This is a genomic window from Bacillus pumilus (assembly GCF_009937765.1).
In the GTDB taxonomy this organism is placed as follows: domain Bacteria; phylum Bacillota; class Bacilli; order Bacillales; family Bacillaceae; genus Bacillus; species Bacillus pumilus_O.
Window position 1 is genome coordinate 402,858 of record NZ_CP047089.1, and the last position, 230,686, is coordinate 633,543.

At 40.6% G+C, this 230,686-nt stretch carries 239 protein-coding genes and 6 pseudogenes (2 of these 245 only partly in view); 85 read left to right on the forward strand and 160 right to left on the reverse strand.

Features of this window, described 5'->3' with window-relative positions; genetic code table 11:
- The 3 genes in view from GPS65_RS01980 to GPS65_RS01990 are tightly spaced (at most 1 nt apart) and all read left to right on the forward strand, a layout consistent with a single transcriptional unit that may run on beyond the window.
- On the forward strand, window positions 1-1,220 hold the 3' portion of the coding sequence (locus tag GPS65_RS01980) for an ABC transporter ATP-binding protein (RefSeq protein ID WP_041816005.1). Its footprint begins 580 nt before the window's first position; 1,220 of the gene's 1,800 nt are visible here — the last part of the coding sequence; its start codon lies beyond the left edge, outside the window; it ends in the stop codon at window positions 1,218-1,220.
- A 1-nt stretch (window position 1,221) separates the two neighbouring features.
- Window positions 1,222-1,779, forward strand: coding sequence for a MauE/DoxX family redox-associated membrane protein (locus GPS65_RS01985; RefSeq protein ID WP_012011528.1), 558 nt, complete (start codon window positions 1,222-1,224; stop codon window positions 1,777-1,779).
- Window positions 1,776-2,306, forward strand: a complete 531-nt coding sequence (locus GPS65_RS01990) for a TlpA family protein disulfide reductase (protein WP_012011527.1) — start codon at window positions 1,776-1,778, stop codon at window positions 2,304-2,306. The genes GPS65_RS01985 and GPS65_RS01990 overlap by 4 nt, the downstream gene beginning before the upstream one ends.
- 234 nt (window positions 2,307-2,540) lie before the next feature.
- Here GPS65_RS01990 and GPS65_RS01995 read toward each other — a convergent pair whose 3' ends face one another.
- Entirely contained in the window at window positions 2,541-3,050 is a 510-nt protein-coding gene (locus tag GPS65_RS01995; protein ID WP_041816002.1) for a GNAT family N-acetyltransferase, read from the reverse strand.
- 115 nt (window positions 3,051-3,165) lie between these two features.
- On the opposite strand from GPS65_RS01995, the gene GPS65_RS02000 reads away from it, so the two are divergent.
- Window positions 3,166-4,050 carry a stage II sporulation protein SpoIIQ gene (locus tag GPS65_RS02000; protein WP_119125487.1) on the forward strand — a complete coding sequence of 295 codons (885 nt, stop codon included), beginning with the start codon at window positions 3,166-3,168 and terminating at the stop codon, window positions 4,048-4,050.
- 79 nt (window positions 4,051-4,129) lie between these two features.
- Here GPS65_RS02000 and GPS65_RS02005 read toward each other — a convergent pair whose 3' ends face one another.
- The 5 genes from GPS65_RS02005 to GPS65_RS02025 form a co-directional block, all read right to left on the reverse strand.
- On the reverse strand, window positions 4,130-4,477 hold the full coding sequence (locus tag GPS65_RS02005; RefSeq protein WP_003214763.1) for a P-II family nitrogen regulator: 348 nt from the start codon (window positions 4,475-4,477) through the stop codon (window positions 4,130-4,132).
- A gap of 18 nt (window positions 4,478-4,495) precedes the next feature.
- Entirely contained in the window at window positions 4,496-5,704 is a 1,209-nt protein-coding gene (locus GPS65_RS02010; RefSeq protein ID WP_012011524.1) for an ammonium transporter, read from the reverse strand.
- Window positions 5,705-5,897: 193 nt separating this feature from the next.
- Complete coding sequence (locus GPS65_RS02015) at window positions 5,898-6,638, reverse strand: amino acid ABC transporter ATP-binding protein (RefSeq protein ID WP_041815999.1); 741 nt, start codon at window positions 6,636-6,638, stop codon at window positions 5,898-5,900.
- A gap of 10 nt (window positions 6,639-6,648) precedes the next feature.
- Complete coding sequence (locus GPS65_RS02020) at window positions 6,649-7,326, reverse strand: amino acid ABC transporter permease (RefSeq protein WP_012011521.1); 678 nt, start codon at window positions 7,324-7,326, stop codon at window positions 6,649-6,651.
- Window positions 7,327-7,366: 40 nt separating this feature from the next.
- On the reverse strand, window positions 7,367-8,254 hold the full coding sequence (locus GPS65_RS02025; RefSeq protein ID WP_012011520.1) for a transporter substrate-binding domain-containing protein: 888 nt from the start codon (window positions 8,252-8,254) through the stop codon (window positions 7,367-7,369).
- Between the two features lie 178 nt (window positions 8,255-8,432).
- Here GPS65_RS02025 and GPS65_RS02030 point away from each other — a divergent pair, with 178 nt between their 5' ends.
- Window positions 8,433-9,821, forward strand: coding sequence for an MFS transporter (locus tag GPS65_RS02030; protein ID WP_012011519.1), 1,389 nt, complete (start codon window positions 8,433-8,435; stop codon window positions 9,819-9,821).
- A gap of 37 nt (window positions 9,822-9,858) precedes the next feature.
- Here the strand turns inward: GPS65_RS02030 and GPS65_RS02035 are convergent, their stop codons facing one another.
- The 3 genes from GPS65_RS02035 to GPS65_RS02045 form a co-directional block, all read right to left on the reverse strand.
- The gene (locus GPS65_RS02035; RefSeq protein ID WP_041816376.1) at window positions 9,859-10,458 is read right to left on the reverse strand and encodes an undecaprenyl-diphosphatase; all 600 of its coding nucleotides are present in this window, start codon (window positions 10,456-10,458) and stop codon (window positions 9,859-9,861) included.
- A 104-nt stretch (window positions 10,459-10,562) separates the two neighbouring features.
- Entirely contained in the window at window positions 10,563-11,750 is a 1,188-nt protein-coding gene (locus GPS65_RS02040; RefSeq protein ID WP_144499982.1) for an MFS transporter, read from the reverse strand.
- A 13-nt stretch (window positions 11,751-11,763) separates the two neighbouring features.
- The gene (locus tag GPS65_RS02045) at window positions 11,764-12,177 is read right to left on the reverse strand and encodes a MarR family winged helix-turn-helix transcriptional regulator (protein ID WP_119125485.1); all 414 of its coding nucleotides are present in this window, start codon (window positions 12,175-12,177) and stop codon (window positions 11,764-11,766) included.
- A 338-nt stretch (window positions 12,178-12,515) separates the two neighbouring features.
- Between GPS65_RS02045 and spoIIID the strand changes: the two genes are divergently transcribed.
- The 4 genes from spoIIID to GPS65_RS02065 all read left to right on the forward strand — a co-directional run bounded on the left by spoIIID (window position 12,516) and on the right by GPS65_RS02065 (window position 15,793).
- A complete protein-coding gene (gene spoIIID, locus GPS65_RS02050) occupies window positions 12,516-12,794 on the forward strand; it encodes a sporulation transcriptional regulator SpoIIID (protein WP_008343327.1) in 279 nt (92 codons plus the stop codon).
- A gap of 184 nt (window positions 12,795-12,978) precedes the next feature.
- Window positions 12,979-13,980, forward strand: a complete 1,002-nt coding sequence (mbl, locus tag GPS65_RS02055; RefSeq protein WP_012011515.1) for a cell shape-determining protein Mbl — start codon at window positions 12,979-12,981, stop codon at window positions 13,978-13,980.
- Between the two features lie 124 nt (window positions 13,981-14,104).
- On the forward strand, window positions 14,105-14,944 hold the full coding sequence (locus GPS65_RS02060) for a flagellar hook-basal body protein (protein WP_012011514.1): 840 nt from the start codon (window positions 14,105-14,107) through the stop codon (window positions 14,942-14,944).
- 30 nt (window positions 14,945-14,974) lie between these two features.
- A complete protein-coding gene (locus tag GPS65_RS02065; protein ID WP_003215031.1) occupies window positions 14,975-15,793 on the forward strand; it encodes a flagellar hook-basal body protein in 819 nt (272 codons plus the stop codon).
- A 14-nt stretch (window positions 15,794-15,807) separates the two neighbouring features.
- Here GPS65_RS02065 and GPS65_RS02070 read toward each other — a convergent pair whose 3' ends face one another.
- Complete coding sequence (locus GPS65_RS02070; RefSeq protein WP_012011513.1) at window positions 15,808-16,863, reverse strand: tetratricopeptide repeat protein; 1,056 nt, start codon at window positions 16,861-16,863, stop codon at window positions 15,808-15,810.
- A gap of 218 nt (window positions 16,864-17,081) precedes the next feature.
- On the opposite strand from GPS65_RS02070, the gene fabZ reads away from it, so the two are divergent.
- Together fabZ and mscL are read left to right on the forward strand one after the other, a co-directional pair.
- Complete coding sequence (fabZ, locus tag GPS65_RS02075; protein WP_012011512.1) at window positions 17,082-17,516, forward strand: 3-hydroxyacyl-ACP dehydratase FabZ; 435 nt, start codon at window positions 17,082-17,084, stop codon at window positions 17,514-17,516.
- 126 nt (window positions 17,517-17,642) lie between these two features.
- On the forward strand, window positions 17,643-18,038 hold the full coding sequence (gene mscL, locus GPS65_RS02080; protein ID WP_003215139.1) for a large conductance mechanosensitive channel protein MscL: 396 nt from the start codon (window positions 17,643-17,645) through the stop codon (window positions 18,036-18,038).
- Window positions 18,039-18,226: 188 nt separating this feature from the next.
- Here the strand turns inward: mscL and GPS65_RS02085 are convergent, their stop codons facing one another.
- Window positions 18,227-18,637 (reverse strand): YwpF-like family protein, encoded by a 411-nt coding sequence (locus GPS65_RS02085; RefSeq protein ID WP_161985305.1) that lies wholly within the window; start codon window positions 18,635-18,637, stop codon window positions 18,227-18,229.
- Between the two features lie 117 nt (window positions 18,638-18,754).
- Here GPS65_RS02085 and GPS65_RS02090 point away from each other — a divergent pair, with 117 nt between their 5' ends.
- The 3 genes from GPS65_RS02090 to ytvA all read left to right on the forward strand — a co-directional run bounded on the left by GPS65_RS02090 (window position 18,755) and on the right by ytvA (window position 21,285).
- Window positions 18,755-19,111, forward strand: a complete 357-nt coding sequence (locus tag GPS65_RS02090; RefSeq protein ID WP_041815992.1) for a hypothetical protein — start codon at window positions 18,755-18,757, stop codon at window positions 19,109-19,111.
- Between the two features lie 371 nt (window positions 19,112-19,482).
- On the forward strand, window positions 19,483-20,343 hold the full coding sequence (locus tag GPS65_RS02095) for a Cof-type HAD-IIB family hydrolase (protein WP_222122464.1): 861 nt from the start codon (window positions 19,483-19,485) through the stop codon (window positions 20,341-20,343).
- A 153-nt stretch (window positions 20,344-20,496) separates the two neighbouring features.
- Window positions 20,497-21,285: a YtvA family blue-light photoreceptor gene (gene ytvA, locus GPS65_RS02100; RefSeq protein ID WP_003214597.1), complete on the forward strand. Its 789-nt coding sequence runs from the start codon at window positions 20,497-20,499 to the stop codon at window positions 21,283-21,285.
- A 70-nt stretch (window positions 21,286-21,355) separates the two neighbouring features.
- Here the strand turns inward: ytvA and GPS65_RS02105 are convergent, their stop codons facing one another.
- Window positions 21,356-24,133, reverse strand: coding sequence for a DEAD/DEAH box helicase (locus GPS65_RS02105; protein ID WP_144473416.1), 2,778 nt, complete (start codon window positions 24,131-24,133; stop codon window positions 21,356-21,358).
- On the reverse strand, window positions 24,120-25,727 hold the full coding sequence (locus GPS65_RS02110) for an SWIM zinc finger family protein (protein WP_012011507.1): 1,608 nt from the start codon (window positions 25,725-25,727) through the stop codon (window positions 24,120-24,122). Before GPS65_RS02110 ends, GPS65_RS02105 begins: the two co-directional genes overlap by 14 nt.
- Window positions 25,728-25,913: 186 nt before the next feature.
- On the opposite strand from GPS65_RS02110, the gene GPS65_RS19240 reads away from it, so the two are divergent.
- On the forward strand, window positions 25,914-26,057 hold the full coding sequence (locus GPS65_RS19240; protein ID WP_003214884.1) for a YwzD family small protein: 144 nt from the start codon (window positions 25,914-25,916) through the stop codon (window positions 26,055-26,057).
- Between the two features lie 116 nt (window positions 26,058-26,173).
- Window positions 26,174-27,493, forward strand: coding sequence for a UDP-glucose dehydrogenase family protein (locus GPS65_RS02115; protein WP_012011506.1), 1,320 nt, complete (start codon window positions 26,174-26,176; stop codon window positions 27,491-27,493).
- A gap of 35 nt (window positions 27,494-27,528) precedes the next feature.
- Here the strand turns inward: GPS65_RS02115 and GPS65_RS02120 are convergent, their stop codons facing one another.
- From GPS65_RS02120 to alsS, 5 genes are all read right to left on the reverse strand, one after another.
- Window positions 27,529-28,062 carry a chromate efflux transporter ChrA gene (locus GPS65_RS02120; protein WP_041816374.1) on the reverse strand — a complete coding sequence of 178 codons (534 nt, stop codon included), beginning with the start codon at window positions 28,060-28,062 and terminating at the stop codon, window positions 27,529-27,531.
- Window positions 28,062-28,643 (reverse strand): chromate efflux transporter ChrB, encoded by a 582-nt coding sequence (locus tag GPS65_RS02125; protein WP_003214813.1) that lies wholly within the window; start codon window positions 28,641-28,643, stop codon window positions 28,062-28,064. Before GPS65_RS02125 ends, GPS65_RS02120 begins: the two co-directional genes overlap by 1 nt.
- Before the next feature lie 16 nt (window positions 28,644-28,659).
- Entirely contained in the window at window positions 28,660-29,136 is a 477-nt protein-coding gene (locus tag GPS65_RS02130; protein WP_041815982.1) for a chromate efflux transcriptional regulator ChrS, read from the reverse strand.
- Between the two features lie 153 nt (window positions 29,137-29,289).
- Window positions 29,290-30,060: an acetolactate decarboxylase gene (gene budA, locus GPS65_RS02135; RefSeq protein WP_012011502.1), complete on the reverse strand. Its 771-nt coding sequence runs from the start codon at window positions 30,058-30,060 to the stop codon at window positions 29,290-29,292.
- Window positions 30,061-30,095: 35 nt separating this feature from the next.
- Window positions 30,096-31,796: an acetolactate synthase AlsS gene (gene alsS / locus GPS65_RS02140; RefSeq protein ID WP_161985306.1), complete on the reverse strand. Its 1,701-nt coding sequence runs from the start codon at window positions 31,794-31,796 to the stop codon at window positions 30,096-30,098.
- Between the two features lie 150 nt (window positions 31,797-31,946).
- Here alsS and alsR point away from each other — a divergent pair, with 150 nt between their 5' ends.
- Window positions 31,947-32,843 (forward strand): acetoin biosynthesis transcriptional regulator AlsR, encoded by an 897-nt coding sequence (gene alsR / locus GPS65_RS02145; protein WP_012011500.1) that lies wholly within the window; start codon window positions 31,947-31,949, stop codon window positions 32,841-32,843.
- 65 nt (window positions 32,844-32,908) lie between these two features.
- Window positions 32,909-33,511, forward strand: coding sequence for a flavin reductase family protein (locus tag GPS65_RS02150; RefSeq protein ID WP_012011499.1), 603 nt, complete (start codon window positions 32,909-32,911; stop codon window positions 33,509-33,511).
- Between the two features lie 37 nt (window positions 33,512-33,548).
- Here GPS65_RS02150 and rbsB read toward each other — a convergent pair whose 3' ends face one another.
- The 9 genes from rbsB to GPS65_RS02195 form a co-directional block, all read right to left on the reverse strand.
- Window positions 33,549-34,466: a ribose ABC transporter substrate-binding protein RbsB gene (gene rbsB, locus GPS65_RS02155; RefSeq protein ID WP_012011498.1), complete on the reverse strand. Its 918-nt coding sequence runs from the start codon at window positions 34,464-34,466 to the stop codon at window positions 33,549-33,551.
- A 13-nt stretch (window positions 34,467-34,479) separates the two neighbouring features.
- Window positions 34,480-35,433 carry a ribose ABC transporter permease RbsC gene (rbsC, locus tag GPS65_RS02160; RefSeq protein WP_012011497.1) on the reverse strand — a complete coding sequence of 318 codons (954 nt, stop codon included), beginning with the start codon at window positions 35,431-35,433 and terminating at the stop codon, window positions 34,480-34,482.
- A 1-nt stretch (window position 35,434) separates the two neighbouring features.
- Window positions 35,435-36,916: a sugar ABC transporter ATP-binding protein gene (locus GPS65_RS02165; protein ID WP_144473414.1), complete on the reverse strand. Its 1,482-nt coding sequence runs from the start codon at window positions 36,914-36,916 to the stop codon at window positions 35,435-35,437.
- Window positions 36,917-36,931: 15 nt separating this feature from the next.
- Window positions 36,932-37,324 (reverse strand): D-ribose pyranase, encoded by a 393-nt coding sequence (rbsD, locus tag GPS65_RS02170; RefSeq protein WP_012011495.1) that lies wholly within the window; start codon window positions 37,322-37,324, stop codon window positions 36,932-36,934.
- Window positions 37,321-38,199 (reverse strand): ribokinase, encoded by an 879-nt coding sequence (gene rbsK / locus GPS65_RS02175; RefSeq protein ID WP_012011494.1) that lies wholly within the window; start codon window positions 38,197-38,199, stop codon window positions 37,321-37,323. The genes rbsD and rbsK overlap by 4 nt, the downstream gene beginning before the upstream one ends.
- Window positions 38,196-39,182 carry a LacI family DNA-binding transcriptional regulator gene (locus GPS65_RS02180; protein ID WP_012011493.1) on the reverse strand — a complete coding sequence of 329 codons (987 nt, stop codon included), beginning with the start codon at window positions 39,180-39,182 and terminating at the stop codon, window positions 38,196-38,198. The genes rbsK and GPS65_RS02180 overlap by 4 nt, the downstream gene beginning before the upstream one ends.
- A gap of 117 nt (window positions 39,183-39,299) precedes the next feature.
- Window positions 39,300-40,442: a Ger(x)C family spore germination protein gene (locus GPS65_RS02185; protein ID WP_144455397.1), complete on the reverse strand. Its 1,143-nt coding sequence runs from the start codon at window positions 40,440-40,442 to the stop codon at window positions 39,300-39,302.
- Window positions 40,432-41,529, reverse strand: a complete 1,098-nt coding sequence (locus GPS65_RS02190) for a GerAB/ArcD/ProY family transporter (RefSeq protein WP_144455399.1) — start codon at window positions 41,527-41,529, stop codon at window positions 40,432-40,434. Before GPS65_RS02190 ends, GPS65_RS02185 begins: the two co-directional genes overlap by 11 nt.
- Window positions 41,519-43,000 (reverse strand): spore germination protein, encoded by a 1,482-nt coding sequence (locus GPS65_RS02195; RefSeq protein ID WP_144455401.1) that lies wholly within the window; start codon window positions 42,998-43,000, stop codon window positions 41,519-41,521. Before GPS65_RS02195 ends, GPS65_RS02190 begins: the two co-directional genes overlap by 11 nt.
- A 746-nt stretch (window positions 43,001-43,746) precedes the next feature.
- Between GPS65_RS02195 and pgsB the strand changes: the two genes are divergently transcribed.
- The 5 genes from pgsB (at window position 43,747) to GPS65_RS02215 (ending at window position 48,076) form a co-directional block, all read left to right on the forward strand.
- Window positions 43,747-44,928 (forward strand): poly-gamma-glutamate synthase PgsB, encoded by a 1,182-nt coding sequence (gene pgsB, locus GPS65_RS02200; protein ID WP_144455403.1) that lies wholly within the window; start codon window positions 43,747-43,749, stop codon window positions 44,926-44,928.
- A gap of 15 nt (window positions 44,929-44,943) precedes the next feature.
- On the forward strand, window positions 44,944-45,393 hold the full coding sequence (pgsC, locus tag GPS65_RS02205; protein WP_012011488.1) for a poly-gamma-glutamate biosynthesis protein PgsC: 450 nt from the start codon (window positions 44,944-44,946) through the stop codon (window positions 45,391-45,393).
- 18 nt (window positions 45,394-45,411) lie between these two features.
- A complete protein-coding gene (locus GPS65_RS02210; protein WP_088002335.1) occupies window positions 45,412-46,578 on the forward strand; it encodes a CapA family protein in 1,167 nt (388 codons plus the stop codon).
- Window positions 46,575-46,745 carry an extrachromosomal elements maintenance protein EdmS gene (gene edmS / locus GPS65_RS19245; protein ID WP_003213661.1) on the forward strand — a complete coding sequence of 57 codons (171 nt, stop codon included), beginning with the start codon at window positions 46,575-46,577 and terminating at the stop codon, window positions 46,743-46,745. Before GPS65_RS02210 ends, edmS begins: the two co-directional genes overlap by 4 nt.
- 107 nt (window positions 46,746-46,852) lie before the next feature.
- Window positions 46,853-48,076: a C40 family peptidase gene (locus tag GPS65_RS02215; RefSeq protein WP_144455405.1), complete on the forward strand. Its 1,224-nt coding sequence runs from the start codon at window positions 46,853-46,855 to the stop codon at window positions 48,074-48,076.
- A gap of 56 nt (window positions 48,077-48,132) precedes the next feature.
- On the opposite strand, the gene GPS65_RS02220 is transcribed toward GPS65_RS02215, so the two are convergent.
- Together GPS65_RS02220 and GPS65_RS02225 are read right to left on the reverse strand one after the other, a co-directional pair.
- Window positions 48,133-49,014, reverse strand: coding sequence for a Cof-type HAD-IIB family hydrolase (locus tag GPS65_RS02220; RefSeq protein WP_186299615.1), 882 nt, complete (start codon window positions 49,012-49,014; stop codon window positions 48,133-48,135).
- 189 nt (window positions 49,015-49,203) lie between these two features.
- Window positions 49,204-50,169 carry an LCP family protein gene (locus GPS65_RS02225; RefSeq protein ID WP_012011484.1) on the reverse strand — a complete coding sequence of 322 codons (966 nt, stop codon included), beginning with the start codon at window positions 50,167-50,169 and terminating at the stop codon, window positions 49,204-49,206.
- 270 nt (window positions 50,170-50,439) lie between these two features.
- Between GPS65_RS02225 and GPS65_RS02230 the strand changes: the two genes are divergently transcribed.
- Both GPS65_RS02230 and GPS65_RS02235 read left to right on the forward strand, forming a co-directional pair.
- Window positions 50,440-51,804 (forward strand): sugar porter family MFS transporter, encoded by a 1,365-nt coding sequence (locus GPS65_RS02230; RefSeq protein WP_144458966.1) that lies wholly within the window; start codon window positions 50,440-50,442, stop codon window positions 51,802-51,804.
- 137 nt (window positions 51,805-51,941) lie between these two features.
- A complete protein-coding gene (locus GPS65_RS02235; protein WP_144455411.1) occupies window positions 51,942-53,339 on the forward strand; it encodes a bifunctional glycosyltransferase family 2 protein/class I SAM-dependent methyltransferase in 1,398 nt (465 codons plus the stop codon).
- 12 nt (window positions 53,340-53,351) lie between these two features.
- Here GPS65_RS02235 and GPS65_RS02240 read toward each other — a convergent pair whose 3' ends face one another.
- The 5 genes from GPS65_RS02240 to kduI all read right to left on the reverse strand — a co-directional run bounded on the left by GPS65_RS02240 (window position 53,352) and on the right by kduI (window position 58,775).
- The gene (locus GPS65_RS02240; RefSeq protein WP_144455413.1) at window positions 53,352-54,497 is read right to left on the reverse strand and encodes a Ger(x)C family spore germination protein; all 1,146 of its coding nucleotides are present in this window, start codon (window positions 54,495-54,497) and stop codon (window positions 53,352-53,354) included.
- Window positions 54,494-55,594 carry a GerAB/ArcD/ProY family transporter gene (locus GPS65_RS02245; RefSeq protein ID WP_012011480.1) on the reverse strand — a complete coding sequence of 367 codons (1,101 nt, stop codon included), beginning with the start codon at window positions 55,592-55,594 and terminating at the stop codon, window positions 54,494-54,496. Before GPS65_RS02245 ends, GPS65_RS02240 begins: the two co-directional genes overlap by 4 nt.
- Before the next feature lie 3 nt (window positions 55,595-55,597).
- Window positions 55,598-57,064 (reverse strand): spore germination protein, encoded by a 1,467-nt coding sequence (locus GPS65_RS02250; protein ID WP_012011479.1) that lies wholly within the window; start codon window positions 57,062-57,064, stop codon window positions 55,598-55,600.
- 105 nt (window positions 57,065-57,169) lie between these two features.
- Entirely contained in the window at window positions 57,170-57,943 is a 774-nt protein-coding gene (kduD, locus tag GPS65_RS02255) for a 2-dehydro-3-deoxy-D-gluconate 5-dehydrogenase KduD (RefSeq protein ID WP_012011478.1), read from the reverse strand.
- Between the two features lie 4 nt (window positions 57,944-57,947).
- Window positions 57,948-58,775 carry a 5-dehydro-4-deoxy-D-glucuronate isomerase gene (gene kduI, locus GPS65_RS02260; RefSeq protein ID WP_012011477.1) on the reverse strand — a complete coding sequence of 276 codons (828 nt, stop codon included), beginning with the start codon at window positions 58,773-58,775 and terminating at the stop codon, window positions 57,948-57,950.
- Window positions 58,776-59,037: 262 nt separating this feature from the next.
- Between kduI and GPS65_RS02265 the strand changes: the two genes are divergently transcribed.
- The 11 genes from GPS65_RS02265 (at window position 59,038) to manA (ending at window position 70,530) form a co-directional block, all read left to right on the forward strand.
- Window positions 59,038-60,048: a LacI family DNA-binding transcriptional regulator gene (locus GPS65_RS02265; RefSeq protein WP_012011476.1), complete on the forward strand. Its 1,011-nt coding sequence runs from the start codon at window positions 59,038-59,040 to the stop codon at window positions 60,046-60,048.
- Between the two features lie 86 nt (window positions 60,049-60,134).
- Complete coding sequence (locus tag GPS65_RS02270; protein ID WP_012011475.1) at window positions 60,135-61,151, forward strand: sugar kinase; 1,017 nt, start codon at window positions 60,135-60,137, stop codon at window positions 61,149-61,151.
- Window positions 61,123-61,722 carry a bifunctional 4-hydroxy-2-oxoglutarate aldolase/2-dehydro-3-deoxy-phosphogluconate aldolase gene (locus GPS65_RS02275; RefSeq protein WP_012011474.1) on the forward strand — a complete coding sequence of 200 codons (600 nt, stop codon included), beginning with the start codon at window positions 61,123-61,125 and terminating at the stop codon, window positions 61,720-61,722. Before GPS65_RS02270 ends, GPS65_RS02275 begins: the two co-directional genes overlap by 29 nt.
- Before the next feature lie 121 nt (window positions 61,723-61,843).
- Window positions 61,844-62,299 carry a GNAT family N-acetyltransferase gene (locus GPS65_RS02280; protein WP_041815968.1) on the forward strand — a complete coding sequence of 152 codons (456 nt, stop codon included), beginning with the start codon at window positions 61,844-61,846 and terminating at the stop codon, window positions 62,297-62,299.
- Window positions 62,300-62,366: 67 nt separating this feature from the next.
- The gene (locus GPS65_RS02285) at window positions 62,367-63,368 is read left to right on the forward strand and encodes a sugar-binding protein (RefSeq protein WP_041815965.1); all 1,002 of its coding nucleotides are present in this window, start codon (window positions 62,367-62,369) and stop codon (window positions 63,366-63,368) included.
- Window positions 63,365-64,807, forward strand: a complete 1,443-nt coding sequence (locus GPS65_RS02290) for a sensor histidine kinase (protein WP_041815962.1) — start codon at window positions 63,365-63,367, stop codon at window positions 64,805-64,807. The genes GPS65_RS02285 and GPS65_RS02290 overlap by 4 nt, the downstream gene beginning before the upstream one ends.
- Window positions 64,801-66,219 (forward strand): response regulator, encoded by a 1,419-nt coding sequence (locus tag GPS65_RS02295; RefSeq protein ID WP_161985307.1) that lies wholly within the window; start codon window positions 64,801-64,803, stop codon window positions 66,217-66,219. Before GPS65_RS02290 ends, GPS65_RS02295 begins: the two co-directional genes overlap by 7 nt.
- 102 nt (window positions 66,220-66,321) lie before the next feature.
- Window positions 66,322-67,587, forward strand: a complete 1,266-nt coding sequence (locus tag GPS65_RS02300) for an ABC transporter substrate-binding protein (protein WP_012011469.1) — start codon at window positions 66,322-66,324, stop codon at window positions 67,585-67,587.
- 55 nt (window positions 67,588-67,642) lie between these two features.
- Window positions 67,643-68,614, forward strand: coding sequence for a carbohydrate ABC transporter permease (locus tag GPS65_RS02305; protein ID WP_161985308.1), 972 nt, complete (start codon window positions 67,643-67,645; stop codon window positions 68,612-68,614).
- Window positions 68,611-69,432 (forward strand): carbohydrate ABC transporter permease, encoded by an 822-nt coding sequence (locus tag GPS65_RS02310; protein WP_012011467.1) that lies wholly within the window; start codon window positions 68,611-68,613, stop codon window positions 69,430-69,432. Before GPS65_RS02305 ends, GPS65_RS02310 begins: the two co-directional genes overlap by 4 nt.
- A gap of 147 nt (window positions 69,433-69,579) precedes the next feature.
- Entirely contained in the window at window positions 69,580-70,530 is a 951-nt protein-coding gene (gene manA, locus GPS65_RS02315; protein WP_119125468.1) for a mannose-6-phosphate isomerase, class I, read from the forward strand.
- A 65-nt stretch (window positions 70,531-70,595) separates the two neighbouring features.
- Here manA and GPS65_RS02320 read toward each other — a convergent pair whose 3' ends face one another.
- Complete coding sequence (locus GPS65_RS02320; RefSeq protein WP_119125467.1) at window positions 70,596-74,210, reverse strand: CDP-glycerol glycerophosphotransferase family protein; 3,615 nt, start codon at window positions 74,208-74,210, stop codon at window positions 70,596-70,598.
- Window positions 74,211-74,530: 320 nt separating this feature from the next.
- Between GPS65_RS02320 and GPS65_RS02325 the strand changes: the two genes are divergently transcribed.
- Window positions 74,531-77,161, forward strand: a complete 2,631-nt coding sequence (locus GPS65_RS02325; RefSeq protein ID WP_088002352.1) for a glucosaminidase domain-containing protein — start codon at window positions 74,531-74,533, stop codon at window positions 77,159-77,161.
- 17 nt (window positions 77,162-77,178) lie between these two features.
- Here the strand turns inward: GPS65_RS02325 and GPS65_RS02330 are convergent, their stop codons facing one another.
- Both GPS65_RS02330 and GPS65_RS02335 read right to left on the reverse strand, forming a co-directional pair.
- Window positions 77,179-78,366 (reverse strand): CDP-glycerol glycerophosphotransferase family protein, encoded by a 1,188-nt coding sequence (locus GPS65_RS02330; protein ID WP_161985309.1) that lies wholly within the window; start codon window positions 78,364-78,366, stop codon window positions 77,179-77,181.
- Window positions 78,367-78,377: 11 nt separating this feature from the next.
- Window positions 78,378-79,148, reverse strand: coding sequence for a WecB/TagA/CpsF family glycosyltransferase (locus GPS65_RS02335; RefSeq protein WP_012011462.1), 771 nt, complete (start codon window positions 79,146-79,148; stop codon window positions 78,378-78,380).
- Between the two features lie 369 nt (window positions 79,149-79,517).
- On the opposite strand from GPS65_RS02335, the gene tagD reads away from it, so the two are divergent.
- The 12 genes from tagD to tagH all read left to right on the forward strand — a co-directional run bounded on the left by tagD (window position 79,518) and on the right by tagH (window position 98,420).
- Entirely contained in the window at window positions 79,518-79,907 is a 390-nt protein-coding gene (tagD, locus tag GPS65_RS02340) for a glycerol-3-phosphate cytidylyltransferase (protein ID WP_008343212.1), read from the forward strand.
- Between the two features lie 92 nt (window positions 79,908-79,999).
- The gene (locus tag GPS65_RS02345; RefSeq protein WP_012011461.1) at window positions 80,000-82,030 is read left to right on the forward strand and encodes a glycosyltransferase; all 2,031 of its coding nucleotides are present in this window, start codon (window positions 80,000-80,002) and stop codon (window positions 82,028-82,030) included.
- Between the two features lie 87 nt (window positions 82,031-82,117).
- Window positions 82,118-84,373 carry a CDP-glycerol glycerophosphotransferase family protein gene (locus GPS65_RS02350; protein WP_119125465.1) on the forward strand — a complete coding sequence of 752 codons (2,256 nt, stop codon included), beginning with the start codon at window positions 82,118-82,120 and terminating at the stop codon, window positions 84,371-84,373.
- A gap of 300 nt (window positions 84,374-84,673) precedes the next feature.
- Window positions 84,674-85,879: a glycosyltransferase family 4 protein gene (locus GPS65_RS02355; RefSeq protein ID WP_144468300.1), complete on the forward strand. Its 1,206-nt coding sequence runs from the start codon at window positions 84,674-84,676 to the stop codon at window positions 85,877-85,879.
- 2 nt (window positions 85,880-85,881) lie between these two features.
- Window positions 85,882-87,177 (forward strand): glycosyltransferase, encoded by a 1,296-nt coding sequence (locus GPS65_RS02360; protein ID WP_119125463.1) that lies wholly within the window; start codon window positions 85,882-85,884, stop codon window positions 87,175-87,177.
- On the forward strand, window positions 87,174-87,473 hold the full coding sequence (locus GPS65_RS02365) for a hypothetical protein (protein WP_119125462.1): 300 nt from the start codon (window positions 87,174-87,176) through the stop codon (window positions 87,471-87,473). Before GPS65_RS02360 ends, GPS65_RS02365 begins: the two co-directional genes overlap by 4 nt.
- A gap of 6 nt (window positions 87,474-87,479) precedes the next feature.
- Entirely contained in the window at window positions 87,480-89,642 is a 2,163-nt protein-coding gene (locus tag GPS65_RS02370; RefSeq protein ID WP_119125461.1) for a CgeB family protein, read from the forward strand.
- Between the two features lie 9 nt (window positions 89,643-89,651).
- On the forward strand, window positions 89,652-91,784 hold the full coding sequence (locus GPS65_RS02375; protein WP_119125460.1) for a glycosyltransferase: 2,133 nt from the start codon (window positions 89,652-89,654) through the stop codon (window positions 91,782-91,784).
- A gap of 12 nt (window positions 91,785-91,796) precedes the next feature.
- Entirely contained in the window at window positions 91,797-94,469 is a 2,673-nt protein-coding gene (locus GPS65_RS02380) for a heparinase II/III domain-containing protein (RefSeq protein ID WP_119125459.1), read from the forward strand.
- Window positions 94,466-95,743, forward strand: coding sequence for a nucleotide sugar dehydrogenase (locus GPS65_RS02385; protein ID WP_119125458.1), 1,278 nt, complete (start codon window positions 94,466-94,468; stop codon window positions 95,741-95,743). The genes GPS65_RS02380 and GPS65_RS02385 overlap by 4 nt, the downstream gene beginning before the upstream one ends.
- A gap of 216 nt (window positions 95,744-95,959) precedes the next feature.
- Window positions 95,960-96,799: an ABC transporter permease gene (locus GPS65_RS02390; RefSeq protein ID WP_119125457.1), complete on the forward strand. Its 840-nt coding sequence runs from the start codon at window positions 95,960-95,962 to the stop codon at window positions 96,797-96,799.
- A 19-nt stretch (window positions 96,800-96,818) separates the two neighbouring features.
- Window positions 96,819-98,420: a teichoic acids export ABC transporter ATP-binding subunit TagH gene (tagH, locus tag GPS65_RS02395; protein ID WP_119125456.1), complete on the forward strand. Its 1,602-nt coding sequence runs from the start codon at window positions 96,819-96,821 to the stop codon at window positions 98,418-98,420.
- 305 nt (window positions 98,421-98,725) lie between these two features.
- Here the strand turns inward: tagH and GPS65_RS02400 are convergent, their stop codons facing one another.
- The 3 genes from GPS65_RS02400 to GPS65_RS02410 all read right to left on the reverse strand — a co-directional run bounded on the left by GPS65_RS02400 (window position 98,726) and on the right by GPS65_RS02410 (window position 101,286).
- Window positions 98,726-99,559: an undecaprenyl-diphosphate phosphatase gene (locus GPS65_RS02400; RefSeq protein ID WP_041816314.1), complete on the reverse strand. Its 834-nt coding sequence runs from the start codon at window positions 99,557-99,559 to the stop codon at window positions 98,726-98,728.
- 126 nt (window positions 99,560-99,685) lie between these two features.
- Window positions 99,686-100,828 (reverse strand): AI-2E family transporter, encoded by a 1,143-nt coding sequence (locus GPS65_RS02405; RefSeq protein ID WP_012011061.1) that lies wholly within the window; start codon window positions 100,826-100,828, stop codon window positions 99,686-99,688.
- A gap of 65 nt (window positions 100,829-100,893) precedes the next feature.
- Window positions 100,894-101,286, reverse strand: coding sequence for a DoxX family protein (locus GPS65_RS02410; protein WP_012011062.1), 393 nt, complete (start codon window positions 101,284-101,286; stop codon window positions 100,894-100,896).
- Between the two features lie 201 nt (window positions 101,287-101,487).
- On the opposite strand from GPS65_RS02410, the gene GPS65_RS02415 reads away from it, so the two are divergent.
- The gene (locus GPS65_RS02415) at window positions 101,488-102,471 is read left to right on the forward strand and encodes a Gfo/Idh/MocA family protein (RefSeq protein ID WP_012011063.1); all 984 of its coding nucleotides are present in this window, start codon (window positions 101,488-101,490) and stop codon (window positions 102,469-102,471) included.
- A gap of 83 nt (window positions 102,472-102,554) precedes the next feature.
- Here GPS65_RS02415 and GPS65_RS02420 read toward each other — a convergent pair whose 3' ends face one another.
- The 8 genes and pseudogenes from GPS65_RS02420 to GPS65_RS19790 form a co-directional block, all read right to left on the reverse strand.
- Window positions 102,555-103,079 (reverse strand): type 1 glutamine amidotransferase domain-containing protein, encoded by a 525-nt coding sequence (locus tag GPS65_RS02420; RefSeq protein ID WP_012011064.1) that lies wholly within the window; start codon window positions 103,077-103,079, stop codon window positions 102,555-102,557.
- A gap of 90 nt (window positions 103,080-103,169) precedes the next feature.
- Window positions 103,170-105,158: a methyl-accepting chemotaxis protein gene (tlpB, locus tag GPS65_RS19970; protein ID WP_012011065.1), complete on the reverse strand. Its 1,989-nt coding sequence runs from the start codon at window positions 105,156-105,158 to the stop codon at window positions 103,170-103,172.
- 165 nt (window positions 105,159-105,323) lie between these two features.
- A complete protein-coding gene (locus GPS65_RS19765) occupies window positions 105,324-106,271 on the reverse strand; it encodes a methyl-accepting chemotaxis protein (protein ID WP_372585418.1) in 948 nt (315 codons plus the stop codon).
- Window positions 106,263-107,300 (reverse strand): annotated as a pseudogene (locus tag GPS65_RS19770) (HAMP domain-containing protein); the annotation flags it as partial. The gene GPS65_RS19765 and the pseudogene GPS65_RS19770, both read right to left, overlap by 9 nt.
- Window positions 107,301-107,477: 177 nt before the next feature.
- The gene (locus GPS65_RS19775) at window positions 107,478-108,428 is read right to left on the reverse strand and encodes a methyl-accepting chemotaxis protein (RefSeq protein WP_372585417.1); all 951 of its coding nucleotides are present in this window, start codon (window positions 108,426-108,428) and stop codon (window positions 107,478-107,480) included.
- Window positions 108,423-109,469, reverse strand: a pseudogene (locus GPS65_RS19780) (cache domain-containing protein); the annotation flags it as partial. The gene GPS65_RS19775 and the pseudogene GPS65_RS19780, both read right to left, overlap by 6 nt.
- Window positions 109,470-109,594: 125 nt before the next feature.
- Entirely contained in the window at window positions 109,595-110,545 is a 951-nt protein-coding gene (locus GPS65_RS19785) for a methyl-accepting chemotaxis protein (RefSeq protein ID WP_390801478.1), read from the reverse strand.
- A pseudogene (locus GPS65_RS19790) lies at window positions 110,537-111,586 on the reverse strand (cache domain-containing protein); the annotation flags it as partial. The gene GPS65_RS19785 and the pseudogene GPS65_RS19790, both read right to left, overlap by 9 nt.
- A 156-nt stretch (window positions 111,587-111,742) precedes the next feature.
- Between GPS65_RS19790 and GPS65_RS02445 the strand changes: the two are divergent.
- The gene (locus GPS65_RS02445) at window positions 111,743-112,483 is read left to right on the forward strand and encodes a protein-glutamine gamma-glutamyltransferase (protein WP_012011070.1); all 741 of its coding nucleotides are present in this window, start codon (window positions 111,743-111,745) and stop codon (window positions 112,481-112,483) included.
- Window positions 112,484-112,504: 21 nt separating this feature from the next.
- Here the strand turns inward: GPS65_RS02445 and GPS65_RS02450 are convergent, their stop codons facing one another.
- From GPS65_RS02450 to GPS65_RS02475, 8 genes and pseudogenes are all read right to left on the reverse strand, one after another.
- A complete protein-coding gene (locus GPS65_RS02450) occupies window positions 112,505-112,753 on the reverse strand; it encodes a hypothetical protein (RefSeq protein ID WP_012011071.1) in 249 nt (82 codons plus the stop codon).
- Between the two features lie 24 nt (window positions 112,754-112,777).
- The gene (locus tag GPS65_RS19795; RefSeq protein WP_420797193.1) at window positions 112,778-112,903 is read right to left on the reverse strand and encodes a nitronate monooxygenase; all 126 of its coding nucleotides are present in this window, start codon (window positions 112,901-112,903) and stop codon (window positions 112,778-112,780) included.
- A gap of 89 nt (window positions 112,904-112,992) precedes the next feature.
- Window positions 112,993-113,247: pseudogene (locus GPS65_RS19800) on the reverse strand (nitronate monooxygenase); the annotation flags it as partial.
- The gene (locus GPS65_RS19805) at window positions 113,142-113,561 is read right to left on the reverse strand and encodes a nitronate monooxygenase (protein ID WP_420797194.1); all 420 of its coding nucleotides are present in this window, start codon (window positions 113,559-113,561) and stop codon (window positions 113,142-113,144) included. The gene GPS65_RS19805 and the pseudogene GPS65_RS19800, both read right to left, overlap by 106 nt.
- A 16-nt stretch (window positions 113,562-113,577) precedes the next feature.
- Window positions 113,578-113,979, reverse strand: a complete 402-nt coding sequence (locus tag GPS65_RS02460) for a secondary thiamine-phosphate synthase enzyme YjbQ (protein ID WP_012011073.1) — start codon at window positions 113,977-113,979, stop codon at window positions 113,578-113,580.
- 133 nt (window positions 113,980-114,112) lie between these two features.
- Complete coding sequence (locus tag GPS65_RS02465; protein ID WP_012011074.1) at window positions 114,113-115,405, reverse strand: hemolysin family protein; 1,293 nt, start codon at window positions 115,403-115,405, stop codon at window positions 114,113-114,115.
- A gap of 48 nt (window positions 115,406-115,453) precedes the next feature.
- Window positions 115,454-116,128: a zinc metallopeptidase gene (locus tag GPS65_RS02470; protein ID WP_041816317.1), complete on the reverse strand. Its 675-nt coding sequence runs from the start codon at window positions 116,126-116,128 to the stop codon at window positions 115,454-115,456.
- A gap of 81 nt (window positions 116,129-116,209) precedes the next feature.
- A complete protein-coding gene (locus GPS65_RS02475; RefSeq protein ID WP_012011076.1) occupies window positions 116,210-116,434 on the reverse strand; it encodes a YuzI family membrane protein in 225 nt (74 codons plus the stop codon).
- A gap of 117 nt (window positions 116,435-116,551) precedes the next feature.
- Here GPS65_RS02475 and GPS65_RS02480 point away from each other — a divergent pair.
- Window positions 116,552-117,313: pseudogene (locus tag GPS65_RS02480) on the forward strand (ion channel); the annotation flags it as partial.
- Window positions 117,314-117,910: 597 nt separating this feature from the next.
- Here the strand turns inward: GPS65_RS02480 and GPS65_RS19600 are convergent.
- The 17 genes and pseudogenes from GPS65_RS19600 to GPS65_RS02560 form a co-directional block, all read right to left on the reverse strand.
- Window positions 117,911-119,419: a collagen-like protein gene (locus GPS65_RS19600; protein WP_274379579.1), complete on the reverse strand. Its 1,509-nt coding sequence runs from the start codon at window positions 119,417-119,419 to the stop codon at window positions 117,911-117,913.
- A 577-nt stretch (window positions 119,420-119,996) separates the two neighbouring features.
- Window positions 119,997-120,812, reverse strand: coding sequence for a peptidoglycan recognition protein family protein (locus GPS65_RS02490; RefSeq protein WP_144459853.1), 816 nt, complete (start codon window positions 120,810-120,812; stop codon window positions 119,997-119,999).
- 61 nt (window positions 120,813-120,873) lie between these two features.
- On the reverse strand, window positions 120,874-121,137 hold the full coding sequence (locus GPS65_RS02495) for a phage holin (protein ID WP_144459854.1): 264 nt from the start codon (window positions 121,135-121,137) through the stop codon (window positions 120,874-120,876).
- 15 nt (window positions 121,138-121,152) lie between these two features.
- A complete protein-coding gene (locus GPS65_RS02500; RefSeq protein WP_034620157.1) occupies window positions 121,153-121,365 on the reverse strand; it encodes a BhlA/UviB family holin-like peptide in 213 nt (70 codons plus the stop codon).
- A gap of 61 nt (window positions 121,366-121,426) precedes the next feature.
- Entirely contained in the window at window positions 121,427-121,570 is a 144-nt protein-coding gene (locus tag GPS65_RS02505; protein WP_186304919.1) for an XkdX family protein, read from the reverse strand.
- The gene (locus GPS65_RS02510) at window positions 121,567-121,941 is read right to left on the reverse strand and encodes a hypothetical protein (RefSeq protein WP_144459855.1); all 375 of its coding nucleotides are present in this window, start codon (window positions 121,939-121,941) and stop codon (window positions 121,567-121,569) included. Before GPS65_RS02510 ends, GPS65_RS02505 begins: the two co-directional genes overlap by 4 nt.
- A 4-nt stretch (window positions 121,942-121,945) precedes the next feature.
- Window positions 121,946-123,073, reverse strand: a complete 1,128-nt coding sequence (locus tag GPS65_RS02515) for a hypothetical protein (protein WP_144459856.1) — start codon at window positions 123,071-123,073, stop codon at window positions 121,946-121,948.
- Window positions 123,074-123,090: 17 nt separating this feature from the next.
- Entirely contained in the window at window positions 123,091-123,474 is a 384-nt protein-coding gene (locus tag GPS65_RS02520; protein WP_061409299.1) for a phage tail-collar fiber domain-containing protein, read from the reverse strand.
- Between the two features lie 495 nt (window positions 123,475-123,969).
- Window positions 123,970-124,410 (reverse strand): annotated as a pseudogene (locus tag GPS65_RS19705) (YmfQ family protein); the annotation flags it as partial.
- Window positions 124,397-125,443: a baseplate J/gp47 family protein gene (locus GPS65_RS02530; protein ID WP_144474253.1), complete on the reverse strand. Its 1,047-nt coding sequence runs from the start codon at window positions 125,441-125,443 to the stop codon at window positions 124,397-124,399. The pseudogene GPS65_RS19705 and the gene GPS65_RS02530, both read right to left, overlap by 14 nt.
- Complete coding sequence (locus GPS65_RS02535; RefSeq protein ID WP_144456262.1) at window positions 125,436-125,861, reverse strand: DUF2634 domain-containing protein; 426 nt, start codon at window positions 125,859-125,861, stop codon at window positions 125,436-125,438. Before GPS65_RS02535 ends, GPS65_RS02530 begins: the two co-directional genes overlap by 8 nt.
- The gene (locus tag GPS65_RS02540; protein WP_144456264.1) at window positions 125,861-126,142 is read right to left on the reverse strand and encodes a DUF2577 family protein; all 282 of its coding nucleotides are present in this window, start codon (window positions 126,140-126,142) and stop codon (window positions 125,861-125,863) included. Before GPS65_RS02540 ends, GPS65_RS02535 begins: the two co-directional genes overlap by 1 nt.
- Window positions 126,139-127,254, reverse strand: a complete 1,116-nt coding sequence (locus GPS65_RS02545) for an XkdQ/YqbQ family protein (RefSeq protein WP_144456266.1) — start codon at window positions 127,252-127,254, stop codon at window positions 126,139-126,141. The genes GPS65_RS02540 and GPS65_RS02545 overlap by 4 nt, the downstream gene beginning before the upstream one ends.
- A gap of 11 nt (window positions 127,255-127,265) precedes the next feature.
- On the reverse strand, window positions 127,266-127,928 hold the full coding sequence (locus GPS65_RS02550) for a LysM peptidoglycan-binding domain-containing protein (RefSeq protein ID WP_144456268.1): 663 nt from the start codon (window positions 127,926-127,928) through the stop codon (window positions 127,266-127,268).
- The gene (locus GPS65_RS02555; protein ID WP_144456270.1) at window positions 127,921-132,885 is read right to left on the reverse strand and encodes a transglycosylase SLT domain-containing protein; all 4,965 of its coding nucleotides are present in this window, start codon (window positions 132,883-132,885) and stop codon (window positions 127,921-127,923) included. Before GPS65_RS02555 ends, GPS65_RS02550 begins: the two co-directional genes overlap by 8 nt.
- Window positions 132,886-132,888: 3 nt before the next feature.
- Entirely contained in the window at window positions 132,889-133,041 is a 153-nt protein-coding gene (locus GPS65_RS19810) for a hypothetical protein (RefSeq protein ID WP_391509245.1), read from the reverse strand.
- Between the two features lie 23 nt (window positions 133,042-133,064).
- Window positions 133,065-133,514 (reverse strand): phage tail assembly chaperone, encoded by a 450-nt coding sequence (locus tag GPS65_RS02560; protein ID WP_144456272.1) that lies wholly within the window; start codon window positions 133,512-133,514, stop codon window positions 133,065-133,067.
- Window positions 133,515-133,699: 185 nt separating this feature from the next.
- Here GPS65_RS02560 and GPS65_RS19815 point away from each other — a divergent pair, with 185 nt between their 5' ends.
- Window positions 133,700-133,780: a putative holin-like toxin gene (locus GPS65_RS19815; RefSeq protein WP_391509976.1), complete on the forward strand. Its 81-nt coding sequence runs from the start codon at window positions 133,700-133,702 to the stop codon at window positions 133,778-133,780.
- A gap of 219 nt (window positions 133,781-133,999) precedes the next feature.
- Here the strand turns inward: GPS65_RS19815 and GPS65_RS02570 are convergent, their stop codons facing one another.
- From GPS65_RS02570 to GPS65_RS02815, 51 genes are all read right to left on the reverse strand, one after another.
- Window positions 134,000-134,443: a phage tail tube protein gene (locus GPS65_RS02570; RefSeq protein WP_044139480.1), complete on the reverse strand. Its 444-nt coding sequence runs from the start codon at window positions 134,441-134,443 to the stop codon at window positions 134,000-134,002.
- 1 nt (window position 134,444) lies between these two features.
- Entirely contained in the window at window positions 134,445-135,791 is a 1,347-nt protein-coding gene (locus GPS65_RS02575; protein ID WP_144456276.1) for a phage tail sheath family protein, read from the reverse strand.
- Between the two features lie 2 nt (window positions 135,792-135,793).
- Window positions 135,794-135,991, reverse strand: a complete 198-nt coding sequence (locus GPS65_RS02580; RefSeq protein WP_144456424.1) for a YqzN/YkzM domain-containing protein — start codon at window positions 135,989-135,991, stop codon at window positions 135,794-135,796.
- A 13-nt stretch (window positions 135,992-136,004) separates the two neighbouring features.
- Entirely contained in the window at window positions 136,005-136,460 is a 456-nt protein-coding gene (locus tag GPS65_RS02585; RefSeq protein WP_144456278.1) for a phage tail terminator family protein, read from the reverse strand.
- A gap of 4 nt (window positions 136,461-136,464) precedes the next feature.
- Window positions 136,465-136,971, reverse strand: a complete 507-nt coding sequence (locus tag GPS65_RS02590) for an HK97 gp10 family phage protein (RefSeq protein ID WP_144456280.1) — start codon at window positions 136,969-136,971, stop codon at window positions 136,465-136,467.
- A complete protein-coding gene (locus GPS65_RS02595; protein WP_144456282.1) occupies window positions 136,968-137,324 on the reverse strand; it encodes a DUF3599 family protein in 357 nt (118 codons plus the stop codon). Before GPS65_RS02595 ends, GPS65_RS02590 begins: the two co-directional genes overlap by 4 nt.
- On the reverse strand, window positions 137,321-137,713 hold the full coding sequence (gene yqbG / locus GPS65_RS02600) for a protein YqbG (protein ID WP_144456284.1): 393 nt from the start codon (window positions 137,711-137,713) through the stop codon (window positions 137,321-137,323). The genes GPS65_RS02595 and yqbG overlap by 4 nt, the downstream gene beginning before the upstream one ends.
- A 5-nt stretch (window positions 137,714-137,718) precedes the next feature.
- Complete coding sequence (locus GPS65_RS02605; protein WP_144456286.1) at window positions 137,719-138,069, reverse strand: YqbF domain-containing protein; 351 nt, start codon at window positions 138,067-138,069, stop codon at window positions 137,719-137,721.
- Window positions 138,070-138,074: 5 nt separating this feature from the next.
- Entirely contained in the window at window positions 138,075-139,004 is a 930-nt protein-coding gene (locus GPS65_RS02610; RefSeq protein ID WP_144469010.1) for a phage major capsid protein, read from the reverse strand.
- 22 nt (window positions 139,005-139,026) lie between these two features.
- Window positions 139,027-140,178, reverse strand: coding sequence for an XkdF-like putative serine protease domain-containing protein (locus GPS65_RS02615; protein WP_144469011.1), 1,152 nt, complete (start codon window positions 140,176-140,178; stop codon window positions 139,027-139,029).
- Window position 140,179: 1 nt separating this feature from the next.
- Window positions 140,180-141,097, reverse strand: coding sequence for a phage minor head protein (locus tag GPS65_RS02620; RefSeq protein ID WP_144469012.1), 918 nt, complete (start codon window positions 141,095-141,097; stop codon window positions 140,180-140,182).
- Complete coding sequence (locus GPS65_RS02625; RefSeq protein ID WP_144469013.1) at window positions 141,094-142,623, reverse strand: phage portal protein; 1,530 nt, start codon at window positions 142,621-142,623, stop codon at window positions 141,094-141,096. The genes GPS65_RS02620 and GPS65_RS02625 overlap by 4 nt, the downstream gene beginning before the upstream one ends.
- Window positions 142,620-143,924, reverse strand: a complete 1,305-nt coding sequence (locus GPS65_RS02630; protein WP_161985486.1) for a PBSX family phage terminase large subunit — start codon at window positions 143,922-143,924, stop codon at window positions 142,620-142,622. Before GPS65_RS02630 ends, GPS65_RS02625 begins: the two co-directional genes overlap by 4 nt.
- 8 nt (window positions 143,925-143,932) lie before the next feature.
- Entirely contained in the window at window positions 143,933-144,817 is an 885-nt protein-coding gene (gene terS, locus GPS65_RS02635) for a phage terminase small subunit (protein WP_144470966.1), read from the reverse strand.
- A 46-nt stretch (window positions 144,818-144,863) separates the two neighbouring features.
- Window positions 144,864-145,112 (reverse strand): hypothetical protein, encoded by a 249-nt coding sequence (locus GPS65_RS02640; RefSeq protein WP_161985312.1) that lies wholly within the window; start codon window positions 145,110-145,112, stop codon window positions 144,864-144,866.
- A gap of 137 nt (window positions 145,113-145,249) precedes the next feature.
- Window positions 145,250-146,278: a DNA cytosine methyltransferase gene (locus GPS65_RS02645; protein ID WP_161985313.1), complete on the reverse strand. Its 1,029-nt coding sequence runs from the start codon at window positions 146,276-146,278 to the stop codon at window positions 145,250-145,252.
- Window positions 146,279-146,286: 8 nt separating this feature from the next.
- Window positions 146,287-146,805 (reverse strand): ParB N-terminal domain-containing protein, encoded by a 519-nt coding sequence (locus GPS65_RS02650; protein ID WP_144470961.1) that lies wholly within the window; start codon window positions 146,803-146,805, stop codon window positions 146,287-146,289.
- Between the two features lie 56 nt (window positions 146,806-146,861).
- Window positions 146,862-147,206, reverse strand: a complete 345-nt coding sequence (locus GPS65_RS02655) for a structural protein (RefSeq protein ID WP_144456300.1) — start codon at window positions 147,204-147,206, stop codon at window positions 146,862-146,864.
- A gap of 136 nt (window positions 147,207-147,342) precedes the next feature.
- Window positions 147,343-147,633 carry a spore coat protein gene (locus GPS65_RS02660; protein ID WP_144470959.1) on the reverse strand — a complete coding sequence of 97 codons (291 nt, stop codon included), beginning with the start codon at window positions 147,631-147,633 and terminating at the stop codon, window positions 147,343-147,345.
- 108 nt (window positions 147,634-147,741) lie between these two features.
- Window positions 147,742-147,921 carry a hypothetical protein gene (locus GPS65_RS02665; RefSeq protein WP_151022617.1) on the reverse strand — a complete coding sequence of 60 codons (180 nt, stop codon included), beginning with the start codon at window positions 147,919-147,921 and terminating at the stop codon, window positions 147,742-147,744.
- Between the two features lie 492 nt (window positions 147,922-148,413).
- Window positions 148,414-148,902 (reverse strand): SMI1/KNR4 family protein, encoded by a 489-nt coding sequence (locus GPS65_RS02670; protein ID WP_161985314.1) that lies wholly within the window; start codon window positions 148,900-148,902, stop codon window positions 148,414-148,416.
- An 11-nt stretch (window positions 148,903-148,913) separates the two neighbouring features.
- On the reverse strand, window positions 148,914-149,882 hold the full coding sequence (locus GPS65_RS02675; protein WP_161985315.1) for an HNH endonuclease signature motif containing protein: 969 nt from the start codon (window positions 149,880-149,882) through the stop codon (window positions 148,914-148,916).
- A 101-nt stretch (window positions 149,883-149,983) separates the two neighbouring features.
- On the reverse strand, window positions 149,984-150,367 hold the full coding sequence (locus GPS65_RS02680; protein WP_161985316.1) for an ArpU family phage packaging/lysis transcriptional regulator: 384 nt from the start codon (window positions 150,365-150,367) through the stop codon (window positions 149,984-149,986).
- Window positions 150,368-150,442: 75 nt separating this feature from the next.
- Window positions 150,443-150,805, reverse strand: coding sequence for a hypothetical protein (locus GPS65_RS02685; protein ID WP_161985317.1), 363 nt, complete (start codon window positions 150,803-150,805; stop codon window positions 150,443-150,445).
- Window positions 150,806-150,832: 27 nt separating this feature from the next.
- Window positions 150,833-151,177: a YopX family protein gene (locus GPS65_RS02690; RefSeq protein ID WP_161985318.1), complete on the reverse strand. Its 345-nt coding sequence runs from the start codon at window positions 151,175-151,177 to the stop codon at window positions 150,833-150,835.
- Between the two features lie 28 nt (window positions 151,178-151,205).
- Window positions 151,206-152,192, reverse strand: coding sequence for a DNA-methyltransferase (locus GPS65_RS02695; protein ID WP_161985319.1), 987 nt, complete (start codon window positions 152,190-152,192; stop codon window positions 151,206-151,208).
- Window positions 152,193-152,212: 20 nt separating this feature from the next.
- Window positions 152,213-153,472: a DNA cytosine methyltransferase gene (locus tag GPS65_RS02700; protein WP_161985487.1), complete on the reverse strand. Its 1,260-nt coding sequence runs from the start codon at window positions 153,470-153,472 to the stop codon at window positions 152,213-152,215.
- Between the two features lie 82 nt (window positions 153,473-153,554).
- A complete protein-coding gene (locus GPS65_RS02705) occupies window positions 153,555-153,863 on the reverse strand; it encodes a hypothetical protein (protein WP_144469022.1) in 309 nt (102 codons plus the stop codon).
- A gap of 233 nt (window positions 153,864-154,096) precedes the next feature.
- Complete coding sequence (locus GPS65_RS02710) at window positions 154,097-154,294, reverse strand: DUF6877 family protein (protein ID WP_144527231.1); 198 nt, start codon at window positions 154,292-154,294, stop codon at window positions 154,097-154,099.
- A gap of 208 nt (window positions 154,295-154,502) precedes the next feature.
- Complete coding sequence (locus tag GPS65_RS02715; protein ID WP_161985320.1) at window positions 154,503-154,727, reverse strand: hypothetical protein; 225 nt, start codon at window positions 154,725-154,727, stop codon at window positions 154,503-154,505.
- Window positions 154,728-154,759: 32 nt separating this feature from the next.
- On the reverse strand, window positions 154,760-154,966 hold the full coding sequence (locus GPS65_RS02720) for an XtrA/YqaO family protein (protein ID WP_161985321.1): 207 nt from the start codon (window positions 154,964-154,966) through the stop codon (window positions 154,760-154,762).
- A 73-nt stretch (window positions 154,967-155,039) separates the two neighbouring features.
- Entirely contained in the window at window positions 155,040-155,321 is a 282-nt protein-coding gene (locus GPS65_RS02725) for a hypothetical protein (protein ID WP_161985322.1), read from the reverse strand.
- Between the two features lie 285 nt (window positions 155,322-155,606).
- Complete coding sequence (locus GPS65_RS02730) at window positions 155,607-156,314, reverse strand: hypothetical protein (protein WP_161985323.1); 708 nt, start codon at window positions 156,312-156,314, stop codon at window positions 155,607-155,609.
- A 31-nt stretch (window positions 156,315-156,345) separates the two neighbouring features.
- Window positions 156,346-156,726, reverse strand: coding sequence for a replication terminator protein (locus GPS65_RS02735; RefSeq protein WP_161985324.1), 381 nt, complete (start codon window positions 156,724-156,726; stop codon window positions 156,346-156,348).
- Window positions 156,705-157,163 carry a RusA family crossover junction endodeoxyribonuclease gene (locus GPS65_RS02740; protein ID WP_161985325.1) on the reverse strand — a complete coding sequence of 153 codons (459 nt, stop codon included), beginning with the start codon at window positions 157,161-157,163 and terminating at the stop codon, window positions 156,705-156,707. The genes GPS65_RS02735 and GPS65_RS02740 overlap by 22 nt, the downstream gene beginning before the upstream one ends.
- Window positions 157,160-157,753 (reverse strand): hypothetical protein, encoded by a 594-nt coding sequence (locus GPS65_RS02745; protein WP_161985326.1) that lies wholly within the window; start codon window positions 157,751-157,753, stop codon window positions 157,160-157,162. The genes GPS65_RS02740 and GPS65_RS02745 overlap by 4 nt, the downstream gene beginning before the upstream one ends.
- Window positions 157,750-157,950, reverse strand: a complete 201-nt coding sequence (locus tag GPS65_RS02750) for a hypothetical protein (protein ID WP_144481892.1) — start codon at window positions 157,948-157,950, stop codon at window positions 157,750-157,752. Before GPS65_RS02750 ends, GPS65_RS02745 begins: the two co-directional genes overlap by 4 nt.
- Window positions 157,951-157,964: 14 nt before the next feature.
- Window positions 157,965-159,257 (reverse strand): replicative DNA helicase, encoded by a 1,293-nt coding sequence (dnaB, locus tag GPS65_RS02755; RefSeq protein ID WP_161985327.1) that lies wholly within the window; start codon window positions 159,255-159,257, stop codon window positions 157,965-157,967.
- On the reverse strand, window positions 159,229-159,516 hold the full coding sequence (locus GPS65_RS02760; protein WP_161985328.1) for a replicative helicase loader/inhibitor: 288 nt from the start codon (window positions 159,514-159,516) through the stop codon (window positions 159,229-159,231). The genes dnaB and GPS65_RS02760 overlap by 29 nt, the downstream gene beginning before the upstream one ends.
- On the reverse strand, window positions 159,513-160,358 hold the full coding sequence (locus GPS65_RS02765) for a hypothetical protein (RefSeq protein ID WP_161985329.1): 846 nt from the start codon (window positions 160,356-160,358) through the stop codon (window positions 159,513-159,515). Before GPS65_RS02765 ends, GPS65_RS02760 begins: the two co-directional genes overlap by 4 nt.
- Before the next feature lie 201 nt (window positions 160,359-160,559).
- On the reverse strand, window positions 160,560-161,264 hold the full coding sequence (locus GPS65_RS02770) for an MBL fold metallo-hydrolase (RefSeq protein WP_161985330.1): 705 nt from the start codon (window positions 161,262-161,264) through the stop codon (window positions 160,560-160,562).
- Window positions 161,261-162,184, reverse strand: coding sequence for a recombinase RecT (locus GPS65_RS02775; protein WP_161985331.1), 924 nt, complete (start codon window positions 162,182-162,184; stop codon window positions 161,261-161,263). The genes GPS65_RS02770 and GPS65_RS02775 overlap by 4 nt, the downstream gene beginning before the upstream one ends.
- Entirely contained in the window at window positions 162,181-164,151 is a 1,971-nt protein-coding gene (locus GPS65_RS02780) for an ATP-binding protein (protein ID WP_161985332.1), read from the reverse strand. Before GPS65_RS02780 ends, GPS65_RS02775 begins: the two co-directional genes overlap by 4 nt.
- 102 nt (window positions 164,152-164,253) lie before the next feature.
- A complete protein-coding gene (locus GPS65_RS02785) occupies window positions 164,254-164,472 on the reverse strand; it encodes a YqaI family protein (protein ID WP_144500326.1) in 219 nt (72 codons plus the stop codon).
- Window positions 164,469-164,666, reverse strand: coding sequence for a hypothetical protein (locus GPS65_RS02790; protein WP_161985333.1), 198 nt, complete (start codon window positions 164,664-164,666; stop codon window positions 164,469-164,471). Before GPS65_RS02790 ends, GPS65_RS02785 begins: the two co-directional genes overlap by 4 nt.
- Before the next feature lie 178 nt (window positions 164,667-164,844).
- Window positions 164,845-164,967: a hypothetical protein gene (locus tag GPS65_RS19605; protein ID WP_274379580.1), complete on the reverse strand. Its 123-nt coding sequence runs from the start codon at window positions 164,965-164,967 to the stop codon at window positions 164,845-164,847.
- A 54-nt stretch (window positions 164,968-165,021) separates the two neighbouring features.
- Window positions 165,022-165,297, reverse strand: coding sequence for a hypothetical protein (locus GPS65_RS02795; protein ID WP_161985334.1), 276 nt, complete (start codon window positions 165,295-165,297; stop codon window positions 165,022-165,024).
- A gap of 1 nt (window position 165,298) precedes the next feature.
- Entirely contained in the window at window positions 165,299-165,556 is a 258-nt protein-coding gene (locus GPS65_RS02800; RefSeq protein WP_224558650.1) for a helix-turn-helix domain-containing protein, read from the reverse strand.
- A 33-nt stretch (window positions 165,557-165,589) separates the two neighbouring features.
- The gene (locus GPS65_RS02805) at window positions 165,590-166,156 is read right to left on the reverse strand and encodes a hypothetical protein (protein ID WP_161985335.1); all 567 of its coding nucleotides are present in this window, start codon (window positions 166,154-166,156) and stop codon (window positions 165,590-165,592) included.
- Window positions 166,157-166,274: 118 nt separating this feature from the next.
- A complete protein-coding gene (locus tag GPS65_RS02810) occupies window positions 166,275-166,478 on the reverse strand; it encodes a helix-turn-helix domain-containing protein (RefSeq protein ID WP_144456343.1) in 204 nt (67 codons plus the stop codon).
- Window positions 166,479-166,520: 42 nt separating this feature from the next.
- A complete protein-coding gene (locus GPS65_RS02815; RefSeq protein WP_144456345.1) occupies window positions 166,521-166,718 on the reverse strand; it encodes a helix-turn-helix transcriptional regulator in 198 nt (65 codons plus the stop codon).
- A 133-nt stretch (window positions 166,719-166,851) separates the two neighbouring features.
- On the opposite strand from GPS65_RS02815, the gene GPS65_RS02820 reads away from it, so the two are divergent.
- From GPS65_RS02820 to GPS65_RS02845, 6 genes are all read left to right on the forward strand, one after another.
- Window positions 166,852-167,214, forward strand: coding sequence for a helix-turn-helix domain-containing protein (locus GPS65_RS02820; RefSeq protein ID WP_144456347.1), 363 nt, complete (start codon window positions 166,852-166,854; stop codon window positions 167,212-167,214).
- Between the two features lie 29 nt (window positions 167,215-167,243).
- Window positions 167,244-167,873 carry a hypothetical protein gene (locus GPS65_RS02825; protein WP_161985336.1) on the forward strand — a complete coding sequence of 210 codons (630 nt, stop codon included), beginning with the start codon at window positions 167,244-167,246 and terminating at the stop codon, window positions 167,871-167,873.
- 98 nt (window positions 167,874-167,971) lie between these two features.
- Window positions 167,972-168,475, forward strand: a complete 504-nt coding sequence (locus GPS65_RS02830; protein WP_144456351.1) for an ImmA/IrrE family metallo-endopeptidase — start codon at window positions 167,972-167,974, stop codon at window positions 168,473-168,475.
- Window positions 168,476-168,532: 57 nt separating this feature from the next.
- Window positions 168,533-168,835 carry a helix-turn-helix domain-containing protein gene (locus tag GPS65_RS02835; RefSeq protein ID WP_238389131.1) on the forward strand — a complete coding sequence of 101 codons (303 nt, stop codon included), beginning with the start codon at window positions 168,533-168,535 and terminating at the stop codon, window positions 168,833-168,835.
- An 81-nt stretch (window positions 168,836-168,916) separates the two neighbouring features.
- The gene (locus GPS65_RS02840; protein WP_144456353.1) at window positions 168,917-170,110 is read left to right on the forward strand and encodes a tyrosine-type recombinase/integrase; all 1,194 of its coding nucleotides are present in this window, start codon (window positions 168,917-168,919) and stop codon (window positions 170,108-170,110) included.
- Between the two features lie 170 nt (window positions 170,111-170,280).
- A complete protein-coding gene (locus GPS65_RS02845) occupies window positions 170,281-170,472 on the forward strand; it encodes a hypothetical protein (RefSeq protein WP_238389132.1) in 192 nt (63 codons plus the stop codon).
- Here the strand turns inward: GPS65_RS02845 and GPS65_RS02850 are convergent.
- From GPS65_RS02850 to GPS65_RS02870, 5 genes are all read right to left on the reverse strand, one after another.
- Complete coding sequence (locus GPS65_RS02850; protein ID WP_012011078.1) at window positions 170,469-170,870, reverse strand: YugN-like family protein; 402 nt, start codon at window positions 170,868-170,870, stop codon at window positions 170,469-170,471. The genes GPS65_RS02845 and GPS65_RS02850 overlap by 4 nt on opposite strands.
- A 32-nt stretch (window positions 170,871-170,902) precedes the next feature.
- Window positions 170,903-171,121 carry a spore germination protein gene (locus tag GPS65_RS02855; RefSeq protein ID WP_012011079.1) on the reverse strand — a complete coding sequence of 73 codons (219 nt, stop codon included), beginning with the start codon at window positions 171,119-171,121 and terminating at the stop codon, window positions 170,903-170,905.
- Window positions 171,122-171,233: 112 nt separating this feature from the next.
- Window positions 171,234-172,589, reverse strand: a complete 1,356-nt coding sequence (locus tag GPS65_RS02860; protein ID WP_012011080.1) for a glucose-6-phosphate isomerase — start codon at window positions 172,587-172,589, stop codon at window positions 171,234-171,236.
- 127 nt (window positions 172,590-172,716) lie between these two features.
- Entirely contained in the window at window positions 172,717-173,889 is a 1,173-nt protein-coding gene (locus GPS65_RS02865) for an iron-containing alcohol dehydrogenase (RefSeq protein ID WP_119125299.1), read from the reverse strand.
- A gap of 121 nt (window positions 173,890-174,010) precedes the next feature.
- Window positions 174,011-175,174: an iron-containing alcohol dehydrogenase gene (locus GPS65_RS02870; RefSeq protein ID WP_012011082.1), complete on the reverse strand. Its 1,164-nt coding sequence runs from the start codon at window positions 175,172-175,174 to the stop codon at window positions 174,011-174,013.
- A 144-nt stretch (window positions 175,175-175,318) separates the two neighbouring features.
- Between GPS65_RS02870 and GPS65_RS02875 the strand changes: the two genes are divergently transcribed.
- Entirely contained in the window at window positions 175,319-175,555 is a 237-nt protein-coding gene (locus tag GPS65_RS02875) for a DUF378 domain-containing protein (RefSeq protein ID WP_003212952.1), read from the forward strand.
- 68 nt (window positions 175,556-175,623) lie between these two features.
- On the opposite strand, the gene yugI is transcribed toward GPS65_RS02875, so the two are convergent.
- From yugI to GPS65_RS02890, 3 genes are all read right to left on the reverse strand, one after another.
- On the reverse strand, window positions 175,624-176,016 hold the full coding sequence (gene yugI / locus GPS65_RS02880; protein WP_007500519.1) for a S1 domain-containing post-transcriptional regulator GSP13: 393 nt from the start codon (window positions 176,014-176,016) through the stop codon (window positions 175,624-175,626).
- A 198-nt stretch (window positions 176,017-176,214) separates the two neighbouring features.
- Window positions 176,215-177,408 carry an aminotransferase gene (locus GPS65_RS02885; protein ID WP_012011083.1) on the reverse strand — a complete coding sequence of 398 codons (1,194 nt, stop codon included), beginning with the start codon at window positions 177,406-177,408 and terminating at the stop codon, window positions 176,215-176,217.
- Entirely contained in the window at window positions 177,409-177,909 is a 501-nt protein-coding gene (locus GPS65_RS02890; RefSeq protein ID WP_003213765.1) for an Lrp/AsnC family transcriptional regulator, read from the reverse strand.
- 176 nt (window positions 177,910-178,085) lie between these two features.
- Here GPS65_RS02890 and GPS65_RS02895 point away from each other — a divergent pair, with 176 nt between their 5' ends.
- Window positions 178,086-178,910, forward strand: a complete 825-nt coding sequence (locus GPS65_RS02895; RefSeq protein ID WP_088000888.1) for an alpha/beta fold hydrolase — start codon at window positions 178,086-178,088, stop codon at window positions 178,908-178,910.
- Here GPS65_RS02895 and GPS65_RS02900 read toward each other — a convergent pair.
- Entirely contained in the window at window positions 178,907-179,167 is a 261-nt protein-coding gene (locus GPS65_RS02900) for a YugE family protein (protein ID WP_012011085.1), read from the reverse strand. The two genes, GPS65_RS02895 and GPS65_RS02900, sit on opposite strands and share 4 nt — an antisense overlap.
- A gap of 83 nt (window positions 179,168-179,250) precedes the next feature.
- Here GPS65_RS02900 and GPS65_RS02905 point away from each other — a divergent pair, with 83 nt between their 5' ends.
- Together GPS65_RS02905 and GPS65_RS02910 are read left to right on the forward strand one after the other, a co-directional pair.
- Window positions 179,251-180,426, forward strand: coding sequence for a MalY/PatB family protein (locus tag GPS65_RS02905; protein WP_012011086.1), 1,176 nt, complete (start codon window positions 179,251-179,253; stop codon window positions 180,424-180,426).
- 133 nt (window positions 180,427-180,559) lie between these two features.
- Complete coding sequence (locus tag GPS65_RS02910) at window positions 180,560-181,852, forward strand: ATP-binding protein (RefSeq protein WP_012011087.1); 1,293 nt, start codon at window positions 180,560-180,562, stop codon at window positions 181,850-181,852.
- Here GPS65_RS02910 and GPS65_RS02915 read toward each other — a convergent pair whose 3' ends face one another.
- Window positions 181,853-182,032 (reverse strand): hypothetical protein, encoded by a 180-nt coding sequence (locus GPS65_RS02915; protein WP_003213469.1) that lies wholly within the window; start codon window positions 182,030-182,032, stop codon window positions 181,853-181,855.
- Window positions 182,033-182,123: 91 nt separating this feature from the next.
- Here GPS65_RS02915 and kapB point away from each other — a divergent pair, with 91 nt between their 5' ends.
- Complete coding sequence (gene kapB / locus GPS65_RS02920) at window positions 182,124-182,516, forward strand: kinase-associated lipoprotein KapB (protein WP_012011088.1); 393 nt, start codon at window positions 182,124-182,126, stop codon at window positions 182,514-182,516.
- Here kapB and kapD read toward each other — a convergent pair.
- Window positions 182,513-183,130, reverse strand: coding sequence for a 3'-5' exonuclease KapD (gene kapD / locus GPS65_RS02925; RefSeq protein WP_041816319.1), 618 nt, complete (start codon window positions 183,128-183,130; stop codon window positions 182,513-182,515). The two genes, kapB and kapD, sit on opposite strands and share 4 nt — an antisense overlap.
- A gap of 218 nt (window positions 183,131-183,348) precedes the next feature.
- Between kapD and GPS65_RS02930 the strand changes: the two genes are divergently transcribed.
- The 3 genes from GPS65_RS02930 to GPS65_RS02940 all read left to right on the forward strand — a co-directional run bounded on the left by GPS65_RS02930 (window position 183,349) and on the right by GPS65_RS02940 (window position 186,966).
- Complete coding sequence (locus GPS65_RS02930; protein ID WP_222434072.1) at window positions 183,349-184,527, forward strand: MFS transporter; 1,179 nt, start codon at window positions 183,349-183,351, stop codon at window positions 184,525-184,527.
- A gap of 108 nt (window positions 184,528-184,635) precedes the next feature.
- The gene (locus GPS65_RS02935; RefSeq protein WP_012011091.1) at window positions 184,636-186,537 is read left to right on the forward strand and encodes a transglycosylase domain-containing protein; all 1,902 of its coding nucleotides are present in this window, start codon (window positions 184,636-184,638) and stop codon (window positions 186,535-186,537) included.
- An 18-nt stretch (window positions 186,538-186,555) separates the two neighbouring features.
- A complete protein-coding gene (locus GPS65_RS02940) occupies window positions 186,556-186,966 on the forward strand; it encodes a thiol-disulfide oxidoreductase DCC family protein (protein ID WP_119125300.1) in 411 nt (136 codons plus the stop codon).
- Between the two features lie 42 nt (window positions 186,967-187,008).
- Here the strand turns inward: GPS65_RS02940 and GPS65_RS02945 are convergent, their stop codons facing one another.
- Entirely contained in the window at window positions 187,009-187,566 is a 558-nt protein-coding gene (locus GPS65_RS02945) for a YufK family protein (RefSeq protein ID WP_119125301.1), read from the reverse strand.
- 185 nt (window positions 187,567-187,751) lie between these two features.
- On the opposite strand from GPS65_RS02945, the gene malK reads away from it, so the two are divergent.
- The 7 genes from malK (at window position 187,752) to GPS65_RS02980 (ending at window position 196,737) form a co-directional block, all read left to right on the forward strand.
- On the forward strand, window positions 187,752-189,353 hold the full coding sequence (malK, locus tag GPS65_RS02950) for a malate sensor histidine kinase MalK (RefSeq protein ID WP_088000875.1): 1,602 nt from the start codon (window positions 187,752-187,754) through the stop codon (window positions 189,351-189,353).
- On the forward strand, window positions 189,346-190,053 hold the full coding sequence (locus tag GPS65_RS02955) for a response regulator (RefSeq protein ID WP_012011095.1): 708 nt from the start codon (window positions 189,346-189,348) through the stop codon (window positions 190,051-190,053). Before malK ends, GPS65_RS02955 begins: the two co-directional genes overlap by 8 nt.
- A gap of 394 nt (window positions 190,054-190,447) precedes the next feature.
- Window positions 190,448-191,530: a BMP family lipoprotein gene (locus GPS65_RS02960; RefSeq protein WP_012011097.1), complete on the forward strand. Its 1,083-nt coding sequence runs from the start codon at window positions 190,448-190,450 to the stop codon at window positions 191,528-191,530.
- A gap of 159 nt (window positions 191,531-191,689) precedes the next feature.
- Window positions 191,690-193,225, forward strand: a complete 1,536-nt coding sequence (locus tag GPS65_RS02965) for an ABC transporter ATP-binding protein (RefSeq protein WP_012011098.1) — start codon at window positions 191,690-191,692, stop codon at window positions 193,223-193,225.
- A complete protein-coding gene (locus GPS65_RS02970; protein WP_003212654.1) occupies window positions 193,218-194,264 on the forward strand; it encodes an ABC transporter permease in 1,047 nt (348 codons plus the stop codon). The genes GPS65_RS02965 and GPS65_RS02970 overlap by 8 nt, the downstream gene beginning before the upstream one ends.
- Window positions 194,265-195,224 carry an ABC transporter permease gene (locus tag GPS65_RS02975; protein WP_003213713.1) on the forward strand — a complete coding sequence of 320 codons (960 nt, stop codon included), beginning with the start codon at window positions 194,265-194,267 and terminating at the stop codon, window positions 195,222-195,224. It abuts the gene before it with no gap.
- Between the two features lie 175 nt (window positions 195,225-195,399).
- Window positions 195,400-196,737 carry a sodium/malate symporter MaeN gene (locus tag GPS65_RS02980; RefSeq protein WP_161985337.1) on the forward strand — a complete coding sequence of 446 codons (1,338 nt, stop codon included), beginning with the start codon at window positions 195,400-195,402 and terminating at the stop codon, window positions 196,735-196,737.
- 71 nt (window positions 196,738-196,808) lie between these two features.
- Here the strand turns inward: GPS65_RS02980 and GPS65_RS02985 are convergent, their stop codons facing one another.
- Window positions 196,809-197,018 (reverse strand): hypothetical protein, encoded by a 210-nt coding sequence (locus tag GPS65_RS02985; RefSeq protein WP_012011099.1) that lies wholly within the window; start codon window positions 197,016-197,018, stop codon window positions 196,809-196,811.
- Between the two features lie 219 nt (window positions 197,019-197,237).
- On the opposite strand from GPS65_RS02985, the gene GPS65_RS02990 reads away from it, so the two are divergent.
- From GPS65_RS02990 to mnhG, 7 genes are read left to right on the forward strand one after another with little or no spacing between them, the layout of a single operon-like run.
- Entirely contained in the window at window positions 197,238-199,643 is a 2,406-nt protein-coding gene (locus tag GPS65_RS02990; protein ID WP_119125303.1) for a Na+/H+ antiporter subunit A, read from the forward strand.
- Window positions 199,640-200,071 (forward strand): Na(+)/H(+) antiporter subunit B, encoded by a 432-nt coding sequence (locus tag GPS65_RS02995; RefSeq protein ID WP_012011101.1) that lies wholly within the window; start codon window positions 199,640-199,642, stop codon window positions 200,069-200,071. Before GPS65_RS02990 ends, GPS65_RS02995 begins: the two co-directional genes overlap by 4 nt.
- Window positions 200,071-200,412: a Na(+)/H(+) antiporter subunit C gene (locus tag GPS65_RS03000; protein ID WP_012011102.1), complete on the forward strand. Its 342-nt coding sequence runs from the start codon at window positions 200,071-200,073 to the stop codon at window positions 200,410-200,412. The genes GPS65_RS02995 and GPS65_RS03000 overlap by 1 nt, the downstream gene beginning before the upstream one ends.
- A complete protein-coding gene (locus GPS65_RS03005; RefSeq protein WP_041815889.1) occupies window positions 200,405-201,883 on the forward strand; it encodes a Na+/H+ antiporter subunit D in 1,479 nt (492 codons plus the stop codon). Before GPS65_RS03000 ends, GPS65_RS03005 begins: the two co-directional genes overlap by 8 nt.
- Before the next feature lie 6 nt (window positions 201,884-201,889).
- Window positions 201,890-202,369 (forward strand): Na+/H+ antiporter subunit E, encoded by a 480-nt coding sequence (locus tag GPS65_RS03010; protein WP_012011104.1) that lies wholly within the window; start codon window positions 201,890-201,892, stop codon window positions 202,367-202,369.
- The gene (locus GPS65_RS03015; protein ID WP_012011105.1) at window positions 202,369-202,650 is read left to right on the forward strand and encodes a Na(+)/H(+) antiporter subunit F1; all 282 of its coding nucleotides are present in this window, start codon (window positions 202,369-202,371) and stop codon (window positions 202,648-202,650) included. The genes GPS65_RS03010 and GPS65_RS03015 overlap by 1 nt, the downstream gene beginning before the upstream one ends.
- On the forward strand, window positions 202,634-203,008 hold the full coding sequence (gene mnhG / locus GPS65_RS03020; protein WP_003213369.1) for a monovalent cation/H(+) antiporter subunit G: 375 nt from the start codon (window positions 202,634-202,636) through the stop codon (window positions 203,006-203,008). Before GPS65_RS03015 ends, mnhG begins: the two co-directional genes overlap by 17 nt.
- Window positions 203,009-203,094: 86 nt before the next feature.
- Here the strand turns inward: mnhG and GPS65_RS03025 are convergent, their stop codons facing one another.
- The 6 genes from GPS65_RS03025 to degQ all read right to left on the reverse strand — a co-directional run bounded on the left by GPS65_RS03025 (window position 203,095) and on the right by degQ (window position 207,913).
- On the reverse strand, window positions 203,095-203,484 hold the full coding sequence (locus GPS65_RS03025; protein WP_003213775.1) for a hotdog fold thioesterase: 390 nt from the start codon (window positions 203,482-203,484) through the stop codon (window positions 203,095-203,097).
- A gap of 23 nt (window positions 203,485-203,507) precedes the next feature.
- The gene (gene comA / locus GPS65_RS03030; RefSeq protein ID WP_161985338.1) at window positions 203,508-204,149 is read right to left on the reverse strand and encodes a two-component system response regulator ComA; all 642 of its coding nucleotides are present in this window, start codon (window positions 204,147-204,149) and stop codon (window positions 203,508-203,510) included.
- 80 nt (window positions 204,150-204,229) lie between these two features.
- Window positions 204,230-206,536, reverse strand: a complete 2,307-nt coding sequence (locus GPS65_RS03035; protein WP_012011106.1) for a sensor histidine kinase — start codon at window positions 206,534-206,536, stop codon at window positions 204,230-204,232.
- A gap of 13 nt (window positions 206,537-206,549) precedes the next feature.
- Window positions 206,550-206,720: a competence pheromone ComX gene (gene comX / locus GPS65_RS03040; protein WP_012011107.1), complete on the reverse strand. Its 171-nt coding sequence runs from the start codon at window positions 206,718-206,720 to the stop codon at window positions 206,550-206,552.
- Window positions 206,698-207,621 (reverse strand): polyprenyl synthetase family protein, encoded by a 924-nt coding sequence (locus GPS65_RS03045; RefSeq protein WP_012011108.1) that lies wholly within the window; start codon window positions 207,619-207,621, stop codon window positions 206,698-206,700. Before GPS65_RS03045 ends, comX begins: the two co-directional genes overlap by 23 nt.
- 151 nt (window positions 207,622-207,772) lie before the next feature.
- Window positions 207,773-207,913 carry a degradation enzyme regulation protein DegQ gene (gene degQ, locus GPS65_RS03050; RefSeq protein ID WP_003213123.1) on the reverse strand — a complete coding sequence of 47 codons (141 nt, stop codon included), beginning with the start codon at window positions 207,911-207,913 and terminating at the stop codon, window positions 207,773-207,775.
- Between the two features lie 505 nt (window positions 207,914-208,418).
- Between degQ and GPS65_RS03055 the strand changes: the two genes are divergently transcribed.
- Window positions 208,419-208,772 (forward strand): YuzC family spore coat inner layer protein, encoded by a 354-nt coding sequence (locus tag GPS65_RS03055; RefSeq protein ID WP_012011109.1) that lies wholly within the window; start codon window positions 208,419-208,421, stop codon window positions 208,770-208,772.
- Window positions 208,773-208,803: 31 nt separating this feature from the next.
- Here GPS65_RS03055 and GPS65_RS03060 read toward each other — a convergent pair whose 3' ends face one another.
- The 9 genes from GPS65_RS03060 to GPS65_RS03100 form a co-directional block, all read right to left on the reverse strand.
- Window positions 208,804-210,030 carry an EAL and HDOD domain-containing protein gene (locus tag GPS65_RS03060; RefSeq protein ID WP_012011110.1) on the reverse strand — a complete coding sequence of 409 codons (1,227 nt, stop codon included), beginning with the start codon at window positions 210,028-210,030 and terminating at the stop codon, window positions 208,804-208,806.
- 139 nt (window positions 210,031-210,169) lie between these two features.
- Window positions 210,170-211,639, reverse strand: a complete 1,470-nt coding sequence (locus GPS65_RS03065; protein WP_119125304.1) for a nicotinate phosphoribosyltransferase — start codon at window positions 211,637-211,639, stop codon at window positions 210,170-210,172.
- Between the two features lie 17 nt (window positions 211,640-211,656).
- Window positions 211,657-212,208 carry a cysteine hydrolase family protein gene (locus GPS65_RS03070; protein WP_012011112.1) on the reverse strand — a complete coding sequence of 184 codons (552 nt, stop codon included), beginning with the start codon at window positions 212,206-212,208 and terminating at the stop codon, window positions 211,657-211,659.
- Between the two features lie 60 nt (window positions 212,209-212,268).
- Complete coding sequence (locus tag GPS65_RS03075; protein ID WP_012011113.1) at window positions 212,269-212,676, reverse strand: YueI family protein; 408 nt, start codon at window positions 212,674-212,676, stop codon at window positions 212,269-212,271.
- 26 nt (window positions 212,677-212,702) lie between these two features.
- On the reverse strand, window positions 212,703-212,951 hold the full coding sequence (locus tag GPS65_RS03080; RefSeq protein ID WP_041815892.1) for a YueH family protein: 249 nt from the start codon (window positions 212,949-212,951) through the stop codon (window positions 212,703-212,705).
- A 96-nt stretch (window positions 212,952-213,047) separates the two neighbouring features.
- Entirely contained in the window at window positions 213,048-213,269 is a 222-nt protein-coding gene (locus GPS65_RS03085) for a spore germination protein (RefSeq protein WP_012011115.1), read from the reverse strand.
- Between the two features lie 99 nt (window positions 213,270-213,368).
- Complete coding sequence (locus GPS65_RS03090; RefSeq protein ID WP_003213446.1) at window positions 213,369-213,590, reverse strand: spore germination protein; 222 nt, start codon at window positions 213,588-213,590, stop codon at window positions 213,369-213,371.
- A 66-nt stretch (window positions 213,591-213,656) separates the two neighbouring features.
- Complete coding sequence (locus tag GPS65_RS03095; protein ID WP_012011116.1) at window positions 213,657-214,760, reverse strand: AI-2E family transporter; 1,104 nt, start codon at window positions 214,758-214,760, stop codon at window positions 213,657-213,659.
- A 185-nt stretch (window positions 214,761-214,945) separates the two neighbouring features.
- A complete protein-coding gene (locus tag GPS65_RS03100) occupies window positions 214,946-215,182 on the reverse strand; it encodes a YuzF family protein (protein ID WP_003213721.1) in 237 nt (78 codons plus the stop codon).
- 181 nt (window positions 215,183-215,363) lie between these two features.
- On the opposite strand from GPS65_RS03100, the gene GPS65_RS03105 reads away from it, so the two are divergent.
- Window positions 215,364-216,848: an esterase/lipase family protein gene (locus tag GPS65_RS03105; protein ID WP_119125305.1), complete on the forward strand. Its 1,485-nt coding sequence runs from the start codon at window positions 215,364-215,366 to the stop codon at window positions 216,846-216,848.
- Here GPS65_RS03105 and GPS65_RS03110 read toward each other — a convergent pair.
- The 8 genes from GPS65_RS03110 to GPS65_RS03145 all read right to left on the reverse strand — a co-directional run bounded on the left by GPS65_RS03110 (window position 216,845) and on the right by GPS65_RS03145 (window position 228,218).
- On the reverse strand, window positions 216,845-217,378 hold the full coding sequence (locus GPS65_RS03110) for an HD domain-containing protein (protein WP_003212819.1): 534 nt from the start codon (window positions 217,376-217,378) through the stop codon (window positions 216,845-216,847). The genes GPS65_RS03105 and GPS65_RS03110 overlap by 4 nt on opposite strands.
- A 145-nt stretch (window positions 217,379-217,523) precedes the next feature.
- Complete coding sequence (locus GPS65_RS03115; protein WP_162900874.1) at window positions 217,524-218,267, reverse strand: (S)-benzoin forming benzil reductase; 744 nt, start codon at window positions 218,265-218,267, stop codon at window positions 217,524-217,526.
- A gap of 98 nt (window positions 218,268-218,365) precedes the next feature.
- The gene (gene essA / locus GPS65_RS03120) at window positions 218,366-218,851 is read right to left on the reverse strand and encodes a type VII secretion protein EssA (RefSeq protein ID WP_088000849.1); all 486 of its coding nucleotides are present in this window, start codon (window positions 218,849-218,851) and stop codon (window positions 218,366-218,368) included.
- Window positions 218,841-221,738 carry a type VII secretion protein EsaA gene (esaA, locus tag GPS65_RS03125; RefSeq protein ID WP_119125307.1) on the reverse strand — a complete coding sequence of 966 codons (2,898 nt, stop codon included), beginning with the start codon at window positions 221,736-221,738 and terminating at the stop codon, window positions 218,841-218,843. Before esaA ends, essA begins: the two co-directional genes overlap by 11 nt.
- On the reverse strand, window positions 221,735-226,210 hold the full coding sequence (gene essC, locus GPS65_RS03130; protein WP_119125308.1) for a type VII secretion protein EssC: 4,476 nt from the start codon (window positions 226,208-226,210) through the stop codon (window positions 221,735-221,737). The genes esaA and essC overlap by 4 nt, the downstream gene beginning before the upstream one ends.
- A gap of 51 nt (window positions 226,211-226,261) precedes the next feature.
- A complete protein-coding gene (gene essB / locus GPS65_RS03135; protein WP_119125309.1) occupies window positions 226,262-227,575 on the reverse strand; it encodes a type VII secretion protein EssB in 1,314 nt (437 codons plus the stop codon).
- Window positions 227,576-227,589: 14 nt separating this feature from the next.
- Complete coding sequence (gene yukD, locus GPS65_RS03140) at window positions 227,590-227,829, reverse strand: ESX secretion system protein YukD (RefSeq protein ID WP_003213579.1); 240 nt, start codon at window positions 227,827-227,829, stop codon at window positions 227,590-227,592.
- A 95-nt stretch (window positions 227,830-227,924) separates the two neighbouring features.
- A complete protein-coding gene (locus GPS65_RS03145) occupies window positions 227,925-228,218 on the reverse strand; it encodes a WXG100 family type VII secretion target (RefSeq protein ID WP_003213769.1) in 294 nt (97 codons plus the stop codon).
- Window positions 228,219-228,622: 404 nt separating this feature from the next.
- Between GPS65_RS03145 and GPS65_RS03150 the strand changes: the two genes are divergently transcribed.
- Window positions 228,623-229,852, forward strand: coding sequence for a sporulation transcriptional activator AdeR (locus GPS65_RS03150; RefSeq protein ID WP_012011124.1), 1,230 nt, complete (start codon window positions 228,623-228,625; stop codon window positions 229,850-229,852).
- A gap of 110 nt (window positions 229,853-229,962) precedes the next feature.
- Window positions 229,963-230,686, forward strand: the 5' portion of a protein-coding gene (gene ald / locus GPS65_RS03155; RefSeq protein WP_119125310.1) for an alanine dehydrogenase. Its footprint extends 413 nt past the window's final position; the window shows 724 of its 1,137 coding nt (coding positions 1-724); the start codon lies at window positions 229,963-229,965; its stop codon lies off the right edge, out of view.

The following is a 230,686-nucleotide window of genomic DNA, read 5'->3' on the forward strand; positions in this document are numbered from 1 at the left end:
TAACGGCCAATGATCGAAGAGAAATGTATGTATCCGACCTTGTTGCACAGCGAGATTCATTGAAGGAAATCCGTTTATATGGAATTGGAGATTACCTTCTTCAAAAGTGGAAAGGTCATTATGTAAAAAGTGCAGATGAAAAATATAAATTACTAAAACGTCAGGTTCGCTGGGAGATGGCAGGCGGATTGCTTATGACATTTGCCTATGTGTGTTGTGGTCTTTTTATTGTCTTTCTTATCTTTCAAAAGAAATTAGCTGCGGGTACGTTTGTCGCTGTACTCCAAGCTGTGCAAAATATTCAAAGCGGTTTTCAAGATTTAACGAGGGAATGTTCTAGTTTATATGAAACGAGTCTCTATATTGATGAAATGAGATCTTTTCAAAAGAGAGAAGAAGAAATTGATGAGCAGACAGAGGAAGGGGCATCGCTTCGGAGGATTGAATGTATTCAGTCCATTACGCTTGAAAATCTCTCTTTTACCTATCCGAATATGAAAACGCCTGCTATTGAACATATACATTTTCATATCGATAAAGGTGAACGCATTGCATTGGTCGGGGATAACGGATCAGGTAAGACGACCTTGATTAAATGTTTGACCGGTTTATATGATCCAGACAAGCCGAATATGCAAAAGGTCAATGGTGAATCGATTTCGACCATTTATAAAAAATCATATCATGCGAGAATGGCTGTCCTTTTTCAAGATTTTATGAAATACGAATTCACTGTGAAAGAAAACATTGGGTTTGGCCGTATTGACGAAATAGATAAGGGAGAGCGCATAAGCACAGCTGCCCGGCAAGCAGGCATAGAGAAAAGAATTCATCAAATGGAAGAAAGATACGATGCGCAGCTTGGCCGTTTTTTTGAAGAAGGTCATGAACTGTCTGGCGGACAATGGCAAAAGCTTGCGATGGCGAGGACCTTTTTTAGAGAAAGTGATTTTATTATTTTAGATGAACCGACCTCTGCTCTCGATCCACTATCAGAGATTTCACTCATTCGAAAGCTTTTTGATCATACGCAGGATCAAGGGGTCTTATTTATCACACACCGTATGGGGGCGGCCCGCTTAGCAGACCGGATCATCGTGATGAAAGATGGTGCTTTCGTTGAAGAGGGGAACCATGAAGAGCTAATGGTGCTAGATGGAGAGTACAAAAGGCTTTACGAGGCACAATCCCAACTATTTCAACAAAAGGAGATGGCGTAAGGTGAGTGCCTTTTATTTTATAGGTGTCTATTTATTAGGAATCGTCTTTGCAGGTGCATGGATTGATAAAGTGAGAAAACAAACGGCGCATATTCAGCAGATGAATGCATATCGATTGCTGCCACCTACGCTCACGGCGCCCGTGTTTTATTTGTTTTTGACTGTTGAATTAGCTTGTACGAGCTTATTGTTCGTGTGGAACATGTCTCTTGTACCTGCGATTGGTCTAACCGCGCTTTTATGTATTTATACTGGAGCGGTCACCTTCAATTTATTGAGAGGACATCGTAACATTTCATGCGGCTGTGGAGGTTTGCTTGAAAATGATCATCTTCACTGGGGAATTGTGATTCGTAATGTGTTGATGCTGGCTCTTGTGATTGGGTTGTTTTATGTACATCCCCATGTAGAAACAATTCCGTGGACTTTTCATATTATTTGTTTTCTCATTGCAGTGGCTGTCTGTTTGATTATAGCGGTGGGGAAAACAATCATGATGTTCAAAAGAAAATGGGTGAATCAATTTGAATCGTTTATAGAAGGAGACCAAGTGAAATGACTGATATTCTACTAATTATTGTGTTACTCATTGTCATTGCTCAGCTGGCAGTTGTGTTTTTGCTTGCTCGCTTTATCGGGAAATTTATGAGTAAAATTAAATCCTTTGATGGGATTGAGTTAAAGGAAGCGGATATTGGTGATGCTGCGCCGTTATTTCGTAGCTATACACATTCAGGGAATAAGGTCATTTTAAAGGAGTATTTACAGAACGGAAGAGCCGTGATGCTGTTATTTGTAAATACCACTTGTATGACATGCAAAAGCATTTTGTCTGATATGCATCAGCACATCTCTAACGATGATACTCAATTCATTTTCATCAATGGCGATGAACAAGGAGATGATGGATTGCTCCTTCAATTGCTGCCAGATCATGCTGTGTATGTGCGCTCTTCGCAAATCATGGAGCTGTATGGGGTAACGGTTGTTCCGCAAGCGATTTTGATAGATGAACATGGTATCATCCTGCAAAGAAAAGCTGTTCAAAATGTGAAACAGTTTGAACAGCTGTTACACGCATCATAAAAAAGCGTCTCTTTGTTGGAGAGACGCTCCAGCGTGTAGACAAACCCTCGCATTCGTTGTCAGTCCTGCGTGCTGGTGCTCACGAATGTCAAATTCGCTCCGCGCCAGTACTCGTCCTTCCTAGAATTCAAAGGTTTTCTATCACGCTGAAAAGGAGACAAAGGGCTAAAATCAAGATCATTTTAGCCCTTTGTCAACAATCTGAAGCGTCTTTTTGTTGGAGAGACGCTCGTTTTATAATTCTTTTCCTAGAATGTCTAAATCGTATCTGCTGCCGTCCATCTCTGCGATGCGTGGCAGGTGACCCCATGTCTCAAAGCCGTGCTTTTTAAATAATCGAATGCTGGCTTCGTTGTGCCCGAAAATAAAGGCGAGTAACGTTCGAATGCCTAGTGAAGGTGCCAACTCAATGGCCTCTTGTAAAAAAAGTGACCCTAATCCTTTTCCTCGGTAGTCTTGGTTTAAGTAAATACTCATTTCAACGGTTCCGTTGTAGGCAGGTCTTCCATAAAAGGTTTCAAAGCTGAGCCAGCCATAAATATGACCATCCTCATCCGTTTTCACATAGAGAGGTCTTTTCTCTGAATGATTCAAAAACCATTGCCGGCGGTCTTCAACTGAAACTGGTTCTGTATCGGCGGTTACTTCTCTTGAAGCAATGGTCGAATTGTAAATATCAACGATTGCTTTGAGGTCATCTTCTGTTGCTATACGGTTGAAAGTTTTCACAATAAAGTCCTCCATCTTTTTTCATTCATCATACATATTATTGATGCGATTGCGCAAAATAAAAAGAAAAATGATTTCGTGTGTATATATTTTTTGAAAAGTGTTCAGAATGTTGCTGAGGTGATGAAAAATGAGAGAGGAAGAAAAGAAACGTACTTCCAAAATCACAAAAGTTCAGCAATTTTTCCGTAAGCGCTGGGTATTCCCTGCAATTTACTTGGTCAGCGCAGCGGTCGTGTTAACAGCCGTTCTTTGGTATCAAGCTGTATCAAAAGATGTGAAAGACCAACTATCTGATGGAAATCAAACAGGGCAAGAACAGCGTGATGATGCCGTTGAAGTTGGAAAGCCAATTGAAAATGTTGCCATGCCAGTCCAGAATTCTGATAATGTTTCTGTCGTGAAAAAGTTCTATGAAGCAGATGCTGATCAAAAAGAAAAAGAAGCAGCACTTGTAAACTATAATAACACCTATACCTTGAGCAAAGGTATTGATCTTGCAGACAAAGATGGCAAAGTGTTTGATGTCACAGCTGCTCTTAGTGGAACAGTGGTTCAAGCGAAAAAAGATCCAGTTCTCGGTCATGTCGTTGAAATTGAACATGAAGATGGATTATCGACTGTTTACCAATCGTTGTCACAAGTGAGTGTTAAAGAAGGCGATGAAGTGAAGCAGAATGATGTCATCGGTGCTTCTGGTAAAAATCTTTATGGTGCTGAAAGCGGCAACCATGTGCATTTTGAAATTCGTATGGAAGGTTTAGCGCTTAATCCACTTAGCTTTATTGACAAGCCTGTTTCAACTATTGAAAAGGCCGCACAAGAAGTGACGGAAGAAGCAAAAGAACCTGCTCAGCCCAAAGCTGATGAAAAAACGAAGGAACCTGCTGCTGAAGATAAGGCCAAAGAGCCTGCTGGAGAAAAGTCTGATGAGAAGGGGAAATCCTCTGATCAAGAAAAGTCTTCTGATTCCTCTAAAGACAGTAGTCAATCTGAAGAAACAAAACAATCTTAAGTCTTGAAACCTCTGTATATGAATCATGCAGAGGTTTTTTTCTGTCTTAAAAAATCCCCCGCACTCGGCGGAGGATGGTTTAAAGGGCGGCAGGACCTTCTTCACCTGTCCGAATGTTGATTGTATTTTCTATCTCATATATAAAAATTTTCCCATCCCCTGGTTCGCCTGTACGAAGTACCTTTTGAGCTGTTTCAACGACCTGTTCGACAGGTACTTCGCTGAGGACGATTTCAATCTTTAAACGTTCGTACACATTGCTTTCCTTTTTGACGCCGCGATATAACTCTGTATGTCCCTTTTGTAAACCGCAGCCGTGTACATTCGAAAAGGTAATGGAAGTGACACCAATCTTTCCAAGCTCCACCTTTAATGTTTCGAAATTGGCTGGACGTGTGACAATCTCCACTTTATACATTTTGCTCATAGAGACACCCCTTTTTCTTTAATCTTGATAAGCTTTTTCCCCATGCATGGTTAAATCAAGACCCACTGATTCTTCTTCTTCGGTTGCGCGAATCTTAAAGAAGAGATTCACCACTTTGATGATCACGTATGTCACAACAGCTACAAAAGCATAGGTGGCCACAATAGCGACGACTTGCTTCCAAAGTAAGCTAGGATCTCCATAAAATAAGCCATTGGCTCCGCCGTCATTGACAGAGGTTGTTGCGAAAAGCCCTGTTGCAATACCTCCCCAAGTCCCGCCAATTCCGTGAAGTCCGAATGCATCTAGTGCATCGTCATAGCCAAATTTGGCTTTGAGCGAGAAAACTCCCCAGAAACATACGATGCCGCCGATAATTCCGATAATAATAGAAGCAAAAGGTGTGACAAAACCTGCGGCAGGTGTAATTGCCACAAGACCTGCGATGCCTCCAGATATTGCGCCGAGCATGGTCGGTTTTTTGTTGATCATCCACTCGACTAACAGCCAGCCGATGATTCCCGCAGCCGCAGCAGTATTGGTGTTAATAAAGGCATACATGGCGACACTGTCTAAGGTAAGGGCACTTCCAACGTTAAAGCCAAACCATCCGAACCAAATGACAGCTCCGCCAAGAAGAGTATAAATCAAATTGTGAGGGGAAGAGCTTGCTGCTTCTTTACGCTTCCCGAGCACAATCGCTACAACTAGACCTGCCACACCTGATGAAATGTGAACCACGTTTCCTCCAGCAAAGTCGAGCGCACCCATTTCGCCAATCCAACCGCCTCCCCATACCCAGTGTGCGACTGGCGCGTATACAAATGTGACCCAAAGGAGTGTAAACACGACGACCGCTGAGTAGCGAATTCGTTCAGCAAAGGCACCTGAAATGATGGCTGTTGTTAAGACGGCAAAGGTCATTTGGAACATCATAAACAATGAATGTGGGATCGTCTCACTGTAGGAACCAGGTTCAAAGCCAACGCCTTTTAGTCCAACCCAGTCTAAGCCTCCGATCCATGCATTGCCTGGTGCGAAAGCTAAGGAATAGCCAAACAAGATCCATACGATAGAAACGATCGCTAGTGAAGTTAAGCTGTGCATGGTTGTACTTAAGACGTTTTTACTTCTCACGAGTCCTCCGTAGAATAAGGCTAAACCCGGTGTCATTAACCACACGAGTAGTGCGCAGAAGAACATAAATACTGTATCACCCATTTGCATGCTGCATTCCCCCTGAATCATTCAGAATTAATTGATTTCTTAATTCTTCATTATAGAGAGAAAAGTCATATATAACATATTCATGTAAGTTAATCTTACATGGTTTTTGGTTATATTCAATATAAATGGATGAAAAGTTCGTGAAAAATGAGAAAAAACATACATTGAGCATGAAAAATAAAGGGCGTTTGACCTATAAAATGGAGCTGAGAAACAGCTTGGTTCGTTCCTCTCGAGGAGAATCGAACAATTCTGATGGGGTGCCTTCTTCAACAATACGACCTTCGTGCATATAGACGACACGATCGGCAACTTCTTTCGCAAAGCCCATTTCATGTGTGACGATCACCATCGTCATGCCTTCTTTTGCGAGACTTTTCATTGTTTGCAGTACCTCGCCTACAAGCTCTGGGTCGAGGGCAGACGTAGGTTCGTCAAATAACATGACATCTGGTTTCATGGCGAGTGCTCTTGCAATAGCCACACGCTGCTTTTGACCGCCTGATAGTTTAGAAGGGTATACATTGGCTTTATCCGCAAGTCCGACCTTTTCTAACAGGACATTGGCTTCTGATACAGCTTGATTCTTTTTTGTTTTTTTCACCATAACAGGCGCCTCGATGATGTTTTCAAGCACAGTTTTATGCGGAAAGAGGTTGAAATGTTGAAACACCATGCCTATTTTTTGCCGCATCTCGTTTAATTGATCGCGTTTTGGGTGAACTGGGCTGCCATCAATGATGATTTCCCCATCATTTTTGATTTCTAAAAAGTTCATACAGCGGAGCAAGGTGCTTTTTCCAGAGCCACTGGCACCAATTAAGACGACCACATCATTTTCGTAAACAGTGAGATCAATATCCTTTAAAACATGCAGTTCTCCGAAGTGTTTATTGAGTTTTTCAACACGAATGAGTTCCTTTGATTCTGTCATGTTTCTCCTCCTAATGGTCACTGACTGATAGTTTTTTCTCAAAGGTTTGGACAGCAAATGTTAACAGCAGGACAAGGACTAAGTAATAGACGGCTACAACAAGTAAATAGGTCATATTGTCAAAGCTGTTTGAGCCTTGGGTCGTGGCGACGTTAAATAGTTCATTGACGCTAATAAAGGCGGCGAGTGATGAATCTTTTAAGCCAATAATGAACTGGTTGCCAAGAGGGGGGAGGGCGCGCCGCATCGCTTGCGGGAGAATGATGCGTCTCATTGTTAGAAAACGTCCCATGCCAAGAGAGCGTCCAGCCTCTTTTTGCCCCTGATCGATTGATTGGATGGCGCCTCTAAATATTTCTGCTATATACGCTCCATTATGAAAGGCGAGCGCAATGGAAGCGGCCCAGAAGTCGGGGATATTTAATTCTGTCAGTCCAAAATATAGGATGAAGATTTGGACAATCAGTGGTGTGCCGCGTACAAGGAAGATATAGGCGTTGGCGATATAACCGAAGACAGCCACGCGTGATATTTTCAATAAAGCAAAGAAGAGCCCGATGAACATGCCAATGAAGATGCTGATCACAGTGAGTTGTAGGGTGAGCAGCATTCCTTCTAAAAAAATACTTCTTGAATCAATCAGCGTCTGAAAAAAATGTGATAGGGTAGGCAAAACAATCATCTCCATTTGAAGAAAGTGCGCCTAAAAAAGGCGCACAATCGTGGTTTTAATTTTGTTTGACCGTGATATCTTCATCAAAGTATTTCTCGCTAATTTGTTTGAATGTTCCGTCCTTTTTTAATGCGTCAATTGCATCGTTGATCTCTTTTATAAGCTGTTCATTTTCTTTAGATACAGCGATTGCCTGCTCACTTTGTCCGAGTCTTTCTTGCGCTTCAATCTTTAATTTTTTCTTCATGGCTTCTGCACCTGTGGCGAAATCCGTCACGACTGCATCGTGTTTTCCGTTGGCTAGTGCTTCTAAAGCGACGACATCACTGTCGTAATATTTTGGTTCCTGCCCGCTATGTTTCTTTGCGATATCAGCATAGGACGAGCCTTTAGATACAGCGATTTCTTTGCCTTTTAAATCATCAGCCTGCTCAATGTCTGCTCCTGGTCTTGTGAAAATTTGCGGACCAGAGTAGTAGTAGGGCTTAGAAAGAAGGACGTGTTTTTTTCGTTCCTCATTGATGGTATGACTTGCAACTGCCGCATCGAATTTTCCAGATTTCACACCTTCGACGATGCCTGCGAATTTATATTTCTTCTGTATAGGCTCGAGGCCTAGTTTGTCACTAATCGCATTGCCTACATCGATATCAAAGCCTGACATCTGATTTCCATCCATGTAACTGAACGGGTGAAATTCACCTGATGCTGCAAATATAAACTTCCCATCCTCCAAAATTGGCGACCCTTTCGCTGTAGAATTACGTTTATCTCCGTTCCCATTTGTTTCATTTGAACCACACGAAGACAGAAGTAATACTGCAACCGATAAAAGGGCTGGGACCCAAAACCGTCTTTTCTTAATAATAAGCTTCTCCTCCTTTTTAGCCGTTCTCCATATAAGGAGAAAGTAGGCTTTTGAATATGTGTAGCATCTTACCATTTGTTCCTCATATTCTCAATTTTATATGTGTTTTTCCAACACTCGCCCTTTTTAAAATGTATGTCTTGCTTTTCCAAGAGAGAACTTGAATTCATCAGGGTAAAAAAGGGAAATGAATCTCATAATAACGGAAGGATTGGCAAAAAACATGCTAGATCACAAAGAGGGGGGTAGGTGTATGAAGAAGTGGAGAGACAACCGAAAAGTCTTTTTAACTGCAATTGCCTTTGGGACAATGTTAAATCCGTTGAATTCCTCAATGATTTCTTTGGCCTTGCATCAAATTCAGCATGAATTCGGTTTGTCATTTACGACTGTATCTTGGCTGATTTCGTCTTTTTATTTAGCTAGTGCGGTGACGCAGCCGGTGAGCGGCCGGATTGGGGATCATGTGATGAGCCGGAGAACATTATTTTTATTCGGACTAGGTCTTGTGGCGGTCTCAGCTATCTGTGCGCCGTTTGCCCCGACGTTTGCGGTGCTGATTGTGATCCGGCTGTTGCAGGCAATTGGGAGCAGTGCCATTTATCCTTCTGGTGTCGGACTTATTCGGGATCATATCCAAGAAAAGCAGGCATCGGCGTTAGCTGTATTGTCCATTTTTGCTTCGGCGATGACGGCGCTTGGCCCGACACTTGGCGGCTTTTTGATGACGATCGGCGGCTGGCCAGCGATCTTTTTAGTGAATCTGCCTTTTATTTTGATTAGCTTCTTTCTTGGACTATCTTTGTTTCCGAAGGAACAAAAAAAGAGAAAGCTACGTATAGGTGAAACGGTACGAAAGCTCGATTTGCCAGGGATGCTTCTTTTTACCGTTTGTATTGTCCTTTTGCTTTCGTTTTTATTATCACTAGGTCATGGCATTCAATATGTACAGGGGGTTCTTTGTCTCTTGAGTGCAGGCGCTTTTATTTGGTGGGAGTATCAGGTGGATGAACCGTTTATTCAAATTCGGATGTTCAGACAGGAGCAGCGGCTGTCACTTGTGTATGTGCAATTTATCATTTTAAATATCTTTTTCTATTGTCTTTTCTTTGGTTTGCCGAGCTATTTCCAGGATGAATTAGGCTGGCGTGTGGAAATGACAGGTCTTTTTATGCTTTGCATGTCTGGGGTGAGCATCATTATCTCTCCGCTGACGGGAAAGTGGGTGGACCGAGGGGATGAACGTCATCCGGTATTAGCCAGTGCGGTATTGATGCTGGCTGGAGCCTCTGCGATGACCTTCTTTTTTATTCCGGCACCATTATGGGGAAAAGGGCTAGTTCTAGCTTTGCTTGGACTTAGTTATGGGATTGGAAATGTTGCGCTGCAAGCAGCGATGCTCAAGGCAAGTCCTCAGCATATGATTGGCACGTCCTCTGGGCTTTTTCAAACATGCCGCTACCTTGGTTCTATTCTTTCGTCTGCTGTTCTCGGTATGCTGTTTGGAGACGAAATTGCTGGTCCGCATTTTGAGCAGTTAGGCTGGACGCTGATCATTATTTCCCTTACCGGCATCGGTGTCAGTCTTTATTTTTCGAACAAGGTCAAAGAAGGACGGTCAATAAAAAAAGCGGTGCGATAAGTGGAAGAAGAATCTTCATCACGTTATCGCAAACCGCTTAAGAGTTAGACAGGTCAGAGCCCTGATCCTTTTGCTTCCTTCTGAATATTTTTCCTTCAATTGTCTCATAGAAAGTGACGATGCGATCAATTGGAGAGTCAAAGAACTTCCATAATTTATTCATGATAAACACGACCACAATCGATACAATCAAGCTGCCTAAAACATCTAATGGATAATGGTGACCGACCCAGATGCGGGAGAATCCTGTGAGTAATCCAAAGACGAGCAAGATGTTACCAAGCTTTTTATTACGAGATCGAATGGCAAGTGAAAGAGCCAGTGCACCTGTTGTATGGTCACTTGGGAAGGAAGCGTCTGCTGAGTGCGGAATGAGTGTGTCAACTTTATGCGCCACAAACGGCCGCTCCTCATAATGAAACAGTGTAATGGCAAAATTGACGATAAGTGCCGCGATGCCTGTTACACCAGAAAAGAAGACATGCTTCTTAAATTTGTGATTACCTAAAAACCAGCAAATCAATAAAACAAGGGCATACACAAGAAGGGCCTTTTTCGTAATGAAAATCATGGCCTGATCTAAAAACTCAGAATGATGAGCCATCCCGTGTATCAATTTAAACAGTTCGTAATTCAAAACATCACCTATACCTTCGCTTAATGCCAACTATTTTTCAAATAATCGTCTATTTGAAACATCCTATATTTTAGCATGTTTCCGTTGAAGTTTAAAATAGAATCCTATTCTGATAGGGAGACCTTCTGTGCTTTTGCTTCTTGGGGCTTTCGTTCGCTCCAATAAAAAACAATCATACTGAGCAAGACAACAATACCTGCAATGAGATATACATTTGAAAAATCGGTGAAGCTGACAAGAAGACCAAATACAAATGAGCCAGCAGCAATCCCCGTATCATATAAAGTGAAGAAAGTAGCCGTCGCATAGCCTGTACGGTGAGCTGGCGAATGCTGAATGGCAAGTGTTTGTAAACATGGTACTAGTGATCCATAGCCAAGTCCAATGACACCACCTGATAAAAGAAGCATTGTAGCTGAATGTGTAGCTGTCAGCATCCATAAACCAATCGCAAAAAGAGCAATCGAAGGATAGATCACAATGTGAGGTCCTACTCGGTCAAAAAGTCTGCCTGTAAATGGACGTGATCCAAGCATTGCTGCCGCAAACACAATAAAGAAATAACTGCTTGCCCCCATCAAGTCAAGGGAATTGGCATAGACTGAAATAAATGAAATGATCGGCGAATAACAGAAGGAAATAATGATACCGACTGCTGCTGTTTTTAATGCACCTTTTTCAAACAAGTGAGAAAAAGTAAATCGGAAGACGACACTACCCCCATCTTCAAGCTCTGGCTGTCTGATTAGCATCGTAAAAGCGGCACCAATGGTAACGATAATGGAGAAAAGAAGGAATAAGGAATGGAATCCTACTTTTCCTACTTGATTCAATGCAATAAATGGACCGATAACCACAGCAAGGTTCATGGACATGACAAAGTAGCCGAGTCCTTCCCCGCGTTTATGTTTTGGAATCATATCTGCTGCTATGGCACTGGTTACTGTCGTCAAAATGCTAAAAAAGATGCCCTGCACGAAACGCAGCATGAGAAGTGTTTGGAATTGATCAATTGGGATGTATAAATAAGTGAGTAAGGCAAATGCCGTTGATGAGAAAATCGCCATCCGTTTTTTACCGAATTTCTCAATAATCGCTCCAGAAAACGGTCTTGTCACAATGGCGGACAATAAGAAGACCGTCACAAGAAGACCACCCTGTGATTCTGTTCCATTGAGTTCATCCATTGTGTAAATAGGCAGCAAGGTCAAAAGGGCATAAAAAGAGGTGAACGTAAATAAATTCACCAGAACAATCATGATAAAGTCTCTCGTCCAAATGCGTTCGTTCATGATGTATCACTTCCTATTCAGTTGATAATTTGTGTAAAAGTGTATGGAGGAGTTGTTTTTCTTCGTGGGTGAAATCTGCAAGACATTCTTCTTCAAATTGTTCCATCGTACGTTTGATTTCTTCAAATCGGGCCTTAGCATCATCTGTCATCACGATCAGGTTTTCACGTTTGTCTTTTCCTTGTACCCGTTGCACCCAGCCATTTGCTTCTAGACGGGTTACGGTTCGGGTAATGGTTGGAGCTTCGACGTTCAAGTATGTCCAAATGTCTTTTTGGGTTTTCGGGCCGAATGTATCCAAACAAAAAAGTACAGTCCATTGGGACATGTACAAATCATAAGCAGCAAGCGCTTCGTTCGCCTTTTTAGACAGCAATCTGGCGCTTTGGTGTATTTGATGTAAACACTCTCTATTTAACGTATCCATATGCTCACCTTTATTAAATATTTAGCTAGGTAAATAAAATCACCTTTTCTATTTTACGTGCTCGACCCATTCTTGTAAAGTGAAAATTTTCGCCACTCGAAATGATTGCATTTTCTGATAAATCCCTTGTCCCTTCTTCATTTTTAGCATATTCCCTATGCAATGCTAATACACTGTTACAAACCTGACAAAGAGAGTGTTTGAGGTGAGGGATCGTGTTTGGCATTTGCTACCTAATGGATGAGAAATTAAGACGAACAAGCGCCGCTGAAAATGGATAATATTGATACGGATCTCATTTCACACTTCTCACATCCATTTTAGGGAGGTCGAGTGGTGTGCACGATTACATCAAAGAGCGAACAATCAAGATAGGTAAGTATATCGTGGAGACAAAGAAAACCGTTCGTGTAATTGCGAAAGAATTTGGAGTCTCTAAAAGTACTGTACACAAGGATCTAACAGAAAGACTGCCAGAAATTAATCCAGATCTGGCTAATGAAGTGAAGGAGATACTGGATTATCATAAATCAATCCGCCACTTGCGAGGAGGAGAAGCCACTAAATTAAAGTATAAAAAAGAAGAAATTTTAGAAGGCGAGCCTGTGAAACAGTAAGCTTAGTTCTTTGTTCATAAACATGATATATATATCTTCCTCATATCGGTAGTTTCTAACCACAAATTTTGTAAAGACTTTTGTAAAGAAATATCTTTTTTTCTGCAAATTATGATAGAATATATAATTAGGGCAGAATGTGGTATTTGCTATGGAAACAGATTTTCAAGGAGGATATATATAGATGTTTGCTAGGGATATTGGAATTGATCTTGGTACTGCCAATGTACTGATTCATGTCAAAGGAAAAGGAATTGTGTTAAATGAACCATCTGTGGTAGCTCTTGACAAAAACAGCGGGAAAGTTTTGGCTGTTGGAGAAGAGGCGAGACGTATGGTTGGACGTACGCCTGGGAATATTGTTGCGATTCGTCCATTAAAAGATGGCGTAATTGCTGATTTTGAAGTAACTGAAGCGATGCTCAAGCATTTTATTAACTCATTAAATGTGAAAGGGCTATTCTCTAAACCGCGTATGCTCATCTGCTGCCCGACAAACATTACATCTGTTGAGCAGAAGGCGATCAAAGAAGCTGCTGAAAAAAGCGGCGGAAAGCATGTATTTCTTGAAGAAGAGCCAAAAGTAGCAGCTATTGGTGCTGGTATGGATATTTTTCAGCCAAGTGGAAACATGGTCGTAGATATTGGAGGCGGAACGACAGATATCGCTGTCATCTCAATGGGTGACATTGTAACCGCCTCTTCTATTAAAATGGCTGGAGACAAATTTGATCTGGAAATTCTCAATTACATTAAAAAAGAGTACAAGCTGTTGATCGGTGAACGCACGGCTGAGGATATTAAGATCCAAGTTGCAACGGTATTCCCAGACGCACGTCACGAAGAGATTTCAATTCGTGGACGAGACATGGTGACAGGATTACCAAGAACGATTACCGTCACAAGCAAAGAAGTAGAAGAAGCATTGCGTGAATCTGTATCTGCGATTGTTCAGGCTGCGAAGCAAGTTCTTGAGAGAACACCGCCTGAATTATCAGCTGATATTATTGATCGCGGCGTCATCATTACAGGTGGCGGAGCTCTTCTAAACGGGCTTGATCAATTGCTTGCAGAAGAGCTGAAAGTACCTGTTTTCGTGGCTGAGAATCCGATGGATTGTGTAGCTGTTGGTACTGGCGTCATGCTTGATAATATGGACAAGCTGCCAAAGCGTAAACTCAGCTAATGATGTCCCTCATTCTTTTTCGAAAGAATGGGGGATTTTTATTAAAGAACCCTGCAAATATGCCGATATATTTCATAGAAGATTGTGTTTAGGTCATGTGAAAGAATTTTAATGAGGTGAGCACGTGTTAAAAGGACTATACACCGCAACATCTGCCATGATCGCTCAAGAGCGGCGGACAGAAATGCTTTCAAATAATATTGCAAATGCGAATACACCAGGATATAAAGCGGATGAGGGGACGATGAGGGCATTTCCAGAAATGCTGTTAAGCCGAATGGAATCAGGACGTTTCCAAACTTCCTCAGGCAAAGGTTTTAGTGTTCCGCAGCAAACGCCAATTGGCGGCATTAATACGGGGACATATATGCAGGAACTGATCCCTCAATTTACACAAGGAACGTTAAAAACAACAGATCAAACAACGGATGTCGCACTAGTCGAAAATAATGTGCCGATCAACCCAGAGACTAATCAGAAATCAGCGCTCTTTTATGCGGTCAATACACCAGAAGGCGTTCGTTATACGAAAAGCAGCTCGATTACATTGAACGCACAAAATCAGTTGACTATCAATGGGCGTGCTCTTCTTTCTGTGACAGGTGAGCCAATCACGGTTCAGAGTGAGAATTTCAAAGTGAACGCAGATGGAACTGTGAGTGAAAATGGACAAAACCTCGGGCAAATTGATGTACGTGTTGCGATGGATACAAGGAACTTGGCGAGAGAAGGAAATGATTTATACCGTACAGCTGATAACCAGCCCCTGCCAAGTGCAGTTAATAACGGTCAAATGTCCTATACGTTAAGTCAAGGTGTATCGGAGCTGTCGAACGTGGATGTGACGAAATCATATACAGAAATGACAACCGCCTATCGAGCATTTGAAACAAACCAAAAAGTGGTTCAGGCGTATGATAAAAGCTTGGAAAAAGCAGTGAATGAAATCGGCAGAGTGTACTAATCAAGAAATGACAAAGAAAGGAGGATTCTTATGCTTAGAACGATGATCAATGCAGCTGTGTCAATGAACGAAGTACAAAAGCAGCTTGATATTATCAGTAATAATATCGCGAACAGTGAAACAACAGGGTACCGTGCGAAAAATACCCGTTTCTCAGAGCTGATCAGACAACAGTTCAACCAAGTGGATGAAAAAAATGCGCAGGTGGCAAACAGTCGTCTGACACCTGATGGGTTAAGGCTTGGGACGGGTACGATGGTCAATGCGTCCATTAACTCATTGCAAGGCTCGATTAAAGAAACAGGCCGTGATCTTGATGTTGCTTTTGGAGCGCCATCTCAGTATATGCAGGTCAATGTCGGCGGTAATATTCGTTATACAAGAGACGGTTCTCTTTACTTACAGCCAGGCAATAATCGTAATCAAGTGCAGCTTGTCACTAGCGAAGGGCATCCGATCCTTGATGAAAATGGAAATGAAATCGTCTTAAATGCGAATTTCCGTGATATTTCAATTGATAAAAATGGTCGTCTGACAGCCATTTCAAGAGATAATCAACCGAATCAGCAAGTGAATCTAGGCGTTGTACAAGTCAATAATTCTTCAGCACTTGTCTCTGAAGGAGATAATTTATTCTCAGTTGACGGTACTTATCAAGGCGCATTAACGGCACTAAATGGAGCAAACCGCCAAGCGATTCAGCTTCAGCAAGGTGCACTTGAAACGTCGAATGTGGATATGTCTAAAGAATTAACAGATCTCATGACAACACAGCGCTCCTATCAGATGAACTCAAGAACGATTACGATGGGTGATCAGATGCTTGGATTAGTGAATACAATTCGATAACGAACAGGCTGACATCAGCCTCTCATGATAAAAAAGGCGGCTCGCTCAAAGTCGCCCTTTTTTTTGTAAAAATCTGAGACATCGGCAAGCAAATCCTCAAGATCAATCCACGCTTCTTTTCGTTCAAGGCATGTAACAAGCCTTGCGATCTGCTCATCTGCCTTTGACGTTTGGCTGTAGAGAAGAAATAAGATTTGAAACTTGATTCTTAATATATCAAATTGAGAAGCAACGGCCTCTTTTAATCCTTTTTGAATATACTTCATTCCTTCATCGGTTAAATTTTCTTTATAACAGGAACGCACAGTTTCATAGAGGCACGATACATAGGAGTGTACGGACTTCCGGTATGCTGGGAGACGAAGTGCTTTTTTAAAGTATTCCAGCGCTTTCGTGTGTCGATTTTGTCTCGACTGAATAAAACCAGCATCATAATAAACGATACCGAGCAGTTCTTGATCATCAATCATTTTCACGTAGTCGATGATCTCGATAAAAAGAGCTTCGGCTTCTTCATATTTTTTTTGATCGCTATAATTAAGGCCGAGCACAATTTTACAACGATAGAGGCTATGGTCATCCCCATGCTTTGCAAAGATATCCATCGCTTTTTGAATATGACGAATCGATAGCAGCGAATAGCGATTGTTATAATAAACACCACTTGTACGGAAATGGAACTCTGCTTCCTCCAGCTCATCGTTAAGGAATGACAGTCGTTCTTCTGCCTTTTCGAGATAGTAGATTGCATCATTTTGATCGCTGTTTAAAGCTTCGTAAAGTCCGAGAAAGAAGTAAAAGTAATAGGCTAGTTCTTCGTTCATATCCTCTTTGTGCTGCATCAATTCATGTTTCATTTTTTCTAAGTCTTCTGTTTGATTCATCCACAGCTGATGGCGAAAAAGCATCAGCTGATAATGTAAACAGAGTTCCTGTTTTTTTGATATTTTACGTTGATGTTTTAATAGAGTTGTTTTGATTTCTTCAGCCTTCGAAAAATGTCGATGCTTTAGCATTGTATACCACGAATGGAGAAGTTTTTTAATGGATTTATCACTTATAAAATTCATTTTTACCCTCTTATTCAATCAATGATGTAATATATATTACCATATTTGTGAAAAAACAATGAGTGTAGAGTGGATTATATTTGATGACAATAGGTAATAGTAGATTCTATTTTTTACCATATGTGCGGAAGAGACGTTGAAAAATACGAGCATTCATAATATACTTCTATAGGAATCAAATGAAGATCATCGATATAGAAAAAAGGAGAGATCAAGATATGCTTGATGCTCAGCAAATTCAAGACATTATTCCACACCGTTATCCATTCTTATTGGTCGACCGTATTTTAGAGGTTGAGGGAGAGAAGAGAGCGGTTGGGATTAAAAATGTCACAGTGAACGAAGAATTTTTTAATGGTCATTTCCCAGGATACCCAGTCATGCCGGGTGTGCTTATTGTAGAAGCACTTGCGCAGGTGTTTGGGGTCATTATGTTAGGAAAAGAAGAAAACAAAGGGAAAATTGGTTTATTTGCAGGAATTGACGGCTGCCGTTTCAAAAGACAAGTGAAGCCTGGCGATCAGCTTCGTTTAGAGGTAGAAGTGACGCGTCTTAGAGGTCCAGTCGCAAAAGGAAAAGCAGTAGCCACAGTAGATGGCGAAGTGGCATGCGAAGCAGAACTCACATTTTCTATCGGTCCTAAAGTATCATGATTTGCCTGGCGGTTCATCAAGGATGAATCGCTTTTTATATGGAAACAACTAGTCTGAACGGATCAGGACTTGCAATTTTGACAAAAAAACGTCATATTAGACAAAAAAAGATGAAGGTGATAAAAGATGCTGAAAGAATTTAGAGAATTTGCAGTCAAGGGAAATGTCATTGACTTGGCTGTAGGTGTCATCATTGGGGGAGCATTTGGCAAAATTGTCACTTCTCTTGTGAATGATTTGATCATGCCGCTCGTTGGTATTATTATTGGCGGACATGATTTTAGCGGTCTATCTATTAAGATCGGATCTGCTCAAATTTTATATGGAAGCTTCATACAAACAGTGATTGATTTCTTGATTATTTCTTTTTCCATTTTTATCTTTATTCGTTATTTGAATAAATTAAAACGGAAAAAGGTAGAGGAAGAAGAGGTTGTAGAAACGCCGGATCAAACGGAAGTTTTACTAACAGAAATTAGAGATCTTTTGAAACATCAAAGCCAATCGAAAGATGTTCAATAGAAAAAGAGCGCTAATCCCGCTCTCAGCGTGTAGGCAAACTCTCGCATTCGTTGTCAGGTCTGTGCTCCGGTGCTCGCCCTTCCTAGACTGCAAAGGTTTCTATCACGCTGAAAGGAAGACAAAGGGCTAAAATAAGATTCATTTTAGCCCTTCGTCAACTATCTAAGAGCGGCTAATCCCGCTCTTTTTTATGTGTTTTGTTTAAATGCATCTAGTAGTTTTTCTCCGGAAAGCCCCTCTTTGACGAGGTCTTTAAGTACTTCTTCGGTTTCTGTTCTGTAGCGATTTGTAATCATCTTACCATCGAGCAGCACAGAAATGTTTTCTTCTAAAGCAACAATGTTTTTGACTTGGACAGATAGATGAACAGGGCGGTTGTTTTTTTTCGTGATCGTTACTAGAATCTTCACTTCAGTGTGCTGCTGAAAGAGCACCTCAAACACCTGTCTATGTTTCTTTGGGATGAGTGCCTCGATCATCCAGTGATTTTCTCCATCTTCTTTATTAATGATTAAACCGTCACGAAGGGGAATGCTGGACATTTTATCTTGCTTTGGATCAAGTTCGATTTTTAAATCAATCAGCCTAAAGGTTTTCATATTTTTCACCTCACAAGCGTTCATTATTCGTAAGTATTATTATAGCATACAACATCTGTATAAATGAAACCGCTGCCTGCTTAGAACGAGCTGTATTTGAGTGAAAGGAGATGTTTTATGGAGTCTTATCAATTGCGAAACATACATATTGGCGATGAGTCGGCAAAGAGTACAATGCGCATTTATTCGTGGGGAGACATTCTGACATTTTGTGATGTGTACATGGAAGAAGGCGAGTCACTCACGTTTCAATACGTCACCGAAGATCAAATGGACTATTTTGAATTTCAATTGTCGATTCATGACGGGCAGCTTTGTTTTTATTGGTTTGCATGGGATGGATCTGATTATATTCACATGCCTTCAAGTAATTGGATACATTCAGATGTTTTTTATCAATTTATGAAAAATAAGTTTTTCATTAAACAAAACAAGATGATGTTTTATACTCAAGCGGTAAAAAGCAGAAATTAAAGAGGAAATAGACAATTTGAAGGGGCATTTTTTCATTTTCATGTTTTGTCACATACAATCTTTCTCGGTAGACTAAGGGCAGTTAAAAGGAAAGGAGGTACGGTCTGAAACAAAAGGTAACGTCTAGCATCTGATAGCCCCCCTCTAGCTAAAGCTGATAGACGCTGCCTTGTGCATAAGAACACTGCGTAATAGAACCATCGCTTCTTTGTATAGGTCATGTGTCCCCTTAAATCCCCTTGTGTGTATCCGGTCATGTAGCGTGGCCGGGTACCCTTTTATTCCATAAAAAACCGATCACCTCTTGATGATGGATTTTATCAGCGGTATGATAGCCAAAATGGAGACAAAAGGAGAGAAAGATGACAAACATTCAATTGATCGCAACGGATTTAGACGGAACGTTATTGAATAGTGAACACAAAGTGAGCCGGGAAAATGAGCAGGCATTAAAGGAAGCAGCGGCGAATGGAATGGAAGTTGTCGTTTCTACAGGAAGAGCGTATTTTGATGTGAGGTCTATTTTTGATGAGCTTGGGATGAATACATGGGTGATTAGTGCCAATGGAGCTGTGATTCATGATCCGACTGGGCAAGTATATCATTCAGCTGCTTTACAAGAAGAAAAGGCCAAACGCATATTATCATGGCTTGAAGAACGTGGTTATTACTATGAAGTTTTTACAAACGAGGCCATTTTCACACCGAATCGTGGTAGAGAGCTTCTGGCGATTGAAATGGACCGCTTAAAAAGTGCAAATCCAGAAACGGACCTGAGTGTTTTAAAACAAGCGGCAGAAGTTCAATACAGTCAGTCAGGTTTTTCTTATATTGATACATATAAAGAGTTGTTTCGTGAGGATCGGAAGCTTTCATTCTACAACATCTTAGGTTTCTCTTTCTTTGAAGACAGATTGAAGGCAGGGTGGGATCAGTTTGGTGATGATGCAAGTGTCACAATGGTCAGTTCAGCCGATCATAACTTTGAAATTGGTGCAAAGGACGCTTCTAAAGGCCAAGCATTAACAAGGTTGGCAGAACGTCTTGGTATTCCTTTAAGCCAGACAGCGGCTGTAGGAGATAGTTTAAATGACGAATCGATGCTTCGAGCAGCTGGTGTTGGGGTTGCGATGGGCAATGCGAGACAGGATATAAAAGAAATCGCTGATCATGTCACGTTAACAAATGATGAACATGGTGTGGCGCATATGATTCGACACCTTTTGAAATAGATGCATCAGATGTCGTTGTATAAATCACATAGGATAAAGCGCATTCTACAAAAGAGGAATTCAGAACTACTTCTATTTACACATGATGTGGAACATCATATAATTTAATTATGAACATAACCCGCTTGTAAGGAAATTAAGGAGAGTAAACGAATGGCGCTGGAATCTTATAAGTCCGAAAATCTGCATTTAATCAAGGAAGCCTTAGACTATACTCAGGTTGGCCTGACGGTGACGGACCCGTCTTTACCTGATAATCCTTTAATATATGTGAACAAGGGCTTTTTAGATATGACAGGCTATCAAGAACCCGAAGTATTGGGGAAGAATTGTCGTTTCCTTCAAGGAAATGAAACAGAGCAAATTGCTCTCCAACAAATTAGAACAGCTATTGAGAACAAAGAGGCTGTCACTGTTCAGCTGAAAAATTATAAAAAATCTGGACAGATGTTTTGGAATGAGTTAAGTGTAGCTCCTCTTTGGATTGACGAAAATGAAGGGAAACGTCTTTATTTCGTAGGTCTGCAAAAGGATGTCACGAAAGAGAAGGAACAGCAGGAGCTTCTTGAGCAATCAATTGATGAAGTGCTGAACATTTCTGTTCCAATTGTTCCTGTGAAAGATGGCATTTCTGTGTTACCGATCATTGGTACGTTAACAGCGCCAAGATTTGATAAGATTATCTCTACAGTCTCCACCTATATCTCTCAATCTAAGGACGATTATTTTATTGTCGATCTGTCAGGTTTATTAGAAGTCGATTCATTTGTAGCAGATGCGATTTTTAAGCTGAACGATTTGATTTTAATGACAGGTACGGAACTCATCGTGACAGGGATTAAACCGAATCTAGCGATGAAAATGGGAGAAATGAGAGAAGATTTCCGTGAATTGAATACGTATATGAACGTGAAATCTGCATTGAAAAAACTGCACATTTAACCTATGTTCATATGAAATGAAAAAAGAGGACTTTTCATCATGTTTGAGAAAAGTCCTCTTTTTGCTTGGATTAAGATGATTGAGCGGCGGCACTTAATGTGAATAAATCCTCTAGTTCGTTTGTTGATAGCTCTGTAATCCAGCTTTCACTTTGGATAATTTGATCATTTAACGTTTGTTTTGTTTCGAGCATCTGATCGATTTTTTCCTCGATCGTGCCTGTTGTGATCATCTTATGAACGTGAACGAATCGTTTTTGTCCGATCCGATAAGCTCGGTCGGTCGCTTGGTTTTCCACAGCGGGATTCCACCATCTGTCGTAGTGAATGACATGGTTTGCGGCGGTTAGGTTAAGTCCAGTTCCTCCTGCTTTTAAAGAGAGAATTAAGATGTTAAATTCTTTCTTCTGGAAGCGGTCCACCATTTTATCTCGCTCCTGTTTGGACAGACTGCCATTTAAAAATTGAACGGGTTCGCCAAACATCTTTTCCGCCAGCTGCTTGATCATGTTCCCCATTCCAATATACTGCGTAAAGATGAGGCAGCTTTCGCCTTGCTCATGTATTGCTTTTAACAGCTCTGCGAGTTTATCCATTTTTAATGAACGTTTCAGCAGTTTCACATCGGTTCCACTCTCTTTTAAATAGAGTGCTGGGTGATCACAAATCTGTTTGAGTCTGCCTAGCATACTTAAAATAATGGCTTTCCGCTGCATTCCTGTTAACGAAGCCATGTGTTCGAATGTATCTTTCACGAGCTGTTCATATAAAGAAGCCTGCTCGGCGGAGAGCGGAATGAATTCTTTTTCTTCGAGTTTCTCAGGCAAGTTCAGGGCGACCTCTTCATCTTGCTTTGTTCGTCTTAATAGGAAAGGTTTAATCAGCTGCTGCAGCTGTTCAATTCTTTTTTCTTCACGGTCTTTTTCGATCGGCAGAACGAATTTCTTATGAAAGCTTGTCAAGCTGCCAAGATACCCTTTGTTGACGAAGTCAAAAATGGACCAAAGCTCTGTTAAACGGTTTTCCATAGGTGTCCCGCTAAGGGCAATGTGATGCTGTCCTTTGAGCTGTCTGATCGCTCTCGATTGTTTCGTATGGGCATTCTTAATGTTTTGAGCTTCGTCTAAACAAATCGTATCCCACTTTGCTGATGTTAATTCATCACGATCAGAATGTGAGAGTCCATAAGACGTCAGGACAATATCTGTTGACTCGTATGCCTTTGTAAAGTGTTCCCCTTGAGGACGCGATGGCCCGTAATGCAAGGCAACATTCAAATGTGGTGCGAAGGTTTCAAGCTCTCGTTGCCAGTTTCCTAAAACAGAGGTCGGCGCAATGATGAGAGATGGAGCGGCATTTGACTCCTGCTCCTTCAAATATGTGAAATATGCAATCATTTGAATTGTTTTCCCAAGCCCCATATCGTCTGCTAAACAAGCTCCAAATCCATGAGACCTTAAGAATAACAGCCAGTTGACACCATGCTGCTGATACGGCCTGAGTGTGCCTTTAAAGGAATCACTCATTTCGTAGGAAGGCAGCTCATGCGTATCATTTAACTGATGGACAAGTCCTCTTAATTGAGACGAAAGTTCAAATTGAATATGTGCAAATGCTGAGCTGTCTAGCAGCTCTGGAATCGATTCAGAAGATGCTTCTTGATCTGCCAGTTCGCGTGACAAAATATCAGACATGTGCAGCCCTTCATTTTCGGCACGCTCCATCCATTTTTTCATTTGCTGGATGAAGGTTGGATCGATTTTGATCCATTGTCCACGAATATTGACAAGACGTCGTTTACTTTGGACAAGCTCGTTGAACTCATCTTCTGTCAGCTCGATGCCGTTTGTAGCAAAGCGCCAATTAAAATCCATCAACGCATCCATTCCGACATGCGACTCGCCTCTTGGGGTAGAGGAAATCCTTGCTTTTAGCATCATGGTGCTTTCTTTGACAATTTGCCACCACGATGGGAGTAGAATCTCAATTCCCATATTCACAAGGGTTTCACTTGCTTCTGATAGGAAAAGCCAAGCTTCGTCTTCTGACATGAGTGTGGTGCCAGATGTGAAAGAGAGCCAAGGCACAATTTGACCGAATCGCTCCAGCTCTCTGGAGATTTTATCTTGATACGGATGCCAAGATCTTTTTAATGAACGGATGCCTTCAAAAAAGTGAAGATCACTGTTTTTCTTATCACGCAGAAACAATTCGATCTTCCAATCGTCTCCGTCGAAATCAGGTTCATTTAAACGCAAGCCGACAGTGAAAGGTGTGTCGTCATCAATCCAGCCAATCGTTTCCAAGAAATCCTGCTCATCTAAAAAATGTCCTTGGAAGGATGAGAGCGCAGGCGATTGTTCTGTCATGCGGTTCCATTTGTGCTGTAATGCATCATCATATTGAATGTAATCCTGTACAGCAAAGGAGAACCATTCAGCCGTATAGCCATCTAATAGTCCTTCTTTGTCTTTAAAACGTAGTACACCTTTTGTCCACGCCTCGTAATCCGGAATAAAATCTTCATCCTCAATGAATTCATAAATGGTGGAGGCTGTCTTCATCAGTGGTTCCGTTTCCTTGGTTAGTGTCACATGACTAAAGGTATTAAATGAATTTTTTCCTAGTAGTTCAACGGTCATCCAAGGGCTTAGCAGGAAGGCAGGTGTGCCAATAAAGCTCACATCTTCTAAAAATGTTCCGTAAAAAGACGATTCGTGCCATTGGAAAAGCTGCCTCTTCATTTCATTAAGCGGAACAGGGTGTCCGTCCTCTGCTTGCGCTGAAATGGTGAAAGAGAAATCTTCTGTTTGTTCTGCATGAATGACAATTTGTTTATGGCGTGTCATCAATTAATTTTCCTTTCTTCATTTCCTCTTGGAACGCACGCAGCCGTTTCGTTGAATCTTGTAGCTGCTTTACATATCTTTCCCAAATCGTAGTTTTTTTCGTTTTATGATAAAGCGTGCGCAGTTTTTTTAGCATTTTCACAGATTCTCGGTATGCACTTCGATTTTTTTGATCGAGAAGCTGTGAGATTTCACGGTGATACGATGGAATGAGCGCCTCAGGTTCCTCTTTTGCAATTTGTTTGATCAGATCCTTCTCCAGTTCACTGATGGAGAAACCAACAAGGCTGTGAATCTCAATCCATTCTGCATAACGCTGTTGTGCATATAAGAGCTGACTATATTCAGTAAACGCATAGGGCATGCAGATCTGGAGGTAGCGTTCATATAAATGATGATCCTTCGTCTGTTTAAAGTATGCGTCTAAATAGTAGAAGAAATCACTAACGGCTCCACGTAGTTCTCTGTAGGAAAGGTCGAGCTGACAATATTCCTCTAAAATATAGGTGATCTCTTCATACCAGAGCTTGAGCCGCTTCCAGTCCTTGCGGTTTGTCAGATCCTTCAGCCAATTGAGCACATTTGGCAGCATATCTGCATTGAGCATTTTTAATTGCTGAAAGAGGTGATCGTCTTCTTTCAGTAAATAATCCATGTGCATCAATCCGATGGTACGTTCTACCGTTTTTTCTTGCTGCTGAGCGTTCTTTAGTAATTCTGTTTCTTTTTTTACCCATTTCCCTCTATTTAATATGGTGCCCCAAATCTCCATAAAGACCGCTACTCGTTCATGTTGAAAAGGTCCGTTTATTTGAAGAAGTGTCCGAACGGCAGTTGGTGTGTTTTCAAGAAACGGATCGAGGGAAAAGGAAAGGGCGTATGTCTTCAAGTGATCCACTGAATCAAAAATGGTGTTCATGAGCTGTTCGACATATGGATTCATGGAATAATAGTCCTTCTCGGCATCAAGCTGGCCAAGATCGATTAATTCATAAATCCTTAACCACACATCGATTGACGTATGAATCGCATACAAACTCTTGAATTCAGGTGAATGAGGTGCGTGTTTTTTTAGGATCGATAAATAGCCGTAATACAAATGCTGCGGTGTTTGCTGGTGCTTTGGTGTCCGTTTCAGCCAGAGGTTAAATTCCTCTTGGAAAAAATTCAACCAGCTTTGAAGTGATTGTTCGTCTGGGCGCTTCACTTGGAAGTGCTGGCGAATTAATTCTTTGCTGCGTTGTAATTCATCCTTTTCTGACCAATTTTCTGTAAATCCGGTCACACTCTCTACTTGAGCGTATAGCGAAAAGAAGACAGCGAGAATGTGTTTACAAAGTCCATCTGCTGGACATGAGCAGCTGCTTCTCACAGGAAACAATACATGAAAGTGGACTCTGGCTGCCACGACATCATGTACATAAGCTGACCATTCCGTATCAGATTCTTGCTTGAGACGATATACACTGTCCTGTCTATAAGTAATCAATGCTTTTTTGATGAGTTGTTTGTTTTCATCTGTTGCAGGAAGAAGTTCTTTGATTTGTTCTGCTGTTTGCTTGAGTTCTTCTTCGTTGATGTTGTGCTGAAGCATTTGATCCGCTCCTAACCAAGTAAAAGATTCCAATTCTTTTATTATAGCTCAATGGTGATTTATAAAAAAGTTTTTCATGAAAATGGTCATAAATTTCAAAAGCTGTCGAATGATGTATTAGAGTATTGCATAAACCAACCTTACAGCATATAATAATGAAATTAGTGGAATCGAAAGGATACAGACATGGATAATAAGGGTTTGAATCAAGAAGAGTTTTTAAAAATTTTGATGTACGCTCATGATATTGGTGAGAATTCAAATGATGTCACAACAAAAGAAATGCTTGAAAATCTGATTGCTCATATTCGAAATGGTCTTGTTTCATAAAAGTAACCCCCTGCTAGTGATGGCAGGGGGTTTTTGTATGCTTTTATGAATGGAACGAAAGCTCTCAGCATACGATGTCTTTACAAGTATAAGGCGTATAGGGAGCTGATGGTGTCATGAATATAGCCATTGCAGGCTGTGGATATGTGGGACTGGTCACAGGTGTGTGTTTAGCGGAGGCAGGGCACAATGTGGCGTGTATTGATATTGACCGGAGAAAGATCATGCAACTGAAACAGGGACGTCCACCAATGTATGAGCCAGGATTAAAAGAACTGCTGAAACGCAATCTTGCGCAAGGACGAATTCAATTTCACATAAATGGAGAGGTAGCCTACCCGCAGGCTGATGTGTTAATGATTGCGGTTGGTACCCCGCAGCAAGCAGATGGCCAAGCTGATTTACAATATGTGCTTCAAGCCGCAAAGGAGATCGGTACAAAAGCAAAATCAGGTGCGGTTCTTGTGGTGAAAAGTACAGTGCCTGTTGGAACAGGTGATCAAATCGAACAGATGATACATCAAGAATTAGGACGGAAAGAGCCATTATCAATTGCATCTAACCCAGAGTTTTTACGAGAAGGCTCTGCCATTTCAGATACATTGAGGGCAGATCGGCTTGTGATTGGGGCTGAAACAAAAGCGGTATTAGACCGGCTCGAGGAGATGTATGCTGATTTCCACTTGCCAGTAGTCAAGACAGACCGAAAAAGTGCAGAAATGATCAAGTATGCATCAAACGCTTTTCTTGCGACCAAAATCAGCTTCATGAATGAGATCGCCTCTATTTGTGAGAAAACAGGTGCTGATGTGGAATGGGTGGCGCAGGGAATGGGGCTCGATCAACGGATCGGTTCTTCGTTTCTCAAGGCGGGGATTGGCTACGGAGGTTCTTGTTTCCCAAAGGATACAAATGCACTTGTCCAAATCGCAGGGCATGTGTCGCATGATTTTGAGCTACTAAAGGCTGTTATCAAAGTAAACAATGAGCAGCGAGCCGGTTTTATCAGAAGTATTCAAGAGAGACTGGGGGCAAATCTTGAAGGGAAGCGAATTGCACTGCTTGGTCTTGCTTTTAAACCGAATACAGACGATATGAGGGAGGCGCCATCTGTTCCAATAGCTCATGAACTCCATCAATTAGGCGCGGAGCTTGTGGCGTATGATCCTGTTGCCTCACGCCATGCCGCTCGTGAATTACCGGATCAAGTCGTGTTTGCTCATACGATTGAAGAAGCGATAAAGGATGTCCATGCAGTGTGTATATTAACAGAGTGGACAGAGATTCAGACGTTTCCTCTCAAGTCCTATAAGGAATGGATGAGACAGCCGCTTATTTTTGATGGACGAAACTGTCATACACTTGAAGCGGCAGAACAAGCAGGAGTCGAATATCATTCGATTGGGCGCAGACCAGTTTCTCCAATCTATATGTAAAAGAAAACCGATAACAGATCATGTTATCGGTTTTTTTAATGCGGTAGAATGAATCCGCCATATAAAAAGGCAGCCACAATGAGAAAGGCGGGGTGCATTTTGTATTTAGTCATAAAGAAAAAGGAGATCGCAGCAATGGCAAGCGATTGCATCCAGCCAATGGCTTTCACTGCATCTCCGCCAATTTCCCATGTTAATAAAAGCATCATCATCGCAATGACAGGCTGGACGGATAAGGTCATGCCTTTGACGACAGGTGATTGGCGAAAACGGTCAATCAGCTTGAGCAATAGAATCAATCCAATGGCTGATGGCAGTACAGTTGCAAGCAGTGCCACAATAAAGCCTGGCCAGCCCATGACGTCATAGCCGACATATGCTGCGATTTTCGTCGCAATTGGTCCTGGAAGTGCATTGGCTAAAGCAAGCATATTGGAAAATCCTTCGTTCGTCATCCAATGAAAATGGTTGACGATTTCTTCATAATTCAGCGGAATTGATGCAGGTCCTCCGCCATATCCTAATAGATTGGACAAGAAGAATGCCCAGAATAAAAAGAGAATCAGCATCATGAAGACACTCCTTTCTCTTTATTTGGTCGATTCCAGCGTTGTTTTAGTTTGAAATGAAATGCGCCATAGCATAAAAAGATAATGACAATGATTCCTGGATGAATGGACAGGACCTGCAGCCCGATAAAGGCCAGAAGGAACAGAGCAATCCCGAAGATCATTCCGAAGCCTTTCAGCGTTTTTTGTCCAAACTCGTATGCCATGATCCCAAGTAGAACGGCAATGACTGGTGTCACAGCGCCAATCATATTTTGAATGATTTGTGAGGAGCTCAAGACGCTGACAAGTGTGACGAGTGCCACCATGGCGAGACATGTCGGTAAAATATGGGCAGCTGTTGCGACGATTGCGCCGGATACGCCCTTCAATCGATAGCCAAGATAGGCTGACATTTTGGTCGCGATTGGACCTGGTAATGCATTGGCGATGGCGAGTGTTTCTCCAAATTCGTCATCATTGACCCATTGATATTTCACCACCGCTTCATGGCGAATGAGTGGTATAACGGAAGGACCTCCGCCAAAACCGAGAATGCCGGTTCGCACCATAGCGATGATGAGTTCGATATATGATTGCAAGTGCTTCAACTCCTGTCTACAATTTCATGCCCATTCGGCTTTTGTACCGTTTAATAAGCATTTGGCAGTCCACACTCACGACGCCTTCTAGCGGGTACAGTTTTTTTGTTAGAAATGTCTCCATTTCTTGTTCGTTTTGAAAAATGCCATGCATATGCAGTTTGCTTGGCCCTGTCATGTGATAAAGGCTTGTGACAGCTGTTTCTTGCTCAAGCTGAAGGGCGACTGCTTCTAAAAATTTCGGCTCCACTTCTACATTAAAGAAGACAGAAACATGAATGCCGATCTTAGCAGGGTTGATGACTGTTGTGAATCGTTCAATGACGCCTGCTTCAATCAGCTGCTGAATACGGGCTTGCACAGCAACACGTGAAAGACCGACTTGTTTCCCGAGATCTGTATAGGACATACGCCCGTCCTCATGTAATAGGGATAAAATTTGTTTATCTCGTTCGTCTAATGTTAAGTTCGGAATGCTATAGTCGTTTGACACCGTATGACCACCTTTCTTCTGTTGATATTTTAACACACTTTATTACGAATGGAATGTGTGTAATTTAATATACTAACGAAATGAATATCAATAAAGTGATGTATATTCCTTTCGCATAAAAAGACACCCCGGAATTACCGGGGTGTCTTTCTTTTATTGATCTGGGCTACTTTCTGCATTGGCAATTTGCTGTGCGAGGTCAGCTCGATCAATGTCTGCTTGGAAGAATTCCTGCGTGTTCGGCAGGTGTAAATTCATATGACGCTTTTGTGAAATTCGGATGGTCACTTGATCAACAGTGTAATCAAATACGTGTCCGCCAACACTTCGATCGTCATCAATGAAATGAAGATGATATCCACTCACCGCAATACCATGTGCATACTGAGGTGTACGGAAACCGGCGATTGTTCCTTGAATATCCTCGAAATCGAAGATGGGCTGTGACTTGACTGCTTCCACCATCGGAACGTAAGGTTTTTCCTGTTTTTCGACCGTACGTGTTTGAACCTTTTTGAATGTACCATCAATGCGGATCGCATAAAACACATTCTTACTCGGTAAAATGCGGTCGATTTCTTCTTCTAGCTCTTTGCTCGTCATGGCTGCATCAATTCGATGAACGATATCAGTTTCAAAGAATGCTAGAGAGCAGAAAGGCGAATAGTCTTGATCGGTAACTGGTGTCGCTGTTCCATCCGAGCGCAGTCGATAAAATGCGCCGTCAAAGCCGATCAGCTCTCCATCTAATTGATTGAATGTACCAATCCCGAAATCACCGTGCTCGGGAATTTGTGAAAGGGAGAAATCTCCATCATATACGGCTTCCAGCAAAGAGGTCATCGTCGATACTTGATAGACTTCTTGCTGTTTGTCATGTTGTCTTGTGTCGTTCTGTTGATTCATTGGGTGCATCATACCCATATCCGCTCACTCCTTTGGTGTAATGTATGGACAACTTATCTAACGTTCAATGTGTGTGTTTCACGAAAGACTTCTGGCCATTTTTGACTGGCGAGGTCTGGGTTGTCTTGATAGTCAATCGGAATATCAATAATAACAGGTCCTTCTATGTTTATACCCTTTTGAAGGACAGTTGAAAGCTCTTCAGGTGAGTTTACTCGTAATCCAGTCGCTCCAAAGCTTTCTGCATATTTCACTAAGTCGATCTGTCCGAATTCAACGCAGGATGTGCGGTCATATTTCATTTCCTGCTGAAATGCCACCATATCGTATGTGCTGTCATTCCAAACAAGGTGAACGAGATTTGTTTTCATGCGGACGGCTGTTTCTAGCTCCATTGCAGAGAAGAGAAAACCGCCATCACCAGAGACCGAAACGATCTTTTCATCTGGATTCAATATGGAAGCCGCAATGGCCCATGGTAAGGCAACGCCTAATGTTTGCATCCCGTTGCTCACAAGGAATGTGTTCGGCTCATAGACGCGGAAATGACGCGACATCCAAATTGCGTGAGACCCGATATCACAAGTGACCTTCGTGTCATCAGGAATCAAGCGTCTTAATGTATGAATGACATCCAGCGGATGAGATAGATGACTTTCTCTTTCTGGTGCTTTTTCAATGTCGCTTAACAGCTCCTGCAATTCAGTAACGAATTCAACTTGTTCTTTGCATAGAGAAAGTTGAACACTGTCATGGGCTAGATGTTTAATGGTTTCAGCTATATTGCCGACAAGCTCAAGTGCCGGCTCGTAAAAATGATCAATATCTGCCTGCATGTCATCGACATGGATGATCTGTCGCTGCTTCGGCTGAATATTCCAATGCTTTGGATCATATTCAATTGGATCAAAGCCGATGCTCAAAAGGACATCTGCTTGTTCAATGAGAAGATCTCCCGGCTGATTTCGGAATAAACCGATTCTGCCTACATATTGAGACTCAAGCTCTCTTGAGAGAACGCCGGCTCCTTGGTATGTTTCAACAAATGGAATTCCAAGTGTTTTCAATAATGTTCTTGTAGCCTTTGCAGCAGCTGGACGACTTGCTTTCATTCCCACAATGGCAACAGGTAAGTGTGCATTTTGAATTTTGGCGATAGCCGAGCTGATGAGAGCATCCGGTGCAGGACCTAGTTCTGGAGAAGGGTGAGCAGACACTGGTGTTTGTGTGGTGTGTTCTGTCACGACATCTTGTGGAAAGCTGATAAATGCTGCTCCAGCCTGCCCCTTTTGTGCCGCGCGAAAAGCATTTGTTAAGGCTTCGGGTATATTATGAACGTCTTGTACTTCAACACTGTATTTTGTGACTGGTTTGAATAATGCCGCATTGTCGAGTGATTGATGTGTTCGTTTGAGCCGATCAGCACGAATGACGTTTCCAGCGATTGCGACAACAGGGTCACCTTCTGTATTAGCTGTTAATAGACCTGTTGCTAAATTAGATGCGCCAGGACCTGATGTGACGAGACAAACACCTGGTTTGCCAGTTAAACGGCCGACAGCAGCTGCCATAAAGGCGGCATTTTGTTCGTGTCTGCATAGGACAAGCTCTGGACCTCTGTCTTTTAATACATCAAATACAGCGTCAATTTTTGCACCTGGAATCGCAAAAACATGGGTCACACCTTGAGCAATCAACGTATCAACAATCAATTCTGCTCCTCGTCTTGTTAGGGGTTGTGCTTGAGAATTCATTTACCCCGCACTCCTTTCGGCAAGTAAAATTTTTTATGAAAATATATTTTCATGATATGATTTACTATACATTTCAAAATGGAAAATTTCCAATATATGTTTAACGTGGTTTTAATATGTTTCACGAATAAGTGTGCGAGGGGTGAAAGGATGGAACTGAGACATTTGCAGTATTTTGTCACAGTAGCGGAGGAGCTGCATTTTGGCAGAGCAGCCGCACGGTTGAATATGACACAGCCTCCACTTAGTCAGCAAATTAAGCAATTTGAAGAAGAATTGGGATTTCCTTTGTTTCACCGGTCGAAGCGAGTAGTGGAGCTAACAGCTGCTGGAAAGGTCTTTTTACATGAGGTGCGGGGTGTGCTGCATCAGCTTGATAAAGCCGTTGATCATGCCCGGCATACAGCAAGAGGAGAGCTGGGAAAAATCATCATAGGGTTTGTTGGAACAGCGACATATGATATTCTGCCACCAGTTGTACGCGAATTCAGAGAGCTGTATCCCTCTGTCAGTATTGAGCTGGAGCAGCTTTCTGTTCCGCAGCAGCTAGGCGCGCTTTTAAATGGGGAGATTGATATCGGTTTTTTACATCCTACATCTCCTCATGAAGAACTGATCAGCCGTTTGATGAAGCAAAGTGAATGTATTTTTGCGATTCCGAAAAATCATCCGCTGGCGAAAAAAGAGGCGGTCACGATCGAAGATATTCGAAATGAACCGATTATTTCTTTATCACAGGAATCATGGCCGTCCCTTTATCAACACTTTGTCCTGCTATGTGAAAAGTACGGGTTTTCTCCAAATATCGTGCAGGAAGCGGCGGAATATCAAATGGTGATTGGCCTTGTCACAGCTGGGATCGGCATTGCGGTCATTCCGAAATCAGCCCGGCGTTTATTTAATCTAGATGTTGTGTATCGGTCGATTGAAGGTGAACAGCTTCTGGCAGAATGGACGATTTCCTATAGACGAGAAAATCATAATCCTGCTTTATTTCATCTTGTCCACCATATCCTGCATCGCACCGAGTCTGAATCAGAGGCATAGAAAAAGAGATATGGTATGATGTCGATACACCAAAAGGAGGCTTGTCTGAAGTGATTACGTTGCAAATGGATCAGCTATCACGAAAAGAAGCATATAAATTATTATCGGGTTCTATTGTTCCACGACCGATTGCGTTTATTACAAGTCTGTCTAAAGACGATATCGTCAATGCCGCACCATTTAGTTTCTTTAATGTCATCAGCGGACACCCACCGCTCCTCGCCGTTTCTATCGGACGACGAGAAGGTCAGATGAAAGATACAGCGCAGCATGTGATTGACAGGGGAGAATTTGTGGTCCATGTGAGTGATGAAGCGATAATAGAAGATATTAACGAAACAGCTGCTACGCTGCCACAGGAAGAGAGTGAGCTGGATCGAACCGGTCTTCATCAAGTACAGAGCCATGTCGTTTCAGTTCCGGGAATTCAGGAAGCACGTATTCGCTTTGAATGTCGGCTTGAAAAGCATCTTACCTTTCAAAATGATGAAGGGGAGATCACGGTCGATCATATCATTGGCCGGGTTGTGTGTGCGCATTTAGATGAGGCTGTGTATGATGCGGAAAAAGGTTATGTTTCGACTCATGAATTAAAGCCAGTCGCACGTTTAGCGGGAAATGATTACGCCCATTTAGGGACGTCATTTGTGCTGAAAAGACCAGAATAATAGGAAAAACCCCCGAGGGAAATCGGGGGTTTTGTGTTTATTTTTTCTGTTCTAGTTTCAGTGGTGCTGCGATGTTCTTTTCTACTTTTTTCCCTTTTAAGACGTCGCTTGCAGCACCGACTGCTAGTTTCCCGATCAACTCTGGCTGCTGGGCGACTGTGGCAGATAGTTTTCCTGCTTTGATTGAATTGAGTGCATCTTCGTTTCCGTCAAAGCCAACGACGAGAATGTCTTTTCCAGAGCTTTGAATTGCTTCTAGAGCGCCAAGTGCCATTTCATCATTGTGGGCAAAAACAGCTTTGATGTCAGGGTTTCCTTGAAGGAGGTTTTCCATGACATTCAATCCTTTTGTTCGGTCGAAGTCAGCCGCTTGTTTTGCTGTCACTTTTAGATCTTTATCTGCTATTTGGTGGAATCCTTTTCCGCGCTCACGTGTAGCAGAAGCGCCTGGTACACCTTCTAATTCAGCGACTTTGGCTCCTTTACCGACCTTGTCGATGATAAAATTGGCCGCCATTTCGCCGCCTTTGACGTTATCTGAGGCAACAAGTGCTTCTACTTTTCCGCTTTCAGCTGAGCGGTCTAATGTGATGACTGGAATATCAGAAGCATTCGCTGATTCAACAGCAGTCGATATAGCAGACGAGTCCGCTGGGTTGATAAGTAAGGCGTCGACCCCTTGCTGAATTAAATCTTCTACGTCACTTGTTTGTTTCGCTGAATCATTTTGTGCATCTGCAATGACAACTTCGATGCCAAGCTTTTTCGCTTCTTTTGTCACCCCGTTTTTGAGAGAAACGAAGAATGGGTTGTTTAAGGTCGAGATCGAGAGACCGATTTTGATGTCTTTTTTCTTCCCATCTTTTGTTGATTTGGCCCACTCTGGCGGTTCTAGCGAGCAGGCAGAAAGCATGAACAATGAGAGAGTCAAAATGAGAATGAGATATTTTTTCATAGCAGCTGCCTCCTTAAGCAGATTTCTTTCTGTCTAGTAGGACTGCAATCAAGATGACAATCCCTTTCACAACAGATTGATAGAATGATGAAACTCCAAGTAAGTTCATACCATTGTTCAAGACTCCGATGATGAGTACCCCGATGAGTGTGCCGACAATTCGTCCTCTTCCGCCGGACAGGCTTGTCCCGCCAAGTACAACAGCAGCAATGGCATCAAGCTCATAGGAGGTACCAGCTGTTGGTTGCGCAGAATTTAGACGAGATGTTAAAATGGCACCTGCTAAAGCAGACATGAAACCTGCCAATGAATAAATCATTATTTTTACGCGCGGTACTTTGATTCCTGAAATAAGTGCAGCTTTTTCATTTCCGCCGATGGCATATGTTCTTCTGCCGAAAGGCGTTTTATGAAGCAGTACCCATAGTACGATAAAGGTGAGAAGCATCGTGATCGCTGGAACAGGAATGCCTAAGAAATATCCGCGGCCGAATAACTGAAAGGCGTAGTTCGAGCCGAGTCCTGTAATCGGGTTTCCGTCTGTATAAACAAGTGTTAATCCTCTAAAAATGGTCATCGTGGCAAGTGTTGCGATAAAAGGAGCCATTTTTCCTTTTGTGATTAAAAGACCGTTGACCATCCCAAGAATAGCGCCGATGATACTGCCAACGATAATCGCTAAAATCGGGTCCATACCAGACACGATAAATCCGGCAGTCAGTGCACTAGAAAGTGCTAAAATGGCACCGACCGACAAATCAATTCCTCCGGTTAAAATAACAAATGTCATACCAAAGGCAATGAGGGCATTAATGGAGATTTGTCTCAGTAAGTTTAAGATGTTTAATGGCTCTAAAAAGGCCGGGTTTAAAATAGAAACAATGGCGACAAGGATGATGAGTCCTAAGAATGGCCCAAGCTTTTGCATGATGTTGTCAAATCGTCCATTTGAAGTAAGTGGTTTCATGTTACTTCCCTCCTGTAGCAAGTGTCATAATTCGTTCTTGTGTTGCGTCTGCTTTATTTAATTCTCCGCTGATGGTTCCTTCATGAATGACAAGCACTCGATCGCTCATCCCTAAAATTTCAGGTAGCTCAGAGGAGACCATTAAAATGGCAACACCTCGATCGGTCAGTTCATTCATTAACTGGTAGATTTCTCGTTTCGCTCCGACGTCGACACCTCTTGTCGGTTCATCTAAAATCAAGACCTTCGGCTGGATGCCGATCCATTTGGCGATGACGACTTTTTGCTGATTTCCACCAGAGAGACTGCGAGCAGAGATTTCAGAGGAAGCCGTTTTAATCGTCAATCTTTTGATAAGGAGGTCAACAAAATCCTGTTCGTTTTTTTTATCGATCAGTCCCTTTGGAGAGAAGCTTTTTAAGTTTGGCAGACCAATGTTTTCTCGAATGGAAGCATCCAGCATAAGTCCTTCATCTTTGCGATCCTCTGTAATAAAGCCGATGCCGAGCTTGACGGCATCACTTGGTTTTTTAATGACAGCCTTTTTTCCATGAACCCAGATTTCCCCTTGATCAAGAGAATCAAGACCAAACAGTGACCGCATCATTTCGGTCCTGCCAGCGCCCATTAAGCCTGCAATACCGACGATTTCTCCAGCTTTAACGGAGAAACTGATATCTTGAAATTGTCCTTTTCTTGTCGCTTGCTTTACCTCAAGGATCGTATCTCCTAGAGAAGGCGTTCTCTCAGGGTATCGATCTGTTAATTCGCGGCCGACCATTTTTTTGACGACCTCATGGAAATTCGTTTCAGGTATGGCTTTCGTATCGACCCTTTTCCCATCACGCATGATTGTAATCCGGTCGCAGATCGCAAAAATTTCCTCCATACGGTGAGAAATATAGACGATGGATACGCCTTCTTTTTTGAGAGATTCAATAACCTGAAAGAGTTTTTCAATCTCACGGTCTGTTAGAGCTGCCGTTGGTTCATCCATGATGATGACCTTCGCATCCGTCATTAATGCCTTTGCAATCTCAATCATCTGTTTTTGACCAACAGAACAGCTACCTGCCTCTTCATCAAGCGAGAGGTTCAAAGACAATCGGTCCAGCTGGCTTTGAGCAAGAACCTTCATTTTCTTTGTGTCTAGCAATCCAAACTTCGTATAGAGTTCTTTCCCGATGAATAGGTTTTCCAAGACGGTCATATCCGGCCATATGTTGAGCTCTTGATGAATAAAGGCGATACCGTGTTGTTCCGCTTCTTTCGGATTTTTGAAAGCGGTTTCTTTCCCGTCGATATGAATCGTTCCCTGGTCTAATGAATAAAGACCTGTGAGCAGGTTCATTAAAGTTGATTTTCCTGCGCCATTTTCACCCATGAGCGCGTGGACCTCACCTGTGACGAGGTCAAAGGAGACCCCGGAAAGAACGGTGTTTTTTCCAAAGGCCTTATGGATGTTATGCATCTCAATGTTCATATCTGGCTCCTCCTTTTAAAAGATGACACCGGCATGAAGAATGCAGTTTGCGTATGGGGTGGCTTCACCCGTGCGTATGACTGCTTTTGCCTGTTTGGTCATGTCTTTGAACGTCTCGTGGTCTACATCATGTAATGGTTTTGAGAACGCTTTCTTTAGAAATAGATGATCTCGCTCATTGGCTTCTTGGATTTCACTAGCCACCGTAATGTGTTCAACCGCCATTTCCTGAAGAAGGAGGGAGGTGACCTCCTGAAAAGATGGTGTGCCGATCGTTAATGATAGGTCGATTTTGACTGGACCTTCTGGAATAGGCAGGCCGCAATCTGCGATGACGATTGTATCTGTATGTCCAAGGTCAGCAAGTACCTTGGCGATATGGCTGTTTAGGATGCCGTTTTTTTTCATTTCTTTCTCTCCAGTTCTTCTCTTGTTGGCATGCCGCCTTGTGCACCGAACTTGGTGACAGACATTGATGCTGCAAGGTTAGCGAAGGCAAGTGCGTCATAGAGAGATTTGCCCTCTGTTAAGGCAACAGCCAAGGCTCCGTTAAAGGTATCGCCTGCTCCTGTTGTATCAACTGCTTCGACTGGAAAGCCTGGGACTAGCACTTCTTTCAATCCGTCAAAATATCGAACCCCATTTTTTCCTTCAGTAATCAGTAATTTGTTAGGGTATTGACGCAAGGCGTCTTCAATTGAGCGTCCATTAAACATGAGAACAGCTTCGTGCTCATTCGGTGTAATATAGGTAGCCTGGTCTAACACTTGCTGTGATACTTTGCGGGCAGGTGCAGGGTTTAAAATCACAGGGATTTCTTTTTTGCTGCAAATGGCGCAGACAGCTTCGACCGTTTCTTCAGGTATTTCCTGCTGAATGAGCACCATTCCAATATCATCTATTGTAGAAAGTGCTTCTCTTACATAGTCAGGAGTGACCTCGTTATTTGCCCCTTTGACCACGACAATGCTGTTATCACCTTCTGCTAAAATGATATGAGCCGTGCCGCTTTCCATTTCGGTAACCGGTTTCATATATGAGGTGCGAACCCCTTGATCTTGTAAATTGCTGAGAATATCTTGACCATAAGTGTCATCACCGACTCGGCCGATCATGTATACATCAGCACCGAGCCTTGCACTGGCGACTGCTTGATTGGCGCCTTTTCCACCTGGGACGGTTTTAAATGATTCGCCTAACACTGTTTCACCGGCATTTGGTCGTTTATTCGAAGTGACGACTAAATCCATAGAGCAGCTTCCTACTACGACAATATGACTCATTGTGAATCCACCTTTCTTGTTGTCTCTCGTTCAATAAAAGAGACGGGCATTTGGATAATTGGTTGATCTATCGGTTGTTTCTGAATCGCTTTCATTAACAGCTGCGCTGCTTCTTTTCCCATTTCATAGGCAGGCTGCCTAATCGTCGATAGGGAAGGGAAGAGCAGCTCACTTTGCGGAATATCGTCAAACCCAATGATTTGAACATCCTCTGGAACGGCTTTTCCGATCCGAAGGGCTTCATGTATGACTGCTGTTGCGACAATGTCATTACTGGCAATGATGCCATCTGTTTCAGGATACAGCTGGAAAAGAGCCTTAGCACTCTTGCGGGCTTCTTGAAAAGAAAACGAAGCATTAGACATCACATGGAAGTCGACGCCTTTTTCGGTTAGTACATCGAGTGCACCTTTGAATCGCTGCCTCGCTGTTTGAAGGTGGGCAGGTCCTTTCAGCAGTGTGATCTGCCTGCTACCGCGCCTAATTAATTCCATTGCGGCCATTTTCCCGCCAGTTGTAGCATCTGCAGATACAGAAGGTGCATGCGAGACGGTTCGATCTAAGAACACAACAGGCAATTCATCATCATTGTATATATCTGATTCGGGTTCATTTGTGACAGCGATGACACCGACCACTTGATTTTGTTTAAATGTTTGTAAATAAGCCAATTCTTTCTCTAGATCTTCATCACTGTTACCGAATAATAACCGAAAACCTTGCGCATGAATCTCATCCTCTACGCCTCTAGCAAGCTGAGGAAAGAAGGGGTTTGTGATATCAGGTAAGATCAAACCGATTAAGCGAGATTCTCTTTTGAAAAGGGATCTAGCCACTTCATTGGGAAAGTAGTTCAGCTCCTGCATCGCCTGTGTCACGCGGGTTTTCGTATCTGTATGGACATATCCAGTATCGTTCAGTACGCGTGAAACAGTGGCAACAGACACTTGTGCCGCTTTTGCAACATCTTTAATTGTAGCCAATGGAGTGCCTCCCTTCGTGAATGTGTAACCGTTTACAAAAATAGATTATCATGAAAGCTTTTAAATGACAATCTTAAAAAAATAAAAAAAGAAAAGAAAGATGACTTCTTCCTTTTCTTAACTAATAATCCCTGTTTGTGTAATATTGACTTTGATTTTTGGGATGATTTTTACATTTGGGTATTCGGTAACCCAATTCATTTTCATATATTCATCATAGTGTTTTACCCGATATTTTCTGCCAAGGCTGAGTACATCAGAGTTTGCTTCTTGCAGAACAGCTACCACTTTTTCTGCTTCTTTTGTCAAAATTTCAGAAAGCCTTTTGTTGAGTATTTCAATATTTTTATCTGTGTTTAAATTATCTTTCGGGTACTCAAGGACAGAGGTCGTAAATTCATACTCAAGAGAAAAGGTTAAGTTTTGATGGTCAGGATTGACAATGTTGATATCTCTATTTGAATCTGTCACTTGAATGGTCATGTAATTGTTCTCCTTTGATTTCATATCACTTCTTACTTTTTTAGTGAAGTTTGCATAATTGCCCATTTTTCCGTCCATGACAGTAAGAAGAACGGCATCTTGTCCGTACAGTTCACCTTTCTTTTTCTCATTATCAAATAAGGCGACGCCTTTTACACTCGTTAGTTTTTTCTCTTGATCATAGTGAAGTAAAGGCAGTGTGAAATCCTCCCCAGTTTGCAGCATTTTGGAACGAATGCTTTGTATGTTTTTCGGTGCTACTTGGGAGGATCGAGATGCCGTGGTGATAAGGTTATTTAAATAATCACTCACAATGAGCTTCTCCTTAAGGAGCTCATTGATTAATTCCACACAGCTGCCCCCCTGTACCACTGCAAGATTTGTGAGCAAAGGACTTTTTGGATCTCTATAAAACATATCTAAGTAAGGGAGAATCTGATTTTGAGCAAATTCATCACCAATGAGCATGACCCGCATTTTGGACATATCAATTTTTTGATCGACAATCCGGCTTAAGTTGGTTCTTGCTTTTCTTAATGTAGGAGCTTCCGTTGTGAGTAGAGTGGTTAAATAGTTGTCTGAATTTCCTTGCTCCATACTTTGAGACTGCTGGACTTTACGATAGGTGATGGAAAATTTCGCATTGCCGTCTTCGCCTTGATCAACTGCAGACGTTAACACAAGAGAGATGTTTTTTAATAAGTTTTGATCCCAGCAGCCAGGCATGAAGATTAGAGACATACACATGAGGAGCGTCAGCAAAAAACTATGACGCATGTGATTTCACCTTCCCTTTGCGATGTTTGATAAAGATGATGATGGCCATAATGATCGGAAGTGTGTAAATGACCGAGATCTGAGCAATAGTTGTAAAGTCGTTAAAGCGCTGTATTCTAAAGTTATCGTTTGCGAGGAAACAGCTAGATGCGTAAATAAAAATAGCAAAATAATAGATATACTTTTTATGCTCTTTTTTCTTAAGAAGGCTCGCTAGGCCGTTGGCACAGAAGTAAAGATAATTGCTGAGTGTGGCAAGAATAACAAACACCCAGAAACTAAGAAAAATTAAATCTGTTCGTTCAATTATTCCAAATGTAACGGTCTTTAATAGATAAAGCACAGGATTTGGAATAATATCAAGCTCAATCGGGCTGAAGAACATAAAACAAATCAATGTAATAAATAGGTAGAAAAGTGTCGTGCATATATTTGAAATGGTCATGACCTTATAGCGTTCCTTGATGGTGCCTTTCATGAAAGGAGAGATGATGAGAATCATCTCAAAGCCGTTCATTGAGAGTACCACATCTTTCAATCCAAGCTGAAACTGAGACAGGTCCGTCTGGAAGAAAGGCATAAGGTAGTCAATATTGGTTCCTTTTAATGAATAGAACATGAGTAAAGACAGCATGAGCAAAAAAGGAGTCAAGATAAAGTTAAATCTGACGATCGCTGTGATTTTTTCTTTTGCAATATAGATAATACAGATCATCAGTAATAAATTAATCACCCAGTTTGGCGTAAGTGGCAGTACCCATATTCCAAGTATTCTGGTGAAAATCGACAGAACCACAATACAGACCGAGGCAAAATATATGGTATACAGTCCGATCAAAATTCGTCCTATCCATTTCCCATAGACTTTGGTTAATGCTTGGAAGAACGAGATGTCAGGATATTTCTGAATGATGTAAATAAATATGGTATTGATGATTTGAATAAAAACACCCGCTAAGATGATCGCCATCCACCCATCGTGCCCCATATCCTTCATCAGCAGATGAGGAAGCGCTAAAATCCCTACACCAATTTGAGATTGAATGAGAAAAAAGACCGCTTGAGATGAGGATATTTTATTTTTCATTTTTCTTTTCCCATCCTCTCAATTGTTCAATTTGTTTTTTCTTTTTCGGATTTAAATAGACAGGACGCTGTTTGTACATCCACATAGGTAGTCGAATGATGGTGTCCTTTAAATCCTGCCAGTTAAAAGGTGTAACAGGTGATAAGTACGGTACACCTAAAGATTCTAGGCGGCATAAATTCATGAGGACGATGGCAAGGCCAAATGAAATACCGATAAAGCCAAACATTGAAGCCATGAACATGAGCGGAAAACGCAGCATCCTAATGGTAGCCGTCATTTCAATTGAAGGAAGGATAAAGGAAGCAACAGCAGTCACGGCAACGACAACAATAAGAACATTCGAGATAAGTCCTGCTTGTACTACCGCATCCCCAATGACCAAACCGCCTACGATCCCAATGGTCTGCCCGACGGGTTTTGGCAGACGCACACCAGCTTCCCGTATGAGTTCAATGGTAATTTCCATTAGCATGGCTTCTATTAAAGGAGGGAAGGGAATCCCAATAATAGAGTTCTTCATCGTAATGGCGAGTTCATCAGGGACCACCTCATAATGAAATCCAATCACGGCGATATAAAAAGATGGCAGGATGACTGCGATGATGCAGGCAAGATAACGCAAAACACGAATAAATGTAGCTGGTATCCAGCGGCTATTATAATCATCTGGTGATTGAAAGAAACTAAAGAACGTGATAGGTAGAATGATGGCCATTGGACTTCCATCCATCAATACAACAATTCTGCCTTCAAGGATGGCAGATCTGACTTTATCTGGACGTTCAGTGTCAATCAGCTGCGGGAAAATAGAGAATGAATCATCCTCAATGGCTTCAACGACAGACCCAGGACTGAGCAGTGTGTCTACTTTAATAGAAGAAATTCGTCTGTTCACTTCTTCTATCTTTTCTGGATTGGCAATATCGGAAATATAAATTGTGGCAAGCTTTGTTTCTGATTTTGTACCGACCTTATGATACTGGATAGCGAGCTTCCGATCATTTAAGTGAGAACGCAGCAAATATAAATTCGTATCCAAACTTTCCACAAATCCATCATGAGCACCCGCAATGATGCTTTCTGAAGAAGGTTCTGAAATAGAACGCAGAGGAGGCTGCCCAACGGTAAACAATTTGATCTGCGAGGCATTTTCTTCAAGAAAGGCAATACTTCCTGCAATGATGCTGTCTGTAATCAGCGTCAAGTCACCAGTTTCGAGTGTGCTAAGAGATTTTGTATAATCCTGCTTTCCAGGTGGTCCTAACAAGTTGCCGATAATGAAATCATTTAGCTTGCCTTCATCTACTCTTGTTTTAATAAAAAACAAAACAGATTTCGTTTCATTCACCATTAGCTCCCGGTATTCAAAATCCCCACTTTGCTGAAATGTCTTTTTCAGAATTCTGATTTTTTCCTCGAAGCTCCCTGATAAAAAATGTAAGCGTGTTTGCTCATTGGCGTTTGGCATCTTTAGCCTCCTCTCACAGTTTTTTATTCATAGTGTGAGCGGAGAGACCGATTTTATTCGTCATCTTAGGTGAAAGCATGACATAAGCTGACAACTTTCAACTAAAATCATATTAAAAATGTTAAGAAATGATGAATGTTGATAAAAACAAATGAATAATGTTTCATTGTTTAGGTCATAAGGATCGAATATCGTAAAGAACAGGCATTTCAAAATGATCAATAGTTTACATATTATCCTAATTTTTTGTGACCTTAAAATAAGCATATGGCTTGATTTTTTTAGAGGTGACCTTTGTCATAGGTCAACGCATCGCTTTCTGACGGATGAGGATGACTTTCTAACCTGTTCCTTCAAAAAACAAAAACATTCCAAAACACGCACTATTCATTTAAAGCGCTGATATGACAGAAGTTATAGAGTTTAAAAGGCTTTAAAACATTGATTCAAAATACATCTTAACAATTGTCAAAAAATTTAGGGAGAAAAGGACAAAAGATTTTTCGATGCTTGATGGTAACGCTTACTATTGATTGAAGTCAAAATTCAGGCTCTTTTTTGTCAGTCTTTTGACCTTTTCATTTAAAGACGAGCTAGGTCAATCCACCTTCTGATTAGAGGAATTTGGCATACGAGGAAGTGAAAGATTATGTTACATAATACCGATTGTGATTTTATGCTGAACCTATATACTGTTGATTGAATTTACATATCACACTCATAAAAAAAGGAGATGTAGATAAGCGATGTGGTTAATCGTTATAGCCTGTGTCATCATGTTAGGGATTGGCTTTATTGAAAAGAAGCGTCACCAGAAAAATATCGATGCCCTACCGGTGCGCGTCAATATTAATGGTATTCGCGGAAAGTCTACCGTTACAAGATTGACAACCGGTATCTTAATGGAGGCAGGTTATAAAACTGTCGGCAAAACAACGGGAACAGATGCAAGAATGATTTATTGGGATACGCCAGAGGAGAAACCGATTAAAAGGAAACCGCAAGGACCGAATATCGGTGAGCAGAAGGAAGTTATGAGAGAAACTGTTGAAAGAGGAGCAAATGCCATCGTCAGTGAATGTATGGCGGTCAATCCAGATTACCAAATTATCTTTCAGGAAGAGCTGCTTCAAGCGAATATTGGCGTGATCGTAAACGTTCTTGAAGATCATATGGACGTCATGGGGCCGACACTTGATGAAATAGCAGAAGCCTTTACAGCGACAATTCCTTACAATGGACACTTGGTTATTACGGATAGTGAATATACGGATTTCTTTAAAGAGATTGCGAAAAAACGCAATACAGAAGTCATTGTTGCAGATAATTCCAAGATTTCTGATGAGTATTTACGGAAATTTGAGTACATGGTCTTCCCAGATAATGCCTCACTTGCACTTGGTGTTGCACAGGCATTGGGAATTGATGAAGATACAGCATTCCGTGGAATGTTAAATGCGCCACCTGATCCAGGAGCGATGAGAATTCTTCCATTAATGGATGCGAAAACTCCTGGACACTTTGTAAATGGTTTTGCGGCAAATGACGCATCATCTACATTGAACATTTGGAAGCGTGTGAAAGAAATTGGATATCCAACAGATGAACCGATTATTATCATGAACTGCCGTGCGGATCGTGTAGATCGAACGATCCAGTTTGCGGAGGATGTACTTCCTTATATTGAAGCAAGTGATCTCGTTTTAATTGGTGAAACAACAGATCCAATTGTAAAGGCATATGAGGATGGAAAAATTCCGGCTGACCACTTACACAACCTTGAATATCAATCTACAGAAGAAATTATGAAAATGCTTGAGAAAAAGCTTCATAATCGAGTGGTTTATGGAGTCGGCAATATTCATGGTGCCGCTGAACCGTTAATCGAAAAAATTCAAGAATACAAAATTAAGCAGCTTGTCAGCTAGGAGGAAATATAGAAAATGTTCGGATCAGATCTTTATATCTCGTTAATTTTAGGTGTTCTACTTAGTTTAATCTTTGCAGAAAAAACAGGAATCGTACCAGCTGGACTTGTTGTACCAGGTTATCTAGCGCTTGTATTTAACCAGCCAGTTTTCATTTTAGTTGTCTTATCTGTCAGCTTGCTTACGTATGTCATCGTTCGCTTTGGTCTATCAAAATTTATGATTTTATACGGACGCAGAAAGTTTGCTGCGATGCTGATTACAGGGATTGCCTTAAAGCTTGTCTTTGATTTCTTCTATCCAGTGGTCCCATTTGAAATAGCAGAATTCCGCGGAATCGGTATTATCGTTCCTGGATTGATTGCAAACACGATTCAAAAGCAAGGTCTTACGATTACCCTTGGGAGCACGTTACTTCTAAGTGGTGCAACATTTGCCATCATGTATGTTTACTATCTATTTTAAGATAAGGTGTGTCCAATGATGAATAAAAAATTGAGCTTTCAGGAAAAGCTGCTGAAAATCACAAAGAACCAAAAGAAAAAAACGAATAAACACGTACTGATTGCTTTGCCGATCGTCATTGCTTGTACATTTCTATTTACATTTATCGGGCAAGCAAAAGTGCCAACTGTACAAAAGAACCCAGAAAACATCCTGACCGCTTCGTTTGTCGGTGACATTATGTTTGGAAGAAACGTAGAGAAAGTAACTGACCGTTATGGAAAACAGCATCTCTTCCGCTATGCCAAACCATACTTTGATGTATCAGATTATGTGACTGGTAACTTTGAACATCCAGTCGCATCAGATCAAGAACAAGCGGCGCAAAAGAATATTCATTTAAAAACAGATGAGGATTCTGTCAAAGCGTTGAAGGATTTGAATTTCTCTGCATTAAACTTTGCGAATAACCATGCGGCAGACTATGGTGAAAAAGGGCTAAACAAAACAATTGATGCCTTTGAACAAGCGGACATGGATTATACAGGCGCAGGCCGTAACCTTCAGGATGCGAAGCAGAACATTTCGTATAAAGAAGTAAATGGTGTCAAAATCGCTACACTCGGTTTTACAGATGTGTATGGGAAAAATTTTAAAGCAACGAATCGCAAGGCAGGTATCTTGCCAGCCGATCCATCTATCTTTATTCCGATGATTTCGCAGGCTGCTGAAAAGGCAGATGTCGTCGTTGTTCATGCTCACTGGGGACAGGAGTACAACAATGAGGTAAACGATAGACAAAGAGAATTGGCAAGAGCGATGTCAAAAGCTGGTGCTGATATCATTATTGGTGCTCATCCGCATGTTCTTGAGCCAATGGAAGTCTATAACGGCACGGCGATCTTCTATAGCTTAGGAAACTTTATTTTTGACCAAGGCTGGTCAAGAACACGTGATTCTGCACTTGTTCAGTATCATCTGAATGAAGATGGAAAAGCGACATTTGAAGTTGTCCCAATGTACATCAAAGAAGCAACACCTGCACCAGTTAAAGCAGGATCATTTGAATCAAAATCCATTATCCGTATGCTGACAAATGGTACGAATGCGGATTGGAAAGAAAAAGACGGACACATTTTCTTTGAAGTAGATCACGCTGATAAAGTTAAACACTTAAAAGAAAACGGAGGGAAAGAGAAGAAATGAAATTTCTAAAAGCCAGCTGGCCGTTTGTTGCGTTAATTTTAGTCTTTGTCTTTATGTCTGCTTTTAAATTTAGTGACAGCCTCACAGATCATGAAAAACAAAAGATCTCGGTTGAAATGCAGAAAATTGAACAACAAAAACAGTCAAAAACGGAAGCAAGTAAATAACTTTAACGAGCATAGAGGGCACGCATTGCGTGCTCTTTTTTGTCGAAAAAAGGTGTAAAAGGTGAGGTGTCATGCCGAAACTATAGAAGAAAGGAGGGGAAAAGATCATGAAATGGAAAGGAATAGTGATTGGTGGGTGTGCGCTCGTAGGGCTGATGTTCATGTCTCAATCAGAAGCAGCTACTCAAACAGCATCTCCTTTGCAACAAGCGGAAAAGTTGATTGGAACACCCTATCATAAAGGAGGAACCGATCCAAAAATGGGCTTTGACGCATCAGGGTTTACTCAATATGTGTACAAGACATCAGGTGCATTTGATTTGCCTCGTAAGGTGATCGACCAGTATCAGATTGGGAAAAAGATATCATGGGACAAAGCCCAGCCTGGTGACCTCGTATATTTTCGCAGCTTAGAAGAAACAAAAGATATCCCGACACATGTGGCGTTGTACGATGGTAACGATCAGATCATTCACATCACACTTAGTCAAGGTGTGGTGAAAACGGACGTCAGTAAAAGTAAATACTGGACGGACCGGTTTTATGCAGTCAAACGACTTCCAGGCACACCGGAAATCTCGGATCATCGTCTAGTGAAAGATGCGATGAAATATTTAGGTATTCCTTATGTATTTGGTGCAGCAGACCCTAAGAGTGGCTTTGATTGTTCAGGCTTTTTACAATATGTATTTGAAAAATCACTAGGGATTTATTTACCTCGAAGTGCTGAACAGCAGTGGATGGTTGGAGAAAAAGTGGCATTAGATGATATACGTCCTGGGGATTTTGTCTTTTTTAGCAACACATACAAGCCAGGTATTTCTCATGTAGGGATGTATATTGGCGGTGATCGTTTTATTCATGCGAGCCGTTCGGAAAGTGTAACGATTTCTTATTTGTCTGAATCGTATTGGCGCGAAAAATGGACAGGTGCAAAACGATTAACAGAGCTGAAATTAGCAAAAGAAAATCCGATTGTCTCAAAAGCCGCTACGTATATTGGTGAAGTTCCTTATGTCAAAGGTGGGACGAATCCAAAGCAAGGCTTTGACACAGCAGGGTTCACACAGTACGTATATCGAGAAGTACTTGGTATTGAGCTGCCTCGCTATGCATCAGGTCAAGTCAAGACAGGTACCCCTGTGAAGCGGTCGGAGCTGAAGCCGGGAGATCTTGTTTTCTTTAATGGAACGTCATTGATGCCGGCGATTTATGCAGGATCAAACCAAGTTATTCATGTGACCGTCTCAAATGGTGTCGTGCTCACGAATATGAAAACAAGTACGTACTGGAAGGATAAGTATGAGATGGCTGTTCGAATTCAAAAATAAAGAAAAAGCCCGATCAATGCTCGTATCGGACTTTTAGATTTCTCTCTAGGCGCTGATCAGACGAGCGTCTTTTTTTCGTGGAATTGATTTTTTAAAAGCAGATCAATAAAGTAAGCAACACCGTCTTCATGATTGCCTTTTGTCATGTAAGTGCTCTTTTCTTTAATGACATCGACTGCATTCCCCATAGCAATGCGGTGGCCTGCTTCCTCAAACATGGATAGATCGTTGGGGCTGTCGCCTATTGCATAAATATGTGAGCGGTCTACGCCATAATGAGCTGCGAGTTTTTTCAGGGCATGTCCTTTCCCAGACTCTTTTGGAAGTACCTCAATGATATGTTTTCCAGAAGAGGTCAATGAAAGCTCAGGCATTTCTGAGAGGAGATCTCGTGCTTCCTGTAATTTATTCATATCAAATGAGAAGCAGAGTAATTTATAGGTCGCTTCATTCGACTCAAAAATCTGACGAATATCATCCACTGGTTTGATGCCAAATTGTTTGAATTGAGTCATTGCCCCTTCCCATAAATCAGCTATATCTTCATTTGGATTCGCGCTTTTGATCACATCAAATTCTGCTTTCAGTTTCTCTTTTCCATCAAAAGGAGAGAGGAGCGCATCGTCCGTGTAAACCTCAAAGTAAATGTTTCTTTCTACTAATGCTTTAGCCGCTCGTTTTCCTGCTTCTTGGCCAAGTGTGATACGGCTGAAAAGTTCATAACCTTCTGTATGAACGGTTCCGCCGTTTGCTGCAATAATGGGGATGTCCAAATCACCCAGCAGTTCCTTCACATCAAAAGTCGCCCGCCCTGTACAGATGGTGACAATATATCCCGCTTCCTTCGCGCGGATCAATGCCTCCCTGTTTTGAGCAGATATTTCACTTTTTGTATTTAAAAGTGTACCGTCTAAATCAATCGCAATCATTTTTTTCATCGCTGTCAAATCCTCCTTCATGCATGCAATCGCCTCTTCAAAGTATGTACGATTTCTTTCATTCTCATGAGCAATACGATGCTTGTTCCTCTCTATCAAGGCTAAACAAAAATGATCGAATGATCAAGGAAATAAGCCAAGGGGAGAGATCTCAACAATCAAAAAGCGCCCCTTAGGGACGCTTTCTGTTTATGATAATTCAAGCTGCTTCTTCAATTCAGTCTTCACTTCGTTTAGCTGATTTTGATCCAATTGGAAATAATAAACTCCGTTTGGCTGGTAATCAGAGCCTTTCAGCTGAATGGTATCCATCGATTTCAATGACGTTAGAAGCGGGAAAAGCCCGACTAGTTCTTTCATCGAAAGGTTGGTCGCGACATTATCACCAAGTGTATCAATGATATTGTCATATGACGGAATAGACGTTAACGATTTTGATTTATCAAAAATGGCTTTTAATACTTCCATTTGACGCTGTCCACGTAATAAATCGCTATCTGCTTTTCGTGTTCTCACATACGCGAGAGCTTGATCACCGTCTAGCGTATGAGTTCCTGTTTGAAGCTGTACCTTACCTTTTGTATCTTTTAGAACCTGTTTGACGACATAATCATCCTTCACGTTAATAGAAACCCCGTTTAGTTCATTAACGATCTCTTTAAATGCTTTGAAATTACTTTGGATCACAAAATCAACTGGAATATCTAGTAAATTTTCTACTGTACTTAAGGTTAAATCTGCACCGCCAAATGCGTGTGCATGTGTAATTTTGTCATAGCCATGCCCTGGAATATTCACGTATGAGTCCCTTGGAATGCTTAATAATTTTACGGTCTTATTTGTACGATTGACGGTTGCTAAGACCATCGCATCGCTTCGTGCTTGTTTCACTGTTTCACCCGGTCTGCTGTCAATACCAAGCAATAAGACAGAAAAGCTGTCTTTCCCAGGATCGAATGCTTCAATCCGTTTGACAGATTGAGCGCCGCGATCTAAAGATACTTGTGCTTTTTTTGCAGCGCTAGTCACTTTGTAGTAGGCATAGCCTGTGACAGAAGCGGTTGTCAGTAAAAGAATACCGACTATAAATAGAGTGACTTTCACCCACGGTTTTAAACGCTTTTTTCCTTGGCGTTTGCTTCTTGATTGATCCATATATTTAAACCCTCGCTATGATTTTTATAGTAAAGATGTCCTTCTTTTTGCTTACAAACTAAAACAAATATACCTTAAAACGGGATATAGTGCGACATTTTTTTCACTAACGCTTAATTGACGTATCCTTATCGTAAAAAGTTTCAATAATACGCAAATGAAATATATTTGTCATAAAACATCGAAATGTTTGAAGTGACAGAAAGTGAGGAAAATGATTTTTCATAGAGAAACATCCAGTACATACAGAACAAAAGAGGGGTTATGAACATGAAAAATCGGAATGGGTGGCTTTATTTCTTCGGCGCACTAGGTGGCGCCTTATATGGCTATGATACAGGTGTCATTTCTGGCGCCATCTTATTTATGAAAGAGGATTTAGGGTTAAACGCATTTACAGAGGGACTTGTCGTCAGCTCGATTTTAATCGGTGCGATGCTCGGTTCCTCTTTATCTGGAAAGCTGACAGATCAATTTGGGCGAAAAAAAGCCATCATCGCCGCCGCGATTTTGTTTATTATCGGCGGATTTGGTACAGCCCTTGCCCCGAATACCGAAGTGATGGTCTTATTCCGAATTGTGCTAGGGCTTGCTGTCGGGTGCTCGACAACGATTGTTCCATTATATTTATCTGAACTCGCTCCAAAGGAATCGCGAGGAGCACTGTCCTCATTAAACCAACTCATGATCACATTTGGTATTCTACTCGCCTATATTGTGAATTACGCTTTAGCGGATGCAGAGGCATGGCGCCTGATGCTTGGAATTGCGGTTGTTCCTTCTGTGCTTTTATTATGTGGGATTATGTTTATGCCGGAAAGTCCCCGCTGGCTGTTTGTCCATGGACAGGCAGACCGTGCAAAAGAAATATTATCTAAACTGAGAAAGAGTAAGCAAGAAGTGGAAGAAGAAATTTCAGACATACAACAGGCAGAAAGTGAAGAAAAAGGCGGTTTTAAGGAATTATTTGAGCCATGGGTGCGCCCAGCATTAATCGCTGGTGTCGGTCTTGCCTTTTTGCAACAGTTTATCGGTACCAATACGATTATTTACTATGCACCAAAAACATTCACAAGCGTTGGTTTTGGCAATTCAGCGGCCATTTTAGGAACCGTCGGAATTGGGGCAGTGAATGTCGTCATGACGTTTGTGGCGATTAAAATTATTGACCGTGTAGGGCGTAAAGCGCTGCTCTTATTTGGGAATGCTGGCATGGTCCTAAGTTTAATTGTCCTGTCAGTGGTCAATCGATTTTTCGAAGGGTCAACAGCGGCAGGATGGACAACTATTATTTGTTTAGGTCTCTTTATTGTCATCTTTGCTGTCAGCTGGGGTCCTGTTGTTTGGGTCATGCTTCCTGAGCTGTTCCCAGTACATGTCCGAGGTATCGGTACAGGTGTCTCTACCTTCCTCCTTCATACAGGAAATTTAATCATTTCGCTTACATTTCCAACTTTACTAAGCGCGATGGGTATCAGTAATCTTTTCCTCATTTATGCGGTCATCGGCGTAGGCGCCTTCTTATTTGTGAAATATATGGTGACTGAAACGAAAGGGAAAAGTCTTGAAGAAATTGAAGACGATTTAAAAAAGAGGAATCGTGCCGTCACAGGTGACGAAGGAAAAACGGTGTGAACCACGACCAGCTGCCCAGATGCAGCTGGTTTTTCTTTGTTAAACAAACGTTTAATCAAGAAAGGACAATCTCTCATCTTCTGAACGTGCTCCATATGACATACATATGGAACATGCGGGCGAAAGGTGGAAATGAGATGGAAGGGAAAACGAGCATTGTCATGCTGACATACAATGAACTGCATTTAACGAAAAAATGTATCGACAGCATCAAGCAGCATACCCGAAGTGAACAATATGAACTCATCATTGTTGATAATGCATCAACCGATGGGACGAAGGAATATGTGAGAGAGCTGAACGATGTGATCTTCATAGAAAATGAAGAAAATCGAGGCTTTGCAAAGGGCTGTAATCAAGGAGCAAAAAAAGCGACAGGAGATAGCATTCTCTTTTTAAATAACGACACGATCGTCACGGAAAACTGGCTTTCTCCATTAAGGGAGGCGTTATTTGCATCAGAACGTATTGGGATGGTAGGGCCAGTATCCAACTATGTGAGCGGTCCTCAAATGGTCGAGTCAACGTATACAGATGTGAAGGAACTGCCAGCCTTTGCGAAGAAATATACGGCTGCGAAAACAGGTCAGAGAACTTATGTACATCGGCTTGTGGGGTTTTGTCTACTTGTAAAAAAAGAGCTCATTGAAAAGGTGGGTTTATTTGATGAGCGGTTCGTGTATGGATCATTTGAGGATGACGACCTTTGTTTGAGATCTTTGCTGAACGGATATCAGCTTCAAATCGTTCACGATTCATTTGTGCATCATCACGGTCATGCAACCTTTCGAGCGAATCAAGATACGAACATCACTACATTGTTTGCAGAAAACAGGCTACGGTTTTTAGATAAATGGGGCATTGACCTCAATTTGATGACTCCTCATCCGTACTTTGCAGATCTACTGCCTGAAGATGCTGCTTGTGTACTGGATGCGGGATGCGGCGTAGGGGCAACAGGGCTTGAACTCATGAATCGGCAGTCTGTTGACATGTACGGCGTAGAGGCTGATCCATTAAAAGCAGCCATCGCAAAGGCTTATTACAAAGAAGTCATTGAGGCAAAAGCAGATGAGTACCCGTGGTTAGAGAAAGAGGCTTTTTTTGATGCGGTCATTTTTTCGGATGTTTTAGAGCATGTGTCAGATCCTTGGCATATGATTGAACAAGCGCACGCATCTTTAAAACCGGGTGGCGTGATCATTTGCTGCCTGCCGAACATGATGCATGCGGAGGTACTACTCCCGTTAATGACAGGGGATTTTACGTATCAAGATGTAGGAATTTTAGATCGAGGTCACTTGAGGTTCTTCACACCAAACACAATGCATGCGCTTTTCCCAGACCATTTGTTTGAACGGGTGATCGAGCAGAGGATCAATGTTCCGATAGATCAAAACGTGCAATTGTTTTTTGATGAGATAGCAAGAGTAGGAACGTCACTTGGCTTGCAAACAAAGGCGTTAACTGATCAAGTGACACTATATCAGCTTTTAATTGTCGTGCGTAAAAAAGGCGGGTCCCCTTCGGGATAACCGCCTTTTGCATTACCATTTGAAGCTTTTCGTTGAGCCCTCTGCCCCAAAGTTTAAAATGCTGACTTTGACATCATATTCGATTTCCGCTTCTTGAAAGAGCGCATCCCATTCGTCTCGATGCTTTTCCCAATAGTCAGGGTATTTAATACGAAATTGCCGGCTTAAAAAGATAGGATCAACGCCCACCTCTTTTTGCACATGATGAACCGCTTTTTGAATCCTTTGTTTGATTTTATTTGCAAAAAGACGCTCAAATCTTTGGATGTACTGCTCATCGTATGAGTTTTCTTCAGGATACTGATCTTCAGAAAGCTTTCCATTTGTGTTGACAATAATCTTAAAGGAAATATGCCCATCTTTCAGATAAGGTTCAATCTTAGTTTTGGCTTTCTTAATTTCATATGTGATCGGAAAGCCTTTGTAAGTAGCTGGTACAACGCCGCCTGAGATTCGGTCCATCACCCAGTTTAAAGATTGGACATCCTTTGCAGGGATGAATCCGATCAGCTTTCGGTTTTTACCGTGAATGATTCCTGCCCCATCATAGATAAGCTCGCCGTCTATCGCGTCTACACTTTGGACAAGGAAGCTCACGCCCATCTGGAAGTAATCAGATGCCCGGCCAATACGTGTTGGCAGTAAGATCTTTCCGTTAAAGTTTCGGTTTTTGGATGTTTCAAAGATATGTTCAACTGGAACCTTTTGCTGTGATTTCAATTTTTGATTGATTACTTTTGATGCATCACCACGTGACACGAGGAGATAGCTGCTTCGCCGAACTTCATCATCTCGAATAAAATGATTGAGCGTTCCTTGAATATCGTGATGTTCTGCTTGATCTTTGCCGAACAGAAAGATTTTTAGATGATCACTATAGATTGGCGGGTCCTTTAAGGCGACATTACTGACAGCCTCCAGCACGTTTTTCCCCTTCGAGACGACGTTTACATAGCCAGGAGAATCGGCCTCTTGTGTTCCGCCCATCTTCGGCACCAGGTTTTGGTAAGTGAGCTTAACTCCTTTCTGTTCCTCCTCATCTATTCCAACGCCGCGCACAAATGATAATTTTTCAATATCTTTTAAGTCCCAGCATCCTGCTGATAGAAGGAAGAGACAGCAGGACAAAAAAATGAACAATACACGTCTTCCTCTCATGCAGATCGACCTCCCCATTTTTTGCGTATCATCAGCAGAATGGCTGTAATAAAAGGAACGGCTAAAACGACGAACAATGCATAGCCGAGTAAAGTAGAGTAGTAAAAGACTTCATTGATATTTCTCGGAAATAAAGAGAGGGCAGAGGTAATCAAAAACAGCAGCCATAGCAGTCTCGTTACATTGGTCGTCTTAAAGACTGTATGGCAACCTTTAATGGCAAATTGGAAAAAGCCTAGCATGCAAATAAACTGTTGGCACGTCCAAATCGTCAGCAAAAATATATCAAATCGTTCAATGAAGACCCCTTCAAGTTCTAGTGCTTGAATGAGGGATACAGTCGGCCAGGTGAGGGATTTCGTTTCACCTACTGTCATGGAACCAATCACAACAAAGAGCGTGAGGGAATAGATAAGAGAAGTAATCCCAACCCCGATCGCAGCTGCCCATTTCGCTTTTGACCATTTGTCTTTATAAATAAGTGGTACAACAAACAAAATGACCTCAAAGCCAGTAAATTGAATAAAGGTTTGAGAGAACAACTTGCTAAAATCCCGAAACCCGTGCGCCATCACAGGACGCAAATAATCAAAATCGAATATTTTCAAACTAAACAGCATGAGCCCAATATAAATAATCATCGTCATCGGATATATGTATGTCACCATTTTGACTATTGGAAAAATACCACTTTTCAAATGATAGATCGCCACGAGAAGAAAAATCATCACAATCACTGCCATGGGAGTCGATTCCAGCAGGAAAAATTGGACGACTTCTCCGAGAACACGCGCTTCGAAGCCGACGATGCCTAGTAAATAGACAATCAGTATTAAATTGAAGAACGTGCCAAAGATGGCACCGGCTCCTTTTCTATTTGACTCAAAAATGGTATCCGGCGCATTTTTTTCAGCAATCCATCCCAACAAAAAAGCAACGAAAGCGAAGATGACTCCCTGTATTAATACAATGATCCAGCCATCAGGGAATCCTGAATTGGCAGAACTGCGTGGAATGGTTAAAATTCCAGCGCCTATCATTGTAGAGCTGCACAGAATGGTGACTTGTAACAATGATAGCTTCTCAGCTCTGTACATCGGTTAATCTCCTTGTCTTTTGAGATTTTTTATTTTTGCTGTTTTCGGTCTCGATTTAAATAACCCAATTGGAAGACGTACATACGTATCCTTTAAATCTGAAAACGGTGAAGACAAAACAGGCGTGAAATAGTCAAAACCAAAGGTCTTTAATTGCATCAAGTGACAAAGCACAAATAAATAACACATGATTAAGCCATATAACCCAAACATCGCTGAACTGAAAATGGCCATAAATCGCAAGATACGCAGCGGGAAACTAAAGTCATAGGATGGTGCCGTAAAGTCAGCGAGTGCCGTTAGCGACACAATAATCACCATTAAGGCACTGACGATATTGGCTTGGACAGCCGCTTGACCAATGATGACCCCGCCAATGAGCCCAATTGTCTGCCCGATGGCTCTAGGCAGCCGAAGTCCAGCTTCCCGCAGCAGCTCTATCGTAAAAGACATGAGAATCGCCTCAACAACAGGAGGGAACGGAACATTCTGACGGCTGCCTGCGATGGTGAGTGCCATCCGTGTTGGTAATAAGCCTGGGTGATAAGAGACAAGTGCAATGTAAAGCCCGGGTAAAAAAATCGTGAGCAAAACAGCGATATAACGGAGTAAACGTAAAAGAGTCGCACTAGTCCATCTCTGATAATAATCTTCAGGTGATTGCATCAAGGCTGTAAAGGTCATTGGTAAAATGAGTGCAAAGGGAGTGCCATCGAGTAAAATCGATACTTTCCCTTCAAGCACAGATGCAATCACCCGGTCTGGACGTTCTGTATTTTGAATCTGCGGAAAAATGGAGATGTGGCTGTCCTCAATCAGTTGTTCAATATAGCCGGTTTCAGGGATGTCATCCATTTTAATTTCGGACATCCGTGATAAAACATCTTCTACTAATTTGGGATCAACAATATCACGAACGTATACAAGGGCTGCGGCCTTCTTATTGCGAGTACCTACATTCACCTTTTGAATGACAAGGTTTGGGTCGTTTGCCCGCTCACGAATTAAAGCCGTGTTTTTTTCAAGGTTTTCAATAAAACCGATCCGAGGCCCTCTTACAAGGACTTCCGATTGCGGCTCTTCTACTTCTCTAAATTGAAAAAGGTTCGTTTGGAGCGCAAGTGCTTGTGCTGCACCATCTACAAATAAAATAGCCCTGCCGCTATATAACTGCTCGATGGCAAGGTTCATATCCTCCAGCACGTCATTTTGGATGCCAAAGAACGTTTTAGACAGAGCCGGAAGCGTATTAGGATCAACCTCCGTAATATCCAATTCCTTTTGCATGGGTGAAATGATTTGTTTGGAAAGCATCTCAAACTCTGTGAGTCCTTCAACGTACATGAGACATGCAGAGATAGCTGAAGGACCAAATGAAAATGAGTGGAACACGATATCATCACTTTTCCCGGCAAAGCTCTTGACGCGCTTGATGACGGACGCTATATCTTGTTCAATACGACTTTTCATAATACCTCACCCTCATGTCATGTTTTTTATAGAGTGACTCGGATGGTGGAGAATTATGCAAATAGAAAAAAGAGAATCCCTGCAAATAGGAATTCTCTCGTCTGTTTATCTCGCAAGCCAGCCGCCATCAACAGCTAAAATATGACCGTTCATATAATCGGAGGCTGGTGAGCTAAGGAAAACAGCCGCACCGGCTAGATCCTCAGGCTTTCCCCAGCGCCCGGCAGGGATTCGTTTGAGAATCTCTTCATTTCGATTCTCATCGTCCCGAATGGCTTGCGTATTATTGGTCGCAATGTAACCAGGAGCGATCGCGTTCACTTGTATATGCTGGTTCGCCCATTCGTTTGCAAAGGCCTTCGTCAGCCCTGCGACTGCGTGTTTACTTGCTGTATAAGCGGGGACAAAGACGCCGCCTTGAAATGATAGAAGGGAGGCGATATTGACGATTTTCCCTTGCCCATTTTTCAGCATCTGCCGCCCAACCCTTTGGGTGAGGAAAAAGAGACTATTGATATTCACATCCATGACCGTATGCCAATCTTCCTCTGAATAATGAGCGGCCTGCTCTCTTTTAATGGTGCCAGCATTATTGATTAAAATATCAATTGTATGCTTTTGTAACATGGCATCGACAGCTTGCTTTGCACTTTGAGGATCGGAAAAGTCAACCTGAACCGCATGAAACGAGCGGCCCGCCTGTTCGACAAGCGCTTTCGTTTCCTCAAGCGGTGTATGGTGGTATGTGCCGATAATATCTGCGCCTGACCTGGCAAGCGCCACAGCAATGCCCTGCCCAATGCCCGTTCCAGGACCTGTCACAAGGGCTGTTTTGCCTTCAAGAGAAAAGAGGGACGCTACATAGGATGCTGTTGTCATCACATTACCTCAGCTGGTCCATTGGGACAAAGTCCATATCTTTAAACGTATAGTTCTCGCCAGCCATCGCCCAAATAAATGAATAATTCGCTGTGCCCGAGCCTGAATGAATGGACCAAGCAGGAGAAATGACCGCTTCTTCATTAGCCAAAACGAGATGTCTTGTTTCAGATGGCTCCCCCATAAAATGAAAGACACGAGCATCTTCTTCGATATCAAGATATAAGTACACTTCCATACGCCGATCATGAATATGAGCAGGCATCGTATTCCATGTGTTATTGGTTTCCAGTTGAGTGATTCCCATCATAAGCTGACAGCTTTGGATGCCGTTTGCGTGGATAACTTGATATAGATTTCGTACGTTGGAAGCAGACGCTTCCCCTAAGTGATTCGGTGTTAACTCAGCGATGGCTGCTTTTTGCGTAGGATACGCTTGATGAGCCGTGGCTGATACAAGATAGAACTTGGCTTCCTCGCCGGATGCACTAGCAAACTGTACATCTTCGTGTCCAAGCCCAATATATAAGAAATCTTTGTGCTCCAGTACAAAGGCTTCACCATCGACAGTGACCGTTCCTTGACCGCCGACATTGACAATGCCGATCTCGCGTCTTTCAAGGAAATATTCCGTTCGTAAAAAGTCGCCAGCATCTAATTTGAGCGGCTCTGCAGACGGCATGACTCCGCCAATCACCACGCGGTCCTCATGCGAATAGTAGAGCTTTAATTCACCACTGACGAATAGTGTAGGAATATGAAAATGACGACGAAGTTCCTCTGTTGTAAAACGTTTGACCTGCTCAGGGTGTACAGCATAACGATTTTCCATTTGAGATAAGCCTCCCTTTCCATCTGAAACAAAGTATGGGTATTTTATTTGGTATCGGTTTCAAGGAAAATATTAGAGGAAAAAGAAGGAGACGTCAACCGTTAATTTGAAATCGCTTTCTTTTTGTTTATTTAAATGATTTTTTGCCATCTTCAAGCAAAAAAATCTTCTGGAATTCAAGAAGTTATGTTATGCTCTTTTTAAGTTATTTGAAATCGGTTTCGAAACAAATGAGAAGACATTGATTGTGGGAGTTTTTTGAATGAAAGAGAAAAAGCAAACGAAAGTGACCATCAACGAAGTGGCCGCTTATGCAGGGGTTTCAAAATCAACTGTATCCAGATATATCAATGGCAGAACAAATGAAATTTCGATTGAAAAGGTCAAAAAAATCAAAAAAGCCATTGAAGAACTGCATTATCGTCCGAGTCAGCTCGCCCAAGGTTTGAAAGTAAGAAAAAGCAAGGTCATTGGGTTTATTGTAGCCGACATTACAAATCCATTCTCTGTAGCGACACTTCGCGGAGTCGAAGAAATTTGTGATGAATATGGATACAGCATCATGGTATGCAACACAGATAACCGGCCAGAAAAAGAACGAGAAATGCTCCTCAAACTGAATGCGCATTATATTGAAGGTCTCATCATCAATACGACAGGCCAGAACAATGACATTTTGCAGGATTTTCAGAAAGACGGTGTGCCGATTGTCCTTGTTGACCGGAAATTATCTGAACTAAAAGTCGACACAGTGACAACGAATAACCGTGATATCACGATCCAACTGCTTCAACAAATGTATGAGAAAAGCTATGAGCACATCGCCTTCTTTACTGAGCCAGTTGATGGGATCAGTCCTCGTGAAGAACGAAAAGAAGCATATGAACAGACAGCCATGAGTAAACATAAGAAACCTATTATTAAAGAAATTGATTTGAAACAAAAAGAACAATTGCGAGAAGAACTTGTCCATTTTGTTCAAACAAATCAGCAAAAAAAAGCGATTTTAGCAGCCAATGGATTACTGATGCTAAAGCTGATCAGTGAGCTTGTAGAACTCGGGTTAAAGATTCCAGAAGATATAGGCGTCGCAGGCTTTGATGATACAGAATGGTATAAGCTGATTGGGCCTGGAATCACAACGGTTGCCCAGCCATCTCATGAAATGGGGAAAGCCGCCATGCAAAAAATCAAGACTCGGCTTGAAGGGGATGAAAGTGCGCCACAAACCATTCAACTTGATGGAGAAATCATCGTAAGAAAATCTTTATAAATAACAAACAGAGAAGAGTATACATATGTGCATGCTCTCTCTTTTTCAACTGATTTGAAACCGGTACCAAGAGAGGGGAGAAATGAGTGAAAGCATTGGATGCAGTCACATTTGGGGAATCAATGGCGATGTTTTACGCAAAAGAAGCCGGAGAGCTTCATCAAGTGCATACATTTCAAAAGGCGCTTGCTGGTGCTGAAAGTAACGTGGCAGTCGGTTTGGCGAGGCTAGGTTTTGATGTGGGATGGATGAGCAAAGTCGGAGCAGATTCACTTGGCACATTTATTTTAGAAGAGCTTCAAAAAGAAGGAGTCGATACAAGTGCAGTGATCCGTTCAAATGATGGGGCCAAAACAGGGATCTTACTTAAATCCAAAGTGATGGATGGAGATCCTGACGTTACGTATTATCGCAAAGGTTCTGCTGCGAGCACCATGAGTCCAAGTGACTTTCCTGCGGATTATTTCCAACAGGCAGGGCATCTCCATATGACAGGTATTCCGCCTGCATTATCCAGTGAAATGAGAGCGTTTTCTTTTCATGCTCTTCAGAAGATGAAAGAAGCAGGCAAAACCATTTCATTTGATCCAAACCTTCGGCTGCAGCTATGGGAAGAGGAGGAAGATATGATCCATACAGTGAATCAAATCGCTTATCAAGTGGATTGGTTTTTTCCGGGGCTTGCAGAAGGACAAAGGCTCACAGGCTGTCATGAGCCGGAAGAGATTGCAGATGTTTATTTACAAAAAGGCGTCAAGCTTGTGGTCATTAAGCTCGGTGCAGAAGGTGCCTATTATAAAAGTGCAGCCAATCAGGGGATGGTGAGCGGCTTTTATGTGCCCAATGTCGTGGATACAGTCGGTGCCGGTGATGGATTTGCCGTGGGGGTTATCAGCGGCTTACTGGACGGTTTATCATGTGAAAAATCTGTAAGGAGAGGCAATGCTGTAGGAGCTCTTGCGGTGATGTCTCCAGGCGATAAGGACGGCCTGCCTACTCGGGAAGAGCTTCAGTCTTTTATAAAAGAAGCCAAACGATATCACAGACGGGAATATATGAAGGGGGATGAAGGATATGGGGAAGTCAGCAAGTTTGAGCGTTAAAGAACGTCTCGCGGCTTGTAAGCTAATCGCAGTGGTGAGGGCGGGGAGCGAATCGGAAGGCATTGAGATCATTCAGCGTTTAAAGAAAAAGGGTGTTCGTGCCATTGAAGTGACGTATACCACGCCCAATGCGGAACGCATCATCGCATCCTTTCAGCATGAACAAGATCTGATTGTGGGAGCAGGCACAATCACCACACTTCAGCAGGCGCAATCAGCCATTGACGCAGGCTCACAATTTATTGTCAGTCCAGGATATCTTTCTGTCATTGGAGAGCATCTCTCATTTCACGACACACTCTATGTACCAGGTGTCCTCACCCCAAGTGAAATTATGCAGGCAAAAGCAGCTGGATACTGCTTGCTCAAGCTTTTTCCAAGCGGCTCCTTCGGTCTATCCTATATGAAAAACTTACAAGGTCCATTTCCAGACATTGAATTTATTCCAACGGGGGGGATTCATCCAACCGATGTGCCAAAATGGCTCAAAGCTGGCGCAGTTGCAGTAGGGGTCGGAAGTCAGCTTGAAAGCAGTACGGCAGAAGAATTACAAGCGGTTCTTTCTTCATAAATAGGCGCTATCAAATGAACAACTGGCAGATGAATGCCGGTTGTTTGTTCGTTTATGTGACATAACAGCAGGTGAATGCTGACTCATCACGTACAATATTTATGAAGGAGTGATAGAAGACATGTACATTCAACAAGATACTCTCACAGATGGACAAATAGAGCAGCTGATTACCGCTCATTTAGAAGAAATGAAAAAGCATTCCCCGCCAGAAAGCATCCATGCCCTTCCGTTAGCTGAATTGAAAAAGCAAGGTGTCACAGTGTGGAGTGTTCGGGATGGAGAGGAGCTTCTTGGCTGCGGAGCATTAAAGGAGCTGTCAAGTGATCACGGCGAAATCAAATCCATGAGGACTGCAGCTCCCCATATGCGAAAAGGTGTAGGAAGGTATATGCTGAACCATCTTCTCCAAGAGGCAAAAAGGCGTGGTTATTCACGTATCAGCTTAGAGACAGGTGCGATGTCTTTCTTCGAGCCAGCAAGAAAACTATATGAGAGTGTTGGGTTTGATAGTTGTCCGCCTTTCGGTTCATATGAAGAAGATCCAAACAGTTTATTTATGACAAAGGAATTATAGAGGTCGAGAGAGTATGCTTATAAGCAGCTCTTTTTTTATGCGCAACGTTTGAAAGGGGGAGGATGTGGTGAAAGGTTCAAAGTGGATCGGGGTGGGCGCCTTTCTCACTTTTTGTATCGTTTCTGTCATGTTTTTAACATTATTAGGTCAAGATTTATTTAAAATTGAAAGCGCTTCCGAAAAGGCGTCATCTGCCTATCAATATCATTTTGTCCTTGTACCGGAGGAACTTGATAATGAATATTGGCAGCTAGTACAAAAGGGAGCTGCTGATGCGGCAGCCGCTCATCGCGTGTATTTAGAATATTTGGGTCCGAAACAAGCTGATATAGATGACCATTTGAAAACCATTGATATGGCAATCGCAGGGCATGTCGATGGCATTATGACACAGGGGCTTGATGCGAAAAAATACAAACCGCTTTTTCAGAAGGCAAGGGAAAAGGGCATTGATGTTGTCACCGTTGATACGGATGCAGAGGGGAGCAAGCGTCAAGTGTATGTTGGCACGGACAATTATTATTCAGGCTTTATCGCAGGACAGGCACTTATCGCAGATACAAAAGGTGAACAGTATGTGGGAATTGTCACAGGCAGGCTTGATGCCGTTCATCAAAAGCAGCGTGTCAAAGGATTTCGAGACGCAGTCGCCGCTGAAAAACGCATTCATATTGCTGGAATAGAAGAATCAGCCATTACAAAATCAGGCGCCTCCGGTGCAGCGTATAAACTATTAAACGATCATGCCAATCTCACTGCATTTTACGGCACGAGTGCATTAGATGGTGTAGGCATCATTCAAGCAACATCGCAATATCAATCGACCACAGATATCTATGTACTCGCATTTGATACGTTGCCAGATACGATTCAGGCGCTCGATGATGGAGAGATTGATGCCGTCGTTGTTCAGCACCCTTATGAAATGGGCTATCAAGCAGTGGAATCGCTTGTGCGTTTGCAAAAAGGTGAAAAAGAAGAGCCGCTTCAGTACACAGGAACGAGTGTGATTCGGCGCGAGGATCTGCCGCTCCAGCAAACAGACAGAAGGCAGGGGATGCAGCCGTGAGAAGGATTCGAAGTAAGTTGCTACTGGCATTTTTAACCCTTGTGTTCCTTGGCAACGTGGCCGCTTTTTTCGTCTATTGGAGTAGCTCGAATATCACATCAGAATACAGCAGAAGCTTTCGTTCCTTTCTTCTACTTAATGATATATCGACAGAGGCAAAAACGATGTATGAAAAGGTCAATGCGTATGCGATTGAAAAGGATCAGCAGTTTGCCAAAGAATATCTAGCTTCAAAACAAAAAATGAAATCCTACGACCAGACATTGCGAAAAGATGCCGGGCTTCATGCGGCAATTCCTTCTATTGAAAAATATCAATATATGATGCGAACGCTTATCAACGAAAGTGATGCGACCATGACACACGTAAAAGAAGGAAAAATCAAAGAATATGCAGCGAGTGTGAAGGAAGTAAGAACCGTCTCCTCCTACATACAAGAGCAAACGATGACCTTGCTTGATGATGAATTGTCTGAATATCAAGTACTCTATCAATCTCTGCAAAAAAGACACCAAACCTATGCGCTCTTCACCTTGTGTTTGTTTACGCTCTCCATTGGGGTCGCATTATGGATGGCGTATATGATTGCTGGAGGAATATCAAGACCAATCGTCCATCTCTCTCGAAGCGTAAAGGAAGTATCGGAAGGAAACTTTGATGGAGCGGACTTGCATGTCACCTCAAAGGATGAAATATCTGTATTAAATGAGGCATTTCAGCGAATGCGTCAAGAAATGAAAATGATGATTGAAGAGATGAAACAAAAGGCAGCCTTAGATCAAAAAATCAAAGACATGAAGCTGAAGACGCTGCAAAACCAAATGAACCCCCATTTTTTATTTAATACATTAAACATCGTCTCACGCATGGCTTACTTAGAATCAGCGGATGCCACATCGAGATTGATTCAATCTGTTTCCACTCTCATGCGTTATTCGCTATCAGCTCTTAGTGCATCTGTTACGCTAGAACAAGAAGTAAAAGTGGTCAAAGAATATTTTCATATACAAGAAACAAGATTTGCCGATCGTATCACATGCAAAACAACCATAGATGAATCCTGTTTATCTGTACTTATCCCAAGTCTCACCTTACAGCCGCTTGTTGAAAATGCCTTTATTCATGGCGTCGAGCCAAAGGAGGAAGACGGACTTGTAGAGCTCTCGATCTATCAAGAAGGCGGCTATGTGATGATTCGGATTCGGGACAATGGGGTGGGAATCAATGAACAAGAGAGAAGGAGATTGCTATCAGAAAAAGATGAGGAAGACCCAAACATCTTGAGTAAAGGGCATTCAACGGGAATCGGTCTTCGTAATGTGATATCAAGGCTGCGCTTGTTTTACGGAGTACAAAATGCTCTTCAAATTGATTCAAAGCCAAACGAAGGGACCACCATTCAATTGGCTATTCCGATGAAGGAGGGACCGGCATGCTGAACGTGCTGATTGTAGATGATGAAAAGATAGAACGGCTAGCGATGCGGAAGTTCATGACGGATTGGCTTCCAGAGTGTCATATCGCGGGAGAAGCTGAAAATGGAAAAAAGGCGGTTGAATTCGTGCGGACTGAGCCGGTTCATCTTGTGCTCATGGATATTCAGATGCCTGGAATGGATGGTTTGACAGCGATCAAGCAAATCAAAGCGATCAGTCCTCATACAAAATTTATTATGCTGACAGCCTACGATACCTTCGATTATGCCAAGCAGGCGATGCAAGAAGGGGTGAAGCAATATCTCGTCAAACCGGCTGACAAAGATGAAACCATCGCCGCCATTCGAACGGTAGCGGCAGAGATTCAGCAGGAGGCGTCTCAGCGGCAGGCGGTAGCGGCTGGGCAGCAGTCAAAGTGGCTTGAAGCCCATGTCATCAACGGTCAATCCTATACCTCCACGGAATTTCAACAACTGTTTCATGAATTCGAAGCAGGTCTTGTCATCGCTGTGCAGCGGACAATGGGGAATCAGCTGTTGATAGATTTACAGACATCTCCACTTTTTCATACGGTACCGATTCAAGTGAGTGGTGAGCTGTTTACCTGTCTCATTTATCGTCACCAAGCGCCTGGTCAGTTAAAAGCAGATATCCTACAGGCGATTCGAACGGCCACCACAAACGATCAGCCTTCACCGGTCGTTGGCATGGGACACCCAGTCTCCAATCCGCTTTATCTTCAAAAAAGTGCAGCAGAGGCGAAGCTTTCCTATTATCAGCGGAAAAAGAGCCCCGGCGTTGTTCGTTATGGCTTTTACCAAACAGAAGCACAGTCTCATCCATTGATCCACCTGCCTGAGCTTGCTGACGATATGATGCAGGCAATGGAAGAAGGGAGAAGAGAGGATGCGCTGGCTTTATTCGATGCCTTTGAACTAGAGGGGGCAACCCTGTCACAACTAAAAGAGCTGCTGATTTTATTTAAATCACGGCTCCGAACAGACTGGCCTATATTCACGATCAACACCTTAGCAGAATGCCGCCAGTGCTGTGAACATTTATTTGATGTGTACGAAGCAAGGACCCAGACTGTGAATGACATGGAGCGGGCAAAGCGCTACATCAAAACGCATTTTTGTGAACAGATCACGCTGGAGCAGACAGCCGCCTATGTTGATTTAAGTCCAACCTATTTCACAAAACGGTTTAAAGACGTGACAGGGCTGGCATTTAAAGAATATGTGACGAACTGCCGACTGGATAAAATTAAAAAACTTCTCAAAGACAGCTCGCTGAGTTTAAAAGAAATTACCTATCAGGCGGGATATACAGATCCCAATTACGTCAGCCGTGTGTTTAAGAAGATGGTCGGCTGTTCACCGAAGGAATATCGAAAACAGACCGTAAAAAAATGAAGAATTTCATAAAAAAGTGAAGAAGTTTGTCTGAAAAAAAGCAAGGATCTTCCATTATACTTATTTTGATAACGCTTACAAAATAGGGATGGGGGATCAATCATGAAGGTTAAATTAGGCTTTACGCTGTTAGCGCTCTGTATGCTTATCATCACTGCCTGTAGTTCAACGACGAACTCAGATGCAAAAAAAGAGGATGGAGCAGAGAAGCTCGACATTTTCTCTTGGTGGACTGGAGCAGGTGAGGAGGATGGACTAAAAGCACTCATTCAACTGTTTGAAGAGAAAAACAAAGATATCCCAATTGAAAATGCAGCCGTCGCAGGCGGTGCTGGTACAAATGCAAAGGCTGTTCTGACTAGCCGGATGCAAGGAAACGACCCGCCAGCTACATTCCAAGTACATGGCGGAGCGGAGCTGAATGAGAGCTGGGTCGCAGCGGGCAAAATGGAGCCGCTCGATGATCTATATGAAAAAGAAGGCTGGAAGGACAAATTTCCGGAATCACTCATCGACCTTGTCAGCAAAGATGGGAAAATCTATTCAGTACCAGTGAATATTCACAGGGGCAATGTGCTTTGGTATAACAAGAAGGTATTTGATGATGCAGGATTAGAGCCGCCAACGACCTTTGATGAGTTTTTCAAAACAGCAGATGCATTAAAGAAAAAAGGCATTACACCGCTTGCACTAGGGGATAAAGAACCTTGGGCAGCAACACATTTGTTTGAGAGTGTACTGCTCGGCGTTTTAGGCGCTGACGACTATCAAAAACTTTGGGCTGGCGACATGAAAATGGATGACGCAAAAGTGAAGGAAGCGGCAGATATTTTTGGACGCATGCTTGAATACGTCAATGATGATCACAGTTCACGTAACTGGCAGGATGCCTCGCAGCTCGTAGCAAAAGGGGAAGCTGCAATGAATGTCATGGGCGACTGGGCGAAGGGGTACTTTGTGAATGATCTGGATCTGAAGGTGAATAAAGACTTTGGATACGTGGCGACTCCTGGTACTGAGGGAAGCTTTATGGTGATCACCGATACATTTGGACTGCCAAAAGGCGTGGAACAGCCAGAAAATGTGAAGAAATTCTTATCTGTCTTGGGATCTGTGGAAGGACAGGATGCATTCAATCCGCTGAAGGGATCGATTCCGGCACGTGTGGATGCTGATGTTTCTAAATATGATGAATACGGAAAATCGGCGATGAAGGCATTTAAAGAATCAAAGCTGGCGCCGTCTCTCGCGCATGGTTCAGCTGCTGAAGAAGGGTTTGTGACAAAAGCGAATCAAGCCGTCAATATCTTCGTCACACAAAAAGACAGCAGCCAGTTTGTTTCATCTTTAAAAGATTCAATGAAATAAAGACGAAGAGGCGGCGACTTAGCACCGCCTCTTTTTTAAAAAGGAGTGTAGCTTCATGCGTATGGATACATCGCCGATCACAAAGACAACAACACCCAAAGTCAAACGCGTCCGGAGAAAATGGAGTGGGGATCAGCTACTAGCGCTTCTCTTTTTAGCCCCGTCAGCTGTGTTATTATTCATCTTTGTTTACGGTTTTATTGGCTGGACAGGGTATGTGTCATTATCAAATTGGACCTCGCTTGTTCCCGATTTCTCTTTCGCAGGTCTTCAAAACTATATGATGCTGTTTCAAGATTTTCGCTTTCAGTCAGATCTTCGGAATACGGTCTTTTTTACTCTATTTTTTATTGGAGCCGTTATTGCCTCTGGTCTCGCACTTGCGATTTTACTAGATCAGAAAATCAAGGGTGAATCTCTATTTCGGAATTTATTTTTCTTTCCAATGGCTCTTTCTTTTGTTGTGACAGGGGTCGTCTGGCAATGGATTTTAAACCCGTCCACTGGAGTGAATCTCTTTTTAAAGACGCTTGGTATTCAGCCTAAGTGGTACACGGATACGAACATTTTAGCCGGATTTGCCTGGGGGAAAATTGAGTTTGGTGTCCCTGGGGCCATGATTGCTGTCGTCATTGCAGCTGTTTGGCAGATGACTGGTTTTTCTCTGGCGATGTATTTGGCAGGTTTGAGAGGCATTCCAGAGGAAGTAAGAGAGGCTGCTAGAATGGATGGCGCAACCGAATGGCAGATTTACCGGAAGATTATTTTTCCTCTACTAAAGCCGATTACTGCAAGTGTCATTATCATTATGGCTCATATTTCATTAAAGATTTTCGATTTGATTTACTCGATGACAGGACCGGGTGCAAACTTTGTTACAGATGTTCCGGGCGTTTACATGTTTGAAATGACCTTTAGAGGAAACCATTATGCAGGTGGTGCCGCCATCGCGATTGTGATGCTGATCTCTGTTGCGGTCTTTATCGTGCCATATCTCCTGTCGAGCCGGAAGGGGGCGTCATCATGACAGCTAGATGGTTTGTCCGTCCAGTCCTTTATGCTTTATTGATTTTGTGCAGCCTTTTTTTCCTCATGCCAGTCTATGTCATGCTCGTCACAAGTTTGAAGCCATTAAGTGAAGTGACCCTTGAAAAAATGTGGGCGCTGCCATCAACACTCGATTTTTCAAGCTATCAAATCGCATTTGAAAAGCTAGCGCCCAATTTAATGAATTCTCTTTATCTAGTCATTCCGGCCACCTTATTATCAGCTGTCTTAGGGGCGATGAATGGCTATGTCCTATCAAAATGGCGTTTCAAAGGATCGGAAGTGGTCTTTACGCTGATGCTGTTTGGAATGTTTATTCCATACCAAAGTATCCTCATTCCACTCATTCAATTTTTACGTGAAGTCGGATTGTACAATTCGATTCCAGGTTTGGTGCTTGTCCATGTCGTATATGGACTTCCAATCACAACGCTCATGTTTCGAAACTTCTATGTGAGCATTCCTGATGAAATGATTGAATCGGCAAAAATGGACGGCGCAGGGTTTATCGGGATTTTCAGACATATGATTCTTCCGCTTTCGATCACAGGGTTTGTTGTGGTCGCGATTTGGCAGTTCACAAATGTGTGGAATGAGTTCTTATTTGCAGTCACGATGACCACTGCGGAGCATCAGCCAGTGATGGTTGCCTTGCAAAATCTATCAGGCAGTCAAATTGTGCAATGGAACGTCCAAATGGCAGGGGCAATATTGGCCGCACTGCCGACACTTTTGGTCTATATTCTGCTCGGAAAATACTTTGTCAAAGGGCTTCTTGCAGGCTCTGTCAAAGGATAAAATCTTTTCGTGTTATCGTTTTCATTTGGTGTACTGAAAGGATTGACTTCTTTTTAGATAGCGTCATAATAAAAGTTGAGACTTGCTAGTTTTCATCAAGGCTTGGCAAGGATTATCAAAGGGTAGCAAAGGGAGGAGTCATCCTGAATGAAGCAGTCACCAATTTTTTTACTGCCTGAATTGAAGGAGAGAATATGGGGAGGTACAGCCTTAAGAGATCAATTTGGCTATGATATTCCTTCTGAACAAACGGGAGAATGCTGGGCAATTTCTGCTCATCCAAACGGACCAAGTGTCGTGCAAGACGGTCCATATAAAGGGAAAACGCTGATCGAACTATGGGACAATCACAGAGAATTGTTCGGGGGAATAGAAGGCGACAGATTCCCGCTGTTAACCAAAATTTTAGATGCAAACCAAGACTTGTCCGTTCAAGTTCATCCAGATGATGATTATGCGGAAAGACATGAAAATGGCGAGCTTGGAAAAACAGAGTGCTGGTATATCATTGACTGCAAAGAAGGAGCAGAAATGATCTATGGGCACAGCGCAAGAACAAGAACTGAGCTTGTGACCATGATGAACAGTGGAGATTGGGAAGGTCTTTTGCGTCGTGTCAAGATTAAGCCTGGTGATTTTTATTATGTGCCGAGTGGTACCATTCATGCGCTGTGCGAAGGAACGCTTGTCCTCGAAACGCAGCAAAGCTCAGATACAACCTATCGAGTATATGATTATGAACGAAAAGATCAGAATGGCCATGAACGTGAACTTCATTTTGCGCAAGCCATTGATGTCACAACGGTCCCTCATGTAGACGGTTATGCAGATGAATCAGTTGAAACACGCCGTGGGCTGACCATTCGAACTTTTGTTGAAGCAGAGTATTTTTCTGTGTATAAATGGGAAATTGATCAAGCAGTAGAGCTTTCGCAAGATTATCCGTTTTTGCTGTGCAGTGTAATTAGCGGGGAAGGGGCTCTAACGCATGATGGGCATACATATCCACTGCCTAAAGGAGCTCATTTTATCCTGCCGGCTGAAACAGGGAGCTTCTCAATTGAAGGAAATTGTGAACTGATTGTATCGCATATATAAACTGAAAAGACTTTCAAGCATAAGTAACAGCTTGAAAGTCTCTTTTTGTGACAAATATAGTAAGTTTAGTTTAGAACTTTATAGAATGTGTCCATTGCTTTTTTATTATATTCTTTATAATCAAATGGAGCATAAGCAGGGTGTGTATGAGAGCTAAAGTTGTTTAGACCTTGTATAAGCCCGTCAATACTATTATCTACTAGAGCCCCGTATTTACCATCTTCTAAAACAGTTCTATTAGCAATGATATCTGTTGCTAAAATATCCATGCCTAGTGTCATCGCCTCTAAAAGAACCATTGGCTGTCCTTCATAATGTGATGATAGAACAAAACAGTCACACATCTTTAGGACGGTAAATGGATTCTCAACCTGACCGACTAAGAACACATGGTTTTGCAATTCAAATTGGTCTACTAACATTTGAAGGTCTTTCTTTAGTGGACCGTCACCGAGAATATATAGTTTGCTATTTGGGTTTGTTTCGACATGTTGTTTAAAAGCAGTAATTAAATTATCTTGCCCTTTCTCTGGAGACAAACGTCCCATATTAACAAAATTATAGTGTTGTTTTGATGGATAAGGAACAAACTCTTTTCCTATCTGGAAACCACGAAACCTAATTATTTCTAATGTTTTTTTATCTACCCAGCCTATTTTTTCGTTATCGAGTTCTATTGTACAGTATGTTGATATAGGTGTTGTGACCTCTTCAGTAACAATAAATTCTTTTTGATTATACTGATAATAATCTTCTATGACCTCATATCTAGTATTTTCATTTGTTTTATTAAAAATTTTATAGTCATTTAAATGAAGTAAAGCAGAATAACTCACTTCTTTACGACTTAAAATGGTTTGATGGTCTAATTGTTTAAATGCTTTTACATTTAACCATCCAATTACATGTCCATCATAAGAAAATTGATAATAGGTAGATGTGTTCGTTTTATGACTCTTGGTTACAGTCACAATTAAATCTTTATATAAATCAGCGCTGCAGACTTCAGTATAACCGAAATTTGGATAAGCTTTAGACCATATTTTGTGATTTTCTGTATGAACAATCTTCATTTGTTTATTTAAATTTCTCTCTAAAAATGTTCTATTATTCAATGAGCGAATAAATTCTTCATGGACATGGTAATTTTCGCTTAGTAATGTGTGTTTTTCTTTTTCTATCAAAGCTTGCTTTTCTTCAGAGAGATTACTAATTAGTTCATATTCCTTCAGTATTTTTAGAGCAGACGAGTCTATCCAGCCTATTAGTTGTTTATTAACATAAAATCTGCTATAGGAGGAGCGTTCAGTCCTGGCTTCTCTATCTATTTCTACCATAATATTCTTATAGGGGTAGCTAGAAGACACTTTTTTAATACCCTTTGTTTTATAGGGTTTTGTCCAAATATCATTGCGTTTAGGAGAAGTAACCACTGCCAATTTATGAACTTTTTCTTCACATAGAATACTATCAGGAAGAAGCTTAAATGCTTCTTTATTTAACCATCCCACAACATGATCTTCATAAGTAAACTTATATAATACTTCGTTTTGATTTGTTACAGCTTTTCTCGTAACCATCACTACTTTGTTTTCAAACTCTTTACTTGAAAAAGTAGAAGGATGATTTTCTACTAATGTCGTAAAAATTTTATCATGTTTGCTACTGATAATTCTTGCTCTGGAGTTAAATGCTTTATTTGAGACGATAAGGCTATTTGAGTCTTTCTCACTAATAGGTGAATCGGTTCCTAAGATTTTATCTGGATTAATTGAGTTCATCACATAATCAAATTTACTTTCATCTGCATAGTGAGATAAATTTTGTTTATTTAAATCCATTGTACCTTTAGAAACACTCACTAACTTATCGAATTTATGATATATAGTGAATAAACCTCTCAGATTGATTCTATGAGGTTTCTTCCCATTAATCGTTCTTTCGCTATCTGAAAGAAGATCATTGTGCATAAAACATATTTTTGTTTTCGCATCGGCAGAAACGAGATATTTAGCCCAATATAAGCTATAACCACTAAAATCAATCACATGATCAAAGGTGGATTTTCCAAAAAGTCGCTTGAATTCTCTAGAATAAGCATCTTTTGGGTAGAGTCTTTTTTCTAATTTCCCCTTAACTCCACGATTATGAATTAATTTATCTTTATAAACTTCTTGCAGAGTATATACAGGTAGACCTGGCTTAAAGATAAACCTGACATTTTTATTGACTTTTGCAATGTTATTTAATACTTCTTTTGAATTCGGTGTACTCATATAACAACTGACGTCATATTTATCATAGTCAATATTTTGAGTTAGGTTAATAAAAGAGGAAGTAATACCATTATTTTTCATTCCCCCTGGGTATATCAATATTTTCTCTTTCTTATTATTATGAGTGTTGATACAGCGAATGTTTTCAGTCACTTTATTGAAGATAGTATTAACGACTCTCTCAGTCACTTTACCATCATCGTGCTTTGTGAATTCATGTTTGAATTGATCATATTGGGTTTTAAATTGTGTACTTATTTCCTTAATTTCACTAATTGATTTTGCTAGATCCCTTATGTTGTATACACGAGGTCCTGGTAGGTCTTCAAGCTTAAAATACATGCCACGTTCTTCTGTGTATTCATCTGCGTCCCACATATAAAATAGGATGGGTTTATTTGTAACTAGAAAATCAAAAAATATACTTGAATAATCGGTGATCAATAAATCAGTTGCACATAACAGCACATTTGTATCAATAAAATCCGGTATTAGCCGACCTTGTAATTCTGTTGAACGACTTGCTTGATGATAAAGAAATGGATGAAGCTTAAGAAGAATATTGTATTCTTTTCCGCATTTTTCTTGTAAGTAATTCAGGTCAGAAGTGATTTGGGTTAAATTGTTTTTAACCTTACCGACATTCGTTCCTTTCCATGTAGGTGCATATACAATGGTTTTTTTCTCTAAAGATAAGCTAACTCCAAATGATTGAAGACTTTTTTTGAAAGCATTGGAATCAGAATTCAACGTTAGATCAATTCTTGGGTATCCTTCTTCTACTATTTTCCCCGGGAAAATGTGTTTTAGCTTATAACTATTTAAAAACATGCTTGTTGTATGTTCATTTGGGCTAATTAGATAATCTGAACTCAAAAAATTTCTCAGTACGTTCTGAGAATGTGCAGGGTTTCCTGGAATATCAAAGCCCATATATTTTAAAGGTGTACCATGCCATGTATTAATATAGACTTGCTCTTCTTTACATATAAAGAATGGTTGGAAAGTAGAGTTATTGATTAAATATTTAGCAGTGGCTAGATATTTTAAATAATCTTTAGAGTTTCTTTTGACAAAAATCACATTTTTGTCATCTTTATATTTATTCAAAATTGGTTTTAATGTTTCAAAGTCTTCAATAGCCCAAATGTGAGTATAGTCTTTAAAATTAGGCTGATGAAGCAAATATTCAAAAATGGCTAATGGACTATCGGTCATGCTTTTTCCATCTCTAGATTCATAAAATACAGTTTTATCAACAACTTCAAGATGTTGATAATAGTATGCATATAGGTTATTCCTTTGGTGTCTCTTATCTTTAATAAAATTTCTTAAAGGGTCTTTTAAAAAATTTATTTTTCTTTTTAAAATCTTTTTGTTCCGTTTTAAGATCTTCTTATTCATTAGTGTGACTCCTTTTAATATTCCTTTTTAAAAAGTCGAGAATCTGTTGTAATATACAGACAAGTGAATTTGAAATTTCGATAAAAAATGCAAATGATGCTATATGATACCACATCTTCAAAGAGAATTTAATATGATACTAAATCTTTAATGGAAATTTAAGATGATGAAATGATATTTAAGTGAAAACATGTTGAAAATATCAATTGAAATACATAGATATTAATATATTGAGTCTTTTGTTGTTAAAATAATTAGGTGATTCTGTCGATAAAGAGATTAGTAGACTATTATGCAAAGTTAAGAGAGGGACAGTGAACGTGAAAAAAACCATCAAGATTATGTTACTCGCAGCTGCCTTTGGTATGACAGTACATACGGGCAAAGAAGCACAAGCAGCCTCCTATGTCGATCAATCCATTTATACGATGAACACCTCAAAAGTATTTACAACAGAATCAGAAGTGAAAAAAGCAGTGGAAACATTGAAGAAGGACAAAAAGTGGACAGCCACTTATCAAACCTCAGGAAACACGTCGACCTATCAGCTCACTGCCTCAGGATATGAATCACAAGCAGCAGCGAGTGCAAGTGCAGCTGCATTAAAAAAAGAGACGGGCATGAGCGGTACAGTGTCGCCAGTAGGTGACCGGCTCCCTTTACAAAAGGTCGTATCTGACCCCGTCAATGATGAAGCTCAGGCGAAAAAGCTCTCACTCGAGCTAACGAAAACATCAGGACTCAATAGCACCTATGAGGCCATCAATCAAAGCAGACCTTCTTATCAGGTCATTTCAGGAACCATTGATTCTGAAACGAAAGTTAAAAACATTCAAACCGAATTACAAAAGCAGGCCGGTGTCACGAGTACATACCAAACTGAAAACAAAGCTGGCACTGTGTATCAGCTGATTTCAGGTGGTATCGTTGGACAAAGTAAGGCGAATACGATCCTGCAAGGCTTTCAAAAAGAGTCTGGTTTAAAAGCAGTGCTTCAAACGGTGACAGCAGGCAAGCCGTATTACATCGTCACATCAGCTGCACAAGTGAACCAGTCAAAAGCACAGACACTTCTTACCCAGCTTCAAAGAGAAGCAAAGATCAACGGGAAGATTCAAAAGACAGGCGCTTTAAAAAATGTGTATCGCTTGGAATCAGGCTATTTCAAAGACAGCAAACAAGCATCCTCCGCAGCGGCCCAGATTAAGAAACAAACCGGCGCTACAGGGACTGTGCAGCGAGTGGGAAAAACAAAAAATTATATCGTGAAGCTCAATCAACTGAACGATACAGCATACGGAAAAACGGTGGCCTTTTTCAAGAAAAAGAAATGGCGCTACACATCGCAAAAGATCTCTTCTACACAGCCATATCAAGTAGTGACTGGAAACCTATTAGGAGATGATCAAGCGAAAAAAGCAGCAGCTTTCTTCCAAAAGAAAAAGGTATCAGCGACAACGAAAAAAACAGGTAAAGCATCTGACAGCACGTATCGACTTGTCGTCAATCAATCAGCGGAGCAAGCCAAAATCAATAAAGGTGCCGCATATTTAAAAACGCAGAAGGTGACAAGCAGCATTACAACTGGTAAGGGCCAAGCTGTCAGCAAAACGTATAGTCTTAAGACGACACCTGTATATGAGCAAAGTAAAGTCAAGCAGGCTCAAGAGATCATCAAAAAAAATGGCGTTGCCAGCAGTACAAAAACGTTGGCAGAAGTGGTTAAACAATACCGAATCACAACAGAGCCGACAGTGAATCAGACAAAACTCAATCAAGCGCTAAGCTATTTAACGAAACAAAAAATGAAAGCAGCTGCTCAAAAAACAGGGACAGCTGATTATGCTCAATATCAGATTAAAACAGGTACCATCTCAACAGCTACATTGCGCGACCAAGGCTTGGCATTTTTCAAAAAACGGAATGAACCAGCTGTCTATCAGACAACAACGAAACCAACCTACAAAATCAACATTACGCAGCAATTCACAGGATTACCAACTGTAAATGCGGCGATTGCTTTTGTGAAAAGTCAATATGGCTGGACAGCTACAGCCGTAAAAATCAAAAATGGCCCAATGGTCATGCAAACGAACTACAACCTCACTGTCAACGAGATGGTGAACAAGCAAATGAAGGTGTCCCCACAGACCGATGGTGCAGCCTATGTATATGCACCATATGTCGACGCGGCGACGTCAACTGTGAATACGGACGGCTTAAATGTTCGTTCGACACCTGATTCGAGCTCTGCTAGCAACATCGTGGCGCAGCTGAATAAAGGAGCAAAAGTGAAACAGCTTGGGAAAGAAGGAAACTGGATCAAGATCAGCCTTGGCTGGAGAAATGCAAGTGCAGCAGAGGTGCAAAAATATGTAGACCCAGCTAACATTGCAGAAGGCACTCAATCTTACTTCCAATTTCTAAAACTCTCTGAAGCTGCGAATCTCAATCCGGCAGAAGTCAATTCAAAGATTCTAGCAGGCAAAGGGATTCTAGCAGGTAAAGGACAAGCCTTTATTACGGCAGCGAAAACGTATCATATCAACGAAATTTATCTCATTTCTCATGCGTTGCTTGAAACAGGTAACGGAGGTTCCATTTTAGCGAATGGGACGATGTTTAATGGAAAGAAAGTATATAACATGTATGGCATTGGCGCATACGACAGCAATCCAAATTACCTCGGTGCAAAATATGCGTATGAACAGCAATGGTTCACGCCAGAGGCAGCGATTATTGGCGGGGCAAAATTCATTGGCAACAGCTATATCAATCACGCCACATACAAACAAGATACGATTTATAAAATGCGCTGGTCTAGTGCAGCGACTCATCAATATGCAACAGATATTGGCTGGGCATATAAACAAGTCACTCGTATGTATAGCTTGTATAACTTACTTGATAACTATACGCTCTATTACGATATCCCAGTCTATAACAAATAAAAAAACGTCCGTGCTTCCTATTGAGAAGCCGGACGTTTTTTGTGTAAGAGCTGCTGTTCAATAAAGGATAAGAGCTGTTCACTGGACCTTCCCTCTGAATATTGATTCCATTCCTCGGCAAAGGTTTTGATTTGTCTTTGGTGATCTGATTCTTTTAGATGAAGGAGCTCTTTCAAGAGCATGTTTTGAGTGACACAAGCCTTCCCGGGAATGATGTCCTCATACCGATCGACTAAACCGCGCTTCTCTCGATAAGTGTCTAAGTCATAGGTGAAGAATAAAACGGGCTTTTCAAGCAGCGCATATTCAAATACGATCGACGAGTAATCTGTGATCAGGACATCGCACACACGAAGCAATGGATAAAGCGGCTGATCAGATACATCAAATATCCATTCATCGTCTGTTTCCGCCTTCGCTAAATGCTTGACCGCAGGATGTAACTTGACGAGCAGAATATAATCGCCGTTTAGCTCTGTTTGCAATTGCTCCTTTGAAAAAGGCAGGATAAGACCGTCCATTGCAAAGTCTCGATAGGTCGGCGCATAAAGCAGGATCTTTTTCCCTTTAGGAAAATCATTCCGCTTCAATGAATGTCGGCGCTGATCATAGTACAAATCCGTCATTGGTACACCAGTTGGTAAAAAACGTTCATCATTTACCCCAAACGAAGACTTAAAAATCTCGCGCATATGATTTGAGCCTGTAACAATATAATCGAAAGACGCATAGACTCGTTTGAATCGTTTGATGTCACGAGGACTTCGTTCTGAATTTGATGCATCTTCAAGACCAAATTTTTTCAACGCCCCATTGGCATGCCATACTTGAATACAAGTGGTAGAAGGACGTTTTCTGAGTACACTTGTCATGAGAAAGTAATTATCTGTCACGACAACCTTGCTTTTAAACATTGTATAAATACATTGAATGAGATGGAGAGGATTTTTTTCATGAAAATAGCGAAATGACAAATGAGACGTGTCCTTTTCTATCGCAGAAGCATGCTTCGTGTAGAGGACAGTGAGCTTCATCTTCATGTTCGCCTGTTGTTGATAAGTATCAATAAGAGCAGCTGCATTCTCTTGAAATGAAACAAGCAGCGTCACCTGGTTTTCCCGTGGTTTCACGCCGCTCATTAGCCATCCAATGAAAGAAACGAAAGCTGCATAGCCTGAAATGATCATTGAGCGTATAGTTCTCATTGGTCAGTCTCTCACAGCTGCTTCGTCTGATCCTTTACTTGCTCAGGATAGTAACGTTTTTTCCCTTTGTTTTCTTTCAATACGGCAAAAGCGTATTTGGGAATATTCAGCATTCGTTTCCATCTCCATGGATTCACAACAAGTCTGTACAGCCATTCTGTATTTGTTTTAATCATCCAGCGTGGTGCACGCTTCACCGTTCCGCTAAATACATCAAAGCTTCCGCCTAAACCGATGCAAACAGCCTGCGGGAATAAATGACGGTATTCATAAATAAAGTTCTCCTGATTTGGATAACCTAAAGCAACGAATACCATATCGGCTTTCGAGCGGGCGATTTGTTTTGCTACGAAACGTTTATCGGCTTGATAGCCGTCACAGCTGCCTGCAATGACCACATTTGGATATTCCGTATCAATTCGCTGTTTAACAGCCTCAAGCACTTCTTTTTTTGCCCCATATAAAAAGATACTTTTAGACTGCTTGTTTGCTAGATCAAGCATAGACATGAAGACATCAAAGCCAGCAATTCTTGACTTCAGCGGACTTTGTGTCAAACGTGACATCAAGACAACGCCTACACCATCCGGCAGAACATAATCCGCAGAAGAGACAACTTGATGATACGCATCATCCTTCATAACAGCATAGCCAATCTCTGGATTGACTGTCGCAATCATGGCGCCTCTTCTTTGAGAAATATGATGGTGATTCATATAACTAATAAATTCATCTAGGTCGCCGTTTACATAAGAAAGGTTAGAGACCACTTCTGTTTGCATTGTTTAGACCTCCTTTTTTATCTTGGTATCTATGAACGTTCATTGTAAATTCATTCTTCGTCTACTCATCATTTTATCACAGATGCTCCATGAAATATTAACAATAACTTTACAAACCTTTAAATTTCATGACATTTTCATCAATTCATAATGAGGCTGCTGCGAGAAACATTGATTCTTCGGACTTTCGCTTCTGCACCCAATAAATTGGAAATAGTTTGTCTTTACATTTTCTTAACCTTTCATAGGCATTGTGATATAATGAGGTTCCGAAGAGCGAAAAAATGATCGATGATTATAGGATTACGGATAAACATTACTGCATGAAAGCAGTCAAATAAGGAACGAAGAAAGGAGTTTATGTTTGCAATGAAGAAAGTTATTACTTACGGTACATTTGATTTATTACACTGGGGGCACATTAAGCTGCTTGAACGTGCAAAGCAGCTTGGAGATTACTTAGTGGTGGCCATTTCGACAGATGAGTTTAACTTACAGAAATCAAAAAAGGCTTATCATAGCTACGAGCATCGAAAGCTCATTCTTGAAACGATTCGTTATGTAGACGAAGTCATTCCAGAAAACAGCTGGGATCAAAAAGTCCGTGACGTGCAAGAGCACGATATTGATGTGTTTGTCATGGGAGATGACTGGGAAGGTAAATTCGATTTCTTGAAAGAGCATTGCGAAGTCGTGTACTTGAAAAGAACAGAAGGTATCTCGACAACACAAATTAAGGAAGAAATTGCAGGACTTTAATTATTTAAGATAGTGCTTCTTATCTTTTGGTGAGAAGTGCTTTTTTATGTTAACATATCGGTTAAAAATTTATTTAAATATCGACGGAATAATTGGACAACAATGAAAGGTTGAGTGTTTTGATCCAAACATGGTTTAACAAGCTTAGAAAAAAGACACATGAAGATAATCAAAGTCAGCCGCAACAACAATTGCAAATTCCTGATATGGAGTATTACTTTATTACTGGAAGAATTAAAGAAAAATATGGTGGTATGACGAAGTCGTTATTACTACGTGCGAACTTATTTGGATTAAAGAATATTTCAACCCATTTTTTAACCTTTTCATATGATCAAGAATTTTCTCAGAAAGTGAAAGGGATCTTTGACAAGCAAATAGTCGATCCTAACGTGACGAAAATCCAAAATATGTATGAAGATTTCCTTATTCCAAATTGTTCACCAAAGGAACAGTATCAGCCAACTTATCACGCTGGCAACAATAAAGGGTCATTTGATCATGAAGATCCATCGGTTCGTATGATTAGAAATGAAAAATCAAATCAAATTGAGATAGTTGATTATTTTCATCCAAATCAGCAATTGGAGAAGCGAGAGGAATATAACTCCCAAGGGCAGTTGCATAAAGTTTCCTATTTCTCTCAGGAAACGGGCAAAGTCTATCGAGAACTATTCATTTATGAAAACACTCATATTTATATGAAAAAAGGATATGCTGATCTTAAAGAAGAAGCTAAAAGTAAATTGAGAGACATCATTTGGTATTCCGAAGAAGGGATAAAAACCTTTAAAAATGAAAAAGAATTAAGACAAGAGTGGCTTACAACTATTCAGTATAAAAATGATCGGAAAAAGCTCTTTTTAGTTGATAGCCGGAAGCAGGATAAGTATGTGTTCCAATTGAAAAAAAGGAGTTCATCTTATTTCTCAGCAATCATTCACAGTAAACACTATGAAAGAGAAAAGACGGAATTACGTTCTGATTATAATGAATTATTTACTCAAGTAAGAAAACAAAAAGTAGATGCCGTCTTTTTTATCACTGAAGAGCAAAAAACAGACGTAGTGAAACAATTTGGTCATCAAAATATATTCTTTTTAACACCACATACATTAGATCGTTCGTCGCATCAAGTACAAGATCACTATACTGCTGATCCGAATAAGGTACTGATGATGGCGAGATTGACCAAAATAAAAAATGTCATAGATGCCATACGTTCGTTTGAATTTGTGATAAAGGAAGTACCGAATGCAAGGCTTGAAATCTTTGGTTCAGGACCTCAAGAAAAGCAACTAAAACAAGAAATTAAAAGATTAGACTTGGGGAATAATGTCTTCTTGAAAGGATTCACTCAAAATCCTGATGCTGAATTTAGAACAGCTAGAATGTCCCTTTCTACCTCTATTTTTGAAGGCTGCCCATTGTCAATCATGGAATCAATCGTTAACAATTGCCCTGTGATTACCTATAATTACGATTATGGTGCTAGCACGCTTGTGAAAAATCAGTTTAATGGATTTGTTGTTGAGCAGTATGAAGTGAAACAGTTAGCTAACAAAATCATTGAATTGTTGAAAAATGATGAACAGTATCAGATTTTTTCAGAAAATTGTCAGGAGACTGCAGAGGTATATTCAATTCCCAACTATTATGAAAACTGGACAACGGCACTTCATAAAATGATAGAAGTGCGAGAAAAAAGAGACCAAATTCAAAAAATGATGAAGTCTATTCATTTTAAATTAGTGGGAATTGATGTTGAACATCATATTCTTTCCTTGGATTTGCACATAGAAGGTGCTATTGAAAAACGAAAAAAGGTTATATTAGAACTTGTCGGTTATGATCGGCATAACCATGCCGAGTTATTCTCTAAAAAAATCGAAAATTTAAAGGTCTCCTTTCCAATTGGACATGCATCCATACAAGCTGCATTGAAACGGAACAAAACGAAATATGTTGATTTCTATATTAGAATGAGAGACGCAGAATACAATGAAAACATTAAGCGTTTACCAATTGCCGAGCATCTGCTCAATGAAAAAGATGTATCAAAAGTTGACGGTGTTTCTTATAAGACAATTAAAGGGAATTATTCTTGGAAGGTGAATAAATAATGAATAGAAACTTTTAATTATCATATATCGTGTTATAAGTACGACAATAAACTTTAGATTTCTATGAACAGAGGAGATAAATGATTAATGATTGAAGAAGCCGTTCAGAAGAAAAGTATCGTTGAGTGTTTAAAGAACCACGATCAAAAAATAGAAATTTTGTTGAGGATAGATGATGATAGGCCATTAGAAGGTCGATTATTTTATTTACTCATGAGAGAAAGGGTCTCAAAGCAGGAAGTATACCTTCCTCTTAAACATCTAGTGGAAAATCAATTTCAAATAGAGCTTCATGAAGATTCTTTCTCGAATAAAATGGAACAAGGGCAAACGTACAACTTATATGTGACGGATTTTTCTGAGATGCTGACTGATAGTAGTGAGAATGAAGATGAAACCGAAGACTCTTCATATGATTCTGAGGGTGATGACGAAGAGGTTGAATTGGAGGAGGAAGAAGACCAATTCACAAGTGAAAACAACCAGTATTATAAGTGTCGTCTAAGGCTAGATGTGGAGATGCCTGAACTCTGTTTCATAGAAAATAAAAGTGCAATGCTCCTTGCTGTACCATATCGTACGGATAAAGGTAATGCTTCTATTAAGATCAAGAGAGAAATGAAGGTCAAGAAAACGAATCAGATATCACTTAATGAGACCAATCTCCTTACTATAAGTGGATATTGTGGTGTCATAAGTGCTGAGCACTCTTATCGAATCAAAAACATTCAAATTCTGTTTAAAAGGGGCGAAGTGGAGCATCGGTTCCCCGTAAACTATCAGCGAAAAAGTGATGTGGATGGTTATAGAACGGATGGGGAGATCCCGGAAATATATCCATTCAACGTTGAAGTTCCTTTAGGAGGATTAACTTATTCTACAGATAAGAGATATATCTATAGAATGTATTTAGAATTTATATGTGAAGTTAATGGAACAGAAGAGACTTTAACAACACCATCTCTTGTGTTTGGAGATCGATCTATTCAACTAAAGGGACTCGTCCAAATACAAAAGCAGAATAATGTCCCAATTCGATATGAGGTGTATCGAAAGAAAAAGAGACGACAAACGCTAGGCATTCGAATCAATGATTATACAATGAAGACTCGTGTGAAGTACTACGTCAAAAGCAAGTGGAAGAAGTTCAAAAAGCAAATCGGTAAAATAAAGAAAGTCCGTAACCGTCTTGTGACAAGTACCTTCAAAACGACCTTTCAGCTTGCGAGCAAGCTGTCTGTGAAAAAGAAAACTGTTGTTTTTGAAAGTTTTAATGGAAAACAATTTAGTTGTAACCCGCGTGGGATCTATGAGTATATGAAAGAAAATCATCCAGAATATACGTTGATCTGGAGCGTGAAAAAAGGGCATGAAGCACCGTTTAAGGAAAAGGGCATCTACTATATCAATCGTCTGTCATTGAAATGGATTTTTGCAATGGCAAGAGCCGAATATTGGGTCGTCAACAGCCGTTTACCTCTATGGGTTCCAAAACCAGAGCATACAACATACTTGCAGACATGGCACGGTACACCGTTAAAACGACTGGCGATGGATATGGACGAGGTGCATATGCCTGGAACAAACACGAAGAAATACAAAAAGAATTTCACGAAAGAAGCATCGAATTGGGACTACCTCATATCTCCCAACGCTTACTCGACTGAAATCTTTACACGTGCCTTCCAATTTCAAAAGACCATGATTGAGTCAGGATATCCGAGAAATGACTTCCTTCATAATCAAAACAATGAAGAAACGATGAGAGCACTCAAACAAAAGATGAACCTGCCACTTGATAAAAAATTGATCTTATATGCTCCGACATGGAGAGACGATCAATTTTATAAAAAAGGGCAGTACAAATTTGATTTAGATCTTGATTTGCATGAGATGAGAGCTGCACTTGGAGATGAATATATCATTATTCTGCGCATGCACTATTTAGTTGCTGAAAACTTTGATTTAGGACCATATGAAGGCTTTGCCTATGACTTCTCTCATTACGAAGACATTAGAGACCTTTATATGATTTCTGATCTGCTCATCACAGATTACTCATCTGTGTTCTTTGATTATGCAAACCTCAAACGTCCGATGCTATTCTATGTGCCAGACATCGAAACATATCGTGACAAGCTGAGAGGCTTCTACTTCGACTTTGAACAAGAAGCACCTGGACCTCTTGTGAAAGAAACAGCCAGCGTCATTGACTGGGTAAGAGAAACAGAACAGCCGATCTTTACTTTGCCAGCTTCATTCGCACCGTTTTATGAGAAATTCTGTTACTTAGAGAGCGGGGAGTCTTCGCAACGTGTGGTGAAGACTGTTTTTAAATATTAAATATGATATTGCATGCATAAATCACTTAATACACACTTTTTGTGTATTTTGACTGATTTATGCTTTTTTCGAGTAGACACTAAACCTATTTTTTAAAATAGTTGTTCGAAGTTTACGAGAAAAAAGAATTATTTTTGTCCACTTTTATTTGCAACAGGATAGAATATTTAGGTACAAGTATTGAAAAAATTGTTGTTTTTACACATGTGAAAACCTATAATTGTATATATAGTAGAGATTTTGTTAAAATATGAATCTGTTTCTAAAATTGTTCGTCAATTGAAAGTGAAGGGGATCATTTTGTCCAAAAGAATTTTGCTTATCACTCAAAATTTTTACCCTGAAATTGGTAGTGCGGGTAATAGGCTTAAAAATATTTATTTAATGCTACAGAGAAAAGGTTATGATGTAAGGGTCTTAACAACTCACCCAAGTTATCCTGAAAAGAACTTCTATCATAATGATAAATTTTGGGATGAGGAAGAATTAAATAATGAAGATAAAAGAATTATAAGAGTTGCAGTGAAAAATAAGAAATATTCGTTTAGCTTTTTAAATAGACTTATCTATTATCTAGAAATTATGTCGAGAATGATCATATTTATTTTTAGAGATAAAAATAAATATGATCTAATTTATGTTACAACGCCTCCGATATTTGTTGCACTTTCTGGAGTAATTGCAAAACACAAATATAAGGCGAAAATGATTTTAGATATTAGAGATTTATGGCCAGATTCATTAAAAGGCGTAGGTATTTTCAAACATTCTTTAATTATTTGGTTTTTTAAAAAAGTTGAAAAATATATATATAAAAAATCTGATCATATTGTAATAAATAGCAAAGGATTCCAAAAATATCTGGTGGATCAAAAAGAAAAAATAACATTCATTCCAAACTCAGCAAGAAAAGAAGAGTTACCTAAAAATGATAAGAAAACAACAGAACAATTTACGGTTGTTTTTGCTGGTAATCTAGGGTTAGCCCAAGATATAAGCGTCTTTGAGAATATTGTAGGGAAACTTAAAGATCATAATATTAAAGTGATAATTATCGGTTATGGGGTTAATAAACAAAAACTTGAGAAATCTATTGCTGAAAAAAACTTTCAACATGTTGAATTCATTATACCAGTGTCAAGAAAAGAATGTCTGGAAATAATGGCACAATGTGATGTCGGTATAGCAACTCTTAATCACTCGGTAATCTTTGAGACAGTTCTTCCTGGGCGTATTATAGACTATTTAACTTGTAAATTACCTGTAGTCGCATCAGTCTCGGGCTATTCAAAGGAGTTAATTGAACGAGAAAAAGTTGGTTTAATCGCAAGTACGAAAACTAGTAATGAAATGGTTTCTCATATTCTTCATTTATATAAAAATCCTAAACTAGTTGAAGCAATGAAAAATAATTGTCGCACGTTTATTGAAAAAAATTTTTTGTGGGATAATAATATACTGATATTAGATGAATTGATAAAAAAAATAATAAAAAAGGTTAATTAGTCATGAAAAAAAATATATGTATGTTTGTTTGGAACCACTTTACAAATGACGCTAGAGTAATGAGAGAATGTACAGCTTTGTCAGAAAAAGGATACAACGTAGACTTGATTTGTATACATGACCCGTCACTTAAAGATTTAAAGAGACATGAAGAAATGAATGAAAGGTTTCATGTTTATCGGGTGAAGAGATTTCCAAAATGGATAGTATTATTTCATAACGTATTTAAATTGTTGAAAAGTAAGAAATATCTTTTGTTTTTGCTTTTTTTAGTTTGGATTTTGAGCGTATATTATCAACCGTTATCTACAATTATATTTACAATTTTCCTAATAATTTTATTGAAAACTAAAATTAAAACTTTAATTATTCGAGGAAGTATTTTATGCAGAATGATATTGAAGGGTTTTAATAAAAAATATGATTTTTATCATTCTAATGATTTAAATACATTACTGCAAGGAGTTATATGCTCTAAGTTTAGACTTAATAAGAAAAAGCTAATCTATGACTCACATGAAGTTCAAACTAGTCGAACAGGATATGATAGTAAGTTCTACGGAGTGATGGAAAGTTTTCTTTTAAGATTTGTTGATCAAATGATTGTAGAAAATCATACAAGAGCAGAATATAATAAAAAGCTTTATGGGTTTTACCCACAGGTAGTTCACAACTATCCATTTATTCAAAATAAATCAATAGGTCAAGTTAATTTACACAAAATCTTAGGAATCTCAGCGAAAGAAAAAATATTGTTGTATCAAGGAGGAATTCAAACCGGCAGAGGTTTAGAAAACTTAGTGAAAGCTGCTCCATATTTTACTGAAGGAACTTTGGTTTTTATTGGAGATGGGCGTATTAAAAATAAACTTATTCAATTAACTGAAGAAATGGATCTTTCTCATAAAGTTAAGTTCCTTCCAAAGGTCCCATTAGCAGAACTCCCTAAATATACAAAGAATGCATATTTAGGTTTTCAAGTTCTTAATAATGTCTGTTTTAATCATTATTCAGCTTCTTCAAATAAATTATTTGAGTATCTAATGAGCGGGGTACCAGTAGTTGCTTGTAATTTTCCAGAGATAAAAAAAGTAGTTGAAGGTAACAACGTGGGATTGTGTATTGATTCTCATGATCATGAGGAAATTGCTAAGGCTGTAAACTATATGATTGAGCATCCTGAAAAAACTGCCGAACTTAGTACAAATGCTATTGAAGCAAGCAATCAGTACAACTGGGAAAATGAAAAGGAAAACTTCACTCGCATCTACGAATCATTAGGAGGAGAAACTGCTTGAAAAATGAAATTGACTACAGAGCAAAAAGTGTCGAATTAGAAAGAGAGTTAGTTAGTTTGAAGAAAAGGATGCTTCAATATATCTCTGTCATGAAAGAAATAAACAATGAAGCTTTGTCCCTTGACAAAACAGCTGTTAAGGGTAAAGAAAAAGACCAGTTACTCTCTAAGTTACGAAGGGTAGAAAAGCAATTAGAAGTTACCGAACGCAAACTCTCTGCTTTGCAAAATTCAACATTAGGTAAATTGACGTTAAAGTATTGGAATTTACGTAAACGGTTGAGAAGAGGGGTATAAAAGGAAATGAAATTATTAGAACTACAGAAGGAGCTCGAAAGCTTCGAAACACAGTTGAAAAGAGAGCTGAAGCCAGAAGTTGTTGAAGTTGAAGAGCTAGTTAATGCGAGTCTCTGGTTCACTAATAATGATTCTGCTGCTCAAACATTTAATCAAGGTGAAAAATTTATCATTGCAACAAATAAAAAAGAGAAGACTTATCTTTCATTTAAAGAGCAGAATAATAGTTTCAAGATACTTCCTCAACAAGAAATACGGATATATCCAGAGGAAAGAATCAGTGTTGATTTCAGGGTCAAGACATATGGAGATATCAGTGTTTATTTAATTGTAATTGAATACGATGAAAGTAAGAAACTAGCTACTGAAGTAGTGAAACCTAATCAAATGAAAGAATTTATCACCTCAAAAAACTCAAGAAATCTGAGGATCGCTTTAAAAATTTCGGGAGAAGGTTTTATAGTTGTTGAAAGCATGAGAATTACTAGAAACCTTGATTTTGATGCCTCTTCTATTTCGAGAATGAACTTATCCCAACATCGTACTCCTCGCCATGTTTCAAAACCTCTTAAAGAATATAAGGTGGCATGTATTTTTGATGAATTCAGCATGACTTGTTTTAAAGAACAAGTGACGCTCATTCCCTTTACTAAAGATAATTGGAAAGACGTATTGACACAAACCCCGCCAGATGTACTCATCGTTGAATCTGCATGGAAAGGTAATTTCGGTTCATGGGAGTATATGATTGGAAAATATAATAATCAAGATCAAAGCGAACTTATTGCTCTAGTTGAGTGGTGTAAGAGAAAGGGGATCCCAACTGCGTTTTGGAACAAGGAGGACCCAATTCACTTTGCAAAATTCATCCATACAGCAAAACTTTTTGATTATGTATTTACAACTGATCAAAATATGGTGAGTGAATACGTAAAAATTCTTGGAAGGCCTGCCGCGTATGCTTTACCTTTCTCAGCAGAGCCTAGACTGCATAATCCTATACAATTAAAGGAGAATAGAATAGATAAGGTTTGTTTTGCTGGTTCTTATTATGCAAACAGGCACGAAGATAGAAAGAGAGACATGGAACAAGTTTTGGATATTGCTGCTGAATTCGGTTTGGACATCTATGATCGAAACTATACCTTAAATCAAAAAAAAGAAGAAGATTTTAGTTTCCCTAAAAGGTTTCAACAAAGTATTAAAGGGAGCTTGAAATATGATGAAATAGCTAAAGCTAACAAAGGCTACAGGGTAATGTTAAATGTCAATAGTGTCAAAAATTCACCGACTATGTTTTCAAGGAGAGTATTCGAGGGGTTAGCTAGTGGGACTCCTATATTAAGCAGTTATTCTGAAGGTATTAAAAGAATCTTTAAAGATATTGTCATGATATCAGAAGATGAGGAGACATTAAGACAACATTTGAAATCAGTGTTTAAAGACGAAACCTTCTATAGAAGTAAATCAATGGAAGGGATTAGGGAAGTACACTTAAATCATACCTACAAACATAGGCTCACTTATATGTTAGGTAAATTTGGATATGGTGTAAAAAAAGAAGAGAAGACTGTTGCAGTTATTTCAGTTGTACGCTCAAAGGAAGAAGCATTTAAAGTGATGAATCTTTTCAGGAAACAATCTTGTGAGAATAAAAAACTTTTCTTGCTATTAGATAAATTCGATGGATATATTGATATCTTAAATCAATTTAATAATGGTTACATCAATGCTTATGTTCTCTCATATATGGATCATTACGATCGAATGGAGAACCTTGTCGATTCAGACTATGTCTCATATTTCTCACCTAGTCATTTTTATGGGGAACATTATTTGCTAGATTTATTGATTGCCACAGAATATAGTCAGGCTGAAATCATAGGGAAAGCAAATCATTTTGTTGGTGATGAAGGCGAAATTCATGAAGTCGGGCAGGGCGCAGAGTATGTGTATGTCAGCGACTTGAATATCCATAACTCTTTACTTCATAGACAAGTCTTTAAAGGAGTAGAACTAGTGAAAATTATTTCGGATTTTGAAAACAATATCTCTTTGTACTCGTACTTCAAGCAGGGGTATAGGCTTTTCAGTTCTGATAAGTTCAACTTTGTAAAAAGTCCCTCTTCAAATTCAACTGAAAAAATTGAGAATACTATAGAAATTTAGGTGGTAAGCATGAGGAAATTAAAGGTTCTTATATATGGTGATGTAGACTTGAACATAATGGATGGTTCAGCTGTTTGGCTAACATCCTTGGCAAATGTATTTAGTGCAGATGTAAATATAAAGGTAGATGTCATTCTTAAGGCTCCTATTATAAAAAAACAACTTATACAAGCACTAGAGGGTCTGTCTACAGTCAATTTGATTGATACGTTCAAAGTATTCTCTGATAGAACATTTGAGTCTCGAAAGAGAATGAATGTAGTAGAGGCAAGAGAAGTTATTGAAGAAATGGATTCCATCAATCATTATGATTTGATAGTTGCGAGAGGGAAAAACATTGTAAATGAGCTTGCTCAAAGCAGCCTAACCCAAAAGATGATACCTTATGTGACAGATTTTAATCATGATCGAGAGTTGATTAGCCATGCGGAAATTTCTCAATTAAAAGGTTTCTATGATGTATTTCCATATATGTTTGTTCAAACGAACAGTATGAAAGAAACTCTAAAATCCATACTGAATGTCGATGGTGAGAAATTCAAACTCCTTTCACCTATGATTCCTAATTATAAAGGTACCCCTTCTTTTAAAAATGAAAATAATTCATTAATTTATGCAGGTAAATTTGCCGAAGATTGGTATACAGAAGAAATCCTTGATGCATTCTCAGAAATCAAAAAGTTAGATTCTACCATTAATTTATATATAGCTGGAGACAAATTTCAAGGTGCTCTTAGAGACAGAAGAGATGAAATTATAACCAGACTGGAAAACGAAAATGGGGTCAACTGGAGAGGGGCAATTTCAAGGAGTGAGGTTCAAGATTTACTCGAACAATCCGATATAGGGATTGCATGGAGAAGCAGCTTGATCGATAATGATCAAAGTGTTGAGTTGTCTACTAAGTTATTGGAATATGGAAGAATGGGGAAGCCAATTCTACTTAGAAGAACAAAGCTTCATGAAGAGATATTGGGAGAAGATTATCCAATGTTTGTGGATACCCTAGGAGATTTTGTTGAAGCAACAATTGAGCTCTTATATAATCGTAAACTTTATAAAAAGAGTGCAAAAGCAGTTTATGAAGCATGTGAAAAATATACTTTTAAGGAAGTGTATGAAGAATTAAAACCTCTGGTTTGGAGCTTTTATAAGGGGAAAACCAAAATTGTATTTGCAGGTCATGACTTGAAATTTTTAAAGCATACAATAGATCACTTTGAAAATCATTCCTCTTACGATGTAGAAATTGATCAGTGGAAGGGTCATAATATTCATGATTCTGAAAGGTCTAAAAGATTAAGAGATTGGGCAGACATCGTTTTTTGTGAGTGGGGATTAGGAAATGCTGTTTGGTACTCTCAAAATAAAAGAGAAGGTCAGAAACTAGTCGTTAGAATGCATTTGCAAGAGCGAGAAACAGATTATCCTAGTCAATTTAATATTGAAAACATTGATCGTTTTATAGCAATCTCACCATATATCTTTGAGGAGTTCTCAAGAGCTTGTAAGATTCCAAGGAACAAGATGACTATGATTTATAACATGATTGACACGGAGGTATTAAATCAACCGAAAGAGAACCTTAAAGAACTCAATTACAACTTAGGTGTTTGCGGAGTACTTCCTTCTCGTAAAAGATTGGATAAGGCAATAGATATATTAGAAATCCTTTGGAGTATAGATGAGCGTTACAAACTTTACGTAAAAAGTAAACTTCCTAGCGATCTGCCGTGGATGAAAAATCGTCCAGAAGAAATGGAGTATTTTGAAAATTTATTTGATAGAATAGAGCAAGCCCCTTGGGGTAAAAATGTTATTTTTGAAAAGCACGGAGATGATATGGGTGAATGGTTCCGTAAAATTGGATATGTATTATCAACCAGTGACTTTGAAAGTTTTCACCTTGCTCCCATGGAAGGGATGGCAACTGGTAGTATCCCAGTTGTTTTACATTGGAGAGGCTCTGAAACAATTTATCCAAGTAATTATATTTTTAAAGACAAAGAAACGGCAGTAAATTATATTGTCAGTAATCAAGCCACTGAAAATCAAGCTTCTAGAAAGGCTTTCCCTGTAGAAAATTACGATATTCGAGTTATTAATAGTAAAATCGAGTCCTTAGTTGTTAATTTGCTTTAATGGGGGATATATGTGAATAACCTAAACAAAGATTTTCTGAACGAAAGAGAACAAAAACTCTTATCTATTCTTCCCAAGAGTAGAAACAGGGACCCTATTTCTACTGCTAATGCAATTTTAGAAAATAATTTTTATACTATTCCGCCATTCGGTTTGCGTGATTACTCTCAAGGGGTCAACTGGACAGCAAAAGAGTCAAGAAGTTTCCTTAGATTACTTCATGCACTTACTCCACTAGGGTGTCTTACTGAAGCTTTTGAACGTACTGGAAATGTAAAATATTTGATTAAAGGGTTAGAAGTCATATTGGATTGGAGTACCAGCAACATCTATTCTGAAAATATGAAGACCATGGCGTTTCATGATGAGACTACTGCTCTAAGACTTCAGTATATTTTAAGATTTTATCTAGTGGGCCATCCTCATATTCATTCTACTGACCAGAAAAAGCTACTGGAAATAATGGCGTTTACTAGCAACTTGTTAACTAAAGAAAGCTTCCATTCAACGAACACCAATCACGGAATGTTTCAAGACATTGCGTTGTTGCAATATAGTTATTACAAAAATGATGAAGAAAAAAAAGAGTTGGCATTAAGTAGGTTGTTAAATTATTTTGAACATGTCTTTACAACTGAAGGAGTACACAAAGAGCATTCCCCTGCGTATCATTTGCTAGTATCAAATAACCTAAAGAAAACCGTTGATTTTATAAAGAATATTAATTTTAACCTTAGTAATACTTTGAATGAAATATTCTTAAAGACTGAGGAATATGCAACATTTATACTAAAACCAGACAGCTCCCTGCCACCTTTAGGAGATACTGAAAGCAAACCAATTAAGGAAACAGGCTTAATTGGTTTATATCAAGGAGAGTCATTCTTGTATTCATCTTCTAAAGGGAGAAATGGAAATCCTCCCGAAGAATCATGTAAAGTATTCAAAGAGTCAGGTTACGCTATATTTAGAGATAATTGGTTAAAAAAAGAGAAAGCTACTTACGTTTTATTTAATGCTGCTTATCATGTGAATTATCATAAACACAGCGATGATCTTGGATTATTTATTTATGCAAATGGAGATCTGATATCTGAGGCTGGCCCCAATGGGTATAATTATTCAGATCCGCTAACCCAATATGCTTATTCTTCATACGCTCATAATACCTTAATTGTAGATGGGGTTGGTCTTGAACGTACGGATGGTCAATACGATAAGGTGTTTATTGAAGATTATGTTATTGCAGATGATCATGCTGAAGTAACTGGAATTAATGAACGATATGAAGATGTAACCCATAATAGAAATGTGTCGTTTATGAAAAGGGATCAAGTGATTCAAGTAAAAGATACTGTTATTTCCAAAAAAAGACATAATTATAAACTATTGTGGCATGTTGCTGTCGGAGTAGATGTTCATTTAAGAGATCACATAGTTGAATTATTTAGAGGCAGTGAGAAAGTAGCTGAAATAGAATTTGTGGCAGAGGCTCCTTTTAAAGTTTCTAAGTGTACTGGACAGAGAGAGCCTATGGTGAAAGGCTGGATGTTCAGTAAAATGGAAAATGCAGTTCCTTCTACAGTTTTGGAAGTGGAGTTCGAAGGAAATACATGCGAATTTGAAACAATTTTCAGACTGAGTGAATTTAAAATCCAAACACCAGTACCTCCATTTTGTTTAGAGACTGAGTTTAGCAGTATGAGAAATGTACGGTATCACTTCCAGGAAGCCAAGAATGAAAAGTTAAAAGACCAATTAGTTATTATTTTTTCAAGCCTTACTGAAAAAAATAAGTTTAGGTACAACTATATTAGAACGTTAGAAAACTTGCATGTAAATAAACTGTTCATCTTAGATGATTTTGGAGATCAAGGTGCCTACTACTTAGGGAGAAATAAAGATTTTTCAATAGAAACAACTGTAAATTCCTTAATTCAATATTTTCAAAGAAAACATAAAATTTATAATGAGAACATTACAATGGTTGGATCATCTAAAGGTGGATATGCAGCTATATATTTTGGAATAAAAAACTATGTAGGCAATGTTATAGCGGGGGCACCTCAAAGTAACCTAGGACACTTTCTAATAAATCAAGCGGAACATCCAAATATTGCCTCTTATATTTCTGGAAGAGCTGAGAAGGCAGATCAAGTCTATTTAGACGAACTTCTTTTCAAGGTAATACAGCAACCTTCCGATGTTTCCCCATTTATAGAAATTATGGTTGGAAGTAAGGATCATCATCTTAAAAATCATGTTGAGCCTCTTGTAGCGGCACTTCAGGAAAGAAAGTTCGAGATATCTTTAAAGATTGAGAAAGGCATAGATCATGAAGGATTAAAAGATCACTTTCCTAAATATCTCCTGGAGGCAATTGTGAGTCGTTTAGGAATAGAGTATAAGGTTCCTGAGATTAAGAGCTCGAATATTAGTTATTCAAATTCATTGCTCAACATAATGTGTGATGTTTCAGGGAATCAATTGAATTTTGCATATTATATATACAAAGATAAAGAAGTTATAGAAAAAATAATGTATGGTCCGAAATCAACAACTACGTATTATGTAAAAGAACCTGGTGTATATCAGGTTAGAGTCTTTGTTCGTGATCAGTTTGGCAACAAGGTTACACAGTATACTGGTGAACTAGTCATAAACAAATTGGAGGATATAAAATGAAAATTTGTACAGTAGGATTGGGATATATTGGGCTACCTACATCAATTATGTTTGCAAAATATGGAGTTGATGTAGTAGGTGTGGATGTTAACGAAGCAGTCATTGAATCATTAAATAAAGGGGAAATTCATATTGAGGAACCAGGTCTCCAAGAAGCACTTGATGATGTTATTGCTTCTGGGAAGTTCCGTGCATCCGGTTCACCTGAAAGTGCAGAGGCGTTTATCATCTCTGTTCCAACCCCTAATAATGATGACGAATATAAATCTTGTGATTTGTCTTACGTATTGAGTGCTGTAAGAAATACTATTCCTTTCTTGAAAAAAGGAGACGTGCTTATTGTAGAGTCAACCATAGCCCCCCGGAGCATGGATGACCATGTAAAACCTTTAGTAGAGGAAGCTGGTTTAACGGTAGGAGAAGATATTTATTTAGTCCATTGTCCAGAGAGGGTATTACCAGGACAAATCATGCATGAATTGATCCATAATAACCGAATCGTAGGTGGAGTAACCCCGGCTTGTACAGAAGCTGGCGCAAAAATATACAGTACATTCGTTCAAGGGGAAATTATTAGAACGAATGCGAAAACTGCTGAAATGTCAAAATTGATGGAGAATACATTCCGTGACGTGAATATAGCTCTTGCAAATGAATTAACAAAAATCTGTAACGGCCTAGATATCAATGCTTTAGAAGTTATCGATATGGCCAATAAACATCCACGTGTAAATTTACATACACCTGGCCCAGGTGTTGGTGGACATTGTTTGGCAGTAGATCCGTACTTTATTATAGCTAAAGCCCCTGAGAATGCGAGGTTAATAGATACCTCTCGCTCAATTAATACTTCTATGCCTTATTATATTGTTGAAAATGTAAATAAAATTATGGAAAAATCTGACGGTGGAATTATCACTATTTTCGGTTTGACATATAAAGGGAATGTTGATGATATTAGAGAAAGCCCAGCTATGGAAATACTGCAACTGCTTAAACAACAAAAAAAATATCAAGTTAGAGCTTATGATCCTCATGTTGAAAAAGACTTTGTCATACATGATATTGAAGAGGCTACAGAAGAAGCAGATTTAATCTTGATATTATCTGATCATGATGAGTTTGTTGAATTAGATTGGGACAAGCTTTCAAAAATGTCTAATAAACAAGTTCTAGATACTAAAAATGTAGTGAAAAATCGTTCAAATGAATTTAATTATTTCAATTTGGGCAACTTATATACCGCCATCCCAAAAGAAAATGTATTAATTTAAGAAATATACTGTGGAAATCTTGAGCTTGTAGATACTTTCTATAAGCTTTTTTGTTTTAATAGCCATTACAATGATTTAAACAACCCTCACGGTATAATTGCAGTTGATGCTTCTGGGTTCTTTGATTTAAGATGAAAAATCTAATGTAATCTGTTACAATTAAGAGCAGTGTTTTGAAATAGATTACGCCAATAATTAAATTTAAGGACGATTATTATGAATGCAATGTTTAAAATTCTTAAAGAGCAGTTCACTTCAACCACTTTAATTTTTAGACTGGCTATTTATGAAACAAAGTCAAAATATCAGCTCAATTATTTAGGTGTCTTTTGGCAATTGTTAAATCCGTTGATTCAAATCATGGCATATTGGTTTGTGTTTGGTTTAGGTCTGAGAGGAGCAGGAAGAACTGCAGAAATGGCAGATGGTTCTCACGTAAGTATACCTTTTCTAATATGGATGCTAGCGGGTTTAATTCCATGGTTTTTTATTAGTTCTACTATTACAGAAGGTGCAAACAGTGTTTTTAAGCGCATAAAGTTAGTGTCAAAAATGAATTTTCCAATTAGTGCACTTCCTTCTGTTGTCATAACATCAAATTTATTTAGTTATTTTTTGATGATGGGTATCTATGTTATCATGCTTATTTCTCATGGAATATACCCTGACATTCATTGGATTCAATATCTATATTATTTTATTTGCTTGATTACGTTTATGTTTGCTTTCAGCCTATTTAATTCAACTATTAGTGTTCTTGTCCGTGATTACCAAAACTTGCTGCAATCCTTGACAAGACTACTAATGTTTTTGCTTCCTATTTTATGGGATATTGGAGATAAGTTTACCGGGAAGTATGAATGGATTGCGACTACATTAAAGCTGAATCCTTTATATTATATTATTGAAGGGTTTAGGAAAAGCTTTCTTAGAGGAGAATGGTTCTTCAATGATATGAAATATACGCTTTATTTTTGGGCGATTACTTTACTTCTCTTAACAATCGGTTCATTACTTCATATGAAATTTAGAGATAAGTTTGTCGATTTTCTTTAAAAAGTAAGGAGATAATACGATGAAACTAAAGGTTTCGTTTCGAAATGTATCTAAGCAGTATTTTCTGTATAAAAAGCAGTCAGATAAAATAAAAGGGCTGTTTTTACCTAATAAAAGTGACAAAGGATTTTTTGCTGTTCGTAATGTGTCCTTTGACGTATATGAAGGTGAAACGATTGGTTTTGTTGGTATAAACGGTTCTGGAAAATCAACGATGTCAAACCTTCTTGCGAAAATCATTCCCCCAACAAGTGGTCAAATTGAGATGGACGGCCAACCATCATTAATTGCAATTTCAGCAGGCCTTAACAACCAATTAAGCGGTAAAGACAACATTCGATTAAAGTGCTTAATGATGGGGCTTACGAATAAGGAAATAGACGAACTTTATGATAAAATTGTAGAGTTTGCAGATATTGGGGACTTTATTGATCAGCCTGTAAAAAGTTATTCGAGCGGGATGAAATCTCGGCTCGGATTTGCAATTTCAGCACATATTGATCCGGATATTTTGATTATTGATGAAGCACTGTCTGTTGGAGATCAAACTTTTTATCAAAAATGCGTGGATCGTATAACTGAGTTTAAAGAACAGGGAAAGACGATTTTCTTTGTCAGTCATTCAATAGGCCAAATTCAAAAAATTTGTGATCGAGTTGCCTGGATGCATTACGGCGAACTTCGTATGTTTGATGATACTGAAAAAGTTGTAAAAGAATACAAAGAATTTGTTGATTGGTTTAACAAACTATCAAAGAAAAAGAAAGCAGAATACCAATTAGAAAATAAAGAAGATAGAAAAAAGATGCATAATGGAGAGCGAATCACTCGATATAAAGATGGAAGAAAACGGAGTGAGTTTTTAGGATCTGTAATTCAAACAACACTTTTAACGTTATTTACTATACTTCTTGCATTATCAATGTTTTCAGATCGTCCACTTCGAACTTTAGCAACTTTCGGTGCCATTACAATAAATAACACAGAGAACCACCAACCAAAGAGTGCTGAGACAGGTGGCATGGTTGATCTAGAAAAAGTTCATAGACAAGCCATTACCTTGAAAGACTCTACGCCTATTTATAAAGACAAAGCTTTTAAAAAAAGAGCAGAATTCACCTTGCCATTTGGTGAAAAAGTACAGGTGGTAGCTGAGAATAAAAAAGTTGTACAAATAAAAATATCTGATAAAAACTATATTATGAAAGCCAGTAACCTTCAAAGTACAGATGAGTTAAAGTCGTTATCTATTCAACCAGTTCAGTTCATTTCATATGTATCACCTGCTTCAGCGGCTTCGTATGAGTATCTACTTTCATTTCTTGGAAAAGAAGAATCAGTTCTAAAAGAAAGATTGCAAGCATTGACCTCAATTAAAAGTGATCAAGGGAATACTATCCAACGATTAGTGACTGAAAGAACTGAGTATGTAATTCAAGACGGAAAAGCGAACTCGATTGTATTTAGCGAAGTTATGCAGCTGTCGCCAACAACAATCGGATTAAACAAGCAAAACATCTTGTTGAATGACAAACAAACGAAATTTGCTGTAAAGGGAGAAAACAATCTATTTGTAGTTGATAACGAAAATCATACACTTACTATCTCAGTCATTAAATAAAAAGCTGCCAAACATGGCAGCTTTCAGACCGTAGACAAACCCCACTTTTACTTCAAGTAAAAGTGGGGTTTTCACATTTTTTGAAAAAACATCATGTGTTTTACGCTGGACATGGTACTTTCCATGTCCAGTTTGCTAGCTTTTTAAGGTTAAAGCCACTACTTCTAATTGATTTCTTCTTTCTTCTTCACGTTTCGATAACATGTTTATCCCCCACAGATTATTGTTATTACCCTTATTATACAAAAAAGCTTGTAGACTTTGTCTACAAGCTGACTACTCTTTAATAAGAGTAGTTTCCAGTATTACATGAATAGGATAAATAAAATCACACCTAGGATGATTCGGTATATTGCAAAAGGCACCAGCTTGATTTTATTGATCAATTTTAGGAAGAATCGAACAACGAAGAGAGCCACAACAAATGCACTCACAAAGCCCACGATAAAGAATGGCAGCATGTCTGTTGTTAAATATTCGGCATTTTTCACAAGTGTTAAGAAGCTTGCGCCTGCCATAATCGGCATCGCCATGATAAATGTAAAGTCAGCTGCCGCACGGTGATTCAAACCAAGAATAACCCCACCTGCGATCGTCGAACCTGAGCGAGAGAAGCCTGGCCATAACGCCAAACATTGAAACAGTCCGATATAAAGCGCCTGTCTGTACGTCATGTTATCGACAGAGCTTGTTTCTGTTTTACGTTTATTGATCCAGTCAGCGACAAGCATCAGCACTGCGCCTAAAATCAAGCCGACAGCAACTGTTCTCACGTCAAACAAGTATTTATCAATATAGTCTTCAAATAAGAATCCTAAAATGACGGCTGGAACGAGTCCTACTGCGATTTGAGCAATGGTCAGCTTATGCCCGCTGCGCTTTTGTTCTTCGGTGATATTTTTCTTTAAGCCTAACAAGTTCAAAATCCGATCCTTGAACACAATCATGACAGCTAAAATAGATCCTAACTGAATCACGACTTTAAATGTGTTTGCCGCCTCTGGCGTAATGATTTCCTTTGATTTTAACCATAGATCATCGACAATGATCATGTGACCTGTAGATGAGACAGGTGCATACTCTGTTAATCCTTCGACAATTCCTAAAACCAGTGCCACGAATAAATCCCATAGATTCATGATTTTCTTTCCTTTCAATTCTGATCTTTGAACAGGTCAACCATCTATGTCCACATAAAGACAAGCTTCCTTCATCGAAAGCTCGTCTTTATGATACTATATTTTTTTCAAAAAAAGATTATGACATTAAACCTTTTCTTCTTTATACAAATTGGATCGCATTTTGAACCAATCAAACAAGTGGGTCGTGATGACCTTCAGGACCGCATATGTCGGAATCGCAACAATGATGCCGACTACGCTAAACAATTTACCTGCTGTTAAGAGAACAAAGATAATCGTGATCGGGTGGATATGAAGGTTTTTCCCCATAACCTGAGGTGAAATAAATTTCCCTTCAATGAGCTGTACCACTGTCCAGACAATGATCAGTTTTAAAAGCATCACTGGTGATGTCACAAGTGCAATGACAATCGCTGGTGTAATCGCAATCGTAGGACCAAGGTAAGGTACCACACTTGTACATGCCGCAATGATGGCCAGCAGCAACGCATAATCAAGTCCAATAATCAGATAACCAATTAAAAGAAGCACACCAATACAGAAGCTGACAATGATCTGTCCAAGAATATAAGAGCTCAGGCGATGGTTCATTTCGTGAAGCACGATATGTGTATGTTCTCTAAACTTATTCGGAATAAATTTCAGGAAATAGTCAGGTAATTTTTTGCCATCTTTTAATAAATAGAACAGAATGAACGGAACCGTCACGATCGAGATGATGATTTCAGTGAGCGCCCCTAAGAATGTCCCCACTCCTGTAAAGGTACTTTCCAAAATTTTCGTCGCTTGACTTGACGCTTTGCTTACCAATTCAGAGACGTTAAAATTCATGTTTTTTTGCGCTTGAGTAATGAAGTTGCTTCCCGTTAGTTGTCTAATCTGATCTTCTACCGTATCAACATATTTCGGTAGGTTATGAAACAGGCTCATCATTTGCGCTTGTAAAAACGGAATAATAGACACAATCGTTACTGTAATCATGCCAATAATGACAATATATAAAAGCAAAATCGAAAAGATCCGTTTCACTCTAAACCTCTCTAACAAATTGACAATCGGGTTTAATAAATAATACACGACCCCCGTTAAAATAATCGGTAAGGCAATGGTTTTGACGAGTACAATGAGCGGTGTGAAAATAAAGGATGTTTTCATGAAAACAAGGATATTCAATCCGATTAATAGCAGGACGAGTAAAAAGAGAACAAACTTGTTATCAAGAAAAAATTTTCTAAATCGACTGCTCCACATTTGCATAGAATTCATATCGTTCCTCCAAACTCGGGCTATTTTATGAATAAATTGTACACTACCTGATCATGATTTGGTGATCATTGTTTCAGCTTTTTTTCCCATTTTGCAATGGACATCACCCATATAATCAGAATTGGCTGTCCTATCAGTCTTATCCATAGCAAAGACTGATCTGTGCTTTCTTGACCTGGAAATGGAATTCCCTCTCGCGCAGCAAATAAGTTTGCAGGGAAAATGAGGACAAGATAGACAGCAATGGTTTTTGCTGCTACGATCCTGACATTGGGCAAAAGGAGCAAGATAGCCAGTAGCCATTCTAGGCATGCCGTCGCATAGATCATTACATATGGAAATGGCCAGCCTGGCATCATACGAGCAAAGCCGCTCGGCTCTATGACATGAAAAATACCAGCTCCTATGAATAAAAGCGCAAAGACGTATGTACTTCCTATATGTAGGACGCGCTTCATGGTCGTTTCCTCCTCTCCCTTCTATCAGAGTATTACCCGAACGAAGGAAGAAACTACCCACTTTTCGTACATTTATATCCTTTATGTAAGACGCATCAGCCTATATAAAGGTTTCATCCGCTTTTCAATAAAAAGAATGTTCTTTCATACAAACGCTTTCAAAGGATGTATAATCAGAGAAAAGTAGAAGGAGGGAACGACATGATTCGATTTGCTGTCATCGGAACGAACTGGATTACAGATCGATTCTTACAGGCCGGTGAAGGAGTAGCTGATTTTACATGTACAGCCGTCTATTCACGGTCCGCTGAAAAGGGCCAAGCATTTGCCGAAAAATACGGTATCGGTACAGTTTTTACGAACTTACATGAAATGGCGGAAAGTGATGCGTTTGATGCTGTGTATATTGCGAGCCCAAATGCCCTTCATAAGGAGCAGGCTATTTTGATGATGGAACATCAAAAACATGTTTTATGCGAAAAACCATTTGCCTCACACCGAAAAGAAGTGGAAGAGATGATTGCTACAGCAAAAAAACATCAAGTGTGTTTGATGGAAGCGATGAAAACGACATTTCTGCCCAACTTCCTTCAAATCAAACAGCATCTTGATCAGCTCGGACCCATTCGGCAAGTGGTTGCTCATTACTGTAAATATTCCTCAAGATACGATGCCTATCGAAATGGTGAGATTCCAAATGCTTTTAAGCCTGAATTGTCCAATGGTTCTTTAATGGATATCGGTGTGTATCTCGTCTACCCAGTGATCTATTTATTTGGTCTGCCGAATCAAATCATCGCCAGAGGCTACAAGCTTTCTTCTGGTGTAGATGGGAGCGGCTCTGTTCTTATGCAATATGACGGGCATCAAGCACTCCTTTTTCATTCTAAAATTTCAACGTCTCATTTATCTGCTGAAATTCAAGGAGAGGATGCGACGATGGTGATTGATCAATTCCACCGTCCTTCGCATATCACGATCCATGATCGGCAAGGACATCATACCGACATCTCTCTCAAAGATGATCAGCCAGCGATGTATTATGAAATCTGTCATTTTATTGAGTGTATTCAGCAAGGAATGAGTCAGTCTCCGGTCAATACATTTGCCTTATCTGTTCAAACCATGTCTGTCATGGATGAGGCGAGAAAACAAATGGGCGTGAGGTTTCCTACCGATAGATAAAATGAATGGGGTATGAAATGATGAACAAAGGGCGAACGTGATGTGCAAGTTCGCCCTTTGTTTTTTTATTTTGAGTCCATTGATTATGTTGCCGCTAACACATCCGCAAATGCTTTCACATATGGAGGGAGATCTGGCGGACGTCTGCTCGAGATGATGTGACCATCTGTGACGACTGCTTCATCAAACCAGTCCGCTCCAGCATTTGTCATATCATCTTTAATACCAGGTGTGCTTGTCACCTTTTTGCCTTGCAAGATTCCTGCTGAAATCAGCACCCAGCCAGCATGGCAAATCTGCCCGATTGGTTTCGCCTTTTCATCAAATGAACGAACGATATTTAACACTTCTGGATAACGGCGCAGTTTATCTGGCGCCCAACCTCCTGGGACAAGCACGGCATCATATTCATCTGCTTGAATGGAATAAAAATCCTTATCAGATACAGCCGGCACACCATACTTCCCGATGTACTCATGATTTGCTTTTTCTCCTACAAGGTGCACAGTTGCCCCTTCTTCTCTTAAACGCAGAACCGGATACCATAGCTCTAAATCTTCAAAATCATCACTGACTAATGCAATGACCTTCTTATCTGATAAACGCATAACATCTCTCCTATTCTTTCGATTTCCTCTATTGTACGAGATGATTGCTTAAAAAGAAAAGCGGTTCCCCTTGAGGAGAACCACTTGATCTTATTCGTTGATCTTGAACTTTTTAATTAAATCACGTAATTCTTCCGCCATTTGGGAAAGAGTCGTAGAAGAAGAACTAATCTCTTCCATAGAAGCAAGCTGCTCTTCAGCAGATGCAGCGATATCTTGGATGCTTGCTGAACTTTCTCGTGATACATCTGCAATTTCATTCACTGCTTTTGAAATTTGCTCAGATCCTTTTGAAAGCTCGCGTACTGTTGTATTCATGTCATTAATTCTTGTAGCGATCTCCGCTGTTTGCTGATTAATTTGTGAGAAGCTTTCTTTCGTTTGATCTGTAATGGAAAGACCATTCTTCACTTCTTCATTTACTGATTTGAACATATTTTGAGATGTTTCGATTTCAGATACGATTTCTTTCACAAGCTTTTCAATCTCTTTTGCTGAATCTGATGATTGAACTGCAAGTTTTCGCACTTCCTCTGCAACAACAGAGAATCCTCTGCCTGACTCACCTGCACGTGCTGCTTCAATGGCTGCATTGAGTGCAAGTAAATTCGTTTGATCCGCAATGCCGTTAATTACGCCTAGGATGTTTGTGATGTCTTTTGATTTATGTTCTAGTCCGTTGATTACTCCTTCAGCTTCTTTCACTGAATGGTCGATCGTCTTCATCTGGCCAACGGTTTGCTCCACAAGCTGTCCGCCTGATTCGGCGACTGTTCTTGATTGAATCGATGACGCTGTGATGACATCAGATGTTTCTGCGACTTCGTTCAGTCCTTCATTCATTTGTTTTAAATGAGCCGCACTTTGCTCCACCATTTCGCTTTGATTTTCATTGCCGTTTGAGAAAGTTTCAATAGATGATGTAATATGTTCGGTTGCTTTTGTCGTTTGACCTGCGCTTGCCGTCAGTTCTTCAGATGAAGAAGCCACATTTTCTACAGATGTTTGTACTGCTTGGATGACATCTCTTAATGACTCACTCATCTCATTAAAGCTTGTGCCTAGCTGTCCAATCTCATCTTTTGACTGGACATCAATTTTTTCTGTTAAATCTCCCTCACTGATCTTCTTTGAAGAAGAAACAAGTATAGAAAGTGGTTTTGTAATGGAACGGATAATCAAGAAGATTAGAATCCCACCAATGATGAGCGCGCCAGCTAAAATGATAGCGGCCATGTTAAAGACTGGCTGTGCAGCTTCTTCCACTTCTGTCACAAACATCGTACCGACAATTTTCCAGCCCGTCGCTTTGTTTGTGGTGAATTCCATTTGCTTTTCTTTTCCTTCAAACATATAACTCATAGAACCTTCATCTTGTGAATAAAGCTTTTCTAGCCATTCACCAGATAATTTTGTTCCAGCTTTTTTCGTAGGATGGGCCACAAAGGTGCGATCTGGACTTCCGATAAAGGCATAGCCTTGTTTCCCAATGTTTATGCTATTTGATTCTTTTACTAGATTCGCAATGTCTAGGTTCATTGCAATGACTCCTGATCCGTCCTCTAACTTTTTAGAGATGGTGACGACAAGCGTACCTGTAGAAGCTGTTGGATAGGGTGCTGAAACAGACAGCTCTCCATTTTTCGCCCAGCCGTCTTTATACCAATCCCGCTCCGTTGCGACATAGTCAGCAGGCATTTTTTTGTTAGGATATCTCGAAAACACTTTGCCATCACTTGAAGCGACAAAAATACCTTCTGTGTCATCATTCATACTCATGAACTGCTCAAAGCGCCCTTGAATATCTGTTGTGCCTTTTTGCTTAAGCTTTTTCTCCGTGATCCATTTGCTAAAGAAATCGGCTGCGTCTGTTTTCACTTTCACAACCTTCGTAATATTTTTGTCTAGCTGTTCGACATTTTCCTTTGCACTTTGCATGATTTGATCATTTAAAGAAGTACTCGCCGTATGATATGAAGAGAATGCCAACACAATGATTGGACATAAAAGAATAAATAAGAAAGAGAGTACGAGCTTTTTTGAAATAGATGGCTTTCTGAAATACTGTATGAATTTCATAAAAAAGAAAACTCCTTTTAGTAAGATAGTATATATATCGGAAGTACTACTAGGTTGTTTACTTTTTTAACTTATTAAAGTCTAAATAAGACCAAAATACCCAAATTATATGTATTGAATGGAAAAAACACCTGACGCCAAAACGTCAGGTGCTTCCCTATACTCTTATATTTTAAATTGTTTAATGAGCTCTCTTAACTCTTCTGCCATCTGAGATAACGTAGCAGAGGAGGAACTGATCTCTTCCATAGATGCCAGCTGTTCTTCTGCAGATGCTGCGATATCTTGGAAGCCTGCGGAGCTTTCTCGTGAAAGCTCTTTGATTTGATTCACCGCATGTGAAATATCATTTGAGCCATGCGAGAGTTCTTTGGCCGTTCCGTTCATTTGTTTCATTTGTTCTGTCATTTCTGATGTTTTATCGGTGATTTTCTCAAAGCTAATTTTCGTTTCATCTGTAATATTTAATCCAGATTGTACTTCACCCGCTACTTGTTTAAACATGTTCTGAGATTTTTCAATTTCCTCTACAATCTCGTTCGTCAGGCTTTCAATTTCCTTTGATGAGCTTCCTGATTGCTCTGCCAGCTTCCGAACTTCTTCTGCAACAACAGAGAAACCTCTACCTGCTTCTCCTGCTCGTGCGGCTTCTATCGCAGCATTTAAAGCTAGGAGATTGGTCTGGTCGGCAATGCCGTTAATGACCCCCAGAATGTTCGTTATATCCTTTGATTTCTGCTCTAAGCCTTGAATCACAAGCTCTGCTTCTTTTACTGCCTGCTCGATGGTTTGCATTTGCCCTGCTGTTTTTTGAACAAGTTCTCCACCAGCCTGAGCCGTTTTGCTCGAATCAATCGACGATTCCATCATATGAGAGGTCGTATTGACCATATGGGACAAGCTGCGATCCATTTCGTTCAACTGGACTGAGCTTTTTTCGATCATATCATTTTGATGTTCATTGCTGTTTGAGAACTGTTCAATAGATGATGTGATATGCTCAGTCGCTTGAGCTGTCTGTCCCGCACTGGCTGTTAACTCTTCAGAAGAGGCGGCCACATTTTCAATGGAATTTTGGACAGCTTGTATGACTTGTTTCAGCTTTGCTGACATGTCGTTAAAGCTCTGCGCAAGCTTTCCGATTTCATCGTGCGTACGAACTTCAATATGCTGGGTCAGATCACCCTGACTGATTTTCTCAGCCGATTCAGAGAGCGCTATCAGTGGCTTTCGGATTGATTTAATAATAAAATAAATCGCGATTCCGCCTATGGCAATCGCAACTGCCAGTATGATCATTGTTAAGTCGAGTACTGGCTGTGCAGCTTCTTGAATTTCGCCAACATACATCGTTCCAGCCAGCTTCCAGCCTGTTGATTCATTTGTGTCAAAAAACATTTGCTTAGGCTGTCCATTGTATTCATATTTGAAGCTGCCTTGTTTTTTATCATACAACTTCGTGATGAAATCACCTGTCAATTTCTCCCCAGGCTTGTCTGTTTTATGGGCAATATAATGCTGATCTGGAGTCGCAACAAACGCATAGCCTTCTTTACCAATCTTGATGCTGTTTGCATCTTTTATGATCGTGTTCAAGCGCATGTTGATCCCAATCACACCAGATCCATCTGCTAACTGTTCTGATATTGTGATGAGCAGGTCATCGGATGACTTGTCGACAAAAGGATCTGAAATGATGAGTTTCTTATCTCCCATCGATTGTTGAAACCAAGGTTCGTTTTTTGCACTTGCGGCACTATCTTTATGAATCTCGGAATATTTGGTTAGTTTACCATTTTGATCTGCAATGAATACTTCCACAATCTCTTCGTCGGTTTCTGATAATTGCTCTAATTTGACCTTAAGTAAATCCTTGTTTTTAGAAGTCAATTCGCTCTTTTTCACTGATTTGGACAAATAAGAAACGATATCAATTTTAGGCTGTACATCTTTATTAATCAGTTCGTTTAATTGCTGAACACCATTTGCAGCACTAGACATAATCTCATCATTGAGAGATTTGGATGCCACTTCATAAGAAAATGCTGCCAATACGAGAATTGGCACTAGGAGAATCGCTAAGAATGCAGTAATTAATTTCTTCGACATTGTAAAGTGCTTAAAAAAGTTGATTTTTTTCATGACTCTACTCCTTTTGAATTATGATTTGTGGTCTTTCCCTTCTATTCTTAGGTAATATGAATTATTTTTCAAGACTTAATGTTCAAAATCTAATCAAAATAAGTAGATTTACCTAATTCTTTTGATTTACTCAATGGAAAAAGAGCCCTTTAGCTGAAGGGCTCTTTTTCATTCTGTCTATTCGACTTTAAATTTGCTGATTAAATCACGCAATTCTTCTGCCATTGATGAAAGTGTAGCAGAGGAGGAGCTGATTTCTTCCATAGATGCGAGCTGTTCTTCCGCTGAAGCCGCAATGTCTTGAATGTTTGCGGAGCTTTCACGTGAGACGTCTGCAATCTCACGGACAGCCTCTGACACATGTGCAGAGCCATTTGAAAGCTGAACAACTGTTTGATTCATTGTTTGAAGCTTGTCAGAAATTTCTTTTGTCGTTTCGAAAATATTGTGGAAGCTTACTCTTGTTTGTTCAGTGAAGCTTAAGCCTGATTGAACTTCTCGATTCACCGCAGTGAATACTTCCTGTGATACATCGATGTCTTGAACGATTTCTTTAATCAAATTCTCGATTTCTTTCGCCGAATTGGCTGATTGAACAGCTAGTTTTCTTACTTCTTCTGCTACAACGGAGAAGCCTCTGCCGGATTCCCCAGCTCTTGCTGCCTCAATTGCTGCATTTAGCGCAAGTAGATTCGTTTGGTCGGCAATTCCATTGATGACACCTAGAATTTGTGTAATGTCTTTTGATTTACTTTCAAGAGCGCTGATGACGTTCTCTGCTTTTTTCACGGACTGATCAATGACATTCATTTGAGAAGCTGTTTTTTCGACAAGCTGTCCGCCTTCCCCGGCGATATCTGTTGATTTGATCGATGAAGCAGTAATGGATTCAGCCGACTCATTCATGTGCTGAAGGCCACGGTTCATTTCATCTAACTCTTCTGAGCTAGATTCGACTTTGTCATTTTGACTTTCGTTTCCATTTGAAAATTGTTCAATGGCTAGTGTAATATGCTCTGTTGCTTTACTTGTTTGCCCTGCGCTAGCGGTCAGTTCTTCTGAGGAAGAAGCGACATTTTCGACTGAGGTTTGGACGGCACCAATGAGGGTTCTTAATGAGTCAATCATTGTATTAAAGCCTTTCCCAACTTGGCCAATTTCGTCATCTGATTGGATCTGAAGCTTATCGCGCAAATCACCTTCGCTGACTTTTTTCGAGAAGCGTGCAAGGTTGGATAATCTTTTAGATATAGAGCGGACGATAAAGAAGATGAGGGTACCTGCTACGATAAGCGTCACACTGAACACAATAAGGGCTGTATGGAACACGGGCTTTGCTGCATCTTCTACTTCTGATACGAGCATCGTTCCACCAATTTTCCAGCCAGTTAATTCGTTGGTCACATACGCAACCTTTTTATCTATGTCTTTGAGTGTGTAGCTGCCGCTTCCTTCTTTGTTTTGATAAATAATTTTGGCTAGATTCTCATTGACCTGACTTCCTGCCTTTTCGGTCGGATCTGCTAAAACTGTTTTATCTTTCTCCATAATGAAGGCATAGCCTTTTTGCCCAATTTTGATTTCTTTTAACTTTTGAATCAGGGTGTCAATTTCCATATCAAGTCCAATAACACCTGAGCCATCTTTCATTTTTTGAGTAATGGTGATGACCATCTTGCCTGTGGAGGCTGCTACATATGGTTTTGTGATGACTTGTTTGCCGTTTCCTGCCTTGAGCGCTTCTTGATACCATGGGCGCTCTCTTGGATCGTAGCCATCAGGCATCTTTTGAACAGGATATTGCATAAACAATCCTTTTTCGGAGCCTGCATAGATAGCGGAAACATCTTTTTCATTAATTTTTCCAAATTGCTGCAATTCTTTAATGGTCGCACTTCTATTTTTTTCTTGAAGATTAGACGCTTTGAGTGAGTCTGTAAACAGAGCCACAGCATCTGCTTTATTTCCTATATTCTCATTGATTAAAGTATCAAATGCATTGACTTGACTCATTGCACTGCCCATAATCTGTTTATCTAGCTCTGTCTTTGATGTAAAAAATGCACTAATTGTCAGTGCAGTGGTTGGCAGGATAAGAACTACCAAAAAAGCCATGATTAATTTTTTTGAAATGGATGGTTTTTTTAACCATTGGATCATTTTTCCCATTTTCTCTTTCCCCCTTTACTTCTCTAAAGTTATTATCGGATGAAAGGTTTAATTTTACAGGCTAGACATGCTGTTTAAACATAAAAAAAATACCCAGACAATTCTGGGTATTTTTTCATCATTTTTTAATCAATTTTGAATTGACTTGTGAGCTCTTTTAGTTCCTCTGCCATGTTAGCAAGTGTCACGGAAGAAGATGAAATTTCTTCCATAGAGGCCAATTGCTCTTCAGCAGAAGCCGCAATGTCTTGAATGTTTGCCGCACTTTCTCTAGAGACTTGGCGCATCTCCTGCATAGCTTGTGAGACTAGCTTCGAACCGCTCGATAGATCAATGGCTGTATCGTTTAATTGCGTCAGTTTTTTCGACATTCCTTCTGCCGCCTCATATATGTTCTGGAAGCTTTCTTTTGCTTCCTCTGTCATACCAAGTCCTGCATGTACTTCTCGATTGACCGTTTTGAACATATCTTGAGATTTAGCAATTTCTAACACAATTTCTTGAATGAGCTTTTCTATTTCTTTCGCTGAGTCTGCCGATTGAACAGCTAGTTTTCTCACTTCTTCTGCCACGACAGAGAAGCCGCGTCCTGATTCGCCTGCTCTTGCTGCTTCGATGGCTGCATTTAACGCAAGAAGATTCGTTTGATCTGCAATGCCGTTAATGACGTTTAAAATACTCGTAATATCTTTAGACTTAAATTCTAATTGCTTCATCACTTGTTCTGCTTCTTGTACAGATGTATCTATATGTTTCATTTGGCTCGCTGTGCTTTCAACAATTCGGCCGCCTTGACCAGCTGCCTCTGTCGATTGAAGTGAGACAGAAGCCACTTCTGATGACGTTTGTGACATGCCTTGTAATCCTTCATTCATTGCCACAAGCTGATTCGTACTAGATTCGACTTTCTCGTTTTGTGCGTCATTTCCATTTGAAAATTGTTCAATCGACATTGTGATATGCTCGGTTGCTTGACTTGTTTGGCTGGCACTAGCCGTCAGCTCCTCGGAAGCGGAAGCCACATTGTCAACAGATTGCTGTACTGCTCGAATGACGTCACGAAGGGATTCACTCATTTTGCTAAAGCTTCTTGTGAGATCTCCAATTTCATCCTTCGATTTGGTTTCAAGGGTTTCTGTTAAATCACCTTCGCTCACCTTTTCTGAGAAATCAACAAGTTTTCGAAGTCCAATTGTGATGGAGCGAACGATAAAGAAGATCGCAATACCGCCAAGGATAAAAGAAGAAATTAAAAGAATAATGGCAGAATTCCAAACTGGCTGTGCTGCTTCTTCTGTTTCTGATACAAACATCGTTCCAGCAATTTTCCAACCTGTTAAATCATTTGTCACAAAAACGAGACGTTTTTGTTCTCCTTTATTCTCATAAGTTGACGTTCCTTCTTTTCCGCTGTAAAGGATAGATGAAATATTTTCAGTGACTTTAGATCCTGACTTTTCTTCTGGATGAGCCACAATTTGTTTGTTTTTATTTGCAATAATTGGATATCCTTGACGTCCAATTTTAATCTCTTTTATTTTATCGACAATGTCTTGCACATCAATATCAATTCCAATCGCTCCTGATCCATCCTTCAGACGCTGGGCAATCGTGACAACCATGCCGTTTGTTGTAGCAGAGATGTATGGATTGGTAACGACTGGATTACCACTGTCATCCTGCATAGCTAGTTGATACCAATCGCGCGTTGTTGGATCATAGCCTTTTGGCATGTCTACTTTAGGAAACTGAATGAAATCACGCTTTTTACTCGCTGCATAAAACCCAACCACATCTTCATCATTGATTTTACTGTATATCTCGAAATGCTCATACAGTTCATCCTGATTGTTTTTCTTAAAGTCTGCAGCAGAAGATGTTTCAGTAAAGAGTTTTACTGCATTTTCCTTATTCACAAGCTTTTGCTGGATCATGTCATTCAGTTCATTGACTCTTGCATTTGCTCCGTACATGATTTCATGATCTAATTCTTCTTTGGCAATCTGATATGAAATCGTACTGAGTGTAATAATTGGCAAGACAAGAACGAGAGTGAATGAAATAATCAGTCTCTTAGAAATCGATGGTTTTTTCAACCATTTTAGTGCATTTTTCATGTTTTTCCTCCTTTTAAACGATATGTTATATATCGGACAGGTTCATATTATTTTCATGTTTTTCAAATAAAAAGGATGCCTTTTTGTTTATTTCCACAAATTGATTCCTTGCCCAAGCACCTTGCATACGCTAATACAAAAGGGGGCGCTTTTTATATGATTATCCTTTCAGGACAGCCAGTGACAAATGAGCAACTCGCTTCATTTCAGCTAGAAGGACAAAAGCGGATCATTTTGATGCAGTTACAAGCCTCAAATGATACATTCCGCTACAGGCAAGCATCTGATTTGTTATTTGAAGTCACATTGAGATCAAACATTATGAATGCTGCAAGAGATTTGAATAAAAGTGGTGCCTCATTTGCCATTTTTCAAAGGTCTCGTGCTAATGACGCCTTTTGGCGCGTATCTGAAGCAGGAGCACTAGAGCTGCGCTATCAAGTCGAACCATCTAGGGGCATTAAAGACATTTTTGAAAATGGCTCACAATATGCATTTGAATGTGCCACCGCCATTGTCATCGTCTTTTATATGGGCGTCTTGCAAACGGTAGGAGACGAGAAGTTTAACCGAAGGCTTCGCAGTCTCACCTTGTATGATTGGCATTATGATACATTGTCGATTTATACAGAGCGAGGGAATGATTTTATTTATGGGGATTGCTTATATTTCGAGAATCCAGAGTTTAGCTATCAGCAGTCACAGTGGCGCGGGGAAAATGTGATTTACTTAGGAGAAGATCAATATTACGGACATGGACTTGGGATTTTAACAGCGGCAGAAATTATTGATAAATTGAATAAGAGAAGGCGGCCAGGTGCTGTTCAATCTGCTTATCTATTGCCACAGACCACCCGGATGGATGTGATTTATCTCAGGCAAATGTTTGGCAGCTAAAAAAAGCCTCTTGTCTAGTGGTTATGACAAGGGGCTTTTGTATGCCTTGCGCTTACGATAATCTTGTAGTGTACCAAGCATCGTGTTCGCAAGGATCTCCATTTTTTCTAAATCTTTTCTTGTGACCGGCGGATCGTGCCGGCTCCATTTTACATAACGAACAAAGTAGTAATGACGAATGGGCGTAAGGACGGCAGGAGAGTGCGGAAATTCATCAAACCAAAATTCAATTTGTCCTTTTTTTCGGTATGAATGTCTTAAAATGTCCACCCTTTCACACCACCCAACATGATTTTATATGTGCGTCAGTTCATGCATGATCTCCTCAACGGTTAAAATCGAGTGAATACGGCCAACGCCCTGTCCTGCCCAAAGGGCCATTTGATCAGGATTTCCCGCCGCAGCGGCTGCTTTTCGCATTGGTGTCGTCCATACATGCTGAACCGGATGGCGATCAATGGTACATGACAGATCGGCTTAACGTCAGAGAACAGGCTAAATAATCCCACAAGAGCATCTCCTTTTGCAGGTAAAAAGGTGCCTCGGTGACCTCCTGCTTCACTTCCTTGCAGAACAATGGCATCCATCCCTTTTTCCTCTAAAAGCAATGCTTCCTCTTTTGTTGTGGCGGTTCCGATTAAAAAGATCCCCTTTTGTTTTAAACGATGTATCGTTTGTTCATTTGGACAAGAGAAGGTAAAGGAAACAATCGGTACGTCTTCTTCCAATAGAATGTTGATTTTCTGTTCAAAATCATGCCACAATTCCTTTTCGCTCGGCAGGCTATCAGCTGCTGGTCTTGCTGGCAGTTTCTTCTCCCAAATGCAACATCCTCTTTTTTGACTTCAGAAATTGACTCTGGTACAAATACATTGACATGGAACTGGCGAGTGGTCAGCTGTTTGACTTGTTTGATTTGCTGCCTCAAATGGTCAGGCTGCACATATCCACTTGCCAAACTGCCAAGTCCCCCGCATTGCGAAACAGCGGCTACCAGCTGCGGTGTCACGGCTCCTCCTGCCATTGGTGCTTGGATGATCCCATATTTGATTTGCAGTAATTTCGTGATATCCCCCATTTATTTCCCCCACCTCTTACTCGTTTGATGACACCTGTATATAAAAATGGCGATGTCTCGGCCCGTCAAATTCACAGAAATAAATTCCCTGCCATGTGCCAAGGACAAGATCACCATGATGGATGAGAACATGCTGCGAGGCACCCATATAGCTCGCTTTCATATGGGCGGCTGTATTTCCTTCCATATGGCGGTCCTTCGGATGTTCCCACGGAAAGACTTCGTCAAGCCTCCGGAGCATATCTCGTTTCACATCTGGGTCCGCATTTTCATTAATGGTTATCCCTGCTGTCGTATGGGGACAGTAAACGATGACGCTTCCGTTTTGACTACCTGTTTCCTTGACATATTGATGAACCTCGCTGGTCACGTCGATCATCTCATCGCGTCTATTTGTTTGAATATTGATTTTTTTCATATGAGCGGCTCCTTTTTTCATTTCTATAAACCATACCCTTTTTATGTGAAGTCAATCACTGTTGATAAGTAGACGGCATTATCTCACCTAAAGTTTACCAAGTAAAAAAACCTCGTCAAGAGTTACGAGGTTTTTAGGAAAAGTGGATCTTTTTGATTTCAATGGTCCGAATATGATGGTCTTCCGCATCTATGATGGTAAATTCACAGCCTTCTGCTTCAATCGTATCGCCAATTTCAATATCAAATTTATGTGTCATCATCCAGCCAGCAATTGTATCAACATCATCATTATCTATCGCTAAATCCAATAAATCATTTACTTCATCAATCAAGGCTTTTCCATCCATGACATAGTGGAAGTCACCTTTTTTGACGATATGAGGTGTTTCATCCTGATCATATTCATCACGAATTTCGCCCACGATTTCCTCTAAGATGTCCTCTACTGTGACAAGCCCGGCTGTTCCTCCATATTCGTCTACGAGCACGGACATATGAATTCGTTCCTTTTGCATCAAAATGAGCAATTCTTGAACAGGTGTACTTTCAATCACCCGAATGACTGGACGCATTAAGTCTTCAATCGTCACATCTTGATTGAGGAAACTCGCCTTAAACACATCTTTGCTATTGATGACACCAATCACATGATCTTTATCTTCTTTTATGACGGGGTAACGTGTGTATCTTTCGTTTAGCATATAATGCGTCACATCATCAAGTGTCTGTTCAATCTCTATCGCTGAAATTTCTGTACGAGGGATCATAATCTCTCTCGCCACTCGGTTATCAAATTCAAAAATTTTATTCACATACTTGTACTCAGATTGGTTAATCTCGCCCTTCTCATAGCTTTCAGATAAAATAAGGCGCAATTCTTCCTCACTGATCGCCACTTCATGTTCTTTAACAGAATGAAAACCGAATAATTTCACAATGCCTCGTGCCGCCCCATTTAATGCTTTAATAAACGGGTACATGACTCTATAGAAAAAGATGAGTGGCTTTGCTGTCACAAGGCTGACTGCTTCTGCCTTTTGAATGGCAATCGTTTTAGGCGCTAGTTCTCCCACAACGACATGTAAAAACGTAATGATCACAAATGCGATGATAAACGATAGGATGTCGGTTAATGCGGAATGAAGCCCCAACTCCTCAAACAGCGGATGCAGAAAATGCTCGACCGTCGGCTCGCCCAGCCACCCTAAGCCTAAAGCCGTGATGGTAATGCCGAGCTGACACGCAGATAAATATTCGTCGAGATTTGATATGAGCTTTTGTACGTGAATGGCTCTCTTATCACCGCTTTCAATCAGCTGATTGATTTTAGAGCCTCTAATTTTCACAATCGCAAATTCAGTGACAACAAAAAATGCTGTCGCAGCAATGAGTAATATGACTAAAAATACGTTTAAAATATACAAAAAAACCCTTACCTAACAACGGTAAGGGCTCACCTCCTCTGGCATCAATTAATCATTACGGCCATTTAGGAAGATCATTACAAAACGGAGCAATTCAAACAAGGAGACAAGGGCAGCTGCGACGTACGTAAGAGCTGCCGCATTTAACACCTTGTTCACGCCTCTTTCTTCACTGCTTCTAATGATTCCTTCTGAAACAATGATATCTTTCGCACGAGAACTTGCATTAAACTCGACAGGCAATGTCACAAGCTGAAAGAACACAGCCGCTGAGAACAAAATGATCCCAAGCCCGATTAAGTTAAGGCTGCCAAGTAAGATTCCACCAAGGAAAAGAAGCGGGGCAACACCAGATGCAAAGTTCACGACAGGAAAGATCTTATGTCTCAAGACAAGCGCACCATAGGACTCCTGATGCTGCAAGGCATGTCCAACCTCGTGTGATGCGACTGAAATGGCCGAAATGGAATGGCCGTAGTACACAGGTTCAGATAAGCGAACCACACGCTGCGTCGGGTCGTAATGATCAGTCAAAGTTCCTCTTACCGGTTCAACAGGCACGTCGTATAACCCGTTGCGATCTAAAATATGTCGAGCGGTTTCCGCACCTGTTTTCATACTAGATGCTTCAACCTTTGAATACTTTTCAAAATTATTCTTTACTTTAAATTGTGCCCAAAATGATAATCCCAATGCGGCAAAAGTTAAAAAATAAAAAAACAGCATGCTCATCAGCTTCCTTTTTATTTTATATATTTATTTACAATTTTAATGACTTTTATGTAAGGTGTACAGAAAAAAGCACTAGGTCTTTTTAAGTGGGATCACCGTGCCAATGAAAAAGAAGAATACACCTAAGCATGCTGTATAAAAGGTGACCGTTCCGTATAAATCTTGAAAAAAGTGCAGCCATGAAAAATCATTCATAAAATGATTCACCGCATTTAAGTCAAACACAAGTAAGATCACCGCTGATGATAAAAAATGAGCACCGATAAAAAGAAGTACGGTCTTTTGAACGAACGACATTCGCATTCCCTCCTTCTTCTCTCTTATTTTAAGATATGGGAACTACATGACGAAGATGAAAAAATGTTCCTCAATCGGGCATACTGACAATAGCAGTCTCCTGAAAGGAAGAGTCCGATGAAATCAAACCGTATCTTTATCGCTTGGCTAAGGTGGCCACTTTATCTTCGAATTGTCGTCATCATTTGTTTCTTACTTCTTTTTTTCGGACAATTAATCGTTTTTCTCGAACCGAAGCAGTATCATACAATCTTTGATGGAATCTGGTGGGCAGTCATTACAGTATCTACAGTGGGCTATGGTGATTTTGTGCCGCAAACCATGCCAGGACAAGTCGCGGGTATGGCTCTAATTTTTATCGGCGCAAGCTTTGTCACAGCTTATTTTGCTACGCTTGCCGCCGCTGTGTTCAGCAAGCAGCACCATTATGTAGAAGGAAAGGTTGCTTTTAAGGGGAAGGGACATCTCATCATTATCGGCTGGAATGAGAAAACGAACAAACTGCTTCAGTCATTTCAAATGATTGACCCAGCTATGCCGATTGTGCTGATTGATGACTCCTTGAAGGAAGGACCTCTTCTAGAGAATGTTCATTTTATTAAAGGACACGGCACCGAGGATGGCACACTTCGCAAAGCCAATATTTCAGGTGCAGATGCACTGATGATTACCGCAGATCAGCACGAGAATGAAGTGACAGCTGATATGCAGAGTGTTTTAACATTACTTGCAGCAAAAGGATTAAATCCCTCGCTCTACTGTTTAATTGAAATCTTAACAGATCGATATGTGAAAAATGCCGAGCGTGCTGGCGCCAATCAAGTCATTCATACCTCTGATGCAGTCAATCATTTAATGGTCGAGCATTTTCTTTTAAAGGAGGATGACATAAAAAGTCGTAGAAAACGTTAGTATGGAATAACCTGTTCTAATAAGGTTTCGCTTATTGTGTTAATGGTTTAGAAAAGCGTAGAACGAGGTCGCCAATTTTTGTTCGTCCCTAATTCGTCCCCAATCCGTCCCCATAAAAAAACAGACCATGCAGGGTCTGTTTTAATTTTACCTATACGTTTTCTGAAGTTGTATAACGTTCGATCATAGTCGTGTTTCGATCGATTTTTTGTATCAATGTCGTGTTTTGATCAGTCGAGATACTGTACACTCCTGCTACTGTAATCACCGTAAGAGCAATTGATAACCAATACCATAGTATCCTACTCAATAAATTCTTTAAAACAACTAATACCCTTAGAAGACCTCAATAAAGAACTTTAGTGGACTAATCAAACACACTTCTATTGTTACAATCCTGATCCTTACATTTCAACATTAACTGAAGAACCTAATTTATTAAATAAATCAATATTGTAAAGTAATTTGTGTAAACCATTCTGACCCTAAATCTTTCCCAGTTTCACTAGGTATAATTTAGGGTCATATTGTTTCTCCGATCAATCTATTAAGATTTCCAGAAATTTAATTACTGATTTTGGTAATGGTAAATCTTAATTGATCTGTTGTAATTGTTTGCCCACTATTATTGATTAGCCTGTACGTCGTTCCTGCGGGTACGACGCCTGTATAACCTATAGCCGATACTTGTTCACCTGTAGAAGTTCCGTTGACTCTACCATTTGCAGTACCTGGGGTAGCCGGACCACCATTAGTTGAAACACCTATACTAATTGGGCCTGCTTGCCCAGCAGTTGCAGTAACTTGTGCAGATATATAATAATTACCACTTTGTTGTACAGTAAAAGTATCTGGAGCAGTAAAAGTCACGTTGTCAAGAAACTGACTTCCAGCTAATGAGAAAGGAGCACCGTTAGCAACTGTTTGTGTAACCTCTGAGCTAGTGGAACCAATAGCTGTTGAAAGTGCTCCAGTCGCGCCTGTTGGACCTGTGGCTCCGGTTGCTCCCGTTGCGCCGGTTGCTCCTGTGGCTCCGGTTGCTCCCGTTGCGCCTGTTGCTCCTGTGGCTCCGGTTGCTCCTGTGGCTCCAGTGGCGCCTGTATCTCCTGTTGCTCCTGTGGCTCCCGTGACTCCGGTTGCTCCCGTTGGACCCGTATCTCCTGTGGCTCCGGTTGCTCCAGTGGCGCCTGTATCTCCTGTTGCTCCTGTGGCTCCCGTGACTCCGGTTGCGCCTGTATCTCCAGTTGCGCCGGTTGCTCCGGTGACTCCCGTGACTCCTGTCGCTCCTGTGACTCCTGTCGCTCCGGTTGCGCCTGTATCTCCAATTGCGCCGGTGGCTCCGGTTGCGCCTGTATCTCCAGTTGCGCCGGTTGCTCCTGTTCCTGTTGCTCCGGTTGCACCCGCACCCGCTATCAATGTATAATCTGGTGATGTTCCTGGCGTGCCTGTTGGAGGCGCCGTATTCACTAGATATGTGCTTCCATTAGACGTCACCGCTCGACCTACTGGATAACCTGCTGCTGCTGCTGGATCAAACGCTACAATTCCTGTTAAACCTACACCTGTCGCTCCTGTTGGACCTGTTGGTCCGCTTGAACCAGTCGCTCCACTTGAACCGGTGGCTCCGGTTGCGCCCGCACCCGCTATCAACGTGTAATCTGGTGACGTGCCCGGCGTGCCTGTTGGAGACGCCGTATTCACGATATACGTACTACCATTTGACGTCACCACTTGACCTACTCGATAACCAGGTGCTGTTGTTGGATCAAATGGTACAATTCCTGTTAAACCTACACCTGTCGCTCCTGTTGCACCCGCACCCGCTATCAACGTGTAATCTGCTGATGTTCCTGGGGTTCCTGTTGGAGACGCCGTATTCACTAGATATGTGCTACCATTGGACGTCACCACTTGACCTACTCGATAACCTGCTGCTGCTGCTGGATCAAACGCTACAATTCCTGTTAAACCTACACCTGTCGCTCCCGTTGCGCCTGCTGGGCCTGCCGCACCTGCTGGACCCGCTGGACCTGCTGGACCTCTCCTGCCTGGTCGACCTTGAATAACACACACACAAGGATCCTTTCCACAACATGGATTTTTCCTTACTCTCTTACAGCTATCACACTCCCAACCGTAATCTTCATGCGAGTCATACCAACTTCCTCTTTTATTAGATGGACATGATTTTCCACAATGTCTACATCTTTTCATAAGATCACCTCAAGTTCATACTATGTAAATCATCTAAGTTTGGAACATTCCTTAGCATAAATGAATAAAAAGGCTAAGGATTTAGGAGTCAGTCACTATTTACTTAGACCTTTATTAGTTTTCAGAGTAGGGATAGTTGGGAATTAAATGAATGATTCCCAACCACAAGAAAAATAAGACAAAGACACAAAAAAGAAAAGACCTCCCCATAGGAGAAGGTTCTTTTCCAAATGAAGTTAAGTCATCAAAAGTGTAAACATGTGGTCTGCATACTATATGTAAGTGAATTGGAAAAGTGTTTATTTATAAATTTGAGTTATTACCACTTGGAGATTCGGTAAAATATTAAAGATTAATTCCCTCTAATCCTTGTGGGATAAAAAAGACCTCCAATATAGGGGACTGACCCCATAAAGTGAGGTCTTTTTTTATTTACTTATTTCAATGCTTTTTGAAGAGCTGCTTTAGTCTTTGGACCATAGATGCCGTCAGCAATAAGACCGTGCATGAGCTGGAACCGCTTGACCGCATTCACAGTTTTGGGTCCATAATAGCCGTCAATCCCGTTGTTTTTAGCTCCCTTTTCAGGATAGAAATAGACAGCAGCCAGCGCCTCCTGTAATGCTTTTACTCCCGCTCCCTTTGTCAAAGGCTTGGTCACTTTAATGATGCCAGATGGTAAGTTAAATGACTTTTTAGCAGGCTTGGAAGCTGTTTTTTTGGATGAAGTATTTTTGACAGGTGTCGCTTTCACAGGCTTTGCTGTTGCCTTTTTACCTGTATGAGCGGTTGCAATACCCGCTTTGAAGCTGTCCCATCGATTAAGCAGCTTTCGAGGACAATTCTTGCCGCTCCATCTCTTATGAGGCACAACGTTTGCCAATGGAATGCCTTTCTCTGTCATAAGCTTCCGAATGAGCCATTGAGCATTTTCAACCGCTTTTTCAAAATTACCGTCTGCGTTTTCACAAATCTCAATTCCAATTGACTTCATGTTTCCGGTTCCTCGTCCATCTCCTGCATGCCAGCCATTTTCGTTTAAAGGCAAATGCTGATAAATGACTTTATCATCAACTGTAAAGTGCCAGCTTACACCTGTACTAGATCGTTTCACAAACGATGCGTGACTTGTTGCGTTTGCCCCTTTTGCTGTGTTAGCTGTGTTATGAACCGTAATATATAACGGCTTCATTCTATTTCCTGGTCTGTTGCGGTTACTCTTTGGAATAAAATCTTTAATGATTTTTACCACGTTCATCGTCTCCTTAAATTTTGATTTTGATAATTAAAAAATGCCGCCTAATGGCAACCGTTTATTTTGAAAGTCCTTTTTGTTTCAGAATTTCTTTCTGTTGTTTTCCTTTTTCGGTAACATAGTTATTTTTGAACCATGTGACAAGGGTTGTTGCGATTGTAAAGATCATTGAGAAAGCAAGATACAATGTTTCAGCTAATGAAGTGACTTGATCCTCACTAATCGGCAAGATTGGCTTGCCAAATAGAATTAATGCTTGGTTGATTAGTGCCATAAAAAGAAGCACTGTACGGATCACAGTGCCTTTGTCGAAGTTTTTCATAATTGTTTCCTCCTATTATTTTAAATTCCGTTCAATTTTATCGAGCTTGTCGATCACGACATCATACTTTTCACTAAACTTTGCTAACACATCATTTTGCGCTTCGATTTGTTCATTGAGCTTGTTTTCTCTTTCCTTTGTTGTGTTTAATACGTAAAACAGCACCCAACAAAAAAGAACCGCAAAGGGTCCTTGTGTCATCAAATATTGAGCCAAATCCATTTCCACCATACTCACCTACTCCCTCACTTTGTCCACCCCCTTAAAGAAGGCAAAATAAAAAGCCTCTCTAGGCTTCGTATTGTTCTCCTGTTATTTCCTGATAATCTTCTGTGTTAATCCAACCGATTTCTACATAAAAGGCAATGTCTTCAGGACCATAACACTGCCAGTCCCAAAACTGCTTTATATCCGCCACTGTTGGATATATCATGATTTTTCACCACCCTTCATCTCCTGGATCTCAGTCATGAGTTGAGCCAATTGTTTCGCCATTTGTGCTTCACGCAGTTTGGCTGCAGCTGCTTCTTTTGAAAGCTGACTCAATTGCTTTGTTAACACCGCATTTTGCTGTTTTAGTAAATCAATATCATACGGCGGTTGCTCTGTTTGTAAGCTATCAATGTACTCCTGGGTTGCTGATTCGCTCCATGTTTTGCTTACGGGATTATATTCTGCTATATATAACCCATCTTGGGGTTGAACATCCGTAAATCCCTCTGGAATATCAGCTTCATCAGGTATTTCTTTATCCCCACCAGGTATATACTTGAAATTTTCATCATAGGCGTATATTGGTTTCATGAAATCACTCCTTTGCTTTAAAGATGCAGTTAACAGTTATGAATTCATTATTGCTGGTTGTATCTTGTATGATAAATCGACCATTCGTTGCAATATATTGACGACTAAACTGCGGCCCCTTATATCCTCCTGTACTAGATGCAATGCCTACATTATAAATAGGGAATGGCGGCTCACATCCTTCTGGCAACATAAAGGCATGCACATCCCCAATTGTTCCACCTGTGATGGCTCCAGTTACATGAACAAATCCCATCGCATCCTTTGCGACGCGAACCCGATAGTCATTATTGACCTCAGACTTATATGTTTTCCACCCGTTCCTGATCGTGGGGAACTTCCAGTCAAGTTTTGCATCTCCACTGGTTATAACTCTCTCCCACCCTCTGAAACCTTGTGTATGAAACGTCCCGATCCAAGTTACATTATCAAACGATCTTGTTGCAGTAATCTTTTTGAGAACTTCACCGTTTGATATATGGGATGTATCTAAAACCTCAATGTAATAAAAACTCTGATCATTATCTACAGGAAGATTTAATAACTGTGCTCCCATATAAGGACCAGTCGGTAAGGTAAATATATCAGTACCGTTTGGCAGCCTTTTCACTTTACCATCGTCTGGTGTGAGTTTATAAAGTTGTCCGTTATTCCATTTAAGTCGTTCCGCAATTGTCGGCAGCTGCGTCCAAGTGATAGATATATGGCCAGAATTATAGTAAAAGTAATAGGCATTGCCTGACGTGTCTATCGCAAAACCGGTTCCGATGTTGTTTTGACCAACAGTTTGAATCCCTCGTAACGCAGCTTTGTTAGGTGCTGGAGAATCTTCTACACCCGATGGAGCATAAAATGTACAAGTTCCTTTGTCTTTAATCGCATCAAATATTCTTCCGTCAGTTGGAACCGCAATTAACTGTTTTCCATCATCAGCTGTGATCTTATATAGCTGCGATTCATTCCATTTCTTCTTCTCCGCTGAAGATGCATGCGATTTAGTATCACCTGTGTGATTTGCAAGTTGATCAAGTAGACCAAAATCATTTTCAAGCAACACTTTAACCATGGCATTGAACAGATCCGCATGAGCCTTGTCACTTGTTTCAAACACTTTAGGAGATTTAATATCCATCAATGAGCACTCCTTTCTTAGTAAATATCATCAATCTCAAAGATGAATTCAATGTCACCATCTTTTTGCTTGTCTGTCATGGTGCGGATCGCCGTAAACTTTCCATCTTCATCAACAAGAGCCAATTCATTAATGACTTCCCCAGCAAGCTCCCCTTCAGCGATCGTGCAGGTGTAGCGGATTTTTGCTGGTTCCATGAATTCATATGAATCAATTTCTTTTTGAACAAGCTCACTCTTCAATGCTTGCTCAGTTCCATCCAGGGAAATCGGTTTCCCATCCTTCGTCCCACCCTTTCCGAAAGCCATCTTGACCACTTTCGTAAGCCTTGTTCCCTCCGCTCTAGCCTTCGCCATTTGTTGCCGAGCATAAAGTGTTGTTACGGTTAATTGATCAGCCATTATGATCCTCCTTTATAAATCTATTTGTTTGGACGTGGCAGCTAGATATTTTGAACCGTCTAGCGGTACTGATCCATCAAGCGTCCAATATTTCTGCTTAATGATTACACTTCCGCTTTGCTTATTTGATACATGAGCAGCCATGCGGAATGTTACTTTCCTTTTTTCTTTATTTACGTGTTTGAAACGAGATCGAAGTGTAAGAGCTGCTTGTTGATCCGTTTCGTTTCTGGTTCCTATCATGACATATCTTGTACGTCCAAGAACTTTCATTTCTTTTTTGAGCTTCATGGCCAGTTTTAAAGATTGCCTGAAGCGCACTGGAATATCTGTTGAATTGCGCGATCCGCTCAAATAAAAAGTTCCATTCAGCAAAAACTCCCCATTAAGCAGGATCGGGATGTGATCAAAAAAGCCCACTCTGCTGCGCAGTGTGAGCCGGTTATGATAATCTTTGATTTCATGAACATCAGTATGATGAACGCTTGTGAATTTGTAAGCCAGGTGTGCAGGCTTTAAGTTTTTAAGCGTCTCCACAATGTATCTGGTGTTCTGCAGGTCATCCAAATTAACACGAAGGGAGAAATGATAGCGGCCTGTCGTTAGACGAACCACCGCGCTAGGATTCTTCAGGAAGCGGTTGACTGCCCTCTCTAAAGAAGCATAAGTGATCGGTGGAATGTTAGACATGAGATTCAAAATACGTGCCCTTCGCAACTCAATAGAATCACCCGACTCACGCTGCACCTTCAGCATTCTTTCCCATCGATCCAATCCCCATGTAGCTGTGATCGGAAAAAGCTGATCAGTCATATCAAAAATAGAATCGTCTAGCCTTTCCATTTCAGGGGCTTCGGATTTCATTAATTCATCAAATTCAGTGATCTCCGTTAGATAGGCAGGGAGATAAGACTTCATTTCATCAAGCTTGCTCAATGACGTTCACCTGCCCTAGACGCGGGATTTCAATGTCTTGGAGGGGCAAGTTTTTGGCTTCGCCGTTTATCAAGACATCCGCATAATCAGAGACACTATCCGCATGATATAAAATGTCATTAATCGCTGACATTCTTATCACGTTCTCCTCGAAAGCAAGTGATTTTAGGAGAGCCTTGATCTTCTCTTCAATTTCTTGTTGAGCATCTTCAAGTGAATAGTCCATTTTAAGCTCCACCGATACGGACACCTCAACATCTTTCCACTTAGCACTCTCGATGGTGGCAGTAGCCCCGATTGGTGCTTGACCTTCCCCTTCACCGGGAACCGGATCAATGTACTCTTGTACCTTATTGACAAGCAGATCCGTCGCAACGTCAAAATTCCCATCTGTGATGACAACTTTCACTGTGCCTTCCCCATTCCAAAGCGGGAACACCTTTGCCCTGCCAACTCCTTCTACTTCCTCAGCCCACTTTTTATAATGAGCTTTGTTGGCACTGACAGCCTCCCGCCTTGCCCTCATCAAGTAACGTTCATACAGTGCTTCATCGTCTTCTTCCTCTTGCCCTGGTATCTTCAATTCTTCAAAGATGACAGCCTCTAGCCCCGGTATATTATCGAGCGATAGGAGTGGCAGCTCTGCAAAATTCCCATTGCCTACAGCACCAGTTGTTTCACACTTCAGCGTGCCGTCAGATTGATATTGAAAGTACAGATTGTCGATATAGAATCTTGATCCTGTTGGTATTCTGATACCTTCAGGTGAGACTTCAACTGACCATACAGCACTTGTGGCCGCTTTACGAGTGATCCCCACTTCAGCAGCTCGTCTATCTAAAAATTCTCCCTGTGCTGTATCTGCAAAGACAAGTTCGAATACCTGATCTAGCCATATATAAGATTGAGCAAGTTCCGCAGCTGCAGGAGCCAACGCATTCCATATCACGCTGTTTTCACGTTTATCAATATCATCGGGTATACGTTCCAACATGCGTTCCATGATGGCTTCATACGATTGTTCCTCAAACATCTCCGATCACCTCCTCGATCTCCAAGGTCCCTTCATCCGTCACCACGTTAAAGAGCACTTTAAAGGTTGCCCCTTCTTTATTGATCTCAAAATCTTGCACACTTTCGATTCTTTCATCCACCAAAAGAGCCTCTTCAATGAGCCGCGGGATTTCCATCTCTTTGTATTCGTCCGTTGATTCTTCATCAGACACAGCTTCCTGCACTTCGCATCCTACGTCATGGCTATAAACAGCATGCGAATATCGTTCCGTTCGCAAAGCCATATAGACAAATTGGCGAATGGCATCGAGACCATTAATCTTTTCATTGGTTAGACGGCCAGTTTCAAAGTCGATGCGGTAGGTGGTCGAAGGTTCAATAATATCCTCTGCATCCTCGTCCAAATCCTCAATTTCTTCTTCAGGTGAAAGAGCCATTATGAACCACCTCCTACTACTTTATCTAAGATGTAAAACGTTTGGCCGCCTGTCATCGCAAGGACCATGACACTATCGCCTTCTTCTAGCTCATCATCTTCCCCCTCATCTAAGCGGGCTGGCCAGATAAGAAGTTCTTCAGGAATGATGAGTTTATCATTCTCATTGAGTCGAACACTAAGAGGGGAAACAGACACCACATCACCAAGTATCAAGTCAGTTGGTGATTGTGCATCCACAGCATCGACGGCCAATCGCTTGATTGCATCGCTTAGTTTCATGACTGATTCCCCGTTGGAATTGTGTTCTTTTCAACGACATCGATCGTCATGGTGTGTTTGGTTCCTTTAAATTCATGGCTGTCTTGATCGATCCAATACGTTTTCTTGATGCCGATATCCGGAATGATGATGCGTACTGGCATACCACTTTGTAATCCAGGAATACCTAGAGCTTGAATGCTTTTCAGCTCTTTTTTTACGCCCTTTTTCTGTGAGAGCCGAACATCAGCCCTCTTTTGCAGCTGTGCTTGGTTGATCTCCCCCGACACTCTTTCAACGTGCTGCAGGATGCCATATTTTCTTCTTGCAGCACTATCATTCGCCACAGCCAGCATTTCAATTTCTTTCTTTTGCGTGACCATCTTTGGCTTCTTTGGCTTTGTTGGTTTGGTAGGTTTGGTCGTTTTCTTATCTTTTTCTTTATCTTTGTCAGTAGTCTTAGATTTCTTTTTTTCCTTCTTCAGCACCTTAATTTTTTCCACGTGTGTTGCTCTCACCTTCACACGTGTGGCCGTTTCCTCAATCGAGGTGCTGTACTGATAATCAATAAGATTCACGCCTGATTCAATGACCCAAACTTCCGACGGATCAGGCCATGCTCTCAGCCCCATCTTGCCTTTAGCAGAATAGATTTGATAGTTACGTCCTGTTTGTTTCTTTGTTTCCCTTAGAGCCTGCAAGATGATGTCATATAGGCTTGTATCGTTTTTGAATACAAGTGATTTTATGACATGACCGGTATTGGCGATGGAGGTCATCGGGATCTGAAAATCTTGACCAAGCCGCTTCATTATCTGATCAGCTCTCTTATTTGCAAAGACATATACATCCTGGTTCTTCACCAGATACTGAAGCATGTCATAAGCAGTAAAAGTGAGCTTTTCATCTTTGGGTGTTCTTGCAAACACCGTTCCTCGAAAGAGTTCTTTTCTTTTCCACTTGAAAAGAACCGTGTCACCCTCTTTGATGCTGTAATACTTTTGACTTCCTTGTTTTGTCACGATCGTTGCTTGTATTGAGCGGGGGGCCTGATACCTTTGCCCCCGAAGTGTCACACTCTCTGTCACAAGCTCATACATGGTGCCGCTTCTGATGGCAAAAAGCTCAATCAATGTCAGCCCCCCTATTGTGGTATTTTTAATTTTTGACCAGGGAAAATCCAATGCCCTGGTTGTCTAATATTGCGTCTACTTCGTTTGATCATCGCGGCTTTATTCGCATTCCAAATGCGGCGCCACTTTGTGCTATCACCATAGAAACGACCAGAAATATCCCACAAGGTATCGCCCTTTTTAACAGTGTACACTTTTGGTGCGCCTTTTGAGCTTCGTTTTTTGCTGCTCTTTTTGGCTTTCCGTTTAATTTTTCTAGGTGATGCGGTTTTGTATTCTTTCAGCTGCAGCGTGAATTCTCGATCACCAATATCATAAGTACCTTCGCTATGGTTAAAACTCTCTATGCTGCATTGCATATTGATTTTGGTTCCAGTAACGATAAAGCGTACAGGCTTCTTTGAACGCATCATTCGTTCTATTTTCGCTATCGCATTCTCTGGTGATGGAATGCTTTTATATTCAGCGATCGGTGTATACTTCTTCGGAAAAAAGGCTGTAAATGAAATTTGGCGAGCCCCTGGTACATCCAAGAATGTGAGCTCGCCAAATTTAGATACTTTAATAGATTCATTTTGTACGTTATTGTTCAGTTCAAGTTTTTCAGGAAGAACAGGGAATCGTAGTTTGTCCTTCCCTTGCGAAATCCACAATTGATATTTTGATTTAGCCATCGATCACGACTCCCTTCGTTCCTGTGTTGATTTCTACTTCTAGTTCTTCAGCTATTGATCGTTTGATCTTATCAACAAGTGAATCTTCATCTTGTCCATTATGGAAGTGCTGATCACCGTTAAAATTGATAATGACTTGTTTTGATCCACCAGAAGCAGACGGTGCATTCGTTGTGCCAGCTGTTACTGTTTGCACCTGCCCTTGTGAAAGTTCAGATGATGCAGAGTTGGCCGGATCGTATACGTCCATTCCTAAAGCCTGTGCAGCTTGCGCCAACAAGTAACGGCCACGTATGCCTCGTTCTTCAGGAATAATCCATTCACGCTTGTTTCCTTCACCGATTCTAGCAACCTGCTCTTGCGTGATTAGACCACCGTTTGCATACCCCTTATATGGTCCACCGTTTCTCATACTTCTTAATCCAGGCGTGTTAAAGACTGTCCCATATCTGCCCTTAATGTAGTTAATTGCTGCTACGGCATTATGAATTGGGTTCCAGATGTCATTCATGCCTTTGCCTTTATTAGAATTAAACGTCGGTCCAATGGTTTGCATTAAACCTTTAGACGGTGTTCCCTTTTTGGCGTTGGAATCCCATAAGTTGATTGCTCTCGGATTTCCATTTGATTCATGCTGCGCGATGGTCATCAAACCAGGTAGCCAGCTCATCGATGTGCCAGTTGCCATTAGAGCAGCCATGAGCCATTGCTGAACACTAAGACCTGAAGCCCCCATACCACTGAATGCACCGATTAATGAACCAGCCTGATTTTCAGCAAACTTTTTCACATCAACTGAATCGAGTCCTTTGACGACACCGATCGATGCAAATTTTCCAAGACTCATCATGACGCGTGAAGGGGAATGAATGTCTAGCTCTTCGCGGAAGGCTTGCTCCACTTTCTTGGCCATGTCCTTGGCTGCTTGTGTCACTTCGCTTCCTTTGGAACGCATGCCGCTGTTAAATGCGTCAACCAGTCCAGCTCCCCATGTAGGAGACTCTTGACGAGCGGATAAGAAAGGTTGTCTTACATTTTGATCTAAGAACTGACCTGTGCCAGTTGGTGTCATGTTTTGACCTGAGGCAAATCCAGTGACAGTTTGTGCTCCGTAGAGCGGTGTTGATGCCTGAATTTGAGTAAATGGTTGTTTGATATTAGCTTGTTTCCACTGTTCAAGTGAAACGACTTTGCTATTTAATCCTTTTTCAAATTCAGTGCTAAACTGTTCCCCGTATTTAGAAGCGTTGCCGGTCTCACCAATTGATACCGATCCACTTGTAGAAGTGGAAACTGATGCAGCTGCAGCCGGTCTCATAGGAGAAGATGAACCAGCTTGGGAAGTAGGTGAAGCGCCGTTTGGCACTACCGACATTCCGAGGTGTGATGCAGCCTGAGCAAGAAGCATTTTTCCTCTGCCTTTGTTGTTTTCAGTTGGGATGACAAACTCTTTTCCTGCTTCTCCGATCCACGAAATTGTTGGCTTTGTAATATATCCACCGGTGGCGTTGTTATCTGGAATAGGAATTTGTTTGACACCTGTTTTTTCTTCACCTTTTCCAATAAAGAAATCAACAACCTTCCCACTAACTTCTTTAATTTTACCGACTACTTTTCCTATAACGCCAAAGATGCCATCCCATGTCTTTTTTAAAGTTGTTGCAAAGTCTTGCAACGGGGAAAACACATATTTTTCAAACCATGAACTCGCAACTTTCCAGATACCCTTGATCGTTCTCCATGCTTCATCGAATTTTGTTGACACAAAGGAGATTGCTGGCTCTGCATACTTTTTGTATGGCTGCCATACGTACTCATCAAACCAACCGGCAAGCACCACCCATGATGTTTTAATCCGGTTCCAGGTACTGTTAAATTGGTTCCAGATAAACATGATGGCTGGCAAAGCATATGTTTTAAATGGCTGCCAGACGTTTTCATCAAACCAAGTTGATAGGGTTACCCAAGTCTCCTGAATCCAATTCCACGTATTTTTAAACAACACCCACACAATCATGATCGCTGGAAGTGCGTATAGTTTAAATGGCTCCCATACGTTTTCATTAAACCAAGCAGAAAATGCACTCCAAGTCTCCTGAATCCAATTCCATGTATCATCAAGTTTGTTCCATATCACTCCGACGGCCTCTACTGCATATTGACCAAATGGCTCCCATACATTTTCATTGAACCAAGTTGATGCTGCTCCCCAGATGGCACTAATCAATTCCCATCCCACAACAAAAACACCAACTACAAAGTTGATGATCGGTACTGCAAAGTTATAAATCGGCAGCCACACGTTATTATTGAACCATGAAGAAAGCTGACCCCATTTCTCTGTGATCCAGTTCCATGTATCACTGAAGAATGTCGTAATAGGGTTTAAAACATTATCATTAAACCAACCGGAAAAAGTGCTCCATGTTTCTTTAATCCATTGGACTGCATTCTCTGCACCTTTGACAAGCTCATCCCATTTCTTCTTGATGGTCCCGTCATCAAACATTTTGCCAATCCAGTTACCGAGATCGCCACCAAAGATGCTGCCTAATACTCCACCGATCGCTGTTCCAATTCCAGGCGCGATCAATGTACCAAGTGCAGCTCCACCGATACCACCGCCCAGATTACCAGCAAACCCACCGATCTTTTCACCTTTGTTGTCATTGTTCATGCCGATTAATTCGGTGGCTGCAATAAGAGTGCCGAGAATAGGAATACGTTTTCCGATGCTCTTTGCACCTTTACCGATACTCCCCAATAATCCACCACCGCCACGCCCTTGGTTTGGTGTGGTTGGTCTTACTGGCTCACCTCTATTGATCCAAGGTTGACGATATTCAGGTGGTCTTGGGTTCCTTGGTGGTCTTGTTCCTCCAATTCCGCCAATTATACCGCCGCTTGTTCCTGGTCCTAATCCTCCGTTTAAACCTTTGCCCCATTTGAAGAGTGCAAATGCTCCTGAAAGAATGGATTTAAGCGGCTTTAATAACGTGGCCACTTTTCCAAGGAATGCGAGCGCAAATGCATTGGCAATCAAAGCACCAGCAATTGAGCCTTCTCCTGTGAGAGCATTCAAGTTGATCTCACCGATCTTCTTGGTGATACGAATACCTAATTGCGCTGGATCAAGAGCTTCTAAAAAGGATTCAATGAAAATACGCCCTGCTTTGGCTCCTGCATCAGTGAAACTGTCCTCGGATGATTTGTCATCAATACCAAGTAGACCGTTGATCACACCGTTTATGATGCCACCGTAAGTCTTCCCGACATTCTCGGCCATTTTGAAAAGACCAGGCTTTCCTGTCTTTTCCCACCATTGGCCAAAAACATCTTTCGTATTATCAAGGACGAGCTTCCACCGAGTTTCAAAGTCCATTTTCCTGTATTTTTCTAGCTGTTCAAAATGTTTCTTCAGCTTAGGGTTGTCCTTAAACTTGACCTTCAGTTCCTGTGTCTGTTTTTTGGTTAACTTCTCACCAGGAAACAAGATTTTGAACTGATCACCAATAAATCCGAAAACACTCTTTGTCGGATCAAGGAAGCTGTTAGCAAATTTCTTACCCGCCTTTTCAGCTTTGTTTGATAGATCGGTCAGCACGAAGGAATATTCTCCACGCCATGTTCTGAACGCTTCGAGAGCGGGTTGGAACGCAGCTGCAAGTCCTTTACCCCAAGGCATAAGAATGCTGTTATTAATGAATGATTTGACACCGAGGAATAAGTTGGCCAAGTTATCGGACATTTTGATCATCATGTCATTGTATTTGCCAAACTCTTTTGTTACTTCTGGCCAAGTTTTATTTATGTCCTTGCCGCTCTTTGCAAGTTTTTCGAGCTTACCCCTGGCATCACCAGAGATCGCCCCCATTTCTTGAAGAGCAGCCGTTGCGTCACCGATAGGACGCCCCGATTTAATGCCGTCATATAAACGCCCCATCCATAGCGCAACTTCGGAAAACGGTCGTTGAACACCTGCAGCAACATCCCCGACTAGCTTCATTCCTTCAGTCGTAGAAAGGGCATTGCCCGTAAATACTTGGAGGACGCGAGATGACTCGAAAATCTCATCACGAGTAAATGGCGTTTGACCAGCAAAAGCTGTCAGCTCGTCCAGACGTGCATCTGCTTTCCCTCTGCTGCCTAAGAGAGTTTCAAAAGCCGTGGTCATGTTCTGACGATCTGCAACCATTTTGAGCGGTACAACAATACCGCCTGTTGCACCGGCACCGACTCCAAGCAAACCAAGTGTACTGGTGACAGCAGACACGATCCCTCTCAATGGCTTTGTGATTAGGTCAAGGACCTTGATTGTGGTTGTGTAAGTCCGTCCCAAATGGGTATTTGCAAATGAGACAGCTCCACGTACTGGAGCGGTGAAACGGTCGATCGCATTGATCGCCACCCTGTATTCAGTCCCTAACGTGTTCCGTGTATAAGACGCTATACGGCTGACTGTTCGTCGAACCATATCAACGGCTCTAATGGTATAGCTGTATCCCCGGCCAAGCTGACGCGCTGCATATGAAGCAATACGTCTGATCCCTGCGGTTGCACGATCATGGACCGTTATGGCAAACCGTTCTACTTTGCCAAACTTCCGATCGATGTAACGACGCAACCGAACAAGACCTGGTGTTGCCTGATCTTTAATGCGCATCAGCACACTATGAGTACGCGGCATCTTGCGTTGTAAGAAGCCATTGAACTTTCGTAGTGCTTTTGTGGCCAGATCATTTACTTCAATCGTCAGCTGATAAGTTCGAGCAAGATCACGCAAAACAAACCGCTGCACACGTCTTAATGCAATCGTGGCATTGTCTCTTACTCTCAATGTGATTGGCCGCTCTGATCTACGGCGCAATCTATCAAGTCGTTCCATATCTCCTCTAATCAAACGCAATTTACGCGTGATCCGGTCTTGTAAATCAAACCGAGCAGTCAAATGAGCCATGTCTTATCCCCCTTTCTTTGCTTCTTTTTCAAGAACCTCTAGTTTGTGCCTGATAAGTCCAAATAGGAATGCTTTGAATTGCCTTGGCGCTTCATAGACCTCTAAGAGTTCAGACGGGGAGTAATGAAGCTCATGCATGCAGTAATACAGATACACAGCCTCTTTATTCCCGTCCTTTATTAGTTTTTTGCTGCTTCTTCTAAATCTTCAATTTCATCTTCAAAACCGTTGACCTCAATGGCTTTGTTTAACCAGTTCGCATATTCACCGCCGACAGATAGGACACGCTTTGCCACTTCGACTGGATCTTGGGTGCCATATGCCTCACGCAGTTCTTTTGATTTGAAATCAGGGTAAATGGTTGATTCAACCGCAATACGTGCATAGAAGCGTTGAGAATCCAAGTCTTTCACACGTCCACGACCTTTAACATTTTTGAAAGTCGTGTTTTCTTTCTCTAGTTCATCGATACGCTCTGTTGTGATCGCTTTGAATACGAATGGAATCACTTTACCTTCTTTATCAACGAAACGTTTTGAGATAATGGATTTGACCTCTTCCGCTTCTGTTGTTTGTCCTGGCATAAAGAATGAAAGATCATATACGTTGTTTGTTTGTTTTTCGCTCATGTTTAAAAACTCCCTTTGATTTGTTTTTTTGAATACAAAAAAGCACATCCATTTTTTGAATGTGCTTTCCAATCTTTTCATGTATAATATAAATCGTACATATGAACGGCTTACAAGGGCGGTCTGGCTCATCCCCATATAGAAAGGGGGTGATGCTTATGTCAACTTATGAAGCGATTAGTTTAATGATTGCTTTTGGGATTTATACCCTAAGCATTTTGACTTTAGTCGTGGGATTGTTGACACTATTTAAAAAGAAAAAATAGACCTCCCTTGACCTCTACAAAAGTAAAAGGGTAAGTCTATCCTTCAAAAGCATCTAGAGATAAGCCAGCCCTCTTAAAGGGCCTCATTGTACATTGCCAGGATGTTTGCGCATCCTGGCTTCTTTTTATTCTACGCCAGTTGCAAGTTAGATATACCAACCGCAACAAATAATTATATATTTAAGTATATAATTCTACTGTTAATAAATCAAATACGAATTAAAAACTATCCTTCAGCTTTTCAGGAAGATCAAAGTCCTCAAACGTGAAAGGAACCTCTTCTTCTAGCGCTTCTGAATCCACATCAAGCCCCGCGATCTTTGCAGAATCGAAGTTCACATCAAACAATGTGACACGCTCTGTGCCTCGGCCGGATGATTTGTCATCCAGTACAGCTTGAATCGTAAAGTACGGATCTTGTCCCTTCTTCACGTAATTTAACATCAACTGAACGAAACGTGATGTAACCTTATAGAAAGTCGCTGTGCCAGTACCATTTGCACCGGTTGTCTTGTGCCCTGTCATACGACGGCCCATAACGTTAACTTCTGATTTATTCTTCTCCACGTTTGCCTCAAACGTTTTGATGAACGCCATTTCCTCGCCATCGAGGAAAAGACGTCCTTCCTTACCTGAAATGGTATTCTGCGCTTTAAAAGCCATCTTATTTCACCTCTACATTGAAATAGAATTTTTCAGCTGCATCAACAGGTTGAACAGCTAGATCAATCAAGAAACCGTCACGATCTTCATTAAGAGCAATTACGATATCTGTTTCAGAATCAAAGCCTGTAATGCCGCTTCCATCTTGGAGTTGCGTGAGATATTGCGTGATGAGTGTTTTCACCAGCTGCAACCCATCATCAGATGCCGGAATGTCATTGCCATTTGCTTTGCGTAACTTAATCAGATCCTTCAATTCACGTGTGAGATCATTGTTGATCGCATCGAGCACACGAATGATCTTGTTTTTACCGAATGTCTTGTTTTTCTCGGTTGTATAACTTGTCAGAGAGTTGATGTCCTTCTCAACGCTTACTGTGCGATCACGCGCATCAAACGTAAACAAGAATTCGCCTTGTGATAAGCGGTATTCCACTTGATCATTATCAAGGCGTTCTAACGTATCCACAGCCCCTTCATATTCCACAAAGGTTAATGACTGATTGAAGTTTGCGCCTGCAGATGCACCGGCAACCCATGCAGTTGCTTTGGCTGGGGTGATCTCTGTGCCATCTTCTAGCACGACACCGCTTGTGACATTGATAATTCCTTCATGATCAGCTGCGTAGTTAGCCACAACGCCTTGCACCTTACGCCCTTGATCATCACGCAACCGCTTAATGAAAGCCACAAATGTCGCTTTTAACTGCTCGCTAGTGTTATTAGGCAGCGCTATTACGTCAAAGTATTCTGTTTCAGCTTCTTCTAAAAAAGCTGTATAGTCTGCGACACTTGGCACGCCGTTTTTCCCACCGCTTAGTGTTACGCCAGCGGTGATTGTCACTTCACCTTCACCAGAGAACGAAACATATTTGTTTTGCTTCAGCTCTTTGACATCAGTGACAACCTGCTTATCAACAATGTCTGTACCAACGTAAGTCACCACATCACGCTTGGAGCTATCCAATACGTTTTCAGTGACTTGGATCGTGACCTCATTACCTTTCTGTCCGCCATAATTGGCAAGCACATTGAAATTCTCGCTGATCTGAGCCTTTGCAGGTTCGCCTTCATTCAGGCGATAAAGCAAGACTGTTTGTGCTTTTTTCTTCGCTTCTCGGAAAAGAAGCAGTGATTTGTCATCGATGTTTAATCCGACTTTTTTATTTAAGTCCTCCATGCCAGAGATAGAGATGAACGTCTTAGGCTCTCCCCAACTCATTGTGATTGGGAGTGCAACGGTGCCGCGATCACCTAACGTGATACGCTGCTGTGCTGTGGTTTTGAAATTGAAGTAGATACCAGGGCGTTTCTTTTCTGTGCCTGGTGTAAAAGTACCTCCATTCATGCTTAAACCTCCTTAGACAAAAAAGCATCAATCTGCTTCTTTGCTTCTGTTTTTGTAATTGGTTGATCTTTGATATAAAAAAGAGCACCTTCAAGGATTTCAGGCTTTACGCCAAATACTTCCTTGCTGTGCTCTTTCAAGGCTTCAAATGAAAATGCTGCTTCTTTAGGAAGAACCGGAGCGGCTTTCTCTTCTTTCACCTGTGATTCATTTTTATTCTTGGCCACTTTTTATCACCCCATCTGAAAAATTTATGTCATCAAGGCTTGGCTGCGCGTCTCGGTTGTACCAATAGGCACTATCCCATGAGAGGATGATCGTTGCCACACCTTGATCAGCAATCCTTGTTTCAGCCCTCTTAATGCGGACATAATCATCAAGTGGTTCACCTTCTTCACTGACCATCTGAATGATATTCCGATCCGCTGATAAGGCATCAACGATGGTTTCTGCCGCATCATGAGCCTGCCCCGAATCCTTGTGAAACACTTTAATATGCAGCGTGTATGTTTTGAGGAACGTTGTAACAGTATCGTTTTTTGTGTTTGTCCATGCTGCTGGAAAGTACATTGAAGGGACCTGAAACTGTTCAGGAATCTCTTTTTCATATACTTTCACCGGAAACTGCTTGTAACAATAATGCATGATGGAGCCGACTTCTTGATTCATTCCATCACCGCCCAAATTGTTGATCAATCCATTGCTGCAGCTTGCGGTCCAATGATTGTTCAAACATCTGTTCAAAGATGGATAATGCATTATCCCAATAGCCGCTGCCCTCAACCCATTGAAATTTCAAGAGCATCCCTGTTTCGGCATTTGGGTCATATTCAAAACGATCACCAACCCATCTGCCAGGAACCCAACGTCTGTCCTGATTCTTGGAGGGATCAATGGTAAAGTGACCATCGTTTGTGTACGATGCGTATTCTAAGTTGGTCCCTACATCTAGGGTGAGACCGCCACTGCTCATTGAAAAGACGTTTTCTTGGTCTCCCTTTTGGAATGAGTTAAGCAAACGCCGAGCATCCACTGTTTTTGTACGGATAACTTCATCTTGAACGATGTCTAGGAACTCATAACCCATCGCTTCCAACCATTCTTCATATTCAGCTTGCAAGCCGCCATTAACAGCTGCATTCAAATCCTCTATGAACTGATCAAGACCATCAATCCTCATAGGCTTTCACTCCTCATCGCTACCACCTCAATATGATGGTTTTTGATCCGTCTGGGCTTTTGGAGTTTCAATGTCACACCTTCCCATACCACTTTATCGTTCAGGCGGACATCGGCGGTAATAGGAAAATGAACAAGGTACGATTGATGAATGGTTGCGTTTGGCTCCTGCTGTGTGATGTTTTGATTTCTCTCTGTGAAGTAACATGCTTGATCAACTTGATCAGGCTCATCAGGATATGAAAAGACAGGCTGCGCATCTTGAACAGGTATTCCATAGCGATCTTTTGACAGCTGCTCATTCTTTAAGTGGAAAATATCGCATCGATCCGTTAGCAATGATTGATAGCTCATAACGATCTCAACCTCATTCTTACACTTGCCGGATCTTCCGGTGGATCAATTGGCTCAATGAAATCTATCAACAGGTTATACACATCTGGTTTTGATATGGCGTTACCATCTGCCAGTGTATAAGAGTAGTCGCCAATCTTTTCTGACTTGTACCCTTTGATGATTGATTCATCTCCGTTGATCAGCGCAAAGAACTGCGCCATTTTAATCAATGCGATTCTTGCTTTTTCAGGAAGCGGCTGATATTTTTCACTTGTGAAATCATGACCTACGATCTTAAATACCTCAGCTTCAGCCTCAATGATGTCACTTTCCAATAATTCATCTGAGCGGTTTTTTACGCTCTCGAATACGGTATACGCCCTAACTTCTTCAGGAGAGATCAGCATCAGCCTTACTCTCCTGCTTTTTCTTGTTGCTGTTGATGATCGAGGATGAAGGCAATTCTTTCACTCTTATCTTTGAGCTGAGACGGATCGCCGCCAAGATCAATAATAATGGCTTCTTGTTCAGTTTTGTTCATGCCCTTCAATTCAGTTTCAGAGTAGATTTTTGCTTCTTGTGCCGGTTCTTCTTCCTCTTTCATTATATCATCAACAGGAGCTTTCACTTCTTTACAAATGAAAAACTCATTGCCATCGAGATATTGATAAACTTTTTTCTCAATATCCTTAACTTGGTTAACAAGAAAGACATGCCCCATCACAGCGTATGTCTTTCCCTTGATCAAAACCGCTGAATACATGTTGATCACTCCTTGACCTTGATGATCTTAGCAACAGCATCCTCTTCCTCGAATTTGCTGTCGAGCTTCGCAGTCAACACAATGATGAATTTACGTCTACGGATGTCCTTATCAACCTCGATACGAATATTGCGAGAGAAGCCAAGGATAATGTTTTTCGGATGAGTCAATAAGATGTCCGAAACATCTGTGCCGTCCTCTCCCATTTCATATGGCTGCATGTTTGCAATACCTTTGACCGGAACACCGAATGCAGAAGAAAGCCCACCTTGTACAGCCGCATCCCCTAGATTCGTTTGACGATCCGCTACTTTGTCTTTCCATTCAACTTCTTGCCCTGGGGACGTATAGAAGCGGAATTCTTGTGGAATACGCAAATATTTAGATGGAACAGCTTTGTATCCCTGTTTAAACACTTGGCGTGTAAGTGGTTCGCCAGCTACATCTACGATATGGGATTCCGCTTGTTTACGGATACCATCTAGCTGAGCGAGGTAAGCATCAGATGACGCTGTATTACCATTAAGGATCAATTCTTCAATATCAACGGCTGCACGCTCAGCGAGCATTTGCATGATAGTATTTTGTAAATTGTCACCCTCAATATTGTTCTCCAACGTATCATATGTGATATTTACTTCAGCGATGACTTCTTTTGCAGTTAGCTGAACAGTGCTTGTTGTTGGTGCAACTCGATCTTTTGCATCAAGCGCTTTGCCTTCTTCTCCTGCACGCAAGATACGTTGACCAAAACCGATTTTTTCAATCTTTTGCGAATCGCTTTCCATTGGAATGACACGTGCATCTTGCAGCAGGGTTGGTGTGTTTTGCACCATACGAATAAATGTAGATGCTTGCGTCGGATTCATGAGACCGCCTGTCTTTAATGTACCAAGCGTCACTTCCGCTTTGTTAATTACATCTTTATTTCTCACGTTAGTTCCTCCTTTTCTCGGCTTAAAGCAAGCCATCAAATACAGATTTTTGTAAGTCTTGTTGTTGATCTCCTACACCATTACCTTGCGGACGTGCTTTTTCCAGTGCTTCGACTCGTTCAACAACTGGAGCCAATGCCTTTTCTACAGCTGCGGCCATTTCTTTTGCGACCTCTTCATCAATTTGTTTTTCTTGCGGATCAGGTTGCTTCTCGCCTTCTCCTTTTTCAAGGTCATCCAGACGCTTTACAACCGGTGCAATTGTTTCCTCTAGCATCTTTTGCAGATCTTCTTTTTTCACTTCTTCTTCCTCCTTCTCTTCCGCTTGACTTAGCAAGTTGTCAATAGCGGCTCTTGCATTTTTTAGCTCATTCAGGTTAGCAGCTGAAAACTTTTTACCTGCTTTTGCGACTTCTTCAGGTGGATCAGTCTGGATTCCCGCTAAGTCATCAGTAAGCAAAATCTCTTGTGTGATTTCCACAAAATCTTGCAGTGCTGACCTAACCTTGTCAGGATCAGTCTCCAAGTCTTCATCGTCGTAAGAATCCCATTTATACAAAACGGAATTCAGCGCCTCTTGTGCCGCCCAAAACTCACGACGCATGCGGCCTTTGTCGTATCGGTTCTTTACTTCTCCTTTTGATAAAAAGAAGTTTTTGAGCAAAGAAAAAAGCCCCTTCTCTTCAGAAGCTGGCTCACGCTCTTGTTTTCCTATGTCTGCTGTACCGGCCATAGAATATCCGGTGATCTCGCCCTTTTGAATCTGTTCCCAGATTTCATCAGATGCTTTTGTCACAAGGACCCACGAGCCTTTCTTGATAATCTCTTCGCCCATTTCAAAGTCGGAAGGAGCGATATAAGATTCAACGACTTCCCCGACACCGCCCTCAAAATCGTGCTGCTTGTCGATCTCACGTGCATCCTTCAGGAACCCATGAGCGGCTTTTTCGATTTCTTCTGGTGTCATGTAATCCCCATGTGCATCGGCAACGTTTGGTTCGTATACAATACCGTACACAAGACGCTGTGCATCATCAGCTTTGGCAATGACTTTGATTTGTTTTTCAAAGTCATTTTCTTTTTCTGACTTCATAAAAAAGAACTGCTTTTGATTAGCAGCCTTGTCCACGTATGAAACGTGTGTGATCTTCGCATTAATCAATTCGCGTGGCAATTCATTCACCTCCTTTCAAAACAGATTCCCTGATAGCTTCTTTTTCCTCAGCTGACAGTCCTAGAATAACAGGATCAACCACAGGTCCAACCGCACAATGGCAGTTAACCCGCTCTTTTGGCGTGAGTTGTGTATCTCTCGGAAACATACATCGCTCTCCGCTGCCTGGTATCTCGAATTCCTCATCGAGAGGAATGATCGTTCCATCCAGCTGCACATGACTATCCCTCGACTGATTCTTTTTCCCTCCGCTGTGCTTCCACTTCTTCCCCGTTACAGCTGGAGATTGTACATATGATTCATGTTGAGCAACAGAAGAAGCGGTCAACACTTCAGTTATAGCTGTTACACGTGCTCGTTTCCGGCTGAATTCAGGAAGGTCTTTCAGCTCCAGTTCAATCTCTTGGATAGAGCGGCCTTCTTTTATTCCTTCCTTCAACGTTTGCTCAATGGCCGTATGAGTATTCAGCTTCATCAGCTGCGCCAATTCCTGTGACCATGATTCAATCCACTGTTCAGTTTTCTCAGAAAGCACCTTGAAAGGAATATCTGCATCGATGGAATGCATGATCTTCTCAGCCAGCTGCGTGACAGTCAGTGTTAGAAAAACAGCCGTTTCTTTTCCGAACAACTCCGCAAATTCATCTGAAGTGAATAGATCATTATTAAAAAACGCTAGAATTGATTCTAACGTCTCTGAATCATCCTTGGATATAAAACCATTCAGTGCGTTCAAAAACGTCCTGCGTTGCAATCTGAACAATCTAGCGATGGTTTTCTCATAATCCTCCACCAAAGAAGGTATATCCTCCAGTTCAGGGAAATCAGCCACCGCCGCTTTGAGTTCCTCGACTTCATCCGATTCCGCTTTTTGCACAAAGGTATTGATGTTTTTTATCAGCTGATCAATCTTACTCATTTGCGGATCTCCTCTAGTTCATCCCTAAGGTCTTTTAAGAGATGGATCAAATCTTCCTGGGAACCCGCAGACTTCTGAAAAACCGTATCAAGCAAGCTAGTTGATGCCTTTGGCTTCGCTTCAATTGGTCGGTGGTATTCTTCCTCTGGCCATTCTTCTAATGTTTTTCCTAGAATACGGCCAGCCAGATCACGCAGGTCATTCGGTGAAACCGCTCCTGCCTGAATAAACGGTGTAAGAACCTTTGCAATTTCGAGCGGATCACGAAAGTCAGGACCATTTAATATTAGTCGCACATGCCAGAGATCGAGATCAGGAAGAAATAGCGTATTGAGCTTGCCAGTGATGATCATTCTTTCTGGCTGAAATACCTGCTCTTCAGTTGTCTTCCGAGCGGTGTCAGCTGTGGCCTTGTTATAATCCTGTGATTCGCCTGTGTAGATCGGCGGCAGACGGAATGAAGAACGTATCTTGTTTCTCGTCTTCTCATCGTATTCCAAAAAGAGTGCATCCTCCTGAAGAATCTCGGCCAGTGATTTTATTTCAACTTTCACAGGTGCAGGGTCTTCATCATTGCTTACTTCGTCCTTTTTCTTTTTAGGAATCCCTTCGACTTCAAGCAAAAGGAATTTATGTGCATTGTCTGAACCCTCGATGCCATTCATGTACTCTTGCAGCTGTTCATATGATGCTTCAGATAGCATTCCATTCTCTACAGTAATTGCAGCCGGCACATGACGACCTTGTTTAAAGTACAGATAGTTCAGCTCTTCAGCTTTACGCGCACCGTACATATTGACGATGTTACCAATCCAACGAGGAACACCATATGTACCGCTGCCAATCTTAAAGTGGATGACTTCGCTTGCTACAAGTTCAGGGGGAGTTTTTTCGCTATATTCTCCCGTAGCAGCGTTCATTGTTCTTGGATCTCCGTACTCTTTGAAGAATACTTTTTTAGTGTTTATCTGCTGAACATACTTTCTGAACCGCTTCATTCTTTTGAGGGATTTGACTTGACCATGATCTGTATATTTAAAGTCGATCTCGACAGGATCGCCTATCTTACATATTCGCATGTGTTGAGCATCTAAATATTCAATCCCTGCTGGTTGCCCTGTGCCATTACGTAACACTTCAAGAAAGCCATTCCCTGTCCGCTCCCGATCTTCTATCACATATCCTAGAACCACTTCGGCTGCTTCATCATAGTTCATGTATCGCACAAGCTCCTCAAGCCTCGTCCATTCTTTTTCAGCAGCGCCTTTCTTTCCTTCTGGTGCATCCTCAGCGTTGAAATCAAAGACATATTCAATTCCTAAGCCGAAACCTAGAATGTTGGTTTTATACGCATCGATGCATTGCTGAAGAATGGTAGAATACTCAGCTATTTGTTTAAGCTCTGTGATATTGTACGGCGGCTCGATAACGTCATCAGCCTCATAATTAAAGCCATCGTCATGAATTTGTTTGGTAGTTTGAGAGATGTCTGCTTTAAACACAGTTGCTTTCACATGTTTTGTCATAGCCTTCTCATCGACCTCCTTTCTCTGTTTGGACGGACACGCTCTTTAGGCTGCTCTTTCAGATCGGTGACTTCATAGTCATCTAACGCATACCAGATGGCTGAAAAAGTATGTGGGTCAATCTGAAACTCGTCCTCTATGATATTGCCACGCTTGTCTGTCTTGTACGTGAGCGGCTGAAGCTCATAGATCGTGTTTTTGCATGAGTCGGAACAAATGATCTTCTTAAACCGCTTGATCTTCTTGGTATACTGCAAGCGTGATCCCTGAAACTTATGAGCCGGGACCATGTTGTATCCCATCTTGCGGAAATATGCGATTGTCTTTTGTTCGTTGTCTGCCTTTATCAGCTCTTTTGTTTCAATGAACTCTTTCAAGTCCTCAACTGTGACATCATCAGTTTTACCGCGATCGTAATACTCCCAATAGATATATAGATACTTCTTCTCGTGATCGACAGCCAACCTAACCACAGCGTTATATGAATCAACGAAACCAAAGTCCATGCCCGCTCTAAGCAAAGGACGATTGATATTTGAGATGGCCAGCATCACATCTTCATGCGGCTGCACCTCGAATTGTGGCAGAACACGAATTCCGTTTATGCCAAAATGACCTTTTCGGGCAATTCGATAAAGGTCGGGATCGTATTCCTTTAGTTCGTCCAGCTGCTTGATATAGCTCACAGGTAGAAATAGGTTATCTTCTGCCGTCGAGTGGTGATAGTACGTATCGTTGATAGCGATCGTTCGCTCTTTGTATAACCTTTCATCGTCCAGGATAAATCGGTTATTTTGATCGTCCTTAAAGAAATGTCTGTACGTCCAATTATCCTGACCGACAGGGTTCGTTGATAGGATCATGTGTAAATCCATAGTCGGGTGACGCAAACGACCAAGCAGCTCCTTGAATCCCTCATACTTCACTTCTGAACATTCTTCAATCCATATGATCGAGATGTTGTTGATCGACTTCAGCTTGGCGGGCTTGTCCAACCCTTTGAAAATGATCCGGCTCCCGTTATGGAATTTAAGCATGAGCGGTGATGTCCGGCATTGAATGACATGATCGAGGCCAAGATCATTCACGATCTCTTCAAATAAAGAAAACGTGGAATCTCTGTGCGTATCATAGACTTCACGAATAACCAGGGCTGTTCTCTTTTCATCTAGCAACTTTAAGATGAGCTTCAGGGCAATATGATAGCTTTTAGATGAACCGTAACCACCCACTAGGAACTGAAACTTCAGTTCCCAGTCAAAGAGAAAATCTTCAAAGTGTGGATTGACTTCCTTCTCCATCAGTTGCATCAGCCATCACCTTTTTTCTTTGCTCTCTTTATAGTAATTTGAACCGAATCATCGACAGGTCGAGCGGTGATTCGCTCCAGCTCTGCCTCTCTCGTTCGGTTTGCAAGATCAAGGCCACGCAGCCTCAATTCATGCTCTGACATAGTTTTCATAATGTCGTGTTTCTGCCTAATGGCTTTAAGACGCTTGTCTGTTACTCGCGTCAATGCTTCCTCTATTTCAAGGATGCGGTCAATCACAGGTAATTGAGTTTCTTCCACCTCAGTGACTACAAGACGCTCATTGATAATCGGAACGTATTTGACAACACCATTCTCACTTGTGGATGGTGCAACGTCTTTTGTCTTCCTAAGTTGCTGAAGAACACGTCGCTGATTATCGGTTAAACCATTTTCATACTTCATGATCCTGTGCATCATGCGCCGCTCTCGAATACTAAGCTCTCGTATGGTCAATTCAATTTGATAGAGCGGATCGGTCTCGATCTGCTCAAAGAGTTCCTTTTCTGTGTCGTCCATGTAATCGAACATAATTGATTCAAATTCACCTGTTCGCACAGAATTTCTGTTTCCTTTTGGAGCACCACCAGTATTCCCTTTAGCGTTTTGGTTACCAGGTGGAGCTTTACCGCCTTTATTCCCTTTGGCATTTTTACTGCCTTTTGGAGCACCAGGGCGTTTAGTAACGTTACCATTGGTTTTCTCTTTTGGTTTAGTAACGTTACCATTCAATTTCTCATCCCAAAAGTCTTGGTTCTTCCATTTGCGGATAAGCGTTTGAGAACACTCTAATTCTTCAGCAATGTCTTTCAGTAAGCGGGTTCCATTGCTTTTCTTCCACAACTGGAATGCCTGATCTCTTTTGGGATTTCGCGGTCTAGCCATTACATATCACCCACCTCCGAGCTATTGAATTAAGTTTGAGTTGTTTTTAAATTTCATCGTTTTTCAGCAGGTACATTTCTAGCTCAATGAGTTTTTTCAGATCTTCCACAGTAGTCAATTTTATGTTTCCTGCTTTAAAATCTCTGACCCATTGAGAGATTCCAGCTTGAGCGATTTTACGATAATTTTCTTTTGATTTATCAATACCTTCAGCCTGTTCAGCTTGAAGAATCATAAGCATTTCCGTCTTTTCTTCGTCAGAAAGGGAACGTTTGTTTGTATTCCCTGTTGTCATTCTCCCTGTCCTCCATTACAATAGTGGATGAGAGCGTGATATTTTCCCACAAACGCGGCCGCGTCTTGATCACGCTCTTAGGCAGGGAGTTTCTTTCTTTGCCTTTGAAGGGAGGGTGTTGTCAGCACCCTCTTTTTTTATTTAAACCATTGCAAATGTATCTGTTCTGCGATCCGTTTCATCATCACTGGCGGTACGCTCATCCCGCAGACATACTGCACTGAAGCGTCCATAAAGTCATAATCCAGTGGGAAAGATTGCATCAGGATAATATCCCTTTCAGAGATATAATAAGGCTCATCATATCTAATAAAGACAGAACCGCTTGCTAGTGTTGGCGGAACTAAACTGTTTTTAACTAATACTGTATTAAAATTCCGCTCTTTACCTTCTGTTCGTTTAGTGATGTCTCCAATGTTGCCATCGGACGGACGCCGCTTAATCCATCTTTTATATGTTTTACTTGATTCATTTAGCCTTGATCCATGTCCACTTCTAAACTCTCCATATGTGACCGGTGGTTCATTGAAAGCCAATTTCAACGGTGGCAGATTCAGGTCCTTTCTACGGCCAATAAAAAAGACCCGCTCTCTTCTTTGCGGGACTCCCATTGTGGCCGCGTTCAGCAAGAACAGCTGAACTTCATACCCGATTTCTTTTGCTCGCTCAATGACAAGTTTCACATACCCCTTTGCTTTTCCTTTGATCATGCCGCTTACGTTCTCGGCTACAAAGGTTTTGGGCTGCAAACGTTCTACAGCATCCAGGTAATGAAAGAACAGATCATCTAGTTTTTGGACAGCTTGTCCCTCTCTGAACGCTTTTTCTTTTCCCCAATCCTCTTCTCTTTTTCCGGCCGTTGAAAACACGCTGCATGGCGGCGATCCATCGAACACATCAAGATTCTTTAGTTCTTCAGGAAGATCGGAGAGTGGGATCTGGTTAAACTCTCGAATGTCCATGAAATAAGGGTATTTCGGCTTGTGATTCTTTTTATAGATTTTCATCATTTGCGGATCGATCTCACAGTTTCCCAGCAATTCAAACCCTGCTAATTTGTAGCCCATTGAGGAGCCACCACCGCACGAGAATGTACTGAACACTTTCAACCCATTGGAAGGGATGTTTTTAAGATCACTCAATTTCCATCTATAGTTCATGTTCATGCTGCCACCTACTCATTAAAAGAGAATCCGCACTTAGGACATGTATGCTCAAATTGGTCATCTCCATATTCATCAAGATCGATCTCATGACTCTCAGATACTGCTCCACCTTGACCTGTATGTTCCAAATCATTCAGAACATCCTCTAATTCTGCGTCACTGAATCCAGTTAGGCTTAGATCATATCCAGATCCCTCTAAATCCTTCAGCAGTTCAGTAAGTTTATACTCATCCCATTCACCGTCTATCTTATTCAATGCGATATTCAGTGCTTTTTCATCTTGTTCATTAAGCGATACAACTGATACAGGAATATCATTTGGATTTTCCTCCATCAATACTTTGAAACGTTGGTGACCTCCTACAAGGTGACCTGTCCGTTCATTCCATACTAAGGGATCAATGTATCCAAATTTTTTTATTGAGTTTTTCAGAGAGTCGTATTCTGGATCTCCTGGCTGCAGATCGATGCGGGGGTTATATGGTGATGGGTTAATTTTATGTACGGGAATTGTTTTGATATTCATCGCTGTTTCCTCCTACTAAAAACAAATGATGCCGCCCAGGAGGCGGCATCAGCTGCTTACTTGATGTAAAATTCGTTTGTGTAGAATGTACCGACTGTTGCAACATGATTGCCCTTTTTGTCGTAACGTTCCACATCAACTTTAAAGCGATAAGTGCCTTTTTTGTTACCTAGTGATTCCTTAATATCGAATTCATCGTACTGTTTCTCTGCTGGGTTCAGCGGGTTAGGTGAATTCGTTTTAATCGTAACCCATTTCCCCGCAACTTTTCGTTGAGGAATAAGGTTTGGCCCACAAAGGTAATCATTGTGATTCTGAACCGCAACAACCACAACCTTGTCCTTTCCTAAAATGTGATTCGCTTTTTTTGGATTAGCAGATACACCAAATTTTGATGCCATGCTCATCATCTCCCTTTTTATATTTTTGCGCTCCTATCCCTCACCAAAGCACGTGCAGCCATACACCCAAAAAGATGACTATTCCCATAACAAAAACGCCCCAGAGGGACGCTCAATATAAAAGTAAGATTCAATTTTATCTATTCACACGACGACAACAAGGATTTTTCAAGTCACTTCCACAATCGTACTCTTCAACACAGCACTCATTCTCATACGATTCTGTCACTGGATAAAAATTCTCAATTTTTTTGATGTGTTTATTCACATTTGTAATATGAGTTGGATGAATTCGTCTGATTGTATTCTCACTAGTTGTTTTTTTGACGATATGACGTGTTGGTGAAACAATTGTTTCGTCCTTACAATTACAATGCTTTCTCCTACGAGAACCAAAGAAAAAATCGTCCATTCTGTTGCGGCTCATATCAACACCCTTTCAACAGTTTTGACTTTCATCACAGCATATGAAAAAATAGTCAGATTGTCCTCCACAAGTATCATTAATAATGGAAAATTCCACTTATTAACCATGTTATTTTCTTCGGACCCGGCCGCCTTGTCGTTGATACGTTTCGCGTCTCGTTCCCATGATTTCTTCCCAATCTCGTGTCGTTATTGGATCAGCATCGTTCTCCTTCTTTCTATTAGAACCAGGAGCAATGCTTTTAAATTGCTTTAATGTCTCTTTAGAAACAGAATCCCTGATCTTCATTTCACTCGCTCCTTGCCGAATAAGCACCACCTTACGCTATTCGCTTAAATAGATTTTGATTTTGTAATGATGACTACACTCCGAGAGGATGCCAAGTACAGTCAATCATCAATTAAAATGAAAAACTGTCCTCGATACGGCCGCCGCAGACCAGCTGCTATCCAGGCTCAGAATGTCCCTCTCGTATGGCCACATTCCTCAACACCTTTGTTCCGTATCCAGATACGCCATTGATAAGGGAAAGACGCGTCTCCCAATAAAAAAGCGGACACCAATCAAGGCACTTAAAGTGCTCAATGATCAGCGTCCGCAGGTTCTTCCTTCTGGACAAAATATTCACGTTCATTTGCTTGTCTCTATCATACGATGATCCGCTCAGGAAAAAAGGTCCCCTTTTTATCCCCCTTTTTGTCGGCTTTTCCTCGGTTTTTTGTCGGCTTTTTCTCGGCAATGCAAATAAAAAAAGTGCCCATAAACATGGACACTTTAATTCTATAATTCCCAAAACGCTTCGCCTTCAGAATCAATATACTTCCGAAGGAAATTTTCAAAATCTACATCAAGGAGTCTATATTCTAAACCATCTTCAAATAGATAAAGGTTGGGATTTTCCTTATTTAGTATCAAGTAGCACCCTTCAAAAAGAGCGGCAATAGCTGTTCCATCAACCTGATCAAAAAAATCATTAGACAACTCGGATTCGATTTCTTCTAAACTGAAAACGTGTAATCCTCCACCCACCTTTTGCCCAAAAACTATGTCTTCAAATATTCTTGCGCCATTATGTAGACATAAAAACTCTTTGAGATCGTTAGGTAATGCATGATGTTTCTTTTCAAAACATTTTAGATTTTCTTTATCAGCTGGGGCATTGAAGGTACAGCACTTTTCATAGACTTCGCCGTCTACCGAGTATTTGATGATGTTTTTATCATCTAATTGATTTTCAAGCTCTTCTAATATCTGCACGATCCTACTCAATCTTTCACCTTCTATCTATATCCTCTCCACCAAGGGGAAACCTCTTGTTGATGCAACGTTCTTGTGAGTACATATAAATTACCCATTTTATTATCTCCACCATATTCTAAAGGAATAACATGGTGTATGTCTGAGCCAGACCAATCCCATTTAGGATCGCCGTATTTACCAATATACCACCTGATATATTTATTACGGATATCCTTATCTCTCTTAACTCTATCTTCAGGCTTATACCATTTCATATTTGCTTTTGTTGGTGCTGGCAATGATTTACCACTATGACTATTATGAATTTGCGGATATTCATAAGCATTTTTATTAACTAGATATGTTTCTGTTGTACTTTGTTTAGTACCTGGGGCACTTCCGACCCAACCGGCTGTTAGTAAATCGGATTTGTACACAAATTTCGTTTTCACCATTTTATACGTTTTAGATGCTGTAGCACCAACTTTTATCTGAGAACCCGTAAATTCTTTTGTATAAGTTGAAATTGCGTTATATTTCCCCGCATAATCATCTCCTACAAATAGAGTGCTACCTACAATTACAATAACCGGCTTCGCTTTGCCAATAATACTACGAATTGTAGAACTATGAGTAATTGACTTTTTCGATTGATCTAACTTAAACAATGTATCAATGACGATTGTATTAGCGACTTTGGTATTTGCGTCTGGAGTCTTTTTAGTACTCTTATTCTTGGTGGATGGTTGAAGCACTACGGTGTCACCCTGTGGCATATTTCTTTGAGGTGGATCATGAGGTTGGTTTCTAAATTGTTGTCTTGCCTGGTCAATTATATCAGATTTACTCTGTATTTCTTTTGCATGTCCATTTTCGTCAACTTCTAGTACATGTGTCTCTTTGTATGTTGTGATACCATCCTTTGATTGACTAGCTTCAGCATCACTTGTCCATAACCATGCTGCCAACAGAAAAACCATAAAGAAAATCGAATAAGCAAATTTTTTCATACCGATACTCCTTTTCCAAATTATTTACAACAAACCCAATATACAATATATGTATCTATTTATAAATGATCCTAAAATACCATATGTACAAAAAACAGCACTCATATGATTCCGAGTGCTGTTGAAAGATTAAACGTCGCTTGCTTCTTCAATTTGTAATACCGGTCTTTCTTCAGACCCAGTTCTTCACACACCTCCAAATCCTTCACCACACGCGGTGTCAGGTATTTCATCCGGATGATGTCTTGCTCAATTTCATCCAGGCTGTTTTCTAGCGCTCTTTCTATTTGCCGGACCTTCAGTTCATTTAAAACTTCCTGGTTCCTGAGAGAAGGAAAAAGCCCTGTTGCACCGTTTGCCTCCTGTTCCTTTCTGTTTTCTTCAAGAACCTTCAGTGCCCTATAGACCTTCAGCTCCTTGATCAGAGCATTCCGAACGTGTTTCTCATCGATCTCTGGCAGTAAGGATAATTGTTCAGCTCCCATTTTCTCAACCTCCTATAAACAATGAAAGACATAGACCAGGGCAATTTTGCGCCGATCTATGTCGTATAATTTTATTCAGTTATTCGCAACCTGCATTGAAGAAGGATACAAAGCAGCTTCAACCTTTGCTAATATCCCTTTTTCGATTTTATTTAAATAATGCCCGTTCATTTCAGTAAAAAGAATGTTGTCCTTGATGGCTGCTAGTTCTGATCTATCAAACAATAGTTCTTCTATTAAAATCCACTCACCCATTTTTATAAATGCAACAATACAGTCAGCTTGATAAACATGTGATTCTACATCAATGTTATTTGTAATATCATACAAGTCTGTGTTTTCCCTTTTTGATGCAGTAAAGATCATATCAAGCAAACTTTCATTTCCTTCTTTGATTATTTTCTTTGATAATTTAAAACGAAACTGTTCTTTAAGCATTCTACTCCCCCCTTATTATTGCGCGATCTACAATAGATCAGGATATAGATCAGGATTTTGATAGATATTTCCGATGACCTCAAAAGTCTTCCCACAAAACAGATAATCACGAAGTGGATGAGGTCGTTGGTCTCCTAAGTAACCAATTACGCAAAAACATCCATCATCAAAGACAACTTGTGCTGAGTTCTTTTGGTCATCAACTACGATATCCCCCTCATAAATCTCAACGCCGTTTTTATCCTTCAATCCGGTGTACTGCATATAATCACCATGTTTATCAGCGAAAATTTCATTGATATCACCATCAAATGTGGGTTCCATCATCCCAATTCTACTTCCATACCAACCTCTAAACTTGATTTCTCTCATTCTGTCTCCTCCTAAGCCGCTAGGCTGTTTATAGGTGATGCAACAGTTCAATTTGCACGCCGTTTAAGCGTTTGTTTGCAATCTTTATATATTCAGGATTCAATTCAATTCCGATAAAATTTCTACTATGCTTTATTGCCGCTATACCTGTTGTTCCTGATCCCATGAATGGATCCAATACAATGCCATCTACGGGGCAGCCAGCTAATACACACGGCTCTATCAGCTCCACTGGATATGTTGCAAAGTGAGCGTCTTTGGTTGGCTTGGTTGCAACGGTCCAGACTGAACGCTTATTCCGCTTATTTCTGATAGCTCTAAAAGACAGATCACCATACTTTCCTTTGAATGAGCCGCGGGGCTTGTCCTCTCTCCGCCCTAGTTGTTCCAATCCGAATGCGCCTCGTGATCCTCTTGGTGGATCCGGAAACAGTTTGTAAGCAGCTTCTTCTTTAATTGCTTCATGATCGTAATAATACTTTTGTGATTTTGAGAGAAGAAAAATATATTCGTGTGAGGATGTCGGTCTATCCCTCACACTCTCCGGCATGGCATTTGGTTTGTTCCAAACAATGTCTTTTCTCAGGTACCAGCCATCTTCTTGGAGAGCGAAAGCAACGCGCCACGGCAAGCCTATTAAATCTTTTGATTTTAATCCGGTTACTTTGTTTGAAAGATTTATAACACCGCTTCTTTGACCAACAGACTGTTTATGTTCAATACCTGGATGCGCTTGGCCGTTCGCAATTCTTCCACGACCGCTTCCAGCATAAGCGTCTCCTAGATTCAGCCAGACAGTGCCATCATCCTTTAAAACTCTCTTAATCTCTCTGAATAAAGAAACGATTTTTTGAATGTATTCTTGAACGGTTTCTTCTAAACCGATTTGCTCAGTCATTCCGTAATCTCTTAACCCCCAATAAGGCGGGCTAGTGATCACGGTTTGAATTGTATCCGGCGGCAGCGACTGAACAACCTTTATGCAATCGCCTTGAATGATTTGATTCAGGTCCATGCGGCACCTCCTTCCAGCTGTTAGTTTGCTTTGCTATAATATTTGTTCATGTGTACAGGTACACATAGTTCAGGTAAATTCGCTCTCACCAACTGCTCCGCAAATTGCGGTGGAACACTATTCCCCACCCTGCGTATTTGGTCCGATTTATTACCGATGTTAAATGTATATCCAGGCGGGAATCCCTGCCCTGCAAATAGTTCGTTCGGTTGCAACATACGTAATCCGATGTCAGCAATTCTCTGACCATTTGTGCAAACAGTTGTTAATGCAAATCGGTCTTTGGTTGTAATGGTATGCAATGGCTCATCTAATCGTTGGCCTACTCCTTGGCCGTAATACTTAGTCAAATAGGCAACGGTGACTAGTCCGAATCTATTGCCGCCAGCTGTGATTGTGTGTAATGGACGATCAAGCGAAAGACCTCTTACATCCTTTTCTGATTGCTCTGTGTAATAGCTAATCAAGAAAGCGGCTTTGCTCTTATCCGGCACCATTACAGGACTTGGATTATTTACAATGAATTTCTCAATACCTCTCTCAATTCTTTTCAACGTATTTTCGACTAACGGCCGTTTCCTGCTGAATATACTAGGGACCCCTATGGACCAATCTATAATTTCGTAAGAAGATCGCCACGGCTTGAGCTTTCCCGTTTGAACAAGAAGGCTTTTAGGATCTGCATGTGTTGGCTTCGGCCATACGATTTCTTTTCCATCACACCTAGCAACCATGAAAAACCTCTTTCGTATGGTTGGCGCTCCATAGTCACAAGCCGTTAACTCTCTGAACTGCACTTCATATCCAAGTGATTCCAGCGTTTTGACGAATGATTGAAATGTCTGTCCCTTTTGTTCCTTGATCGGTTTACCTTCTTTAGAGATAGGCCCCCAATCTTTGAATTCCTCAACGTTCTCGAGCATGATGACGCGTGGCTTAACTGCTATCGCCCATCTGACAGCAATCCACGCAAGCCCTCTGATACCCTGTTTTACAGGCTTGCCGCCTTTTGCCTTTGAATGGTGTGTACAGTCAGGAGAAAACCATGCTAGACCGACTTTCCGCCCCTTAACAGCTTCTTTCGGATCAACATTCCACACAGATTCACAATAATGCTCCGTGTCAGGATGATTTACCTCATGCATTGCAATGGCAGCAGGATCATGATTGATGGCTATATCAACTGATAACCCTGTCGCAAGCTCGATTCCTGTACTCGCTCCCCCGCCCCCTGCAAAGTTGTCCACTATGATTTCTCTAAAAAGATCAATCTGTTTCATTGCATCAACCCAGCGATGACGATAATCGCCATGAAACCAAGCAGAGTTAAGATGACAGGCCCGTTTGACTCCTGCTTCGCCATCAATACTCCTCCTCATGTCTTGCCTTGATCCTTTCAAATTCTTCGATTGTATAATCTACATGAGCAGGATCGTAACAGCTTTTGAGATCGTTAATATCAAGCGGAGCATTGTGTTGAGACACAAGGTTGTAAAAATCGGTTAAATCTTGATCACTTGGTTTCTCACGATCTTTTCTAATGAGACACAAAGCATCTGTAATTTCTTTTACATCTCCGTTAGGATCGGTTAAATCCATAAAATCAGGTCCATAGCTTAGGTAGCGTTCAGTATGTTTATTTTTAAATACAATCGCTGGCACAGTTTTCATATCAGAGGCCCTCCTGCAAATCTTGTATATCGCCTTGATAAAACGTGTTTTGCTTAATGACTTCAAAAATAATTGGTCGTTCTCCCAAGTGAGTACAAGATCCATACATATCAATTAATGCGTTTCGCATTTCGTCCTCACTAGGATAGTGATCCCATCCTCCCAAAAGTCTTATGCCTTGTACGTTTAAATAAAAAATGCTTCTCAGTTCCACAATGATCTTCCTCTCTTTTTTATTCTGCTTTGGTCTGATGATCAAACCGGCGTAGCAGCTCATCTTTAATTGTTTCAGCTTTTGTTCTTTGTCCTTTGATGTAAGGGCTATTGATGCGATCACCAGACAGCACCGCATCCCCTATTCGTCGTTTGATGTCTTCCAGAGCCATCCAAAGCCCTTCATATGACATGTTTTCAGGTGGTTTAAACTCCATATGATCCTCCCTCAGAACAGTGTCAGCTGTTCCTGGTGTTGTTCTTTTTGCTTTATTAAAAAATGCCTGGCTTCAAATGCTCCATAGTGTGAGCCAGGACTATCAAATTTTGATACATAATAATGAGCAGCACCTAGAGGAAAGAGAAAGTATTCTACTCCCTTTTCTAGCGGTGTAAACTCATCAGTGAGACATATTCCCTTCAAGCTCATGCCACGATTTCCCATGGCAACCGTTCAACCCTTTTCATACTTCCAGCACAGCCAACTCGACCGATATTACGGCGTGCTGCTTGATAGGTAGGGTACGTGTCATGCTCACTCCATTTCCCGTTTGCTAATAGAGTAGAACGCCAATAGGCAACGTATCCGCTCGCTGTATTGACGATACAAAATTCAGCGTGAGGAGATTTTGAATACCAGATTTCTTTCATTTTGACTGCCTCCCTACAGGAGGAAACTCCTGCTATAGATTTATTTTGTGTGAACTGCTGTAATTTAAATTTGTGAACTGACCATCACGTGTTGTGATCTCAGTTTTTCCATACATTGGTGCTTCAGCTAAAAATGCTTCGTTGGAATGGCCATCTAGGATAATGACTTTCACTTCTCCTTTTTCAAAAAGCTGATCAATTGAGATGTTAGAGTCTATATGTTTGTAAGGATTCTTCATGCGCACAAGGCCTCCCATGTTATAATGAATTGTCGAGATTCATTAGAGCCGTAGCCTTGTGCTTTGGTTCTTTTTATTTGCACTCAAGAGCTTGCAAATCACGCACATACATTTCAAATAGATGCTTGTCCTTTATGTCTAAGGACATGTCAATAAGATCCTTTAAGCCAGCTTCAGTGACCGTCAAATCCAAGTTTTTAGCCCAATCTTCAGGATAGACACCCATTCGTCCGAAACGTGACTTTATTAAGAGATTTCCTCCGGTAGTCTCAAGAACATACCCAAGAACGTACAATCCTTCACGATCATCTTGACCTACCACTTCCACCCAATCACCTTTTACAATCTGCTTCATTTCTTGAAGCTCCTTCCGCATTTAGTACAAATTGGACCGTTAAAAACCCGAGTGTTAAAATCCAGCCAATAACCACGTTGCACCGAAACTATGTTTATACATTTGAAGCAGAAGAAGTATTTATGTTTGAAGAAAAATTTGATTTTATTAATCATCTGACAATCCTCCATCCTTTCCTGATCCGACTGTGCAGTTCATATTTTTTAAGTGGTTCATAGAGGTGGACGTGCTGTCCATCCTCTTTGCGATAAAGCAAGAACCACCGTTTAGAGCGTTTGCGTGCCATTACGCAATCACTTTGATTTTCTTCTTATTAATCTTTTCTTGCAGCGTTTGTACTAAGTATTTTCTAATAGATTCCATTGCTTTTAGTTTCCACGCACCACCATCTGCTTCAAAAAGGGCGCAAGCAGGACCGCTCTGCATACGAAAAACAAAATTTGATTCTGGCTGTTTCACTTCAACAAATGTTCTAAATGGAGCCAAAACTACTGGGTTAGGTACTTGTACATTTGCTACTGAAGCGGGACCAGCTTTTGCGACAACTTGTTGAGATACACCGTCATCACCTATTGTTTGCACCGCTTCCTCTTTGATATTTCCAACAACTTTCAGCATGATGTCCCTGTCCTCATTCTGTACAAAAACTGATTGAAGTTTTATGTTAAATGTTTCAGGATCATAAAAACTATCAAATCTGAATGAAGGTATCATTGCTTCAGCTTTAATAAAAACCTTTCTTTCAGCATCTCGGTTTAATTGAGAATACACAGTTATTGATGTTGGAGATTCAACATGTACCATTAGCTGCCCTGGCTCATCAAAATTAGACTGTAGATATTCCACTAAACCAGACAAAGAATGTACATGAATTGAATGTGGTATAGGTTCCTTAATTCTTGATAATGTTTCAGTTGAATAAACTGCATCCCCAACTGTCCAAATTTTTGTATTAGCCAATCCTGTAATATATTGAAGTGCTTCTTTAATCATTTTTCATTCCTCCAGTACTTATTTTTAATCATTAATTTGATTTCTTTTGTTGGTAATTGATGATTTTATGGCCATCATGTTCTGCTATATCACCCGAATCATCAATGTATGTTTGTCCTAAAATTCCAGATTTGAGTTCAGCTCCCGATACATTACCCTGCAAGTCGGTGTCCATAAATAATTTCGCTTCTACTTCTCTTGCTGGAGCGAGTTGAGATTTTGCTACTACGTTTGTAAAGACAACATCTCGGCTTTCATCTCCATAAAGTGCTACTTGGATAGTTAGTTTTCTTTTTGCTTTTGGATCTGTATTTGGATCAGCAATGTTTTCTAAAATACGTTGGAGTTCAATGTTGAATTGTTCTTTCAATGCACCTTCTGCAAAAGAATTTAGATTAATGTTTGTTGACATAACTTTTCCTCCTCGTGGGTTGGTGTAAGAGTAGATACTTCGACTTCAATTCTTGGTGTGCTGCTGTAAAACTTGCTAACATGCAGATCAACAATTTGACTATCATCCTGCCAAATGACTTTATTCAGACCATCTTTTATCCCTTTGATGTAGTTATCAACATCGGGCTTCTTCGCTGGCCTCAACTCGCCTCTTTCAGCTTCTGCGGCCTTTTTCTTGCTGAAGCTCTTCAACAATGATTTATAGACTTTAACCCTCAATTCCAGAGGACCTGTAAGGAGTTGTTCGGGACGATGATCACTAGCAGCCAGCTTGACATAAGACTTAAAGTCTCTTGATTTTTTCGGATCATACAGCCTTGTCATGCCATTTACAGTCGTAGCCCGAGGTCTTCCCTGTGCAACCGGCTCTGCGTAAATGGTGAATGCTATTTTCATAGTTTTTCAGCTCCTTGAACATAACGACTTTTCGCATGGTACAAGTACCCTTCCTCATCTTCGTGATCCCAGCCATTTACGAGATCAGCTGGCATGATTTTCACCTTTGTTTCACAGCTATCACATGCGGTGAATTTAAAGCCCTTAAAAACCTGTTTATCCTGTTTCAATCCACACTCAGGACATTGAAATTTTGTCTTACATTTCACGCGATCTCCAATGCTCGCACTTAAAGTTCGTTCATTATTCAAAAGAGCAGTTGATCTCGGTCTCACTCTTTTTGGTTCTGTTGCTTTTGAGGAAACAGGAATAGCTTTCTTTTCATCGTTTGACTTAGACATAGATTGATATTGATGAAATGGCTTGCTGTGATTGGTCGCTTTATCAGTATGAGTTGGTTCTATCGCTCTGTTAACTGGTGATGGGGCAACTGCTGAAGCCCTTTGTCTTTCGTTTGGATTAAAAGAACCTCTATGCATGTACATGTCTAATTTAGTGATCAACTGACCGAATTCTACAGCGGTGTAATTATCTGCTTCAAAATTCACTTCTTTACCCGTAGTGCTGTCCTTAATTTGTAATTTAATCATTCCGCTTCCTCCTCAATCTTCATTCTGGCGTTGAAAGTCTCAATATCTTTTCCTTGCTCAAATTTGGCTGTAATGACTAGCATTTCGAGTTCATAGAGAGTTTTATCTGCGAGACTTGCAATCTCATTCGCTTTATATCCAATGCGCTTCAGTTCATTGAGTAGGAACTGTTTACGCTGATCGCTATTGATTGTCATGTTCATTCCTCATTTCACATTGCGGCTTCCATTTGCCGCGATAGATTTATAAACTTCCCGTACTCTTTCACGAATGCTGCGTTTATGGTTCCTGTTGATCCATTCCGTTGTTTTGCAAAAATGATTTCAACAATGTTTTTAGCTTCGCTTTGTTTGTTGTAGTAATCATCCCGATAAAGAAAGGTCACAATATCAGCATCTTGCTCGATGCTTCCAGAATCACGTAGATCGGACATCATTGGACGTTTATCATTTCGATTTTCTACGCTACGTGAAAGCTGTGATAACAAGATGATCGGAACGTTGAAACTTCTAGCCATATTTTTAAGTTCTCTCGTGATCTCACCAACCTCATGGTTTTTGCTCTCAGCTTTACCAATCGGCGTGATAAGCTGAAGATAATCAATGATGACTAAATGATCTTGATCAGGATGATCTTTCTTGGTTTTTCTTATCCTGGAACGGATGTCAGCTAATGTTTGGGTAGGCTGATCATGAATATAAATATCTAACTTTTCATATTCGCCCATCGCACTATGGGCACTATCATAATCATCCTCGCTGAAGTATCTCTTTGGATTCCTCCACTTCGTGCCTTCAATACTCCCTATGCTGCTTAACATTCGGTGTGTTAATTGTGTATCAGACATTTCTAGCGAAAATACGTCCGTTACTCCGCCATTTACCGCGTTATTATAACCAAGGTTAAGAGCAAACGCTGTTTTACCCATCGATGGACGAGCAGCCACAATAATCAAATCACTCTTCTGCCAACCGCCTGTCATGGCATTAAGATCCGCAAGACCCGTGTTGACTCCCGTCAGATCACCATGATCTTCTTCCATGCTCATAAATATTTCTGTTAGAACATCCATTTTCGTGCGAGTCTCTTTTACACCAACCTCTTGAGCTTCAATGGTTTTTTGATAAAGCTCAGTGATGCCCTCATCAGTAGGAGAACTGGCAAATGCTAAAGCTGCACTTTGCACATCTCTCAGTCTAAAAGCCTCGTAAATTAATGTTTCATAGGTTTCAAATGAATGAGTAGATGGAACAGCACTTGCTAGGTTAGTTAAGTATTCAAATCCACCAACTGCATTTAACGTGTCCCCCATAGATGCAGCGATATTGGCCATTTCAACAGGCTTACCTAGCTTGTCCACTTCTCTCATCGCTTCAAAAATTTGCTTGTGACGCTTTTCAGCAAAATGCTTAGACTCTAAGGCTGTTTCCTTGATTAGATCGCCTTCAAGGATGATACAGCCGAGCAAAAACTGTTCAGCCTCTACGTTTCGCAAATTTTGCATTCTTTTCCCACTCTTTCTGCTTCTCTAGAAACTCGTTTTTCTCTTGTTGATGTACCTGTATTTCTGCGATTACAGGCGGGAAACGTTTTTCAGCAATATGCTGATCAATCTTTTTTAAAACAGGTTCATATGGCAGTGCCGTTAAATGCTCTAGCCAAAGCCTGATTCTTTCTTTTCCGATCGCATCTGTAGAAAGTTCAAATCTAGGGTAGGCAGCAGCTATCCTTGTTAAGATAGCCATCGCTTGTTCTTCAGTCATGCTAATCCTCCTCCAAATTTAATGCCTTTTTCTTTGGCATAAGCCTCTAATGCTGACAAGTTGTCTTGTTGTTTCTTAGGTTTAAATTCAGATATATTGCTAGGTTGATTGTTTTTGGCATGCCATCGATCAAGAATGCCCTTCTCCAGGTAAGAAAACGATTTGATGCCATCCGCTCTATGTCTTGGTCGGTATTGATCGAATATCTCGTCGATCCACACCAATATGTCTTCAAGGGGTATTTTTTCATGAATAACTCTTTCGATGGCCTGTGCATCAGCAGGAGTTAGCATCAATCCACCTTTTCGGGACAAGTATTTATCTTCGATTTGTTGGAAAGGAGAATCATTTCCTATTGGCGATCTCTCTTCTTCCTCTTCTTTAAATTCTTTAATTCTTAAATTCTTAACATTCTTGTTTGTGGACATTTGATGGTCATTTGATGGACATTCGTTGGACATTTGATGGTCACTAGAATGGTCAATCAACTTATCATCCTGTTGGTAAAGTGCCCATTTATTAATGGTTACAAGAGAATATTTGGTGGTCTTTTTGATGGACAAAAAATTCATTTCTTCTAATTTTTCTAACCATCTATAAACCGTTCTTTCTGATTTTGCTTTATCGGATTTAGTCAAACCATCATTGAACATGTCAAACAAATCAAAGCGACCAGTTACAAATTGACCAGGCTCTAATTCCACCACCTGATTACCTATCATTTGTTGTCTTGATTTATGGCTCGCTTCAGTAAGACAGATGAGCCAAAGCCTAAGTAAGTTAGGGTTATTGAATACTGGATTACCTCTTAATTTCCGATGTAATTTGATCCAACCTCGCAAATGACTTCCTCCTTCCCAACTACTTGCGTTTGAGTCTACAAATAGCGTATTTGCCTTCAATTTTTACTAATTCGAGATGCGGTTCATACTTAGCCATATACGTGCTTATGTACATGGCCAATACCTTTTTCCGCATGTCTGGAGCTACTGATCTGGCCATCGTAATAAAACAATAGGGATAAGCTGTTTTAAAAAGATCGCTCATTTTGGTATATAGACAACCTTTCCTGTTTGTTTTGCTATTTCTTCTTTAAACAACCGCTCATCACTGTTTGTGTCAGATAGGTGCAACAACCATATTTCCTGCACTTTTGACAAGTCATTTGCAGCTAGGAATGTCTTTACATTCTCAAGGCTGAAATGCGACTGTATGAGGCGATTACGCATGCTTTTGTGAATGCTCCCATTCTCAATATTTGCATCCAAAATGGACTCTGCGTAATTGCACTCAACCATGATGTGCGTGAGTCCAGGGAACTTGTATTTGATGTAATAGGTGTCAGTGGCAAAGAGGAGCTTGTCTCCGTCCTCATTAGCCAATAGGAAGCCATACGGCTCAGATACGTCGTGTTGAACATCAAAGGGCATAATTAGCCACGTGCCGATCCTAAACGCCTGTCGAGCTTTTACAAGATTGATTCTGTGGTGCTCTTCCACTCCAAGAGCTTGTGCCGTTCCATGAGACATATAACAATCAATGCCGGCTCTCAATACATCTTTCAATGCCTTGCAGTGATCACCATGCTCATGAGTGATGAGGCAACCAGCGAAGCTCATATTGAAATCAAAAGCACGTTGCATCACTTTAAAGGTGATACCACACTCCAATAGGAGCGGGGTTTTACCATCAGTCACCCGATAGCAATTCCCCTTACTACTTGATGAGACAGAGTTTATTTCAATCAAAATGGTGGTTCCTCATTTAATGCAGACGGCTTTTCATCATGTTCATTTGATGGTTGTGGCTCAGGTGCTTCACTCTGCTTTATTTCAGGTGTTTCTTGATATCGTTCTGAATCTTCTTCAGGTTCATTGAAATCAACATCAATAATTTCTGAATTAGCATTCTCACTAATTTCTTTTTTCACTTCATCCGGTGTAACATCAACCCGCTCATTGTCATACTCATTCTCGGTTGAATTATTGATTGCTTGGACAAGTAGATCGCTGTCATCGCTTGTGTTTATATATCTTTTGGCAGCACGATTAATAACTGTTCTTTGGGCCATTTCCTGCGGAAACTTTTTCTGAACCGCACCACTTGTTTTCGATTGACTCCAAGCAGTTTCGATTTCTTTCTTTGTCATCGGGGTTAGTAACTCAATGTCATCAATGGTTTTTACAACGGCATAAGCTCCAATGATGTCTTTATCTCGGTTTTCAAGCTTCGTTTCATGTTTAATGAGTTTTTCTTGCCCTCCATCAATCTCATATTCAAAGACATCCCCTTCATAAATCACGTTTGACCATATATCCTTGACATTGGTCAAACGTTTCAGCACTGCTTGTGTGCCAAAATACGAGCGGTTCATCTGCAATTTATTCCCGTACACAATGAAATAACATTGAGTTTTTGCAGGGCTTAAACCTTGAACGACCATATCTAGCAAGGAATTGGCAATAGATTCTCTGGTGCAGACTTCTAAAGCAGGCTTCCCTGATTTATCCTTCACGTCTTGAAGTTTAAAAAATGCACTCTTTAATGCATTGCTAGCATTATAGTTTGATGGCAGGACTAACCCTTCATCTTGTAATCTGCCTAGACTATTGTTCACATCATCAGTAATGTTTTTTTGCACATGTGCCAATTGATTCTGATTACTCATCTGTATCCTCCTGTAACGTCATCTTGATTCACAACTCGCAGCTGCTTGTCTTTCTTGGAAACAACCAAACTAATAAGTTGTGAATCAGTTTCTATTAATTCAGTAACTGCCTCAGCGTTATCAACGAAGATCGGCGCAGAAATACCATAATGCTCATTTAGAGTATTAATGATGTCTAAACCGACATTGATTCGCGCCGCATTGTTTAGGCCTTTGGAGTAAGGTACACCTTCATACAGCGTTTCACAGGTCTCAGTTAGTCCACCATTCACTTGCTCTTCAAACAATTTGAAGCGAGCATACTTGAATTTGCTGTTTATCCGTTCTTCCATAAGGTTCATTTTGGTTCTGATGAACTCTTCAATCAGGAATGACTGCTGTTCTACCTCGTTATATTCATCAGCCATTTTCCGTTCTTCTTCCTTCAGCTCATTAATTCGATTGAGAGCCTTTTGAGCTTGATCGATGCGAGAAAGGTCATTGCGAATCAAGGTCATTTCCTGCTGTTTTCCCTTGATCTGTTCATTAATGGCTTGAACAGTTCCACTTGTCTCCTGCTCACCAGACTGGATCTCGTTATTGATCTTTTCAAGCTCCTCTACCTTGGCTAGATACATTGGATTATCGGAAAGCGGAGCAATGGACGTTTCAGCTTGTTCCATATTTTCTTTCAGTTTTTCTAAATTTGAAGCCTTAAATTTCTCTTCCAAATTCAACTTTTGAATTTGCTCATCAACTTCATACAGCTCATTTTGCTTACTGTCATATTCAATTCCTAATTGCTTTCCCTTATCGGCTATGCGCTCAAGAGAATCACTTTTTTGTAAATTGAATTTCTCAATAGCAGCTTGAATTTTTTCTTCCGGCAATGCTTGTCCACATGTTGGACAAGCTGTTTGATGATCCTCAAACGATTCTTCGTACTTTTTAGACCATTCTTTTCGTAACTCAAAGCGTTCTTTATCTATTTGAGATAGAAAAGGTGTTAAGTGCTCTTTCTTCGTGATCAAATTACTGAGATCATTCTGGATTTGAGAAAGATCGTTTTTCGCTTTGTAGTAGGCTTCTTTTTTCTCATTCACTACCTGAAATCTTTTTGAGTCATACTCATTCATAATTTGTTGCAGATCGATTTCGAGCTGAAGCACACGCTTCTTTCTATCTGCTCCTGCATCAGCTCTGATAGAGCGGACTTTATCTTCCAATGCCATAAGTGATGACTCTAGAGCTTTTAACTCTTCTTTCAATTGTTCATGGTCAAGATCACTGACATCATCAATAGAGAGGTTAATTTCATCTATCCTAACCGGATATTGTTCTAAGAGTTTAGTGATCTTTTTACGTTTTTCAGCAAGTATGCTCTTTTGTTCATCAAGACTTCTTTCATCTAAGATCGATTGAAGTTTTGATAATGAATTGTTTTTTGAAATAACGTCCTCATCAGTCACAGCACCACCGATCTCCATGAGAACATTTAGGCGATCCTGCCACTTCATTTGTTCGTTGAAATAACTTGGAGACGTAATGAGTTTGAAAATATCCTCAGAGATAATCTCATTGACCTTCTCAGCAAACTCTTTTTTCTTAACTGGTACACCATTCACATGATAATTGGTGGTATGGCCAGAAAAGACTTGCTTTGCTGATCCCCGTTTCTTGGTCCATTTCTCTGAATAGACCTTTTTCAATTCAACCGACTTTCCGTCGATTAAGAGTACAGCCGATACCTCATGATCAACGCCGCTTACCGCTTTGTTATCTTTTGAGAGCGTCTTGATCTCAAAGTCTTTTTTGTTTTGACTGTCTTTATCAAAGAGCAGCCACATGAAAGCATCAAATAACGTTGTTTTGCCTGTAGCGTTACCACCATAGACCTTTGCACTTTCTCCACCTGTTTCAAGGGTGAATGATTTTACACCCTTGAAATTTAATAGATGGAGTTCTGCCAACCTGATATTTTTGGTCATGAACAAGCCTCCATTGATTTACAGTGCCAACCTGCTATAATAGGGGTTGACACTTTTATTTTCTTTTTCTTGTAATTGGTTCACTTGTGGGAGTGAACCTTTTTATTTTGCATTCACAAAGGTAAAATCGAGTTGTTCCTTCAAGTAACGATTCAAATTATCCAGCAGAATCAGTTCCCCAACATTCTCATCAACGACGTATTCATCATTAGAGAAGATCTCATCCCCGAAGTAGTCAGTTCCAACAACATCGACAACTTCAATGCCTCTTGGGTATCCAGTAGCATTTATCTGTGTAATCATTGGATGTTCAATGTTCATGCTATTACCCCTACCTTTCTTCGGATCGCATCGGCTTTGAGCTTTTTAAACTTCTCAAACGCCTCTTGATTAGGAAAATAGAAATGTGGACTTCCCTTATCATCCTTGAGAATGGACCCATTAACTTTAGATAGTCTGACTTGATCACCAGTGTGATCACTGAATGGTTGAATAACCGCTTTATCAAAAAACATAGTGTTCGTCCTCCTATGATTTATTGATGCTTATTCGCATCGTCCGACTGCGGATGGTGCATGATTTGAGGGGATGGGGGGTGTGCGCATTGTCCATCCGCAAGCCGGACGACAAGAATAAAACTTGTCGTATTCTTTAAAGAGCGATATAATAAATTCGATCATTTCGATATTCGATTTAAGCAGTGAGTGTTGGAGCTTGCTGCTTTTTTCGTTGTCCTAAACCTAATTGAGACTTTAAAAGGGTTTCAGTTTGAAAATTAGAGATCTTCACAGCCTCGTTATCACGCAACTTACACATTTCCTTAACTTCCTTACCCTTCATCAATTTGCTCGCAGTGAACATGTATTTCATTTAAACCAACCCTTTCATTTTGTTTTTTAGTGATTTTGGATATTTGATTTTTGTAATACTTGCAGCCTGTTTTAATAAATGAACTTTAGCCTGGCTTTCGTAACGCTGAATTTGGTTTAATGATTTAGCAATATCTTTGTGAGCTGCTAATGCCGAAGCGATATCAGCACTCTCTAGTGCTTTCATTAATCTTTTTTGTAGTTGTTCAATACAGATCATTTCAGCTGTTATCCCTTCATGATCAATACTCTTGAAAATCGAATTTCGTTTCTTCATTTCATCCTCCGAACAAAGCCATGATGGCCGTTATTTGCTGTGTGACAGCCAGTGGATCAATCCCGCATAATGTAGCTATCATTGCTTCTTTAGCGTTTGTGGCTTCCATCCACCGTACATATGTAGGTACATCAAGTACCTTCTGATCATTTTCGATCTTCGATATGCAGCTACGAGATCGGCTAAGCATTTCCGCTAACTTCTCTTGGGAAATGCCTGCCTGCAATCGCGCTTTACGAAGCACCACACCCAACTTCACAACCTCCCCACCCCCTTTCACTCTTTAAAGAGATTAGGCTTCTCTTTCAACTTTCTTTTTCGTGAAGAAAACAGCATTCGGTTTTGACCCATATTTTTGCCGGAAAGCTTCACGTCCCTTTTTCCGCACTTCTCCCGGAGACATCACTGGTGTGGTTGCTGCGGTATATGGGTCCCAACCACTAATACTCACTCGTTGTTGCAAGTTGCTGTAACTAATACCATTTGATTCAGCTAACTTGACAAGATCTTCCGAGAATTTACGACGCTTGGTTCTTGGAGAAAAATCACTCAATCTCTTCGCCTGTTCGTGTGGATCTATCTTTGGTGTATTTGCTGCCTTATCGCTATCCCATCCTAACCTCAGCCTTCCAGTAAAGATGGATCTCGAAACGCCATTTTTCTCAGCAATCTTACCCCATTTACTCCATTCCACTCTGCCTCTTTCTCTGTCTTGAAACTGAACCCGCTCGGTTAATGCTCGCTGTTTACTCCAACCTTGCCGGCGTATTCGCCAAATGAGTGTTTTCTTACATATTCCGTTTGCCTCTGCTTCTGCAAATTCTTTCGGTGTAATGTAAAAATCATATGGGTTATACATTTTTGTTTCTCCTTTCAGGAGTAATTATGAATATCTTTATAGCTTCAATGTTCCTATCTAGAACATGTTCCAATTTGGAACAGGCAATAAATAGAAGATGCTGTAAGCTATGAAGTGATTATGCTTCTTCTGCTTCCTGTGGTTGAACACTTTCATTGATTTGCTTGTTGATCCACTCATTCAGGGAATCAATCCGAAAGTAAATTTTCTTTCCTACTCGAAAGTGAGGGAGACGTTTTTTTCTACACATGATATAAACCGTTTCCTTATGAATTCCTAAGAACTTAGCTGCTTCAGATGGTGTTAAAACTGTTCTTTGCATTCTGTCTACCTCCTAATTAAAAATAGACGATTCGTGAAGTTATTAATCAAAAAAAATTTCTTGTACTGTTTTGTTATAAAAGGCAGCAATCTTGATTTTTATTTCATCTCTTGGAGTCCTGTTTCCTGATTCATACATAGCCAAAGCACTCTCACTAATGCCGATAGCAGTAGCTATAATTGCTCTAGGCCTCTTATTTCTGAGGAGTAACAATTTTTCGCCAATGAGCTTTTTATTCAACTTGAATACCTCCTTTACATATCGTGTTGTTGTACCTTTATATTAAAATGCACGAAACGTAAAGTCGAGACATTTCGTGAAGTTTTTGCAAAAAAGTCACGAAACGTGATATTATTTCTTTTAGGTGATGAATATGAAATTTGGAGATCGTTTGCGTATTTTAAGGAAGAACAAAAAACTCTCCCAAGAAAAATTGGGTAGTGTTTTTGGTCTTGCCGAAAGTACCATTAGTATGTATGAACGAAACAACAGAGAGCCAGATTATGCTACTCTGGTAAAATTCGCTGAATTTTTTAATGTTTCTATTGATTACTTATTAACAGGTAAATATTATAGCCATAAAGCTGAACAATTACTTAAAAGTGGACAAGCTACCACAGCTGCTAGTGATGGTGATACAGATATAGAAAAGAGAATCGAAAGAATTGAAAGAGCACTAAGACTTCAGGAAGGTCGAAAACCAGGAGATACACAAAAAAACTTCGACGGTGATTAATGCAGGGCTCTTTAATTAATATTTGATACATGTATTTCAATAAAAGGAAAAGAATTATCTTTATCTTACTTAATGTTTTATTAGCAATTGTTTTAACAGCTTGTAATTCACAAGGTTCTAATGTAGACGAAAAGAGAGAAAAACAGGAGTCTAGGGATTCAGCACCAAAGAAAGAAAAGAAAAAAGAAGCGGATGGAACAAGAACAGCTCCTATGCCTCTTAAAGAACCATTATATTTTAATGATTATATAAACACTCCAGATAACGAATACACCGCTGAATTAAAAATGAATATTGAAGAGGTTATCCGAGGAGATAAAGCATATGAAAAGTTATATAAAAGAAATAGTACAGTTTCAAAACCTAAAAAAGGATTTGAATGGGCACTTGTGAAAGCCAAAGTGAAGATGACAGATTCTGAAACAGATGATGAACCTCTATTATTCAGTCCAGTTCTTAACTTTGACTTTTTTAGTAGTGATGGTTCTCCTTATTCAGAGGAAATTGGTACTGTTGTGCCAAAAGAATTTAAAGGGGAAGTATATAATGGAGGTTCACTTGAGGGTTATATTGTGAATCAAGTAAAAAAAGACGATGAATTTTTAATAGCTTATAAAAGTATTTCTACAACAGGAAAACTTTTTTTTAAAACTCAATAATTCGCCCATTTTTTGGGCTTTTCTTTTCAGCTCAAAACAGAACATACGTTTCCAACAAACGCAGTTGAGTTGTAATTCTTTGAAAGGAGACAAGTGTTTTGAAGTACATAAATAGTCATTTAGAAGATTGGATTGAGTCATTCCTTATCAATATAGGTATTACTGAACCTGCACAAATGGATCGATATAGGATTGCTAATAGTCTTGATATTTGGATTTATTATGTTAACGACAAAAGTCATTATGTAGAGATTAATAAATTATATAGTATCTTTCTAAATAAGAACTTAACAAAAGAAGAACAATGGCAAGATTTTGCTCATGAACTCTGCCATATTGTTAGGCTATCTAGTACATATACAAATTTTCATTTAACCAAAACATTATGGAACATGTTTCAGGAGAAACAAGCAAATTATTTTGCATATCATTTTTGTATGCCAACTTTTATGTTAAGACGAATAGACATATCCTCTGATCCTAAGAGTGCTATTTTTCAACTTTCTAGAATATTTAAGGTAACTCCAGAATTCGCAAAACATCGTTTAAATCTTTACTACCAAAAAAAATTCTCACAGATGAAAAATGTAGTAAATGGCTAGTAATGAGAAGAAGTGATTCCGATTATATACATATATTAAGGTGGTGAGACGTTCTTTATGATGTCATTTGGTGACAGATTGAGAATGGCCCGAATAAAAAAACAATATACCCAAAGTGATATGGCGAATTTTTTAGATATTACATCTCAAGGTTATGGAAAATATGAAATTGGGAAATCCGAACCTGATATAGCTACTCTGATTAAACTCAGCACTTTATTAGATGTATCTATAGATTATCTTGCCAAAGGTGCTGAAGCAGACTATATTAATGATCTTTTAAAAGACCCAGTGACATTATTGACTAGCCAAGCAGGCAATATAACGAGAGAAGAAGCAAAAAAATTCTCAATTGGGTGATAGATAAGATTTGAAATGAACTTAGTGAAAATTGCCTTTGAATGTAAATTCGAGAGAAATTAAGTAAGGAGCTTGTAGACTATGCCTAGTATTGAGAAAAGAGGAGAAAAATCATTCCGTCTTGTTTTAGAAGTAGGAACAAAAGGAAATAGAAAAAAAGAATACAAACTAATAAAAATTGAAGACCCTAAAATACTAAAGTCAAAAAGAAAGCTAAACACATACCTAGAAGGAGAATGGTATAAATTCAAAAGGGAGTATGAAGAAGGTGCTTATATAAACTCTGGAAAAAGAACCTTTAAATTGTTTCTCACTGATTGGTTTGAAAAGTATGGAGTTAAATCATTAGATGAGGTAACTCTTGAAACTTACAACTCTATAATTAACACAGGAATTCTTGAATATTTTGGGGAAATGGAGATTGAGAAGGTTCAACCAATTCATATTCTTAATTTTTTGGATGATTACACTAAACAAAATCCAGATGCTTCAAGTTCTAGCATCCATGCTCGTTATAAGATTTTACGAGATATTTTTGGCAAGGCAGCTGATTGGCGGCTGATTAATGAAAATCCTGTAGCAAATGTAAAGCCACCAAAAATAACATATAAAGAGTATGACATCTACACTGAAGAAGAGATCACAGACCTTTTTAAACTTTTGGATGAAAAAGCATCGTTATTCCACCGAGTAGCTATCAAATTTGCTTTTACTGGTGGCTTTAGACGCGGTGAACTACTTGCAATTGATGAAAGTGACCTCTCATTCGAAACGAATAAAGTACGAATTGATGAGAGCCTACAATATACTAAAAAGTATGGACACCGCTTTAAAGAGCCTAAATCTAAATCATATAGAACTATCTCAATACCAGAAGAAGTGATGAAAGAAGCAGCGATCTTATTAAGAGAAGTAAAGAAGAACAGATTGAAGTTAGGTGAGCTGTGGGAAGGTTGCCCTGAAGATAAAAATAAGCTTTTACTGTTTGGTGGTGACCGTGGCAAACCACTTCATCCTACTTCTTTAAATACATGGTGGAGTCGATTTGTAAAAAGGCACGATATTAAGAAAATTCGGTTTCATGATATGCGTCATACTCATGCTACTATGTTAATAAACCAAGTCGGAAAAATACCTGGGTTTAATATTAAATCTGTCTCAAAGCGCTTAGGTCATACAAATGTTAAAACAACTCTTGAAACGTATACACATTCGGATGAAGGAGCAGACGATCTGGTGGCGGATGCTATAACAAACTTATTACAAATTCGATAATTCGTCCCCAATTCGTCCCCACGCAACAAAACTGGACTTTAAATTAAAGCCTTATCATCATCAATAAACCTTGTCATATCAACATATAAAGGAAATATTCCAAGCAAGATTAAACTAGTGACCATCTCCTTTTAAAGGAACAGTTCAAAGCGTTACAGAAAAAACGTCATATGACCTTGCATAAACAGGTCACCATCATACCAGTTCCAGCTTCATTGACCGGTGAAACATTCTTAACAGCGCTCCATCACTTTTTAGAGCATCATGTGATCGTTGTCGGTATACAAAAAAAAGAAGGACCCATGTTGAATCCTCCCTTTGATTATGAGCTTCATCCTGAGGATGAACTGATCAGCCTTTAAAGCAGTGCGTCTTCTAATTCCTTGACGAGTGAAAAGCCAATTTCAGTATAAGCTTTTGATACATCTCCATCTTTCTCTTTTGGTTCTTGGAATTGGTTAAAGGATGCGCCAACATTTCCAACCATCGCATGATCATCTAACTTATCTTGATAGACATGCTTTAAGAGAAATGGATCTCCCAGTTTCACCACAACGCCTGGCTGATCGAGCTGGCCTTTTTCAGCTGTAAAAGGAACTCTGAGAAAAGTATAGCCATCACGATTATCAATTTTATAATCAAAGTATCCATGATCGTAATCCCAGTTACCATTAATCACATAACCGAGCGGCTTCATCGTCTCTTCTAAATGGTAAAGTGAGAAGCTTTCACCAGGCAGCCTGGATGGTACATGAATCATACGAAACCCTCCTTTTTGTCTAATAGGTTTCGTTAAAGAGAGGAATTCATACATCTACCTTTTGTGATTTGTACATTGTTTGAAAAAGTAGCATCCAATAAGCTTTGATTGGATGATTGATTTGTCTCATTCGCACTGCCGGAACCTGCTGTTTCCTTCGTAGCACTCATAGGACAAATGCGTCCGACATTGCCAAAGTTGACGATTGCCTGGCCAGAAATATCGTGAATATAAATATGATTCGTTCTCATGTTTCACCCTCCTCTACTCATTATTCTATGTACAGAACATGAGGAGGCTTGCACAGGAACCGTGAGAAAATAAAAAAGGCACACCTTTTAACAAGGTGTGCCTCAATTATTCTTACGATTGTTTCAGACGGCTTTCAAGCTCGGCTTTTTTCTCTTCGAAGCCTGGTTTTCCTAATAAAGCAAACATATTCACTTTATAAGCTTCTACGCCAGGTTGGTCAAATGGATTGACGCCTAGTAGATATCCAGACATCGCGCATGCTTTCTCAAAGAAGTAAACGAGATATCCGAAAGTATAAGCATCCATCTCAGGAATTGTGACGATCAGATTCGGTACTTTTCCATCTGTATGAGCAAGCATCGTTCCTTCAAATGCTTTTTTATTAACGAAATCAACCGTTTTTCCTGCTAGATAGTTCAAGCCATCAAGGTCTTGTTCTTCTGCTTCAATGACAAGTTCATGACGAGGCTTGTCTACATTCACGATTGTTTCAAACAAGTCTCTTCTTCCTTCTTGGACATATTGACCAAGTGAATGAAGATCTGTTGAGAAGTTCGCAGAGGAAGGATAAATTCCTTTTTCATCTTTCCCTTCACTTTCACCGAATAATTGTTTCCACCATTCAGCAAAGTATTGTAGCCCAGGCTCATAGTTAATCAGCATTTCAATCGTTCTGCCTTTATTGTAAAGGACATTACGAACAACAGCATATTGGTATGCCGCATTTTCAGAAAGCTCAGATGAAGCGAAGTCTTCGCTTGCTTTTGCCGCACCCTCCATCATCTGATCAATGTCAGCACCGCTCACAGCGATTGGTAATAGACCTACTGCTGTTAAGACTGAATAGCGTCCACCTACATCATCAGGGATGATAAATGATTCGTAGCCTTCTTCTGTTGCTAATGTTTTCAATGCACCGCGTGCTTTGTCAGTTGTTGCATAAATACGTTTTTTCGCTTCTTCAGCACCGTATTTTTCAATAAGGAGCTTTTTAAAGATACGGAACGCAATCGCTGGCTCTGTTGTTGTACCAGATTTTGAAATGACGTTAATAGAGAAATCTGCATCTTCTAATAGATCCATCACATCTGTTAAATAAGAAGAACTGATGTTGTTTCCAATAAAGATGATTTGCGGAGTCTTGCGTTTGCCTTTTGGCAGCGTGTTATAGAAAGAGTGGTTCAAAAATTCAATCGCCGCACGTGCGCCGAGATATGAACCGCCGATTCCGACAACAAGCAAGACATCAGAGTCTGATTTAATTTTATCTGCACTTTTTTTAATGCGGGCAAATTCTTCGCGATCATATTGCTTCGGTAAGTCCACCCAGCCTAAATAATCACTGCCTGTACCCGTTTGTTCATGAATATTATGATGGGCCACCTTCACAAAATCTTTTAAATATGTAAGCTCATGCTCTTGAAAGAAAGGTAACGCTTTTGAGTAGTCAAATTGAATATGTGTCATCGCTTGTAAGCCCTCCATTACGTTAGTTCTGTCCCTTTCACTTTAGCGGAACTAGCTATTGAAATCAAGTGATCGTCACTCCCATAGCAAAAAGCCGTTTCTCTATAGAGAGAAACGGCACAAAGGATTATAAAGAAGCTTTCAAAATAGAAAGAATGTCATCACGGCCAAGTTTCATAAAGTTACCAAAACCACCGTATTCCATTTCTTTCGCCGCAATGTCGGCAATTTTGTCCAGCTGATCTTCCCCAATGTCATAATCCGCTAGACGACTTGGTGCACCGAGGCTTGTCCAGAAGGCTGACAGCTTGTCGATTCCTTCTAATGCGATATCACGATCAGATTTTCCTTCTGTCTCGATGTCAAACATGTTCAGCATAAGATTTTTAAAGCGTTCCACATTGTGATCGAGTGTATGACGCATCCAGTTTGGGAAGAGAATCGCAAGACCGCCTGCATGCGGAATGTCATAGACAGCCGATACTGCATGCTCAATCGTATGGGAAGCCCAGTCGCCAAAGTAACCCATTTGCAGCGTACCATTTAAAGCAATCGTTCCTGCGTAAAGGATCGTTTCACGGTGCTCATAGTTTTGTAAGTCTTCCAGTAGTTTTGGTGCTGTCTCAATGACTGTTTGAAGAACAGCAAAACACATCCGATCCTGTAAAGGCGTGTTTTTGACCTTATGGAAGTATTGCTCGAAAACGTGGCTCATCATATCGACCATGCCGTACACCGTCTGGTTTTCTGGCACTGAATACGTGTGCTCAGGGTCTAAAATTGAAAAAGCAGGATGAGTGACGGAACTGCCCCACACATATTTTTCATTTGTTTCCCAGTTTGTGATGACAGAGTCTGGATTCATTTCTGAACCAGTTGCAGCAAGTGTCAGCACTGTGCCAAACGGCAATGCCTTTTGAGCGGTTGTTTTCTTTGAGATAATGTCCCACACATCTCCATCGTATTCTGCACCGGCTGCAATCGCTTTTGTACAGTCAATCACACTGCCGCCGCCAACAGCTAATAAGAAATCAATATTTTCATTTTGGCAGATGTCGATTCCTTTTTTCACCGTAGTGAGGCGCGGATTTGGTTCAACTCCTGACAGTTCAAATACTTCAGCTTCTGCTTCATTTAATGCGCGAATCACATTATCATATAGACCATTTTTCTTAATGCTGCCGCCACCATATACAAGTAACACTCGTTTTCCATAACGAGCGAGTTCGCTTTTCAGTCGTTCTAGTTGTCCTTTTCCAAACATTAATTTCGTTGGATTATAGTAAATAAAATTTTCCATCTGTTGATACATCTCCTTACAGCGTATATATCCAAAAAACATGAAAGACTACTTTAACATATGTACACGTCGAACTCAAAAAAGATAACTGCTCGAAAGCAATTATCTTTTCATTGTTTAATTATAAAGAAGCATTCAAAATAGCTAGAACATCTTCTTTGTTTAGCTTTTTAAATTGACCAAATTCACCGCGTGCCATTGCACGATCTGCGATTAAATCAATTTTCTCATCGTTGATATCATAGTCCGCTAAACGGTTCGGTGCGCCAAGACTTGTCCAGAAAGCCGACAATTTGTCGATTCCTTCTAAGCCCACTTCTTCGTCTGTTTTGCCCGCAGGGTCCACATCGAATACGCGTACCGCTAATTGTTTAAAGCGGCCTGGGTTTTCCTGAATGACATGCTTCATCCAGTTCGGGAACAAGATCGCAAGTCCGCCTGCATGAGGAATATCATAAACAGCAGATACCGCATGCTCGATGTTGTGAGATGCCCAGTCACCACGTGCTCCCATTGACAGCATACCATTGAGCGCAATGGTTCCAGTGAATAAGATCGTTTCACGTAGCTCATAGTTCTCTAGATCGCCAATCAGCTTCGGTGCTGTTTCGATGACTGTACGAAGAAGCCCTTCACACATACGGTCTTGGTAAGGTGTATTTTCTGTGTGATGGAAATATTGTTCGAACACGTGAGACATCATATCAACCATGCCATAAATCGTATGGTTTTTTGGCACTGTGAAAGTGTTCACTGGATCAAGAATTGAGAATTTAGGGAAAACTGCTGGACTTCCCCAGCCATATTTCTCATTTGTTTCCCAGTTTGTGATCACTGACCCAGAGTTCATTTCAGAACCTGTTGCAGCAAGTGTTAACACCGTACCGAACGGAATGGCTTCCATTGGGACATGTTTACGCGTCACGATATCCCAAGCATCTCCATCGTACTTCGCTCCGGCTGCGATTGCTTTCGTAGCATCAATGACACTTCCGCCGCCAACTGCCAAAATAAAGTCAACGTTGTTCTCCTTGCAAAGCTCAACCCCTTTTCTTACCGTTGTTAAGCGCGGGTTTGGCTCAACACCAGCAAGTTCAGTGATTGTAGCTCCTGATTCTTTTAGAATGCTGACAACTTGGTCATAAAGGCCGTTTCGTTTAATACTGCCTCCACCATATACAAGTAATACGTTTTTTCCGTAGTGTTTAAGTTCATCTGAAAGGGCTGAAACTTCTCCCTTTCCAAACATTAATTTCGTTGGGTTCCAATAAGTAAATCGATCCATTTGATCTCCTCCTCGCGCTACATTATGCGCCTCAATCATTCCAAAAGTAAAGTAATTTGCTTTAATCCATTTTCTTACGCATAGTTTGGCTAAAAATCTGCAAAATATAAATGTATTGATGCTGTAGCGAAAGGAGGAATCACGATGAGTGCTATTCAGCGTATTGCCCTCGTGCTCACGATTATCGGTGCTATTAACTGGGGACTAATCGGCTTTTTTCAATTTGACTTAGTAGCAGCGATCTTTGGCGGACAAGGCTCTGCATTATCACGTATTATTTATGGTCTTGTTGGAATTGCAGGTCTTGTTAACCTTGGTCTGTTGTTCAAGCCAAGCGAAGAAGCTGTTCGCCGCGACGAGCCGAATCCAGAGGTTCGCTAAACAAAAAGACATAAAAAAAGGCCGCCTATACGAGGCAGCCTAAGGCACCGTTTGAAGCGGTGCTTTTTTTATTTCTTGATCAGATCTTTACGGTTAGATTGCTCAATCCACTCTTCAAGTTTATCTTTAAGTGTATTGAAACCTTGTGGTGCAGCAGCTTCTTCTTTCACTTGCTGTGGTCTTTGTTTCTTTGGCTTGCTTTCTTTTCTTTCTGGTGCATCTTGTGTCGCACGGATAGAAAGGCTGATTTTACCTGCATTTTCATCAACAGAAAGAACTTTTACTTGTACTTCGTCACCAATTGAAAGGTGCTCGTTGATGTCTTTTACAAAGCCATGTGTTACTTCAGAAATATGCACAAGTCCTTGAGTTTCTTCATCTAATGCAACAAACGCACCATACGCTTGTAATCCTGTTACTTTACCAGTGTAAACACTGCCTACTTCAAACTTTGTCGCCATGATAACAACTCCTAAATAAATGTTTTAATATTCGTTTATACGCAATTAAAAACTATATCACAGAACGGTCTTTTACGCAAAATATTTTTTAATTGGGTTTAGATCCGTTCAAAAGGGGGAATACCTGAAAACAAGAATGCTTTCTAGTATTCCCCCCTAATTTGAGAGGCATGAGTCCAAATGGATTGATGCCTTTTTTTATTTAATAATGACAGGTGCTTCTGCTTTCACTTGTCGTTCTTGCAAAAAGCGCTGAATTCTTGAAAGGGATTCCTGAAGATGGTCAAGAGACGAAGCATAAGAACAACGAATATGACCTTCACCACTCGGTCCGAAGACATTACCAGGGACAACGGCTACTTTTTCACTTAGGAGCAGCTCCTCAGCAAATTGTTCTGACGTCATGCCCGTGCTTTTAATGGACGGGAAAGCGTAAAATGCGCCGTTTGGCTGGTGACATGCGAGCCCCAGTTCATTCAAAGAGCCGACAAACAAATTCCGACGTCTTCTGTAGCTTTTCTTCATTTTTTCTACATCTTCTAGCCCATTTTTTAACGCTTCTTCTGCTGCATATTGTGCCATAGCAGGCGCGCACATCATAGAATATTGGTGTATTTTCAGCATGGCATCGCGTAGTACAGGTGGTGCTGCCACATATCCTAAGCGCCAGCCTGTCATAGCAAACCCTTTTGAAAAGCCTGAAATCAGGATCGTTCTTTCTTTCATATCTTGAATGGCCGCAACGCTTGTAAAAGCTTCATCGTATGTCAGCTCTGCGTAAATCTCATCTGTGATAACGAGAAGGTCATGCTCTTTTGCAAATTGAGCAATATCTTCAAGCTCTTCCTTTGAATAAACAGAGCCAGTTGGATTTGATGGTGAACAAAGCAGGATTGCTTTTGTCTTCGGCGTCAACTTCGTGCGAAGATCCGCAGAGTCTGCTTTGAAATCTTTTTCAGCCGAGGTACTTAAATAGACAGGAACTCCGCCTGCAAGTGTCGTAAGGGCCCCATATGCTACGAAACAAGGCTCTGGAATGATCACTTCATCGCCGCTGTTTAAAATCGCACGAAATGCCAAATCAAGTGCCTGACTTCCGCCAACTGTGATAATCAGTTCTTCTTCAGGACTGTAATCAATGTGAAACCGCTTATATAAATAGTCGCTCAATTCTTTTCGCAAAGATAACAAGCCTGCGTTCGCCGTATAAGAGGTAAGTCCTTGTTCTAATGACATAATACTGGCTTCTCTGACATTCCAAGCTGTCACGAAATCTGGCTCGCCGACACCAAGGGAAATAACCCCTTCCATTGTGGCTGCCAAATCAAAGAATTTCCGAATACCTGACGGCTGAATGCTTTGTACCGTTTCAGATAAATAAGACTTTTTCATTTAAGGTGACACCACGATTCTTTTGTCATCGTCTCCTGTTTCAAACACTTTCCCATCATGTTTATATCTTTTCAAAATAAAGTGGGTAGTTGTTGAAACAACGGAATCAAGTGTCGATAATTTTTCAGACACAAAGCGGGCAATATCAGACATAGATCTTCCGCGGATCACAACAGATAGATCATAAACGCCTGACATGAGATAGACAGACTCCACTTCCTGAAAGCGATAAATACGTTCAGCAATTTCATCAAATCCGACGCCTCTTTTGGGTGTCACTTTGACATCAATCATTGCTGTGACGCCTTCGTGACCATCTACTTTACGCCAATCAATCATGGTTGAATAATCAATAATGACTTTTTGATCTTCAAGTTTTTGAATAATCGCTTCTGCTTCTTCTGTTGTCACGCCTGCCATTTTTGCAATGGTATTTAAATCGGCACGGCTGTTTTCATCTAAAATCTCTAATATTTCAGTTTCTTTTTCTGTTAGTTTCATTTGATTTCACACCTCAGATTGTAAAAAGCTAGTTTTAAAAAATCTTCTGAACATTATAGCACGTTTTTCCCATTATGCTAAGCAGGGAAAAGATGCTAACCATAGCTTAAAATCCACTTTTTAGGGTACAATACAGTCACCTAACAGAGAGAGTATCAAGTATCGGAGTGATGAGTGTGGACATTGTTCAGCCAGCTTATATGAAAAGTAAATTCGGTTTAGACATCTATTACGAGCACTATCCAAATCAGGGGAAGAAAACATTGATCTTAATTCATGGTCTTTTCTCTTCTACCTTCAGCTATCGAAAGCTCATCCCGCTTTTGAAACAAGACTTCAATTTAATCGCAATCGATCTGCCGCCATTTGGACAGTCCGAGAAGTCGAATACGTTTATTTACAGCTATCGCAACATGGCAAAGATCATTATCGAGCTAGCTGGTCACTTACAGATTCAGCATGCAATCCTTGTGGGTCATTCGATGGGCGGCCAAATTGCTTTATACGCCGCATCTGAACGGCCAGACCTATTTGAAAAGGCAGTCCTTTTATGCAGCTCAGGATATTTAAATAAATCAAAGAGATCACTTGTTTACAGCACATATATTCCTTATTTTTATCTCTATCTAAAAAGAAAGCTCTTGAAGCAAGGCATCATGAAAAATTTGACGGCTGTTGTGCATGATCATTCCATTATTGATCAAGAGATGGTGGACGGATATTTAAAGCCTTTTTCTGATGATCAAATTTTCCGAGGGATTTTCCGTTTGATTCGGCATCGCGAAGGGGATTTGACCTCTGATGTCCTCAAGAAAATGGAGACACCTGTGCTACTCATTTGGGGTGAGGAAGATCGAATTGTTCCGATCCAAATAGGAGAAAGGCTGCACAAGGACCTGCCAAACTCGACCTTACATGCATTAAAAAAAACCGGGCACCTCGTTCCTGAGGAAAATCCGGTCTTTGTGTCTGATCAAATTGGACATTTCAGTCTGTCTTAGCGTGTGCAGGAGCTGCTGTCTCGTATGACGAAAAGCTGATTCGCTATATGTTGACAGCTCTCGAGTGGCAGGAGCTGCTCAAATGAGTGATGATAAATGGCTTGAATGTCTTTTGCTAAAGATAAAGGGTCTTCTGCGTCGTATAATGCACTGATGACGTCAGCAGGCTCCGTTTCATAAAAGTCCTCCCCATATTGAAAAGGGTCCCATGCCTTAATAAGTTGAATCATCTCTTCTACAGCTTGACTATCTTTCATCGGTATCACCGCTTATAATAAATTTTGTGATGTTTATTTTAGCACAACCAACAATGGTTGAAAAACGGCTAGAGGTGGGTTTCATGAATTTCGACGAACAGATCATACGTAAAGGTTCAAAATCAGTGAAATGGGATCAAGCAGAGTCTTTATTCCTTACAACAGATGCGCTGCCAATGTGGGTAGCAGATATGGATTTTAAAGCGCCGCAGGTCGTCCTTGATGCATTAAAAAAGCGATTGGATCACGGTGTATTTGGCTATGCTTTTCAAGATCAGGATACGCAGCAGGCAGTAGCTGAATGGCTCAAAAGAAGGCACGGATGGTCGATCCAGACAGAAGCCGTCACCTTCACACCTGGGATTGTCACTGCACTTAGTTTTGCAGTCCAAGCCTATACAGAACCAAGTGACGAAGTCGTCATACAGTCCCCTGTGTATACACCTTTTTATCAAATGATTGAACGAAATGAACGAACAGTCTCAACCAATCCTTTAAAAATAGAAAACAACCGCTATGTGATGGATTTTGATGATTTAGAGAAAAAATTAAGCAGACCAGAAGCGAAGCTCATGTTCCTCTGTCATCCGCATAATCCGTCCGGAAGAGCATGGTCTAAAGAAGAATTAAAGCGAGTAGGAAACCTCTGTATCAAGCACGGTGTTACAGTCGTTTCAGATGAGATTCATTCTGATTTAATGCTATACGGAAAGCCGCATGTGCCATTTGCTAGTCTTTCTGATGACATAGCACATATCACAGTGACATGCATTGCACCAAGTAAAACATTTAATTTAGCTGGCCTCCAAGCATCAGCCATTATTATTTCCGATGAAGAAAAAAGAACCCTTTTTAACAATGAAATGCAAAGAAACGGACTGGCTAAACTGAATGCATTTGCGATTCCTGCGATGGAAGCAGCATACCGCCATGGGGATGAGTGGCTGGATGCACTTGTTCTTTATCTCGAAAACAATATGAAAATGGCAATGGACTATATTGACGAACATCTTCCAAACATGCGTTATATGAAACCAGATGCTTCTTATTTATTATGGATGGACATTCGGGATTATCAATTCAGTCAAGCGGAATTGAAACGCAATTTGCTCAAAAAGGGCAAAGTGATCCTAGAGCTTGGTCACGTGTATGGACTCGAGGGAGATGGCTTTATTCGGATGAATCTCGGCTGCCCTGCTTCAACAGTCAAAGAAGGATTGAAACGCCTTCATCAAGCGTTTACGCCATCATCTGAATAAGACTTATATGATCGAAAGAACATCCTCACGGGTGTTCTTTTTAAAGAAAAAAACCCTCCTTTTATCATATCTACTTTGTACATGAAATGATATAATGAGAGGAATTACAATTATTTACGAGGAGAGCATTTAAATGGAAATGTTCAAGGATTTTCTGCTCCATGTATCTTTTATTCTATTTCCAATTTTTTTATATCATGCACTATGGCTAAGCCGGACCCCTGCTCATTTCCCAAAAACGAATAAACTGCTCGTCACAGTATTCGCATCCATCTCTTCAGCACTATGTATTATGTATCCAGTTGGTTCGATTTTAGACTTGCAGACTGGCCTTCAATCTATCCCTCTTGTACTTGCCATTTTATACGGAGGTTACACAGCTGGGATCGTTGCTATCTTGATAAGTTCCATGGTCAAATTCGTGATGTATGGCTCTTTTTTATGGGTTGGACTCATTGTCGTACCAATTTACTTTTTCATCCCATTTCTGTTTTACCGGAAATGGCGTCAATATTCGAAGCTGAAAAAGCTGATGTATGGAGTGCTTATCGGTTTATCCAAAGGATTCTTTATTTACATTGGACTATTTGCGGTCAGCTTAATGGAATACAGCCCGGCCTTTATCATGCAGCAGAAGTTACTTGAGTTGTTTTTCTCAACTCTTTACTACATATTCTTTCTCGTGCTAAGTATCTATTCCATTGAATTCGTCAAAGAAAATGCGCAAATGAGAACACAGCTCGTCCAATCAGAAAAGCTGACCATTGTAAGTGAACTCGCTGCAAGCGTTGCCCATGAAGTACGCAATCCACTGACAGTGGTGAGAGGCTTTATTCAATTGCTCTTTTCTAGTGAAAATACAAAAGAGCCGGCTGCCAATAAAGATTATAAAAATCTCGTTTTGTCAGAGTTAGACAGAGCGCAGGATATTATTACGAGTTATCTTGACATTGCGAAACAAAATTATTATCAAATTGAATCTCTCAACCTATCTAAATTACTCGAGGAATGTGCATCACTGATGACATCCTATGCGAATTTCAAATCGGTCACGATTCATCAATCCATTGAACCAGACTTATACATTCAAGGTGATGAAACGAAGATCAAACAAGTCATGATTAATTTAATCAAAAATGCGATTGAAGCAGCCCCAGAACACGAAGGGAAAATTGAACTTTTTGCTTCAAAAGAAAATCATAAAATATGCATTTATTTTGTGGATAACGGTGTAGGAATGACAGAAAGCCAAATGAAAAAGCTTGGCGAACCCTATTACACCTTAAAAAATAAAGGGACAGGACTTGGACTGACCGTGACATTTTCTATCATTGAAAATCATCATGGGACCATTCGTTTCAAAAGCTCGCTGCAGTCTGGTACAACCGTTACCGTGAAGTTTCCTGAAGATACAAGAAGAAAATGATCAATCCATTTTTTTTGTCTTTTTTTCATCTATTCGCTCCTGCTTCTTAGACGCACGAACGATCAGACGAAAGCAAATAAATGCAGCCATAAAGAAAATCACCGTGGTGATTGCCGCTGGGATGTACTCCCTTTTATCTTCAGGAAAATACAGTAGAAAGAGTGCGATGAACGACAGCATTCGCCATTCCCCCCTTTTGCTCGTTTACTTCACTATATTGGCTAAAAGAAATGAAATACCTTCCTGCGAGAAGGAAATGGAGGAATTTCACATGACAGACATTCAAATTGGACAAGTTGTGAAAGGATTTTATAAAACAGGTGTTTACGTTGGGGAAGTGACAGCAGTAAAACCATCGGCCTATCTCGTTCAAGTGAAAGCCGTTCTGACACATCCCACTCAAGGCGACCTGCATCACCCAAAAGAAGCAGACGTGCCTTTTTTCCAAGAAAGACGGGCTTTGGCCTATCGTGAACAGACGAATATCCCTCATCATATGGTGAAGCCTTATGATGGCGATATACCAGATTATCAAGTATCACTAAAAGAAGCTGTAGAAAAATTAAAACAAGCGCTTCATGCAGATGATTCAAAATGGGCAGAAAAATCAAGGGCATGCCTATCTTCTCTCGAAAAAGATTATTTTCCAGAAGACGCCCGCTAATCAGCCGAATCAAAAAAGTGAGAGAAATCGATCAGCTCACCAATTTTGGTTGTTTGCGGATTTTCCACATAGGATCTGTCTTTTTCAAAAAGGGTGAACAGCTGATAAGTCGTCATGGCATCATCAAGTGCTTTATGATGCTTACCAGCTCCTTCGCTGCCGTATTCCTTTGCCGCCTTGCGAAGCCCCGTCAGTGTGCGATCACCAAAAAAGGTCTTATATTCAAAGGCAAGGTCCCTCAGCTTGCCCTTAAATGGAAAGCCAATATGATTGAGCATACAGTTTTGCTTCAGCACTTTCATGTCCATATTGCCCCATGTAATAATCTCACAGTCCTCTCCCCCATCAAGCGACACAAGCTTCTCGATAAACGCCTCAAAGGAAATTCCGCTCTCTACATCCTGCTGCGTAATACCGAGAAACGATTTACATCGCTTCGTCAGCTTCGGGAACTTTTTTGGTTTGACGTAGCTAGAGAACGTGTCTATGATCGTTTCACTTGCCGCTTTCACTACTCCAGCTTCAATAATTTCAGGAAAAAAATTTTGCGGATGATACTTTCCATCAGGCATCGTAAATTCAAAATCGACCACAAGCACCGTCTTCTGTTCCACCATTCTCACCTCACTTTTTCGTCAGTTTTTCATTCTCATACCATTATATTAAGACGGACCTTGAAATCACTTCATTTTCTTGAAAATAATGCAGATTCACTATGCCCAACCTATCCATCAGATGAAAGATTGGTTATTTTCCTTTATAATTATTAAGGAACACGAAATATTTAAAGAAGGTGGTCTCTATCACAAACAGGAAGAAAAACTTGTACATCATGTGGTTTGTGAACTTTTTTGTATCTGCCAGCATTACAATGATCGTCCCTTTTTTATCACTTTACATAGAATCTCTTGATAGCAGTTATTCAAATGAATTTGTCCAGAGATGGAGCGGTTATGTCTTTGGCGTCACGTTTTTAACGGCCTTTCTAATTTCTCCGATTTGGGGACGAATTGGAGACCGGCATGGCTATAAAAAGATTTTGCTTATTAACGGGATTGGAATAGCGACAAGTATTCTATTAATGGGGCTTGTGCAAACTGTTTATCAACTATTCGCCCTGAGGCTCTTTATGGGGCTTGTCACAGGCTTTATCTCGACTTCAATGGCACTCATCTCTGCACAGACGAAAAAGGCAACTGCGGGTAAAACCCTTGGTACGATGCAGATGAGTAATGTTGCCGGAGGATTGTTTGGCCCATTAATGGGCGGATTCATGGCAGACAGCGTCGGATTTATTTATACGTTTTTCCTCACAGCGGCTGTCATTTATGCGTCAGCCATTGTGATTATTTTCGGAGTGAAAGAACAGCCCATCCGTTCAAAAGAAGCGAAGCGCGTTTCTTATTCACGGAAGGAAGTACTCGTTCATATTTTCAAACAGCCTTTGCTAGTCGTTACGATGCTCTTAACGTTTATTACACAAGTAGGGAACTTTAGCATTCAGCCTCTTTTGGCTTTATACATTCATGATTTACACGGCCCTGTTAATCTCGCATTTTATGCGGGTCTTGCGTTCTCTGCAACTGGACTTGGCAATTTGCTCTTTACACGAAAGTGGGGAGATCTCGGAGATCGAATTGGTCATGACAAGGTGCTGCTCGCCCTTCTGATCCTCTCCTCTATTTTATTCATCCCGCAAGCAATGGCGGATTCCTATGCGATGTTAGTCCTTTTCCGTTTTCTATACGGGATGGCACTCGGCGGGATTATCCCATGTACAACGGCGTATATTCGGATCAAAGCGCCTGCCTCTATGCAAGGGGAAGTGCTCGGATACAATGTTAGCTTCCGTTTTCTTGGGAATGTTGTCGGTCCGGTGATTGGTGGCATTGTCGCGAGTCATTACGGAATTCCAGCTGTCTTTTATGTCACCGCCGGAATTTTTCTGTTTGGAGCATTATTTTTATGGGCGGTTCGCTCACAGTCGAAGGCAAAAGAAAGGAGTGTCTGAACCAACTTCAGATACTCTTTTTTCTTGTGTAGAAGCCTTATTCACTAGACTTCAAGCCCATTCTTTTCTAAAAATAACCTTCTCGTATTCGCAAAAGAATGGTACGATATGGCTAGAAAATTGAAGAAAGTGAGTGACCTCATGTTTCGTGCAATAATTGGTTGGTTATTACTTGCTGCCCTCATTCCATTGTTTGCTCTGACTTTTTATCTATCAAAGGAAGAAGCTGCAAGTGTGAAGCCTGTGAACGAAGTGCTTGATCAAAAAATCAAGCTGGAAAAGATAGATTTTTCCCAAAACAGTTATATGTATGATCGGGATGGTTCTCTCATCTCCGAGATCGTATCAAACGATGAGAACCGCGTATTCGTCACGTATGATAAAATCCCTGATCATGTGAAGGAGCTGTTCCTCCGCTCAGAGGATCGGAACTTTTATGACCATAAAGGCATTGACTTTATGGGGGTTGTGCGTGCCCTTGCTTCAAATGTGAAAAACCATGGCATCAGTCAAGGCGCAAGTACGATCACACAGCAATTATCTCGTAATTTATATTTAAGCCATGAACGTTCGTTCACCCGAAAGTTTACAGAGCTGCTCTATTCCTACGAATTAGAGCGGAAATTCTCGAAAGATGAAATACTCGAAAGCTATTTAAATACGATTTATTTCAGTAATGGTGTTTACGGTGTCGGTTCTGCGGCTAATTACTATTTTGATAAGCCGCTTAGTTCTTTAACGCTTGCACAGATGGCATTTATCTCTGCGATTCCAAACAACCCAACACTGTATGATCCATTGAAGCAATTCAAACACACAAAGAAGCGCCAAGAACGACTACTTGGTATTTTAGAGAAAGACGGTGTGATCACCAAAAAGCAATACAAAAAAGCCGTCAAACAAAAAATCAGCCTGTCCGTAAGTGAAAAGAAAAACCTTTACCCTGACTATGTGACATATGCCAATGAGGAATTTACCGATCTTGTGTCAGATCAGGAAGGCTTTACAAAACGCTTGAAGAAAGCGAAAACAGATGGTGCAAAAAAAGCCATTCAAAAAGAATTATCTGAAAAGGTTAGTGCCCTGCTTCAAGATGGTGTCAAAATTTATACGGCACTTGATCCTTCCTTACAGCAACGAGCCGTCTATCAGCTTAATGCGCAATTACCTTACCAAGGTGTAGAAGGCGGATCAGCGGTCATTAATCATGAAACGCATCAAATAGTCGCACTTGCTGGCGGAAAGAACTATAAAAAATTTGATTTCAACTACGCCTATCAAGCACAAAGACAGCCTGGTTCTGCGATTAAGCCGCTTTTAGACTATGGTCCTTATATCGACCAAACCGGTGCAACAGCTTCAAGCAAAATCAGTGCCGGCAAGTTTTGCAGCAGCGGATACTGTCCGCAGAACTATAGTCACAAAACATACGGAACCGTCACACTTGAAACAGCCTTTAAGAACTCTTACAATACTCCTGCGATCCGAATGCTGGATACAGTTGGTGTCAAAAAAGGCTTTAGCTACTTAGAGAAATTCTCATTCGAACATATCGTCGCGGATGATTATCGCCTTCCTTCTGCACTTGGTGGATTTACGAAGGGCTTCTCGCCGCTAGAAATAACAGACGCATATACCGTCTTTGGTAATCAAGGAGCTTACACGCAAAGTCATTCAATCACAAAGGTAACAGACTTAAATGGTAAGACCCTTTACAAGTGGAAAGAATCACCGAAGCAAGTGTATTCTCAGCGGACAAATGAGACTATGCGTAAATTGCTTGCCTCTGTTGTAAAAAGCGGGACAGGGAAAAAAGCGAATTTCAGTGCCCCTTACATCGGTGGTAAAACAGGGACATCCAATGACTACAAAGACATTTGGTTTGTCGGACTGACAGATCAATATACAATGGGTGTATGGGTTGGAAGAGATAGAGGAACGGTTGAATCTATTTACAGCTCAAGTCCGCACTTACGTATTTGGAAAAATACGATGCAATACGCCAGATAAACAGGAGGTTTGATTGCCATGCATTCAACACATCCACCCCATTTAATTTTATTTGATGGTGTCTGCAACGTGTGCAGCGGCGCTGTTCAGTTTGTGATTAAACGTGATCCAAATGAGCGAATGATGTTTGCTTCATTACAATCAGAGACAGGACAGCGCATTTTAAAAGAAAACGGTTTGCCTCTAGATGAATTCAATTCATTTATTTATATTGAAAATGGCACCCTTTATACGAAGTCGACAGGCATCTTAAAAGCCATGCGGCAGTTAAAAGGGATCTACAGATGGAGTTATGTATTCCTTGCCATTCCGCGCCCTATCCGTGATTGGTTTTATGAGCAGATAGCGAAAAATCGCTACAAATGGTTCGGTCAAAAAACATCTTGTATGATGCCAACACCCGATATACAAAAACGGTTTCTATCATAAAAAAAGCATCCTCCGATCGTGGAGGATGCTTTCTTTGTCTGTTTATGAAGGCAGACTTGCCATAACACTGTTATAAAGCTTAATAAATAAGTACAAAATGCCGATTAAAAACGTGGCCCAAAACAGCAACATAAACATCATAAAACCAATTAAATTCAGCATGGAAAGCGATTGATAAATGCGAACCACAACCCAGATAAAATAGACAAGACCTGCTAAGACAAATAGTCCGACAAGCAGAATCAACTGCTGCGTCAGTAGAAATGCAAGTAAGCCAGCAAATAAATAAACAACGGATGCAATCCGAATTTTCTTTAAGTTCTCCCCTTCAGGATCTTTCGCGAAAAAGAGTAGTGCCAGCTCTAATACCGTATCTGCAATCAGTTTCAAGGCAGATAAAATCATAAAATAAACAAGTGCAAAAGCAGCAAAAAGAGCAAGTCTGATGCCCTGTTCCGAGAAGAATTCCAGCATCCCTTTTAAAATACCTGCTTGATTCAAGAAATCAGTCGTAATCCCTACTGTGAAAATCGAAAAAGCAGAGCTGAATAGTAAAATCGAAATCAGCGGAAAATATCCAGTCAAATATGTATTTTTCATAAATAGATCCTTTCTCATAAGCTCACATTTATTATGGCTCACTTAAAACAGATTGACAAGATGCTTTCAAAGTAAACTGACAGCAAAATCAAATTTGTGATTTTGCACGTACATTCCTTCACAAACTTACATTTTCCCGTTAAAGTATTACTATTACGAAAAAATCGTGCGTTAGGGGTATACTCGTGAAAAAAACTTTAAGACTGCAAACACGTCTGACGATTTTTGTTTGTATTGTTGTCCTGATCTCCCTTTGTATTACTTTCTTTACGATCTGGTCAGAAACAGCGAAGAACATTCATCAGCAGGAACGTGACATCGCCCTCTCCACTGCCAAGATGGTCGCAGAGGCTCCGATCACAGCTAAATCATTAAAAGAAAACCAATCGTATTCAGCACTGCGTCAATATACAACAAGTGTTCAGCGAATCACCAAAACCGAATTCGTTGTCGTAATGGATATGAACGGCATTCGCAAAACCCATCCAAATCCGCAGAAGATCGGAAAACGGTTTGCTGGCGGTGATGAAGAGCCAGCATTACAGGGTAAAGAACATATTAGTACGGCTTCTGGAACACTTGGCAGATCTATGCGTGCTTTTGTCCCGGTTTATGATCAAGATGGAAAGCAGCTCGGGGCTGTGGCAGTAGGGATTACGTTAAAGGAAATTGACTTGATCATTCATCAAAGCTTACTTCCACTCTACTTCGTCACATCGCTCAGTCTTCTTTCTGGAATCATCGGAGCACTCATTGTGGCAAGAAAAGTGAAGAAAATCATGTTTGGACTAGAGCCAGATGAGATTGCTACATTATTAAAAGAACGAAGCGCCATGCTAGAATCAACAAAAGAAGGGATTCTTGCCGTCGATCAGCACGGTAAAATCAAGCTCGCCAATGCTGAAGCGAAACGACTCTTTCATAATATGGGCATTATGGTTGATCCTAGAGAACAAGATGTTCAGGTTCTCCTCCCTTCAAGCGGCTTAAAGCAAGTCATTGATACACGCAAGCCGCTGCTTGACCGCGACGTGAGAATGAACGGACTGGAGCTCGTCTTTAATGAAGTCCCGATTACGGTAAAAGGTGAAATTGTCGGGGCAATCGCCACCTTCCGCGACAAAACAGAAGTCAAACATTTGGCGGAGCAGCTAAGCGGAGTCAAAATGTATGCAAACGCCCTCCGTGCCCAGTCACATGAATTCATGAACAAGCTTCATGTCATTTTAGGATTGGTACAGCTCAAAAACTACGATGACCTTGGCACTTATATCAAAGATATTGCAATCTATCAGCAGACGGAAACAAATGAGATCATCAACCATGTGAAAAACTCTGTTTTAGCAGGATTTTTACTAGGAAAACAAAGCTATATCAGGGAACAAGGCGCGACCTTAGAAGTCATATGCAGCACACAAGTCCCAAATTCAGAGGACCCAGCAGTGACGCATGATCTCATTACCGTCATTGGCAACCTGTTAAATAACGCACTCGATGCGGTTTCTCAAACTGAGACAAAAAACATCTCGATCTCATTCCGATACGTTCAGGAGCAGCTTCATATTGAGATTACAGACACGGGTGTTGGTCTCACAAAAGAAGAACAAGACATCATGTTCGATCAAGGCTTTTCAACGAAAGGACAAGACAGAGGATTCGGTCTCTATTTCGTTGACCAAAGCATCAAAAAATTGAACGGACATCTAATTGTCACGAGTGAAAAAGGAGAAGGAACGACCTTTAGTCTCCGCATTCCGTATAAACAAAAGGAGGATTCACATGATTAATGTGTTAATAGTAGAAGACGACCCAATGGTTGGGGAGCTGAACAAACGCTACCTGACCCAAATTGAGGGCTTTGAATTAAAGGGAATCGCCACCTCTTTTCAGCAGGCACTGGATATGTTAAAAACAGAAGCCATTCACCTCGTATTGCTCGATATTTATATGCCTGGACAAAATGGACTGGCATTATTATCAGAAATTCGCAAACAAAATCATTCGGTTGATGTCATTGTCATTTCAGCTGCAAATGAAGTCGACGTGGTCCAGCAAACGATGCGAAACGGAGCCGTTGATTATTTAATCAAGCCATTTGAGTTTGAACGTTTCCAATCGGCACTCTCAGAATATAAACGGAAACACGCCTTGTACCAAACGATGAACAGCATCTCGCAAAATGATTTAGATGCGAAGCTCTTTCATAAAAAAGCAGAGACGGAAAAAGTCCTTCTGCCAAAAGGCCTGACCAAAAGCACACTCAAACTCATCTGGACAAGTATTCAGTCATTCGGTCATCAGGCTTTCACGACCGAAGACCTAGCGAATCATACAGAAATCTCTCAAGTCTCCATTAGAAAATACTTGAAATTCCTTGAGGACATCGAAGTAGTTGATGTTGAAATGGCATACGGGACCATTGGACGTCCTGTTTTCCAATATAAACTCAGTACAACAAATATGAATTTAATTCAGCAATATCTATAATTTGACACATCTGACCTTGTACAGAGGCCAGATGTTTTTTTATGGAACACGATGTGACAAACCCCTTGATATCAGTGGTTCCACTGTAGTAGAGCACATCACAAAAGCGGCATTATATCATATTTCAGCACATAAAAAGACATTGAATTTCGCCTTTTAACATTTTTTTAAAAATAAAACAAATTTCTATTTATTTATTCGATTGGAAATGATAAATTATGATTGATTAGTTCAACGAGATATAAGTCTGATGTCTTACATCTTCTCTCCTGCCATCCATAAGTTTCAGGAGAAAGCAGGATAAAATACCCTATTCAGACGGGTGAGAAGAGGTAGATCGGTCTTTTTTCGCGAGACTTTTCTGAAACTTTTAAATTTTATAGGGGGTTATGTTTTGAAGAAGCGCAAAATTGGACTAGCATTGTCCTTAGTCGTAGCAGCAGGAACCATCCTTGGAGCATGCGGCAACTCTGGCTCAAACAGCGGTGAAAACAAAAAAGATAAAGATCAATTCACTGTTGCAATGGTAACTGATGTCGGTGGTGTCGATGACAAATCGTTTAACCAATCAGCTTGGGAAGGTTTACAAGCATTTGGAAAAGACAACAATCTTAAAAAAGGTAAAAACGGCTTTGATTACTTACAATCTAAATCAGACGCTGACTATACAACAAACTTAAACACTCTTGCTCGTGAGAAATTCGATTTGATTTACGGAATTGGTTTCTTAATGGAAGATGCTATATCTGAAATTGCAGACCAACGTAAGAAAAACCACTTTGCTATCGTTGATGCAGTCGTGAAAAAAGACAACGTAGCTAGCATTGTATTCAACGAAAACGAAGGATCATTCCTTGTGGGTGTTGCGGCTGCTCTTTCTACAAAATCAAACAAAATTGGTTTTGTTGGCGGTGTTGATTCTGAATTAGTCAGAAAATTCGAAGTCGGTTTCCGTGCAGGCGTTGAAGCAGCTAACCCGAAAGCAAAAGTAGAAGTGAAATATGCAGGTGCATTCGATAAAGCAGACATCGGGAAAGCAACAGCTGAAAGCATGTACAAATCTGGCGTTGACATCATCTATCATGCAGCTGGCGGCACTGGAACTGGTGTCTTCACAGAAGCGAAAAACCTGAAAAAAGCGGATCCTAACCGTAAAGTTTGGGTCATCGGTGTAGATAAAGACCAGTATGACGAAGGAAAAGTACCTGGAACAAAACAAAGTGTCACGCTTACTTCTATGGTGAAGAAAGTCGACACAGCGGTACAAGACTTAACAACGAAAGCAAAAGATGGTAAGTTCCCTGGCGGCGAAGTGATCACATACGGTCTGAAAGAAGGCGCTCTTGACATTTCTCCATCTCAGGAAAACCTTAGTAAAGATGTATTAAAGAAAGTGGAAGAATGGAAACAAAAAATCATCAAGGGTGAAATTAAAATCCCTGCAACACGTGATGAACTAAAAGATTTTAAAGCTTAATTTGAGCATCGGGATAAGCGCGTCTTATCCCCTTGTTTCTTCTTTACCTCCTCTTTATTCGTAAAAGGTGGTAAAAGAAAAGCTGCAGCCTCGTTTTGCAGCTTTTCTTTTGCTAGTTTTTATCTTCATCAGCACCCTAAAAAAGGAGCGGTTAAACCTGTGGATTATGTCATTGAAATGTTGAATATACGCAAAGAATTCCCTGGCATTGTAGCAAACGACAACATTACGCTGCAGCTAAAAAAGGGCGAAATTCATGCGCTGCTTGGTGAAAACGGCGCTGGAAAATCAACGCTCATGAACGTGCTTTTCGGTCTTTACCAGCCTGAAAAAGGTGAAATCAAGGTTCATGGAAAACCTGTGACCATCTCTAGCCCGAATGATGCAAGTGATTTAGGCATCGGTATGGTGCATCAACACTTTATGCTTGTCGATACCTTCACCGTCGCTGAAAACATCATTTTAGGAAAAGAGCCCAAGAAATTTGGAAAGATCGACAAAGAACAAGCCATACAGCAAGTACAAGAGCTTTCTGACCGCTATGGCTTAAAAATAGACCCTGCCGCAAAAGTATCTGACATCTCAGTTGGTATGCAGCAGCGTGCAGAAATTTTAAAAACACTTTATCGCGGCGCTGATATTTTGATCTTCGACGAACCAACAGCCGTCTTAACACCTCAAGAAATTAAAGAACTCATACAAATTATGAAAAACTTAATCAATGAAGGAAAATCCATTATTTTAATTACGCATAAACTGAAAGAAATTATGGATGCCTGTCACCGCGTCACCATTATTCGAAAAGGCCAAGGCATTCGCACACTTGATGTGGAAAGCACAAACAAAGATGAGCTTGCAAGCCTCATGGTCGGTCGTGAAGTTTCATTTAAGACAGACAAAAAAGAAGCCGCTCCTGCTGAGGAAGTACTTCACATTCAAGATCTTACTGTAAAAGACGCGCGAGGTATTGAAGCGGTGAAACATCTCAACCTCTCAGTAAAGGCTGGAGAAATAGTCGGTATCGCTGGAGTCGATGGCAATGGTCAATCTGAATTAATTGAAGCCATTACTGGTTTAAAAAAGTCAGAGGCTGGCACGATCATGCTAAACGGGAAAGCCATTCAAAATCTTCCGCCTCGTAAGGTGACCGAATCTGGAATTGGACATATTCCTCAAGACCGTCATAAACACGGACTAGTGCTTGATTTTTCAATAGGAGAAAATATTTCCTTACAAACGTATTATCAGCGTCCATACTCAAAATTCGGTTTGATGAATATGAAAAATATTTACCAAAAGGCAAAGCGGATCATTGCCGAGTATGATGTCAGAACACCGAGTGAATATACAGAGGCGCGCGCCCTATCAGGCGGGAATCAGCAAAAAGCTATTATTGGCCGTGAAGTTGACCGCAATCCTGATTTATTAATTGCCGCTCAGCCGACACGTGGACTTGATGTTGGTGCGATTGAATTTGTCCATAAGCGCCTCATTGAGCAAAGAGACACAGGCAAAGCCGTCCTGCTCATCTCATTTGAGCTTGATGAAATTATCAATGTCAGTGATAAAATTGCAGTTATTTTTGAAGGCAGCATTATTGCCATCGTTGATCCAAAAGAAACAACAGAGCAAGAACTTGGTCTATTAATGGCTGGAAGTACGCAACAGGAAGTGGGGAAAGAAGCAAATGTCTAATCGCTTAACAAATCTGCTCATTCCGCTTATAGCCATCGTACTTGGTCTTTTTGTTGGGGCCATTATTATGCTGGCAAGCGGTTATAGTGTCATCGAAGGCTATGGCGCCCTTTGGAATGGCGTCTTCGGTGAAACCTATTATATGGGAGAAACCATCAGACAAGTGACACCTTACATATTATCAGGACTTGCTGTTGCTTTTGCATTTCGGACAGGTCTCTTTAATATCGGTGTAGAAGGTCAAATGCTCATTGGCTGGGTAGCTGCTGTATGGATCGGTACAACTGTCCATGCACCTATGTACATCCATCTGCCGCTTGCACTTATCACCGCAGCTGCTGCTGGTGCATTATGGGGCTTTATTCCCGGGTTTTTAAAGGCTCGTTTTTATGTTCATGAAGTGATTGTCACGATCATGATGAACTACATTGCCCTTCATGTGACAAACTATTTGATCTCAAATGTCTTAACGAATAATAAAGATAAAACAGAAAAAATCGATGCCACTGCCTCACTTCGCTCTGGTTTCTTTGAACAAATCACCGATTTCTCCCGGATGCATAATGGTATTTTTGTCGCCATTATCGCTGCAGTCGTGATGTGGGTCATTATTCAAAAAACCTCTAAAGGCTTTGAATTGCGGGCTGTTGGAATGAACCAGCAGGCATCCCATTATGCCGGTATGAACGTTCGCCGCAATATCATTTATGCGATGCTCATTTCAGGTGCTTTTGCAGGTCTTGCAGGCGCTATGGAAGGTCTTGGTACATTTGAATATGCTTCAATTAAAGGCTCGTTTACCGGTGTAGGATTTGATGGAATCGCTGTCGCTTTATTAGGTGGAAACACTGCTGTTGGTGTTGTTCTTGCGGCACTGCTGCTTGGTGGATTGAAAGTCGGTGCTTTAAATATGCCGCTTGAATCTGGCGTACCGACTGAGGTCGTTGATATTGTCATTGCGATCATTATTCTTTTCGTCGCCTCAAGCTATATTATCCGTCTTGTGATGAACCAAATGAAGAAAAAGGGGGGAAAATAAGTGGGATTTCTGCAAATTCTTGAAATCATCGTCCCGGCAACACTTGTCTATGCTGCACCACTTATTTTAACCGCTCTTGGAGGCGTCTTTTCAGAAAGATCAGGTGTTGTGAATATCGGTCTTGAAGGTTTGATGGTCGTCGGAGCATTTTCCAGTATTATCTTTAACTTGTTTTTTGCTGATACGTTTGGTGCCTTGACCCCGTGGCTTGGGCTCCTCGTCGGAATGGCGATTGGCGGATTGTTCTCTTTGATTCATGCTGTTGCGACCATTACATTCCGTGCTGATCAAACGGTTAGTGGTGTTGCAATTAACATGCTGGCACTTGGCGCTACGCTGTTTGTCGTGAAACTGATTTATGGGAAAGCTCAAACAGATAAAATTACAGAACCTTTCTATAAAGGTGATATTCCCCTTTTAAGTGACATTCCGATTATTGGCGATATTTTCTTTAAAGATGTTTATTATACGTCCATACTCGCTTTAGCGCTTGCGGTTGTTGCTTGGTTTGTTTTATTTAAAATGCCTTTTGGTCTTCGTCTTCGTGCAGTCGGAGAACATCCAATGGCTGCTGATACAATGGGAATCAAAGTGTACCGGATGCGCTATATCGGCGTCTTTATTAGTGGACTATTTGGTGGGCTTGGCGGAGCTGTTTATGCGTCAACCATCGCGCTTGATTTCTCACATGCGACCATTACTGGACAAGGATTTATTGCACTAGCCGCACTTGTCTTCGGTAAATGGCACCCATTCGGCGCTATGGGCGCTGCTTTATTCTTTGGATTTGCTCAAAGTTTAAGTATTATTGGCTCTCTCCTGCCGCTATTCCAAGATATACCGAACGTGTATATGCTCATTGCACCATATGTGCTGACCATCTTAGCACTTACTGGTTTCATCGGAAGGGCAGATGCACCGAAAGCACTTGGGACACCTTATTTAAAAGGAAAACGATAATTACGATGTATGATCAATCCCCTGAAGGATAAACTACCTTCAGGGGATTTTTGTATGATAAAAACATAAAAACTCCTGTTTATTTTACTTTTATTACACTTAATTTAGTTTAATAAATAGATGAGTGTCACAGAATCTTCTACAATTGAGACAAATAGCATTTGGGGGTGTTTATGTGGCTAATACACAACAATTGAAATCGATTACAGACGATTCTGACAATAATAAAAGCGTTTTCCGTAAGATCATGTCTTGGAAAATTGGTGTTATTGACTTACCTGTGTATTTAGTACTTGCAGCGATTATTTTAACTGCCGCTTATTTTAATAAAATTCCAGCTAATATGCTTGGTGGTTTCGCTGTTATTATGATTTTGGGGATTTTCCTTGGAGATATAGGACAACGTATTCCAATATTAAAAGATATTGGTGGACCGGCGATTCTTTCTTTATTCGTACCATCGTTCCTGGTCTTTTTTCATGTTCTGAATCCGAACTCGTTGGAAGCGGTTACGTCTCTTATGAAAACGTCGAACTTCCTTTACTTCTATATTTCTGCTCTTGTAGTAGGTAGTATTCTTGGGATGCAACGTACTGTTTTAGTACAAGGCCTTATTCGTATGTTTGTTCCTCTTGTTGCAGGAACAATTGCAGCTGTGACTGCCGGAATTCTTGTTGGTCTTTTAGTTGGTTACACACCGCATCATTCGTTCTTCTTTATTATTGTTCCAATTATTGCTGGTGGTGTTGGAGAAGGGATTTTGCCATTATCTATTGCTTATTCACAAATTCTTGGTGTATCAGCAGAGTCATTAATTTCTCAATTAATTCCTGCTGCCGTCATTGGGAACGTCATTGCCATTATCTGTGCTGGCGCAATGAAGAAGCTTGGTGAAAAACGTCCTGAACTAAACGGGAATGGTCGTCTTGTCAAATCTAAAGAAGCAAATGAAATTTTTGAACAGCCTGATATGAATCCAAAAGTTGATTTTGGGTTAATGGGTGCTGGTGTACTTGTTGCTTGTACAACGTTCATTTTTGGTGGTTTATTAGAAAGCTTTGTTCATATTCCAGGTCCAATCTTAATGATTATCCTTGCCGCTTTAATCAAATACTTAAACGTGATGCCTCAGCATTTGCAAGATGGCTCACAGCAGTTCTACAAGTTTGTATCAAGAAGCTTTACATGGCCGCTTATGGTCGGTCTAGGGATTCTATACATTCCACTTGATGATGTAGCAACAGTGATTTCTATTCCATTCGTTTGTGTATGTATCGCTGTCGTTCTTGGAATGGTAGGTTCTGGTTACTTCGTTGGGAAATTGATGAACATGTACCCAGTAGAATCTGCGATTGTGACAGGCTGTCACAGTGGACTTGGCGGTACTGGTGACGTTGCGATCCTTTCAGCTTCTGGAAGAATGGGTCTTATGCCTTTCGCACAAGTTTCTACACGTCTTGGCGGAGCAGCAACTGTGATCTGTGCAACAATCTTACTTAGAATGTTTACTTAATCAAACAATAAAAAGCATGGGCTCTATTATGGGCACATGCTTTTTTTATATTTCTTTTCTCCTATAAGGATTTATTCTTCAGCAGAAACTACGCGTATATATTCTCTTGGCTGAAATGGATATTGTCGTGCTTCTTGATAGGTCATATAGAGAAGATGTTCTGAAAACAACGGCCATTCACTTTCCGCCTGCCACCTTTTTTGATCATTTCGTTCTATGAAGAATGCTCCTCCTAAAATCGTGCAGAATATGCTTAAGCTGATGCCCGCTTTTAGTTTCATGTAATCAGCTCCTTTAAGAAAAGCATGTACGAAATACAAAACAATATACATTGAGTTTAATTTTTGATAAAATATTTTTTGTGGTCAAAAGAACTCAAAACAAATACAGTTTGCTGTAATTCAGTTCAAACCAATGCACTATGTCTGTATTTACGCTATAATTTTATTTACCAGTTCTTTAGAACGTGAATTTATATTGATTGAAGGAGGTTTATTTTCTTGCAGCTTATTCACTTCGCCATCCTATCGCCTTTTTTGCTTGCGTTTGTTGTGCCTTTTCTTTTTAAATACGTAAAGCGTATACATACAGGGTGGTTTGTTCTTATCTTGCCTATTTTATTATTTAGCTATTTTGTCCAAATGATGACGATGACATCAAATGGACGAACGTTATTTTCACAGGTAGAGTGGATTCCTTCTCTAGGGATGAATTTCACTGTGTATGTAGACGGTCTTAGTTTGTTATTTGCGCTATTGATTACAGGTATTGGTGCACTTGTCGTCTTGTACAGTATTTTCTACTTATCGAAGGAAAAAGAACAACTCGGCTCTTTTTATACGTATTTGTTAATGTTTATGACCGCTATGCTCGGTGTCGTTCTATCTGACAATATGGTGGTTCTTTACTTGTTTTGGGAGCTGACAAGTATCTCTTCTTTTCTACTTATTGGATATTGGTATAAACGGGATCGCTCACGTTATGGAGCGACAAAATCACTGCTGATTACCGTTTTTGGCGGATTGGCTATGCTCGGTGGTTTTATCCTCCTCTATCTGATTACTGATTCATTTAGTATTCGTGAAGCAGTTAATCAGCTTCAGCTCATTATGGCATCACCTTACTTTATCCCTGCCATGATCCTGATCTTACTAGGTGCCTTTACAAAATCAGCGCAGTTCCCATTTTATATCTGGCTGCCTGATGCAATGGAAGCACCTACCCCTGTGAGCAGTTATTTACATTCTGCCACAATGGTAAAAGCCGGTATCTACCTTGTAGCCCGCTTTAGTCCCATCTTTGCTATATCAGAGGTTTGGTTTTGGACCATATCCATCGTTGGACTTGTGACGTTATTTTGGGGATCATTCCACGCTGTTCGTCAAAACGATTTAAAAGCCATCCTCGCCTTTTCTACCGTTAGTCAGCTCGGGATGATTATGCTTATGCTTGGTGTTGGAGCAGCTGCAATCCATGAAAATGAACCCGCCTATTTCGGCGCGGCCGTTCTCGCTGCGATTTTCCATTTAATTAATCATGCCACGTTTAAAGGCAGTCTCTTTATGGCGGCTGGTATCATTGATCACGAAACCGGCACTCGGGACATTCGGAAGTTAGGCGGTTTAATGACCATTATGCCGATTACCTTTACGATTACGTTAATCGGTACATTTTCAATGGCTGGTCTCCCGCCATTTAATGGTTTCTTAAGTAAAGAGCTGTTTTTCACAAGTATGATACGCATTTCTGAAATCAGCTTTACAGACATTTCGACATGGGGCGCTATTTTTCCAGCAATTGCTTGGCTCGCTAGTGTCTTTACGTTCATTTACAGTATGATGCTTCTCTTTAAAACATTTAGAGGCAATCTTCAGTTAGATCAATTAGAGAAAAAGCCGCATGAAGCACCGATTGGTATGCTCATCCCGCCAATTATCCTTGCTGCACTTGTGGTCACCTTTTTCTTCTTCCCAAATATTCTAGCTTATTCTGTCATTGAACCTGCAATTGCAGCCATTATTCCAGATGCGATTGATCCAGGAAAACGGTTTGTTGTCAAAATTGAAGCATGGCACGGTTTTCAGCCAGAGCTCTATATGACAATGGGTGTTGTCGCTTTAGGAATTATCGGATATTTGACGTTGTCAAAATGGCGTCCGATATATAATATATTCAAGAAAAAATGGTCATTTAACTCCTTATATGATCGCTCACTTATAGGCTTAGAAAAAGGCTCCTATCGTCTAACAAGCAGCTATATGACCGGTTTCCTTCGTGATTACCTTGTCTATGTGTTTGGGTTCATGATTATCGTGCTTGGGGGCGTAATGTTTTATCAGAATGCCTTTTCATTTAATATGAAGAATGCTGCTCCAATCGGCACGTATGAGGTCATTCTCTCATTAGTGATGATAGCAGCAACCCTCACGACTGTGTTTGCTCGTTCTCGCTTAACAGCCATTATCGGATTAGGTGTCATGGGGTACACACTGTCACTATTTTTTGTTATTTTCAGGGCACCTGATCTTGCCCTCACCCAGTTAATTATTGAAACAATTTCTGTTGCACTGTTTTTACTTTGCTTCTACCACTTGCCACAACTGAGCATGAAGCAAAAAACGAGGAAATTTAAAATGACCAATCTCATCATTTCAGTAGGTGTTGGCGTCATTGTGACATGCCTTGCTTTCGCTTCCACAAGCAATCAGTCACTTGATACGATTGCGTCTTACTTTATTGAAAACAGCTACAAGCTTGCAGGCGGAAACAATATTGTCAATGTCATCCTTGTTGATTTCAGGGGCTTTGATACAATGTTTGAAATTACCGTGCTGGCGATTGCGGCACTCGGTATTTATGGATTATTAAAGACACAAGGAAAACGGAAGAGAGGAGTGCGCCGATGAGAAAAATTGATACGAATGATATGCTTTTACAAGTCACAACCAAAATCACTGCATTCATCATCCTGCTCTTCTCCCTTCACCTGTTTCTTGCGGGACATAATAATCCAGGCGGAGGATTTATTGGCGGATTAATGAGTGCCAGTGCTGTCGTCCTTCTGCTCTTAGCCTACGATCTGAAGACAGTTAGACGCATTCTGCCGTTCAACTTTATCTATGTTGCCGGGACTGGGCTTCTCATCGCAATCCTGACAGGTATGGGATCATTTCTATTCGGTGCACCTTTTCTATCCCATGCATTTGGTTATTTCCAACTGCCGTTTTTAGGAAAGACAGAACTGGCGACAGCCGTACTGTTTGATATCGGTGTCTATCTGGTTGTTGTCGGTGTCACCATGACCATTATTCAAACGATTGGAGAGAAGGAATAATGGAATTTCTAATGTCTATTATCGTCGGTATTATTTTTATGACGGCGACCTATTTGATGCTTTCAAAAAGCCTACTGCGGGTCATCGTCGGCACTGCTGTTTTAAGTCACGGCGTCCATTTGCTTCTTTTAACAATGGGTGGCTTAAAAAAAGGAGCTCCACCCATTTTAACTAAGGGGCTCACATCCTATGTAGACCCATTACCACAAGCATTAATTTTAACAGCCATTGTCATTGCTTTTGGTGTGACATCCTTTTTACTTGTCATGGCCTTCCGTGCCTTCCAAGAGCTACGAACAGATGACATGGATCAAATGAGAGGAAATGATCAGCATGAATAATCTCGTGATCCTGCCAATTTTAATACCATTATTAGCTGCTACACTATTGATCTTTATGAATAAGAACATCCTGCTCTCAAGAGGCTTTAGTGTGTTTGCTTCACTCTCAGCCATTGTCTGCAATGTGTATTTAGTCCAAACCATCTTTACTAGCGGGATTCAAACCCTCTATTTAGGAGGTTGGAAAGCACCATTTGGGATTGCCCTTGTAGCCGATCAATTTGCTGCGCTCCTTGTACTGACCGCTTCCGTCGTCGGGCTAGTGACAGTTCTTTTCTCCTTTCAAACGATTGGGAAGGAAAAGGAGCGGCTGTTCTATTACTCTGGCGTGCAATTTTTGTTAGCTGGCGTAAGTGGTGCCTTCTTAACAGGTGATATTTTCAACCTGTTTGTATTCTTTGAACTGCTGCTAATGGCATCATACATGCTCATTGTGCTGGGTGGATCAAAACCGCAGCTTCGAGAATCGCTCAAATACATTGTATTTAATATCATCTCATCGGCTTTATTTATCGTCGGTGTCGCTTGTTTATATGCAGTCACTGGTACACTGAATATGGCTGATTTAAGTGTAAAGATTGCTGAATCAGGGCAAACAGGATTAATCACTGTTATTTCCATTCTGTTCATGATTGTATTTGGCTTAAAAGCTGGAATCTTCCCGCTTTATTTCTGGCTGCCAGGATCATATCATGCACCGCCAGCGGCGATTTCCGCTCTATTTGGTGCTTTGCTCACAAAGGTTGGCTTATATGCGATTGCCAGAGTCTTTACATTAATTTTTATACACGATACAGGGTTCACCCATACACTTATGGCGTGGCTAGCCGCACTGACGGTGATATTTGGTGTGATAGGCTCACTCGCCTATTCCGATGTGCAAAAGATAGTGATCTATAACATTGTCACAGCCGTTGGGGTCATTTTGTTTGGCATTGCAGCCAATACACCCGCCTCACTCCAAGGTGCCATTTACTATCTCATTCATGACATGGTGATCAAAGGCGCTTTATTTATGCTGGCAGGTGCACTATTTGTGTATGCTGGCACAAATCACTTGAAAAAGATGGGCGGACTGATTCAATCTAAGCCCTTACTAGGGTGGATGTTTTTCATATCGGCTTTATCTCTAGCAGGTATCCCACCTCTGAGTGGGTTTGTTGGAAAGTTAAAGATTGTAGAAGGCGGCTTTTCTGCTGGTTACATGACCTTTTCTATCCTTGTCTTACTGTCCAGCCTTCTTGTCCTTTATTCCATTATGAGGATTTTCACGCTCGCATTTTGGGGCGAGGAACAAGATACGAGAAGAAGGAAACCGTCGATTAAAGGAATGGTGTACCCTGGCGTAATGCTTGTGATCTTGTCACTTGCCATTGGGTTAGGGACAGAATTCATTTCCCCTTATATTAATCAAGCTGCGGAAATGCTCTCAACACCAGAAAAATATATTCAAGCTGTGCTGAAGGAGTAGATGAACATGGCCTTTCAAATATTATTAAACGCTCTCCTCGCCTTTACCTGGATGTTTATGAATGATACATACAGAGCAGCAGACTTTGTATCAGGCTTTGTACTAGGGATGGTCGCCATTTTTATGCTTCGGCGATTTTTCCCTCAGCGTTTTTACGGCTATGCCCTTTATGCAATTTTTAAGCTCGTCTTGATATTTATTCGGGAGTTGCTTCTTGCCAATTTAAGTGTATTAAAGACTGTATTGTCTCCAAAGCTCACCATTAAGCCCGGTATTTTCGCTTTTCGTACGGACTTGAAAACGGATTGGGAAATTAGCATCCTTTCTAACATGATTACATTGACACCAGGTACGCTGGTCATAGATATTTCTGATGATCGGTCGATTTTATACATTCATGCAATGGATATTGAAGATGCAGAAAAAGCCATTCATGATATTCGGGTTTCATTTGAAAAAGCGATTCAGGAGGTGAGTGGTAAGTAATGGAGATCATCTTACAAATTTCACTTGGGATTCTTGCCCTGTCCACCCTTCTGTTTGTTATAAGAGTGATCAAAGGTCCCTCTATCCCTGACCGTGTAAGTGCACTTGATGCGATAGGAATCAATTTAATTGGAATGACAGCCATCGTTTCCATTTTGCTGAAAACGACAACGTTCTTTGAAATTATTTTACTGCTCGGTATCCTTGCATTTATCGGCACTGTCGCTTTTTCCAAATTCCTTGAGAAAGGGGAAGTGATTGAAAATGATCGTCATCGCTAAAGCTATAGTCATTTTCTTCATTCTGCTTGGCGCCATCCTTTGTCTTATTTCAGCCATTGGTGTTCTTCGCCTGCCGGATGTTTATACACGGATGCATGCTGCATCCAAAGCATCGACACTTGGTGTTGTCCTCATATTAGTTGGGGTGTTCTTTCACGAATGGTTTCTTGCAGGCATTATTTCTGCGAAGATTCTACTTGGGATTGTCTTTATCTTTTTAACAGCTCCGGTCGGTGCACACTTGATTGGAAGAGCCGCCTACAATACTGGAGTCAAGATGGACAAACGAAGTGTACAAGATGATTATGGCGGTTTTCGTAACTTCGTGATTAAACGAAAAGAAGACTCGTACTTATAAAACGAAAGAAGCTCCTCACATGCGAGGAGCTTCTTTTTATGAATGGAATCCAACTAAAAAAAGCTTCCGCTGCACCGGGAGCTTTTTTATATGCGATCAATGACTGCAAGTGTGCATCTTGACGTACAGATGTGCCGGTCTCGATCATCTTTAATATCAATTTGAAATACCATTGTACGGCGCCCTACATGTACAGGAACAGCCGTCGCTGTCACTACTCCATCACGTACAGATTTTAAGTGATTGGCATTGATTTCAATCCCTGAGCAAACTTGCTGAGTTAAGTCTAAATGAGCCGCAGCCCCCATGCTTGCCACTGTTTCTGCTAGAGCAGCAGATGCACCTCCGTGCAGCAGTCCAAAAGGCTGTTTTGTTCTGTGGTCGACTGGCATTGTCGCTACGCACCTAGACTCATTACACTCTACAATCTCAATCCCCAGTGCCTCAAGCAGTGTATTTGATCCACTCACTTCCATCAGGGTTCTCTCCCTTCACACGTTTACAGCACACTTTCAGATTTTGCAATTAACACCGCTTCGGTTCGAGAGCCAACATTCAGCTTATTAAAGATGGACGTCAAGCTGTATTCAATCGAGCGTTTGCTCAAATGTAGCACGTCAGCAATCTCTTGGTTCGTGTATCCTTTTTCCACTTCTCTCAGGATGAGACACTCTCGCTCTGTTAACAACTCGTGATCGGTCTCCTGCGCCTGTTCTGGCTTTTCTTGCTGCTGTGAAATTAATTTCTTTAAATAGGATAGCTGAATGACAACTTCTCCTTGCAATGTGCGGTGTATGTATTCAATAATTTTGCCTTTTGTCTCTGTTTTACTAATTGCACCGTGCAATCCAGCCCGAATGGCCTCTTCAAAATAATCATCAACTTCATACCCTGTATAAATGATGATTTTCACTTGTTGGTTGGTTTCTAGAATTTGTTTCGCAATGTCCATTCCATTGATATCCCCGAGATTTAAATCCATCAAAATCACATCATAGATGGAAAAGTCATGCGTCTTTAAAAAGGCGGCTTCTGCATCAGGACTTAAACAATCGACTGATAGCTGCTGATCTGATTCTAAAATGCTTTTTGTCCCTTCCATGACAGCCGGATGATCATCAATGACCAATATCTTCTTCATGTCTTCCTCCCTTTAAATCACTCACTTCCATTTTATATAAAAGACTTGGCAGATGCCAAGTCTTATTCCTTAATAAAACGTTACAATTCCATTTCAATTTTCACCTTCAGCCCTTTTTCTGGTGCTGTATGAATGTGAAGCTTCCCATTTAACGCCTTGACTCGTTCTCTGATTCCAGAGAGACCCATGCTCATCGTGTGCTGATCAAGGTGCCTTGCATCAAAACCAACTCCATCATCCTCATAGTGAAGAACAACCTGATCTTTAATACAAATCAGCATCACGAGCACTTGGCTGGCTTGAGAATGTTTCAAGGCATTGGATAACAGCTCCTGAACAATCCGATAAATATTAAGCTGGGAGTCAATATCAATGTCCAGCTCCTTATCAAAGCGTGTCGTATTCAGCCGAATATGAAATGGTGCTTCCTCCTGAATTTGAGAAGTCAGCTTCGATATCGCCTTCACTAAACCTAAATCGTACAGCAGCTGTGGCCGAAGTTCATGACATGTTTCTCTCGTCGTTTGAATCACTTTAGACATTTGTTCATTCCAAGAAATAAGCGATTGTTCAATAGAGGTTGGACATTGATCGTTTTGGAAATTCGTTAAAAACATCTCTGACTGTCTTTTTAGCGATATCAAATCCTGCAACACGGAATCATGAAGATCCCTCGCTAAATCGGAGCGCTGTTTTTCTTCCATCGCAAACATCACTTTTTTCAACCAAGCAGGGTTCGCTTCACGCTGCTTCAAATCCTCAAGATGCTCCATCAGTTCTTCGATCTTGACGACGTTTTCTAAACTGACACTTGTGTAAAACGCCAATGTTTTTAGCCATGAGATTTCATCTCGGGTCAGCTTAGGTGTCCGTAAATTAGATAAACAGCAAATCACAAAAGAGTGACCGCCCCGCTCACCAATTTTCATCATAAACCCTTTATCAAGCGCGATGATTTTACCAACTTCACCTAAAATATCTTGAAATTGATCCACATAATCTTTCCATAGCTGGCTTTCTTCTATTGATTCATCAATTTCAACAATTTGTCCATCTGCCTTCACTTCAAGCACAAAGGCTTTGTTCACAACAAGTACTTCTAAGATGGTGTATTTTAAATGATACAATACTTGATGCAGTGATGACGCCTCACGAATGAGCTGTGTAAATTTAAATACACTATCCTGATAATTATGCTTCTCTGAAAAACGCTTCAAACGAAAGCGGAAATCGATAATTTCTTTAAAGTAGAAAACGGTGAGCATAAGAATGTACGTGATGATTGTAAATTTCACTGTATAGAAATTTGCATTCGGTTTTTGAAGAAAATCAAAAACAACAACCACTAGTATTGTTGGTGTAATCGCTAAAAAACCGTAGTATTTAATCCTCCCCATAAAGAAATCAACATTATACAGCTTATTTGACATAAATTGATAGACTAGGAAAAAAGGAATTAAAAGAACAAACGATGCAACAACATAAGGTGAAATAAAATATATACCAAAAAAATAAGGAATGATAAAAAATAGCATGAATGGACTGAATGATGAGATTAAAATGAGTGCAAATGCTCGAAGTACATTGCTGACTTCATTGTCTTTCAATTTTTTAGCAGCCCTTATAGTGATAATAATCGAAAGGAAAGCCAGAACAAAAAATGAAAGTAAATTGACATATGCTAATAGATCTACTGGTCCTGCTTTATTTTTATAGAATAAAACTAATAAAACGTTAGTAACTGGAACTAGATACAAATAAAAAAGAACTCGACGACGAATAATTTCTGTTCCTAATTCTTTTAAATATTGATACATAAAGTGCATATATAGTGGAGGTACACTATTCATTGTAACGATTACAAGAATACGACTGATAGCCTCTCCTTTTCCAGAACCACCAGAACTTACATAACCTATAGACACCGCCAAAAGAAATAAAGCTAAAATATAAGCTGATTTTTTTTGGTTTACTTTATTCATTTTTAAAATCATAAATATACAAAATAGACAGATGGAATAAAGAATGACTGGTATTAGATAAATAAACAGATTCGCTTGACTCAATAACCTTACATTCTCTAAATCAATTTTATCACCATGTCTATCAACGACTAAACTTTTAACATTAGCTAAAAAACCTCTTTTAACTTCTTCAACTGGTTTTTTATTCCCATTTACTTCAAGTATGATATCGCCTTTCCTAACTCCAGCTAGATAGCTATCTGTAAAATTATCGACATCCACTACCTCAAGTTGACCATGACTATTTTCTTTAACAGCTGCTCCAACAAAAATATTAAATACGTTGATATAAGAGATGTAAATCACATAGATGAAGCTAAGGATTACTAATATAACTGTTAACTTAGAATATAACTTTCTCATAATATTTATCTACTCAAGCAGTTGACCATATGATTGCTTTAATAACGTCTTCTTTCTGGAATCCGTCAACAATTATACTTGCAGTTTCTTGATCAACGTGAAGCAATGATGCGTTCCCATTAACGATTTGATTTAATGTTGAAGGATTCTCCACTAAATAACTAACCAATTCCTGAATTTTCATCTTCTCCATCTCCAATTAAAAAGAGTATCAGTTTTTTCTTTTTTGAAGCCTCTAAATGTAGTTTCTTGAACGCTTCTTTACACTTATTTCTGAGAAGGTTTCTCATAATAAATACATATTGTTGAGCACCTGATTTCTTTAATTTATCCTTTAATTCTTCAGAGCCGACGCTCTTATCCTTTGATTGAAAATAACTGAGCAAGTCTGAACTAGATGGATTAAACTCATTTTTCAAATAAACTAGCGGTAATGTTTGCATTCTTTTAAAGTCAATATTATCTTTATTAAAAAGACCTAGATAGTCATTTTCAAGCTGTTCCGCCATTCCTAGGTAATAAGCATATTCTTCTACCTTCTTTTCAAAAGAACCTGTTGCCAAGATAACCCCTAACATACAGGGTAACACAAACAGTGATCCTGCCTTTAATCTCATGATATTTAAACAATCCTGCTCATTTTCCGGCTCCACTGTCATATCCAAATGCTGTCCTTGCATTGACTGAATGGAATAGGAATATACACTGTTTATAAGCTCCGTTGCATGATCAAGCTTCGAAAAGACTCCAAAGCTCAATGCAAAAAGAACATTTGCCGCATTCATCGCAACTCCGCTCTGACACCTCATCCAAGGATACGAATCTTTATCCTGATCTTCAATATCATCTAATATATCGGCTGATAAGATGAGAAGTTCAATCCCTGCTGCCAATTGTGTAATCGCTTGCTTGTCTTGCCCGCCAAATGCCTCATAATGCTTGTAAGCTAATTGCCCAAAGGGAAATTCATTCTTTATATCAGTAAATTCTAGAAGCAGCTTTTGTAAATCCTTCTGCCTGACTGCATGTTGAATAAAATCAGACATATTCTGCTTGATTTTTGTATTCTCTAGATAGTTTAGCATACTCGGTCTTGTCCCTCACCCTTCCGCCTTTTATTTTACTAAAAAGACATGAGCAAATGTCCACTGACATCACTATTTAACAATTATATAATAATATATCCTTTTTTTGTATGTATTTGGATAAAAAAAAGACTTGATGATGATCAAGTCTTTAAGAAATTTTCACATATTCATATTTGTCGTACTGATCAATGCTTTTGTTAATGTTATGAAGAGAAGCCGTTGTTTCTCTAATTTCGTTTTCAAGTTTCCATAATAATTGTTTAAGTTCTTCGATTTCATACTTTTCCATCGATTCCACTCTCCTTTTTTGGAAGATCAATGTATTTGTGTATGGTGATTGGGTCATAAGTATTTGATCTGTTAATAACAGTGTAAATGTAATTGAGTATTTTTTCACCGAAAAGTATGCACAAAATGTGTGCGTGATACCGCAAAATTCAATAGGTCTTTTTTCATCATTTTCTGACTTTTCAAATCATACTTTTATCTCAATTTCAAAGGAACTGCGTCATTTTTGCGACAAGAATAGGCATCATTCGTCACACTTCTCTCACAACAGAACATACGATCCCTCCTGTAACCTCGGTTTTGAGTCTTATAGGTCAGACGACAGACCCTATTGTGGACACCGCAATTTTTTGACGACATTCACCGAAATTGACCGCAAAAGTACCTATTTTTATGTTGGATTTATACAGATAGAAAGATCATTTTGATTCTTTATTCTGATTTTCTACATACATTTAGAACAGATATCCGTCCAATTTCACGTCAATGAGAGAAGAGGTGACGAAGTGTTTTACTATGTTCCTTATCCTGCTTTGCAGGGTCCCGCAATGAGCCGTGCACATTCGCGCACACCTATGACTTTTCCTCCAGTAGATGCCCACTCATTTCAGCGAGCCGCAAAGGAATCCGCCCGACTTGTTGCTGATGCTTCACTTATTACACAGCAGATTTCCAGCTCCCTTTCGTTTGCACAACGGATAATGGAGGCTGCTGAGCGCTCTGATTCGACAAGTGTCATCAGAATGCTGAAACAAATCGGTGTGAAAAGTGGGATCGACATCCGCTTTAGTCCAGAAGGCATTCGGATCTACTTGTCTCTTGCCTCTAGCAGACTTTTTCTTCTTTTACAGTGGGCATAACAAAAAAAGCCGCTCTCAGCGTGGGCGGCTTTTACGATTCAAACATTTTATGACACCATTCAATGGCTTCTATATAACATCCGTAGGCTTCTTGTTTCGGGAGATTCCCATCTAACATCTCATGATCCCATTCATTTCGTTCAATCCGTTTGGCGACATCTAGCACAAATGAATAATCATTTTCATAACCAAGCAGTGCCTCGCCCACTTCATCAGAAAGTGGCAGCTCTTTTACAAGTTCTGTAATATCTGCCCTGACAAGTGTATCAATGAGAGAAAACATACCTGTCAGCATATAAGAGGCTGGGTGCTCTCGTTCGGTACGACTCGCAATCAGTTCACATGTTTTCGCCCGAATGAAGGACATTTTAATAATTTCTTTTTGACTTGAATTGGCTTGAACATTCAATTCTTTAAATGAAAGAATAAAGATCCAACGCCTAATTTCATTAAAACCAAGCAGAATAATCGCCTGCCGGATACTTTTGATTTGATATAGGCGTCTCATGCCGCCTGAATTGAGCATTTTTAATAATTGGTATGATAGCGAAAGGTCACTTTCAATAAAATGGGTAACGACCTGGATATTCGGTTGTTCCTTGCTCAGCTCATTTAATAGCTGGTGATACGCATGGAAGCTGGTCGATAATGCTCGTCCTGATATCACATGCGGCTCACTAAAGAAATACCCTTGAAACAAATGGAAGCCGGCTTCTAGCGCTTCTTCATATTCTCTTCGCGTTTCCACCTTTTCTGCAAGGAAACGAAGTCGATATTTTTTATAGGTGTGTAGAATTTTTCTACGTTCTTCCGATGTGGTCTTTAGAAAGTCGATTTTTAAAATATCAATGCAATAGAGGAGTTCCTCAAGCAACTTGTCACTGAAATGTGATCCGCTTAGAAAAAAGTCATCAAGTGCAATCGTATATCCCCATTTTTTTAATTCCTTACATCTCATAATAAGTGCTGGGGTAATCGGGACATTTTCTAATATCTCGATCACAAGCTGATGCGGATCAAAATAGGTGAGCAGATCAGACGAAAGTAAGCTTTCGGTGAAATTAATGTAGCATCTTTTGCCTTCTGTCAATGTTTCGATGCCGATATTTAAAAAACTGTTAATAATGAGGTCCGTTGTCGCTTGGTCACCATCTTCAGCGCTATATGTATTGGTTTCACTATCTCTATAAAGCAGCTCGTATGATACGACTTGTTCTTTTCTGTTAAAAATAGGCTGTCTCGCAACAAACACCCTCAACTGCTCCAATCCTCCTTTATGCCATGACAAACAAGATGTGCTTTCAGTATACCAAATGATTGTGCTTATGGTTCATTTTGAATCGGTCAAAAAATAAAAAAAAGAGATCACCTGACTTGATGATCTCCTTTCTTCAACGTTAGCTTTCATAAAGCTCTAGTTTAATTTTATTTTTCACGTCATGAATAAACTGCATCTTGTTATCCCAGCATTTTTGACTCAAATCGACTGGATATTCTTCTGGTTTGCTGATTCGTTTATATTCCTCCCAGAAAAGTCCGAGGCTGTCCTGCACATAGGCTTGAATCGTTTGAATATCCGGATTGTCATATACAAGTTTTCCTTGTTCGAAAATCGGGACATGTAGATCCTTCGCCACAAAGTTTGTGACAAACTTGCTGATAAATGTATGCACTGGGTGGAACATTTTTAGCTTATCCTCACTATGAACATCTTCGTCTTCGAGCGCAATGTAGTCACCCTCTGAGTGATGATTCAATTGATTGATAATGCGGTACACACGTTTACGTCCTGGTGTTGTCACTTTCTCTGGGTTGGATGAAATTTTGATGGTGTCATTCATCTGACCATTCTCTTCAATCGACACAAGCTTATACACTGCACCGAGAGCTGGCTGATCAAATGCTGTGATCAGTTTTGTCCCAACACCCCACACATCAATTTTGGCACCCTGTGCTTTTAAATTCATGATGGTATGTTCATCAAGATCACTTGATGCAATGACTTTTGCATCATGGAATCCAGCTTCATCCAGCATCGTTCTAGCTTTTTTAGACAAGTAGGCAAGGTCACCACTATCTAGTCTGACACCAATAAAATTGATCTTGTCTCCGAATTCTTTCGCTACCTTAATGGCATTCGGAATACCGGATCTCACGGTATCATACGTATCGACTAAAAAGACACAGTCTGTATGAGTTTCAGCATATTTTTTAAATGCCGTATATTCATCGCGATATGCTTGCACAAGTGCGTGAGCATGTGTTCCTGACACTGGGATGTTGAAGCGCTTCCCAGCACGAACATTACTTGTCGCCTGAAAGCCGCCGATAAGAGCCGCTCTTGCTCCCCACATCGCAGCATCCATTTCATGTGCACGTCTTGTCCCAAATTCTAGTGCTGTCTCGTCTTCAATGATTCCTTTAATCCGAGCTGCCTTTGTCGCTATCAGCGTCTGGAAGTTTACAATATTTAGCAAGGCGGTTTCAATTAGCTGGGCTTCGACAAGCGTTGCCTCAATGCGCATAATTGGCTCATTGGCAAAAACAATTTCGCCTTCTCGCATAGAATGAAGGGAGCCTGTAAAGGATAACCCGCTTAAATAATCAATGAAATCGCTTTTATAACCGAGTTCGTCTTTTAAATACGCTAGATCACTTTCGGTGAAGGAGAAATCCGATAAATATTCAATCGCTTTCTCTAAACCAGCAAATACAGCGAAGCCATTGTCAAATGGAAGCTTTCTGAAGAAGAGTTCAAAAACTGCCTTCTTCTCATGAATGCCGTCTCTCCAATACGTTTCTGCCATGTTAATTTGATAAAGGTCTGTATGTAGTGATAAACTGTCGTCAATAAACCGATGCTCCAACTTCCATTCTCCTTCCCTTACTTAACCACTTTCGCACCAAGCGACTGCTCAAAGTGAGAAAGTGCCCACTCGTGCCCCGCTTCATTAAAACTCGCTACAGCATTCTCGTGAATCACAAGTTCGAAGCCTTTATTGTACGCATCAACAGCTGTATGAAGTACACAAATATCGGTACATACGCCGGCTAAATGAAGTTCAGTGATGCCACGCTCGCGCAGTTTCATTTCTAATTGAGTGCCTGCAAAAGCAGAGTATCTTGTTTTTTCCATATAGTAGACATGTTTTAAATGCTTTGACGTGTGAAATAGTGAACTTAGTTTGCCATAAAGTTCAATTCCCTTTGTCCCGCGAATATTATGGGGCGGAAATAACTTTGTCTCTGGATGATAAGGGTCTTGCTCCTCATGATGATCGACTGCAAAGACGACAAAGTGCCCTTCATCAATAAACGAAGAAGTGATCTCTGTGATCTTAGGCTCAATCGCCTGTCCAGGCTTTCCGCATGTCAATTTTCCATCGTCTGCAACAAAATCAACTGTATAATCAATACAAATCAATGCTTTGCCCATCCGCATCTCTCCCATATGCTCTTTTGACTCATTATAGCTTATTCATTTCACTAGGGAAACCTATTCAACAGATTCTTGAGAAAAAGCCTTTTGAAACAGCTCATCTTCTATATAGATGTGCTCTTGATTGACCGCATTCGGCAGCTCTATCACAAGACCAAAAGGAGAATGTGCCTCATGATGATTCACCACTTTAAAGGAACATCCCGCGGCATTAGCCATTTTCACATACTGAGAATAAGAAGCATAGGACAACTCACCATTTAAAAGAACAGTGGACTGGCGGTTGGCCTTTAATACTTGTTCGACCTCTTGATACGGTTTATTTCGTGATACCTGTCCCTTTGTCAGGGCAAGAAGCGCTCGTTCTCTTAATGAACCGAGAAACATTCTTCGTTCATCGGGTTTTGTTTCAGCATGTCCAAATATCCCTTGCTGCAAATAAAAGTCTACGGATTCTTCTTTCATCGCTGTTTTCACTCCTGGTTTTATATTTACATTTCTGTGACCCAGTGCACAATCTTTAGTGCAAGTTCACGGGCTTCGTCTGTTTCTGCTCTTTCCATTAAGGAATGCTCGAGCGTATGGATTAGCTGCTCTTTTTCATCCTCGTACGCAATGGAGATACTCCATTCAATATCAGGTACGGCAACAAGCGTTTTATATTCTTTTTTATTTTCATGTAAATATACATTGTAGGTCTTTGGTTGTCCGCTTGTGATGTGTGCTTTTCTAATTTTCATTTGGCTCTGTTCACACCTCTTTTTCCTTCTTACTTCCATATCCATTGTACCATAAAAAAAGCCAGCTTCAGAAAAGGAATTCCCTTTCAAAGCTGGCTACGCATTGAAACTCTTCTGCTGACTAATAAGATTTGAATCCCAAACAAATGTGACGTTTGGACTGCTAAAAAATTGGACGAGGTCCCCTGCATTATAGGTACCTGAACCACCGGCGGAGTGATCTACACTTTTTGGCGAAATGGCAAAAACATCACCGAAATGTGCCGCCCCATTTCCGTACACACGATCTATATGAATAGGTCCAACAATCGCTGGCATTGCTCCACCACCTTTTCTATCCACATCATATGCCTAGCTCAATAATACGTGTATCTCAAATAAAAAAAGACAGCTGATATGTGAGCATCAGCTGTCTTTCTATGCATTAAATGATTGAGGCTGGCCAAACAATGTGAAATCCCAAAGCATCGTCGCATTCGGATCACTTGTAAGAGACATATAATCACCTGAATTAAAGGCTCCTGCCCCGCCAGTCGAGTGGTCTACAGCTAATGGGGCAATGGCCAGTACATCACCGAAAGTAGCTGCACCATTGCCTCCTAATGACTCGATATGAATAGGTCCAACGATTGCAGGCATCAGAATCTCCCCCTATCTGCTTATGACAATCATCTTATGCAAAAAGGGGAGCGTTGTGCATCTGCCCTAGACGTTTAAGTGCTGCTCTTTGCGAGAGCGCTGACGCAGCTGAACCAATCTGACAATATTCAGGGTGATCGCTTTGAGCAGCGCATAGACAGGCACTGCAAAAATCATGCCAAGGATGCCGCCAAAGCTTCCTGCCCCAATTAATAACAGGATAATGGTCAAAGGATGTGTGTTCAGACGTTTTCCAATGATCAATGGAGAAATGACATTTCCGTCAATTTGCTGCACAACAAGAATGACAATCACTGTCACTACTGCTTTTCCAGGCGAATCAAGAAAGGCAATCAGTACAGCAGGTGCCGCGCCAAGATATGGTCCAAGGTATGGAATCACATTTGTCACCGCAATGATAATACCGAGAATAAGCGCATATTTCACACCAATTAATAAGTATCCAATAAAACAAGCGACTCCAACAAACAAACAGACAATAATCTGCCCCTGTATGTAAGCTGCGAGCGTGTCGTTTAATTCTTTGAAGATTTTCAGCCCTTCCTTGCGGTAAGGCATTGGTAAAAACTGAACGAGCTTGTCTGGAAACTTATGCCCGTCTTTCAGCATATAAAATAAAATAAATGGAACGGTGATGACGGCTAAGGCAATATTCGCAATCACACCAAACACCGCAGACATACTTGAAGCAATGTTTTCCGGTAATGCCTTTAATGTCGAAACGACCGTCTGTTCAAATTTTGAGACAGACACATAATCTTGGCTCATCATCCAAGTAAATGTTTTAGAATGCGAAAAGTCATTGATAAATTTCTGCATGTCCGTTACATAACCAGGGAAGCTTTTGACAAGTCCACCGACCTGCGAAATAATCACCGGCCCAGCAGCATTGACGATAAACGTGATGAGTCCAATGAACAGGAGATAAATGATCAGGATAGCGAGAGTTCTAGGGATTTTCTTGGACAAAAATCGAACAATTGGATTAAAGATGAAAAACAGAATACCCGCCAGCAAGATGGGGACAAACAGCGTTGATGCAAATAAAATAATCGGCTGAAATAAAAACGAAACCTTTGTTGATACATACACAATGAGTAAAACAAGTAATATTTGGAATGTCCAAAAATGGACTTTAGATTTTAACAAAGATGCTCCTCCTGTTACGTATTGATCTTATTAAAAAACTACTATTCAACCCACCTTCTGTCAACTGCTTCTTGTTTTTAGAACCTCATTTTTTGAAAAAAAAAGAACAATTGGTATATCATGCACTTTCCCCAGATATACATTCTATAAGCATGAAAAAAAGCAGACACCTATGCGTCTGCTTGTTACACTCTTTCACTGTGATCAGGCATCACCGACACGATTTGCTGGATCCGCACATAAAAAACTGATTTTGCCCCCGCTTCTATCACAATATGATCCGGCATGACTTCCTTCAATTTCCCACGGACCGTATCTTTCACTGTTTGCACAATTAATCTCATACCGACCACTTTCTGCAATGTTTGATAAACATATGGATCAACTAATGAAACAAGCTGCGGACTTCCTTGTTGTGCCATACTACCCGCCCCTTTACTTGTGTATTTACCCACAGCGTATGCATGAACCCATGTGAATGTCACTCATGGCAACCACACAACATTAATACCATATTTTAACAATTGTACGTTTTTACATTTTTTAGAAGTATAATAGATTGGTGCTGCCAACAATTTAAATCATTTGAAGAGGTGAATTGTCTTGAAAAAACTCATTTGTATTGTTGCTGTCATGCTCTTTCTATCCTCTGCAAGTTATGTGTATGCAGGGACAATTGGAGATCCCCCAGGGACGCCAGGAAAGTGGTATAAAGGAGAAGAGCCCATTCAAAAAGACGGGTCAAAACCACCACTTGTTTTTGTTCATGGTATTAACAGCTCCTCCTCCACTTGGTCCAATCGAAACGATATGGCAAAGCAGGCTGTTCAGAATGGATACGAAAGCGCATTCATAGATTTGCACCCAGATCAGGACATGAAAAAGAACGGCAAACTATTAGCGGAAAAGCTCAAAGAAATCTATGACGCATTTGGTAGAAAACTCATTGTGATTGGTCATAGTAAAGGAGGGATCGATACACAGTCCGCCTTGGTGTATTTCAAAGCCCATCCCTATGTGGAAAAGGTCATTACGCTTGGCTCTCCTCATAACGGGACACCGCTTGCGGATCTAGCATATAGCAAGGGTGGGGGCTGGCTCGCGCAAATTCTTGGACAAAAAAGCGAAGCGCTTTATTCTTTGCAAACTGGTCTGATGGCAGCTTTTCGAAGTGAAACCGATCAGCTAGAGGCGTTCCCCAATAAATATGTCACCTACTCTGGTTCAGAATGGGGTACATTTGGCGGTGCGCTGTATTTAGGCGGCATGTATTTAAAGAGCTTTGGTACAAATGATGGTGCCGTCACGGTAAACAGCACAAAATTATCATATGCAAACAATATCTTAACTGGAAAATGGGATCACTATTCAATCAAAAACGGCACAAGTATGTTTCCTGTGTTCCAGCATCAGTTGCTGGCAAATGCCTCGAGCGCTGAAAATAAACCTAAAGAGGAACAAGAGCCCGTCTCTGCTGAGCTCAATACAGATGTTTATGTGAAAGGTGGAGAAAGTGAAAAGGATAAAACAGAAGTGTTCTATGTAGAGGAAGGAACGAATGGCTTATCGATCCAGTGGTTAAATGAAAGGCAGGAGACGCAGCCCGAAATCATAGCCCCAAATGGAGACGTCTTAACAAATCTTAAGACATCGGAAGCTTCTTTCCCATATGAAGGCGCATATTCACACCATGTGAAAATCAATAAACCCGTTCCTGGAAAATGGACGATTCAATCGAACTCTGGAAAAATGGCTCCTTATTTGCTGCTTGTATCTTTTGATTCACCATTAAATGAAGAAATTAAAGAAGCTGCTTCGAAGTCAGGGGGTGCATCGACCCATTCAAGCGGTCTGATTAAACGGTTAAGCAAGTCAGTGGAAACCAATTACTTTAAAGACGCACAAAAGGATCATCCAGTGAAAACAAGTAGTTCATCAGCTATTCAATTGAAAAAAGAAGGTGCCTATTCCGTCACGGTACAATACACTGGACTCACTACGTCAGGGACATCTGCGTTTAACCGTACCGTTATTCGCACAATGTATGTCGATCAGCACGGAACGATTCATGGTGACATTCCATATTAAACAGAGCGTTTCATGGGCTGAAGTGCCTGCTGCACTTTCTGATCCAAATCGGCAATTTTTTTCATTGCGAGTGATTCATCTATTTGTCTGTAATGATGGTGCCCGCCTGGCTCTTCATCCATTTCATCTGCTTTCTTCACAATTTGTTGGAGTGTGTCCTTATGAAGGTCACCCTCTGGCAAATATGAGTCTGTATGAAGCAGAATGGCAAGAGCAATATCCTTGGCTGCTTTTGGTTCCTCGCCGAGCCGTATGAGTAGTTTATGTGCCCGCTCTGCACCTTTAATGGCATGAATATCATTTCGTCTATATGTCTCGTAATCCCATTCTCCGCCGGCTGTATACCATTCATAATGGCCAATGTCATGTAGGAGCGCTGCTTTCACAGCCAGATCTGGATTAATTCCAGCCTTCATCGCCAGCTTGAATGCGTGATAAGCACAAGCAATCGCATGGGCTTTTCCTGAACGATTTAAATATTTTTGAGCAACTGGATGGGTGTAAACATCCATTAATGTAACCTTTCTCATGGAAACCCCTCCTTATCTATATTTTTAGCATCCTAACATATTCTGAAAAGAAACTCAAATGTTCTGTTATATTTTCTATGAGTCTCAAGATTAGCTTATGTCAAATCAGCCGGTTTTGCTTGTACAAGACGGAAAAAAGCAGTCGTTATGACTGCTTTTTTCCATACTCACGTGCATCATATACGACGCCGCCAGCTGGATCATCCGCTAAAAGATCAAGCAAAATACATGCGACTTCATCTGGACTCTTTAGTGTGCCTGTTTCATATAATTGCTGAAAACGGTCAATCTGTTCGAAGTCCTGTTTTGATGATTTTCGAATCTCTCCCTGCATATCTGTATCAATCGTGCCTGGGGAAAATGAAAACGTGTTAATTGGATATGCCTCGTCCTTCTGCTCCTCATGCAAAGTCCTCATAAACATATCAAGCCCTGCCTTTGAGCTGCAATACGCACTCCAGCCTTTATAAGGATTTTTCGCCGCTCCAGAAGAAAGGTGAACGATCATTTTCTTTCCATTAAATGATTGAGTCTGCTGAACAAATACATGACTCAGCAAAACAGGAATCACAAGATTCAACGTATAATGCTGATGAAGCATATCCTGTCCGCCTTGCCCCACACGCTTGATTGGGGTCACCATGCCTGCATTATTGACAAATAAGATGTCATCAGCTGCTGCCAGTGTTTGCGGCACGAGACAATCTTGAAGCCATTGGGCTGCTGCTTTCTCATCTGTCAGATCGACCTGTGTATGTGTAAGTTTCGGATGAGAAATCGGTGATGCACTTCTTGCTGCTGTGTACACATAATCTCCGCGCGCAAGCAGCCGGTTCACAAGTGCTAGACCAAATCCTTTTGATCCGCCTGTAACGATTGAAATTCGAATGACAATCTCCTCCCTTGATAACCTTATTTTACGTAGTGAAACGGTACGACTTCAAGCAATCTGCATAAAGAAAAGCCTGCCTCCTTTAAAGAGACAGGCTATTTCTTTTCAGCCTTCACATTGACCTTTGGAATCAGAATAAACATCACAACGATACCAAAGACGATGAAGAAACCAAAGATGATCGGAAGCAGTGCAGATGACTGCTTCTCTTGATCTTCGCCAGAAGGTGTCGATACTGCGGCATCACGAAAAGAGATATTCATCTCTTCCATCATGTGAGCTGATGTTTTGGGCGGGTTCTCTTTTAGATCACTGAAAAGCTGCGGTGAAAGAGACCCTCCCGGAGTTTTAGGCGGTTCAGCAAAATGAATGTCTGTTTTAACTGTTGATGTCTTTTTGCTTTGTTCGTATTTCGTTTGATCCCTCAATATACTTGAGTTAATATCAAGTTTTTTTTCTTGATATTCATTCGGCTTGACGTTTGTATCCGTATCTTCACCAGCAGCGAAAGCAGCAGGAATGAGGAGAAAAAGGGACATGACACCAAGTGCCATCCCTTTCACGAACAGATTAAGCCTCATGAGTCACATCACGTTCCTCCGTTTTATCTTTCCATAGCTTTGTCACAAACGGGATGACCATGAAGAGGACAGTTAAAATCATTAATCCTATCACACCCATTCCAAAGTGATCTCCATTTCCATATTGGATGGACAAGTACACGTCTGTCACTGGGTTGGTGAAATGGAAATTCGGCATCACCAAATCAATTAATGGTGCGACAAAGAAGAAAATAAGCGCCGTTGCTGCCATCCATCCGGCAATAGAGCCGAATAGGAACGCCGTGCGAATAAAGGCGGAACAAGCCACTAATAGTAAAATCGTGAAAATGGACCACTGAATCGCTTGATCATCTGCAAGCTTGTAAATGTTTAGTCCAAATAAGCTGATCATGAGCCCGACTAATAGATTTAAGATGCCAAACAGTGCACCTTTCACCAGCATCGGAGCGGCCGCATAATACGAGCTGAAAAAGCCTATTAACAAACTACTGATCATCACAATGATCAAAATGACCACTGGGGGTACAGTCTGCGTTTTTTCTTCTGGTACATCACCACTGATTTTCAGCGGATTGGCTAAGTGATTATACACATAGTTGCTGTTGCCTTGATCACTTAATGTGTTTCCTAAAATACCTTTCAAATCTTGCTGAACAAGTTTCGTGGAATGAACATTCTTGCTCCAGTTTTCATTCAGCGTATCCGCTTTTTCTTGGACCGTTGTCACACTCTCTTCAATGTTATTCGTATAATCTGCCACTCCTTTTTGGCGGTCGGTTAACGAACTCATATTTTCAGAAAGTCGAAGCACTTCTTGACCAATTGAATCCTGCGCACTGACAACAATTGAACTGCCTGCAAGGTCCGCTGTATACACTGCATCTCCTTGATCAGCCATTTGCTCCGCAACATTGTCCGCACTTTCAGAAATTGTGTTTAATTCCTGTTCCATGCTTGCCTGCTGAGTCGAAATGTATTCTGCATAGCCATCTGAAAACTTCTGCATCTCATCAATAAAAGTAGACACATCATCGTTTGACGTCAGCATTTGTTTTTTGAGCGTATCCCAGTTTTCCGTTTCCTCTTTTTTGATGGAGAGGATGGACTGGATATTCTCTTCTTTTGTGTCATATAAAGAAGAGTTATTAGATGGTTGATAGACGTTTGCGATCATCAGCTCTAGCTGAGAGAGTTGATTGGAATACTCCATTAATTTTTTAGTTCTTGTTGATTTTGTTTCGAATTTTTTCTCAAAAAGATTGTCATTAAATGCTCCACCAATCGGTGAGTTTCTGCGTTTCAGCTCTTTTACTTTGCTTAAAATAGTGGATTCCTGGCTTTTGATTTCATTTGGAATCACATTATATCGATCTTGTAACCATAGGAACATCTTTTCAAGCTTTTCTACTTTTTTCGTAAGCTTCTCGAGCTCTTTACTCATTTGACTCACTTTGTCTTTTAATTCATCATTATGAGCGGAAGCTTTCTCTTGAATTTTCTTTTTCACTTCATCTAAGCGAGTTGAGAGTGCTTTTAGGTCATCCTGCGATGAATTCTTGCTGCCGGTATCTGGCTGAGCAGGATTTTCATCATTTTCTCCTACTTCCCCATCTTCAGAAGAAGGCGGTGTCTCCTGTTCTACTAATTGATCTGCAAGGTCGTTCATTTCTATTGAAATTTGCGAGAGCTCATTTGTTTCTTCATCTAGGTTAATTCCAATCTCTTCAGGGGTTTCATTATCTTGATCTGATTGCCCGTCATCTTCAGAATCAACTGGAGGCTCAGGCTCGTCCATCAACTCTTGCCTTTTTGCCAATAGCTTTGTCTGCAAGGCTGATATTTTATTTCGATAGTCTTCTAAGTAACGGTCTTCATACTTTTTAATCAGTTCTTCCTGAGACGTCTTTACAAGTTCCGTTAATCCCGTTGATTGCTTAGGAATAGCGTCTTCTCTCGACTTTTGAACAGTTTGGATGGCGCTGTCCGTTGTGTTTAACTGACTTTGTACTCCGTTGATATCTGTTTTGAGTCCACCCATTTGATCACTGAAGCTGCGGGCATTTTGGTTTTGAATATCAGCGAGCTGTTTGAGCCCCTGCTGAATTTGTTTTTGGTTTGTCGATTGCGCTTTGATCAAGAGGTCCTTTTGTTTGTCTTGATACTGCTGGTATTGATCGACTACTTTTACAAAATCCTTTAACTGGTTCTTTGCTTCTTCTGTCGTACTCAGACCGTCTTTATATTGCTTCTGCGAGTCGGTCATTGCATTTTTTAATTCTTCTATTTGTTTCTTCTGTTGCTGAACCGCATCTGATAGTTTGTTTGAGTTCGGCTTATAGAAGTTATACATCGTGTTTTGGAATTCAACTTCTTTGCCGACAATATGCTCAAACTCTTCTCTAACATTGCCGATTTCCTGTGATACAAAACTCCAATATAACGTCGACATCTGTTCATTCATTTTCTTCTGCGCATTTTCCAGCTCTCTTTGCACTTTCTCTTTATTGACTGAATTGAGCTGATCTTGAATGGAAAATTGAATGGATGCCTTCTCAGGATGGTCTTTATCATAGCTCAGCACATTTTTAGAGAAATCAGACGGAATATAGAGGACAGCGTCATACTTTCTGCTTTTCAATCCATTTTCCGCCGCACTCCGGTTCACTACAGTCCATGTATAATCTGGACGCTCTGATAAGGCAGCGACGACATCTTGTCCGAAACGAGCGGTGTTTTCACTTTCGCTCGCCCCCATATCCTCATTGACCACAGCAATATTACGTGTGGCATTCTTTTTCTGTTTTGCCGGATCATCTCCAATGAGGTGGAAAAATAAAACCGGCAGAACCAGAATCAATATCATCGTCGATATGATTTTGATGGAGCTTTTTTGCTGCTCTGTCATTGAACACTCTTCCTTTCTACCGCACATAAAGGAACTTGGATTTTCTTCTCTTTCCCGTTTTCAACCAAATATCCGAAACCTGGCTGAATATCTGGTTCTTGTCTTGCATACGGAAGCGGTATGATGTTTTGTTCTGATTTTTTCATGAGTAACATGGCATGACGAACTTGTTTGATTTCGTTTGTGAGTGCATCATAGCCTTTGCTAAATTCGGTATGATTCCCTGATGCGATCAGGCTAAAGCCTAGATGTGCATATGACTTCATGAAATCAGCCAATTGGTCTTGAAGACGCGGATCGATCGTCTGCTGAAAACGTGTAATGCCATCAATCACAAGCACAATTTGAGAAAACGACAACTGATCAGTCTCTCCACGGCGCACAGCTTCGACGTACACCTCTTCACGTCCCTTGAATAAACGGTCTATTTCCTCTGCCCATTCGGTGATATCATCCTTTGTTTCAAGGTAATCAATGTTCTCTTCTTTTGCGTAATGAGAGAGACCCCGATCTATCGAATCAAAGACGGCTAGCTTCTCAGGTTTTGCTGCTAATAGCTGATCAAGCATCAGTTTTGTCACATTTGTCTTTCCTCGCTGCGTTTGACCGATGATGAGGCAATGTTTATTCTTCTTCAAGTCAAAGTAAACAGGTGCAACAGATTCTTCATCTAGTCCGACTGGAATGTCATACGGCTGTTTTTGTTCTTCTAAGCGACTCTCTAGCTCCCAAATGGTTAGTTTATCAGGAAGCATTGGTACAGGTTTTGGTTTTTCAGCTGATGCAAAGCGATCATGAAGAAGCTGGATCTCTTGTTTCAAATGCTCAAACAGCTCGAGATCGTTCTCTCCTTCAACTGGCAGGAACATTTGTGCAAAGTAAAGCTCCTCTTTGTTGATAATGACGCGGCCTGGAATTGGCTCTAAGCTAAATTTCGGTCTGCCAATAATCGAGTACGCCTCTCCTTGATCCATTAAGTAATGGACGACCTTTGTTTTCAAGTTGTTCATAAGAGATTGACGGACTGCGTTTACCCGAGTTGCTGTAATCAAGAAGTAAATTCCTAATGATTGTCCATCACGGCTCAGTTGGATAAATTCTGATTCAAGTTCATGCATTTCGTCTTTGACTATGTCAAAGTTATCGATCACGATGAAAATGAATGGGAGCTTTTTCTCATTTAAAGCGTTGTACATTTTGATATGACTCATTTCTTGCTGCCTGAATAACCGCTTGCGGTATTCAACCTCTTCCCGCAGACGCGTCATCGACTTTTGAATCTTTCTCATTTGATCCATTAAGAAATAATCTGCTGTGTGTGGCAGCTTGGCTAATGGAAGCAATGTTCCGTTTCCGAAGTCATAAATATAAGCATGCCATTCTTCTGGTGAATATCTCTCCGCAAAGCTCATGAGGAGTGTTGTTGCAGCAAGTGATTTTCCGTAGCCAGAGGAACCAAAGATCCCAATGTTCCCATCTTCCATCATTTGATAAGAAAGTGGATGCTGGCTCTGCTGATCTGGCTCATCGACAAGCGCAAAATGGAAGACATGCTCTTCACTCGACGCATAACGTGATTTTGGAATCCGTTCTTCGAGCGGTGGAAGCCATGGACTTGGGAGCTTCTCAATCCCAAGCTCCTGCTGCATACGTTCAATTTCATCTACAACAGCAGAAATCTCCGACACTGTCTCTTTTTTGACAGCCGGTTCGGTACTAACTCCTGAAAGCGGAATAAGCCCAGTATCTGTCACAATGGCAATATCATCTTCTGATCCGTAGCCATCTTCCATATACGGCGCACCGCTCCAAGCTGATTGGAACAATTCATAAATTTCATTGTTTCCTACTTGTAAGTAGCCGCGTCCTGTCACGGTAATGGACGCCGCATCACTATTTTTCAATATCTCCTTACTGTCTGACGCATCTTGTACTTTGAGTGCGACCTTAAAGCGGGAGTTACTCCAAATCTGATCATCGATGACCCCGCCTGGTTTTTGGGTAGCCAAAATGAGATGAACCCCGAGGCTTCGGCCGATACGTGCCGCACTGACAAGCTCTCTAATAAAGTCGGGCTCTTCACTTTTTAATTCGGCGAACTCATCAGAGATTAAGAATAAATGAGGCATTGCCTGTTCAGCCTTTTTCTCCTTATAGAGCTTCGTATAATCATTGATGTGATTCACATGATATTGATCAAACAAGCGTTGTCTTTTCTTCAACTCACTTTTAATTGAGGCAAGCGCCCTTTCACTAAAGTTCTTACTGCCTTCAATATTGGTGATCGTGCCAAGTAAATGAGGAATATTTCGGAACGGCTGCGCCATTCCGCCTCCTTTATAGTCAATCAATAGGAAAGCGACTTCATGCGGATGAAAGTGTACAGCGAGCGATAAAATGTACGTCTGTAAAAATTCACTTTTCCCCGATCCTGTTGTTCCCGCCAACAGACCATGCGGGCCATGTGCTTTTTCGTGCAGGTTCAGATCCACAATGTCATTTTTCCCTTTATAACCGATTGGTACAGATAGTGATTTGGCCGTTTCTGATGTGAGCCATTTATCACGAATGCCGATCTCTTCTACCTGTTTGGCATGAAATAGATCAAGGAAAGAGACCGTTTCAGGAATCGAATTGGTCATGCCAACTTGATGATCTAATGTTCTCAGCGTTCTGGCAAACAGCTCATTGTCCATGCGCTCATGTGTATCAAGCTGAAATGGAATTCGGACGGCTTTTTTGTGCTGAATGAGAATATCTCCTTCTTCTTCGTTAATATAACGGACAAGCGTCGAGATATTTTCAGCTAAGCTTTCCTTTGTTTCAGCAGCAAAAATAATGGAGATGCCAAGGTCCGTTCGGCTGCCTTCTAAATACTCTAAAATCACATGTTCAGCAATGAGCTCATGATTTGTCACGATAAACACAAAGTGAGGCGTAAAGATCTTCTTCTCTTTTTCTTCTTCTAAATCACGCTCACGTAAAATTTCATAAATCGAGGACAACAGCTGATCACGTGTTTGTTCGTTGTAAATAAACCCTTTGCCGTATGTATGAGGTAGCTGGAAATGCGGAAGCCATTTCATCCATTCCCAATTCTCATACTCCTGCTCATGAAAAATAAACACAAATCTTAAATCATGATAGCTGTGCGAGAAAGCAAGCTGTCCGACAAGTTGATGAAGCTCCTTTTTTACAATTGCTGGCTTTCCAATCAATCCAGTTGGGCCATCGGCAAGACCAAATGTGATGGGTACATCCTTCACTTCACGATAAACCTGTTGCATGTGCTGCGTTTGTTCCATTAAATCATCAATGTCTCGATTGGCCATATCACCGCCGCTCATCGATAGTTCATAGCTTGACGGGACTGCACCCGTCCCAAGACGTAGCTGCAAGAAATCATCACTCACAAGTGTTTTTTCCCAAATTCGGCCGCTAATTTCTGACGTTAAATACTTCATTTGTTCAAATGACGGATAATGATATGTCAAAATATATTGCTGGCGGTCGTAGAGCTCTTGCAGCTCTTTTCGTTTATTTTCTAAGTAAAGAGAATAGACTCTCTGCCGTTTCTCTTCCCGTCTTTTGCGTTGTGATTTCTCTTTAAAGTATTGAACAGACGATGTGATTAATGTCATGATAAACATTGCCATCGACACGACAATAAAGATTCCGCGCGGCTGGACAAGCGCAACAATTCCCATCACAAGAAGCATCACAAGTGGCGGGAGGACAACAAGCCAAAGCCCTCTGCTGTTATTTTCACTCTCCTGCGAAGGAAAGCTAAAGGAAACCCGGTCATCTGGCAGATCATAAATTAAACGGGGTGTTCGTCTATATAAAGGATACTTTTGTTTTGTTTCTGTGCTTGGTGCTCTTGTTTTTTCCAAACGTGTTTGAAAGGGTTCATATGCAGTCACCTGCAATAAATCATCATCTTTCAATGTCACCGTTAGAAAGTTCCAGAACAACTCATCCCCGGCATCAATTCGCTCTGGCCCGTGAATTTTTTTCCCGTTCACATAAATCGTTTCGTCCTGAGGCATGACATACCAAGTTCCTTCGATTTTCTCTAAAGTAAACTGGTTCGCATCTTGAAACATAGGATGCGCTTGTTCTTTCCACACATCGATCTCATCTTTTTTCTCACGTGAAAAAGACAGCTCGACTCTATTTCCTAGGTAATAAATGTGTTGATCATGATGTGCTTCCATTAAAATAAGGGTCAGTGGTCCAAGCTTATATGGTTCATGTGGAAGCAATGTGCCTTTCTTCTCTTCACCCTGATAAATGGAAAAGCCATCATTCGGTTCATCGGGAGTTAAACGGATGACTCCTTCATCAAACGAAAGTGAAGGGATTGTCACCGTATGCTCTATTTCAGGTCCAATCACAGCTTCTCGATTGAACTGCTCGTCTAAACGGACGGTTTGATAATCCTCCTCATAAAAAACCCAAAGAAGACTCAAACGCTCCACCTCCTCATAGGACAGCACCAACTGTCAGTTGTATCGAAAGAATTATTTTTTCTCATCTTTTTTCGTCTGAGAGGTTTTCTTTTTCACTTCAGATTCTTTCTCTTTTTTCTCTTGATCAGCTTTTGACTGCTCTTTTTGTTCAGCAGCTTCATCTGTTTGGCTTGCGCCTGAGGAGTCATTGGTGCTTGTCTCCGTTGTTTCTTTTTCTTCATATTTCGCCATTTCCTTAATAATTGGATCTAGCTGTTTTTGTTTTTCTTCTGCAGAAAGACTGTCATCGTTTTGAATGTCATTGCGATAGGCGACGAGTGCCGTAAATATGTACCGGTCGTCTCCAAGGACACGTGCAATATCAAGTGCTTCCTTGCTATTGCCTTGTCCAATATGAATCCAGAAAAGAAAATATTGCGGATCAGTCTGCAATGTGTATGTATCTGTGATTTCTTTTTTATGTTGATCGAGTAACAGATTGCCTTGATTTGTTTGTACATACGAAATGGCCAGTTCATATTGAAGGGAAACCGGCATTTGATTGGCTGAATATTTTTCTAACGTATCCACCACTTGGCTGTACTGTTTGTTGAGATAATATTTGTTTGCCTCCACATACGCTTCTTGTTTCGGCATCGCAAAAAAGAAGGTATAAATGGTGTACACCAATGCAGGAATTAATAGGACAAGCAGACCTAGTCCGATATATCGTTCGATCTTCCATTTCTTTTTCGGAATGGTTAATAACGTTTTCTCTTTCGTTTCAATCGCTTCGATCTTTTGCTGAATGAGGGCAGACAATTCTTCCAGAGACTGCGTTTCGCTGATTTCTTTTGCCAATTCAGATAGTTTCAGCGTTTCGCTGTAAGCCACATATTCTTGAAACTGGTACTCATGGTCCACCACTCGAAGAATGACGGCTTTGACCTCTTTTAGTAAACGTTGCTCATCCGTTTCATATGGCGGGATGCTTTCTTTGACGCCGTAATGCAAAAATGCAGGAGCTAAGCCTTGATGAAAAACAATGTTTTCAGGAGAAACAATAGGATGCAGCCGCTTCACGTCGTGTTTGCACACTGCATCGACAAGCTGGTATGAAAAAATCCATTTGCTTTTTTCATCCTTCGCATGGATGAAACGAAATTCCTGATAGGCAGGAGGGGGTTGAATAGAAATAATGACCTCATCTTCAGTTAATTGAATCTCTTTTTTAAATGAAGGGTTGATGTCTTTGATCGGTGCCGCTTCTAAACCGTCTAAGAGTTTAATGGTCTCTCTTTGAAAAATGAAGCTGTAGATGCCGCCCTCTTTTTTCATCACTGCTTCTAATTGTTCTTCTAAATAGGAACTCTTTTTATCTGCCATTTACAAAAGTCCTTTCATAGTATTTCCAGCCTGTCTCCTGTGGTGATTCCACAGTCTGACAGCTTATATTCGCCTGAAAACACAGCTTTCTTATTGACTACTCGCACCCAGCCGCCTTCTCGCTTAGGAAGTGAGATTTGTTTTGCCTGCCAGGCGATATGGATGACTTGTTTAATATGTAAATAATTTGATAGTCTCAAATCAAACACACTGCCATCATAATTTTTTAAGTCGATGGTAATATCGATATACACAAATTTCCACCTCACAAAATAGAAAGAGCGCCGGCATCCATTGACAGACTCGGCGCTTTTTCTGCTTTTCACACTTAGAAAGGAATTCCCTTTGATTAGCCGCGGATTTGGCTGGCGATGTCTTGGTCAGTGCTTTCAAGTGTATTTGCCGTTTGATCAAGCTGATTGCTGACATCTGTTAATAGATCAGACATTTTGATGAATGAAGGCTTTAACTGCTCGTATTGATCAGCAAACGCTTCACTAGAAGCACCTTCCCACATACCTTTTAAATCTGAGATCATTCTATTTAGACGATCAACTTGGTTTAACACTTCTTGACTTTCAACACCATATTGCTTAGCGGTCGCTCTTAGTTCTTCTGGGGTTACGCGAATAATTCCTGACATATTCCTCATTACCTCCCGTGCATAGCCGCCATATAATGGGCTAATCCACTTATTTTTTAACGTTATTATTATAAAAACAGAAATGATACACAGTCAAACAAATCTGTTTTTATTTTACAAAATGAGTCTATAGAATTACTGTATTTTCGCTTTTTATCTAGTATTTAACATTTTTTTGGTCATATATTCTTAATAAGAGTAGACACACATCACTGAATCTTTCCGCCTATTGATTTATTACTACGTTATTATTGTACTATTTCTTTTTCGCCTTCTTTCAGCATGATGCGCTCGCTTCTCATAGCGATCTCTTTTTTTAATTTCTGGCATTTTGTTATTGATTTACGTACCGCTTTCTCTTCATAATGTAAGTACGTGAAATATTCGAAAAAGCAGGGGTTTTTATGAAAAAAAAGACAGATCCATTTAAGTATAGTCTTGATCGTTTAGAGGATGTGGCAGACCAAATTAGTGATGTGCTCAATTGCCCTATTACTATAGAAGATACGCATCATCGATTGTTGGCCTATAGTACACATAATGATTTTACGGATCCCGCCAGAACTTCAACCATTATCTCCCGCCGTGTACCGGAAAAAGTCATTAATCGGCTTTGGAAGGACGGCATCATTCCTACACTTCTTAAAACAGACGAACCGCTTCGTGTCCCTCAAATTGCAGAGGTGGGTTTATCTAGCAGGGTTGCCATTTCAATCTGGAAGGACAAAGAAGTACTCGGTTTTATCTGGGCAATTGAATCCACACAACCTTTTTCAGAAGAAGACATGGACCTTCTGAAGATGGCAGCACATGCTGTAAAAAACAAATTACTTAACTTACAAATTCGCAAATCGAAAACAGAGGAACGCAATCAGGAACTTTTTTGGAAGATGCTCACTGGTCATATTCATGAAAAAGATGAGATGCTCGACCTATTTTTAAGACTCGGTATCAGATGTCCAGACACGTATGCCATCATCATCTTCCGGCTTCGTGACGAACTCACAGATGACACAGAAAAAAAGCTATCTTATTTACTTGAAACAACGCAGCAAGTCCAAGTGTTGTTAACGACTGTGGATTTTCACGAATTCATTATTCTTGTCTCACCAAAAACAGAGCACCCGCTGCAGGATATTAAACAATTCACAAGCGGCATGCTGCAGCAGCTGTCTGACCGTTATCATATCCATCACGTTCAAGCAGCGATTGGTGGGATTTACGATAACATCTCTCATATTCAGCCATCCTATAAAGAAGCACTCGCTGTATTAAAAACAAAGGAGCGCTTCCCTGTTGAAACCGAACGTTTACACAGTTTTTCTGAACTCGGTATTTATCAATATTTAGATGTCCTCGCTGAAAAACGAAGGGGCTCATCTTACTCCAGTTACTCTTTATCAAAGCTGGAAGATTACGACCTGAGGCATCATTCCAACCTAGTTGAAACCCTTGAACGGTTTATTGACTGTGATAGCAATGCCAATATTGCGGCAAAGCAATTAAACATCCACATCAATACATTGAATTACAGATTAAAACGTATTACAGACATTGCAGAAATCGATTTAAAAAACATGAATGAGAAAATGACCATATACCTTGATATGAAGCTAAAAAACGTCCATTTGTGAAATTTCACAAAGAGGCGTTTTTTTATTTTTTATTTCAACCGAAGCATTTTTTAAACATTCAGGATACACTAGACATACAATATGAATAGATAAGCATGGGAGGAATAAACATGATCATCGGCATTCCGAAAGAGATTAAGAACAATGAAAACCGAGTGGCATTAACACCAGGAGCAGCTTCTCAATTACTTTCAGCTGGACATCAGATTTTGATTGAAACAAACGCTGGTTTTGGAAGCGGATTCACTGATGACGATTATGTATCTGTTGGTGCAGAAATTCTTGATCACGCGAAAGATGTGTGGGCGTCTTCTGATATGATCATGAAGGTAAAAGAACCATTACCTGAGGAATATTCATATTTCAGAGAAGGACTCATCTTATTTACGTACCTGCATCTTGCGGCAGAGCCCTCCTTGGCTGAAGCTTTAAAACAAAAAGGCGTCACAGCTATTGCTTATGAAACAGTAACGGACGGAAAATCACTCCCTCTCTTAACACCTATGTCTGAAGTGGCAGGTAGAATGGCCGCTCAAATCGGCGCACAATTTTTAGAAAAGCCAAAAGGCGGTAAAGGCATCTTGCTCGCAGGCGTACCAGGGGTATCAAGAGGAAAGGTCACGATTATAGGCGGCGGTGTTGTTGGAACAAACGCAGCGAAAATGGCGATTGGACTTGGCGCAGATGTCACTCTGATTGACGTAAACGCAGAACGCTTACGTCAGCTGGACGATCAATTTGGTCATCAAATGAAAACGTTAATGTCTAACCCTGTCAACATCGCCGATTCAGTCAGCGAGGCAGACCTTCTCATTTGTGCGGTATTGATCCCAG

What these genes read in the sequence shown, in the direction of transcription:
- GPS65_RS01990 (WP_012011527.1), top strand. Translation starts at nt 1,776, where the DNA reads ATGACTGATATTCTACTAATTATTGTGTTACTCATTGTCATTGCTCAG.
- GPS65_RS01995 (WP_041816002.1), bottom strand. Translation starts at nt 3,050, where the DNA reads ATGGAGGACTTTATTGTGAAAACTTTCAACCGTATAGCAACAGAAGAT.
- GPS65_RS02000 (WP_119125487.1), top strand. Translation starts at nt 3,166, where the DNA reads ATGAGAGAGGAAGAAAAGAAACGTACTTCCAAAATCACAAAAGTTCAG.
- GPS65_RS02005 (WP_003214763.1), bottom strand. Translation starts at nt 4,477, where the DNA reads ATGAGCAAAATGTATAAAGTGGAGATTGTCACACGTCCAGCCAATTTC.
- GPS65_RS02010 (WP_012011524.1), bottom strand. Translation starts at nt 5,704, where the DNA reads ATGCAAATGGGTGATACAGTATTTATGTTCTTCTGCGCACTACTCGTG.
- GPS65_RS02015 (WP_041815999.1), bottom strand. Translation starts at nt 6,638, where the DNA reads ATGACAGAATCAAAGGAACTCATTCGTGTTGAAAAACTCAATAAACAC.
- GPS65_RS02020 (WP_012011521.1), bottom strand. Translation starts at nt 7,326, where the DNA reads ATGGAGATGATTGTTTTGCCTACCCTATCACATTTTTTTCAGACGCTG.
- GPS65_RS02025 (WP_012011520.1), bottom strand. Translation starts at nt 8,254, where the DNA reads ATGGTAAGATGCTACACATATTCAAAAGCCTACTTTCTCCTTATATGG.
- GPS65_RS02030 (WP_012011519.1), top strand. Translation starts at nt 8,433, where the DNA reads ATGAAGAAGTGGAGAGACAACCGAAAAGTCTTTTTAACTGCAATTGCC.
- GPS65_RS02040 (WP_144499982.1), bottom strand. Translation starts at nt 11,750, where the DNA reads ATGAACGAACGCATTTGGACGAGAGACTTTATCATGATTGTTCTGGTG.
- GPS65_RS02045 (WP_119125485.1), bottom strand. Translation starts at nt 12,177, where the DNA reads ATGGATACGTTAAATAGAGAGTGTTTACATCAAATACACCAAAGCGCC.
- mbl (WP_012011515.1), top strand. Translation starts at nt 12,979, where the DNA reads ATGTTTGCTAGGGATATTGGAATTGATCTTGGTACTGCCAATGTACTG.
- GPS65_RS02065 (WP_003215031.1), top strand. Translation starts at nt 14,975, where the DNA reads ATGCTTAGAACGATGATCAATGCAGCTGTGTCAATGAACGAAGTACAA.
- GPS65_RS02070 (WP_012011513.1), bottom strand. Translation starts at nt 16,863, where the DNA reads ATGAATTTTATAAGTGATAAATCCATTAAAAAACTTCTCCATTCGTGG.
- fabZ (WP_012011512.1), top strand. Translation starts at nt 17,082, where the DNA reads ATGCTTGATGCTCAGCAAATTCAAGACATTATTCCACACCGTTATCCA.
- mscL (WP_003215139.1), top strand. Translation starts at nt 17,643, where the DNA reads ATGCTGAAAGAATTTAGAGAATTTGCAGTCAAGGGAAATGTCATTGAC.
- GPS65_RS02085 (WP_161985305.1), bottom strand. Translation starts at nt 18,637, where the DNA reads ATGAAAACCTTTAGGCTGATTGATTTAAAAATCGAACTTGATCCAAAG.
- GPS65_RS02090 (WP_041815992.1), top strand. Translation starts at nt 18,755, where the DNA reads ATGGAGTCTTATCAATTGCGAAACATACATATTGGCGATGAGTCGGCA.
- ytvA (WP_003214597.1), top strand. Translation starts at nt 20,497, where the DNA reads ATGGCGCTGGAATCTTATAAGTCCGAAAATCTGCATTTAATCAAGGAA.
- GPS65_RS02105 (WP_144473416.1), bottom strand. Translation starts at nt 24,133, where the DNA reads ATGACACGCCATAAACAAATTGTCATTCATGCAGAACAAACAGAAGAT.
- GPS65_RS02110 (WP_012011507.1), bottom strand. Translation starts at nt 25,727, where the DNA reads ATGCTTCAGCACAACATCAACGAAGAAGAACTCAAGCAAACAGCAGAA.
- GPS65_RS19240 (WP_003214884.1), top strand. Translation starts at nt 25,914, where the DNA reads ATGGATAATAAGGGTTTGAATCAAGAAGAGTTTTTAAAAATTTTGATG.
- GPS65_RS02115 (WP_012011506.1), top strand. Translation starts at nt 26,174, where the DNA reads ATGAATATAGCCATTGCAGGCTGTGGATATGTGGGACTGGTCACAGGT.
- GPS65_RS02120 (WP_041816374.1), bottom strand. Translation starts at nt 28,062, where the DNA reads ATGCTGATTCTCTTTTTATTCTGGGCATTCTTCTTGTCCAATCTATTA.
- budA (WP_012011502.1), bottom strand. Translation starts at nt 30,060, where the DNA reads ATGGGTATGATGCACCCAATGAATCAACAGAACGACACAAGACAACAT.
- alsS (WP_161985306.1), bottom strand. Translation starts at nt 31,796, where the DNA reads ATGAATTCTCAAGCACAACCCCTAACAAGACGAGGAGCAGAATTGATT.
- alsR (WP_012011500.1), top strand. Translation starts at nt 31,947, where the DNA reads ATGGAACTGAGACATTTGCAGTATTTTGTCACAGTAGCGGAGGAGCTG.
- GPS65_RS02150 (WP_012011499.1), top strand. Translation starts at nt 32,909, where the DNA reads ATGGATCAGCTATCACGAAAAGAAGCATATAAATTATTATCGGGTTCT.
- rbsB (WP_012011498.1), bottom strand. Translation starts at nt 34,466, where the DNA reads ATGAAAAAATATCTCATTCTCATTTTGACTCTCTCATTGTTCATGCTT.
- rbsC (WP_012011497.1), bottom strand. Translation starts at nt 35,433, where the DNA reads ATGAAACCACTTACTTCAAATGGACGATTTGACAACATCATGCAAAAG.
- GPS65_RS02165 (WP_144473414.1), bottom strand. Translation starts at nt 36,916, where the DNA reads ATGAACATTGAGATGCATAACATCCATAAGGCCTTTGGAAAAAACACC.
- rbsD (WP_012011495.1), bottom strand. Translation starts at nt 37,324, where the DNA reads ATGAAAAAAAACGGCATCCTAAACAGCCATATCGCCAAGGTACTTGCT.
- rbsK (WP_012011494.1), bottom strand. Translation starts at nt 38,199, where the DNA reads ATGAGTCATATTGTCGTAGTAGGAAGCTGCTCTATGGATTTAGTCGTC.
- GPS65_RS02185 (WP_144455397.1), bottom strand. Translation starts at nt 40,442, where the DNA reads ATGCGTCATAGTTTTTTGCTGACGCTCCTCATGTGTATGTCTCTAATC.
- GPS65_RS02190 (WP_144455399.1), bottom strand. Translation starts at nt 41,529, where the DNA reads ATGAAAAATAAAATATCCTCATCTCAAGCGGTCTTTTTTCTCATTCAA.
- GPS65_RS02195 (WP_144455401.1), bottom strand. Translation starts at nt 43,000, where the DNA reads ATGCCAAACGCCAATGAGCAAACACGCTTACATTTTTTATCAGGGAGC.
- pgsB (WP_144455403.1), top strand. Translation starts at nt 43,747, where the DNA reads ATGTGGTTAATCGTTATAGCCTGTGTCATCATGTTAGGGATTGGCTTT.
- pgsC (WP_012011488.1), top strand. Translation starts at nt 44,944, where the DNA reads ATGTTCGGATCAGATCTTTATATCTCGTTAATTTTAGGTGTTCTACTT.
- GPS65_RS02210 (WP_088002335.1), top strand. Translation starts at nt 45,412, where the DNA reads ATGAATAAAAAATTGAGCTTTCAGGAAAAGCTGCTGAAAATCACAAAG.
- edmS (WP_003213661.1), top strand. Translation starts at nt 46,575, where the DNA reads ATGAAATTTCTAAAAGCCAGCTGGCCGTTTGTTGCGTTAATTTTAGTC.
- GPS65_RS02215 (WP_144455405.1), top strand. Translation starts at nt 46,853, where the DNA reads ATGAAATGGAAAGGAATAGTGATTGGTGGGTGTGCGCTCGTAGGGCTG.
- GPS65_RS02220 (WP_186299615.1), bottom strand. Translation starts at nt 49,014, where the DNA reads ATGAAAAAAATGATTGCGATTGATTTAGACGGTACACTTTTAAATACA.
- GPS65_RS02225 (WP_012011484.1), bottom strand. Translation starts at nt 50,169, where the DNA reads ATGGATCAATCAAGAAGCAAACGCCAAGGAAAAAAGCGTTTAAAACCG.
- GPS65_RS02230 (WP_144458966.1), top strand. Translation starts at nt 50,440, where the DNA reads ATGAAAAATCGGAATGGGTGGCTTTATTTCTTCGGCGCACTAGGTGGC.
- GPS65_RS02235 (WP_144455411.1), top strand. Translation starts at nt 51,942, where the DNA reads ATGGAAGGGAAAACGAGCATTGTCATGCTGACATACAATGAACTGCAT.
- GPS65_RS02240 (WP_144455413.1), bottom strand. Translation starts at nt 54,497, where the DNA reads ATGAGAGGAAGACGTGTATTGTTCATTTTTTTGTCCTGCTGTCTCTTC.
- GPS65_RS02245 (WP_012011480.1), bottom strand. Translation starts at nt 55,594, where the DNA reads ATGTACAGAGCTGAGAAGCTATCATTGTTACAAGTCACCATTCTGTGC.
- GPS65_RS02250 (WP_012011479.1), bottom strand. Translation starts at nt 57,064, where the DNA reads ATGAAAAGTCGTATTGAACAAGATATAGCGTCCGTCATCAAGCGCGTC.
- kduD (WP_012011478.1), bottom strand. Translation starts at nt 57,943, where the DNA reads ATGACAACAGCATCCTATGTAGCGTCCCTCTTTTCTCTTGAAGGCAAA.
- kduI (WP_012011477.1), bottom strand. Translation starts at nt 58,775, where the DNA reads ATGGAAAATCGTTATGCTGTACACCCTGAGCAGGTCAAACGTTTTACA.
- GPS65_RS02265 (WP_012011476.1), top strand. Translation starts at nt 59,038, where the DNA reads ATGAAAGAGAAAAAGCAAACGAAAGTGACCATCAACGAAGTGGCCGCT.
- GPS65_RS02275 (WP_012011474.1), top strand. Translation starts at nt 61,123, where the DNA reads ATGGGGAAGTCAGCAAGTTTGAGCGTTAAAGAACGTCTCGCGGCTTGT.
- GPS65_RS02280 (WP_041815968.1), top strand. Translation starts at nt 61,844, where the DNA reads ATGTACATTCAACAAGATACTCTCACAGATGGACAAATAGAGCAGCTG.
- GPS65_RS02295 (WP_161985307.1), top strand. Translation starts at nt 64,801, where the DNA reads ATGCTGAACGTGCTGATTGTAGATGATGAAAAGATAGAACGGCTAGCG.
- GPS65_RS02300 (WP_012011469.1), top strand. Translation starts at nt 66,322, where the DNA reads ATGAAGGTTAAATTAGGCTTTACGCTGTTAGCGCTCTGTATGCTTATC.
- GPS65_RS02305 (WP_161985308.1), top strand. Translation starts at nt 67,643, where the DNA reads ATGCGTATGGATACATCGCCGATCACAAAGACAACAACACCCAAAGTC.
- GPS65_RS02310 (WP_012011467.1), top strand. Translation starts at nt 68,611, where the DNA reads ATGACAGCTAGATGGTTTGTCCGTCCAGTCCTTTATGCTTTATTGATT.
- manA (WP_119125468.1), top strand. Translation starts at nt 69,580, where the DNA reads ATGAAGCAGTCACCAATTTTTTTACTGCCTGAATTGAAGGAGAGAATA.
- GPS65_RS02320 (WP_119125467.1), bottom strand. Translation starts at nt 74,210, where the DNA reads ATGAATAAGAAGATCTTAAAACGGAACAAAAAGATTTTAAAAAGAAAA.
- GPS65_RS02330 (WP_161985309.1), bottom strand. Translation starts at nt 78,366, where the DNA reads ATGAGAACTATACGCTCAATGATCATTTCAGGCTATGCAGCTTTCGTT.
- GPS65_RS02335 (WP_012011462.1), bottom strand. Translation starts at nt 79,148, where the DNA reads ATGCAAACAGAAGTGGTCTCTAACCTTTCTTATGTAAACGGCGACCTA.
- tagD (WP_008343212.1), top strand. Translation starts at nt 79,518, where the DNA reads ATGAAGAAAGTTATTACTTACGGTACATTTGATTTATTACACTGGGGG.
- GPS65_RS02350 (WP_119125465.1), top strand. Translation starts at nt 82,118, where the DNA reads ATGATTGAAGAAGCCGTTCAGAAGAAAAGTATCGTTGAGTGTTTAAAG.
- GPS65_RS02360 (WP_119125463.1), top strand. Translation starts at nt 85,882, where the DNA reads ATGAAAAAAAATATATGTATGTTTGTTTGGAACCACTTTACAAATGAC.
- GPS65_RS02370 (WP_119125461.1), top strand. Translation starts at nt 87,480, where the DNA reads ATGAAATTATTAGAACTACAGAAGGAGCTCGAAAGCTTCGAAACACAG.
- GPS65_RS02375 (WP_119125460.1), top strand. Translation starts at nt 89,652, where the DNA reads ATGAGGAAATTAAAGGTTCTTATATATGGTGATGTAGACTTGAACATA.
- GPS65_RS02385 (WP_119125458.1), top strand. Translation starts at nt 94,466, where the DNA reads ATGAAAATTTGTACAGTAGGATTGGGATATATTGGGCTACCTACATCA.
- GPS65_RS02390 (WP_119125457.1), top strand. Translation starts at nt 95,960, where the DNA reads ATGAATGCAATGTTTAAAATTCTTAAAGAGCAGTTCACTTCAACCACT.
- tagH (WP_119125456.1), top strand. Translation starts at nt 96,819, where the DNA reads ATGAAACTAAAGGTTTCGTTTCGAAATGTATCTAAGCAGTATTTTCTG.
- GPS65_RS02400 (WP_041816314.1), bottom strand. Translation starts at nt 99,559, where the DNA reads ATGAATCTATGGGATTTATTCGTGGCACTGGTTTTAGGAATTGTCGAA.
- GPS65_RS02405 (WP_012011061.1), bottom strand. Translation starts at nt 100,828, where the DNA reads ATGAATTCTATGCAAATGTGGAGCAGTCGATTTAGAAAATTTTTTCTT.
- GPS65_RS02410 (WP_012011062.1), bottom strand. Translation starts at nt 101,286, where the DNA reads ATGAAGCGCGTCCTACATATAGGAAGTACATACGTCTTTGCGCTTTTA.
- GPS65_RS02415 (WP_012011063.1), top strand. Translation starts at nt 101,488, where the DNA reads ATGATTCGATTTGCTGTCATCGGAACGAACTGGATTACAGATCGATTC.
- GPS65_RS02420 (WP_012011064.1), bottom strand. Translation starts at nt 103,079, where the DNA reads ATGCGTTTATCAGATAAGAAGGTCATTGCATTAGTCAGTGATGATTTT.
- tlpB (WP_012011065.1), bottom strand. Translation starts at nt 105,158, where the DNA reads ATGAAATTCATACAGTATTTCAGAAAGCCATCTATTTCAAAAAAGCTC.
- GPS65_RS19765 (WP_372585418.1), bottom strand. Translation starts at nt 106,271, where the DNA reads ATGTCAGCAAAGCTGAAACAAGTCATACAAGCTGTCCAAAATTCCATT.
- GPS65_RS19775 (WP_372585417.1), bottom strand. Translation starts at nt 108,428, where the DNA reads ATGATTGACTCATTAAGAACCCTCATTGGTGCCGTCCAAACCTCAGTC.
- GPS65_RS19785 (WP_390801478.1), bottom strand. Translation starts at nt 110,545, where the DNA reads ATGAGTGAATCCCTTCGTGACGTCATTCGAGCAGTACAGCAATCTGTT.
- GPS65_RS02445 (WP_012011070.1), top strand. Translation starts at nt 111,743, where the DNA reads ATGATTATCCTTTCAGGACAGCCAGTGACAAATGAGCAACTCGCTTCA.
- GPS65_RS19795 (WP_420797193.1), bottom strand. Translation starts at nt 112,903, where the DNA reads ATGCGAAAAGCAGCCGCTGCGGCGGGAAATCCTGATCAAATGGCCCTT.
- GPS65_RS19805 (WP_420797194.1), bottom strand. Translation starts at nt 113,561, where the DNA reads ATGGGGGATATCACGAAATTACTGCAAATCAAATATGGGATCATCCAA.
- GPS65_RS02460 (WP_012011073.1), bottom strand. Translation starts at nt 113,979, where the DNA reads ATGAAAAAAATCAATATTCAAACAAATAGACGCGATGAGATGATCGAC.
- GPS65_RS02475 (WP_012011076.1), bottom strand. Translation starts at nt 116,434, where the DNA reads ATGTCGTTCGTTCAAAAGACCGTACTTCTTTTTATCGGTGCTCATTTT.
- GPS65_RS02495 (WP_144459854.1), bottom strand. Translation starts at nt 121,137, where the DNA reads ATGAAAAACTTCGACAAAGGCACTGTGATCCGTACAGTGCTTCTTTTT.
- GPS65_RS02505 (WP_186304919.1), bottom strand. Translation starts at nt 121,570, where the DNA reads ATGATATATCCAACAGTGGCGGATATAAAGCAGTTTTGGGACTGGCAG.
- GPS65_RS02510 (WP_144459855.1), bottom strand. Translation starts at nt 121,941, where the DNA reads ATGAAACCAATATACGCCTATGATGAAAATTTCAAGTATATACCTGGT.
- GPS65_RS02515 (WP_144459856.1), bottom strand. Translation starts at nt 123,073, where the DNA reads ATGGATATTAAATCTCCTAAAGTGTTTGAAACAAGTGACAAGGCTCAT.
- GPS65_RS02520 (WP_061409299.1), bottom strand. Translation starts at nt 123,474, where the DNA reads ATGGCTGATCAATTAACCGTAACAACACTTTATGCTCGGCAACAAATG.
- GPS65_RS02530 (WP_144474253.1), bottom strand. Translation starts at nt 125,443, where the DNA reads ATGTTTGAGGAACAATCGTATGAAGCCATCATGGAACGCATGTTGGAA.
- GPS65_RS02535 (WP_144456262.1), bottom strand. Translation starts at nt 125,861, where the DNA reads ATGGCTCTTTCACCTGAAGAAGAAATTGAGGATTTGGACGAGGATGCA.
- GPS65_RS02540 (WP_144456264.1), bottom strand. Translation starts at nt 126,142, where the DNA reads ATGAAACTAAGCGATGCAATCAAGCGATTGGCCGTCGATGCTGTGGAT.
- GPS65_RS02550 (WP_144456268.1), bottom strand. Translation starts at nt 127,928, where the DNA reads ATGGCTAAATCAAAATATCAATTGTGGATTTCGCAAGGGAAGGACAAA.
- GPS65_RS02555 (WP_144456270.1), bottom strand. Translation starts at nt 132,885, where the DNA reads ATGGCTCATTTGACTGCTCGGTTTGATTTACAAGACCGGATCACGCGT.
- GPS65_RS02560 (WP_144456272.1), bottom strand. Translation starts at nt 133,514, where the DNA reads ATGAGCGAAAAACAAACAAACAACGTATATGATCTTTCATTCTTTATG.
- GPS65_RS19815 (WP_391509976.1), top strand. Translation starts at nt 133,700, where the DNA reads ATGATTGCTTTTGGGATTTATACCCTAAGCATTTTGACTTTAGTCGTG.
- GPS65_RS02570 (WP_044139480.1), bottom strand. Translation starts at nt 134,443, where the DNA reads ATGGCTTTTAAAGCGCAGAATACCATTTCAGGTAAGGAAGGACGTCTT.
- GPS65_RS02575 (WP_144456276.1), bottom strand. Translation starts at nt 135,791, where the DNA reads ATGAATGGAGGTACTTTTACACCAGGCACAGAAAAGAAACGCCCTGGT.
- GPS65_RS02585 (WP_144456278.1), bottom strand. Translation starts at nt 136,460, where the DNA reads ATGAATCAAGAAGTCGGCTCCATCATGCATTATTGTTACAAGCAGTTT.
- GPS65_RS02590 (WP_144456280.1), bottom strand. Translation starts at nt 136,971, where the DNA reads ATGAGGATTGATGGTCTTGATCAGTTCATAGAGGATTTGAATGCAGCT.
- GPS65_RS02595 (WP_144456282.1), bottom strand. Translation starts at nt 137,324, where the DNA reads ATGAGCTATCAATCATTGCTAACGGATCGATGCGATATTTTCCACTTA.
- yqbG (WP_144456284.1), bottom strand. Translation starts at nt 137,713, where the DNA reads ATGCTGATCTCTCCTGAAGAAGTTAGGGCGTATACCGTATTCGAGAGC.
- GPS65_RS02605 (WP_144456286.1), bottom strand. Translation starts at nt 138,069, where the DNA reads ATGTATTCAGCGGTTTTGATCAAGGGAAAGACATACGCTGTGATGGGG.
- GPS65_RS02620 (WP_144469012.1), bottom strand. Translation starts at nt 141,097, where the DNA reads ATGAGTAAGATTGATCAGCTGATAAAAAACATCAATACCTTTGTGCAA.
- GPS65_RS02625 (WP_144469013.1), bottom strand. Translation starts at nt 142,623, where the DNA reads ATGACAAAACATGTGAAAGCAACTGTGTTTAAAGCAGACATCTCTCAA.
- GPS65_RS02630 (WP_161985486.1), bottom strand. Translation starts at nt 143,924, where the DNA reads ATGGAGAAGGAAGTCAATCCACACTTTGAAGATTTTCTCTTTGACTGG.
- terS (WP_144470966.1), bottom strand. Translation starts at nt 144,817, where the DNA reads ATGGCTAGACCGCGAAATCCCAAAAGAGATCAGGCATTCCAGTTGTGG.
- GPS65_RS02640 (WP_161985312.1), bottom strand. Translation starts at nt 145,112, where the DNA reads ATGACAACAGGGAATACAAACAAACGTTCCCTTTCTGACGAAGAAAAG.
- GPS65_RS02645 (WP_161985313.1), bottom strand. Translation starts at nt 146,278, where the DNA reads ATGAACATGAACTATAGATGGAAATTGAGTGATCTTAAAAACATCCCT.
- GPS65_RS02650 (WP_144470961.1), bottom strand. Translation starts at nt 146,805, where the DNA reads ATGAATATCAAAACAATTCCCGTACATAAAATTAACCCATCACCATAT.
- GPS65_RS02655 (WP_144456300.1), bottom strand. Translation starts at nt 147,206, where the DNA reads ATGGCATCAAAATTTGGTGTATCTGCTAATCCAAAAAAAGCGAATCAC.
- GPS65_RS02660 (WP_144470959.1), bottom strand. Translation starts at nt 147,633, where the DNA reads ATGAGCCGCAACAGAATGGACGATTTTTTCTTTGGTTCTCGTAGGAGA.
- GPS65_RS02665 (WP_151022617.1), bottom strand. Translation starts at nt 147,921, where the DNA reads ATGAAGATCAGGGATTCTGTTTCTAAAGAGACATTAAAGCAATTTAAA.
- GPS65_RS02675 (WP_161985315.1), bottom strand. Translation starts at nt 149,882, where the DNA reads ATGAAAAAATTTGCTTATTCGATTTTCTTTATGGTTTTTCTGTTGGCA.
- GPS65_RS02680 (WP_161985316.1), bottom strand. Translation starts at nt 150,367, where the DNA reads ATGGGAGCTGAACAATTATCCTTACTGCCAGAGATCGATGAGAAACAC.
- GPS65_RS02685 (WP_161985317.1), bottom strand. Translation starts at nt 150,805, where the DNA reads ATGCTTAAAGAACAGTTTCGTTTTAAATTATCAAAGAAAATAATCAAA.
- GPS65_RS02690 (WP_161985318.1), bottom strand. Translation starts at nt 151,177, where the DNA reads ATGAGAGAAATCAAGTTTAGAGGTTGGTATGGAAGTAGAATTGGGATG.
- GPS65_RS02695 (WP_161985319.1), bottom strand. Translation starts at nt 152,192, where the DNA reads ATGGACCTGAATCAAATCATTCAAGGCGATTGCATAAAGGTTGTTCAG.
- GPS65_RS02700 (WP_161985487.1), bottom strand. Translation starts at nt 153,472, where the DNA reads ATGAAACAGATTGATCTTTTTAGAGAAATCATAGTGGACAACTTTGCA.
- GPS65_RS02705 (WP_144469022.1), bottom strand. Translation starts at nt 153,863, where the DNA reads ATGAAAACTGTGCCAGCGATTGTATTTAAAAATAAACATACTGAACGC.
- GPS65_RS02710 (WP_144527231.1), bottom strand. Translation starts at nt 154,294, where the DNA reads ATGGAGTTTAAACCACCTGAAAACATGTCATATGAAGGGCTTTGGATG.
- GPS65_RS02715 (WP_161985320.1), bottom strand. Translation starts at nt 154,727, where the DNA reads ATGAAAGAAATCTGGTATTCAAAATCTCCTCACGCTGAATTTTGTATC.
- GPS65_RS02720 (WP_161985321.1), bottom strand. Translation starts at nt 154,966, where the DNA reads ATGAAGAATCCTTACAAACATATAGACTCTAACATCTCAATTGATCAG.
- GPS65_RS02725 (WP_161985322.1), bottom strand. Translation starts at nt 155,321, where the DNA reads ATGAAGCAGATTGTAAAAGGTGATTGGGTGGAAGTGGTAGGTCAAGAT.
- GPS65_RS02730 (WP_161985323.1), bottom strand. Translation starts at nt 156,314, where the DNA reads ATGATTAAAGAAGCACTTCAATATATTACAGGATTGGCTAATACAAAA.
- GPS65_RS02735 (WP_161985324.1), bottom strand. Translation starts at nt 156,726, where the DNA reads ATGTCAACAAACATTAATCTAAATTCTTTTGCAGAAGGTGCATTGAAA.
- GPS65_RS02740 (WP_161985325.1), bottom strand. Translation starts at nt 157,163, where the DNA reads ATGAAAATAGCATTCACCATTTACGCAGAGCCGGTTGCACAGGGAAGA.
- GPS65_RS02745 (WP_161985326.1), bottom strand. Translation starts at nt 157,753, where the DNA reads ATGATTAAATTACAAATTAAGGACAGCACTACGGGTAAAGAAGTGAAT.
- GPS65_RS02750 (WP_144481892.1), bottom strand. Translation starts at nt 157,950, where the DNA reads ATGACAATCAATAGCGATCAGCGTAAACAGTTCCTACTCAATGAACTG.
- dnaB (WP_161985327.1), bottom strand. Translation starts at nt 159,257, where the DNA reads ATGCAAAATTTGCGAAACGTAGAGGCTGAACAGTTTTTGCTCGGCTGT.
- GPS65_RS02760 (WP_161985328.1), bottom strand. Translation starts at nt 159,516, where the DNA reads ATGACTGAAGAACAAGCGATGGCTATCTTAACAAGGATAGCTGCTGCC.
- GPS65_RS02775 (WP_161985331.1), bottom strand. Translation starts at nt 162,184, where the DNA reads ATGAGTAATCAGAATCAATTGGCACATGTGCAAAAAAACATTACTGAT.
- GPS65_RS02780 (WP_161985332.1), bottom strand. Translation starts at nt 164,151, where the DNA reads ATGACCAAAAATATCAGGTTGGCAGAACTCCATCTATTAAATTTCAAG.
- GPS65_RS02785 (WP_144500326.1), bottom strand. Translation starts at nt 164,472, where the DNA reads ATGAACATTGAACATCCAATGATTACACAGATAAATGCTACTGGATAC.
- GPS65_RS02790 (WP_161985333.1), bottom strand. Translation starts at nt 164,666, where the DNA reads ATGTTTTTTGATAAAGCGGTTATTCAACCATTCAGTGATCACACTGGT.
- GPS65_RS19605 (WP_274379580.1), bottom strand. Translation starts at nt 164,967, where the DNA reads ATGTGTAAGTTGCGTGATAACGAGGCTGTGAAGATCTCTAATTTTCAA.
- GPS65_RS02795 (WP_161985334.1), bottom strand. Translation starts at nt 165,297, where the DNA reads ATGAAGAAACGAAATTCGATTTTCAAGAGTATTGATCATGAAGGGATA.
- GPS65_RS02805 (WP_161985335.1), bottom strand. Translation starts at nt 166,156, where the DNA reads ATGTATAACCCATATGATTTTTACATTACACCGAAAGAATTTGCAGAA.
- GPS65_RS02810 (WP_144456343.1), bottom strand. Translation starts at nt 166,478, where the DNA reads ATGCAAAGAACAGTTTTAACACCATCTGAAGCAGCTAAGTTCTTAGGA.
- GPS65_RS02820 (WP_144456347.1), top strand. Translation starts at nt 166,852, where the DNA reads ATGAAATTTGGAGATCGTTTGCGTATTTTAAGGAAGAACAAAAAACTC.
- GPS65_RS02825 (WP_161985336.1), top strand. Translation starts at nt 167,244, where the DNA reads ATGTATTTCAATAAAAGGAAAAGAATTATCTTTATCTTACTTAATGTT.
- GPS65_RS02835 (WP_238389131.1), top strand. Translation starts at nt 168,533, where the DNA reads ATGATGTCATTTGGTGACAGATTGAGAATGGCCCGAATAAAAAAACAA.
- GPS65_RS02840 (WP_144456353.1), top strand. Translation starts at nt 168,917, where the DNA reads ATGCCTAGTATTGAGAAAAGAGGAGAAAAATCATTCCGTCTTGTTTTA.
- GPS65_RS02845 (WP_238389132.1), top strand. Translation starts at nt 170,281, where the DNA reads ATGACCTTGCATAAACAGGTCACCATCATACCAGTTCCAGCTTCATTG.
- GPS65_RS02850 (WP_012011078.1), bottom strand. Translation starts at nt 170,870, where the DNA reads ATGATTCATGTACCATCCAGGCTGCCTGGTGAAAGCTTCTCACTTTAC.
- GPS65_RS02855 (WP_012011079.1), bottom strand. Translation starts at nt 171,121, where the DNA reads ATGAGAACGAATCATATTTATATTCACGATATTTCTGGCCAGGCAATC.
- GPS65_RS02860 (WP_012011080.1), bottom strand. Translation starts at nt 172,589, where the DNA reads ATGACACATATTCAATTTGACTACTCAAAAGCGTTACCTTTCTTTCAA.
- GPS65_RS02865 (WP_119125299.1), bottom strand. Translation starts at nt 173,889, where the DNA reads ATGGAAAATTTTATTTACTATAATCCAACGAAATTAATGTTTGGAAAA.
- GPS65_RS02870 (WP_012011082.1), bottom strand. Translation starts at nt 175,174, where the DNA reads ATGGATCGATTTACTTATTGGAACCCAACGAAATTAATGTTTGGAAAG.
- GPS65_RS02875 (WP_003212952.1), top strand. Translation starts at nt 175,319, where the DNA reads ATGAGTGCTATTCAGCGTATTGCCCTCGTGCTCACGATTATCGGTGCT.
- yugI (WP_007500519.1), bottom strand. Translation starts at nt 176,016, where the DNA reads ATGGCGACAAAGTTTGAAGTAGGCAGTGTTTACACTGGTAAAGTAACA.
- GPS65_RS02885 (WP_012011083.1), bottom strand. Translation starts at nt 177,408, where the DNA reads ATGAAAAAGTCTTATTTATCTGAAACGGTACAAAGCATTCAGCCGTCA.
- GPS65_RS02890 (WP_003213765.1), bottom strand. Translation starts at nt 177,909, where the DNA reads ATGAAACTAACAGAAAAAGAAACTGAAATATTAGAGATTTTAGATGAA.
- GPS65_RS02900 (WP_012011085.1), bottom strand. Translation starts at nt 179,167, where the DNA reads ATGAAAGATAGTCAAGCTGTAGAAGAGATGATTCAACTTATTAAGGCA.
- GPS65_RS02905 (WP_012011086.1), top strand. Translation starts at nt 179,251, where the DNA reads ATGAATTTCGACGAACAGATCATACGTAAAGGTTCAAAATCAGTGAAA.
- GPS65_RS02910 (WP_012011087.1), top strand. Translation starts at nt 180,560, where the DNA reads ATGGAAATGTTCAAGGATTTTCTGCTCCATGTATCTTTTATTCTATTT.
- GPS65_RS02915 (WP_003213469.1), bottom strand. Translation starts at nt 182,032, where the DNA reads ATGCTGTCGTTCATCGCACTCTTTCTACTGTATTTTCCTGAAGATAAA.
- kapB (WP_012011088.1), top strand. Translation starts at nt 182,124, where the DNA reads ATGACAGACATTCAAATTGGACAAGTTGTGAAAGGATTTTATAAAACA.
- GPS65_RS02930 (WP_222434072.1), top strand. Translation starts at nt 183,349, where the DNA reads ATGTGGTTTGTGAACTTTTTTGTATCTGCCAGCATTACAATGATCGTC.
- GPS65_RS02935 (WP_012011091.1), top strand. Translation starts at nt 184,636, where the DNA reads ATGGCTAGAAAATTGAAGAAAGTGAGTGACCTCATGTTTCGTGCAATA.
- GPS65_RS02940 (WP_119125300.1), top strand. Translation starts at nt 186,556, where the DNA reads ATGCATTCAACACATCCACCCCATTTAATTTTATTTGATGGTGTCTGC.
- GPS65_RS02945 (WP_119125301.1), bottom strand. Translation starts at nt 187,566, where the DNA reads ATGAAAAATACATATTTGACTGGATATTTTCCGCTGATTTCGATTTTA.
- GPS65_RS02955 (WP_012011095.1), top strand. Translation starts at nt 189,346, where the DNA reads ATGATTAATGTGTTAATAGTAGAAGACGACCCAATGGTTGGGGAGCTG.
- GPS65_RS02970 (WP_003212654.1), top strand. Translation starts at nt 193,218, where the DNA reads ATGTCTAATCGCTTAACAAATCTGCTCATTCCGCTTATAGCCATCGTA.
- GPS65_RS02985 (WP_012011099.1), bottom strand. Translation starts at nt 197,018, where the DNA reads ATGAAACTAAAAGCGGGCATCAGCTTAAGCATATTCTGCACGATTTTA.
- GPS65_RS02995 (WP_012011101.1), top strand. Translation starts at nt 199,640, where the DNA reads ATGAGAAAAATTGATACGAATGATATGCTTTTACAAGTCACAACCAAA.
- GPS65_RS03000 (WP_012011102.1), top strand. Translation starts at nt 200,071, where the DNA reads ATGGAATTTCTAATGTCTATTATCGTCGGTATTATTTTTATGACGGCG.
- GPS65_RS03005 (WP_041815889.1), top strand. Translation starts at nt 200,405, where the DNA reads ATGAATAATCTCGTGATCCTGCCAATTTTAATACCATTATTAGCTGCT.
- GPS65_RS03010 (WP_012011104.1), top strand. Translation starts at nt 201,890, where the DNA reads ATGGCCTTTCAAATATTATTAAACGCTCTCCTCGCCTTTACCTGGATG.
- GPS65_RS03015 (WP_012011105.1), top strand. Translation starts at nt 202,369, where the DNA reads ATGGAGATCATCTTACAAATTTCACTTGGGATTCTTGCCCTGTCCACC.
- mnhG (WP_003213369.1), top strand. Translation starts at nt 202,634, where the DNA reads ATGATCGTCATCGCTAAAGCTATAGTCATTTTCTTCATTCTGCTTGGC.
- GPS65_RS03025 (WP_003213775.1), bottom strand. Translation starts at nt 203,484, where the DNA reads ATGGAAGTGAGTGGATCAAATACACTGCTTGAGGCACTGGGGATTGAG.
- comA (WP_161985338.1), bottom strand. Translation starts at nt 204,149, where the DNA reads ATGAAGAAGATATTGGTCATTGATGATCATCCGGCTGTCATGGAAGGG.
- GPS65_RS03035 (WP_012011106.1), bottom strand. Translation starts at nt 206,536, where the DNA reads ATGAGAAAGTTATATTCTAAGTTAACAGTTATATTAGTAATCCTTAGC.
- comX (WP_012011107.1), bottom strand. Translation starts at nt 206,720, where the DNA reads ATGAAAATTCAGGAATTGGTTAGTTATTTAGTGGAGAATCCTTCAACA.
- GPS65_RS03045 (WP_012011108.1), bottom strand. Translation starts at nt 207,621, where the DNA reads ATGCTAAACTATCTAGAGAATACAAAAATCAAGCAGAATATGTCTGAT.
- degQ (WP_003213123.1), bottom strand. Translation starts at nt 207,913, where the DNA reads ATGGAAAAGTATGAAATCGAAGAACTTAAACAATTATTATGGAAACTT.
- GPS65_RS03070 (WP_012011112.1), bottom strand. Translation starts at nt 212,208, where the DNA reads ATGGGCAAAGCATTGATTTGTATTGATTATACAGTTGATTTTGTTGCA.
- GPS65_RS03075 (WP_012011113.1), bottom strand. Translation starts at nt 212,676, where the DNA reads ATGAAAGAAGAATCCGTAGACTTTTATTTGCAGCAAGGGATATTTGGA.
- GPS65_RS03080 (WP_041815892.1), bottom strand. Translation starts at nt 212,951, where the DNA reads ATGAAAATTAGAAAAGCACACATCACAAGCGGACAACCAAAGACCTAC.
- GPS65_RS03085 (WP_012011115.1), bottom strand. Translation starts at nt 213,269, where the DNA reads ATGCCAGCGATTGTTGGACCTATTCATATAGATCGTGTGTACGGAAAT.
- GPS65_RS03090 (WP_003213446.1), bottom strand. Translation starts at nt 213,590, where the DNA reads ATGCCTGCAATCGTTGGACCTATTCATATCGAGTCATTAGGAGGCAAT.
- GPS65_RS03100 (WP_003213721.1), bottom strand. Translation starts at nt 215,182, where the DNA reads ATGGCACAACAAGGAAGTCCGCAGCTTGTTTCATTAGTTGATCCATAT.
- GPS65_RS03110 (WP_003212819.1), bottom strand. Translation starts at nt 217,378, where the DNA reads ATGAGAAAGGTTACATTAATGGATGTTTACACCCATCCAGTTGCTCAA.
- essA (WP_088000849.1), bottom strand. Translation starts at nt 218,851, where the DNA reads ATGAGGCTTAATCTGTTCGTGAAAGGGATGGCACTTGGTGTCATGTCC.
- esaA (WP_119125307.1), bottom strand. Translation starts at nt 221,738, where the DNA reads ATGACAGAGCAGCAAAAAAGCTCCATCAAAATCATATCGACGATGATA.
- essB (WP_119125309.1), bottom strand. Translation starts at nt 227,575, where the DNA reads ATGGCAGATAAAAAGAGTTCCTATTTAGAAGAACAATTAGAAGCAGTG.
- GPS65_RS03145 (WP_003213769.1), bottom strand. Translation starts at nt 228,218, where the DNA reads ATGTCAGGAATTATTCGCGTAACCCCAGAAGAACTAAGAGCGACCGCT.
- GPS65_RS03150 (WP_012011124.1), top strand. Translation starts at nt 228,623, where the DNA reads ATGAAAAAAAAGACAGATCCATTTAAGTATAGTCTTGATCGTTTAGAG.